The following is a 230,686-nucleotide window of genomic DNA, read 5'->3' as shown; positions in this document are numbered from 1 at the left end:
ACTGTACCTGCATTTGTATAGCCAAGTGCTTTGGCAGCTTGTACAGCAACTTCTCCCATTGCCTTTCGTGTACCTTCATCTAAAAATGGTGAAGGTGCTTCTTCGATTACTTTTTGATTTCGGCGCTGCACCGAACATTCACGCTCCCATAAATACACTGTGTTACCATGTGTATCTGCTAAAAGCTGAATTTCAATATGATGCGCGTCTGCTATATATCGCTCTAAATACATTTCTCCGTTACCAAAAAAGTTTTGCGCTCTTGTTTTATTACTTTCAAACGCTTTGGTGAGCGTTTGCTCAGTTTCCATCAACTGCATACCAATGCCTCCGCCGCCTGCGGATGCCTTAAGCATTAATGGATAACCAATTTGTTTTGCAATTTCAATTGCTTCTTCAGCAGTTTCAATATTTGTAGTAATACCTGGGACTACTGGGACATCTGCTGCTTGCATTGCGATACGTGATTCGATTTTACTTCCCATCTTCGTAATGATTTCTTCTGAAGGACCGATAAATACGATTCCTTCTTCTTTGCAACGAACCGGAAAAGACGGATTCTCTGATAATAAACCATAACCTGGATGAATCGCTTCTGCATTTGTCTTCTTAGCTATTTCAATAATTTTTTCAAGGTTTAAATAACTTTCTTGAACACGCGGTCCACCTACTAAGTAAGCTTCATTTGCCATCTTCACATGAAGGGCATTTTCATCTGCTTCAGAATAAATAGCAACAGTGCGTATGCCAAGTTTTTGACAAGTTTTCATAATACGAACAGCAATTTCCCCGCGATTCGCAATTAATATTTTTTGAAACATAGTGATTCCTCCCTTTTATCTACATCCTAAATGTCTAGCAATTACGAGACGTTGAATTTCAGAAGTTCCTTCACCAATTTCTAATAGTTTCGCATCACGAATATGTCGTTCAACTTCATATTCACGCATATAACCATATCCACCATGAATCTGTACTGCTTGATTCGCAATACGGTTTGCTGCTTCCGATGCAAATAGTTTTGCCATTGCCGCTTCTTTGCCGAAAGGTTTATCGTTATCTTTTAACCAAGCTGCTTTATGTACTAAATTGCGTGCTAGCTCTACTTCAGTCGCCATATCAGCTAATTTAAATTGAATCGCTTGGAAATTAGAGATTGACTTTCCAAATTGTTGACGTTCTTTCGCATATTGCAATGCACGTTCAAAGGCTGATTGCGCAATACCAACTGCCAATGCTGCGATTGAAATACGCCCTCCATCAAGTGTATATAAAAATTGTTTAAAACCTTTATTTACATCACCAAGAATATTTTCTTTCGGTACACGCACACCATCAAGTACGATTTCACAAGTATTAGAAGCACGAACACCCATCTTATCGTATGGACTTGAAATCGTTAATCCTTCACTAGTAGTAGGCACGATAAATGCAGAAATACGTTTTCTACCATTCTCTTCAACGCCATTGACAGCGGTTACAATAATTGTATTTGCATACTCTGCGTTTGTAATCCAACACTTCTCACCACTGATTACATACTCATCGCCATCTAATACCGCTTTCGTTTGAGTACCACCTGCATCAGATCCAGCATTCGGCTCCGTTAATCCGAAGGCACCTAATGTTTTACCTGACGCCATTGGAACTAAATACTTTTGTTTTTGTTCTTCTGTACCGAAATAATAAATTGGAGAAGCACCTAATGAAATTGTTGCAGCATAGCTTAAACCAGTGCCACCACAAGCGCGACCAATTTCTTCAACTGCTAACGCATACGATACCGTATCGCCACCTGAACCTCCATACTCTTCTGGGAATGGGATGCCTAGTAATCCTAGTTCGCCCATTTTTTGAAATGTTTCATATGGAAACTCTGCAGTTTTGTCATAATATACAGCTTTCGGTGCGATTTCCTTTTCAGCAAAGTCACGTACCATTTCTTTAATCATTTGTTTTTCGCGAGTTAGAGTAAATTCCATTCCGCTACACACCCCTTATCGAATATTGAGTTTCGACAGCGTGCGAGTTTCTACTACAAACATAACAACTTAAAAGACAAGAATATTAGTTAGACAATTGCTATAATTCTGTCATAACTTAATTTTAAAACAGATTCTGTACTAATGCACAAAAAAATTCCTACATTGTTCTACAACAACATAGGAGGTTTTGTGTCGAATTATGTAATTTATTGTTTAATAATCTCTACCTTTTCCGGAATCAGAAATTTCTACTAATGCTTCAGGATATGGTTCGAAATATGTTTGTCTTAATAAATACTTTTCATCAAATCGAATAGCCCATGATTTTAAAATTGTAAGTAAACTACTAAGTGGTATTTTCTTTTCTGCATACTTTTGTAACAGTTCTATAAAATGATCTTTTTCTTGTTTTTTTAACTTTGTTTTAAAATATCCAAAAATGTGCTCGCATACATTTACATTCGATGTATAACGGGGCGCACGCATAAATAATTCATATAAAGTCTTCTCATAGTTTTCAAATACCACTTCAATCTTTTCATTTTTTTGATTTGCAATTATACGACCTAATTCCTTTTGTTTCACCTGATTATATGCCATAAATAAATATTTATTATCCGACTGAAACGATACAAGTTCTTTCATATTTTTATTGTGTTTAATCATTTTGTAATATGCGATTGTAAATAGCCTTGTAAAGAAATGCTCTCTAATAATAAAATTCGACAATCTACCTTCCTCTTCAATAGGAAGATGCGAAAATTTTTTTACTACTGCTCCGCCAAATAAGCCAGCTCCTTTTCCCTTTGCTGGCGCTTTTTCAAAACCAGAATAAATTTTCACATCACGCGTACCACAACTTGGTGAACGATTCTTTAAAATAAAACCATCCACATCCAGTATCGTTTGTAAAAAGTCATTTGAAAACTGCTCCATTTTTTCAGTTACATCTTCTCGTGTCGACGGTTGCACAAGTCTATTCTCACCATTTTCTTCTACAATTCGTATCGTTTCACGAGGAGTCCCCAATCCAATCTCGACTTCTGGACAAACAGGTATAAATGTAACAAATGGCTGCAAATTTCGTATTGTTACATCTGGAATCATCTCTCCATTATAACGACAAGCATCAAATTCTAAACATTTACTTACGACGATTGTAGGTTTTGCAAATTGTCGCATCTTATTACCTCCTTATTACTAGTCCGTATAATATAAATTGTACTAAGATTAACATTTTAAGCAAAGTTTGATTCAGTTATTTTTATGAGAAATATAAATCCAATGATACATTAACAATCATTCAACTCTATTTTCTATAAATGTGCGCCCTATTAATGAGGGTTTAGATATTGTGAAATGAATAATACACACATGCTTCGGAGAAATTAATGATTAAGAAAGGAGGGATTGTTATGAAAAAGAAATTATCATCTATTTTAAGTGTTTTAACACTATCTATTATGTTTTTAGGTACATCTACGCAAGCTGAATACGATGGAAATAATATGAATAGAGTTAATAACACTGATATTTCAACTCGAGTAAATGACAATAACTTAGACAGAGTTAATAATGATGTAAGAACTCGAAATGTAAATACAACAAATGATTTAAATGATAATCGTGATAAAAATAATAATTGGGCTTGGCTTGGTTTATTAGGACTAGCAGGATTATTAGGTCTTAGAAGAAGAGACAAAGAAACACGCTGATTTAGAATGTTTTTAGTAAACAAGCACTTATTTATCAAAAATATATAATGAAAATAAATCGCCTTTTTAAAGGCGATTTATTTTTACTTAAAAGTAATGTATGTAATTCACACTTCAACGATTAAATTCGTGGAGTTAATCCATACAATATAAATTGAATCGTATTTTCAATTTCCGCTTCATCATTCCATTTTTCTTCAGGCAATAATAAAAATCGTGTTAATAATAAACCTAATACAGCTGATAAAGTAAGACGTAGTACGGAAGATGGTGGTATCTCAATAATTTCCCCTTCTTCTTGAAATTTCACAATCAACTTTTTGAAATGTGAAAACAGTTCTGTTTCTACTAATTGCTGTATTTCATTTTTCAGTTCTGGTTGGAATGGCACCTCTTGAATTAATATTTTTATCATAGGAAAGTGTTTTTGAGCAAATTTAAACCTATTATGAATTACAACCCTTAAAAGTCCTTCGTATGATTCATACTCCGATTTAAATATTTCTTTTGCAAAGGTTTGTACGAAAAATGGTGCAGCGAACTTAGTTAAAGTTGGCATTACGACCGCTAGTAATAAATCTTTTTTCGTCTTATAGTAGCGGAAGATTGTTCCTTCCGCTACACCAGCCCGTTTTGCAATTTCACTTGTTGAAGTTGAAGCGTATCCTTTTTCTCCAAACATATCAACAGCCGCCTCTAATATTCGCATTTGACGTTCATTTTGTTTATCCGTATTAGTTGCAGCTATTAATTCCTCCAGCCAATCCTTCTGCATTTATAAAGCTCCTTTTTGTCATTATTATATTTTGCGATGTTTCTTTAAAGCAAATACGTTTCCTACTGCAAATAATATTGAAAAAAGTAATAATACAGTAAGATCTAATGCAATCTCTGTAAACCCTTGATTCCGAATCATCACTTGTCTCATTGCGTCAGCGCCGTATGTGAGTGGAAATACTTTCCCTAACATTTGTAGCCACTTGTTCATAGATTCCAATGGAAACAATCCAGAAAAGAAGATTTGTGGCACAATAACAAGCGGTATAAATTGAATCATTTGAAATTCATTATTTGCGTATGCCGATAAAAACGTACCTAATGTTAGTGCAGTTAAAGAGAGCATACATGTAATAAGTAGCGTTAGCCATATGGAGCCAGCTACGTATAAATCTAAAATATAAACGGAAAAGCTTACGATAATAATGGATTGTATAAAGGCAAAGATTCCAAAACCAATAATATAACCTGCGACTATTTCCCATCTTCTTACTGGGGTGGATAATAACCTTTCTAGCGTACCACTTAAACGTTCTCTTACGAAAGATACACCTGATAATATAAATACAAAGAAAAATGTAAAGAAACCAATTAATACAGGACCAAGCCCATCAAACATCGTAAAGTCTTTAGAGCCATGTAAATAATTTACTTCAGGTTTCATAATCGATACATCATTCTTCTCTGTGCTTTTTTGCAATACTTGAAGTACAGCACGATTTTTTGACGAATCACTACCTTCCAACAGAAGTTTCATTTTTCCATTCTCTATACGAAATACTGCATCTACCTTTTGTTTTTCCAACTCAGAAATCGCCTTTTCCTTACTGTATTCATAAATTGACGCTTCTTGATTTTTCATCATTTTTACTATTTGAGCAGGCATATCAACAACAGCAATTTGCGGTATATAGTCTTTCTGTGTAAACACTAGTGACAAAAGCCAAAGTAATAACATCGGTGCTCCAAACATCATTGCTAACGAACGCTTATCTCGAAAAAATTGACGAATAATACGTATAATTACACCAGTAACTCTCATGATGGCACCACCTCTTCCAGCAAAAAGACATCTTCAATCCGTCCAGATGACACGCGTTTTTTCAATTCTTCAGTTGTTCCAACCGCAACTAGTTTCCCTTCTCTAATTAATCCTAGACGCTCACAAAATTCAGCTTCATCCATAATGTGCGTCGTTACAATAATCGTTGTGCCTTTCTTTTTAAGATCATAAAATTTTTCCCAAATCGTTTTCCTAAGAAGCGGATCTATCCCCACTGTAGGCTCATCTAAAATTAATATTTCTGGTTCATGGAGGAGTGCTATTGCTAATGATAAGCGTTTTTTCATTCCACCTGAAAATTGTTGTACTTGCTTTTTCATATACTGTGACAATTGTACAAGTTCAAAAACCTCTGCAATTCTTGTCTTTTTACTTTTTCCCTTTAATCCATACATCGTTGCTATAAAATCTGCATTTTCATATGCTGACAATTCTTCATATAATGCATCCGCCTGGGCCATATAACCAATTCGTTTCATTTCATTTAAATTAGGCATATTAGTATTATTAACAAGCACTTCACCTTTCGTTGCCTCATTAATACCTGCAATCATTTTAATGAGCGTTGTTTTCCCCGATCCAGAAGGTCCAACAAAACCAAAAATCTCTGCTTTTTCAACTTGCAATGAAAGATTGTGTAACACTTCTTTTTTCCCAAAACTTTTTGATACAGTCCGTAAAATAATTGAAGGTTGTTGCACGTTTCATCCTCCTTTTCCAATAAAATGAGTGAGTACTCACTTTTATTTTACCCTTGCTTAATTATATGTCAAACTTCATTGATTAGTATGTATGTTCAATCAACGATATTAAACAATGAAACAGAGTCGACATTAGAATTTCATTTCCTAAAGTCGACTCTGTTTCATTTAAACTATAAATTTCACTTTACGTTTTTAAATTCATATACTTCCGAATTCTAGCAACGTCTAAAGAATATTCAATAACTAATTGCTGTAACGGTAAAATAACTGTGTCAGGATATAAATGGGCATATTGTAATGTTTCTGCATATTTTTCTAACCTTTTTTCTAAATATTTTATTATTTGATCAGGATGACTTACTAATAAACATTTACAATAATAATGTATTTGTTCCTCAATCGCCGTGTATTCTTCAATTTCATATTCTTTATGCATGTGTACACCCCTTTAAGTTTTTTACATGAATTACTTATCACAATTTTCACTCGACAAATTTTAAGTTTTTTGATTATTTACACTATAACAAACACTCAGGGTCAAATTTTGTTACTTTATGTAACGTAGAAAATTTTTAACAAAATTGTAATGTTAACTCCTGCAAAATACATAAAGCCCCTTTACTCATTATTGTATAAAAAAATCGTACAGCTTAATTTAGCTGCACGACTACAATCTCTGGCCTATTCAAAATTCTTTGCGGAATGATACTATTTCCTAATCCTCTACTCACTACCATTGATGTATTTTGTTCTACATATAAACCTGCTGTATATTTAGGTAAAACACCTTGATTTGGCGCAACTAATCCACCGATAAATGGCAATCTAACTTGCCCTCCATGAGCATGTCCCGATAAAACCAAATCCAACCTCTCATTCGTATATTCCTTTATAAATTCAGGCCGATGGGATAATAATACATTATATTTATCTGGCTGCATTTCAATTTTCGCTTTTTTAATTTCATCTATTATAATATTTCCTTCATCACGGTTTCCAGTAACAAACTCTGGATCATCAATACCTAGCAAGTTTATTTCTTGCTCACCCTTTCGAATGCCTACATGTTCATTCCTTAAAACATTGACATCATATTTCTTCAACTCTTTTTCTAAATTGTTATACTTTCCAGACCATTGTTCATGGTTTCCTGTCACAAAATATACAGGATACTTCTTTACAATTTCTCGTATTAATTGCATACTAACTTCTGCATCGTATGATTTACTGTCAATTAAATCACCCGTAATCGCAATAATATCTGGGTCTATACTTTTTATTTTTTGAATTAACACATCTTGATTATCGCCAAATTTTTTATTGTGTAAGTCTGAAATTTGTAGAATTTTATACCCTTTAAAAGAGGATGGTATTTTACTAGAGGTTATTTTAACCTCAGTTATACTTATTAAATTGTTCTGTAAATATAAAAAGATTGTAAAACCTACTAATATACAAATAATCATTACGATTCTATTAATCTTTTTTTTCATATTTTCTCCTTTATATTCTCATCAAACACTTCTATATGCTAACTGAATTATATTATACTTTCTTGAAATTTATTTAAATTAATAAAATAATACAGTACATAAAATTTCATATGAGATACGTCATATATATTCGTTATATTTTTACTTTTACCTTTTTAATAATAAGAACACAAAAACGACTCTTATCACACAAAAAGAGTCGTTTTCTAACTTTATACTTTTAATACTTTTATGTTAAAAATGCGAAAACTAAAATACTATTACCTAAGAGCCTTAACTATAACTTCAGTTGCCTCTGCAATGAGTTGATTATCATAGGTAGCCTCTTTCTCATCTTTACTAGATAAAATTGCGATGATAATTGGTGCTCTATTTGGAGGCCAAACGATAGCAATATCATTTCTTGTCCCGTAACTACCAGCACCTGATTTATCTCCAACTACCCAGTCAGTTGGTACGCCTGCACGAATAAGTTTGTCCCCTGTAGCATTTCCTTTCATCCACTCTGTAAGAATTTTACGTTTTTCAGCTGGAAGTGCATTTCCGACCGTAAAAGCTTTAAGATTCGTAGCAATAGCTTTCGCTGTACTAGTGTCACGAATGTCTCCTGGAATAGCTTCGTTTAATTCTGTTTCAAAGCGATCAGACATAGTAATCCGATCCCCCATATGCCTAAGCGCTTTTTCATATCCTTTCGGTCCGCCTATTTTATTAAATAAAATGTTCCCTGCAGTATTATCACTTGAACGAACAGCAGCCTCAGCAATTTCTCCTAGTTTCATTCCAGTATCTACATGTTTCTCTGTAACAGGTGAATAATCCACTAAGTCTTCTTTCGTAAATGTGATTACTTCATTTAATGTATCAATTGAGTTTTGCTGTAGTAATACTCCTGCAGCTAAAGCCTTGTAGGTTGATGCGAAGGCAAATCTTTCGTTAGGTCGATAAGAGATTGTTTGATTTGTACCAGTATCAATCGCATATACACCTAATCGAGCATCAAATTTTTTCTCAAGTTGAGAGAACTCTTTATGCGTCGCCTGATTTTTATGTTTCACTTGTCCAGTCTTTTCTTTCGCTTCAACTTGCAGTGCCCCTCCTGTAAAAGCTTCTAGGCTTGTAATACTTAAACCTAATATACCAACGCATATTCCTATTTTTAGCATCCTCTTATTTTTCAAAATCATCATTCCTTCCAAATTTTTAGCACCTTTTTATACGTACACATAATAGACAATCACCGAACCAAATTTGTTCCATAAACTAAAAAAATTATAGCTAGTATGAGAGTTATTAACAAAATAAGAGATAGTAGCTACGACGCCTCTATCTCCTATTTCATATTTCATTTTTTTACTTATAAATGGCTTTATATGAACAGGTTCTTTCCCTGAGAAAAGTACTCTAATTTTGCTTAGAACTACCTGTACTAGTAGCTTCACCATGTATACGTTGCTGTTTTAAATCAAAGTATACATCTAATACTTCCTTTCCGATTATAGAATTAATTCCATTTTTATCATCATGAAGCCATGGAACTACTACGGAAAATGCTACTTCTGGATTATCATATGGAGCATATCCAACTAACGTTAAGTTGTAACATTCCATACGTTCTCCTTTTGCATTTCTACCAATCGGGTCATCTCCACCATATACAGTTTGGGCTGTTCCTGTCTTTCCTGCTGGTTTATATGGCGCGTTTTTGAAATATTTCACGCCAGTTCCATCACCTTCTTGGAATACCCATCTAAACCCTTCTTTTATCCGATCAATGTGTTCTTTCTTCATATCAATTCGATTTAATACGACAGGCTCTATGGAACGTATAACTTTGCCAACCTCTTCTTTTATTGATTGTTCTCGTATTTCTTGTACAATTTGAGGTTGCATTCTATAACCACCATTCGCAATCGTTGAAATATATTGCGCTAATTGCAACGGCGTATACGTATCATACTGACCGATAGAAAAATCTAGTAAAAACCCAGGTTGACTATCTACTTTTCTCGTTTGTCCAATTATTTCATTCGGTAAATCAATACCTGTTGGGACACCTAAACCAAATTGCTTGAAATAATAGCGCATCGTATCAAATGCTCCTTGCTTAATATCCAATGAGCCATTTGGTACGTAATTAACTCCCGCAATTTTTAAAGCTGTCTGGAACATGTATACATTCGAAGATACTTGTAAAGCCCGTAAATCATTAATATTACCAAATCCGGATACATTCCACGATTTCTTAGCTTGTGTACCTTTAAATTTCATCGGCGCGTCATAAAATTGATCTCCTGGATGTATTGCGCCTGTCTCATATCCAGTTAATAAAGTAGCACCTTTTACAGCTGACCCTAGCTCATACGAAGTTGTCATGTTTCCTAATGCCAAATCCTCAACTTCTATTTTCCCTTCTTTTTCTACAATCTTTTTGCCTGCCATTGATAAAATTTGTCCGTTATTTGGATTCGTCATGACAACAAAAGCTCGATCGAGCAGTGGCTCTGAACTCTTAAAAGCTCTCAAGTTTTTCTCTATACTTTCTTCCACTTTCTTTTGTAATTCCATATCAATCGTTAATGTTAAACTATTACCACTTTTTCCTTTAGAGATTATTTCTGTGCTAACAATGTTTCCTGATTTATCAGTAATATTTTTCACTTCTTCTTTGGTGCCGTGTAATACATCTTCATATCGTTGTTCAATATAACTTTTTCCAACACGATCATTACGGTTATATCCACGTACTAAATAAGAATCTAAATTTTCTTTCGGTAATCCTTCTTCACTACTCGTAATATTTCCTAATACAGAACGAAATAAATTACCGTTTACATAATTACGTTCCCAATCAACAGTTGCATCTACTCCTGGAAAATTCGCAAGATTTTCGCTTATCCGCGCATACTCTTCATCTGTTACATCTTTTTTAATGATTTGTGGTGTTAGTTGATAACCTGAACTCATTTTACTTTTAATAGCTAACACCTTTAAATCTTGTGCTGTTAATTCTGCTAATTCTACCTCTGTAACACGACCTCGTCTTAAGTCTTCTATTTTTTTATCTAACTCTTTTCCCTCTATACCCTTTTCTTTAAACTTTTCTATATCTTTCTTAGTAATCTTTGTCTCCGCACGTTTCGAATTCAACTGCATCCAAAAATCTTTTTTATCGATATCTGTTAATTTATTTATATCTTGTTCAGGCATTTCAAGTACTTTCGCCAAGTCTTTTGCTGTTTTTAAAATATCTTCACTCGTAATTCCCTTCATCCTTGTATACGTAATTGTGCGAAGAGATTTATTATTAACAACTGTTTTCCCTTCTCGATCTAAAATTTGTCCACGTGGAACTGGAATACTAGTTATTGCATTTTGACTACTTTCCACTTGGTTCTTATAAGCCTCTCCCTCAACGATTTGTACCTTTCCTAGCTGCATAATAATAGCTGAGAATAGTACAAATATGCAAAGGAACATTATATTTAATCGAATAGATATATATGTCTTCTGCTTCTTGCCTTTTTGTTCTTTCATAAATCCTCCATTTAATCCTTTCAGAAATTGCTACAAATACTAAAAGCATTCCTTATATATTAGATACCGATAATCGGTTATAAATATTGCCTCAATTTTTTGCTTAATCCTTGTAAGCAACCATCTCTTTTCGTTTAGATACGGAATTAATAACTCTCCCTTCCTGTTTTCTCTCTATTTTTTTGCCACTTGCATGAGAAGTGCTAAACTGTATAATGACTCTTATTAAACTTACATATAAACTTGCTAGTAAATTTTCATGCTAATTATTCCTTTCTTCATGCTGTAATACTTAATAGACAACCTAAACAATAAAGTTGTTCCACATTTACAAAAAAAATAATTAAATATAAGATGAAATAGGCTACATAAGGGAGGGTTATATGTTACATATAAAAAGATGGAGATTTTTTGCGGTTTTTTCTATCGTAGGTTTGATTTTACTAATTTTATTAAAAATCAACTTCATTTCAATTACTATCGCAACTTCTTCAGCTGAAAGAGGAAAGATTTTTGATCAAAATGGTGTAATACTAGCTACAAATAAGAAAGTTAAGTCTCTATATTGCACTTCTAATGACGAAAAGCTATCGAAACAAGATACATCAAACACATTAGCTTTTTTTAATCAATTTTCAAGCGAATTTCAACATGATATTTCTACAGAGAACATAAAATCTCAATTACAACAATCTTGTAAAAAGCAGACTATGAATGATATACCGTTATACTCTGATATAACTGAAAATGAACTTGCATTCATAAACAAAAACAAACCCAATAATGTAATAATTAAAAATGAATGGATTCGATATTATCCTAAACACGAAATTGGTTCACAAGTAATTGGGTATGTAGAAAATGACCTTAATTCAAAGCATAAGGCTGTTGGAAAAAGCGGGATTGAGCTGCAATATGAAAATGATTTAAAAGGAAAACCAGGTAAAACTCTTATTTTTAAATTGAATAATAAAAAATTCTTATGGAATATTCAAAAAGTACAAAAAGGTAAAGATGTACGGCTAGCTTTAGACTCTGAGTTGCAGCAAAAGGCAGAAGAAGCATTAAGATCTCAAATTAAGAAAACACCTGATGCTAAAGCTGGTTATGCTGTAGTAAGCGATGCAAAAACTGGCGCAATTTTAACTATGGCCAACACGGCAGTTTTTGATCCAAATATATTAAATACACGTGTATCTTCTAGAAAAGAAAACATTAACTCTCTTTCGCAAAATAAAGCAATTCAAAAATTAAAGTATGGTGAATCTTATGTAAATATGGCTTCTACTATAAAACCACTCACTATTTTAATTGGATTAAACGAAAAGCTTTTCCAACCCGAAGATACTTATTTAGATAAAGGGACTTTTCAGTATGATAATCAAAATAACATTACGAATGCACCTGGAACGCCAACAGGTGAGATTACACCGAGGCAGGCTATCATTAATTCATCTAACACATTTATGACAGCAAAAGTAGCTCTGCCCCTATTCAACCAAAATAATGGGAATATAGAAAAAGTGGCACATATATGGACAGATTATTTAATACAATTCGGCCTACGTTCTAAAACCGGGATTGATTTACCCTTTGAAGAAGACGGACAATATGAATTCCATCCATCTAATAAGTTTGAAAATGGAATCTCCGCTTTATTAAACGCCTCTTGGGGAGGAAATGAAGTGCATACCCCTCTTCAACTCGCTCAATATGCAGCAACTTTGGCAAGTAAAGGTGATAAATATAAACCTCAAACTGTAAGTGCAATTATTAGTCCGGACGGTAAGGAAACAAAAAAGTTTAAACCCATTTTAGAAAGTTCAAATCGTTACCCGATGAACTTTTGGAGTGTCGTGCAAGGTGGAATGAGTCAAAATATAGAGGAAATTAAAAAGTTGCCTTTTGACGTCGCAGGTAAAACAGGTATTACAGGCTTTCCAAATGAGCAAGAAAGAATGATAAATCATTCTCTTTTCATTTCATATGCTCCTACTGAAGATCCACAAATTGCCGTTTCTGTCGTTATTCCTGGTAGTAATTCAGAAAAAAACATTGCCGCTCTCGTTACATCAGAAATTTTAGAGTCTTGGCATACACTTCAAAAAGAGAATAAAAACAAAGAGGAAGGTTCATTAAAGTGAACCTTCCTCTTTTACCAAATAGAATCTATATTTATTATTTTCCATTCACCATTATCATTTTTTTCGAACATAAATGAATACTTAATATCAGTTAAAACATACTCTTTTTGTACGTATCCAGTATTGCCATTAATTGTCGATATTTTTATATATCCATCATTTTGCACTTTTTCTGGAATCCAAGCTTTTACCATTTCATTAGATACTTCATATAACACTTGTGATTCTCGTTTTGGTTCAGCTAAAATTTTCGTTTTATTTCCAGTAACCGTTGCATATATAAAATGCGCTTGCTTTGGTTGGTTACTTTCTGTCAATCCACTTGGTACTTTGTATACTTTTTTTGTATCATTTGCAAACTCTCCCCCCATTGTAAGAGCGACTTGCAACTCATGAAAAATATCTTCATCAAACTTCAGTTCATCCTTCTTATAACTCTTCCCTTTAAATAGAACTTCATCATTTAACGCTTTGTACAGGTCATTTTCATTTTTCGAGTTCGTACTTTGATATAGTTCATTCATAAATTGTTTTAATGATGGATCTTGAGCAGACTCATCTTTTGTTTTAGGCTTAATTTGAGTACTACTTTGTACCGGTGATTTATTATCATCAAGCCAAGGTTGTTGAACAATGAAAAATAACATTGTACAAACTAAAACAACTACAATTGGTAATGCTTTTTTACGAAATGGTCTTTTATGTTTTACAAAATCCACTTCATTATTTTCATATATAGACTGCTTTATTTTAGAAATAAATTCTTCTTCATCTTTACGATTCTCCATTGGCCCTTTTTTTATTTTTCTATACCAGTCAGGATTTTGTTTATTGTTCATCACTACTACCCTCCCCTATTAATTTTGAAACCTTACTTCTCGCTCTACTTAATCTCGATTTTACAGTTCCAATGGATACTCCTAATGTTTCAGCCATTTCTTCATAAGATAATTCATATTTTGCGTCCAATATAATTATTTCACGGTGCTTTTTAGGTAGTTCTAATACAACCTTCCACACATCATTCATTTCTTCTTGCTTAAAAAATTCTTGTTCTGCTGACAGGGATTGCTTATCGTCACTAAAAAATCCTATTAAAGATATCCTTTTAAAATAGGAGGATTTCAAATAGTTTATTGCCGTATTTCTTGTGATTTTTAATATCCACGTTTTAATAGATGACTCCTTTCGAAATGAATTCCAATTTTTAAACACCTTTATAAATACATCTTGCGTGATATCATCTGATAAGTGTGGATCTTTCGTAATAATAAATGAATAATTCCATACATCTTGCCAATAGTCTTTTATAACATAGTCCAGCTCATCATGATTACACTTTTCAATAAACGTCTGTTCCATTTCCACACCTCAAACTTATTTGAATAAACATAAAACTGCCCTCACTTTTATTATGGTTTCAATATATAGACAAGATACAAATTTCATTTGTTCCATTGTTTATCTTTTTTCAAGCAGAATAATACTACTAAAAAACAAGTAAAGCATACAATGATAAAATTCTACTCATGAAAATCTGTTTTTTGAATTTAACGTAACACTCCACTTGTCCATTTCAATTTGCTATACTCTTCTATTTACCATTAGCAATGCCAACTTTTTAGAAATGAAAATTAAGATAAGGTATTAACTTTCTAGAGTCGCAGCAAAAAAGCATTCTCGATTAGAAAGAATGCTTTTTTGAAATTTAATTGTTCTATATTTTCCCCAATTTATATCTTTGAGTTAAGCAAACATGTAATAAATTTAGTGAAAAAATTCACCTTATAATTAAGTATTATTTCTGAAATACATGTTTTACTTTTTCACCTGGAACGTTACTTCCTCCTCTTCCTTTTACATCTTCAATCATCATTGTAACAATCATGTCTGGCGCATTTGCATCGAAAGCTGCGAACCATCCCAGTTCTTTTCCGTCTGCTTCTTTCGACTCTTTCAGTTCTGCTGTACCAGTTTTACCAGCAAGCGTTACACCATCAACCTTTGCAATTCTCCCTGCACCATCAGGGTCATTAATGACTTTGATTAATGCACTCTTTAATATCTCTTGATTCTTTTTAGAAACCACATTTTCTTTCCAATTCCCTGCTACTTTTGCTTCTTTTAAAAGATGTGGCGACGGAATATTCCCTTCATTCACAATCGGTGCATATGTTAATGCTAAATGAAGTGGCGTCATTAATACTTGTCCTTGTCCATAGCCCGTGTCTGCTAGTTGAATATCGTTTTTTATCCCATCTTTTGCAATGATTGAAATAGGAAATTCGTATTCGATTGGTAATTTTTCATGAAATCCGTACTTTTTAAATTCCTTTACATACTGATCTTTTCCCATTTTCAAAGCTTGTTGAGCAAAATAAATATTATCAGAGTACTTCATTGCCTTATCAAAATCAATTGGACTTGCATCCTTTACACGCGTTACATAGTAATTTCCCCAAGACGAATCTTTTGTCCACTTCAATCCTTGAATTTTAAATTCTTCCTTCGGATTTATTGTGTTTGTTTCCAAACCAATTGCACCTGTGATCGTTTTAAATACGGAACCTGGTACAAATGCTTGTGTAAAGCGATTCGTCATTGGTAGTTTCGAGTCGTTATTCCATGCTTCTCGTTGGGCTTTCGATGCTCCTCTAACTATTATATTTGGATTATAAGCAGGGCTACTTACAAGTGCAATTGTTTCACCTGTTTTAGGATTGACCGCTGCACTAGATCCTGCTTCAGTTTTCATCTCATTAAAGATTTTTTCTTGAATTGCAGCATCAATTGTTAACGTAACATTTTCTCCTTCTTTTGCTTCTTTTTTTGCTACGTTTTTAATCTCTTTCCCATTCTCATCTTCTATAAATACGCGTCCACCCTTTTCACCACGCAATTTATTTTCTAACACTTTCTCTAAACCGGTCTTACCTACTAAATCATCTGCTTGATAACCTTGTTTTTGAAGTGATTTTAACTCCTCCGCATTCACCTTTCCTATATATCCAGTTAAGTGTGCCGCTGCTTCACCTAATGGATACGTACGAATATTTACTGGGCGAGATGAAACTCCTTCTAATTCAATATAATCATTCTGTCTAGTTCCCTCTTTTAAAACGCCAATTGGTACAAAGGAGTCTGGTTTTATCCATTTCGCTGTGAGCTTTTGTTCGACCTCTTCTATAGACATATCAAGTAATTGCGCTACTATTCCTTTCGTTTGCGCTGCTGCTTCGCCTAGTTTCTCTGGAATAATTCCAACCTCAGTTGCTTTACCATTCGTTGCAAGCCCTTTTCCATTTCGATCATATATTTCTCCTCGTTTTCCTTGCTCTATTTGCATACGTACTTTGTAATCTTTTTTCATTCCTGGGAAAATGAAGTCCGGTGTCCAATCTATTTTCCAAGATTCTTTATCTTTCACAAGTTTTGCTTCGTGGATGAATGAAACTGATCCTACATCCGTATCCATTTTAACTTCAAAAAGAAAAAGCTCTTTATCTTTCGTATTCTCTCCTTTCATTTTAACTTTTAAATTTTTAGCTCCAATCCCCTCATAGATTTTTTGATATTTTTCTGTGAATTCTTTTTTAGAAATCGATTTTTTGGCATGATCTGATAAATAATCATACATATTTGCAAATTTTCTATCATTCCATAAGTTGATATATTCTTCAAATGCTTGTTTTGGCGGTTCGTTTTTATTACATCCTACCAACATAACTGCGAAACAAACGAAAAGCAGCATCCATAATTTTTTCAATTCAATCTTCTCCCTTAGTTAAAAATGATGATTCCTTTCTTAATTTATTTAATAAAAAATGTTTAACGCTTAATAGACAGTGTAAGTAAGGACATTGTTCCATATTTACAAAAAATTAATTTACGCTTAAGTTGCATTGGAAGAAGGAGGTTTGTAAGCTTCTTACAAACTTAAGGAGCTCCTATATTTAGCAAACGTTATCATTATTAGTGGTGTTTTAAAACATACATTTAAAATACCTTTTAGTTCGTTTTCAAAGAAGTTTGGTTGTTGCAAATTAATTATGAATATCTAATCCAATTAGAAGAATACAATAATCAATTATCCAAAGTTAATTTCATACAAAAGCTAATAACGAGCATTAAAAAACTTTGCCTACTCTTTTAACATGGAAACATAATCTATTTATCAGAAGTCAATAATGAATAACAGGCGCTCCTAACCAGCAAAAAAAATAGACCTAATTGGAATTCATCAGAAATTAATAGATACATAAAAAACGCCATACTTTCTGTAAATTTCTACAAAAAGAATAGCGTTTTCTTATTTTACCTTTCTATATATGCTATACCGTGAGCTCCTTGATTTACAGAAGGATCTGCATTTCGATCTCCTGGATCAACTTCAATGGTATGAACATTCTTGTAATTAACTAAATCTAATACACTTATTGTCCCTGATCTAAGGTTAGAAACATATCCAACCGTTCCGTCCGTAGAAGAACGCATTGTAATTGGGAGTAAATCTACTTCTATTGTACCTAACACATTTAACGATTCTCCATCAAGAACAGAAACATACCCTGGTGCTGGAGAAAACATACTTCTTGTTCTCTCTCCATTCTTATTCTGAAAACGCGTATGTCCTACCAATACTTTCCCATCATTCGTTACATGAACCGGAGTAATTAAATCTGAAAATGATTTTGTCTTTATAATTTTATCGGTTTCTGTATTAATGATGCTAAGTGTAGGTTGCTCCTCTTTGTAGTCTCCAAGTAAACATGGTGAAGGGATATAAACTCGATTACCTTTAGGAGAAATAGCTAGTTCTTCACTACCATAGGGCATAGATACTTTTCCAATTAACTCCTTATTATGTGTATCTAAAACCGATATAAAGGGCGCCTCTTTATTAGAGGAATATCCTTTTGTACCATCTGGATTCGTCACAAACCAATGTGGACCTGTTGCTTCTGTAGAGATTCTATCTAGCACTTTTCTTGTGTTAAGATTAATAATTAAAATTCCTCCTTCACCAGATTCAACACTTACATACAATAAGTCTTTTTTTTCATTATAAACTAAACCATGTGGTGCAAATTCCGGCGAAATATCAATAATATCAATTACTTTAAATTGATCAATATCGATAACTAAAATTTCATGGCTTTTTTCCGGATTATTTCTATAAAAACCTGAGCGATAAGTAATACTTACATATAACAATTGACGCTTAGAATCGAAACATAATTCATGAGGTTCTGTAACTGGAGAATTTATAACCCCTATTCTTTCAAAATTTTTCGTATTGAAGAAATGAATTTGATTACCGCTGGAGCTAACGACCGCCAAAATAGGATTATTTTCTTTAGAACTATTCATTAATTAAACCCTCCTTGTTATTTGTTCCAAATTTCTTAAGTTCCATAGAAATCAGTATATTTAAGTAATTTGTGTTATTACTAAGACAAGTTGTAAACAATTTTCACCTCCTTCTAATTAAATTAGCTTAACTTATAATAAGTTAGACTAACTTTTATTCTGTAAAAATACGTTGAATTTAATAATCCAACGTATTTATCTACCTTCTCCAACTTTATCTTTTATACTTACATGTATTTTATTTAATAACTTTACTTCTCAATTAATGATGCACAAGAAGCACAGAAAGCAAGTACTTAGCGACATACCATTTCTTTGTCTCGTGCATTATCAGATACTCATAACATAAATAAACCAAGCTTAGCTGCCATTTAATTAGTTTCCCTTCGCTAACGTTTTTTTAAATTCATTCTGCGTACAGCTCTATTCTTTGAGGAATCGCCCTATAGATTAACAAATTTGCTTCAGATTCTTGTTTTTTATTGAACTATTCCTGTGTTGAAAATCCAACTACAATTAGTTAGCTTAACTAACTATAATTATAAATACGTCCACGTTTTATCGCAAGAGTTTTAAGAATCTTCGAATAAATGAATAGAGAGATAGAATTTCATCATAAGATACATGATCTTAAGTTAATAGTAATGCATAATAAGATTTTCGTACGTTAAGAAAAAACTTGCTACATATGTAGTAAAGTTTTTTAATTGTTTACTTCTCGCTCAGCTATCAGCTTTTTTTAACTAACACTTTAATTGTTTTAACAGCCTTTTGTTTAATTCCCACAAAGCTGTTTTGTTTCTACCTCATTTCAAGAATCTCTTAATCCAATTTAATAAAGTGAAACTTTAATCAGCCCTCACCAATCGGGCTGCGCGGCAAATAGCCGGATAAACAACAATTTCAGTTGGTAGCAGATTTGCTAAATCAGGAAATTGAGACGTATTCTACCATTACTTCTTTTGGAATCATACTCCCTCCTGTTCTTAATACAATATCCCTGTAAAAGCAGGCTCTACGTATTCTCCTAAATTATCAAAATCAACAATATCTAACACAACATCACGGAGTTTGCTCGCGACTTTGACATTGCCATCCACTACAAAAATCGTAATTCGTTTTTCTTCCATCTGTTTCATCCTTTCTACACCCTAGTTTTACAAAATAAGAAGTCATCCAAACTTATATTTATTACTTCCTGTTATCTCCTCACTACTGTTCTATGCATTATGTATATAAATTTTAATTGCCTACTAAAAAAATAACGTATTTGCAGGATGTATAAAAATTATACAAAAGGTAATAATTCATCGTTTACCCAACAATAGATAATATAGATAAAGAAAAGATACTAGAGAATATCACAGTGGAGTAATCTCTAGTATCTTTTCATAGTATTTTAGCGGCTATGCAATACGAAGGGATAAAAAAAAGACCTCTTACGGAAAGATAAGAGGTCATCAAGAAGATAAAAATGTTGTATTTGAAACACGCGAGTTTCTAATTAACATCATAACACAATATATTTATATATTCAATATATACATAAAAGTAAGGGATATATGTTCAAAAAACACACGGAATATTAATTTGGAACAGTATGTTTTATTCTTTTAACCTATTTCTTCTACAATGCCGTAATTGTAACAATGGATGGTCTCCTCTATATACTGATGAGCAATTGTAGCAAGTTTTTCTAAATTCTCTTCCGTTACCTCATGAATAAACAGAACAAAATTACTGTCGGATTCGGAGTCTGTTGAAATGGAACCATCGATCCGTTATGAAATGTTGAGCTTGCATCTCCTAGATTCCATGTAAATATTCGCTATTTCCAATCCCCTTTCGTGTCTATTTTATGTTTAATATAGTCTCGTACCGTACAAACGGGAAATGTTGTTAATTTGAAAAGAGAGAGGAATAAAATTTCTTTATCGCCTCTGTTCTTTCTTCTGTATGATAGAAAAAACGGAGAAAGGTAGAATTTTATCTATTCTCATAATTTGTTAGAAAATTCTAATTTGATTAAATTAAAAGAAAATGATATATTGATTTTATAATAACAATCCAATTAATGGATGACAACCTAATACCTGTAAGTAGACTATGAAAATGTCAGATAAACGGGAGGAATTTAATATGAAAAAATTATGTTCATTTGCTTTAATTGTTGCCTTAACCTTTTCGGGTTTTATCGTTTTAGACAGTACGCTACCTGATAAAGCGCGCGCTGAAGTAAATACGATTAAGCAAGCTTCAGCTGTTGTGGATGATTGGCCATGGCAAACGTATTTCTTATTGCATCACAATGCGGACTATATACAAGAATTAGCCCCTGGTAGGTTAAAACAAGGTGGTACGTTTGATACGACGGTATATATAGGCGGAAAAGATGTGGGTGTTGTAAAGATTTATAGATTGAACGGAGAAGGTGAATTGCAGCGCTACAAAACCATTTCTGCAGGTGAGGCTGGGCACCACTACTATTCTAGGTTCACAACACCTATTACAACAGTTTACACACCAGGTACATATGTAGCAGTACTGAAGATAGACACTTCATATTATTATGGTGGCTCCTTCCAAATTACAAAGTAAAACATATAGGTATATTTGTCTGAAACGCACTGGGTTACGGTGCGTTTTTGTTATCTAACGAATAAATGATCACGCGGGAATTCAAAGCATATTATCGAAACGGAGCTGAATGTGATGAAAATTGTAACAGTTAGTGCGGATGCAACAGTCCATGTTGGTATTTTAAAAGGGATGACAGGAAGTGTTACTAGTTATGATGCGGATACTGGGATGGCCGAAATCTAATTGGATCCATTTAAAACGGTTATAATTAGGTCTGTATTTCTAACGCAATAAGGTTTGTATAGGATTCTTTAGAAAATTAATATTTGATTTTTATAGTGACTCAATACATTCTATGATTAAAACTGAGTTACATATTTTAAAATCATCACCAGGAGAATCTGCAAATTTACGGGTTCTTATTTAAAACATAATGCCAGAAAAGCTGAGGTGAATAAAGTGCAAAGTTTAAAATCTTTAAAACGTGACGTATACATTTTTCTTCCATTGTCTATTTATTTTTCCTCCATTTTTATTTCATTCTATATTATAGAGAATACATTCAACTTGCTAAGTTTTTTACCAGCACTTGGAACCCTGTATGTCTGGGTAACTAGTGTGATAGACATTAAAAATAAAAATTACAAAATAAAATAAAAAAGCAACTGAACTAGATGCTTTGCTCTTAATGTTATAGAATATTGACGCCCATGACCATACAGCTACCAAAAACAATACATACCAAACCTAAAAATATTAAAAACCCTGGCAAATCAATATGCTCGAGTAGCGCGCATATTAATAATAAAAAGGGATAGACTAGAATTTCAATCCAGGTAACGCCCCCTGCTTTCTTTATTTCTCGGTATGATACTATGCTGACAAGTAAAATGCCTAATACAATTAGCCCTATCCCTAACATCATCCATCCATTCACCCTTTTTAGAATTTTAAAATTTAGCTCTTCACTTTCATATACTGCTCTTTTACACGCACCAGTAAGTCCCTCAGTTTCTTCTCTACAGGATGTTCTTGATTTTCTGGTACTTCTCTCCCGTATGATGAGAAGCTTTGTGAGCATGCACTAGGTGTGACTTCCAATTTCGCGTATGAGAAAGTATGCTCATTTTCTTCACCGATGTTTTCAGTAGTGCTTCCATTTGAACCAACGCGTATGCAGCTTTCGTCAAGTTTGGTGCGCTTTCCTTCCTTGTTAACCGTGTAATAGGTATCGTTGACTTCCCCATATTTCATATTAGGTGTTGATGTTACTGCGGTCCCGTCTGCAGAAAAAGTAACAACACGAAACCCATCTTCTTCTGGCAACAACTCAGCTCCTGGAACATTGTATAGAACCAAAAGGTCTCCTTCGTATGCTTCTGGAATGAGATAAATGGTATCTGTAGTGTCTTTTCCGAATCGGATACAACCGCTTAAAAGAATCATACTAAAGATCCCACAATACATTATAACTTTTCTCATAGAGTCTCTCCCGTTATGTGTAAGAATGGTATAGTATGTATTATATTCCCTTGGATAGAATAAGTTTCTAGTTTGAAGACGATTTTACTATTGTTATATAAAATATTTATGTCAGTGGATGATTAGCACGAAGAGAAATGGAGTGAATTGATGAGCAGACGTTTTGCATTAACATATGAAAATAAGATTTTGAGAAAGATAATGATTACCGTAAGCATTATCACACTCGTTTTCATTACAACAGGGTGTGATTCAGTCCAAAATGATGCAAAGGATGTAACGGAGATTCCGCTAAACAGCAAACTAGGTTCCCTTATTTCAGAAAGTATCATTGCCTGGAATCAAGACAAATTAAATCATACAAAAAAACAATTTGAGACGCATGTAATCTATGGAACTGAGATGAAGGATGAAAAAATGTATGTCTATCTCCATTCCCTCATGCAAGGATATAACCGCGAAACACAGACAGTTCCTCAAGCAGGACATTTACTTCCAGTCCGTGTGACAGTCACAAAAAATGGCGATGATTACATCATTGAAGATTACCGTGAACCAGGAGATGGTGCTGAAAATGAACCTACTTTGCGCAACATGTTCCCGAATAAGTATGCGGATCAAGCACTTGCTATATCAAATGAAACGATTCAATCATTAGAATCTCGTATGCAAGAATATGTTTCTAAGTGGTTGGAAGATACAAGTAATAAGAGACAAGATAGATAACAAATATAAGTATGAACAACCTCTCTTGATATATGAGATGCTCGTTTAGTAACTTGTAACATCCCATCAGTAGAAAAAATAACTTCTTGTGTTGTGTTTTTTACTTCTCCAATTAATTTTTGCAAGTTATCCAGCATACTATTAAAAGACTTCACAATGCTCCCCTTTATTAAGGCCCCAAAATCCTAGTATAGATAATATGATACAAGAGACACTTGCTATAACTACCATTACGTTTAGTGTTGTGCCAATTTTACTGTTTTTTAAAAACGACAATTAAATTCATTCAATATTTATATAACAATTAAGTAATTTATTGTATAAAAATAAAAGATATTTAATTATTTATATACGATAAAAACCCTATACTTACATTTAAATAATAAAAAATAAATAAAGAGCGTGTTGGTATATATTTAGATCAACGCGCTCTTACATATATTTAAACCCTATATCAATTTCTTATTCCATTCATTTAACTCATAAATACTTTTATATCCGGCTATCATGCCAGAAGTTTATTGGAAAATGATTGTTCTCACCATAAGCTTCAAATTCATACCCTTTTTCTCTTAATCCTTTTATAATTGCTGGAACTGCCGCAACAGATTGTGGATGAATATCGTGCATTAAAACAATTTCCTTTGAAGACGTCGCACCTGCTAAGACATTTTGAACAATTTTTGCGGCCGCTACATCCACAGGTAGTTTATTATATTTCCAATCTAGAGAGTCAATTGTCCAATCCCATACTTTTAAATTATTTCTGACTACTTCATTTCGAAGTGATTCATTTAATCCAGGCATTGATCCATATGGTGGGCGTGTTAATTTCGGGGAGTTTCCAATAACATTTCTAATTAAAGATTGATCCTCTTTCATTTCCTTCACATATTCCTGATTGGTGTATAAATTTTTAAAATCATGTGTCATACTATGCATACCCACATAATGGTTCTCTACATGCTCTCGTTTCACTAAATCTGGGAACCTTTTCACATTATCGCCAATTAAAAAGAATGTTGCTTTCACATCATTTTTCTTTAATACATCTAATAGGTTAGCTGTATATTTTCCTGGTCCATCATCAAAAGTTAAATATGCAACTTTTCTTTCTTTACCATCAAAACGATTAGGTATTGGTTTTTTTAATTCATTTTTAGGTAGACTGCTCACTTGTTGAACACTGTTTCCCTCTTCCGCATTTACCAGCTTAGGATTTGTAATAGATTGAAACATGTAATACCCTATTGCTACTAATGTAATAGCTAACAATACACTTATAATTCTTTTTTTCTTAAGCTTAATTTTCATATTATAATCTTCTTTCTATCAAATCATTCCACTTTATGTCGTTTAGTTTTACTATCCTATTAGCTTATTAAGTTTTTTAACTTAAACAATCTCAATTTTGGACTAATCATTTTAATAATCTATATAGGTGAAAATTAGTGCCCTGCACTAACGTTCATGGCATTTCCTATAATAGTTAGAACTACTGGAAATAATACTGGTCCTAAGGTAAGGACAATGTTTAAAAGTATAATAAAACTATATAGTAAGCTGTAATTTTTACTATTACCGTTTTCGAATACTAGGATGACTAATGTTATTACAGTAATTAAATGTAGTAATAAAATTATCAGCCAATAATACATCATTATAGTAAGATTCCACTTTCCTAATAGTTGGTATGTTCCCCCTATTATTATCCCTAATATAGTTACATTAAAGGAAATAAACAAAGTTCTTTTTAGTATTTTAGGAAATGTTTTGTGATCCACAGTTTTATTATATAAACCGATTAAAATGCCCAAAGATAGATATGCTAGTAATAGCCCTACCCAATTCCAGATCCAATCTTGATCCCCCATTAAATTAAACAAAAGCGAAAGGATCCCTCCTACTGCAAAAATCGAGGAGATCATAATACTATTTAAAGCTGATTTCATACTTTTTTCACTTCCTTAAAAATTTTACAATACAGCATTGAAGTCTACTCTTAAGTTGTCCTTTACTTATTAGAATCCTTTTCATTAAAAATCTTGTATGGGAATCCCATCATATAATCCGGTCATCATACCTATTAGCATATACGAAGAATGGATAGCCCAGCAAAAATTACATGTACATGATCCCATACCATAATTTTTAAACTAAACGAAGCTCCACCAAATCCTACTCCACATGGTAGATATACAAATAGAGGATGCGATCCATCAACTTTTATTTGTATATCAATTATTCAGACGAGTAGCAACTACTGCATTACCTTAAAATACATGCTTTGATTTTTCATCGTTAATAAAATAGCACATTTGATTCTTATTAACTTATGTTCCCCCTTCTTCTACTGCTTTACTATAACCAGCTGTATATTCAAAAATAGTAGCCCCTTTATTTCTAAGTAAATCTTTTTCCCACTTTTTCGCAGCTGCTGCCATATGTACATACGATATTTTAAAATTAATCATAATTTATTATAATTAAGTATATATTAACAATATATTAAGTATAAGTAAATAAAATTAATAATAATTTAATTTCATTTACTTATTTAAAGGGGATTACATATATGAACAATATTAATGTTGGTCAAAAAATTATGGCATTTAGAAAAGGTGCCGGATTAACCAGTAAACGTTTAGCAGAGTTAGCTGATATAACACCTTCCATGTTAAGTCAAATTGAGAAAGGAATCACAAATCCATCATTACAAACACTAAAATTAATTTCTGTAGCATTAAATATTCCATTGTTTAATTTTTTCTTAGAGGATACCAGTACAGAAGAATTAGTTGTAAGAGCTAACCAAAGAAAAAAAATAACTTTTCCTGAAAGCGGCAATGTTTCGTATGAGCTATTATCTCCTAATTTAGATGGATCACTAGAATTGGCTTTAATGAATCTGTTACCTCAAACTGCTTCATCTATGGAGCCTGTGGCACATAAAGGGGAAGAAATAGCATTTATTATGGAAGGACAAGTAAAACTATATCTAAATGATGAGGTTTTACTTCTCAATACAGGTGATAGTGTTAAAATCCCACCTTATGCAAAGCATAAATGGGAAAACACTTCTTTAAACAAGGTCACTGTTATATTTGGAGTAACTCCACCATCTTTTTAATTTCAAATACTAGCGAAGAAAAGTTAGAGAAAATAATCCTCTAACTTTTCTTGTATACATAACTTTATTTTAAGAAAGTAAAAAAATTGTCTCTCAATTATATGAGATTATAATCTAATCGATTAAAAGTAGTGAAATAGATCTTTTTAATTACATACTTAATTTACTTTTTAATGTCCAGTATTTTTCTCCATTCGCTTCAAAAGAGAATTCTACCCATCCATTTGGATCTTCACGATAAATAAAGATGGTTGTTCCAGAAGTTACTGTACCAACTTTATTCTCCTCGACAGCTACATCTGGTCTACTTTTAATTTTTAAATTAAATGGATAAGGTACCTGATAGTAAGTAGCTGATGATACAACATTTGAGCTTGAACCGTCTGCATACATTTTATATGGAATTTCATTAGATAATGCGTCGACATCTAATGTTTCAGGATTCTTTGGTAATTTTTTTGCATATGTATAGTCTTCTACACGAAACGGTTTAATACGTTCCATAATACCCGCAATTTTCTTAGCCCAACCTTTATCTGATGCATATTTCACGTTCATGCCAGTTAATGTTGGCCCGTTATAATACATACCACTTTCTTCTAAATATCTTTCTCGTACATAATTAGCGTTATAAGCAATGCTATCGCCGTAGCTTGGTAAATATTTCGCATATTTAAACGGATCTCCATCATATGCACGTAGACCGAATAGATTATGTTTTTGATATGCGATTTCTGATTTTCCGTATCCAGATTCTAAAATCGCATGCGCTGCTAAATAATGAGCACTCACGCCATATTGATTTTGCGCATTGATAAAATCTTGCCCATGTCCAACTAAAGGACTATCCGAATGATATTTCGCAATAAAACTATCAATCTCTTGAGCTGTAATTTTCGAAGCCACTGTTAAATTTAAATCTTCATATGAAGTAGCAGTAATAATCTCTTTTTCATCGTTTGAATTTTGTTGTAACATATCTGTTTTTGCAGTAAGTTGAGCAGCTTCAGCACGTGTTATAAATCTATTTGGTTGCCAACCGTTCTCAGTACCATTAGAAATTTTTAAATCTATTAAAATATTGGCATATTTTTCTCCCCAATGCCCTTTTAAATCTTCAAATCTAACCTGCTCGTTATAATTTGGTGTGTTTTGTAGTTTATATGCATTTACTAGCATCGTAGCCATAGCAGCGCGAGTTACTTTCCCGGATGGATTGAAGATTCCATTACCTTCACCTTTAACAATACCAGCTCTTTCAGCAGCAGCAATATAAGGAGTAGCCCAGTGGTTTTGTGAATCTGTAAAAGATGGTTTTGCATTAGGATCAATTTGTATCCCTAAAACTTTTGTCATAATTTTTGTAGCCGAAGCTCTGTCTAATGAGTCATTTGAACCAAAAGTTCCATCTGGATAACCATTCAATACCTGTTTATCAACTAAATAATTAACAGATTTATCAGCCCATACAGGAACATCAGGGAATTTATGAGTATCTGCTAAAATATTAGAAGAATAGGATAATATAGATCCTGCAAGGATACCTGTTGCAATTAATTTGTGCTTCATTAAAATAAACACCTCTACCATTGTATTTATCAAATTGGGATTTTCTATTTTTATATTTACATGTTTGTAATAATAATAAAATCGTATTATCACACATTCAATTTGATGTAACGAGTATAGTTACTTATATACGCAAGTGTCAATGAATGTCTTTTACAAAAATGTATAACATTTACATAATTTTAAATTTTACATGATCTTATAATTGACTTATGTATAAATTTTGTAAAGGACCTTTTGATAGATTACTTATTAGCTTACCTGAAGAAATCTCTTTAGTTGTTAATTTGCCAACCTTTCTTATTTACTATGAATCAATTAAAAAAAGAAGTTTTTTGTTTAAGAGCTACTTTAAAATCTTAAGTTGATGGATGTGTGAACGTACCGCTACTAAAATTCTTGCTTTTAAATCATTATTACTGTATTATGTTTACGTAGAAATATAAGGATTATAGTATGTAAAAAGGAATCAAATCTACAAGTAATATTTAAATCCTTTTCCAAGTCAAAAAGACTTTGCCAAAATCTAATATAATTTATACTTGTCTTTTTAATATGTATCTAGTAAAAACATATTTTTTATCAATAGAATTCTGTTTTCAATATAAATTCAAACTTTTAAATAGAAGTTTATTTAATTTCAATGATAGGAATTATTGTTCTAAACAAGGAACCATACAAAGTGATCTAAAAAACCTGATAGATATTGTATGTAGTTTGCTCATCTCGAGGTACTACAATAAAAGAGCCTTACCTCTCTAGGTAAGACTCTACTAGTTTCGTTGTATAATATTTACATGATAACTAAGAAGCAGAAAACATATAACACCAAATAACAGCACCCTATTACTCCTCCTACAGCTAATACCTGTTTAACCCAACTCTTAAATTTTTGATTACTGTAAATCGCTTGCACTCTTTCCATATTTCCTCCTATTAAGGAGAACCCTTAAAGACTCTCACCTCGCTATAGTACCATTAAAAAATGAATGATAGAGATCTAATGTATAAATATGCAATATTGCATACGAAAATGTATTGTAATAATTGTAAGCGCTTACTATAATGAATTTATAAAGATTTATCATATCCTAATACGAAAAAAGAGGAGAGAATAATATGGAAATCGCAATGGCAGTTTTAAAATTTATAGGTGGAGCAATCCCATTAATTCAAGAACTTCTAAAAGCATTTATGTAAATTCACTATTCAGCAATTATTTACAAAAATTATCATACAAATGATCTGCCTATCAAAAATGAATTGATTTACAGATCATTTGCGTGATCAAGGTCCCTTTAACATGACTAAGGGGACTTTTTTAAAATTTCCAAATAATTAAGGTTACGTCACATCACCATCAAGTTAGCAAAATAAAATGAAACTTTAACTTGATGGTACTGTTGTGATTTAGAGATAAGATCAGATTATACAAAGATTACCCACTGATATGTGGAAGATAAAGAGATAAAGAATACACTTGCGAAATTTAAACGATTGAATTAAAAAACTTGATATTAGTGCGGTTAACAGAATATGAAAATTACTTAAAAATCGTGATATTAGCTAAAAAACACCAAGCCCCCCTCCCCTTCAGGGCCATCTTGGTATTTTTTACGTTCACCTACAAATTATTATTTATATTGTTGCATGGGTTTCCTTTTAAATTATATACGTCTACTTTACCATCGATAAGCAATGACTCATGTCTCCCATTTAATCGTACTGATTATGTTTTAAAAACCATCTTGGCTAAAATGATAAAGTAATCTAGCAACTTAACCACGTATAATACTATCACCGAAACCATATATACGATTTCTATAACCTGCTACGATATTTTTCTCTTTTATGCTTTATATGACCAAATGATGATCAGTAAGAACATCTTTAAAAGTTGTATCTGCCCGTAACATTTGTTGCTGCAAGTACTGAGCCTGTTAAAATCATTACTTTCATTTTCATGCTATTTTCCCCTTCTTATCCTAATTATTTTTCATTATTAATAATAAAAACATTAATTTCTCCCAGAATGCTATAGACTTACTAAAAAACTCTTCTTGCCTATAGAAGAGTTTTTACTATGATGTGACTCATACATCAAGGGTACTGTTAATTTTATATGGAAAATAAAAAGACTCCATTTTGAAAAAAGGTTAATCAAAATGGGGTTTTTTATTATAAATCTGAATTTATATATCCTTCTACCTAAAACATCGTATTATCATTAACTGCTTCACTTGGAATCTCTTGAATTACATCCCAGTGTTCGACAATCTTTCCATCCTTGATACGAAATATATCAACTATAGCAACTCCCTTATCTTGAGAATTAGTACGAGAATGTACATGAAGAGCAACTGTATCCCCTTCAGCTAATTCTTTTTTTCAAAAAACATTTAAATTCTACCCTAACGCTTGCAGAATTCTAGCATCCATTACTTTTCTTCTTGTTCTTAAATTTGTCATTGTCCTTAGTAAATTAATCCCAAAACTTATCATAAACTAACGCTCACTTTTCAATATAAGTAGACATGAGTATACTTATATTGAATTCCTTGAAACTTAATAAGTCCAATATTTTCTCAAAAAAATAGCAATGTAAGCTACCTCCTTTTCTACCATAGTACTAAGACACCTCTTATACGATATATTCAATAGCAAACATTTAAGCATCAAAAAATCACTTAGCGAAATTTGTACTATCTTAGCTATATTTTGTCGCATTACAAAGGGTGGGTAACTGCCATATTCTGAATATTCTGTATATTGATGAAAAAAACTCATTGTTAAATTTAATGTATCTAATTCCTGTTATTATCAGAATAAGCCTTTACATAGAAAAGGGGGATATTATGAATGTTCAAGAGAAGAGTAATGAGCAATTGATGGGATTATTACACGAATGGTATGAAGAAATTCGTTTATATCATGTAAAAGAAGCAAAACAAACATACCTAAAAGTAAAAGAAAGTTTAAAAGGACTAAAAGCAGATCACTATGTATCATTCTATTATTCCCTACTGAATTTTAGATATATGGTCTTGGTAGATGCAATGAGTATTACAAAAGATTCTTTTAATCAAATAGAAAAACTCTCTACTATCAAAGATGATTTTTTATTTTTAGCTTACTATTATCATTTCTTTAAGGCAATTCATTCTACAATTTTAGCAAATTATACTGAAGCGAAAACACACTATGAAAAGGCGGAAGAACTTTTAATTGATATACCTGACGCAGTAGAAAAAGCCGAGTTTGAGTATAGATTTTCAACTTACTGTTATCAATCTTATCAACCATTTGAAGCAATTCAACATGTAGTAAAGGCAAAAAAGTATACCAGAATCATGTAGGCTATGAAATTAATGTTGCCTTATGCGACAATGTATACGGTTTAGCTTGTATAGATCTAAGAGAGTTTGAAAGAGCTGAAGAATGTCTCAATACGGTTATTGATGTTTTTAAAAAGTATAATGAAGAACAATTATTATTAAGAGTACGTCATAATTTGGGCTGGTTATATAATATTCAAGATTTATTTCCATTGGCGATCAGACAGAGTTCTGAAATTATAAATACCCTACCGAATCATTTTAAAGCATTATTTGTCTTAGCAAGAGCATATTATAATTTAGAAGGCATTGAAACAGCAAAATCATATATCGAGCAAGGAATGAAGTATACAAATGAATCAGGAAATGAGGAATATAAGCATCGTTTCGCAGTTTTAAATGAACTAATCACAGAACTACCTAGAATTAAACTAGAAAAAGTAGTTACTGATGCTATTTCTTATTTTGAAAAAGAGGAAATGTGGGATTGTGTAAAAGAATATGCAGGGATTTTAGCAATCCAATTTTATGAGGCAGATAATCATGTTAAGGCAAGCAAATATTTCTATATTAGTAATAATGCTGATAAGAAATATTTGAGAAAAGGAGCGTTAAAATAATGAAAAAGATTAAGAAAATTGTATTAAATATGGTAGTAGTAAGTGCATTAGCATGTAGCATAATTAGTTTAAATGTATCACAACACTCTTCGTTTAATGGTGGAGATACGCCAGCACCAACAAAACTGATTGTCTCTGGTGGAGTATCTATTGATTAACCTAATACATTTCCTTTATTAAAATCCAGAAAATTCAACTTATTACCTTTTACAAACCGTTGAATGAAAATGGATAAAATCTCGAACCTCTAATCCGAAACATATTTGTTTCGGATTATTCACATTATCTTTTTATATCCTCCCCTTCAAGCCCAGGAACTCCGTATTTACTAGGTAATGAACTCTATTAAACAATTATTAAATCTCTTTTCATCCAAGTTAAAGTAACTGTAAAGTTCATTTCATTCCTGCCACATTCTTATAAATATATGCCTTTACAACAACTATTGATTATTTTTTATTTCATTAATTCTATAATTTCTTTAATACACTTACCATTATCCATTGTTATATCTAATTTCTAATTAAAACCCTTCTTTGTAAGTTTATACCTATATATCGTGTTAAATTGTGTATGGCAAGATAAAACAAGCTGTTAAATTTAAATTATTGTTAGGTAGTTTCTACAGTATGATATTATCACACAATTAGTTATACATATAAAAAAGGTTTCCTGCCTTGTAACAGAAAACCTTTTATGTATTATTAATCTACAAACCTAAAATTTCAACAATCTGACGTGCCTTAGCATTATCTATATAATAATGCATCTCTAACCCTCTTCTTTCTGAACGGAGTACGGTTCCCCTTAATTTTGATAGATGTTGTGAAACAGTAGATTGGGGGATTCTTAATATTTCCGTTAACTGTGTAACATTACACATTTTATGGTGCATTAATTCATTTACAATTTGTAATCGAACAGGATGTGCCATTACTTTTAATACATCTACATCGTCTTCGTGGATTTCAGCTAGATTTTTTTCAGATATTAATGTTATCATTTCGCATTCTCCTTTATTATTAATTTCTATTTTCCTTTTATTCTTATAACTAATACTTATAGCTGATTACCATTTGTCCTGTTGAGAAAATATATTCTCTTTTTAAAACAAAAAGGACACTAATTCATTAAAACGTTTTTACTGCTTTAATGAATTGGTGCCCTCTAATTTTTTGAACCAAATATATCTTATTTTAAAGGATATTTTCAATTCTTTTTTCTCACATCTAGTAAAAATTTTATATTTTCTTTAAAATTAATATAAAGAATATTCTTCAAATTATGAAAGTATAAATTTGCGACAAACTTATGCTTTCTATCACATTCCATACCAATCAAGATAGTTAACACTATTAATGTAGTACTAACTATCTTAATTAAATATTACTAATAGTAAGTCTAAATATTATCAATTCACTTTATATTACATATATGTAAAAATAATAACATGATAAGCTTTTTCAAATTTTTCTCCTTGTAAAGATTTGAAAATAGCATTTCATTACTCTCCTTACTGTTAATATGCCTAGAAAAAGAACCCCATAGGGTTCTTTTTCTGTTCATTCCCTAAAGTCCCATATTAATAAAAAAAGAAGAGGGATATATCCTCTCTTCACCAATAAAATCGAACATCTTTACACTTAAGGAAGGGCATACATTCATCAAGAGATGAAATGAACAATAATAGTTCACCTAGTGAATTATAACATAAACCCAATTCCATTAATAGATAATATTAACATTTATGGAATAATTGTGACAGAATTGTTAAATATCTTAATATTAAAAGGCTTTATATGTATGTAAATTGAAAGTGGATAGTGTAAGGATAAAATATAAGGGGGATATATCATGTTTAACAAAAAACAAACATTCGTAACAACGGTAACAGCTTTAACACTAGGATGTGGATTTACATTCGGATTAACACCGGCCTTTGCAGATTTTAACAAGATTTCCGCCAACAATATTCCTGTTCATTCTATTCAGAACCAAGAACAAGAACCTTTTACTGGATATGTCATTTCAGTAGAGAACAATTATTTAGTAGTTGCAGCTACGTCCACAAAAGATGAAGCTCTTGCTTATCAACATGATTGGTGGAATCTAGTTTCTCAAAATAAGATTTTAAGAGTTCCTGTTTCAGATAGTGAAAACTACACATTAGGTGAGAAATTAAATGTATATGCAGCTGCATGGACTAAATCCCTACCACCAATAGCTGTTATGCCCACAATTGAAAAAGTATTTCATTAAATTATATTTAAAATTAAGAAGGGCATCATTCTAATTAGAATGATGCCCTTTATCTCACCAACTTTTTTCTCTTATTAATCAAGCTGTCTAGTGATAAATAAGAAATGGTTACAGTAAGAAAACCCCATCGCGCCTTTTACAAAATAATTTTTTATTTCTCAACATAAAATGATTAGAATTAAATTCCTAATCATAGTACCTACAGTTGTCAATTATCCTCCCTTTTTGAAAGGTCCTATCTTTAATGACAATTCCATTCAAATTTTCCTAACCTAAAATATCCTCTCTATTTCGTTTTCTTTTTAACCCCAATAGTATATATCCTCTTTTAATCTATTATATTCAAGTTACATGCCTCCATTTAGAGATGTTAAATTAACAAATATCTACTAAATGTCTATTAAAAACTCATATTACAATCGTTATCCAGAACCCAAAATACAAACAAATAAAGTACTCTTATTTCCTATTAGTGGCTATATCAGCGTAATTGTCTCTTGTCAGAAGATCCTATAATATTATGTACAACGAAATTAATTTTTCACTAATAAATTGGTGGGTGATATAAGTAAATCCACCTAACGCATCATCAGCAATCTACGTATTAACGGATTTATTCTAAGTAGATTAAAATGAGAGATTGATATTAAATTTACAAAAGGAAAAGAGAACGTTTAATTTGATTAATGTTATAAAACATATAAAGGAGGTTAAAACGTGGTACTCTCAAGACAAGATTCCTGGACGAACGATAACGATTTACTTCTCGCATCCACAGTACTCCAGAATATTCGTAACGGTGGAACACAGTTAACTGCATTCAAGGAAGTAGCAAAGCTACTAAATCGGACACCTGCAGCTTGTGGATTTCGCTGGAATTCATACGTGAGAAAACAATACCAAGAGGAAATACAACAAGCAAAACAAAATCGAGAAGTGGGAAACAATATTTCTCCCTCTCAACAAAAAAAGAAACATACTCTTTATCTTTGACATTAGATGATATTATTCTCTTTCTACAAAATTATAAAAAAACATATGAATTTACAAACTTACAAAGTCAAATAAAAACTTTAGAGACAGAAAATCATTCCCTTCTACAACGTGTAACTATGTACGAAGAAGAGTATCGTATGTTACTTAATCATATTGATAAGACAAGAAGTCTAGTTGAAATTAATTAAATAAAGTAGCAAATTACTTTTATACACTTAAGTCGTCACCTAAAAAACTCACTATATATAAATTAAGTTTAAACACTAATAAATAAAGTGCACGTTTACTCTTAATAAACGTGCACTTTATTTAATCCTTAAAACATAAAATTTAATTTTCAACTCATTAACAATATTAAAATTAAGATGTTTGTTTTATAGGTATTTGTTTACTTCTATTCTCAATAAGTCTATCTAATAGTAAGTAAACAAATCCAGAAATAATACAACCCACACCTAAGATTGTAAATAACATATGTCCTAAAAGCTGATCCAGTAATACACCGCCTAGAAGAGGTCCAAATACATTACCTGTAATCCATTGCAGATTAGCCGCCCCCATATAAGTCCCCCTCAAATGTTCTGGAGCTATATTAGCGACGAATGTCATTTGGACAGGTGACATGATCATTTCCCCTACTGTATAAACTGTATAAGCTATTAATAATGAGCCTAGAATAATTAATTCATTTGCGTCTATTACTTGAAACCACTTTGGTAACCATCCTATTGCTAAAAGGCCAACGCCAAAAAGAATAGCACCATATAGCATTGATTTACCAATTGGTTTGTGAGTTAACCACTTTGAAATAGGAAATTGGAAACATACAACCAATAAGCCATTTAAAGTCATTAAATATGGAAATGGATTACTATTTCCAAAAATCATTGTATTCTCATTACTAAAATGAAGTGGTAACATACCTTCCGATTGTGAGAATCCCATAAATATAATGATTCCCGTCACTATATAGAATAGAAATATTCTATCTCTTATAACAACTCTTAACGTAAATCTTATTGACTGTTTATGTGTTTCCTCATGTATCATTATATTTTTAGGCTTTGTTTCCTTTAGAAACAATAACATTAATATTGTATAAAACAGCATGGTTCCAGAAGTAATCAAAAATATGACATCTTTTGATACAACCACAACTGCTGCACCAATTATAGGGCCTATCGCAGCTCCTATATTATGAGCCATTCTAAGTAATCCATATGCCTCAGTTCTTTTTTCAGGTTCTGTTACATCGGTAACCATTGCAGATGCCGCTGGTTCAAAGAAAGAATTACATAGCCCTAAACCAATAGATAAAATGGCATACCCTATAAAACTATCAATAAACAAAAAAACAAGCATTAGTAGCCCATTACTGGCCATAGAGAGTACCATAGTTGGTTTCCGTCCATAAGTATCCGCTATATGCCCTCCAATTAATGAACCAAAACTCGCCGCAATTGGGGATAAAGCCATAACTATACCTACCTCAAGTAGAGAATCCACTTTATCCTTTAAATATAATGCAAAAAATGGCATTAACATCATCATTGCAATACCATTTAAGGCTTCTCCGATAAAGCGGATCCAGACATTAAGATCCATCCCCTTTAATTCTTTCCATGTACTCCTCATATAGTTACCTCGCCTATGCTCAAAGTATATTTTTATCCCAACAAAAGTTTTACTATATTATTATTAAAATCTAAATTTAGTCGGCTATGCTGCCCCCCCCCCCCGAAAAAACCTATCTTTTGATAAAGTAATATAAACTTGTCCCTATAATTTCTAGTGCCTCCTGCATACGTTGAGGAGAAATATTTTCTAAAACGGTATCTTGAGGTGTATGGAATACCTTTTCAACATGATAAATTAGGGGATTCCAACTCTCTACATCCATCCAAATAAATAGTGCTGAGGAAATTCCAGCTTCGTAAAATGGTACATGATCACTAGAATCAAACTTTCCAGTTAATACAACCGATTTCCCTAATGCTTTACTAGTAGCTACTGCAGTATTTGTTACTTCATTTTGAGAGCCATCTAGTGTCATTGCATATAAGTCCTTAGCCTGTTGGTAACTTGTCGCTATCATATCTGCATTAAAAACCCCTAGAATATGTTTCTTATCTGTTGTAGATAACTGATTAACATAATGGTAAGCACCTAAGGATTCATTTTCTTCTGCTCCAAACGCTATGAATTGAATTTCTTTATTAATCTCTATATCTTTAAAATTGTATGCTAACTCTAATAAAAGTCCTACGCCAGAAGCATTGTCATTTGCTCCAGGTGCTCCGATAACACTATCATAATGAGCACTCATTATTGCTACATCCTCATTATCTGTCTTGTATTTGGGCTTTTTTTTCGCAATAACATTTAATGAACTCAAATTCATTTCATGTTTTGCCTTTAAACTAACTATATTTTTATTATGCACTATTTTATCTTTCATTCTAATTCCCTGATTATAAGCAAGCCCAAATACAGGTATTGATTGTTTCTTTTTTAGAACTGGGTTAAAGGCTTCTCCATAGTTGCCTCTATCCCCAATCGTACTATATAACAATACAGCTTTTGCTCCCTTTTCTACTGCATACTCAACTTGTTCATTATATTTCTCATACGTATCAGCTTGTTCCAGTAATACTATTTTCCCATGAATTGGCTCAGGTGAATTTTTAATATCGTTCTCTTTTCCTATAGAAACTACCGGCCCTACGACAGGATCTTTAGGTATAGATGCATTAGATGCTGCTCCAACTTGCCATTCTTTTTCTCCATACACACTAAAAGAGATACTCCCAATATATTGATCTGGTACAGGAAAGGCCTGATACTCAACTTCATACCCTAATTTTTTTAATGTATCTCCAATGTATGTAGCTGCTTTATGTTCTTCCTTAGTCCCACTTGGACGTGGACCAATTTTCTCAGACAGAAAACGTGTATGTTCAATAGCTCGACTAGCACGAACCTTATCTGACATGAGAGAACTTTGGTCGTTCTTAGTCATAGCATGTACTAGTATTACATCCTCAGATAAATTACTAAAAAGGAAAAGCAACAAAATCCCAAAAGTTACAATAAGCTTCTTTATAAGAGTTAGTTTTTTCATTTGTCCTCCCTATGATTAAAAAAGATTAATATTAAAACCTTCCCTCCTAACACACTTACTTAGAAGAAAAGGTTCATTAAAATAATCTCTAACTCAAGTTACATGTAAAAATAAATAAACCGATAGTGCCTTTTATATCTCCAAATAATTCATTTTTGTTTGCATACCAGTAATATTTTTATGAAACCAATTAAGAGTCTCCCATGACCTCTTTCTATTCGTATAATCAGTTTCCTGAACCTCAAATACAATTCCTATGTTTTTATCCAAAGTATTGTTCTTCACTTTTAATAAAGTTTCATGTAATAAACTTTCATCAATAGATCCATTAGCCGGATTCTCTCCCTCATAGCAACGTATCTCACTATAAGGAATCGTTAAATGCTTAAAAGAACTAAAATGAAAATGTTTAATATAATCCATTAAGCTTAAATACTTATGAAAATCCTTATATTCAATTTCTTCTTGCCTTAATAATTTAGAAATACCTAAACGTGTAAGATAGGTTATAGACCAATGACATATATCCCATGTTATTCCAACGTTAGATAACTCCAGATTAACCAAATCAGTAAAATCTTCGGGATATATAAATATAGGATCAAAATCATCGCCCAAGTTTCCAATAATGGGTAGGTTTTCAACGCCAATCCATATATCAGTCCCTTTTATTTCCTCATCTAGCATATTAAAGAACTCTATAATCCTTTTTCTATTATCTAGAAGATTATAGTTTTGAAATTCCGCGACATTCATGAATTGATTAGCATGCACTGTTATACCTGATGCATTATACTTTATAGCAAGGTTAATAAATTCATATAGTTGCTTTTTAATAAATTCATCATTGAGATAGTCTGCATTATCAGTAGGAAAATGCAGCGTTAACAAGGATGGATTAAGGGTTTGAACAAAAGACAGGACCTCAGAAAACCTTTTTGTATATGAGTTATCAAATAAAGATGTCCCATCAAAAATATTTGCTTCTAATCCATAGCCTTTTTCAACCCATTTTAAGTCAATCTGTTTACTATCTAAACCAAAGAACGGGACCTGTGGTATTAACATATTCTCTTCACCTACCATGTCCCCCTTACTAACATAAATGCCTCAGCCGCTTGGTATCCAGATTTGGCACCCCATACAAATGCGTTATGTCTCATTGCTTCTATAGAGCGTGGATGAGGAAATTCCCTTAACTCAGATTCATAATGTCTCATCGCACTTAATTTCTCCTCCAAATGATCTTCAATATTCACAAAATAATTAGGAAGAAACTTATCTTTTTCATTATAATTCCACTCTGTAGAAGATAAAGTTTCATATGCAAATACCCATTTGATATTAGTATCTGGCAGAGGGCGTGTCGCTGTCATTACTGCTCTGTAAACAACAGTATGATCAATATTTATATCTCCACCATATTGAGTATAAATAATTGTAGGATTTATTTTTTTAATGTGATTTTCAATCTCTTTCACTACATCAAGTAAGGGTAATGTATCAAGACGATTATCAGGGAAATCTAGTCTTGCAAAACTTTTTACACCAAGTGTAGTACATGCCCCCTCTGTTTCTTTATAAGATAAGTTCTTAACCTCTAAATCTAGCTCTTTATATTCTTTAGCTCTAGAAGATTTTCCCTCTGCAAGTATTACAACATGTACATCATCACCTTGTTTCACATGTTTCGCTATTGTTCCGCCAACACCAATTATTTCATCATCCGGATGAGCGGCAAATACAAGTACATTCATAAAATTTTAGACTCCTTTAATTAATTTTTCTGTTTCCTTTGGTCCACAATTTAGTAAAATATCTAAAATAGATAAATGTGGTATAAATTCCCCAAATAATTGCTTGTAGGAATAATCCCTTATTCTTTGGTAGATAATTTCTATATTTTCATTCTCAAAATCATTTTCGTCTAAATAATCTTGCCCTAAACTTCCAGAATAATAAGTACTGGCATTAAATTTCTGACACAACTCTAATACAAAATCACTTTTCTTACCTGTAATCCCCTCTAAATCTGATACATAATATAGTTCCGTATCAATGTTTAATTCACGGATAATAAAATGAATAAAATTCATGTTCATATCATTTAAATTAATCCAATCTTCCGAATAAAAATTTTCTAAATAATCCTTATATACATTAAAGTAAGGTGCATTAGAATAATTAATTCTTATTGCTTTCCAATGCTTCCGTTCCCAATCTTGAGTATTGTCTATCTTTAACTTATTAAATGGAATTTCTTTATAATTCTTCATTTGTATTGGAACAGTTAACCAAGACGCTCCTTGTGAAGTTTTAATACGATTCCTATTTAAAAAACCTTTTTTTCAAATTGTGCTATATCATGAAATACAAACACATCTGATTTATGAATTTTTTCAAAAAAACCATACCAAGGTAAATAACTTGGTTGGTGGCCACTAATAATCATAGTTTAAATCCTTTCTTTTAAACAAAAACATTTTTTCAAAGCTGCCCCCCAGTATATCTTAGGTCTAGCAATCCCTTTATTATGTGAATATCCTAAATCCGCATACTTTAATTTATTATGAATTGCTAATTCAAACGCATCATTTAGTAGTAAATATGAAGATTGTGAATTTTTCCCTTCGGTATTGTTAATGTTAATCCAATAATATAAAACCTTTTTATCCATTATAAAAATGCTGGAACTAATTAATTCTTCTTCTAAGAATGCCCCTAAGAAAAGGATTTTTTCTTGCAAATTAAGAACTAAATGATAAAAAAACTCTCTACTAAATGAATAACTCGCTCCTATACTTGTATTATGTTCTTGATATAATTGGTAAAACTCATCTAATTCCGCTACAGTTATAGGACGAACTTCAACATTCTGTTTACGTGCATACCTAACACATGTCCTAGCTTTTCCAGAACACGATGTCCATAAATCCTCAAACCTATTTGGTAGATCTAGCATATAAGTTTCTTTATAATCCCACTTTTCTTTACTATAACTTTGAAAAGGATTTATCGTTATAGGTAATAAAAGCTTTTGAATTTTATTTTCAAACTTCTTATTTATTATGGATTCATAAACTGAAAAATCTATTTTATCTTGGCCAATTATTATTGGACCTCCATAACCAATTAAACTTCCCAAAAGCCTACCATCCTGTACATACATAGGAGTTAAAACTACTGTATCTCGTGTTTCTATTAGTACTGGGAAAAATTGAACACCAGGTAATAATTCCATTAACTTTCCCCATTCGTAACTATGAAATACAGAACCATTGTATTCTTCCATACAGGCATCCCAATATTGGGCGTCAGTACATATTTCGATTTCCATATAATCACCTTTTAATTCTTATTCTCTAAATATTTCAGAATTTGACTACATATATACTTAAGGTCCTTATTCACTAAAGGATATTTAAAAGGTATTGATAATACCCTTGGCCATAAATAATCTATATTTTCTGACTCAGTTGCGTACTTCGAAAAAATAGGGATCTCACTCAGGGGTAAGTAATTCCAACAAGTTTGTATACCTTTTTCCGCTAAATGTACAGAACACTCATATCTATCAGATGATTCTTTGAATATAATGGTAAAATAGTTTAAATAAACATTCTGAGCTGAAAATATAATCTTAACGCCATACTTTTCTTCAATTTCCTGCAGCATTGTATAACACAGACTAGCGTTGCATATATTTATTTCTAAAATCTTCTTTGTTTTCTGTAGGTGTTTATCAATTAACAATGAACGTACTATAGACATTCTTTTTGGATTTATAACTTCCGTTTTCTCCGGTAAAGAATCTAATTTACTATTATTATAGGAGGGCAGAATCTCTAATTTCCTCCAATAATTAGTAAATAAACTCAGTACTCTACTCTTTTTTATTTTTATAGCCAATTGTGTTTTTAAATGATTCTTATAATCTAAAATTACTTCTTCCTTCTTTTCTTCACCCATGTCACATAATTCACTTATTGTACAATTAAGAAGTAACGCTCCTCCCCCAATACTTGGGATCGGTTTAGTTCCCCCAAAACTTAAAATACCAATGTCGCCTAAACTACCAACTGGCTTTCCATTTTGATAAGAAAACATTGCTTGTGCAGCATCATCGATGATATAAATATTATTTTCTCTAGCCCAGTCAATAATTTCTAAATCGTCATGACATCCATACAAGTGCGTAAGAATAATTGCCTTTGTATTAGCATTCCAATGTTTTTTTATTTTATTAAGAGAAATTGAATGATTAGTGTTTAAATCAATTAATACAGGTTTTGCTCCCACCGTTAATATTGCTTCTATTACATTAGGACAATTAAAGTTTGATAGAATTACTTCATCTCCCTTTGCCACTTTTAAGTACTTTAAACCAACTACTAATGCAGATGTACCGCTATTAGTTAATACAATTTCTGCATCCGGATAAAGAGCTTGAAGACTTTTTTTAAGTTTAGAATCATTAGGTCTATATACACTTTTCAAAAAAAATACATGATCAGATATACTCCAAGGAGAAGAATATATGGGATACTTAATTTTCTTTGGATTCTTAGGTAGGATATAGATACTGTGTTTCCATACTTCTCCCCTATTATTATCTCTAGTCCTTTATCTAATGAAATAATTGGTTGATAGTTTAAAAATAATTTAGCTTTCTCTATTGAAGGGATTCTTCTAAAGATTTCAATGCTAGAATTTCGGACTCCCTCTTCACCTAAATCAAGAAATTTAATTTTACTTTTATTGCCCATTAATTCATTAATTTTTATTGCTAGTTCTTCCATAGATATAGGTTTGTTATTGCCAATATTAAAATCTGCAAAGTTTTCTCCTTCATATTCAAAGGCTAGTATAGTTCCGTTAACAATATCACTTATATAACTAAAACATCTAATTTGCTGTCCATCTCCATAAATAGTAATATTTTCACCACTATGAGCTTGTTTTAAAAACTTAGAAATTACAAAGTTATCATTTTGTTGTGAACCGTATACATTAAAATAACGAACCACTCTAATTTTCAAACTATTACTAGCGTATTCTTTCAAATAATCTTCGGACATTAATTTAGCTTTTCCATAAGCTGATTTTGGAATTTTAATATCATTTTCTTTAAACGGAACACTCACTCCATCCCCATATACCTCCGAACTGGAAGAAAACAATAATTTTTCTATGCCATTTTCGTTACAAACCTGTACAATATTTTTCGTGCCTTCAAAGTTCACCCTCACTACATCTTCTTCATTTAAACGGCAATTATCAACACCCACTAATGCAGCTAAATGGATTACCCCATCGACATCAATAAGATTTTCTCTTAATGTTGCAATATCTAAAATATCAATTTCTTTAAAAGGAACATCAATACTTGGTTTAAATTTATCAAATATAACTACTTCATACCCCCTTGCTATTAACTCCTTTGTAACATGCTTACCAATAAATCCGCTGCCACCAATAACCCCAATTTTCATAAATATTTACCTCCCTATTTTTAATTGATATAGACTTTTTAAAGACGTTATAATATGTTCAACCTCATTGTCTGTAAGAGCACTATACAGTGGTAATGAAATAATTTGATTAAATATCTCTTCCGTTTTAGGTAAATATACGTTAAATCTCTCTTCATAATACGGATGCATGTGAACAGGAATAAAGTGAACACTTAGCCCAATGTTTCTCTTTTTCATTTCTTGAATTACCTGATCTCTACTAACAGGAGAATTAGAATTAATTTTTATAACAAATAAATGCCATGCGTGTTTTACACTTGGATTGTTAGTATAATTAGGTAACGTTATATACTCTTGAACCTCTTTTAATTCCTCTTGGTACCTTTCAGCTATTCTCTTGCGTTTTTCAATCATTTCATCAGCTCTTTTTAACTGACTAATACCCAAACTAGCTTGTAGATCCATCATGTTATATTTAAACCCAGGTAATAGAACATCATAACGCCAGCTTCCTTCTTCACCATAACGATTCCATGCATTTTTGGTGATACCATGCCAACCATATAATCTAGCTTTTTCAGCAATCGATTCATTTTTAGTGACTAACGCTCCACCTTCACCTGTTGTTATATTTTTTGTGGCATAAAAACTGAAACAAATAACATCTCCATGTGTACCAATTAAAGTATTATCATATTTTGTTCCTAATGCATGCGCTGCATCCTCTATCAAAAACAGTCCGTATTCTTTACATAGTTTTTGAAGTTCTTTTAATTTAGCCGGATATCCAGCAAAGTGAACTGCAATAATTGCTTTCGTTTTTTTAGTGATTTTTCTTTTAACATCTTGAAGATCAAGACATAAATTCTCTTCATCTATATCTACAAATACAGGTTTTGCACCTACATGCATAATAACGTTTACACTTGAACAAAAAGTAAAACTTGGAACTATTACTTCGTCTTCTAATCCAACTCCCAGAGACAGTAATGCTAAATGTAATGCGGCAGTCCCTGAATTACAACTTACTACATGTTCAGTATTCAGATATTCTTTTAAATTCTCTTCAAACTCTATCACTTTTGGCCCCTTTGAAAGCCATCCAGATTTAAGGGCAGAAACTACCCTATCTATATCTTCATCATTGATTTCCGGTCGATAAAAAGGAATAAACTCTACCATGTAATCACCTACAAACTTATAATATTTTTTTTATATACTGATTCATCTTTAAATATGTTTCTTGTGTCTAAAATTAAACAATTTACCTCGTTAAGCAATTTAAAATTAATGCAATCATGATCCGTATGAACAATAATTAAAGTGTATTTGTCTAATTGACTTAGGTTTAAATCTATAGATTTTTTCAATGTGTTATCGCCCACAATGAGTTCCTCTATAAACGGATCGTAATAATCCACGTTATAGTCTTCTATTATTAAATCATTCATAATATCCAAAGCTGGCGATTCCCTAGCATCATTAACATTCTTTTTATATGCAACACCAACCATAAGAATATCCTTACCATCTTTATCATCTAGTAACTGTAGTGCTCTATTAAGAACGTACTTAGGCATGTTTTCATTAATTTCTCTTGCCACATCAATCATTTTTGTTGCTAAATCCTTATTATTTGCAATCCACTTAAAATAAATAGGATCAATCGGAATACAGTGTCCTCCTACGTCAGGGCCAGGATAGAATTTTTGAAATCCAAATGGCTTAGTTCCTGAGGCATCAATTACTTCCCAAATATTTATGTTTAACTCATTACAAATTTGTGTCATTTCATTAATAAAAGCGATATTTATAAAACGATACGTATTTTCTAATAACTTAGCTGTCTCTGCTACTTCTGGACTGCTTACCTTATGAATATCCTTAATTAAGTTACTATAGAAAGCTGCTGCACAATCGGTACAATTAGATGTAACTCCACCTACGATTTTTATAATATCTTGAATTGAAAACGATTGATTTGCAGGATCGATTCGCTCTGGAGAGTATGCTACAAATATATCTACACCAATTTTAAAATTAGTTTTCTGTTCTAATTTGTATAAAACTTCTTCTCTTGTAGTACCTGGATAAGTAGTACTTTCTAAGATAATTAATGTACCTTTTTTAATGTATTTAACTATTTCATCAACTGCTGAATGAATATATGTTAAATCTGGTTGTTTACTAGTTCTTTCTAATGGTGTAGGAACACATATAACTACAACATCACATTCGTTTATATAATCCATTTCTGTACTAACAAAAAATCTATTTGTATGTAAAGCATCTTGGATTTCAGTATCTTGAATATCACTGATATAGCTTATTCCACGTTCTAGTTTTCTTATTTTTACTGAGTTTTTATCAAAACCTCTTACCGCATAACCTACTTCTAAACATTTAAGAGCCGATGGTAGTCCAACATAACCTAGGCCTACATATCCAATACACGCATTTTTATTTGCAATTTTTTCAACTAATAAACTTTTAGTTTCATTATTTAATACTGTGACCATTACTTATCACTTCCCCAAAAGATTTGATATTAAAATGCTTACTAGCAAATAATAACTGTGCGTTCTAAAATCCCATGGATGCATATAAAATACTGAATTAGCAACAAACTACATTTTTGGCACTATCAATCCTCCTAATTTAATAAACATCTAAATTTGTAGAAATTCATGCGAAATATCAAGATGTAATTTATATCTATAATATTCACACGTTATTTTTTGGGATTCAATTGATATTTTTCTATTTTTTTTACTTTCTCAATATATAATAATATTTATAATTCAGAAAATTCTTTTTTAAAAAACCAAATATTTTTATATCATTAAAACAATATAATAGTTGTTATATCTACATTTAGTACGATTTTCATCCTTGAATAAAGAAAAAATTATGTTTATAATTATCCAATAAATCCCATTTTTTAGTGATTTAAATGAACATTTAACCATAACTAAAATGGATGAGTTTCATATTTTTTACTTTTCATTAAAATTAATGGAAAAAAATCTATCTGAATTATAAAAAACAATTTGAAATATATTCAAATTGTTGACATAACAGATGAATTTATTAACACTTGTTGATTTTGTAATAATTCTCAAATACATAAACTCCTTAATGCTACCCAAAAATCATAATGACGCTTTACATCAAAAAAATTGCAACCCTCTACATTTAATGGGGGTTGCGATTTTTATGTACAAATAATTTTTATAAATTTTGCGTTAACCTAATCATATCCATACATTGAATACCATTTTCATATATTTCTTCATTATAATTTCGTAAGAAAAAGTCCTTATCCACACTGGTTATTCTAAAACCACATTTTTGATAAAGGCCTAGTTGCATTAAACTAGAATTTCCTGTGCCTATTTCTATAGTTTTATATTCTTCTTTTTTAGCATAGTCTATAGCAAACCCAAGTAAATATTTCCCATATCCTTTTCCTTGCTCTTTTTCGGAAACTGCTATATTTATAATCTCAATCGTTTCTGTTCGGGTAGGAATTAAAATCATAATACCTACAGTAACAGCACCTTTTTTTAAAACAAAACAATCTCCCTTTTTAAGATATCCATTAACTACTTCTGTTGAGGGATCAGCTAGTAACAATAACTCCATTTCTTCCATGTTAATACTTGTACTTTTTTCTATACTAATTCCATCCACATTATTTAATTCCATTTCTAACATCCTCCCAATCAATATGTTCAATTAATATCTTAAATGAATTCCTTCTTATAAGACAATATCAAAAACAATATTAATGTTTTTTAATAGACAGGGTGCTGGGAAATCTTTTTGAATTTTATAGAATGAATATAATGAAATATAATAAAGACTATAAATTTTCCACTTTAAATTCACTTAATCCGTATAATAGGTATGTTATTTTATTTCTGTTTTTTCATTTCTTCTTGCCATGTAGCACCAACACCACCTGATGGTGTATTCCACCGGTCTTCTTGTCGTTTAATACGCTCCATGTCTGCATCGCTCGGCTTAAATCCTTCTACTTCCTTATGTTGCTGTTCCTTATTATGATATTGTTCAACTTCTTTATTATTAGGTTTACAATTGGTAGTAGCTTCTTCGGGCTTATTATCTGCCTTTATACCTGCTGTACTAGATGCGGGCTTATCATTCGTTTCAATATTCTTGCCTTCGTTTATTTGAGGCTTGTAATTATTTGGATTATTCTCATTAGATTGCACGCCTACGTTTTTCTCTTCAGCCCAAAGATTATTTTTTTCACCCCATCCAACAGGAATAACTGAATACATTTTGTTATCTTGACCAACATAATCCGCACCAAGTAACTAATCATTTCATATTTATTTTTTTATTTACTTTTGTTGGAAACTCGTCTATCTTCACATCTTCCCAAGCTATTGCACTTTTTTTCAGTGTAATATACATGTAGAAATACTTCTTTACGAAGATTCAAGTTGTACCGCATGTATCATCTCACTATTTACAAAATAAAGTTAGGCTCAAAATTCTTACACTTGAACAACTGTTTTGTTTTCATACCGTTTATAAGCCTTTGTAGAGGAATAGTATTAGTATGTCCAAGTTTGATAACTTTTTTTCACCAAAACCTACAACTGATCTCATCACTACCATATCTTTATCAGTAATTATCTTCATTGTGGGTTCTTAAATTATACTATTTTCATAACATATGCAGAAGAAATATAACCTACTTGTTTTTAATCTGCCGTTTTAAATAGTGCGTTCTAAAAAACTACTCTTCTTCTAAAATAGCGTAATAATATTCATCCCACCATTCATTCCCATGTGGTATACACTTCCTAAAATAGCCTTCTCTTCTCATTCCAATCTTCTCCATCACTCGATATGATGGAATATTTTGTGGCTGACATGTAGCTATAATCCTATGTAATTTCATTTCCTTAAAGCCATATTTCAATGTAGCTTGTGCTGCTTCAGAAGCATATCCTTTATTGAAGTATTTTGGATTGAACACCCAACCAATCTCATATGTATGCTCACCAAAATATTTATGAAAAACTATATGACCAATCAGAATATCTTTATTAATTAATACTACAGGAAAGTTCTTAGCGTTTTCACCAATGTTTTCATTCACAAAGTTCCTTGTATTTTCTTCAGTAAAAACCCCTTCAGGTATGTATTTCATAACATTGATATCTGATGTATACTCATGAACAGCTTGCCAATCTTTGAACTCAAATTTTCGTATTAATAATCTTTCTGTTTTTATAAACATTTACTTTTCCCCCTCAAAAAATTGCAACTATATTTAAAATCCACTTTTAACCCTTAAAACAAAAAGAACTTGCAGGAATCTCTACAAGTTTTTTTATTTTAAGGTGAAAATACGGGCCAAACAAACAAACTATCTTACAGCTTGACTTTAGAAACTTTAGGGGTAATGCTTTGACAAATATACTATATAACAAATATTGACATCCACGGAATTTATTTTTGAAAATTTTGTGAATTAAGAAAGAAAGTAGTTTTTTTCTTAGATATTATTGTTAATAACTGATGGTATCATTATATTTCATTCTGCAACTTATTTAGAAGAGATATGTACATTTCGAAGAAGTTCTTCAATAAGTTTTGTTTTTTCATTTACCTTTGTGGCATATGTGAAATCACCATAACAATATGGATACCTAAAATTATTTTTATTTCCACCACAAGTATACATCGCTGGATTTTGATCAACCTTCATCTTAGAAAACGTTTTGGCTGAATCCTCCGAGTGTTGTTTAACTTCTTGACTAGCAATAAAATCAATATACCCTGGCCCCATATTATAGCTTTGAATAATTGTATCCATGCTAACATCCTTGTCCGTTCCATATTTGTACATTTTAGCAAAGTGTTTTACCCCTTGTTTAATGCTCAAGCTTGTCTCTTGAATTTCATTTGGTTTTAATCCAAGTGATTCGGATGACTGCATAGGGTCGTTTCCCTCACCTCTACTCTCTTGGTACATAATTCCTAATAAAACTGCAGTTTTCTCTCCTAAATTATATTTTTCTAATTCTTTTTTTAAGGTAGACTCATATTGCAATACACGTTTTTCGGTGGCTAGTGCTTTATTTTGTTGAATATTGGTTTTATGATTAAAATAAAGCATTCCAAGTATTATTCCTAAGCCTAAAATACTAATAAGGAACACTTTTATAATTTGTTTTTTACTTGTATCCTTCATATATTCCTCCTCGTATAAAAAATTCAATTTTTCAAAGGTAATTGGTTATTTACAAACTATGTAATGAACATCTATCTCCCGCCCTTTTTAGACTCAAACATCAATACTTTAAGGTTTCAAGTTTAATATAAAAATTTAAAGATAAGGTAAAGATAAGATAAAGATAAGATAAAGGGCATTTTTTATACGTACTTTAAAAGATATTGGTACAAAGGGATATGTGGGGAAATTTGTTGATACAAAAGGAATTAGTAATAATGGAAAGGTTAACGTACAAATTATTAATTATGGAAATATCATTCCAGAAGATCTACCCTATCTTTTCAATATACTTCATATAAAAAATTACAACATAACATATAATAAAAAACGGCAAACCCTCGACGTAGGAGAATCCACCATCACAAATAAATGATTATTTCACACCTAGTTTTTTTTTTACTTTCTTAGGAAGCTCGTCTTCCTGCACTTCCTCCCAAGCTGTTACACCTTTTTTATCTAAATGATATACACGTAGGAATAGACCTACGCTACCTTCTTTCTTCACCTTCCCATAGAATTTGTTAACATTATCATCTTTCTCCTAACTAACATCTGTTACTTTTACTAATTTCATATGAGAAATCCCCTCCAAATGTACACACTAAGAATGAGATTTGATAGAAGATGCTTGTCTACATTTTGACTTTTCCAAAATACGAATAATATACCATTCGTTAATGGTCTGATTCGACTTTTCCTATTGAAACTGGAATATTTGGTCAAATATATTAAACACGCAAATAACTTGATATCGTATCTCATGATTTTTAAGAATAATTCTGTTTTTCATTGTAGTAGTAAGGTTGTTTATCTCATATTGAATTACCTTTCATTTTTCTTACAAGCTCGCAATGTTTTTGAAAATACAGTTTATAAAGCCGAGAATTATGATTTTTTCAGAGATAGCATTGAGGGGTTTTTCATATGCACTGTACTATACTCCCGTACAGGTTTCATTTACAATTCATTGTATTTTCTTTACCGTTCACCAAGTTAAAATGGAACAAATTTATTACTTAGAGTGTCTATTATGTGTATTCCTAAAAATATGAAAGGACTTATTATTCCCAAAAGTAAAGTGATGTAAAAAAAGTGTGTATTGAAATACTTCATTTAAATGTTACGAGTTTAATACTTTCACAGGTAAACTATTACAAGTGTAAGCAAAAAAGAAACACCCTAAACAGTAACCGTTCATTCATATAAACGCTTTGGTTCTGCTTATCCTGTTAAAATTCAACTTCAGAAGTATTGGTATCCAACACCCACTTTAATTAACATCGGTATTTAAAATACCAAAACAAAATCCATATATTGTTGAAAGAGGTTGAAAATTCATGTACGTTTTAAACAAGTTCTTTACCTACAAAAAGATTGTACCTGTCGTATTACTTTCATGTGTAACACTAATAGGGTGTTCTAATAGTAATACTCCATCTGAATCACCTAAGCAAACAAAACAAATAAAGCAAATTAAACAAGAAAATACAGGTCATGATTCTTTTGCTAAGCTTGAAAAAGAATATAATGCTAAGCTTGGTATTTATGCTCTGGATACAGGTACAAATCAAACTGTTGCTTATCATCCAAATGATCGTTTTGCATTTGCCTCTACATCTAAATCATTAGCAGCGGGAGCTCTTTTACGTCAGAACTCAATAGAAGCTCTTGATGAAAGGATTACGTATACGCGTGAAGACCTTTCTAATTATAATCCAATTACAGAAAAGCATGTGGATACAGGAATGACGTTAAAAGAACTTGCAGATGCTTCTGTTCGATATAGTGACAGTACGGCACATAATTTAATTCTTAAAAAATTAGGTGGTCCATCCGCATTTGAAAAAATCTTGAGAGAAACAGGAGATACGGTTACTAAATCTGAACGATTTGAACCTGAATTAAATGAAGTACATCCTGGAGAAACGCGCGATACCAGTACACCAGAAGCGATCGCTAAGACACTTCAATCATTTACATTAGGATCTGCACTTCCAACAGAGAAACGTGAATTATTAGTAGATTGGATGAAGAGAAATACGACTGGTGATAAGTTGATTCGTGCGGGCGTACCAAAAGGATGGGAAGTAGCTGATAAAACAGGCGCAGGATCTTATGGAACAAGGAATGATATTGCGATTATTTGGCCACCAAACAAAAAGCCAATTGTTCTTGCCATCCTTTCTAATCATGATAAAGAAGATGCAGAATATAATGATAAGCTTATTGCTGACGCGACTAAAGTCGTATTAGATACTTTAAAAGTTACGAATAAAAACTAATAAATTAATAGTTTTCCGTGTTAGGGAGTATATTCTCTGATAAGAGTAACCATACATGAACGTCAAATGATGTTAGAAAACGAAAAAACACGCAGTTCCATTTGGAATTGCGTGTTTTTATTTTGCTAATTTATTGGGGATAACCGCTTGTGTCATCCAGTGCTGATTGGATTGCACATGGTCTTTTTGAACAAATTTCCCTACGGATTTTGAAAAATCATTATAGTGAAACGCATCCGTTAATCTAAGTACATACCCTTCCTGAATCCCTCCAAAGAGTGAAGTACCGTTGTAGCACGAACGAATTACCTTTTCATTATAGGGGCCACGATATAACACTGGAACGTGTGCAAGGCCTAACTTTTTACACCATGCAACTGTTGCATCCCACGATAAACATTCATTTTTCTCATTCCATATTGAAAAGACATAAAAATAGGAAGTCAGTGCTGTGTAGTGAATGCTATGACAAGCATATACATTTTCACCACATATACGCCATCCTTCTGGAATTCTATACCCCATACTTCCTTGTAACGTTTTTACCCATGTTCTCGATGGGTGATGACCACTTGATAACGACCTTGCATGAATAGCATCTTTATAAAGGGATGTATTTTCACCATCTAACTTTTCTAGTACGATTACTTCTTGAGTTTCAAATCCGTCCATATTTTGTAGAACACGGTCATCACTTGTTACCCCTATCGACCAAGGAACGTGCAATGTTCGTGGATATTTACAAGCATTTTTTCCCTTCTTTACTTCGCAAATGCATCTGCATCTCGGAAAAAATATAATTTCGTAAGCATCTCATCACCGCAGTAATGATAGATTTCACGTGCTGCCTCTTCCCCGCCATGTAACATCTTCATATGAAACTCTGTAATCATTAATACTTTCTCAATAAACTCCTATTCGAAACCAAGTTCCATTAAAAAGTGGCAAGCGATGTGAGTACTGACATATTCGTGACCATAATACGAATGGTACCCTTTGAGCTTTTTAAATACACGGCAAAACGGTTTACCTGTATCATGGAATGCTGCAGCACTTTGCAGAAGAAATAAATCTTCCCCTACATAATTCTCTGTTAAATGAGCGTATACCATATATGTGTGCTGACATAATGGTAAGGAATGATAGGGGTTTCCTTGATTATATTGAAACATATCAGAAAAGAACGGGATGTTCTTCATGACAAATTGAACACCACACCCATGCGTCTCCTCCTGTTTCACCATTACAGTTTACTCTAAGTCCCGCTTTACTTGTTCGTTTATGGTTTCTTGTAGTTCGAATAAGACGATGCACAATCCGCTCTGATTTTATGTAATCTATTAGCTTGAATCGTTACTTAAATATAAAGGGTGTCTCGGAAACCTATCTTTTTTTCCTAAGGCAGTGTAAATCGTAACCTCTGAATAACTCATGAATATCTTTATACCAATTGTGATATCTACAATTTTCTCCCCAAGCAGCAATCAACATATTTTCCATTAAAGTTTTTTATTTCCAATATTTCATCTAACTTCGTACGATTAATTACTTCCTGTAGTAGTCTTTCTACTGTATCTATTTTTATCTCATTTGGTTTTCTCAATATTTTTCACTTCTATTTTTTGATTGTTATGACTGGCACCTGCTCGGTGTCGGAAAATTCACTGTAACCATAATAAAGTAGAAAAAACAATAAAATAATTGTCCAAATAAATATAAAAACTTTATAACTATACTTCATATGAAAAACCTCATTTTCCCTATATAAGTGAATGTACATACACCTTATAAATCCAATTACATAAATTATTGGATATTTCAGTAGTAGAGAATCATTAAGTATTAGAAATTGTTATTCATAAACATATCCAAGAAATCTTCTAAAAAATATCATCTAGGCATTTTAACATTTTATCAAAATGCACAGATAATATTTTTACGTTTAGCTAAGTAATGCTTTTTATGTAATAAATCCTTATCTCTATTTCACCTTAATGTTTATATGTACAAGAGTCTGTGTAGCAACTAGACTGTACTTTAAATATGTACTAAATTGTGTGTGGGAAAGGAAGCACATTTTATTTAAAGTTTTTACTTTAAACCCCTTAATTAGTTGGTAGTCTTCTTCATTCAGACAGAAAGGAAATTTAAAGTGTGCACTTATTTTCAACTCAGACTCTTTACTACACACACTCCTATACACATAAAACATCTATAAATTTCGTAACATTACAGAAACAACAAGAAACATTAACGAAACAATAATAACATTGAGTAATAGTTTTGTAACACAAATGTAACACAATGTATTTAATCGTACAATACTTTTTTAGCTAATTATCAACAAAGTTCTGTTAATATCGTTCAAATTTAATAATGTTCCCATAAAGTATTACATATTGCTTGTGAAATGATTTTTCAAAATATAACGAATCATACCATGACGGAGGAATATTAATTCAATTTAAAAATAAATGGATTGATATCTTTCTAGCTTTTGTATCCCAATCATGTTGTAGAGCGGATTATGGTTATCCAATTAATGTAGGTGACCATGCACAAGCTAAGCCTTCTAAATAATTACTGTACCTAAAAAAAACAAGTAATTATACTTGTTTTTTTAGTTTACTTTCCAATATCGAAACAGTTTTATGTGCTTTCTTTTCCTGTCTACATTGGATGCATATCTTACTAAAGATAGCTTCTATTTTTTTTATGATTCTAGTGAAGTAATTAATTGCTGACGTTCTTTATCTCTATAAATTTTCATTTCATGTTTAAACTCGTAATTTCCTACTTCAAATCTAGCCCATTCCTTACTTGTCCAATATACTACATTTACATTTTCTCTTAAGATTGCAGAACACACATCCACTAATTCATCTTCGTAAAATGGAGCCTCTTTTGCTAATTCAAAAGCAAGCACTTTTGGATCCTTAGTTTTAATTTGAAGTTCCCTAGAGGTTTGCCCTAAATACTGCCATGGTGATGGTATTGATTGAACTTGGGCATTTCCCTATCTTGAAACTGTGATGGAGAATCATTTGTTGAAGCAAATGTAGGTTTACTTACTCCTATTGCTGTTCCTAAAAAAATAGAACCAATAATAAGTTTTTTAATCATTTTTTCAGCTCCTTTAATAATTTTGGATATGCTTCATTTTTATACCACGTTCATGGTCATGTAAATGAAGAAAATTTGACATAATTATGAATTTTTCTCGAAAAATGCATATTAATTACGCACCTTAAATTTACCCAAAACAAAATTATTGGTTTAACGAAACTTTTTTGTCATAAGTATACACTTTTTGTATAAAAATTAGTTTTTAAAATATTTGCATACTTATTGATAAAGCTTCCTGCTATCCGTTATTCGAAGCCAGTTTATCTCCACCTACTCACTTCGCATTCCTTGAAGAAGGAATCCTCTTGACTAAAATGATAAAAAAAGTTGGGGATTCCCCCAACTTTTTAATACGTCTATTGTCTGATTAAACCTGTAGATGTAACCCGATATGTTCTTTTCTTTCCTATATATTCCTGTTTTCCATTCTCAAGGTTAGTTAAAGTCGCTCGTGTTTTTTCCTTCGCCACTTCCCCTTCTATATGAGTAAATTCTATATAATCTCCCTCTTTTACAGGTACTGTTTGGGTTTCAGCATTTTGTTGTCTATTTCCCATAATTTCCTTATTGTACAAAACGCTACCAGATGAATTCTGGACTTTAATACTTGCATATGTGCTATTGAAATAAGAATGCGGCACACCAGCTTCTAATTTGATTTTCAGCTCTTCTGCTGTTTTATTATAATCTACTTTTGCAATTTCTCGATCACTATATCCTTTTAGGGACCATGCAAATTGTTTTCCATCTAGAATTGTTGTCTCTGGCATTTTTTCTACTTTCTTTAATCCCTCTTTTGTAACCTCATACCTTGCTGACTTTCCAATAGTCTCATTTTTATTATTTTCAAGATTCGTTAATGTTGCGCGTGTTTTTTCCTTTGCTGCTTCCCCTTCTATATGAGTGAATTCTAAATAATCTCCTACTTTTACAGGTACTGTTTGGGTTTCAGCATTTTGTTGTCTATTTCCCATAATTTCCTTATTGTACAAAACGCTACCAGATGAGTTCTGGACTTTAATACTTGCATATGTGCTATTGAAATAAGAATGCGGCACACCAGCTTCTAATTTGATTTTCAGCTCTTCTGCTGTTTTATTATAATCTACTTTTGCAATTTCTCGATCACTATATCCTTTTAGGGACCATGCAAATTGGTTCCCTACTAAAATATCAGAATTTCCATTTGTAATTTCTACTTTTTTCTCTACAGTTCGATCAAATATGTCTGTTAATGTAATTTTAGCAAAAGCCGTTTGAGGCAATTGCATAGTTTGACTTACCTCAGTTTTGTAAGACTTAATATTATCGATTACTTTCAAAGGTTGTCCCATTAACTTTTCATTGTCATAGATTTCAATTTTCCCTTTAAACTGTGGAGTACTTTGTTCTTTCAATTTCCATGAAACATTTAATTTTCCATCTTCAAAGCGAGTATTTTGAATATCAAAATCTAAATTTCCCATTTCTGGTTGACTAGGCTGATTTATATTAAAGGTTTTTCCAGTACCAATAGTTGATTGAGTATTTCCTCCTGCCCTAACCCATAGATATTCTGAAGTTGCTCCTCCATCGTATTGATAGGACGTATCATGTTGCCCAGAGATACGCTGATTATTCCAAGAATTCCATTGTTTATCTGAAACTTTTCTGCTGTATCCATTTTTAAGACGTGCTTCTCTTACATCTTGTCCATTACCAGCCCAGTCCTCTTGAAACATCGATAAACCATAGTTAAATGCCACATTTGCAACTGGATGATCCATAATAGCAACTAACTTCCATTGATTTAATTTATTATCTTTTATCCACTGGCCAAACTTTGTATGGCCATCTTCTTGCCAAGAACGTAGAGTCATTCGATACCATTCACTATCTTTCCAATTATAAGTTGTTTGTACCTTTAGACCTGTTCCTTCTCCACCAAATCTACTGGCTTCTGAAGTCGGCGATAAATATTCAGCTTTTATTGCTTGGTTTGATGCTATTGGATCCCAAAGCGCAAAGTGAAGGGTACGTTTACCGAATTGATCAAAACCACTTTGTTGTTGGAAGCCCGCATAACCACCACCTTCTCCTCCCTGATTCCAGTTATGCACAGCCCAATATGTATAAGGTGCTGTTTGGACTGGTGACCAGTCTATGCTAATAATATCTGAAGCAGCAGTATTCTGTGGTGTTACATAAACTGATGGGGCATGAGATCGGGTTGCTGCCTCTGTACTAGAAATTGGTGCTCCATACATTGACAACATGGTACAAGCCGTTGAAACCATAACAATTTCTTTTATTTTTCCCCTTGTTTTTACTTTAAACATAACTTCCTATCTCCTTTTAAATTATTTTAGTTACATTGAATAATAACCCTATATATCCCTTTAAACAAATTACGTAATAAAGTAACATTAGCTTTAAAATCTAGATATATTTAATGTTTTTTTCACTGCTATTACTAATCAAATTATAGTATTTTGTATTAAAATCGTATGATTTAAGACTAAATATAAAGTGAAAATTTTATAAAATTTCATAAATATGTAGTTTTAGATATTTATGATGAAAGACCCACTAAATAACTTAATTGATTTTATGAAAGATTTCCTTACTTTATTGATTACACTATTAAACCTAGAATTGTTTACCAGAAAAATGTTATGTAAACTTTTAATTTGTCGATTAGAAAAAATAGTTTATCTATTTGCTGATATCTTATCATTAGTTAGAAAGAGCCTACTTAAAAACGTAGACTCCTTTAGGTATCCAAACGTTACATATATAACAAACATAAAAAAATAACATCGAATTCTTCTGTTAGTTTATTTAATATTTAATGACGTAGATAATGTATTCCAAGGTGCATTTGTAGATGTATTTTGATATTTAAATTGCCCATTTTGCTGTCCTGAAGCATCCCATTTATATTCCCATCCATCCACTGTTCTATCCCCATTTATATCAATCATCTTAGAATCTACTTTTTTTAGTTTTTGACCACTCATTTGAGCAATTGGATTTCTACCATATCCCATTTCATTTGTATAAATGTATAAATAGCTCCCTCCGTGATCTTTAGCTGTACTTAAATTATTAGGACCAATAAATTCAACCCCGCCTAATTGAGATTCAACTTTTACCACATTTAATGATGTTAATGGTGGTGCAGGTGCTGCGGATACATCAGTCGCTAAGCCAACTGTTGCTCCCACTAATAATGATGAAACTCCTATAATCATTCTTTTTAGCATACTCTCATCCCCTTTCGATTTAATACAAATTGATTCTATCATAATAATTTCATACATTTCCTTCCCTTTAAAAGAGTTAACAAAAAGTACCTATTTACATATGAAATTGTGCATATTCATTGCTTTTTACCATTTATACTTATCATAAATCATACTAAAGCATAATTAGTTCTCTCCCCTGATTGACTTACTACATTTGGCCCCATCTCAAGGTGACTATTCTAAGAACTAAAAAATGGTACATAGTTCACTGGTTTAACAAACAAATAATAGAATTGCAAAGTCAACTTAATTTAAGTTGGCTTTTCCTCTAATATTATAAGCAAGATCCACCACTTGCATCAATTAACTCACCAGTTATCCAACGACTGTCTGATGATGAAAGAAAACCTACAATATCAGCTATATCATTAGGTTCTCCCCACCTATTAAAGGTCGATAAACCTGCAGCATATTTTTGTCCATCTTGGTTGCCCAATGTCTCAGCATTCATTTCTGTGTTAATTATGCCTGGGAGAATTGCATTTACTGTAATACCACGAACACCAAGTTGTTGAGCTAAAGTATGAGTGAGTGTATTTATTGCCCCCTTAGATATACTGTAGGCAAAAACACTTGGGGAGGCTACCCTTGTGACAAAAGACGAAATATTTATAATCCGTCCCCCATCTTTTAAACGTGGCAAAGCCTTCTGAATAATGAAAAATGGAGCTTTCACATTAATATTCATAACCTCATCAAAAGACTCCTCTGTAGATTCCTCTAATGTTAAAACCTGCCCAATTCCAGCGTTGTTTACAAGGATATCAAATGTAGTATTACCTATATATTTTTGAAGAGATTGATCCATCATTGAATACAAGTTATTAATGCCATTAAAAGTACTTAAGTCTGCACGAATCGCAAATGCGGAACCGCCATCTTGTTTAATTTTATCCACTACACTTTCTGCTTCTTCTTTTCTTTTACTATAGTGAACAACGACTAACGCACCAGCATGTGCCAAATGTAATGCAATACTTCGGCCTATTCCTCTACTAGCCCCTGTTACTAATGCAATTTTCCCCTTCAATTTATTCATCTCATCATCCCCTTGTTTAAAAAATTCTACTTAGTTATATCACAAGATACCCTTTGAAATGTTGCTCACTAATTTGATATCCATAAAACCAAAAGGCCCACTCATAATTATAAGAGTCGGCCTTTTCACTTCACATATTCATTTGCTTTACATACAGCCTCTCTAACTGTTGTGTACTTTGTACTAAGTATAATAAGGAATCTTGATGGTATTATAGGTAAAGCCAGCTTAAACTAAAGTTAATTCATGTACATTTTGCTTAGAGTTTCTACCTTTAAACAGTTCGTTTAGGCTTCTATGCATATATTCAACAATATTTCAGCAATGCCTGTATTTTTCATCTTTCATATTTTTGTTTCTTAGGCATGAGCATACTTAGAAAAATCCTAAAAACTAGTTGATAATCTTTTAGAATTTAATTTTCCTATAATACTCTTTGCTATTTCTTCAATATTTTCATTTAGAAAGAAATGACTACCTTCAAAAGAATGAAAAGTACACGTTTTACTTGTATATTGCTTCCATTTTATTACTTGATCATATGTAGTAAATTCATCATTTTTCCCATTAAATATAAGAAAATCAATATCACATGGTTGTATATTATTTTCATGAATATATGTCTCGACAATCTTAAAATCTGCTCTTAAAATAGGGAGAAAAATCTCCATTAATTCTTCTGATTGAAGTACCCCAGATGGTGTACCTCCCATTGCAATAACTTCTCTTTTAAATTGTTCATTAGGAAGATTATATCGGATATTTTTTATTTTACTATTTGGATGGTTTCTACCGGACAAAACAAGAAATTCAGGTAATTCGTTATTAGAACCCTGTATTTTTCTAGCTACTTCATAAGCAATCAAACTCCCCATGCTATGCCCGAATAGAATGTACGGTGAAGCGTCTATTTGCTTAACTATACTAGTGTAGGCATCATTTACGGCCTCTTCCATACCTTGGTACAAGCTTTCTTCAATTCTATATCCTCTACCAGCTAATTCTATCGGGACTACCTCAATATATGGATTAAAGTAATTTTTCCATTTTGCGTAACTAAAAGCAGATCCCCCAGCATGTGGAAAGCAAAAAAGTTTAGTCTTCTGCATTGATTTTCTCCTTACTTTCAAATTTGTATATATTTTGGCAAATTGCATAAATGTCTTTAATTATTATCTCTTGCGGAAATTCATCCCTTGTTGCACAAGCAGATAACTTATAATTTGGATCAATGTTATATTGTTTAAAGTAAAAGTTTTTAGGTATATTCTTGTATGAAATTAAAGTTCGTGATTCTTTTTTTATAGAGAATGAATTTAATGGGGTATAAAGCCCTTTTCCAATCGTTTTTATATAGCTTTCTTTTAATGTCCATAAATCAAAAAAACAATTAATTTGTTCATCAAAATTCATATTAGATATATCATAAAATTCATCCGCTGAAAAAAATTCTTTTGCTAATTTAAGAACCTCTATCTCTGAAACCTTTTCTATATCAATACCCACATTAAAATTAGCAGTAGTACAAATCACCCATTCTCCTGAATGTGACAGATTAAAATGAAAGTCAGAAAAATTTTCAACAAAAGGTTTTCCATACTCATTATATTTAAATCTAATTTCTTCATTATTAATTTTATACTTTTGGCAGATTAGAGATCGGATTAGTAAATCCCCTATCAGAGTCCTATTAACGTCGCATGAGTTTAATAAACGCTTCATTCGTTCTTTCTTCTCATTTGAAACTAAGTTACTAAGTTGCTTAAACAAATGACTTTCAATATTCTTTGGTATTTTCACAGCTTGAATGTGTATGATAAATCACTTCCTTTTTAAAAGATGGCTTCATATATGTGCGTTACATAAATTCAAATTAACTTTATTAAATTGCAAATACAATAGAAAAGGTGCATATTTACATATCAATGAAAATATGCACCTTTCCTCAGTAATATCATCAGGCATTCGCTTCTATTACAAAGATTTCTATGTCTCTACCAATTACTTTTTACATTATCCCCTTAAAAAGTAATGCTCTTAATATATTCATTATTCCCTACACTTGATATGCATGCAGGTATTGGTCTCTCCTTTTCGTTCATTGCGTTGCATCTTTTGCGCTCTCTACTTTTCAGTTAATGAAAGGGATGTTTCTTTTATCTCTTCAAATTCATTTAATAGGTACTTAGCTATCTTTTCAACTGCGGGGAAGTCTACTATTTCCTCATGTGATCCAGGGACAGAATACTTATTTACTCTTCCTTTTAATAAAGGTCCCCAATCTGTAAACAACTCTTTTCCTTCCTCAGCACTAAAGTAGAGAACTTCTCCAGAGTATGGTATTAAATCATGCTCTGCCATTATATTCAGGCATTTCCTATGAGCATTGATAACTTGCTTCAAATTGATAAGATCTGCATCAGGCGGGAGTACTCCTTCCATAATTAATCGCTCTACAAGCATATCTTGTTTATGGAAGAGGCCTTCTTCCTGCTCAGTAAAATCTCTAGGAATGAAATGCTCATATATATATGAGAGCATATCCTCCGTTGTTTTATAGTCCTGCTCTGAAGGTACTTTAGTATCCATTAGTATCAACAACTCAACTTCCTCACCTTGACTCCTTAGTACAGTTGCGATTTCATAAGCAATCGCACCGCCTAAAGACCATCCTCCAAGACGATATGGACCTTCTGGCTGAACACGTTTTATTTCTTCGATGTAAAGTTGAATTACTTCCGGCAAAGTTAACTCGTCAATTTCTTTCTTTTCTATAAGAGGATTCTGTAAACCATAAAATGAACAATGGCTCTTAAGCAATCTTGCTAGTTGAATGTAACAGAATACATTCCCCATAAACGGATGAACGCAGAAGAAAGGTCTTTTCTCTGATTCTTGTAGTGAAACTAGCGCTGCTACTGATTTCGTCATATCATGCTTATCACGAATAAGGCATGCGATTCCTTCCACTGTTGGATTCTTAATCAATGTAGACACCTTAATCTCTTTTCCAAACTTCTCCCTAATTTTTGAAACTAATTTAATTACAAGGAGAGAGTGTCCTCCTCTATTAAAGAAATCATCATTTACATAAACATCTTCTATCTGTAACACATCCTGCCAGATTTTAATCAACTGATATTCAATTTCATCCCTTGGAATGATTGGTGTAGAGAAGTTATTTTCTCTTAAAATAGTTAAATTGTTCAATGCCTTTCGATCAACTTTGCCATTTGTTGTAAGAGGAATCTCGTCTACCTTAATAAAGTGAGCGGGAACCATATAATTTGGTACTTGTGTCTTGAGATACTCACGCCACTCATGCATACTAACATCTCCAACTACATAAGCAACCAATCTCTGCTCTCCTAATTTATCCTCTGTTACCAAAACTACTGCTTCTTTTACCAATGGATGCCTCTCTATACTCGCTTCAATCTCTTCAAGTTCAATACGAAAGCCCCTAATTTTCACTTGATTATCAATTCTTCTCAAGTAATCTAAATTACCATCAGGTAAATAACGAACCAAATCTCCCGTACGATATAAACGTTCTTCTTCATTAAATGGATGACGGATGAATCGCTCTGCTGTTAATTCTGGGCGATTCAAGTATCCTCTCGCTATACCTGCACCCCCAATATATAGCTCACCTGTTACACCAACTGGAACAGGTAACAAATTTTTATCTAATACATAAGTTTGAACGTTCGGCAACGGACGGCCAATTGTTACTCTCTTACTATCTTTTTTGATATGATAGCATGTTGCATCAACCGTACATTCTGTAGGACCGTATACATTATAAAAATCAATTTTTTCTGTCTCTACTAGCTGTTCCCATAATGACGGCATAATTGCTTCACCACCGACTAATATCTTACTTGGTACATGAACATCAGCACTTATTTCTAGCAATCCTCCATCTATAAGTAATTGAAGTAATGAAGGTGTCATATCAAACATTTCCAATTTATTCTCCCTAATATAGGACACAAATTGTTCCGGATTAGTGCGAACTTCACTTGGGATAATATATAAACTTGAACCATAAAGCAACATTTGTAATTGCTGAATAGATACATCAAAGGCAATTGACGCATTCAAACCGACGCGCATATTACTAGGTATGTCATGTGAGAAAACTTCTTTTTGTAAACCATAGGATAGGTTTATTACAGAATGGTGCTGTACTAAAGCCCCCTTTGGATTCCCTGTCGAACCAGAAGTATAGATAACATACGCTAAGTTTTCCCCTGTTACCTCACATATTGGTGAAAGTTTGCTTTCTTGAGAAAGCATTGCTTGGTCCCTATCTAGGCAAACTGTCTTGATGTCTTTAGGTATCCATCCTAGTAATACCTCATTTGTAACTAAAACTTTAATTCCCGTGTCTTGTAAAATATATTGCAGGCGGCTTTCTGGATTCGATGGATCCAATGGAACATAGGCTGCTCCAGCCTTCCAAATTCCCATGAGACCAACAATCATCTCAACTGATCGATCAAAGCAGAGGCCAACTAATGACTCTGTCCCAATTCCACATTTCTGTAAATGATGGGCTAATTGATTAGCTCTTTCATTCAGCTCTCGATATGTTAGTTGCTGTTTTTCATCTACTACTGCCAACGCGTCAGGTGTACGATTTACTTGCTCTTCGAATAGTTGATGAATTACATTTTGACGTGGATAGGATATAGTATTATTATTCCATTCTTCCAATAGCTTTCTTTGTTCAGCTTCCGTAATATATACTAGCTCCGATAGATTTTGATCAATGTTTTTGAGCATTTGCATTAACACTTGGTGTAAATGACCCAGCATTCGTTCAATGGTTACTCTATTAAACTTACTACGGTCATACATTAACTTTAACGATAACTGGATTCCTGGAACTACAGCTAACCCTAATGGGTAGTGGGTTTGTTCTACCCCTTCCAATTCACCAATTTCCAGATTTTCTGAAGACTCCTCTTTCACTGGATAATTTTCAAACACATATAAACTATTGAACAGCGGTATTCCTCTAGGAACTTCACTCCACCCCTGAATCTCTGTCAAAGAAGCATACTCATATTGTCTTCTTTCTATCTCTTCCTCTTGTATCTTCTGCAACCAATCTATTAATTTTATATCATCCATCAATTGAATTCGCGTCGGTGACGTTGTAATGAAAGGACCTACGATGTTTTCAACATCAATAATCTCCGTAGAACGCCCTGAGCTTGTTACACCAAAAACAATGTCATTTTCTCCACTATATCGGCTCATGAGATATGCCCATGCCCCTTGAATTACTGTACTCAAAGTAAGTTTATTGCGTTTCGCCCATCCTTGTAACGCTTGAGTCTGCTCTTCTGATAAATACGTAACCTTCTCTGTGTAACCTTTTTCTTCCTCTTTACTTTCTAAGCCCAGCAAAGTTGGCGCAGTAAAACCTTTTAGCTTCTCTCTCCAGAATTGTTCCGCCTGCTCCTTATCTTGTTCTCTTAACCATTGGATATATTTCTTATATGGTGAGGACTTAGGTAACTTCACAGCTTCTCCATTCATTCTCTTCTGATAGACTGTAAGTAATTCATTAAAGACCAATGGTAAACTCCATCCATCCAGTAAAATATGGTGATGGGTCCAAACAATCCGATATTCTTCCTCACCTTCTTGAATGACTGTTACCCGCATCAATGGTGCTTCATCAAATTGGAAGGCTTGTTTTCGATCTAATGCCAAAAAGACTTTTCTTTTTTCCGCTATCTCTTCACTTGTCATTGTACGCCAGTCTTCTTTGTTCACTTTAAATGGGATATTTTCATACACCACTTGTACAGGTTTTTCAATTTCGTCCCATACAAATGCTGTACGAAAAATTTCATGCCGCTGAATTACAGATTTCCACGCCTGCTCAAAAGTAGGAATATCCATTTCCCCTTGAATCATAAAACTCAATTGCACTATATACGGTGCAACATGTTCATCCCCTTGATCATGCAATGTGTGGAAAATCATACCTTCTTGCAAAGGTGATAGTGGATATAAATCAGTAATCTGATTGTTCTTTCCACGATGCATTTTGTTTAGTACATTTGTCAAACCTTCTTGGCTAAGATTAGCCATTGCAAAATCCGAAATGGTCAGTGCAGATTCTCTATCTGAAGATTGAATCAATCTACTCAGTTGATATAGCATATTCTGTGCAATACTTTGAATCGTTGATTTGGCAAATTGTCCAACATTGTATACCCAAGTGAACTGAAGTTTTCCATCCGTTACAACCCCAATTACATCAATTACATGCGATCGCTTGGAACCGGCAGCATGATCTAAACGCTTAAATTCGTTCTCTGGAATAAACATTGCATCGCTAGAAAACATTTGGTCAAATTGTCCAAGATAGTTAAAACTAATAGACGGTGTATATTGGGAGCTTAATGGCTCACACATTGTTGCGTTCATGTAACGCAACACCCCATAATCAACACCCTTATTAGGAATTTTGCGAACTTGTTCTTTAACTGCTTTTAATGCTGCAATTGGCGTATTAGCATTAGTAATATTTAAATGAACTGGGTAAATACTTGTAAACCATCCCACGGTTCTCGATAAATCAACATCTTCAATAATCTCTTCTCGACCATGTCCCTCTAAATCTACGCTTAATATCGGCTGTCCCGTACATGCTGCTGTAGCTTGTACCAATGCTGCTAATAATACTTCATTGATTTTGACACGGTGAGTGCTTAAAGTCTCTTGCAATAACATACGGGTCTCATTCTCGTTTAACACCACAGTAATTTCCTCAGTTACTGCGCTTACTGGATTACTTATAGTACCATCTACTGGCAGTATAACTACGTCTTGTTCAACCTGCTGCTCCCAGTAATGTAGCACTTCTTTTGATATTCCAGTTTCAGCGTAATGATGTAATTTCTCCGACCATTCTTTAAAAGATGTACTCTTCATAGGTAATTGAATTTTTTGCCCTTGGACCGCTTGCGTATATGCTGTTTGCAAATCTTCCAATAAAATTCGCCAAGAAACACCATCCACGGCTAAGTGATGAATTGTCCAAAATAATCGGCCAGTCTCCTCACCTTCATCAAAATACACCATTCTCATTAAAGGACCATCATGTAAATTCAATCTTTCTTGTGCAACATTAATCTCTTTTTGAATAACTTCATGCCAATCCGCTTCCGGCACTTCGTCTAATGAAATGACAGTCAGCATCAATTGTTCTTCAATTCCTTCATTCCACTGTTCCCAAGTCCCATTAGGTAAACGTTCATATCTTAAACGCAGGGCATCATGATGAAGTAGAAGGTTACCTGCCGCCTTTTCCAGTGATCCTATGTCCAATTTTTCTTTCGTTCTAAAGAACATGGATTGATTCCAATGATGTGGATTAGGATGATTTTGTGCAAAAAACCTTTGCTGAATAGGTGTAAGTATCGTCTCTCCAGTTATAATTCCTTGTTCAGCTTGTACACCTTGTTCTTCTTTGACTACTTGCGCCAACTCAGCAATCGTTTGGTGTTCAAATAGTTGTTTTGGTGTCAACTGTAAACCAGCTTGCTTTGCGCGAGAGACAATCTGAATGCTAAGAATTGAATCTCCACCAATTTCAAAAAAGTTATCATAAATACCAATACGTTTTGAACCTAGCACACGTTCCCAAATCATAGAAAGCTTATGTTCACGTTCATTTCTTGGGGCCGCGTAGCCTTCTTGTGTTCCTTGATAATCTGGTATAGGTAACGATTTCCGATCAACCTTTCCATTTATGGTTAGCGGGAATTCTTTCATTTCGACAAAGTAGGAAGGTATCATATGGATTGGCAGTTTTGTTTTAAGATACTCTCGCCATTCTTCTACACTACCTTCGCCCACTACATAAGCTACTAACCTCTTATCTCCCGACTGATTTTCCCTAACTATTACAACTACCTCTTTTACCAAGTCATGCTCTTGTAAAGTCGACTCAATCTCCCCAAGTTCGATTCGAAATCCTCTAATCTTCACTTGATTATCCATTCTTCCTAAGTAGTCTATATTACCATCAGGAAGATATCTCACAAGATCGCCTGTTCTATATAACCTCTCGCCTTCTTTGAATGGATGAGAAATAAATCGTTCGGATGTTAACTCTGGACGATTCAAGTACCCCTTTGCTAGACCTGCTCCTCCGATATAAAGTTCCCCCATCACACCAACTGGAACTGGAAACCTATTACTATCTAATACATAAGTTTGGACGTTAGGCAATGGACGCCCAATTGTTACTCTCTTACTATCTTTTTTGATATGATAGCATGTTGCATCAACCGTACATTCTGTAGGACCATATACATTATAAAACTGTATTTTATCAGTCTCTACTAGCTGTTCCCATAATGACGGCATAATTGCTTCACCACCAACCAGTACCTTACTTGGAACATGAACGCCATCGCACGTTTCTAACAATCCGGCATCTATAAGTAATTGAAGCAATGAAGGTGTTATATCAAAGATTTCTAACTTGTTCTCCCTAATATAAGCTACAAACTGCTCCGGATCACTTCGTACTTCATTCGGAATAATATACAAACTTGAACCATAAAGCAGCATTTGTAATTGCTGGATAGATGCATCAAAGGCAATTGACGCATTTAAACCGACATGCATGTTAGATGGTATCTCATGTTCGAAAACTTCTTTTTGTAAACCATGCGACAAGTTTAGTACAGAATGATGCTGTATCAAGACACCCTTTGGATTCCCCGTTGATCCTGAAGTATAGATAACATACGCTAAGTTTTCTCCTGTTACTTCACATTTTGGTGAAAGAATGCTTTCTTGTGAAATCATTGCTTGATCCCTATCTAGACAAACTATCTTGATTTCTTTAGGTATCCAGTCTTCCAATAACTCGTTCGTAACTAATACTTGAATTCCAGTGTCCTCCAAAATATATCGTAGACGACTTTCTGGATATGATGGGTCTAATGGAACATAGGCTGCTCCAGCCTTCCAAATCCCCATAATACTAACAATCATCTCAACTGAACGCTCAAAGCAAAGTCCAACCAATGATTCATTCCCAATCCCGCATTGCTGAAGATAGTGGGCCAATTGATTAGCTTTTTCATTCAGCTCTCGATACGTTAACTGCTGTTTTTCATCTACCACTGCTACCGCATCAGGTGTACGATTTACTTGCTCTTCAAACAGCTGATGAATCGTACTTTCCTGCGGATATGCTACAGCATCATTATTCCACTCTTCCAACTGTTTTTGCTGTAATCCTGTTAATATAGGCAACTTAGCTAATGATTTATCAGGATTCTCCACGATTACATTCAACCAGTTCCCAAAATGTTCAGCCATGGATTCAATAGTTAAGCTATCAAATAAATCAGTTCTATAAACAAAAGTAAGTAATAAACCCTCTTCCACTTCTGCAGCAGTTAAACTTAAATCAAACTTAGCGATTGGAGCATTACTTTCCATTACTTCTATATTTCTTCCATGTAGTTCTGGTAGCTTCTGTCCCGCATTTTGCAAAGTAAACATGGTTTGGAAAATCGGAGAATAGCTTGTATTTCGTTCAGGTTGGATAACCTCTACAATTTTCTCAAACGGAACATCTTGATACTCATACGCCTTCAATGCTTTTATCCGTACTTGAGACAACAACTCTTGAAATGCCGGTGCATTACTTAAATCAGCTCGATAAACCAATGTATTGACAAAGAAACCAATCAGTCCTTCAATTTCTTGATAATTTCGATTTGCAATTGGGCTGCCAACAATAATATCCGTTTGTCCTGTATAACGAGAAAGGAAACTTTGATACGATGCCAATAAGGTCATGAAAAGTGTGGCCCCTTCTTGACGACTTAGTTCGTTTAATTTGTCCAGTAATGAGCGCGATAACAAAACATTATGAGTTAATCCATGATGGTTTTGCACTGGCGGACGCGGACGATCCATGGGCAACATTAAGACTGGTAACTCACCAGATAATTCTTCCTTCCAATATGCAAGTTGTTGATATAGTACTTCATCTTTCAACCATTCTCTTTGCCACTGAGCAAAATCGGCATATTGAACTGGTAGTGGTTCCAGCTCTGCTTGTTTTTCACCAATCGCATTCTCATAAAATGCCATCCATTCTTGAAGCAAGATTTCCATCGACCATCCATCCGAGATAATATGATGCATATTACACAAAAGAACCCATTCTTCTTCTGAAATTCTTATGAGTTTCCCACGGAACAATGGCCCTTGTTCTAAATCAAATGGAGATTCGACTTCAGTTTGAATCCATTGCTCCAACTTTCTTTCTCGCTCCTCTAATGAAAGCTTAGTTAAGTCCATTTGCAGAAGCGGACGGAAAACGTACGGTTGAATCTGCTGCATAGGATGGCCATCCTCTTCATAAAATACAGTCCGCAAAGATTCATGACGCTCTATCAACTGATTCCATCCCAACTCCAATGCCTCAGGTAACCAATTCCCTGTAAGACGGCATGCCATTGGCATATTATAAAGTGCACTATTAGGTGCAAATTGATCAATAAACCATAAGCGCTGTTGGGCATAAGACAGTGGAATATTTCCCCCTCGTTCCATCGGCATCAATGGTGGAATTTCTCGTTTTTCGCTCCCCTTACGTAACTGATCTATTCGTTTCGATAATGCTTCGACCGTTGAATATTCGAACAGTTCACGTACTGGCAATTTGATTTGAAAGACTTCCTGTAAGCGTGAGACCACTTGTGTAGCAAGTAGAGAGTGACCACCGAGCTCAAAGAATGAATCCTGAACATCAATGTCTCTTATTCCTAGCACTTGACTCCACACTGAAGCAATAAGTTCTTCCAGCGGAGTTCTTGGGTATACAGTATTTTCAGCGGATTGTTCACTAAGTATAGGCAATGCCTTCAAATCAAGTTTTCCATTCGGTGTAAGTGGTAAAAATTCCATCTCAATAAAGTTTGTTGGAACCATGTAATTAGGTAAATGTGTTTGTAGATGTTCTCGCCATTCATGGACACTTCCTTCACCAACTACATAAGCTACTAATCTCTTATCACCTTGATTATCCTCTCGCACCAATACAACAGCTTCTTTCACAGAAGAATGCGCCTGCAAAACAGCTTCTATTTCTCCCAATTCAATCCGGAAACCACGAATTTTCACTTGGTCATCTATACGTCCATGGAACTGGAGATTACCATCAGAAAGATAACTTGCTTTGTCTCCTGTATAATAGAGACGTTCTCCTGACTTGAAAGGATGTGGAATAAATTTTTCCTTTGTAAGATCCGGACGATTAGCATATCCACGTGCAAGACTCTTCCCTCCAATATAGAGATCTCCAATTACACCAATTGGTACTAGCTGAAGATGAGAATCTAACACATAAACTTCTGTATTCGCAATCGGTCGACCAATCGATGGCGTACCTGTTGTCACTCCTACAGGTACATAACAATCTGTGGTAACAACGGTATTTTCCGATGGACCATACTGATTAATTACCGCAAAAGGAATATCGTTAGATGGATACTGTGTTAATTGATCCCCACCAGTAATGATAAAACGAAGATCCGTTTTATCTGGCCAAGATAATTTCAAGAGTCTTTCCAGAATAGGCGTAGGTGCAAAACTAGCTGTTATTCGTGAATCAATGAGCCAGTCCCTTAGTGCTTCTGGATTAATTCTCAGTTCCTCTGTTGACAAGTAGAGTGCTGCACCAGCAGTTAGATACGGCCAAATCTCCTGGACAGCCGAATCAAAAGCAACCCCTGCAATCTGAGTCGCACGATCCTCTGCTGAAATACGATAAACTTCTTGATGCCAAGAAACCATATTCATTAATGAGCGATATTCAACCATAACACCCTTCGGTTTTCCTGTAGAACCAGAGGTATAGACAATATAGGCTAAGTTCTCTGGATTTATTTGACGTGTAGGTGCAATTACGCTTTCCACCGTTAATTCTTCTAACCTCACCATTTCGACGTGTGCGAAATGTCCTTCTTGTACTTCCGCCGTCACTACAAATTGAATTCCTGCATCTTCAATCATGTATTCTAACCTTGATTTTGGATACAACGGGTCTAAAACAACATAAGCTCCACCAGCTTTTAAAATGCCTAGTAAACTTGCCATTAGCTCTGCTGACCTCGGAAGATAAACTCCCACCACTGACTCTGGGGCTACTCCCTTTCGCTGTAAAACATTTGCCAACTGATTTGCTTGTATATCCAGTTCACCATAAGTCCACTGTTTTGTTTGATCAACTATCGCAATCGCATCAGGACGCATTGCTACTTGCTCCTCAAATCTTTCGCAAATAAGACCCTGATGGGACATTTCCATTACAGTGTCATTCCATGTTTCTAATAACAAATTACGCTCGGGTTCCGATAGCATGCTCAGGTCATGCAACGGATTTTGTGGGCGATGAGAAACTTCATATAGCCATTTCTCAAAGTGTCCTGCCATCCGTTCAATAGTAGTAGCATTGAATAAATCCTTATTGTATTCAAAAGTAAAAAGTAATCCCTCTTCTGTCTCAACTGCCATCACACTTAAATCAAACTTTGCAATTGGACTATGGCTTTCTATCATTTCAATACTTCTACTAGATAACACCGGAAACTCTTGTTTCATATTTTGCAAGATGAACATAGTCTGGAAGATTGGCGAATGACTTGTACTTCGCTCCGGTTGCACAACTTCTACAATTTTTTCAAATGGGATATCTTGATATTCATACGCCTTCAATGCCTTTTGACGAACCTGATACAGTACATCTTGAAATGTCGGTCCACCACTCAAATTAGTTCGATAAACCAGCGTGTTAACGAAGAAACCAATTAGTCCTTCAATTTCTCTATAATTCCGATTCGCAATTGGGCTTCCGACCAAAATATCTTCTTGTCCCGTATAACGAGATAGAAAACTTTGATACGCAGCCAACAGCGTCATGAAGAGTGTAGCCCCTTCTTTTCGGCTAAGTTCATTCAATTTATCATGTAGCGTGCTTGGCAAAACTAGAGTGTATGTCGACCCGTGATGAGTTTGTATTGCAGGACGCGGGCGATCCATAGGAAGTTGGAGTACAGGAAGCTCCCCAGACAATTCTTCCCTCCAATATTGAAGTTGTTGATCAAGCACTTCCTCCTTCAGCCATCCTTTTTGCCACTGAGCAAAGTCGGCATATTGAACCGGTAATGGTTCAAGTTCCGCCACCTTTCCATCCGTTGCTTTCTCATAAAATGCCATCCATTCTTCAAGTAGGATTCCCATTGACCATCCATCTGAAATGATATGATGTAAAGTACAAAGGAGTATCCATTCTTCCTCTCCCACGTGCAAAATACTCGTCCTGATTAATGGACCCTCTGTTAAATCAAATGGCACTTCTGTTTCTTGTTGAATGAAACGTTTAACCTCTTCTTCTCGGTCTTCAGAAGAAAGCATAGTTAAATCCGTTTTCGGAATTGATTGAAAAGCATACGATTTAATTTGCTGTACGGGTTGACCATTCACTTCTTGAAAGACCGTCCGCAGTGATTCATGACGTTCTATTAGTTGATTCCATCCCGTTTCCAATGCTTCAAGTAGCCAATTCCCTGTAAGACGGCATACCATTGGCATATTGTAAAGGGCACTATTAGGTGTAAATTGATCAATAAACCATAAACGTTGTTGGGCATAAGATAATGGAATAGCTTCTCCTCGCTCCATCGGTATTAGTGGCGGAATCTCTCGTTTTTTATCTCCTTTACGTAGCTGTTCTAATCGCTTTGCCAGTGACTCCACCGTTGTATATTCAAATAGTTCACGTACTGGTAATTCGATTTGAAAAATTTCCTGTAAACGTGACACTACTTGAGTAGCTAGTAGTGAATGACCACCGATTTCAAAAAAGGAATCCTGCACACTAATATTTTTTATTCCTAACACTTGGCTCCAAACGGAAACAATGAGCTCCTCCACTGGTGTTCGTGATGAAGTAATATCTTCACTTATGAACTGTTCTTCTAATTCCAATAATGCTTTCCGATTCACTTTACCATTTGGAGTGAGTGGCATACCTTCAATTTGGAAAAAGTATGCCGGAACCATATAATGTGGTAATTGCTTCTTGAGATATTCACGCCACTCTCCAGTATCCCCTTCACCCACTACATAAGCTACTAACTGCTTATCTCCTGGTCGATCTTCCTTCACCAACACGACTGCCTCTTTTACAGATGAGTGATCATGTAAAGCTGCTTCAATTTCTCCCAATTCAATTCGGAATCCTCTAATTTTGACTTGGTTATCTATTCTTCCAATATATTCTAAGTTACGATCATTCATATATCTCACCAAGTCACCCGTTCGATATAATCGTTCCCCGTCCTTAAAAGGATGCGGAATAAAACGTTCAGTAGTTAAATCCGGTCGATTGAAGTAGCCACGTGCCAATCCTACTCCTCCAAGGTAAAGTTCCCCTGCCACACCAATCGGGACCACTTGTTGATATTGATCTAACACATACAACTCTGTATTATCAATCGGACGACCAATCGGAATAAGCATTGCCTCTTTTTCTAAATCACAATCGTAATAAGTCACATCCACAGTCGCTTCAGTAGGACCATACAAGTTAATTAACTTTGTTTGCTGAACATTGTAAAAGATCCCCTTAAACCGGCGAACCTGCTCAGTGTTTAACGCTTCTCCACTAGTAAAAACTTGAATTAAAGACGATACATCCCTTTTCGAATTATATAGTTCCATATAATCTAAAAAAGTAGATAACATCGACGGAACAAAGTGCATGGTGGACACACGATATCGTTCAATATACTCCTCAATCACCGCAGGATCTTTCTCTCCTCCTGGTGGAAGTAAACAAACACGTGCTCCTACAAATGACCACCAAAATAATTCCCAGACAGAAACATCAAATGAAAACGGTGTCTTTTGTAGGATTGTATCGTCCTCGGACAATGGGTATTTTTTCTGCATCCACTGTAGACGGTTGATAACGGAATGATGTTCAATCATTACCCCCTTTGGATTTCCCGTCGAACCCGAAGTGTATATAATATAGGCTAAGTTATTTGCTGTTACTCCACTCACCGGAGCTAAATTACTCTCTTTAGAAATCATTACTTGATCCCGGTCTAAACAAATTGCTCGAATATCTTTAGGTAACCAGTCCTGTAGTGCCTCTTTTGTTAACAGCACTTGAATTTGTGAATTCTCCAAAATGTATCTCAGGCGGTTTTCGGGATAACTTGGGTCCAGTGGGACATAAGCCCCACCTGCTTTCAAAATCCCAAAGAGACCAATAATCATATCAGGAGAACGTTCAATACATATACCCACTAATGATTCAGGTCCGATACCTCGTTTTTGTAGAAAATGTGCCAATTGATTCGATTTTTCATTCAGTTCTTGATACGTTAGCTTTCCACCCTCATAAACTACCGCCACTGCATTAGGTGTCCGTGCAACTTGCTGCTCAAATAGCTCATGAATCATACAATCATGACCATAAACTACGTCCGTATCATTCCATTCTTCTAGGAGTTGTTTTTGCTCAGTATCCGATAACATTGACAGCTTTGTATATGATTCATCTGGATGATACGTGATTTCATTTAGCCAGTTCTCAAAATGTCCTGCCATACGTGCAATGGTACTACTATCAAATAAATCCGTGTTGTATTCAAATGAGACGAATAGACCTTCTTCCACTTCATAGGCAGTTAAGCTCAAATCAAATTTAGCAATAGACATATTACTTTCTACCATTTCAATACTTCTATCAGGCAAATCTAGTCGTTCTTGTTTTATATTTTGTAGCGTAAACATGGTCTGAAATATAGGGGAATGACTCGTGCTTCGTTCAGGTTGCACAGCTTCTACCACTTTTTCAAATGGTATATCTTGATATTCGTAAGCTTTTAACGCCTTTTTCTTTGTTTGGTTCAAAATCTCTCGAAAAGTAGGGATGCCACTCAAATCTGATCGGTAAACCAACGTATTAACAAAGAAACCAATTAATCCTTCTACTCCCTTATGGTTCCGATTTGCAATCGGACTACCAACTAGAATATCTTTTTGTCCCGTATAACGAGCAAGAAAGCTCTGGTATGCGGCCATTAAAGTCATAAATAAAGTAGATCCTTCTTGTCGACTTATATCCTTCAATTGACTAAGCAATTTATAAGGAAAAATTACGTGATGCGTAGCCCCAGAGTAAGTCTGCTTAACCGGTCGAGGTCGATCCACTGGCAGTTGTAAAATAGGAAGCTCACCAGATAATTCTTCTTGCCAATACGTAAGCTGACGATTTAGCACATCACCTTGCAACCACTCCTTTTGCCACTTCGCAAAGTCTGCATATTGAATGGATAATGAACTTAATTTAGCAGGATTTCCGCCCGTTTCTTCTTCATAGAAAGCAAGTAATTCATTCATGAATATACCAATGGACCAAGCATCAGAAATAATATGATGCATCGTACACAGTAATAACCATTCATCCTTCTCTAATTGAACAAGCTGATTACGAACTAAAGGACCATTCATTAAATTAAATGGTTCTTGCGCTTCTCTCGCAATTAAACTATCTACCTCTTTTTCTTTTACTTCTAGAGGAAGTTGAGAGTAATCTCTTACAGGTAATGCTCTAGGAAGGAATTCGACAATTTGTTGCACAGGTTGTTCTCCTACTTCTTTAAAAACAGTTCGTAATGATTCATGGCGTTCAATGAGTCGATTGAATCCCTTTTCTAATGCTTCAGGTATCCAATTTCCTTTTAGATGCCATACCGTTGGAATATTATATAAAGAACTATTTGGATTAAATCTGTCCATAAACCACAAACGTTGTTGTGCATAAGACAACGGGAGTGCTTCTTTATTCTCCTTTTTTTGCATTTGCTTCTGAAGCCATGCTCTCTTCTCAGGAGAAAGTGAACTCAGCTTTGCAAGTAAATCACTTCTCATTTTTTTACCCCTTCCTCAATCAAATTACTCTCGAATATCCCTTGTGCTTCTTCCTCTGATAGCTCTTCTAATTGCTTAAGTAGTTCCAGTAATTCTTCATCATTACTCACTTCTGCTTCCTTTTGAATATAGTCTTGAAGACTTACATTCTCCTTACTACCATTCTGCATTTCTTGATTTTTGTTATCGAGCAATTGATCAATCTGTTCTGCCAATTGCTCCACCGTATGAAACATAAATAAATCATGCAATGGTATGTCGATTGCAAAAGCCTCTTTAAGATTAGAAACAGCTTGCGTAGCAAGTAATGAATGGCCACCAATTTCAAAAAACGAATCCTGAATTCCGATGTTTTCCATACCTAAAACTTCATGCCATATCGAAACGATTGTTTTTTCCGTAGACGTACGAGGAGCAATATAACCACTTGCTATCTCCTGTTTCTCTGGTGCTGGTAAAGCCTTCCTATCAATTTTCCCATTAGGAGTGAGTGGAAATGCATTTAATCCAACAAAATAGGCTGGGATCATATAATTTGGTAGTTGATCCTTGAGATAATCACGCCACTTTTGAGCATCTCCGTCTCCTACAACATAGGCAATCAAACGTGGGTCGCCAGGATAATCTTCCCGCACCATCACAATAGCTTCGTTAACTAGTGTATGCCTTTGTAATATCGCTTCAATTTCTCCTAGTTCAATCCGGAACCCACGAATTTTCACCTGATGATCGATTCGCCCAACATACTCCAAATTTCCATCCGGCAAATACCTTACTAAATCTCCAGTCCGGTATATTCGCTCTCCTTCTTTAAACGGATGCGGTATAAAACGATTTTTCGTTAAGTCAGGGCGCTTTAAATATCCACGTGCTAATCCTGATCCACCAATGTACAACTCACCAACTACACCAATTGGAACCATTTTTTGTTCAGCACTTAGTACATATACTTCTGTATTGAATATTGGTTTACCAATCGGTGGGACCCTATGCATGACACCCTTTTCTAATTCCATATACGTGGAATACGTAGTATCTTCGGACGGTCCATATAGGTTGTACACCTTTTCAATCGTATTTCTCTCGTATAAATCTTGAACAAGCGAATATGGCAATGGTTCTCCAGCCAAATTCATCACCTTTACCGAAGAAGGTATTGTTTTTGCTCGAACCAGTTCCTTTGCTGCCGATGGCACAGTATTAACCAAAGTCACACCTTTGGAAGACAACTTCTCTAGATGTAGAGCATTTTCAGTGACAATCACCTTACCACCCATCGTTAAGGGAACAAATACTTCAAAAACGGATAAATCAAAAGATAGCGAAGTTGAAGCTAACACTCCCGCTAATTCCTTTCGGGAATACGTGTGGTGCGCCCAATGAATCATTGTTACTGTATTCCTGTGCTCAATCATTACTCCCTTTGGATTTCCAGTGGAACCTGAAGTATAGATAATATAGGCTAAGTTATCGCCCGTCACTTCACTCGTACATACCGTAGTTACTTCTTGTTCTATTTCTGCTCGATTACGATCAATACAAATCACGTTGACGAATTTAGGTATAACCATTTTTTGTTGTAACTTTTCCTGCGTCACCAGTACCTTTATTTGAGCATCTTCTAAAATGTACTGCAGTCGACTTTCCGGATACGCTGGATCAATTGGGACATATGCCCCTCCCGCCTTCATAATTCCTAAAAGACCGACAATCATCTCGGATGAACGTGTAACGCAAACCCCAACTAATGATTCGCATGTTACACCATTTTTTTGTAAATAATGTGCCAACTGATTCGAGCGTTCGTCCAACTCTCGATATGTTAGTTCTTCATCTTCGCACACTACTGCAATTGCTTCTGGTGTTTTTTTCACCTGTTCTTCAAACATTGTATGAATCGTACTTTCTTCCATATCTATAACACGCGATTTATTCCATTCCTCTAGTAGTTGCTTATATTCTACTTTCGATAACATATTCAGTTCTGATAGTACACATTTTGGATGAGAGACAATTTGATTTAACCAATGTTTAAAATGACTTGCCATACGTTCAATGGTTGTATCATTAAACAAATCAGTATTATATTCAAAGGTTAGTGATAATCCTTCTTCCGTCTCAGAAGCAAATAAACTCAAATCAAATTTGGCAACAGAAGCATGGCTTTCCATGAGTTCCATTTGTCTTTCAGATAGCTGAAGAAACTCTTGTTTCGTATTCTGTAAAGTAAACATAGTTTGGAATATTGGTGAATGACTTGTATTCCGTTCAGGTTTTACGGATTCTACCACTTTCTCAAATGGGATGTCCTGATACTCGTATGCTTTTAGCGCTTTTTTTCTTACCTGCGACAAAAGTTCTTGGAACGTCGGATTTTCACTGAAATCAGCTCGATAAACCAACGTGTTTGCAAAGAATCCTATTAATCCCTCAATCTCTTTCACATTTCGATTAGCGATTGGGCTTCCAACTATAATGTCGTCCTGTCCTGTATAACGAGAAAGGAAGCTTTGATACGCTGCCATCAATGTCATAAATAAAGTGCATCCTTCTTGCAGACTTAAATCTTTGAGCTTTTCCTGTAGGGAATTCGCCACTATTAAGGACTGACTTGCACCACGATGGGTTTGAACTGCAGGTCGAGGACGATCCATCGGTAATTGTAAAACCGGTAGTTCCCCAGATAATTCTTCCTTCCAATATTGAAGGTGCTGATTCAAATTCTCCTCTTTTTGCCATTCCTTCTGCCACATGACAAAATCTGCATATTGGATAGATAACTCCTTCAATTCCACTGGTTTTCCGGTTAGTGCTCCTTCATAAAAAGCCATCCATTCTTCAAGTAAGATTCCCATTGACCATCCATCTGAAATAATATGATGCATCGTACAAATGAGAACCCATTCTTCCCTGTCCACTTTCAATATTCGTGTTCGAATCAGAGGACCTTGTCCCAAATGAAATGGTTCCTCCGCCTCGTTTTGAATAAGGCGTTTCATTTCTCTTTCCCTATCTTCCAAAGAAAGATCTGTTAGATTCGTTTGAGGAATATGTCTGAACACATGAGATTGAACCTGTTGAAAAGGTTCATCCTCTTGTTCTAGAATTGTCGTCCTTAATGATTCATGACGCTCCAACAATTGATTCCATCCGACCTCCAATGCTTCAATTGACCATTTACCTGTTAAGCGACACGCTGCATGAATATTGTACATCGCACTATTTGGCATTAATTGATCAATAAACCATAGACGTTTCTGCGCATAGGAAAGTGGGATAACTTCTTCTCGTTTCATAGGTACAAGAGGAGCAACCTCTCGTTCTTTATCTTCTTTTCGTAACTGATCCACTCGTTTCGCCAATGCTTCCACTGTATCGTGCTTGAAAAGTTCACGTAATGGAATTTTAATTTGGAACAGTTCTTGTAACCGAGAGACGATTTGAGTAGCAAGTAGTGAGTGCCCACCACGTTCAAAGAAGGAATCCTGAATACTAATATTTTCTATCCCTAACACTTGACCCCAAACCGAGGCAATAAGCTCTTCTGATGGCGTCCGAGGTAGAACATTTAAATCTCCAATAGCTTGCTCATCAGGTATTGGCAAGGCCTTTCGGTCAATTTTCCCATTCGGAGTAAGCGGGAAGTGTTCTAACTCTACAAAGTGCGCTGGAATCATATGATTCGGTAATTGTTTTTGTAAATACTCTCTCCACTCCTCGGTATTTTCATCGCTTATTACATATGCAACCAATCGTTGATCACCTGGACGATCTTCTCTAACTAATACGACAGCCTCTTTAATAAACGAACATTTTTCTAAAGTGGCTTCAATTTCTCCTAATTCAATCCTAAAACCACGCATTTTGACTTGATGGTCCATTCTACCTATAAATTCTATATTTCCATCAGTTAGATATCTTACTGAATCTCCTGTTCGATATAGTCGTTCCCCCAATTGGAATGGATGCGAAACGAATTTTTCAGCAGTAAGATTCGGACGATTTAAGTATCCACGTGCTAAACCAGCACCACCAATATATAACTCACCCTCAATTCCTATTGATTGCAAGCGTTGATTTTGGTCTAATACATATAATTGCGTGTTCTGTATTGGCTGCCCAATAGAAACAAATTCTTGATTAGGCTGAATATCAAATGCATTCACATAAATAGTGGCTTCAGTTGGTCCATAAAAGTTGGTTAATTTCACTTGTCCACTATAATTCCATTTCTGTTGAAATCGTCTAACTAACCCTGAACTTAGTTCTTCTCCACCAGAAAATACATGGCGTACGGACGAACAATTCATGTTCAATTCAATACGATTGAAGTGATCTAAGAAAACAGATAACATTGAAGGTACAAATTGAACTATAGTAACCTGATGTTGTTTAATCACTTCAGCTATAATAGAAGGATCTTTTTCTCCATCTGGAGGTAGGAAAGATACACTGGCACCAACGTGAATGCCCCAAAACAATTCCCAAACAGAGACATCAAATGAGAATGGCGTTTTCTGCAAGACCACATCCTTTTCAGAAAGCGGATATTTATGTTGCATCCATTCTAGATAATTAATTACTGAATGATGCTCAATCATTACTCCCTTTGGATTCCCTGTAGATCCTGAAGTATACATAACATACGCTAAATTTTCTCCTGTTACACCACTTATACATGGGGTTGATTCTTCTTTTTCAATTGCAGTGTAATCTTTATTCATACAAATCGTTTCTATATTTTCAGATACAAACAAATTTTTAGAATTCTCTTCCGTCACTAGTACTTCGATTCCAGCATCCTCTAATATATATCGAAGCCGACTCTCTGGATAAGTAGGGTCAAGTGGAACATACGCTGCTCCTGATTTTAGAATACCTAATAACGCTATCATCATTTGTAATGAACGTTCCATATATACTCCAACTAGAGACTCTGGGCCTACACCATGCTTTTGTAAATAATGAGCTAGCTGATTTGCACGCTTCTCCAACTCTTTATATGTAATTTGTTCATTTTCGTAACTAGCCGCGATTGCTTCCGGTGTTTTTTTAACTTGCTCCTCAAACATCGTATGAATCATGCCTTCAGCCGAATAATTAACTTGAGTATGATTCCATTCCTCTAGTAACTGTATCTGTTCTTCTTCTGTTAAATGAGTAATTTCAAATAGTTTTGAATCTAGGCTCTTCGTCATCTGAATTAATATTTGCAATAAGTGATTCTGAATCAGATTTATTGTTTCTTCATTAAAATAGCTTCGATCATACATCAACTTTAAAGTAATTTTCTTACCGGGCATTACAATGAGTGTTAAAGGATAATTTGTTTGTTCCGTGCTTGTAACATCTAGTAATCTTAAATCATCATTTCTCTCACCTTGAATTGGATAATTTTCAAACACATACAAGGTATGAAATAAGGAGCTATTTCGCGGAACCTCACTCCAGCCTTGAATATCTATCAACGAATTATACTCATACTGTCTTCGTTCCATTTCTTTCATTTGTATTTTACGAAGCCAATCTACTACTGATGTATTATCCGTTAATCGAATTCTGGTAGGTAATGTGTTAATAAATAGCCCCACCATATTCTCTGCTCCCATTAAATCAGTAGGACGCCCAGCGCTAGTTACGCCAAATACGACGTCACTGTCACCGCTATACCTACTCATCAAATAAGCCCATGCACCTTGTACTAACGTATTCAACGTTAATCGACTATTTCGTACCCACTCTTGTAAACTCTCAGTAAGTTCCTCAGATACTTGATAAGCACATTCTCCATAACCCTTCTCTTGTCCTTGTTCCTTTCTTTCCATTGCTAATGGAGTAGGTGCATAGAACCCTTTTAATTCTTCTTTCCAAAATTCCTCTGCTTGACTTTGATCTTGTTTATTTATCCATTGAATATATTTTTTATAAGGAAGAGGTTTAGGAAGATTCAACAATTCTCCCTTTATCATCTTGAGATAAACTTCCATCACTTCACTAAAGACCAATGACACACTCCATCCATCTAGCAAAATATGATGATGTGTCCAAATAATTCTCGTTTCCTCTTTTGCCTCTTTAATCGCAGTGACTCTCATCAATGGTGCTTCATCCAATAAAAATCCTTTTCTACGATCTACATTCAAAAACTGTTGTAATTTCTTCGCCCTTTCATCATGTGGATAGGTGCTCCAATCCTCTTCATGAATAGTAAAAGGAAGACGTTGGTAAACCGCTTGTAGTGGTTTTTCTACTTCCTCCCACACAAATACTGAACGTAAAACCTCATGTCGATGAATAACATATTCCCAGGCCTTTTCAAAAGTAGCAATATCCAATTGCCCCCCGAGCAAGAAGCCTACTTGTACAATATAGGAAAATGAATGTTCATCATCTTGATCGTATAAAGTATGAAACAGTATTCCTTTTTGCAAAGGTGATAAACCATATATATCAATAACGTCTCCCATTTTTACACCCTCTTCTTTTTTAATTTAAGTAATACTTTGCTCAAGCTTTCTTCCGTAAGATCCTCTGCATCAGCAAAATCTGATACCGTAAAAGCAGACTCTGTTGTTGGTTTATTTATAAGTTGACGAAGATGCCTCAACATACCATCTGCTATCAATTGAATTTTTAATTTAGAAAACTGTTCTCTACTATACATCCAAACAAAATGTAACTTTTCATCTTTCACCATTCCGATAACATCAATTAGATGAGATGGTTTGGAATCTGGAGCATGATCTAAAAATGTAAATCCTGTCTCTTGCATAAACAAAGATTCCCTTGAGAAAACCTGATCAAATTGGCCCAAATAGTTAAAACTTATTGAAGGCTTTTGCTGATAAAACGGAAGTAATCCTTTATTCAAGTAACGTAAAATACCATAGTCAACTCCGCGATTTGGGATTCGACGCAATTGTTCTTTGACAGACTTTAATCCTTCAATAGGTGTTTGAGTTCCTTGAAAATTGAGATGAACGGGATAAATACTCGTGAACCAGCCCACTGTCCTTGATAAATCAATACCTTCAATTACCTCTTCTCTTCCGTGTCCTTCTAGATGAATAGAAACGGTTTGCTGATTTGTACAATCGACGATAGCTTGTCCTAATGCCGTTAATAGTACCTCATCAATCCTTGTCTTATGAGTTACTGGAACTTCGTGTAACAATTCATGTGTTTCTTCTATTCCTAAAGTCCTCGTCACTTGATCAATCGATTCCTCTGTCGTTTCTTGTATTGGATAGTCCATTGGAATTTTCATCGTTTCTTTTTCTACTTGTTGATTCCAATAATTTTGTACTTCTTTTGAAATACCCGAATCACTGTATGTCTGGAGTCGTTCAGACCACTCTTTAAAAGATGTACTTTTCGCAGGTAAGCGAACTTCTTGACCTTGTTTCATCTGGTTATATACCACCTGTAAATCTTCCAATAGAATCCTCCATGACACTCCATCTACTACTAAATGATGAATCACCCAGAATATTCGATCATTTCCAGTCAAGTTATCTTCAAAGTACACTACTCTCATTAACGGACCAGTAACTAAATTGAAACTAGCTTGATTAATGTTCATTTCTTCTTGTATTATTGTATTCCACTCTTTTTCATTAACTTGATTCCGTTTTACAACATGGAGTACTGACAGCTCATCAGTCTCTTCATTTCTCTGCCTCCACGTTCCGTTTGGTAACTGTTCGTACCGGAAACGTAAAGCATCATGATGTTTGAGTAAATTTAATATCGCTCCCTCTAGTAATTTCACATCCAATCTTTCTTTTACTCTTAAAAGCATTGATTGATTCCAATGCTCTGTATGTGGATGTTCTTGCTCGAAGAACCAGCACTGAATTGGAGTAAGAGGCACATCACCTATCACAATTCCCTGCTCCGCTTGTACTCCCTGCGTTTCTATAGCCACTTGTGCCAGCTCAGCGATAGTTGGGCATTCAAACATTTGCTTTGGAGTAAGTTTTAACCCCACTTGACTTGCTTGAGATATGATTTGAATACTGAGAATCGAGTCGCCACCAATTTCAAAGAAATTATCATAGATTCCCACCTTTTTAACACCTAATACTCGCTTCCAAATGGTAGTCAGTATCTGTTCGTTACTATTCCGAGGGCCAACACATTCACTATTAATCTGCTTTTCCTCCGGCATAGGTAAGGCCTCACGATCAACTTTACCGTTAGCTGTAAGTGGAATAGCTTCCATCGCCACAAATCCCGAAGGAACCATATAACTTGGTAGTTTCGCTTTAAGATACTCTCTCCACCCATCTACATTTCCATCTCCTACAACATATGCTACTAATCTTTTATCGCCTGGCTGATCTTCTCTTACAATTACAACTGCCTCTTTTACATATACATATGTATGTAAAGTAGACTCAATTTCCCCAATTTCAATTCTGAAACCACGTATTTTAACCTGATGATCAATTCTTCCACGATAATCTAAATTCCCATCTGGCAAATACCTCGCTAAGTCTCCTGTCCGGTATAATCTTGCTTTCGGATCACTACTAAATGGATGAGATATAAAACGCTCTGCTGTTAATTCAGGTCTATTTAAATATCCACGTGCCAATCCTGCTCCACCAATATAAAGTTCACCATCAACACCTATAGGAACAGGTTGTTGATAAGCGTCTAGTATATACACTTCTAAATCGGGAATCCGCTTTCCAATATTACTTCTTGAAGCATGCTGCACATCATCTAGAGTAATTGGATAATATGTAACATGAACTGTAGTTTCTGTAATTCCATACATATTAATTAACTGTGGGTTTTTCTCACCATACCTTTGAAACCACGGTAACAAGCTAATAGGTTCTAATGCTTCTCCGCCAAATATTACGTAACGTAGCTGCAAATTTTTATTCTTATCTTCTTGTTCACACACTCGTATTAATTGTCGAAATGCGGAAGGTGTCTGATTTAGAACTGTGACTTCTTCCTCCACTAATAATTGATAAAAATCCTTAGGTGATCGACTAATCCAGTACGGAACAACAACTAATTTTCCACCATATAATAATGCTCCCCAAATTTCCCATACTGAGAAATCAAATGCATACGAATGAAAAAGCGTCCAAGTATCTTTTTCATTAAACTGATACCAACAATCCGTTGATTTAAATAACCGAATGACATTGTGATGCTCTATCATAACGCCCTTTGGATTTCCCGTTGATCCCGAAGTATAGATTACATATGCCAGATTTTTGGGACCGACATCAGAAAGCGGCAAAGTCTTACTTTCTTTCCCAATCTCATCTTGATCACGATCCAGGCAAATCGACTCAACATTTTCTGGTAACCATTTCAATTCTTTTAAACTTTCTTGCGTCACGAATAACTGAATGCTAGCATCTTCTAAAATATATTGAAGTCGCTGCTCTGGATATGTTGGATCGAGTGGAACATAAGCCCCACCAGCCTTCAAAACCCCTAAAATACCTACAATCATTTCGAGGGAACGTTCAACGCATATTCCAACTAAAGTATCAGGTCCTACTCCCTTTTTCTGCAAATAATGAGCTAACTGGTTTGCACGTTCATTAAGCTCCTTATAAGTAATTTTTTCTTGTTCATACGTAACTGCAATAGTATTTGGATAAATCATCGCTTGCTGTTCGAATATTTCATGAATAGTTACTTGAGGTGGGACATTTAGTTTAGGATTGTTGAACTCAACTAAACTTATTCTTTTATCTTCCTCAGAAATGATTTCTATTTCAGCTACCTTCTGCTTTGGTTTTTCAAAAGTGTTTTCCATTATCGCTAACATCACGTTAAAAAACCGTTTTATCTCTTCCTTAGAAAATAGCTCCTCACGATAATCAATATGTACATGTAAAGAGTCAATATCAATTAGATTTTCAATATGCACTGCAAAATCTTGTACCTCTTCATGGTTTGGAATCCATAGTGAGTCACCACTTTCATCGCGATCCCTATAATCAATCGTAGTTCCGAAAAGTCTCACATTACTATTATTCTCTTTATTAATCTGCTTTAACAACAAATCAAATGGATATTTCTGGTGCCTCAATAATTTGCTTTGTTTTCTGGACACCCTGCTAATAAATGAAAGTACTTCTTCTGGATCAATATCCATTCTTAAAGGAACTGTACTCACCATCATTCCAATCAATTTTCGTTCCATTTTAGTCATACGATTGCCGTAAGCCATTCCTAAACCAATATCAAGCGATGAAGTCCACCGATACATGGACAACGAGAAAGCAGCAACAAAAAAAGTGTATAAACTAATTTTGTAATCTTCAGAAAATTTTTCTATCTTTCTCTTCAAATGCTCCGTTAATATAAATGTCTCACGTGATGCTTTAGTGCTAACTTGGTACGTATTATAGGGCTTCAATCCAGTCACAGATGGCAGTGTTTTAAATTCCTCTAACCAGAATTTTTGATCTTTTTGAAAGCGACTACTATTCAAGTATGTTTGTTCATTGGTCAGGAATTGAACATATGAATTTTTAATTTCGCCTTCCTCATTCTCGTTATGCATTTCATAATAATATTTTGCAATTTGCTCAGTAAATATTTGAATTGATAAACCATCCATAATAATATGATGAACATTTCCAAAGACTGCACATTCATTATCGTTTAATTTTATTAAAGCGAAATAGTATAAATCTGAATTAAATAATGTAAACGTGTCTTTTGTTTTCTGCTCAATCCATTCCTCAAGCAAATTTGTATTCTCCACATTACTGAAATCAAAAAACTCAAATTCTTGTTCTTTATGTTTAATAAAATATTGTTTCGGTTCCTGATGCCCATTTTCTTTTAACCTAATGCACAGACCGTCATTTTCACTGATAACGCGATTCACAACTTGGTTTAATTTTGAATAATTCATTTTCCGATGAAGTTTAAATAAAAATCTTAAATTACATATTCCTTTATCAGAATGAATAACTTCTGTATACCATATTCTTCGCTGCGGATGGCTTAATCGATAACATTCCTCATTGGTCATAAAAATCTCCCCTTCAAAAATTATTTGCTCTTATAGGTTCGTGTTTATGTTTAGCCCATAAATATTTCTGCAGTGAAACTCCAATTAATCCAATAATAACAAGCCCAATCCCTCCATAAACATAGAGTTGAGTTACTCCAAACAAATGCACTAATGGGCCACTCATAGCAGGAGAAATAATTAGAACTGCGTTTGTTAAACTGCTTTGTATACCAAATACTCTTCCTACTTGATCTTGGTCGGATTCTATTTGTAAAATGACTTGATTAGATACAAGCATCAGCCCACTTCCGATACCAGCGATAAAACTAATTAAATAGGCTAAAACGAAGACCGTACCGGGCGTTATCAAACCAATCCCCCCAAAACCAATTCCCATTAAAACCATACCTCCACATACTACCCAGCCATATTGAAATTGTTTTAATTTCTGAGTTAGTAGTGCACCAAGTATTCCGCCAAGACCAATAATAGAAATGATATATCCCATTTTACTTTTATCATGTGGGAATAAGCTCTTAAATAAAGTTGGGAATTGTGAGTCGACTAATTGTAATACTGCCATGGCTATTGTAACGAAAATCATGGTTGATAATATTATCCGATTAGATAACACATACCCCCACCCTTGTACCCAAGCGGTCCAAGTACTTTGTTTTTGCTTTTCAACAAATTCTTTCGATATAGTTTCTTTAAATTTTATTGTGGGTATGAGAACTAAGGTAGCTAATAAACAACTTATAGCTCTTATAATGAGGCAGAACTCTGGTTGAAACCAGCTCAGCAACATGCCCCCTATAAGTGGACCTACTATCTTGGTACCCTGCTCTACTATTCCGTTGATACTTACTGCTTTAGTAAGTAAGTCCGGGGATACAATCTGTCTTGTTAGTGTTTGCTGTGCAGGATAATAGAAAACAATAAAAATGGAACGAATCATTAATGCCACTAAGAGCCAGTGGATATCTTGTACAAATAAAAGAGCAATTGTTATTAGACCAACCATTAGATTACAGAACATCATAATTGGAATTTTTCTAAAACGATCTGCAATAACACCTGCCCATGAGCCAAAAATAATTCCAGGAAGTGCATATGCAACAGGGATCAATCCAATCATAGTAGGATCTACTTCCCATTCAAACCCAACTATAGTCATAATCGCTAACATATCAATAAAAACACCAAGCATAAGCAATGAATAAGCAGAGAAAACTTGTAAATAAACCCTATTTCCTAATAGGCCTTTTGAATCAGTAGTTTTCATAAAAGCAAGCTCCTTAGGTTACTAATATAAACGCTTTTGCGTATAAGGTACCCCTTTATTAAACCTAATTAATCATTATAAAGATTTCACCTAGAATGTAACTTCGTCAAAACCTAGACTAATCTCAAGGTTTAGTTTATTTTAAATAGTCAGATAAATTTAGGCGCACCTATTTCTTCGTATTTATATCAACTGTTACAACATAGACCTTTACCTTACACTAAAAAACAGCTAAACATTACCTTAATATAACCATTTATAGTTGTTTGCACATTCAATTCACATCCTTTTTAAAGTTGGCTTTTTTCTATCTCAAATACTATCACACAAATATTTTACCTACTATATTCATAAAGTTGAAATATTTGAATCAGAAAATTCGGATAAAAAAACCAACCCACAAATCATACCAAACAATTATTTAGTTATATTGTCAGTTTATAGATGGCTTTAGCCATAAGGATATCAAAAATTAAGTTTCTTAATTTTATTAACATAATAGTTTAAAGAGACTATAAATCCTACTAAACAAAAAGATAAATATACAATAAAGTATATTTATCTTTTCTTATCCTACATATTTTCTATGCAAATTAATTCCAATAACTAAAATTGATAATAAAAATATAATACTACCAATTACTAATGTACTCATAACAGAATTGAATAATATAGTATTAATACTTCTGCACCTACTACCTATTTTATTTATTAGATATTTACACTTCAAAAAAATTACAATTTATTCACAATTAGGATACACACCCAAAATATGATTTGAATATGTTATTATATTTTAAGATAATATAAAATCAGTTTTCCTATAAGAGAACTTAATTTTTATGTAGTACGAAATTGTTAGTACTACAGTATATATTTTAATTTAGTTATAAAAACGTTTAAAGACCACCTATTTCCATAAGTGATCTTTCTTTGTAATTCTACATTTATGCACTACTGTAGAAATATATCGTAGATACGCTTTGTATGCTAAATTTCTAGTTCTCTCCATTTACTAAAAAACATAGCTTAGCACAATTAATATCATATTCGTTAAATTGCAAACTATTATTTTGTCTTCTGTACAGACAAACTACTAAAAATCAAATCAGCAACTTTTACATATCCTTTTGAGTTTGGATGAATTAAATCCTTAGACCAAAGCGTATTGTCATTAACTAAATGATGATTCCAAAAATCAACATGATGAAACTTATATTCTCTGCTCAGTGAACGTATAACTTCATTTGCCTCTAATAATTGTTCTTTTATTACTTGTTTTTTTTCAGAAGCAAAAGGAAGCCTAACTGTAAAATCAGGAAGGTTTGCTATAATAATATCAGCCCCTGCTTTACTTAATGAATCTATCATAAATTCCATATCGTTCTTATATGCATCATGATTCCAACGTCCTTTTAAAACATCGTTTGCCCCTGCAATGAGACTAACCAAATCTGGATTAAAAGTTAACGCCTTTTCCAATTGCTGCGAGCGAATTTCTTTAGTTACTAAGCCACGCTTTGCCAAATTAGCATATTTTATATCGTTTTCACACAGTTGAACAAAATGATCTATCCAGCTTTTTAATGCAATTCCCTCAACTTCATCCCCTATCCCCTCTGTAAAACTATCACCAATTGCTACAAATCGCTTCCACATATGTATTCCCCCTTTATTATTAACCATATCTATACTATACAATAGCTCACACCGTAATTGTTATTTCTAAGTGGTTTTCGATTTCAATTATATTCCACTTTATTATATTTACATTTAGAATCCAAAATTGACCGATTCCTAAGTATACTTAGGAATCGGTCATATTCGTATATTTACTAAAGAAATAAAATTTCTCTAGGAATTATACTTTTTTCAAAAAATTGGTTGTTCTTTGTTTTGCCCAGTTGATACATTTCTTTTCGATTAAATGATATGAAACTATAGAAAAAAGTAGTGTCATTGCAATGCATAAAGTAAGAAGGAAAAAGATAGGTATCTTTGTATACAAAAGTTTAAATAGTACCATCATGATTGGAAAATGACACAAATAGATACTGTATGAAATTTCTCCTAAATATACAAATACACTCTTATTTAAAAATGCTTTTACTTTTAGGTTACTCATAGCCATTATAATAAATATACCAACCCCCATTACGACACCCCAATCTTTTAATAAGAAAGTAGTATCATTACGGGAAAAACCATAAATTAAAATGGAATATAAATACAGAATAATCCCTAATGCAATAAGAAATCCTTTTTTAAATTTTTTCATATTCCTATATGAGTAGATAAGTTTTTCCTGATACTTAAAAAGTAACATTCCAACCATAAACATAGATGTAAAATGCAGTGTATCAGCATAACCATTATAAAATCCTTCAGCTTTCCCAATATACAACACATTGAGAAAAACACTAATTAAAGAAAAGCTCAAAGCAAATAGTATCGTTTTCTTCCAATTCAATTTATAAAAAAGAAGGAATAACAAAGGAAACACAATAGATATACGCATTTCTTGAGCCAATGACCAAATAACTGGATTATAATTTTCCGTAAAAAAGTTATTAAGAAGCACAAAGTGGTTTAGAATATCTAATTTTGTTATAGACCCTTGCCACCTATCATAGAACCAATCCCGTAGTCCTACCACTTCATACGACGAAAATAAAATAAATAAAACAAAGGAAACAATTATCCAAAAATAATAAGGAATATAGATTCTTACAAATCTCTTAATTAAATATCCCCAATAATTTGTTTTTGAATGATAAAGTGCCATCGATAACACAAAACCACTTAGTACATAAAAAACGATAACAGCTTCCCCACCCGCCCATAAAAACCTAAGCGGGGAAAATTTAATAGAATTAGGCAACGATGGTAGCATTAAACAAAAATGTCCAAATACCACAGTAAGTGCCGCTAACCCTCGTATGGAATCTAATTCTTTTATTCTCTTACTCATAAAATGTTCTCCTTGTAAATTGTAGATTTTGCTTTTCATAAAGGCCACTATGCGAATGTAGTGAGAGAATTGTACACATCGTTTCTTTAAATTCCTAATATAAGCAGTAAAAAGTTAATTTGACCTCCATTTCTTTATATACATAATTTAAAACAAAATATTTAATACAAAGAAAAGATTTTATTAAATTTTTATAAAGTGAAACTTTAATGGGTGGTTTTTCATCATGTAACTTTATTAAACTAACCTTGCACCAGAATCCTTTAAATCGAAAGATTCATAATAAACGCCATCCCTTCTGTATATTTCTACAAAAAGAATAGCGTTTTTGGAGTATATGGATACAAATTTATTTTAGCTTAATAGAAATACAAAAAGTTCCGAAGGACCAAATTTGAAAAGTAATACAATCTTTCATTCCAAACTATCCACATAAGAATCTATAATACTTTGAAACCTTTTGTTTCAAACTAATATTTAGTTGTATCCTATAAAATTAGCTTTTTACTATATCAATCGCACTATCCCACATACCACTAAAAAAAGATCCAGTTTTACGTATAAAACGTGTAAACCAATTTGCTTGTTCCACATCAGATTTTGTTACAAGGTCTATTTGTAATGAATTACCTGATAAGAACCCAGGATCGGTATTATCTTTAGGCGAGATAATTATTTTACTAATTGTTACACCTTTTTTAATAGGCGCTTCTGGTTCTTTATTTGATACTTTAAATTCTTTTTTATAACCGTCTTTGTTTCCCTTCCGCATTGGAAGTGAAACAGCTTGCTTCGTTTGAACTACTACATCTTTCTCTTTTGCATTTGCTACTCGTACCGTTTCATGTCCTTTTACTACTGAATCTTTTCCGTAGAAATTCTTCACTTCAAAATTCGCAAATCCATAACCGTATAATTTCTTTGTTTCATCAAAGCGTGCCGTATGAGATTTTGCTTTTATCACTACAGAAATTAGGCGCATACCATTTCTTTCTACTGTACCAGTGAAACAATCTCCCGCTTCTGGAGTCGTTCCTGTTTTCAAACCATCTACACCTTCATATTGCTTAATTAAACCTTTTAACATCCAGTTAAAGTTCGCCATATCAATTGGATATTTACCACCCTCTTGGAATGTTTTTTTAGGAATTTTCGCTGTATTCAATATTTGGGGAAAATCTTGAATAAGACGTTGTGCTAAAATTGCACAATCCCTTGCAGACATTTTATTTTTCTCGTCTAGAGTTGTCCCTTCTAGGTGATATCCTTTTAAATCTTGATTTGTTAAGCCTGTAGAGTTTACAAATTTATAATCTTTCATTCCAAACTCTTTCGACTTATCGTTCATCATTTTTACAAAATTGCCCTCTTTACCAGCAATCTCTTCAACTAAAGCAATTGTTGCACCATTTGCAGAATAAATTGCCATTGCCTCATATAACTCTTTTACCGTATAAGAGCCACCATTTTCTAATGGAACATTTGATAATGAACGATCTTGCGAAATCTTATGTGCATATTCAGAAATTTTAACTTTTTGATCCCATTTAAGTTTTCCTTTATCTACCGCTTCATGAACTAAGTATTCGCTCATCATTTTTGTCATACTAGCAATTGCCAATGATTCATCTGCATTTTTTTGATATAAAATTTTTCCGGAATTTGCTTCTATTAAAATTGCTGATCCTGCTTCAACCTCTATAGCAGAAACTGTTTCCGCTGCTGCTCTTCCAAATGTAACGAACATACTAAAAAATAGTGTAAGCACTGTTACTATTGCAATAAATCTCTTGCAAAACATACCTTTCACTTCTGTTACCTCCAATATCTTTGTACTCAAAAAAGCGTTATTCTAACATAATCTCAAAAAAATAGAAAGTGTTCTCAAATTGTATATACATATTAAACGTTAGGATTGCTTTCATATAGACCATTTCATCTGACACTTTTAGGTGCCCTGATACTTTGTATTCCCACGCATATCCTTATTTTTAATCCCCTTATATTTTTTAAAATGATTCGCACTTTCATATTTTTTAGGATTACAATTAATAGACAATCTACATAATACATTTGTTCCACATTTACAAAAAATAAAGTGAAACTTTAATCAGTGGGGGTTTTGTTCATCCCCACTAATTATTAACCCTCACCAATCGGGATTTTAATTATTCAATTGAGCTATTTGCTAGACTTATATTAGAGATAAATTTTCTTTAGTCTAAACCATTAGTTTTTTGTAATAAAAAAACTACACCCAATACTGAATGTAGTTTTTCTAACTAACTAATTTATTTATTTTTTACTTCATTTTTATAAAAAGCAAATAATGGTTCAATGGATGGACTAGATAACAGCGGAATTGCCTTCTCGATCAATTTCCTATCCCAATCAAACCAACGCATTTCCATTAACATGTTTATTTCTGTATCAGTGAATCGTTTCTTTATTTCCTTAGCAGGATTTCCACCAACTATTGTATACGGCGGAACATCTTTACTTACGACAGATCCTGCAGCAACAATTGCACCTTCACCAATAGTAACGCCAGGCATTATTATAGCATTCATTCCAATCCAAGCATCACTTTTAATGACTGTATCGCCCTTAGTTTCATATGATTGTTCAATTTGCTCAGCGAATGGATATACTGTAATCCATTCTGAGTGATGATTATGGTTACCACCCATTAAAATGACTACTCCACTTGCAATGCAAACATAATTCCCAATAATGAGTTTATCAAGATGCCATCCCATCTGTTCAATTGGATTAAACAGTGCTTGTGACTTAGCATCCCCCCACAAATACCTTACACAACCATCTTCAAAATTTTGATGACCATAATACCCTGAATAATAGGAGTACTCTCCTACTTCAATGAGTGGATTTGTTACTATATCTTTTATATATTTTGTTTCTGACCAATGATTAAATAATGGATGCTTCATAACTTTATTCCTCGCTTCTAAGTATTATATATTTTGCTATTTACTTAGAAGCTTACTACGACTGCTACATTTTTTAGCTTTCTCAAACGACGAATCATTATCTTCAAGCCTTTCTTTTATAATAGAAAAAGCATAACGCAATACATTACACTAGTCAAATTGTGTAATTTTGAACACATCTTAAACAGTGTAATACTGCAATAACAACATGAAAACACTCTAACTTCGATACAAATACTATATTTATTACATTTAGTTCATATTTTGTAAAAAAATCTTAATTGCCATGACAAAGCAAACAATAACCACTATTGGTCGTATTAATGACGTCCCTTTTGTAAGCACCATCTTCGCCCCAATATATGACCCTATAATTTGACCAAGCATCATAATCAATCCAATTGTCCAATCGATTTGGCCAAAAATAATAAAATACAACAAAGCAGCGAAATTACTAGTAAAATTCAAAATCTTAGCATTTGCAGTTGCCCGTGTAGCACTATATCCACATAAAAGAATGAACGCTAAAGCAATCAAGCTACCTGTTCCTGGGCCGAAGAAACCATCATAAAATCCAAGGAATGGAGGCACTGTTAACGCAAACAACAACATACTTATTTTTCTCGGTCGATCTTCGTTTGCTATATTTGGAGATAATAGAAAATAAAGACCAATAATAATAAGTAAAAAAGGTAATATCATGATTAAATATTCTGCCCGTATCTGTAAAACAAGCCATCCACCCAAAACTGATCCAAAAAAGGTCATTAAGATGGACAAACGCATTTCTTTAAGATTAATTTCTTTCTTCTTAATAAAAAACACTGTCGCCATGAGAGTTCCGCTACTCCCTTGCAGTTTATTAGTTGCTATCGCTACAGAAGGAGACATACCTACTAATAACATTATCGGGATAGTTATCATACCACCGCCTCCAGCAATTGTATCTATCCACCCTGCTAATACAGCTACTAAAAATAGTAATATGAGTAATTCAATAGTAAAATCCATACAAAGAATATGGGAAGGCTTGAGCTATTATACCCCAAACCTCCCCATCGTCCCTCCTCTCTTTAAACTAGTTAATAATATCTGTAAAGTAACTTTCTTTCTGATCACGTAATCGGCTGGAAACGTACTGCCTGCAAACAATTCTTCTTCCGTACTTATTATCTCCAATCGGAATTTTATATTCTTCCTCAGATAACCTTTCCCTACCATGAGTTACATTTGTTTGTTTACCATAGTATGAATTTGGAATAATTAATAAATCTTCAGATGTAAGTGGAACCTTATAAGTGGGCGTTGTTCGTAAGAGTTCTAAAAACATGTCAAATTTCAATTTTTCTTCTTCACTTTTTCCCACATAAATCAATCTATTTTCTGCTCCATTCAAACAAGTTGCAATAATATCACCATTATCATCCAAAAATATGATTTGGTTTATTTCCCCTACAAATCCCGATATTTCACCATCCGCCATTCCTGCGATATGAGCAATAGGCATTTTACTTATCGCCAATATATCATCTTTACTGAAGTGATTTTCTTCAAGATGCTTTTGAAGTAATTTTGGCGTTCCAATATGAGTTTGAGTTTTTAAATTTAACACTCCTTTTAATAAAAGAGCATCAACTCTAGTAAATTTTCCACAAGTAATTTCAGACACTATTCGTTCCACGGATTTATTAAGTCTATTTGATACAATTTCTAAATTCGTATTGAATATTTTCAATCTTGCTTCAATATCTGATTGGTCTTTCATGTCTGTATACACTGTGGCATCGTTATGTTGATAAAAGTTCCCGCCACCGGTGCTTGCACCGACATTTCGCAAAACTTCATCGTTGTTCAAAGGGGAAATGAGGTGAAATCTATTTTTCCCTGCATGTTCGGATGGGTGAATTAAAGCATCATAATTAAAAAGTGTGGCAAAAAGCCATGTGACCCATTCTGCATAAAAATATTTTTTCATTCTATCGTCTTCGTCTTCACCATAATTAAAACCTTTGCGATTTTCCCCAGGTAATAGGGTTTCCATAGGATCACATGGAATATTTTTAATAAGAGTAGGTGGTACGTTTCCACCACAATTCGCTACTTTTATCATATGTAGTAGTTTTTTCATATCTGAATTCGAAGTTTTCTTTGAATAATCAATCAAACAATTAAGCCACTCTCTTGAAAAGCTTGCAGCTATTTCTTGATCACAAGTATAAGGATTATGAGTTTTTAATTCATGGTCTATTAGATTCTTGATTTTATCCTTCAATACATTAGGAATGCTAATTTCTTCGATTTCTGTAATCTGCAGTATTCCTTTATTCATTATAAAACCTCCGTTGTTTTATTTTTTCACCATATCTTCTATTAAATAAACTACCTACTTCTTTTTTGCTCCTTTGCTTTTCGTCAGAGCTATTACAGTTACCAAATTACAGAGCATAAACGTGGAGTAAACAAAATTTCTTTTTAGTTACATTAACCCCGTAAATCTCCATTAAATTAGTATATTTAATGGAGATTTCTTTTCATACTTTACTTTCAAACTATGTTTATAGGATTTTCAATTCAAGCACAAATATTCCTTTCCCTAGAATTTTCCTAAGATTGAAATCAGAATTTTCAATACACTAATATTAACAATAAAAATATAACACGAAACCAAAAAATGTAAACGAATAGTTTTTTTATAAAAAATAGTCAGACTATTTTAAGGTAATTTGTATTTCATTGAACTAACTGTAATAAAGTGGAACTTTAATCAGCCCTCACCAATCGGGATTTTACGAGCAACAGGGCCCCCGCCTAACTTCTTTGCTTCCGCTGAATTTTGAGGTGGGGGTCTTATTACCCGGCAAATAGCGGATAAAAAAGCCCCCTAAATGATAGAGGACTTTCTTTACAAGAATATTCTATTTTAAAATCCTTACTTACCTTTTATTTTAAAAGATATTGCTGTAACTTCTTTATTAATAGTTCCGTCCCCTCTGGACTTACAATAATCTTCCCATTCGCTAACGAAATATTGCTGTCTGAAATATCACCTGTAAGTGCACAAGCTCTTGGAGATTGATATTTTCGTAAAATAATCTGATCCTCTTCTATAAACATTTCAAGAGAATCTTTTTCTACAATTCCTAAACTCCGTCTTATTTCCATTGGAATAACAATACGCCCCATGCTATCTGCTTTACGAGTAATCCCTCTTGATTTCATAAAATGCCACCCTTTATTTTTATCTAATATTACGGTACTTATTTTAGCAATAAACAACAATAAGGAATAGTTCGTATTACAGTACTTTTTTTAGGAATAAATACCAATTAAAAATAGCTTATGTTAGGATTGTTTCTTGTTTATTCTTCATTTTTAATATATTTATCCTTGATCATTTTTATATATTGTTTTCTTTCTGTTAGTTCAAATATAAATAATGCCTTTTTTATGTATGTTAAACCAACTTCATTAGAGTGCTGAACTTTCAATAAAATTGCACCTTTTTCAAAAAACAATTCACCTAATAAGTATAAAGTATTCATATTTATGGCTAATTTTATACCTATTTCACTATACTTAATCGCTTCTTCATATTGATTTGCAAGGTGTAGACATTTTGTTAACGTATGAATGAGTCTTAATTTGATTTCTTTTTCTCTAGGAAATTCTATCTTATTAAAATTAATTAAACTTTGTTTTAATATATTTATGCTTTTCTCATACTCTTCATTTTCTGCATGTATTATAGCAATTGAATTCATTATGCTTATTTCTTTTTCTGATAAAAAGTTACTACTACTTAAAGTTTGTTTTAGTGCTCTATTTAAAATGTCAAAAGCATTAATTGTTGCTCCATTTACATAATATATAGCAATCGCTTCATGCCATAATAGAAATTGTTTATCTTCTTTTGATTGGAAATTATTTTCGTTTTTCTCTTTTTTCACTATTTCGTAAAGCTCATTATATTCTTTTTGTTTCACACAATCTCTCATTACACATTTTACATTTTCAATATATTTTATTTTTTTATTTTTGGTCAGTGCAAATATATAATTTGGATCAATACCAAGTCTTTCAGATAGTTGATACAACAATATGCTAGATGGATAAATAATCCCTTTTTCTATCTTACTAATTTGGCTTTGTGAACATATTCCATGACATAATTCAGATTGTGACATATTTTTTTTCTTTCTAAGTTCTTTAATAATAATACCAAGATTGTAGAATTCCATCTTTCCTCCCTCAAATGTAACACTTTATGAGTATAAGAATATTTTCCAACTTTTAATGTAATGTAAAATTAGTATAGTTACAATTACTATTTATATGGATTTATAGTTTTTCACAAACTTGTATCACAATATGAGAAATTATTACAATAAAGTTCACTAATAACCAATGGGAGTTTTATTCATCACCACTGATTATTAGTCCACTCCAAGCAGGCGTTTACAGGTAGTTCGATTTCTTTGTCACAGCTAAATTTTGAGGTGAGAATCTTATTGCCCGCAAATAGCGAAATTAAAAGAAATAAATATGATTTTTGACCTTTATTTCTTTTAATAGTTTCTTTTGATTTTATATAAACAATTTCGAAGGGACTTATTTTATGAAAAGAATATTAACCGAAAGAGAATTAGAAGTGGCTATTTATGTAGCAAAAGGATATACAGATGCAGAAATTTCCAGAAAAATATATGTTACCCCTAGAAGAATTTCAACGATAATTAATCATATTAAAGAAAAATGGCATATTAATTCTAGAGTGGAATTAGGTATTTTAGTTTATCATTATGGTTTTATAGATGCACCCTTATTTTCTAATAAGGAAATTCAGCTATGCAAAAAGGTTGTACAGTAGATAGCAGAATATAAAAAGGTTAGAGAATTAACTTCTCTAACCTTTTTATATTCAATATTAGCTTTTAAACAGCCCTAATGCTACCATTAATCCTGTTATCTGTTCAACCTTGTATAAACACAAAAAAGAATTAGCCCTTCCTACTTTTCAAAACTAGTTACAATTCTCTCTTTCATTTTCTGTATTACTTCACTGCTCAATACTTTTTGACCAGCAGGAAGTTTTAATATGGCAGCGGCACCTTTGCTAAGGTATATTTCTTGATCATTATTTTGATTTACTACCAATATTCCTTGCCCTTCAAATTCGAAATAACTAATATCTTTTGTTTCATTTGTATTATTTTTTATTGCTTTATATAATCCATATAAATCTTTACTTCTATTTTCTCCGCCCGTTCGAATCGGTTCAGTATCATTCGCAACAATTAGTCCTTCTGGCTGCTCACCCTTCATAATAAACCACAGCTTTTCATTTGTTGGTAATAGCAATTGCTTAAATTCAGAGCTATTTAAAATTTGCTGTGCTGGAATTGTTGCATAGATTGGTAACGAAAATGGAGATGTTGTTATTTTTTCAAAATTTAAATTTTCAGAAGAACTTCCCTTACTATATTGATAATCTTTTAATGCGATCGATTGTACTGATTCACTTTTATTTTTTGATGCATAACTAATTTTACTAGCGAAAATAATAACGGTCATTAAACACATGCACGGTATCACAAGCTTAAGTAGATTTCCCATTTATGAACCCCCGCTTTTAATATTATTAGTTTGCATGGATATTATAAACAGTTTCACTCCACCAAAAATTATTATTGTTATGGAACGTACTGAAATTATGATTATAATGATCACCATACCAAGGATCCATGTACGTTATATAATCTGTTCCATTTGTCCCTTTATAAAATCCATCAAGTACTAGAAAGTGTCCGATGTTAGCTCCATTTTGCCACATAATAAGTACAATCATCGGCTGATTACTATTAATTTGACTTTTGAACCAATCATACGATTTTGCTCCAGAACTTATAGCTGAACTAACACCATATCCCGATAATCCATATTGTATTTCACGTGAAGTTGCAGGATTATTATATGATCCACCCTTAACATACCTAACGTACTGATCTTGTGAAGGAGTTTTCCCAAAATAATTTAAAACTGAAACCGAAGTGCCTGCCCAACACCAATTTGATCTTTCTTGTAATATGTTAGGTACAGATAATTTACGGTCTATTGGTGTACTTGGAGGATTTCCATTAATATACGCTGACGTTACATATACTTTTTTTCCATCTTTAAAATAGTAAAACCAACGATTATCTAAATTTCCTGTCCAGTAATCTTTAACCGCTTCACCATACTCCCATCCTTTAAAAGATACTTTTGTATTTCCGGGAATCACATCTACAATATTTGCATTCAAACTTTTCGCCTCTCTAACATTTACATTCAATGGAGCTGTTGTCCCTGAAAATTCAACTTCTTCTGCTATTATTTTCTGAACACCAATAAAACTAAATGTGAAGAACAATAAAACCATACAAACAATAAAATGCTTTCTTCCCTTCATTTCTCCACCCCTTCATCAGTACTAAAAAACATCAACAATTCATCCTTATTAATTGTTCAAGCTTAATATTACATACTAACGAAAAATGACTTCTCATAAAGTAAAACTTTAATCAGTGGGGGTTTTATTCATCCCTCACTGATTATTAGTTAAACTAATCGGGCTTTTACGGGCTGCCCGATCCCCACCTAACTTCTTTGCTCTCGCTGGATTTTGAGGTGGGAGTCTTACTGCCCGGCAAATAGCGAGATAAATTCCAATACAAAAAAGGAGCCTATAAATTTTTATAGGCTCCTTTTTATTTCGTCGTTATTACTTAGCTAATTCTTTCGTACCCTTCATTACATCAACGAAGAATCCCCAGTTATTCACTACAGAAGAGATACTGATATGTTCATCTGGAGTGTGGACGTTAAAGATGTCTGGTCCGAATGAAATTGCATCTAATTCAGGCATCTTTTGAACGAATGCGCTACACTCAATCCCCGCATGTACAGCGAAGATTTCAATTTCTTTATTGTATTTTTCTTGATGTACTTTTTCAAATAAATTACGAATTTGTGAGTTTGGATTGTATGGCCATTCTGGATACTCTGACTCTATTTCAAATGTAGCACCAACTAATTCAGCAATATATTTGATTTCTTCTGCAACATGTTGTTTTAAACTACTTACAGAACTTCGCACTTCGTTACGTAATTTAATTTCATCTTGCAACGTTTCAATAACGCCTAAATTTGTTGAGCTTTCTACAAGACCTTTAATATCCATGCTCATACTTTGAATACCATTCGGAATTAAGAATAATGATGAAATAAGCTGCTTTTGTGTCTCTTTAGCAAATACTTTTTCAACTGTTTCATCCAATTTTGTCAGTGTAACATGAACATCTGAATCAACAGCACGCATTTCTTCTTGTAATACACGTGTCCATGATTCTAGTTTTTCTTCTACTTGCCCTACATCTTCTGTACGAATTAAAATTGTAGCTACACTTTCACGCGGAATTGCATTCGTTTTTAATCCGCCGTGAACTTCACTTATGTTAAACTCCGTATGTGCTGATAAATCACGTAACACTCGTCCTAATACTTTGTTCGCATTACCGCGTTGTTTATCAATTTCCATACCAGAATGTCCGCCTTTTAGACCGCCAACATATAGACGGTATGCATCCATATTCGCTGGTGTTTCATCCCAAATTACGGGAATTGTTTCAACAGCTTTCGCACCACCTGCACTACTTACAAGTAATTTATGATCTTCTTCAGAATCAATATTTATAAATATCTTTCCTTCAAAATGATTTGGATCAATAGCAAAAGCCCCGCCCATTGTCGTTTCTTCTTCAGTAGTGATAACGACTTCAAGTGCTGGATGCGGAATTTCTTTTGAATCTAATAAAGCTAATGCATACGCAACTGCAATACCATTATCTGCACCTAAAGTTGTTTGATTTGCATATAACATGTCCCCAATGATTCGTAATTCAATTGGATCTTTTTCAAAATCATGTACTGTTGCTTGATTTTTTTCGCAAACCATATCCATATGACCTTGAATAATAATAGCTGGTACATTTTCATAACCAGCTGTTGCTTCTTTTTTAATAATGACATTTAATGCTTCATCTTGAATGACTTCTAAGTTACGCTCTTTTGCAAAGCCCACTAAATAATCACTAATTTCCTTTTCATTACCTGATCCTCTAGGAATCTTTGAAATTTCTGCAAAATGATAAAATACAGGGTGCTTTGTTAATTGTTCTAAAGTAGAATACATTTTTCAAGCTCCTCTCAAAATGAAAAAATAGTATGTAAGTCTTTTATCATTATACCATGATTCATTATTTTACCTTTCTTTTAACTTTTATTGTTCATTTTATTTACAACACTCATACAACATTATAAGGGCGTTGTAAGCTATATCGATTTTTCTCATTTAATAATAGTCGTATACTTTTTAAAGAAACACATTAAAGGAGATAAAGAAAATGAAAAAGTTTGCAGCAATTATTACACTATGTTTATTATTTTTTAGTTTTACTATTGGCTGTGAGAGAGCGTCACTAAATAAAATTGGTAAAGATGTATATTACATGCAGATAAAAGGCGAAAGAGCTATCGAAAAAGTAGATGGTAGAAACTTACGAAACTATACGCTGCCCGCATATCATGAAGATGGTGTCAAAAAACAAATTACATTTAGAAGTACAAAAAAAGAAAACGACCATAAATTAAATGAAGACGCGTTTTTACGCCTTTATGTAGATCAAGATGATAATAGCAAAAATGAAATATCATCAATTGAAGTAAAGTCCTATGAAGAGATTCAGAAAACAGATTTACCTAAAAAAGTAAAAGATAAGTTTACTATTAAATAAAAAACAAAAGAAAATGCTCTATGCATTTTCTTTTGTTCTTTTCACTTGTATATATTTTGAACTACTATTATTCATCAGTTTCTCTAACCGATTTATATTCTCCGTTAATGCACCTTTCACAAGAGAGAAATCTGTATTGGATTCTTCTTTTTTTTCTTTAAAAAACGAAGACTTTTGTACATTGACTTCAGCCATCTCTTCTCCCCCTTTTCAAAAAGATACAACCTTTTATTTATATTATATAGCAAATGTAGAAAGAGTGTACACTTATGATTTTCTTTTTAATTCTTCTTCTAATTCTTCTACTTGCTGCAACGCATCCCCTTTTATTAAAGAGAAATCTGTTGTATCTTCGTTATCTTCTTTAAAAAAATCATTGTCATAATCTTTTACCACTACAATCACCTCTACATGCTAGTGTAGGAATGATTGTCCAATTTTATTCAACTTTGTCGGATTTTGTTTTTAATTTATGTATAGAAGAAAAGGACAGAAAAAGATTCTGTCCTTATTTACTAAAATAACTATGATGTATTGTTAAATTATATACATTTTCAAAATCCCGATCTTGCAGGTTATTTTTCTTTCCATCAATAACAATGAAAACATCACTTACTATTTTTGCTGGTATAATCCCGACATTTTCTACTTGCACTGCTTTCTGCTCATTCAATTGCTCGATATGTTCTAACGGAACGATAATACTAAATTGCGAGCGAATACCACGAAAGTTTGTATTTAATTCCTTTGCCGCTTCAAAAACAACAATTTTCGCGCCAATTTTTTCCCCATATGAATCTAAAAATACATTTAAGCTCTTTGTATATTCTTCTTCCGTATGCCATTCCATCGTACCGAAAACTGCTGGATTAACATTTTGAATAATTGTGGTGTATATTTCTCCTCTCGCTTTAGATGCAATTAATGATCGTTTTATTGATTGAACTGTCTTGCCAATATCGCTAAATTTCGCACCCCATATTTCTGAAATATTAGGCGTTAAAATGAACGCAATATCAACAAAAATAACCATTGCAGTAAACATTAAAAGATTTTTCCAGAGGGTTAAATCAATTCCTTTTATCATGAAATACACGGTGACAGATATGATAAACAAACCATACCAAGTCTTTCTAATACGTTGCTTTTTCTCTTCGTACAACTCCTCATTTTTCCAATAAAAGAAAACAAGGACTACAAAGACAATCGCTAAAACAAATAAGCCAATTCGAATGTTAGAGATCATTAATCACATCACCCTCCATTCAAAAACTACTCACGATATCATTACATGCGCAAGCCGCTCTCTTTATGACAAAAGACATGGACAAGCTTCTAAATTTAGCTACATCGCATATATATTAGAAGGTACCACGTCTTTTATCCTGCTATTTGTGGGCAGTAAGACCCCCACTGATTAAAATTTTACTTTACCATGAGTCTATATTGTATATGTAGACAAGCATTCATTTCAAATTTTCGTATTAAAAAGAAATATGTTTCGGAATTTCCCCTTCAGGTACTTCTCCATCCATACTTAAATAATAATGACGAATCGGACGTAAGTTTTCGTCTAATTCATAAACAAGCGGAATACTAGTTGGAATATTTAATGAAACTACACCATCACTCGAAAGGTTGTCTAAGTATTTTACTAGCGAGCGAATTGTGTTACCGTGTGATGAAATAATTACTTTATTACCATTTTTTAATATCGGCGCAATTTCTGAGTGCCAATAAGCAAGTACTCTCTTCTCCGTATCCTCTAAACATTCAGTTAATGGAAATTCACCTTTTTTGAGTGTTTTATATCTTGGATCGGTCGCTTCATATCGAGGATCGTCTTCAGTAAGAGCCGGTGGTCTTACATCAACACTTCTTCTCCAAATATGAACTTGCTCCTCACCATATTTTTGAGCAGTTTCATCTTTATTCAACCCCTGCAATGCACCATAATGTCTTTCATTTAGCTTCCAAGATTTATGTATTGGGACCCAAGTAAGATCCATCTCATGAAGTACAATCCATAACGTCCGAATTGCGCGTTTTAATACAGATGTATAAGCCACATCAAAAGTATATCTGTTTTTCTTTAATATTGCTCCTGCTTCTCTCGCTTCACTTAATCCATTCTCTGATAGATCAACATCTGTCCATCCAGTAAAGCGATTTTCAAGATTCCATAAACTTTGTCCGTGACGAATAAGTACAAGTTTTATCATTATAATTCCCCTTTCGGAAATGTGAATTTTATTGTTCCATTGCGTACACGTATAAAGTATCTAGTAATGTATCTTTTTATCCATTCACTCTATAACCAAACGATAGTTGCCAAATGTATGGATAAAATTTGTTCTTTTTCAAACTATAAAAACAGAAGTTTTTCATTATTTTTGATCGACTGGTATTTCCCGTTTTGATATCCAAGCATCAAAACCTGATCGACTATTTGCCATTTCATTCATAACTTGATGCCAATTGTCTTCACATGATTCACCAAATTTTGAAAAAATAGCGCCCATTTGTTGTCTTTGTACATCGCTCAATTTTTTCTCTAAATCTGCACCTTGTTCTGTTAAAGACAACTGTTTCACACGGCGGTCATGTGTAGCTTCATTACTCTCAATTAAGCCCTTTTCCACAAGTTGACGTAGTGGCCCGTGGAGAGCTTGTTTACTTATTTCTAATAATGATAATAACTCATTTACACTTATCCCTGGAAAACGTGCGATAAAAAATAAAATTCGATGATGTACTCGTTGAATGCCATATTCTTTTATAATTTCATCTGGCTTTTCAGTAAATGTTTTATATGCAAAATAAAATAATGCTAATGCCTCATTCATCTGTTCTTCTTTATGTTGTGTCATCTACTTTCCCCCTGTATGTAAATTATACCACAATCTAGTAATGAATATTTTAATCAACTTATTAGAACCTGTTTAGTCTATTGAAACATTCACTGCATAATTAGGAGATGATTCATTTGAAAAAAATATACTGTAAGTACATATTTATTGGATAGACTACACGGATTAGGAATTGAACATACATTCGGGGTTCCTGGTGATTATAATCTTGCCTTTTTAGATGATGTAGTACCACATGAAAATTTAAAGTGGATTGTATTATTAGTATTGGTGTGAAGTTAACTGATACTATTACAGGCGGCTTCACACAAGGTTTTACAAAAGAACAAGTTATAGAAATCCATCCCTACACTGTGAAAATTATAGATAAAAAATACGGTCCAGTTGTAATGCAGGATATTTTACAACATTTAAGTGATTCAATTGAGCATCGTAATAAAGATACTCTTGACGTTAAGCCATTTATTTTAAAATCATCTCTTTTTACTGAAGAGTTCAATCCCAAATCACAAATGGTCACACAAAAACGTTTTTGGCAGCAAATGTACCATTTCTTACAAGAAAACGACATCTTAATTGTAGAGCAAGGAACACCTTTCTTTGGTAGTGCTGCTATCCCTCTACCTAATAACACTGCATATGTAGGACAACCGTTATGGGGATCTATCGGATATACACTGCCCGCTCTAATTGGTACACAGGTCGCCAATTTATCACGGCGCAACATTTTAATTATTGGTGACGGTTCTTACCAAGTAACTGCCCAAGAGTTATCAACTATACTACGTCAAAATTTAAAACCGATTATATTTTTAATCAATAACAACGGATACACTGTTGAACGTGCCATTCACGGCCAAAACCAACCATATAATGACATACAGATGTGGGATTATACTAACTTGCCGAACCTATTCGGATCAGAAGAAAAAAGCCTAACATTTAAAGTGGAGAATGAAACAGAGTTAACAGAAGTCTTAACAAATATAACTTTTAATAAGAATCAACTTATCTTTATTGAGGTAATAATGAGCCAAAGCGATCAACCTGAATTGTTAGCTAAACTCGGGAAAAGATTCGGTCAGCAAAATTCTTAATATAAAAAAACTAATTATACAATTGGTAGTGTAAAATTTGTTTTGAGAATAGTTTCGACACTCAAAATACATAAGGAAAAGGATGGAAAGCACCATCCTTTTCTATTTTAAGAGCGTTCTTCGACTAACGCCCCGTGTGACAAACAAAAATTCTTAATCCATCTTTAACTTTATAGCTTTTGTCGCAATAAATGTTTTAATATGCTTATCTAATATCCTTGTCCCACCAAAATCATCCTCATAAAAACCTGTCATAGCAAAACCAGCTTCAATTTGGCCTTGGATTTGGTCTTCTAAAGTATGCGCATATTCTATTGTTTGATTTGAATCGATGTAATCTTGAACTTCATCCTCTGGTAAATAATCCAATGTTGATGAAGGAATTGAATGTTTAACATCAAGAATACCTTTTTGTTCTTGGTTATCATCAAAGATCCATAGTAATGGATTTGTAAATCCAGCAATAAGAATACCTTTATTCTTTAAAACCCTAGAAACTTCATTCCATACAAGATGAACATCTTTTACAAACAAATTAGAGACAGGATTTACAACAATATCAAAATATTCATCCTCAAAGTCACCAAGGTCTGACATATCTCCTTGTACGGTTTTTAAAGTCAAACCATCCCGTTTTGCTACCTTTTCATCTTGTTCCAATTGCTTCTTAGATATATCAGTAACTGTTACATCTGCTCCAGCAGCAGCTAGAACAGGTGCTTGTTGTCCACCACCTGACGCTAAGCAAAGTATCTTTAATCCATCTAATGACTTTGGAAACCACTCTCTAGGAACTGACTTTTCCGTAGTGACTGTAATCTCCCATTCACCTGATTTGCTTTTCTCAATAATCTCGCTACTTACAGGCTGCGTGTATCTAGAACCTTCTTCAACCTTCTTATCCCATGCATTACTGTTTTGTTGTGTAGTATCCATTGCGATTAGTCCTCCAAACGATCTAGTGGCATTCAATGTGTAAGCTTATTAACTATTTATACTTTCCTTTTCCTATTAACCTGCCTGATAGTTCATACATAGTTGTTTACATTTATATTAACAGATAAATACTAATAATTACTAAAAATTCTAAAAAGAAACAAAAATATACATCTATTCCATCATTCATTTAAAATAATCGTAGAATTGGTAAGTTTTAAACAACTCATTTCCACAAAAAAAGCATTCCAAAACTGTTGACAGTTGGAACGCTTTTTTATGTTATTTCATTTTTCAAGCTTTTAACTAAATCCATTAAACAAATAAGCTACGCTTTTTCTTTTTTATTCAGCAAGAGTTAACTGCCAAGATACACCATACTTATCATTTAACCAGCCAAACTTTTTACTAAACGGATAAGAACCTAAAGGCATGAGAATTGCTCCATCCTGCGCTAGTTTATGAAAGACCGTTTCAATTTCTTCTTCTGTCTCACAAGTTACATAAAGAGACATAGCTGGAGTGAATGTAAAATTATGATTTACATAACTATCAATACACATAAACTCTTGGCCATTTAGCGTAAAAGTTGCATGAATTACAGTTCCCTCTTTACCAGGTCCATTTTCATCGTAGCGAGAAATACTTACAATTTCCGATTGATCAAATAGCGACGTATAAAAATTCATTGCTTCCTCAGCTTTGCCTTCAAACATTAAAAACGTAGTAATTTTTTGATTTGTGTTACTCATATGGAGACAGCCCCTTATTATATATTTATGTAAAACATAAGTCGGCCAAAAAACCGAACGTATATTCCTATAAGTGTATTGTCTATAAAAACGATGAGTTTGTCAATTATCTACTTTCTTATTTCTTCTTAAATAATGCTGTCCAAAGAAATGATTCTCCAAATATTTCTTTCGGTTGTTTCATTTGTTTCATCCTTCTAATCTCAATTACCTCAAATTCTTTAAATATCTCTCTTAACTTTTCTTCCGAGTATGCAAGACCACCTTGTAGACTCCATTCTCTATATACGTCCCAATCTGTTATTTCTGATCCATTTCGCTCATCTAAATTGCCTGCTGCAAAACATGTTAATCCGAAATAACCACCCGATTTTAATGAGTTTTTAATTAAATCCACATAATTTATTCTTCTATGCGGTGGAATGTGATGCAAACAGCCCGAATCATATACAAAATCAAATTCGTTTTGAACCTCTAAATTAAAAATTGAATTACAAATAAAATGAATTTCTACCCCTTTTGCCAATGCCCTCTCTTTTGCCCAGTTAATGCCTTCTACAGATAAATCCACTGCTGTTACATCAAATCCTTGAGTCGCTAAATAAATGGCATTTCTACCTGGACCACATCCAAGTTCTAATACCTTCCCTTTTGAAACTCTCTCTTTTTGTATATTCGAAACTAGATTCTCATCTGGAACATTTTCAAAAAACGGAACATCCTTTTCTCTATTCTCATAAAACTCATTCCAAAATGGTTCTGCAGGTCTTAATAATGAATCAAGCATTTTTAAGATGTCTTCTTGTGTGTGTAACGTTTCAGTTTTCATTAATACCCCTCCATGAATTAATGGTCAGAAAATTATTATATATCTTTTTGAACTTTCAGACGAATAAAGGCTCCACATTTTAATTTTTTCTTTATTCTTTAAATTATTTTAAATACGGTAAATGAAATTATAAACTTTACTCTTATGGTGCAAATGCACGCCAACCTATTATTAAATACAAAAAGAGCCACAAATTTTTGTGACTCCTTCTGCATTAATAATTATATCAGGATTTTTTATTATATAGCGATTTCTCTATTAACAAACGATATATCTCTTCATCCAGATTACCATTTCATACTTTAACGGCCACGTCTTTGCTGACCTTGCTTTGTACTACCTTTTTTATTACTTGACTTATTAAATGATCGGTTATTTTCATTTCTTGAATCACTTCTCGAGCTATTTCTCGAATCACGTCTTGATTCACTTCTTGAACCTTCGCGGCTATCTCTTTGACGATTTTGACCTGATTTCTTTGGAGCCGGCTTTGGTACCGGTTTTCCATTTTCATCTACACGTTTTATCTTCGGTTGTTCGATTATTTCTCTTTGTATTGGTGCACCAAGCGTTTTTTCAATTTCTTCTAAATGTTTTTCATCTTTCGCTGCAACGAACGTAATTGCAAGACCTGATCCACCTGCACGTCCTGTTCGGCCAATGCGGTGAATATAACTTTCTACATCTTCAGGGATATCAAAGTTAAATACGTGCGTTACACCATCTACATCAAGTCCACGAGCTGCTACATCCGTTGCGATTAAGTACTGAATTTTAGCTTCGCGGAAACTCTTCATAACTCTTTCACGTTTCGCTTGAGGTATATCACCATGAAGTTCAGCACAATTATAACCTAGTCCTTTTAAATTATCATAAAGCTTACTTGCTCTAACCTTTGTACGACAGAAAATAACTGCTAAAAATGGCTGGTCACGATCCATAACAAAACGAAGTGCATCTGGCTTTGCACGATCTGTCGTCTCAATGACACGCTGCTCAATTGTATCTACCGTTACTTCTTCACTTTGTACTTGAATCATTTGCGGCTCATCCATATAACGCTTCGCCAATTTTTTAATATCTTTTGGCATCGTTGCTGAGAATAACATCGTTTGTTTACTACCAGGTGTCTCATCTAAAATATCTTCAATATCATATAAGAAACCGAAATAAAGCATTTGATCCGCTTCATCTAGTACAATCGTTGAAAGATTACTTAAATCAATTGTTTCGCGTCGTATATGATCTAATAATCGTCCTGGTGTTGCAACAACAATATGTGTATTACCTTTTAATTTTCTCAATTGTTGTGCTACATCTTGCCCACCATAAATCGCTAGTACATTAATATCTTCTCTTTGAACAAGCATTTTTTTAATTTCAGTTGTAATTTGCAGAGCTAGTTCCCTTGTTGGTGCAACAATTAAAGCCTGAACATCACTAGACTCTGGATTGATTTTTTCTAAAATGGGTAACACAAATGCTAACGTTTTACCCGTTCCAGTTTTCGCCTGCCCAATAATATCTTTACCTGACAGAATAACTGGAATTGCCTTTTCTTGAATTGGTGTTGCTTCTGTAATTCCATTTTCACGTAATGTATGATTAAAAGTTTCACTAATTCCTAATTCTAAAAAGTTTTTCAAATAGACCACTTCTTTTCCTTATTTTTCACATTAGCTTTCATTGTACCATTTGTTTCGCTAAATATGAAAAATAAAAAAATTCTTATCTTCTTTTTTTATATTCATCCTGTACTAGATGGACAAATTCTTTTTGCTTTTTCTCGGATTTTATTAATGGTTCCATATTTGCAGAAGTCAAAATATACTTTTTAATTTTTCTATTACTCCAAATTAAACTTGTATACTTCGGATCTTCATGTAGATTTCGAAACCACTCTAATTCACTTAATTTTGCAATATGGTGTTTCAATTTCATGTCATTTCGAGGATAAAACAAAATAACATTTGCTATTACATCAAATAACGAACCCATCTTCTCCCTCCTATATCCTTGCTCAAATTATATATATTCTTTTGTACATATACATTTCAATTTTACCGAAATATACTGTTACTGATTTGGTTGAAATCGCAAAATATATGAACTAAAAAACCGATCTTTTTGATTTAGGAAAGACCGGTTTTCATTATTTTATAAAGTCAGCTTTCCTCCATGGTAGCAATAATACTGTGCTGCTTTAAGACTTTTAATCCTATTTAAAGACTTTTCCGCCCTTTCTATATCTAAGCAAAAATCCGGATTAGCTATTACTAACTCACGATTCTCTTGAACCGCTGCATCTCCTGTAATTACACAGTCTAAATTCGGAAAATATAATGAAATATGCCCCGAAGTATGTCCTGGCGTCGCTACTATTTGACATTCATTATTCAAAATCATTTGACCATCATGTACTTTTTCATCGACGGAAATATGTTTTATATTTTTTAACTGTTGAATAAACCATTTACCAAATTCTTTTTCTTCATTTGGCATACGTTCTAACATTTTTTCAGCTTGAGCCAACCTCTCTGATCTTATATCACCACTAATATAGTTAGATTCAATTTCACTAGCAATAACATTAATATTTGGATATTTCATTTTAAAATCATATAAATCCCCTATATGATCGTCATCATAATGGGTAATAATTATATTCTTTAAGTTTTTCATCTCATATCCATGTTTTAATATTGCATTTTCAATTAAAGGTAAAAAACTTGGATATCCTGTATCGACTAACGTTAATTCATTATGTAATATAATTAAACTTGGATAAATACATTGTTTTTGCCCGTTAAATTCGAATTCAATTGGTAGTTCTATTATTTTCATTTTTCTCCCCCCATACCGCTTATAAAATGCATAATAATAACTAAATCATCCACATACATTTTACAATATATATACTATGTAACGGAACACTGTGAATCGTGGCATAATCCACATTATATTATTTTGAACAGGTAATCCCCTATTTTTATGGAAATATATAATAAGAAAAACAATAACATTGATTAATCTCTCACTTCTTTGTCTATCCTTTTAAAAAATCTATGTTTTTGTAAAAGGAGTATTTATATGGAGAAACAGACACTTTGGAAAAAGTTCAAAAAAAGCTCTGTAAACCTCGGTAAATCCAGCGTATATGAAAGTATTATCTTATTCTACACAATGAAAAAGAAAGAATTACCTACTAAAGCGAAATTCATAATATTAGCCGCTTTATCTTATTACGTATTAACAATTGATTTCATTCCAGATATAGCTGCTATTATTGGGATTGGCTTATTAGATGATGTTTTAGCAATCGCTGTAGCGCATAAATATGTTATGCGCCATGCAGATGCTGAAATTCGAGAGAAGAGCAAGGTAAAAATGGAGTCATTATTTACTTCAGCACAAGCATAATTAAACTATCTAGTCATTTACCATGAGAGCATTGCAGAATAAATTCCTAAACAGTAAAAGAATTTCTCTTAGTCCTCAAACCGTAAACAAATAGGGTGTCAGCACTTGTTCCTAAGTTCTGGCACCCTTTTATTTGTTCTTATTTCTATCTGTTATATAGTTGCATGTGTCCCCTTATACAAAACTGCTATTGCCCCGACTATAAGGATCACACCCATAAAAGCAGGTGCAGCATGACCAAGCGATACATAGATTTGCCCTCCAATAATAGGACCAATCATTCTTGCTAAAGCTTGAATAGATTGACTTCCCCCTTGAATCCTTCCTTGTTCACTAGAACCGCCAGACTTTGAAAGCATCCCGTTGAATGAAGGCCCGAAAATTGAATCCCCAAAACCATACATCAGCATTCCAACGATAAGTAGTGGATAGAGTGAAAACAAAGCTGATGCCGCAATAAAACTGTATCCTATAATCTCCGAAACCATCCCAAGAATTGCTATTTGTTTATCACTAAGCTGGATCAAAAGCTTTGGCATTATAAAACTTTGTGAAACAATGTCTTGAAAGCCCAAAATTGAAAACATAAGTCCGATTAGTGCAGGTTTCCAACTGAAAGTATCCATTGTAAATTGCGTGAAAATTGCTTGTAAAGATCCGTTAGGTATCCAAAGTAAAAACGCTGAGACAAGTAACCATTTTAAATTTTTCATAGAAAGTATGTTTGCTAGCTGTGCAAAAGGATTCAACCTTACAAAAGTAATCTCTTTTAACCTATTATTTTTGTCAAGACTCTCAGGCATATATTTGATCCCATATACAACATTTATTAACGTTATGATTGCTCCAAAATACATAGGTACAGTATCACCAAACTTGGCAAGTAATCCCCCAATAGTGGGGCCAATGATAGTTCCCGCACCTACAACTGCACTCACCCATCCAAAGTATTTCGTTCTCTGCTCTTTTGGAATGATGTCTGCAAAATATGCGAAGATAGTACTTATGCTCCCGCCTGTTATTCCTTCTATTATGCGTCCAGCAAATAGTACCCATAAAGCTCCTCCTATACCAAAAACTAAGTACCCAATTGCAGAACCAAATAAGCATATTAAAAGTAATGGACGACGGCCATACTTATCGCTTAAAGCTCCGAGTACTGGGGCAGCTAAAAACATGCAAGCCGCATATACGGAAGTTAGTAGTGTAACAACTAATGCTTGTTCTTCCGGATTACTTGTATATGGCTGTACTAAGAATGGGACTACAGGCATGATAATACTGAAACCTATACCACAAAGAAATACAGAAATAAGTCCGAATAGTAAAGCATGTTTATCTATGCTTTTTTCAGTTTTCCTTTCATTTTGTGATCTAAATATAGACATTTAACTTCTCTCCTTAAAACATTTTGTTGTCGTGTCAACAAAATGATAACTCCGTTTTGTTGATTAGTCAACAAAAATAACGTAATAAAAAAGCAGCCTATTCTCATTAGAGTAAGGCTGCCATTTCATTATTAAAATGTATTAGGATTTAATATGTATACCTTGTTTCTTTATTTCTGCATCCAAATGTCTACTATACTTTTCCACGAAACTAATTATACTGTCGAATTCTTCTTCAGTTACTTGCTCAAATACAGCTTTATCCCGCTCTTGAAACTCTTTGTGCAGATCTTCATGGATTTTATAAATTTCTTTCCCTTCTTCGGTAAGCCTAAAATAAATTTCTTTCTTATTTTCCGACTTTTGGTAGCTTTCAATAAGGCCTTTTTGTATGAGCTTCTTAGTCATTCTACTTATAGCACCGCGAGTCACATAAAAAGCCTCTGCAAGTTGTGTCACATTAGAATCCACATTATTTTCAATATATTCAATGCAGTGGACTTCAGAAGACTTAAAACCTTTAAGACCTTCTTCCATCTTATCTTTATTAAGCCAAACCAGCTTATTATATAATTCCCTGAAACCGTTCATGACCTGTTCTTCTTTATTCATGACCTGCCCTCCTCACCGCTCATTAGTACATTAAAACTATTATATTAAATTTCTGCTTACGTTTCGACAATATTGAAATAATTATTTGTAACATTCAAGATATGTGTAAAAATTGGCGCTTAAATAAAACAATTCATTAAACAGCAAATTTATTGCTACTTACAATAAACAGTAGACAAAAAGTAAGAGCTAAAATTATTTCTCTTAGCTCTTCTTTCATAAAACTATTTCACTTCATTAGCGACAAAAAAGTGCTCACATACACTTGATATGCGCTGTAAGTCCACGTTCCCACCAGATATAACCGCTACTACTTTTTTTCCTTTTATATAGCTATCAACTTTTCCTGCAAGAAGTGCAGCAGTTGCTAATGCACCTGCACCTTCTACAACAGCTTTCCCACGTTGTAATAAATCTTTCATCGCTACTTCCAGTTCTTTTTCTGATACAGTTACAATATCATCTACTAATTCTTTTACAATTTCAAATGTTAATTCCCCTGGTATTTTAACAGCGCAACCATCTGCAATAGTAGGCGCCTCATAATGTTCTACGATTGCTCCTTTATCGTAAGATGCCTTCATTCCATGAACATTATCTGCTTGGACACCAATTATATTAATCGATGGATTAAAAGATTTTAATGCTACAGAAATACCAGAAATAATTCCGCCTCCACCTATTGGTACAATGACAGTATCTACATCCCACATATCATCAAGAATATCTAATCCAATTGTACCTTGACCAGCCATTACCTCTACATCATCATATGGATGTAAGTATGTCTCACCTGTTTCCCTTATAATTTCTTCACATTTTGCCTTTGCATCATCAAATGTTTCACCATGTAAAATTACTTCAGATCCATATCCTCTAGTTGCTTCGACTTTAGCCTGCGGTGCAGAAATTGGCATAACAATTTTACTCTTAATACCGAGTAAATGAGCAGATAATGCAACTCCTTGTGCATGATTACCTGCTGAACATGCAATTACACCTCTTTCTTTTTCTTGATCCGTGAGCCGCGACATTTTATTAAATGCGCCACGAAATTTAAAAGAACCCGTTAATTGCATATTTTCTAATTTCAAATGAATTTCTCCGCCCGTTTTACTAGTCAAGTAAAAAGATTTTACTAATGGCGTTTTACGAGCATTTCTATCTAGAATCTTGTGAGCTTTTTTAATATTGTCTATATGTAATGGTAGTTTTCTAGTTATCATACTTACACCTCTTCCAATGTTCTATTCCTAAGTTTTCGTAAGTCGTAGCTCCTTTATACGAAAAGAAAAAGTCTTTATATTTGTACCCCACTCTGAAATAAACACATTTGCAAACAATTCAACATCCTCTTCATATCACGTTCTTTATAATGATTTAAACATGCAATTTGGATCCAATTATTCTTTTGTAAATAAGATGACTCATAATGAACGATGTACCCTTGTAATGCTAATGCATCGCCTACTACTTTAGAAGAATGATCTTCGCTCAATACAATAGTAAGTATAATTGGCGCGGCATGTTCTTTAGGTGAAACAAGCTTTAAGCCCATATCAGTAATAACTTCTTCAACATAATCGTATGTCTCTTTAATTTTTACAAATGCCTTTTCATCTTCAAATCTCTTCAACGCTTCTTGCAATGCATAAATTAAATTCCATGATTGTGAGTATGGAATGCTTTCATTTTCTTCATACATGCCAATGTCCATATAGGCCGGCACAGCCTCGTTTATTTTTACAATGTGGTTATGAAAAACGAAAGAAATTCCTGTATATGATTTAATCGCTTTACCGCTAACACCACTTGCAAAATACACATCCTTCAAGTCTATTGGTATTGCTCCAATTGAGCTTATGCAATCTACACATAGTTTCATTTGATTCTCGTTACAAAGAGTATTTAGCTCGTTTAAATCGTTTAACATTCCAGTAGATGTTTCATGATGAACAAACCAAAGCCATTCATAATTTCCAGTTGTCATTATTTCTGCTAATTCTGTATAAATAAACGGCTCTCTCATTTCCTTTTTATACGTATCAAAATGTAACTGTGCTCGTTTTGCATGCCCAACTAATCTATTTCCAAATTCTCCATTTGTTAATACTAGTCCTTTCCCTTTTAAAGAACGTAACTGTAAAGCAATCGCATCATTGGCTAACGTCCCTGTTCCTAACATAAGTTGTACATGTTTTGCTTTTGTCATGTGAAGTAACCGTTTTTTCACATTGTCCATTGTCACTTGAAATGACTTAGAGCGATGCGAAATAGGCTTAGTACAAAATGCCTTTCGAACGTTCTCTTCAATGTCTACTGGACCAGGTAAAAACGTGTATTCTTTCGTCATAATACTTCCAACACTCGATTCTTCAAACATAGCAGGGGTAACATACATTGGCTGGTAGGTTGCTGCTTCTGTACCAACTAACGTATGGAAATCTTTGAATCCCATCTGCTCATATAAAGCTAGTTCACGTGTTGTTGCAGAAATGAGTGCTAATTCATATCCGTTTAGAAGCAAATAACGATGTAGAAAACGGATTAATCCTAACAACGCTCTTCCATTCCTATATTCACGTTCTACTGAAAGTAAACGAATTTCATACACTTTTTCTCCATGCTCTTGCAAATAAACATCTAAATTTGAAATTTTATAATCTAACGAGAATGGTCGTTTTCCCCGCACCGCGACCATACCTACTAATCTATCCTCATCTAAACAAATTAAATATGTATTTTCTTCATGAAACCTATCTATACGAAACTGGTCTTTCGTTTCTTCATGTTGTGGAATCTCTTCCACAAAAGTTTTATAATTTAATTTATGTATACTTTCAAATTCCCAATCTTGATCAGCAACTTTATAAATTAACCCCATGCCTTATCTCCTTTATCTATTTAATAAAAAATGATAAGTGGAGATTATCCCCACTTATTAAACATTCATTTTATTCTCGATTTACATATAGAATAAGTACAATAATCATTCCACTTAAAATAGTCGTAACAATAGAATAAGAATAAAGAATCATACAAATTGGTAAAGAAGCAATCGTAATTAGTCCTGGCTTCGTAAATCCTTTAAATATTAAATAAAATACAATAAAAATGCCTATGAGGGTAAGCGCTATCAAATAATCAAATGCGATTAATCCTCCAATAAATGTTGAAATACCTTTACCGCCCTTACCTTTAAATAAAACTGGGTAAATATGTCCAATAATAACGGCCAATAATGTTAACATTACGAATGTAGGATCTTCAAAAAGATATTTTGCAACAGTAACAACGATTGCTCCTTTAATTGCATCACCTAAAAATGTAGCGATGAAATACCCTTTTCCATATAAGCGCCCCATATTTCTTGCACCAGGATTTCCGCTTCCTTCACCCCTAATATCAACGTTATGTCTCAATTTTGTTACTATATAAGCGGTCAAGATGTTTCCAATTAAATAAGAAGCCACCAAATATAAAAACTGCATACTATTAATCATGTAATCATTCACTTTCTACATGGGATTACATATACAATATTCAATTACTACGTATATTGTACGTTTTAATATACATCCCTTTATACATTTTAACATCATATTTTTACAAATCATACAAAAATTCTCATACGCTATTTTTAAAAATATATATCCCTCATTAAATAATATGTTCCTTTCACTGCCATTTCTGCTTGTGATACAAATATAATTTCTTTCATACTTTCTTCACAGCATTTCTTAAATACAGCAAATATTTCAGGAACTAAACGCAATATACTGCCACTTACTGCAATTGGCGTTGAGTGCTTAAAGTTTAACTTGTTATAAACATTTACTGTAATCCTTGCTAATTCCTTTCCAGCTTGCATTATAATTTCATGTGCATCATCATTTCCATTTCTCGCTTCCTGAATAACTAATGGCGCGATTGCTGCAATTTTATCTTTAGAAGAAGTATATATTAAGCTTTTTATATGAGACGGTGTCAAAAGTTGAAACTGCCTTTGAATATTCAAACTCAATGGACAAAGACTGATTCCTTGATCAAATTGAATTGCCATTTTCTTTAAAGATTGTAATGCAATCCAATATCCACTTCCTTCATCACCTAAAATATGTCCCCATCCACCGCTATACTCATACGCTTCTCCTTTCTTTCCAAGACAAATCGCACCTGTACCACCAATTGTTAAAATTCCGTCATTCCCTTTTAAAGTAGCTGCATGTGCGATCATTGCGTCATTGAATACTTCAATTGGTGTTCCATACTTCTTTTTTAGACGTAATGTTAATTCATTTGTATTTGCTCCACTTACACCCGCTAATCCTAAACAAATACAAACGCAATCCCCCTTTAATAACCCTTTCTGGCATTGATCAATCACTTCCATAATATGCACAAGAGCTTCTTCAAAATCTATTAATATATTTCCAAATCCACTTGTAGCTCTTGCAAATTCGTTACCGTCTTTATCAAATGCAATTGCTTCTGTCTTCGTTCCCCCGCCATCTACTCCAATCATATACTTCATATATTCGCCTCATTCTCTTCAAATTGGAGGGAATGTTATATTCCCTAAAACTACAGATTGCTTTGCACCTGTTGCGCTCGGCACATTACTCGGATTACGATGATACGTTTCGTTTGCTAAAATCGCAAAGGCAATCGCTTCTTTCGCCGCTGAGGAATAGCCTAAATCTTCTTGAGTAAATATTTTGCATTTTTCTTCCTTTAATCCAAATCGTATCATTTCAACAAGTGTACGATTATAACTTCCGCCCCCGCCTAAAATTACTTCATCGATTTCATAATACGGAAAAATAAATTCCTGATAATGATGAACAATTGAACTTGCTGTAAACATTGTGACAGTTGCCAATATATTTTCTCTACTATGCTTTTCAAATCGATTCAATAATTCAGTCACAAACGCTTCTCCAAACTGTTCTCTACCTGTTGATTTTGGTGGTTTCACGTTCAAAAATGGATGGTTCATACAATAAGTCAAAATTTCATCTACAACTACTCCCTGTTTTGCAATCTTACCATTTTGATCATATGACAACTGAAATAACCTTTGACATACTTCATCAATTATCATATTCCCTGGTCCAGTATCAAAAGCAATAACACTCTCATTACTTCGTTTACTTGGAACCACTGTAACATTACCAATCCCGCCAATATTTTGTAGTAGTCTATTTTTAGTTTGATGCCGATATAAAATAATCTCTGAATATGGTACAAGTGGTGCACCTTGTCCCCCTGCCGCCATGTCCATCGTTCGGAAATTCGAGATAACTGTCGTGTTCGTTTCATATGCTATTACTGCTGGTTCCCCAATTTGCAATGTTGAAGAAATAATATTTCCTTCTTGCTTTGGCTGATGATAAATCGTTTGTCCGTGAGAGCCTATTAAATCTAATTGTCTCAAAGGAAAATTGGCCTCTTTACAAACTTCCTTTACAGCATTGGCGAAGCATAAACCAAGTTTAAAATTTAAACTACATATAAGTTGGACATTCGAAGTTTCAATTGATAACGCTTGTTGGATCTCATTTTTCATATCATTACAAAATGGAACAGTAGTAAAATGGATGAGTTCGATTTTAGAATCTACACCACTTCCTTCTATATGAACGAGCGCTACATCTATTCCATCCAATGAAGTACCAGACATTACCCCTGCAATATACATAACGTGCATGACCTCCTATTTACTAAAAAACAATCATGTAAGTAACGAACGTACAACCAATCGAAAACAATATAAATCTAAAAAACAACTGAGCTTTCGATGCAAACGATCCATCAATGAAAGAAACAACTACCGTAAGCAAAACGCTTGCCGCAATACTTGTAACGAGCCAGATACTATGCATTTGTGATAGATTTAGCATGCCTAATAAAGGGACAAAAAGTAAATTTGCACAAATCACTCCAAATAATAATAAAAATACGCCTTTATAACTAAATTTTATATTCATTCTATTTCCCCCTTTCTAGTTTTAATGTGAAAGAAGTGATAGACAAAAAGTCTATCACTCAAAATAACAGCATGCAGATTAAGGATTAACAGATTCCCCGTCACCATTCTTTTCAATTTCAAGCATATTTTTGTCGTACATTTTAAAGAATGGTAAATAAATAAGGAACGATATTGCTATATTTATAAAAACTAATACAATCGCACGCCAATCTCCACCTGTTGCTAAATAAGCACCAATTGGAGCAGGTAATGTCCATGGCGGCATAATATGCGTTGGTGTTACAAATCCCATCGCTGTTGCAGCATAAGCTATAGTAGCTGTTACTAACGGTGTAATGACGAAAGGAATAATTAAAATTGGATTTAATACAATCGGCAAACCGAATATAACCGGTTCATTTATATTAAAAATCCCCGGAACAATACACGTTCTCGATAATGCTTTCGAATATTTTGATCGACCAAATACGATCATAGCTAACACAAGCCCTAACGTTGCGCCCGAACCACCAATCCAAATAAACCATTGATAAAACGGTTCTGGTGCAATAAACGGAAAATGACTCGCTCCACTTGCTACAGCTTCACCGTTCTTTCCTAAATACACATCCCAAAGCGGCCTTGCCACAGTACCTACAACTGATACTCCGTGTATCCCGAAAGACCAGAAAAACGTAATTAAAAATACAGGTATAATAACGCCAAAGTAACTATCACCAGCTTTTACTAACGGTGCGGCTAGTTTATCTACAACGTAATGTAAATCAACTTTAAAAACGACTGTAATAAGACTCATAATAATAATAACGAATGCTGCAGGTATAAGTGCTTCAAATGAACGTGATACTGACGGTGGTACTTGTTCTGGCATTTTTATCGTTACGTTATTCTTCTTACAAAATCTTAAAATCTCAACTGATAAAATAGAGACAATCATCGTCACAAATAATCCATGACCTCCGAGGTTTGTCATTGGAAGCATAAATCCTTTTTTATCAATTAACTCAGGCGTTAATGTTAAAAGTAGTGAACATACCGCAAGCTGTGCTCCTGATAAAGCATCTAATTTATAACTTTTCGCTAAATTATATCCTATTCCAAATGCTATATATAAGGACATAATAAACATAGTTAAACGATATGGTATTAATATACTTGTTTGATTCTTTAATGCCCAAACCGATATGAAACTATCTTTCGGCAGTGGTGGAAATGCTACTATTAAAAAGAAGCTTCCTACTATAATAAATGGTAACGCCGAAATAACTCCATCACGGATTGCTTGTAGATGCCTCTGCTCAGAAAGCCTTGCCATCGGGCCAGATAAGTTTTTATCAAGAAACGTGACAAACTTATTCATAACGCTTCCCCCTAACTGATTAATTCATTTACAGTTTTTAATAAAGTCGGGCCTCCAAGCGGCGTGTATGCTTGCGGTGGAATGATGCCACACGGAATAGATTCCTCCTCTGCAAATTTTTTTACAGAGTCAAATCGGTGTCTTATTTGAGGTGCCACCATTACGATATCCCAGCCATTCTTTACTTCTTCCTCTACCTCATTCGTTCCAATTGCATACACTTCCATGTTCAAACCATTTTTCTCCGCTTCTTTTTTTAAAGCGTTTACAACAATTGCACTGGACATTCCTCCAGAACAGACAAACAAAACCTTCATTTATTAATCCTCCTATACTTATAATTTATTACCCTTCAAATGAAAGGAAGTTTCACTTTACTAACAAGCATATGAAGTAGTAAATGAATTTAGTTATAATGAAAGTAAATTTCATTAAAAATATTTTTCCTATTAAATTAATGTTTCAATGTGTAATTTTCTCTATTGCAAGGCCAACCTCACCTCAGATATTATTTTAAATAATCATATGATAGGGAGGCGTATAAATGATCGTTAAACGTTTATTAATGATATGTTGTATCGTCATCTTGTTCATCCCTTTCTCTTTCATTTCCCCTCACTCTACTTATGCTGAAGTAAATACTACGTACAAAAAACATGAATTACGTGCTGTATGGATCGCATCAGTTCTGAATATTGATTGGCCCACAAAAACTGGCTTACCTATTGAAAAGCAGAAACAAGAATTTATAAGATTATTAGACGATGTAAAAAGCACTGGTATGAATGCAGTTGTTGTACAAATTAAACCAACAGCTGATGCTTTCTATCCCTCAAATTACGGCCCTTGGTCTGAATACATTACGGGTACACAAGGAAAAGACCCCGGATACGATCCACTTGCATTTATGATTGAAGAAGCACACAAAAGAAATATAGAATTCCACGCATGGATTAATCCATACCGAATAACGATGAATCACACTGATATAAATCGATTATCAAATAATCACCCTGCAAGGCAACACCCCAATTGGGTTGTACCTTATGGCGGAAAGTTATATTACAATCCCGGTATTCCAGAAGTGAAAAAATTTATAACAGAAGGTGCTTTAGAAATCGTACAAAATTACGATATTGATGCGCTGCATATGGATGATTATTTTTACCCATATAAAGTAGCCGGTGAAGAATTTCCAGATCAGAAAACATACGAAACATATAATAACGGTAAATTTACAAATATAGAAGATTGGCGACGTAACAATGTAAATGAACTTGTAAAAGATTTAAATACTGCTATAAAACAAGAAAAATCATACGTAAAGTTTGGCATTAGTCCGTTCGGTGTATGGCGAAATATAGCTGACGATCCGACTGGCTCTAACACAACCGCAGGCCAAAGAAACTATGATGACCTTTATGCTGACACACGTGAGTGGATACAAAAAGGATATATTGACTACATTACACCGCAAATATATTGGAATATAGGTTTCACCCCAGCTGCATATGACATATTAGTAGATTGGTGGGTTAAAGAAACAAATAACAAACCGATTCATCTATACATCGGTCAAGCGGCCTATAAAATTAATAATAACTCCGTCCCTGCTTGGTCTGATCCAGAAGAATATCCAAGACAAATTACATTAAACCGGCTATATCCTGAAATAAAAGGTAGTATGCATTTTAGCTTAAAAGATATTAATAACAATCCACTTGGAGTTAAAGATAGACTCTCAAAAGACATATATATACATCCTGCATTAATCCCGCCTATGCCTTGGATTGATCATGATCCACCAAAACAACCGACATTAAAAGGTGCCATTCCAAGAAATGAAGGTATTGCAATCGGTATCATTGATAATAGAGATAATGATTCTGCTTATTACGCTATTTACCGCGCGAATGGGCAAAATGAAGTGGATATACAAAATTCTAAAAATTTACTTACTACTGTAAGAAAAACAAAACTTGGAGAAATTTATGTAGATAAAACCGTTATTTCTGGAGAAATGTATACGTATGTCGTAACTGCAGTTGATCGATTGCATAATGAAAGTGTGGCTTCTAGTCATACTACCGTTAGAGCAAAATAAAATCTCATAACAAAAAGCGCCTTAAAGCTGTGATACTTAGCTTTTAAGGCGCTTTTTGTTATTTATTCTTAAACTTCTCAGTCGCTGCTCTCATCTTCACATTTAAATCATGATCAATTGAGTCGCGAATATCTCGCTCTACTACTTCCATTTCTTTTTTGAAATTTTCCAAGTAGATTTTCAATTCTTCTTCCTTCTCTGGTCTTTGTGAAGGTGGTAATTGTACTACCAACGATAACATGGCCGTTAAATCTTTCATTAAGAACGTTTCAAGTTTATGTTGTTGTTCAAACATGCGTTGCTCTTGATAGTACGGAAGTGCATTTAATACTGAAATTGTAATATCATCAACCGTTCTTTGTAATGAAGGATTTATTGAGCGTTTATACGCTTGAATTGTATTTAATGCGTCTGGATAACGGTCATAAAAATACAATTTATAAAATGATAAGTCTGTCGGTTTTACAGTTTGCTGCGTTTCTTGTCTTAAGAAATCTTTCACTTTCATCGCAGCCACATCGATATCTTCACTTGTAAGCTTTTTCGTAGTTTTTGCCATTACATGCACTTTTTTCTGCTTTTCTTTCGGTAACATCGAGAAGACTTGTTCTCTCGTACGTTGACCTGATGCACAGAATAGAGTATTTAGTATATTTTGTTCTTTCTTTCCTTCGGTGCGAATCCAGCGATAAAACAGTGGGTGTTGTGTAAATTCTTGTAGAAACGGTATTGATTTGTTTGATAACTTATCTAAAGAATCTTGCGCTTTTTTATATGGCTTCGTCCATGAAAAATACAGTTTCCGTCCGAAATATACGACTAAAACAACGACAGTAAATGCTATTAAAAGCAATGTACCGAGTAGTAATAGTACTGTTTGAATGAAACTCATTTGTTCACCTCCTCTAATAATCCGTTATTTCCTTGGACGCTGAATGAGTTTCTGCTTCATCTCATCATTAAATGTGTCTAGTTCAATAACAAACTTCTTACTTGACTCAATAATACGTTCTGACGATTTTTCAGATGCCTCAATTGCAGCGAACACATTTTGGAATGATTCGCGTAATTTATCCATGCTAATAGCAGGATTCTCAAGCAATTTCGTCGTTTCTTCTGTATTTTGTTTTAACGCTTGAGAATTACTTAACACCATCGATTCAATTGCTTCATTCGTCGCATTTACGGCATCAATTGTTTTACGTTGATTCGTTAATGCTAGCTGAATAGCAGCTGAAACTGTTACAACGTTTTGCGTCATCGTAATCGCATTACGTATTGCCTCTGTTAATTTTTCATTGTTTTTCTTAATGATGTCTACAGAAGCTATAGATTGTAATAATACACTTTTCGCTTGCTGCATATTACGTGTACGTACAAGTATCTTTTCTAATGCATCGTTAATTAACGGAATATCCCTTTGACGCTCTGGGTTTTGTTTTTCAGCTTCAAGCATGCCAGCAAGCTTTTTCCCTAAGTATACTTGTTTATCAAGAGCATGAATTTTATCGTGCGATTGTTCTTTTAACATTTCAAGACCAACTGTATCCTCTTGTAGGTTATCACGACCAATTAGGAGGGATCTAATAATTTCCTCGATTTGTTTATCTATAGATTGGTATTTATGCACGTATGTTTCAAGTGGATTTTTCTTGAATACTTTAAACATTATTTTCTTCATACCACTTGCTTTAAGTGAATTGGGATCAAGCTCTGATACCACTTTTCGTAATTCTAACAATGTATTTGGAATTTCTTCATTTTTCCCATTCATCATCGCTGTTACAGGGCGTTTTAAAGCTGATAACGTTTGTCCTGCTGCTTGTTGCTCTTTATCCCCTAAATCTCCTAGCTGAGACAATACTTTTGATAAATCTGTATTTTGCTCGCTATTTAACTTTTGTACATAAAGATCAGCTTCTTTATTTAGTTCCTCTAATTCTGCATCTTTTATAACTGTATCAACTACTACTTCTACATTATTATCTTTCACAATGGATACAGGTTCTTTTTTCTCGAGTTCAGTCAACAAAATCGCTCCTTTATTTATATGTGCGAATTCATATGCACTATATTTCATCAATTATATCGTATTTCATATACATTCTGCCTGCTTGAAATCGATTTTTTAGAAATGTCTGTTTATGCAGTCATTCCCTGTTTCTTACTATAAGTATACCTGTAATCAACATAATTTTCCTCAGACTTAAGACCTAGAGAACTACATGCTGAAGGCGGATTCTTCATATATTTCCTAAATAATTTACGTTCTTTCAATCGTGCTACACTCAATCTTTTGACATTCACCCTTTTTCAATGTGATAATTCTATTACGCTCACTTTTATTTATTTTTGCGAGCTACAAATGCTCCCTTTTGAAACGCTAATAACACCGTTTCAAACGTATCATCTTCTTCAATCATTTTTATAAACTCACCTAATTCATTCGCATGAGAAGTTGCATTATCAACAACAAGAAAACCTTTTGGTTGTAACATACGTTTTATATGCTCAAACCACCACATGTATTGCGTACGCTCTGAATCTAGGAAAATAAAATCAAATGAATGATTTAATTGCGAATCTAAAAATGCCCCGGCTTCTTGATTATGAATATCGATTCTTTGTAACAGGTTTGCCTTTTCAAAATTGACAAGTGCCTCTCCAACTCGTTCTGAAGAAAGCTCTACAGTCGTTACATTTCCATTCGTTTCTTCTACCGCATTAGCTAACCACAATGTAGAATAACCATTAGAAGTTCCAATTTCTAAGATGTTTTTTGCATTACACCCTTTTACTAAAATTGATAAAAATTGCCCCATCTCACGAGAAACATTCCGTAATTTTTCTTCCCTTGTTTTTTTATTTCGATCATGCTCTTCTCCATATTGTTCAAGTTGCAATAATAATGAATCTACTGTATCCATTCTTTTCATCGCCTTTCCAAGCAATATGATGAAAAAGCTCTTGCTGCCCGTCTACTTTTTATTATATGCGAAACAAAAACCTTTTTCCTGTTATATGACAAATATTTATAATTTTTTATAGCATATTGTTTCGTTTTTTGGTAAAGTTAATTTCTACGTGCAATTATTCCATTCATATTATTTCATATTAAAATTGCAGTTATTAAATTATATAAACCCCATTTAAATGAATCGGTATTTCAAATTCAATTAAGCGCCCTTTTCGGACGCATTTTCTTTGTTTATATATTTCCAGAAGAAAGGATGCTTACAAATGAACGTGATTAGCTTAGATGCTGCTCGAAAACGAAAGCAGCATAAAAAATTAATGATTACTATACCGATTATTACACGTATTTATGAAGAAGACGGGGAAATTAAATTTGAGGTAGCTGGCGAAAAAGATGTACCTCTTGAAATGTTAGAAAAATAATAAAAAACGCATTTCTGAAGAAATGCGCTTTTTTATATTTTTACATTTAAATGCATAAGTTTTTCAGGATTAACCATCATATAAATATTTGAAATTTTCTCATCCTCAAATGCAAACGAAAGAACATACGTTACTTTATTATTTATTGTAACTATAACTCCTGGTATACCATTTACCATTTTGAAATCAACAGTGTACTCTTCTGTCAATCGTTGTGCAATCCCAAAGAACAAACGTATAATTCGATCCGCAGAATAAATCGGATTAATCGCAGTCGTAACTTTACCACCACCATCAGCTTTGAGTATAGCATCTGTTTTTAATACTTCTAACATACCTTCCGCATCCCCACACTGTAATGATGATACAAACTTTTCAACATAAGAAGCCATTTTCTCCGTGCTTAATTTTGATTGCTTCGGTTTCTCCAAAATGCTTTTTCGTGCACGTTGAAAGATCTTCCTGCAGTTCACACTACTCTTATCAACAATTGAAGCTATTTCTTCGTATTCATAACTGAAAACCTCTCTTAATATGAAAACAATCCTTTCTACCTCAGATAGTTGTTGTAAAAGTAATAAATATGCGGTGGAAAGGGATTCTTTCATTATAAATGACTTTGATGGCTCATCACTCTCGTCTACAAGTGGCTCTGGTAACCACATCCCTACATACACGTTACGTTTATGCGCTGCCGATCGTAATTTATCAATTGAACGATTTGTCGCCATCTTACATAAATATGCTTTCATATTTTCTATAGATTGAGGATCTTCTATATTATTTAGCGAGATAAATACATCCTGAACGATATCCTCAGCATCCATAACACTCCCAAGGATTCTGTATGCTAACGAAAATAATAATGGTTGATACGCTTCATATAACTGCTCCGTTTCCATGATGAACTGCCTCACTTCCATATTGCTTTAAAATGTGTAACGCTGCTCGTTTCCCGCTTGCTACCGCAGCATCAGCTAATATTTCATCATGCCCTGCCCAATCTCCTGCAACATAAACACCTGGCATTTCAGGTATATTAGGACCCGGCTTTTCAACACGGTCAATATGAGGAAAATCATGTACTACTGTTATTTTCGGTAAATATTGCTGTGCAACAACTTCTCTTTTCCAATTTGGATGTAACAACTCCATCGTACTTTCCAACTGTTCTTTATCTTCATGAATATGATTCATCTCTCGCATAGGATTATGGTACTTAATTAGACTCACTGCAATTGATCCATCTTCACTTAATTTAGCTGCTCTCGATTGATTTGTGAAAAATATAGGTTGATCTAATCCTAATACAAATTGATGTGTAGGATTGGGTAATTGTCTCAAGCCAATATCTAATGCAGCAACAGTAACCGGTACCGATTGTTCATTCCATCTATGCAAACTTGTTCCTTCTGCACCTTTTATTATTTTACAAGCCTCTTTTGGCGGAGTCGTCACGATGACTGTATCTACTGCAAAAACCTCATCATCAACACAATGTATTCTTTGTTTATCTTCATAATGCTCTATTTCCAAAACATGCTTTTTAGCCAAAAATTTTACCCCGACATCATTCGCTAAATCTCTTAATTTTGTTATTATCGTCTCCCAACCACCATCTACATAAAGCACTCCTTCTTTTATAGAAAGCTGTATTTGCTTTAGTACAGATGATGCTAATTGTATTGTAGGAGCAAACGTATATGTTGTTGTCCGGCATAGCGCATAAAATATATTACGAACCATTGGATCTTTTATTTCATTTTCTGCCCATGTAGTTAGACTCATTTTCGGAACTTCTCCTACATCTAAATTTCCTAAACGAATCATAAGACGTGAGAATTGTACTTTTGCAGACCACGAAAGTAGTGGTGTTGATAAAATTGAGCGAAAATCTGTTGGGATGGTGAATATATCCCCTTTCCATATTCCATGTGCTTTTGTAGATGGTATTCCACCTGGAAGATTCAAACCGAGCTCATTAAAAGTTATAAACGCTGCCCCGCCTCTATATAAAGCATGTGCACCAAGATTCATGCAGATTCCATTTTTATTTATAGTCATCCCTCGGCCACCGAATTGACTGGATTTTTCTAATACAATCACTTTCTTTCCAGCTTTCGCTAAATATATAGATGCTGTTAATCCAGCAAGCCCACCGCCAACAATTGCTATATCAAATGTATTCATAATAAAATCCCTCCTTATCGTTCTACATACAAGACGAACGATTAAGGAGGGATGTGACATAAAAATAAATTTTTATTATCCTACTTTATTTCATTACTTTTTAATTCGGTCATATTGCATACGAAATAACTCAATTGCAAATGGAATATCCTCTTCACTCTTTATATAATAACTGATCCATCCTGATTCAGGTAATACGTGATGTGGTTTTACCAATCCCTGCTTCACTAATTCATCTCGCTTTAACTTCGGAAATGGTAAATCAGCTAATTTATCACCATGAAGATGGCCAAGTTCTTTCTTGCCATAATTTATTTCAATACCACCAAATCGATGCGTTTTTTCAGAAACACCCGCCCAGCTGAGTACTTCATTTCTAATCATTTCACTAAATGACATGAACATTCACTCCTTATAAATGATTGATGTAATTTTAAGTTAACATTTGCATTACTTTTTTCCATCAATCCAAAGTATGAATGGGAATACGAATATAGTTTAATCTTAATACTTTATTCTTTATGGAATAAGTGAATTTATTAAGTTATCGACAACAGCACAAAACAAAGACTAGACACATATCCTAATTTTGTAACCTAACTTACCTATAGAAAGGCGGGTAATACAATTGACTGCCAACATCGACTATACCTCCCCCTCAACTAATTTTACTTATGATGTAAATAAAAGTAATTTTTTTCAGAAAGATGCCCAAAATTATATAAATGTACTTGGCATTAAACAATTAAATACTTTAGAAAATACTTCTTTATTAGATATTTATTTAAGTACAGGAAATGTTGTAGAACCACATATTCATCAAAATGCAGCTGAACTTGTTTATTGTATTTCAGGGTCTGCTGTTGTTTCTTTACTTAATCCATTTACGAATCAAATATTAAACTTACCGATAAAACCGGGGCAAGTTGCCAACATTCCACAAGCGTGGTGGCATTATGAAATTGCTACAGCAGATAATACTCATTTATTAGCTATTTTCAATGCCCCAGCGCCAGAAGTTATTTTCGGTTCTGACATTTTAAGATTAACTCCGGCTCATATGATGGCCCATACTTACTGCCTCAATGAACAACAATGGAAACAAGCGATTTCTCCTATTCAATCAACTACTGTAATTGGTCCTCCGGCAAACTGCAATCAAAACCATGAAATGAAAAATTATCCAATCCACCCCCTTACTCAACAGCCTAATCCCTATCGCCAAGATTCTTATTACTTTCCTCTGTACTGGGGTTATTAATTTGTAAATTTTCAAAATAATCATCATTTATCTCCTAGGAAAATACCGAGGAGATTTTTTATTGTATCTTCTCTTCCTATTAATAATAGTAACAATTGATAGTATACATACATATAATATTTATATATTAAATTGGAGGTGATAGTACTATGAGTAATTATAACTATCGAAAAAACTACTCTTATAATAAAAATAGTAGCTCTTCAGCATCCTCTCAATCTTCCAATTCCCAATCGCAAAGAGACTTAACTCAGCAAGGCTATGTAAAGAAAAAAGGATGTAACTGTAATAAAAATAAATAGTTTATTTTATGGATGAATTCTTTTGTAAAAGAATTCATCTTTTTTTGCTGACCGGAATTTTTTTATGTTACATAACTTATTCCTTAAATAGGAAAGGATAAATTATACTTTTTATACGAACTTAACAAAGAGTGATTATTCAATTGATTTATTACCTATTCCCCCAAAAAATATAGTCCTTCCTAAATTTAGGAAGGACTATATACAAACCTCTGTTTAATTTCCTACTAAACGTTGTAACAAATTAAACGATATTAATACCTGCACTTACAAATCCAGCAACTGCAGCTATTGGACTTGCTGCTGTTAATGAAACATATAACAGTATTTTATCCCCAGCCGCTACTGGAATAGCTTCAGCTATGATTCCTGATGCTGTAGAACCAATCGCTATTGCGGCAAATGCTGGTGTTAATAATAGAGGTGCGCCTTGTACTGTAAACGTATTGCTTGCTGCAGGTGCAGTTAATATTTGTATTTGCACTTGAACAGGTGATAGTGGAGCTAATGCAGCTGTTGCACTAAAGAAACCTGCTAATGACGTAATAGTTCCTGCGCGCGGTGCTACAAATGCATAATCACCTATACCTAATGCTAATGTGATACTTGTTCCACCAGTTAAAGCTACACCAGGCTGACTAAATCCAAATCCAAGAAGAGTTCCTGTATTAGCTATTAACGCGTTAACTAACGCAGATGGAGTTGTACCTGAAGCAAATGGAATAATAGCTCCGCCACCAGTTGCACCTGTTGCTCCAGTTAAACCTGTTGCTCCTGTTAAGCCTGTTGCTCCTGTTGGGCCTGTTGCTCCTGTTGGACCTGTTGCTCCTGTTGCACCAGTTGCTCCTGTTGCACCAGTTGCTCCTGTTGCTCCGCCTCCTGGACCTGTTGGACCTGTTGGACCTGTTGGGCCGCCTCCTGGAGTTGCACCAATTAATTGAGTTAATAAGTTTAATAAAAGTTGTAAACTTGCCGGATCAATTTTTAAAGAAAAGAAAAATGGTGCAAGAGCACTGTAGAATTGTTGTAATAAAGAAAGTAATTGACTTAGATTTGGGTTAGGAGACTGTAGTAAATTAATAATACTTTGAATTAATTGTTTTAAGAAATTCCCTTCTGGGGAAGGTGCTAATTCATTTAGTAAGTTCAATAGTTGAGTAAACAAATTGAGTAAAGCTAATCTGTTTGCATCACTTGGATTTGCAAAAAACGCTGCAACAGCCGCTATTAAAGAGTTTAGTAAAGTAATTAATCTACCTAATTGCTCACTAGTAATTGGAACTGTCTGTGGATTGTTACAGCAATCTGGAGTGAAAACAATCGGATTATTGCAGTGGTTATGACCGAAACAATTATTGCTTGTCATTTATGTCCTCCTTACTTGTTTTATATTTGAGTTTTTCCTATTATAAGGATCATAAAGTTGTAAAAGAGTATGTGTTATATATTGACTTAAAATAGGAAACATGAAATATAATTAAACTTGCAAACGCTATTTAATTATGTTCATGACTCACATATTAATTATATGTTTTTAATAATTGACTGCTTAGATTAAATACCTAAACTTAAGAGTTTATTTTATTTTTCCACGTTTATCTCTTAGGTTCAAATACACATATTAATTTGAATATACTCAACAATTAACGGTGCCATTTTTTACATATAAATTCACATTATTTCTTTACTAAAATTGTGGTCTCTTTTTAAACATGAAGCCGTTTGTATCATAGAGAACTCTCATATAATATATTGAAAAATTCATTCTATATTTTATTCCAATACACAATGAAAAGGATTGAAAGTAAATTTCCTATCATTCAACCATTTATAACATCTAGAAATTGAATGTACCTTCACTTAATTTTAACTATTTAAATATGAAACAAAAAGGACAGATTCCTTTTCATTAAGGATCTGTCCTTTTAATTAATAATGATAAATTGTAATATAATTGAAGATCCTTGCGATGGTGGTTGCGTATCCAATAAAGTTAATTTACCAGTACTCACTTCATATAATGGTTGTGGCTGCAGTATTCCGTTAACAAACAAATTAATATAAGAAACTTCACTAGGAGACAAAATATTTGTTGTACCATATTGAGGTATCCCGTCAGTATCTGTATATATAAGTTTCTCTCCATCTGCAAAAGTGTAATATAACAAATTGGTTGTTGTTATAGGGCCAATACCCCCAGTAGGACCTGTTGCTCCAGTTACTCCCGTTGGTCCTGTTATTCCAGTTGGTCCCGTTATTCCGGTTGGTCCGGTTGCTCCGGTCGGTCCCGTTATTCCGATTGGTCCCGTTTCTCCGGTTAGCCCGGTTACTCCGGTCAGTCCCGTTACTCCCGTTGAACCTGTTATTCCGGTCGGTCCCGTTTCTCCGGTTGCTCCCGTTATTCCGATTGGTCCCGTTTCTCCGGTTGCTCCCGTTATTCCGGTCGATCCCGTTTCTCCGGTTGCTCCCGTTATTCCGGTCGATCCCGTTTCTCCGGTTGCTCCCGTTATTCCGGTCGATCCCGTTATTCCGGTCGGTCCCGTTATTCCGGTCGGTCCCGTTTCTCCGGTTGCTCCCGTTATTCCGGTCGGACCTGTTTCTCCTGTTGGAATATAAATTGGTGGAAGAATCGGAAATGTAGGTCCAATATTTTCTGGCCCTATCATCCCCTTATTCAATGATAAATTGTCATTGCGTTTCAATTTAATACCTCATTCCACATGTTTTTTAATTCATACACATCATTATGATCCTATTATTCAAGAATGACTTTATAACTATTCTCTTTTTCTTCCCAAAGAATTATTACATATATTAAACATTTTACCGTTGCTATAACCGCTTTAATTAATATAATAAATAAATCATTCTATTTAAAAAGTACTAAATCTATAACATTCTTATTTAAAAAGATGAGGTGATTTATATTCAAGATAATAATGAAATTAGAAAAAAAGAAATAATGTCAATGGCCCTTGACATTATTTTCCCTTACAGGCTTACTGGGCCTACCGGAAATACTGGGCCTACCGGAAGTACTGGACCTACCGGAAGTACTGGGCCTACCGGAAGTACTGGTTTAATCGTTACAACAAACTCTATGTTCGCTAATAATACATTAGGTGGTCCCATCTCTGTGATATTAGGTGGCACTAATATTCCTCTTTCTAATAACCAAAGCCTCGGTAATTTTACAGTTAACGCCTCAAACGATATATTTACAATTCCTGTAACTGGAAGATATCATTTAACCTATCAAGTTAATACGACAACCTCTCTACTTGCTGGAACAAGACTACTATTAAACGCTTCTACGCCAATTCCTGGCTCTATTTTTTCTCCCGCGTTATCAACTTCAAATTATAGTAATAATTTAATTACTAATTTAAATGCTGGTAATACAATTTCACTACAATTATTTGGTATATTATCCGTCGTGAATTTAGTTGGAGGCGGATCAACAGGTGCCTCTCTTACAATTATACGAATTGATTAAAAAATGATTCATTCTTTTTATAATAAAAAATCTAAATACTCACTTAGTAAATGTTACTATAGTGATTAAGTAATAAAAACAAATTATACTATATCCATAGTAGAAAACATCTATACTAAATTTTCCGTATATATATTATCAATTTACACTTCCCCCAAGTCGATGTTACATTAAAGATGAAGATTGTTTCTCCTTTACAGACCATCTCAATATGTATTTGAGAAACATCTCCAATCCTATACGCGAGAGCAATACTATATTGACACTCAATTGAGTGTCTTTTTTTATTCAAAAAAATAAAACCATCTCTTATAGATGGTTTTAACAATACACATTTACTTTTACTCTTTATATTATTGCCAGCTTATAAAGCTGGATAATAAATAGTCATACTTAACCGAGTTAATGTTCTTCCTGAATTAGTATAAGTATGCGGTCTATCCGCCTTAAAGCGAATTGAGTCTCCATTATTTAACGTATATTGACAATCATTTATATCAATTTTCAATTCCCCTTCAAATACCGTTATAAATTCCTCAGTACCCTCTTTATGTGCTTCTGAACTTAAATTCCCTTCTGTTTCAATTTCAACCGTATAGATTTCGAAGTTTCTATCATCTTGGAAAGGAAATGAGGGATACACTTTATATCTCCCATTGTCTTCAGACAATGCTTGAACATCATTTCGTAAAATCACTTTCGTATCAGGCTGTGGATTATTAATTAAAGAGGTAAAGGATACTTTCAAACCATTAGCAATTTTCCATATTGTTGTTAGTGTCGGGCTTGAATCTCCTCTTTCAATTTGTCCAATCATCGTTTTACTTACACCTGTTAATTGAGAGACCTTTTCTAAACTTAATTTTTCTTTTTCACGTATTGATTTTAAATTTTTTGCCAGAATAAGTTGAATTTCTTCCATAAAAAACACTCCTACATTGTATACAATATAACGTCCGTTATGTATAATAAAAAGCACACGTTATATTGTTCTTTTTGATCATTATAACATACAAAATAATTAGGGGGTTTTAAAATGCCAATATTTTCTTTTTTGTTATTTGTTTTTATAAGCAGCTTCACACCTGGCCCTAACAATTTCTTAGCTATGACATACGCAAATCAACACGGATTAAAGAGAAGTATAAACTTTTGCTTTGGAGTAGCATTCGGTTTTTTCATCCTCACTTCTTTATGTAGTTTCTTTAATATTGTATTAATTAATATTGTACCTATAATTGAATTGCCTTTAAAGATTTTAGGTGTCGCGTATATGCTATATTTAGCCTTTAAAATAATCACTAGTAAAGGCAGTGCAGAACCCGATGAAAAAAATAATAAAAACTTATTTACAGTGGGTATTTTTCTTCAATTTGTTAATCCAAAAGGAATATTATTTGGACTCACCGTAGTCTCTACTTTTATACTCCCTTACTACAACTCATATTCAATTTTTCTACTTTTCTCATTATTCCTAGGTATAGTTGGTTTACTGAGTACATTTAGTTGGAGCCTTTTTGGTTCCATGTTCCAAAAAATTTTATTAAAACATAATCAATTATTTAACATCATTATGGCTGTTTTATTGATTTTCAGTGCTATTTCAATTGTTATTCACTAGCTATTAACTCATTCTGGATGCTTTTTATCCTCTTTTCTGTATACATCACATCAATATTATAATAATCTTAAAATGTTTTTATTAATAATCTATTTCGTAGTTTCACAATTTATGGATTGGGACTACGAAGTAAACTAGAATGTTTCTCACTAGATAATATTAATTTTGTTGTGTGCCGCTAGCTTAATAAAGTTCTTCAACATTATTCGCTTTAGTATTATACGATTGTAGGCAAAATGAAAACAATAAGTCTACAACATAGGTATTTTAAAATCTTTTTATAATTATAGAGAAAAAATACCGTATAATATAAATTACTGCTCTTTAGGAGGATCACAATGGCTGATAAGTATAAATTTTTAATTCTCATTGTTACCGCATTTTTTTCATTCTTTTCTTTAATAAAAGATTTCCGCAACACTTCAAAAAGTTTCTTTTGGGGTAGTTTTTTAATTCTTACAAGCTTCATGATACTATTAATACATGCTCTAGATTTAACTCAAATACTTATTTATCCAAAGCAAATTGCGCTTGAATTTATAACAATACCACGTAAATTATTTTTGCCATCTGTCACTGAGGCCGCCAGTTTCCCTACAACACTAAGATAATAATTTGATTAAGAGCTCTTTTTTAACCTAAACATACCATATACAAAATCCAACCTTAATCACTTAATTACTGATAAGAACCTAACTTATAAAACGCATAATAATTATACTCATTTACTAGTATACAAGCCGTATCTCTTAGTAGAAGCACAGCATAGAATACGATACAGGACAAAACCTTCAAAAAACTTGTCTGAGTTAATTCTCAAAAAGGGGTGAATATAAATGCCTATCGTTAAACCTTTTATAGCTGGAAGACGATTTGTAAGTACAGCAGCAACAGGAACTGCTGCTGGAGCAGATTTAACTTTTGCTAACACAGACTTCACTGATGACACTGGCGCTGTAACAACATTCCCTGCTTCTTATGCCTTTTTAACACTTTATATTAATGGTGTTATTCAAACAGGTGATACTATTACTGGTGTGACTACTACAGCTGCTACTATTGTAGGAGGAGCAGTCCTAGATGGAGGCACTCCTATTGCAATTGAATTTACTATAACGTAACTTGATTTATCTTTTTAGAGGTTTCATTAAAAGAAACCTCTAATTTTAAAAATTCACATCAATTTTAGTAGCAACTACATATAGTACAGTGCATATACTAGATAGAATGATAGGAACTTATACTCACTCACAAAAAGAGCACTTATCTATAGTGACCTTTTATATGGCACAATAATTCTTCTCCTATTTGCTCTTAGAGAACCTACTAAGCAGTTAGCTAATTTAGCTAACTGCTTTTTCCATATATTATTTATAGCTTTATCCGTAATAGTAACGCTTGTGCACTATCTACTATAAATTTTCATATATTGTATTATGATTGTCCAAAACGTGAAGTTAATACTCACGCAATCTAAATACAAGAAAGGAGTGAAAATATGCGCTCATCAATTCGTAAATTCGCTAATTTTAATTGTGAAGCACAAGCACCTAGTACACTACCTGCCCTAGGTTTTGCCTTCAATGCTACTTCACCTCAATTTGCAACATTATTTACACCACTACTATTACCTAGTACAGGCCCAAATCCTAACATTACTGTCCCTGTAATCAATGATACAATTAGTACTGGAACTGGTATTAAAATTCAGATAGCTGGTATTTATCAAATTAGCTATACATTAACAATTAGCCTTGATAACGTTCCGGTAGCCCCGGAAGCAGCGCGCTTTTTCTTGACATTAAATTCATCGACTAATGTTATTGCAGGATCCGGAACCGCAGTCCGTTCTAATATTATCGGAACTGGTGAAGTCGATGTATCAAGTGGTGTCATTCTAATTAACTTAAACCCTGGTGATGTAATTCAAATTGTCCCCGTTGAAGTAATAGGTACAGTAGATATTCGTTCTGCAGCGTTAACAGTTGCGCAAATTCGTTAATAAAGTGAAACTTTAATCAGCCCTCACCTAACTTCTTTGCTTCCACTGAATTTTGAGGTGGGGGCCTTACTGCCCGGCAAATAGCGGGATAAAAACAAAAGACTTGGCTAACTAACATTTAATGTTCCTTATACACACTAAAATATATTTTTATAGATTTGACACACATTTATATTAAACAAGCATATTTTATTGTATGTTGACTATATAGTCATACAAATCTAAAGCGTTCATAAAAGCACACTTATATGTGTGCTTTATTTTTAATTAAAACCTACAACATTCTCAAACAATATCCATATATTATCTTGATTTCTCTCTAAATATATAGTTTGTCTCAGAGCGCTATACTGCGCTCTTTTTATTTAAATCCCAATTTTTAAAGTTCGATTTTATGATTTACGTTATACACATGGTCCGCTACTTTTGAAACAAGGTATACATCTAGAACACTTCAGTCATAAAGATATGTTCATAACATTAAATCGCTATTCACATGTTTTGCCTGGAATGCAGGAGGATGCTGTTAAAATATGTAGTGAAAGACCATTAGAATAATAATATTTTCAAATATAAAAAAATGCGGTTTCTCCTCTCAAGAGAAACCGCAACATATCAATGCTTTTACTATATTTTAAACTGACTCGTATACAAATCAAAATAGAATCCTTTATCTTCCATGAGAGATTCATGATTCCCTCTTTCTAAAATATTTCCATCTTTTATAACAAGGATTTGATCTGCCTTTTCAATTGTTTTAAGTCGATGAGCGATCACAAAACTTGTGCGACCTCTCATTAAATTATTTAGTCCTGCTTGTATTTGTAATTCTGTTCTTGTGTCAATATTAGATGTCGCTTCGTCGAGAATTAATATATCTGCATCTGCTAAAATTGCTCGTGCAATCGCAAGAAGTTGTTTTTGTCCTTGACTTAAATTCGATCCTTCTGAAGCAATTTCTGTTTCATATTGATTTGGAAAATGCTTAATAAAAGAATGTGCAGATGCTGCCTTAGCTGCAGTGATGACTTCTTCATCACTAGCATCTAAGCGTCCATAACGGATATTATCCATAATCGAGCCTGCAAATAAATACGTATCCTGTAAAACTACTCCTATTTTACTTCGTAAAGAATTAATATCATAATCTTTTATATCTTTTCCATCAATATGAATTTGTCCTTGCTGTATATCGTAAAAACGAGTTAACAAATTAATGATTGTTGTTTTCCCTGATCCAGTCGGACCAACTAAAGCAATTGTCTCTCCTGGCTGCGCTTTAAGACTTACTTCTTTTAAAATCGTTTTATTTTCTGCGTAGCCAAATGAAACATTCTCAAGTACAACATGCCCTTGTAAATTTTGTACAACAAATGCGTCTTTTTTATTTTGAATTTCTGGTACCTCATCCATAATCTCAAAAACACGTTCTCCACCAGCAACTGCTGCTTGAATTGTATTCATTAAAGTCGCAAATTGACTTAACGGTCTTGAGAATTGACGAGAATAATTAATAAAAGCCGCAATAACACCTACTGTTGTCATTCCGTTTAAGACCATAACTGATCCAGTCCCAATGACAAGCCCCATACCTAAGTTATTAATAAAGTTCATACTTGGAAAAATAAAAGCTGAAAATGTATCAGCCTTCGTAGCTGAAACTCTTAGCTGTTCATTAATTTTATTGAAATTTTGTACAGTTTCTTTTTCTTTTCCGTACAACGTTGTAACATCCGCACCTGTAATTGCTTCCTCAATAAATCCATTTAATTCACCTAAATCTTTTTGACGCTTCGCAAAGTTTTTACCACTATATGCAACTAGTTTTTTTGTAACGTAAAACATAATAGGTACTGTAATTAAAGTTACAATTGCTAAAATCCAATTTAAGGCGAACATCGCAATCGTTACACCTATAAAAGTTAACGCTGATGAAATAATTTGTACAACACTTTGTGTCAAAGCTTGGTTCAAATTATCTATATCATTTGTCACACGGCTCATTAAATCACCTTGAGAACGTACATCAAAGAACCGTAAAGAAAGCGTTTGGATTTTCTCAAAAATATCTTGTCGTATTTTTTGAATTGTTTTTAATGCAACGTTAATCATGACAAACGTTTGTAACCATGTTAAAAGTACCGTTACACCATAAATCGCGATAAGTAACATACACATTCTTGCTGTACCACTTAAATCTTTCGGTACAATATATTGATCTATAATGACTCCCATAAAATATGGACCTAATAATCCAAGTAATGTAGTAACAACTACTAGAAATATAACAAACATAAGAGCAGCTTTTTGATAGCCCATATAATTCCATATCCGCATTACAGTTCCTTGAGCATTTTTAGCTTTTCCCATCTTTGGCGTGTTTCTTCTACCTTTATTAGCAAATTGTCCTTGAAAATTACGCATGTTCTTCCCCACCTTCTTTATACAAATTACCACCTTGGGAAAGATAAATTTCCTGATAAACCTCACTTTGTTCTAACAATTGTTCATGTGTACCATTACCAACTAATTCACCATTATCTAATACAAGTATTTTATCCGCATCCATTATGGAAGAAATTTTGGACGCAATTAATAAAGTCGTTGTGCCTTTATATTTTGTTTTTAAAGCTGTTTGAATAGTAGCCTCTGATTTCGCATCAACTGCTGATGTAGAATCATCTAATATTAGAATCGGTGGTTTTCTCACAAGTGCTCTTGCAATTGATACACGTTGTTTTTGTCCACCTGATAGATTTGTTGCACCTTGTGTTAAATTATATTGATAAGATTCTTCCAGCTTATTGATAAACTCAGTCGCACAAGCTGATGCAGTTGCTACTTCCAGCTCATCGTGTGTTGCATCTTCTTTACCATAACGTAAATTCTCTTCTATACTACCTGAGAACAACAACGCCTTCTGAGGTACAAAGCCTATTGAAGCACGGAGTTTTTGCAAATCATATGTTTTAACATCTATTCCATCTATACATATTTCACCTTGATCCACATCATATAGACGTGGTAACAGTTTCGCTAAGGTTGATTTACCACTTCCAGTCGATCCAATAATCCCTACTTTTTCACCTTTTTGTATGCTAAACGAAATATCTTTTAAAACATATTCATTATTTTTCGTATAGCTATAACTAACATTTTTAAATTCTATATTCCCCTCGATTTTCTCAGGTTCAATCGCATTCGCTTCGCTTATAATATCAACTTCAGTATTTAACACTTGCTTTACACGATCCGCAGATGGAAAAGCTCGCGCAATTTGAATAAATACCATGCTAATCGACATAAGTGACATTAAAATGATATTCAAGTAATTAATAAATGCCAAAATCGCTCCTACTTGAAGTGTTCCACTGAATACTTTTTCTCCACCAATCCATAATGTTGCAACAATCCCGCCACTTACAACTAGCATAATGATTGGCATCATTAAAGAAATAAGTTGCACGGCTCGAATATTTATCTTCGTTAAATTTGTATTTACATTTCCAAATTGAGCGATTTCATATTTTTGTCTTACATACGCTTTTATAACACGCACACCAGATAAATTTTCTTGTAACTTTGTATTCACTTTATCTAATGCCTCTTGCACCTTTTTAAATGTACCACTTGCTTTACTTGCAATTAAAATAATTGCAAGTAATAAAATTGGAACAACTACAAGTAATATTGGAAATAACTCTCGCGCTGTTACAAAAACAATAATTATACTTCCGATAAATAACAGTGGGCCACGAACGAGAACACGTAATGTCATCGTCATTGCCGATTGAATAGAAGTGATATCATTCGTCACAATCGTTAATAATTTACCTGTTCCAAATGAATCACGATTATTACTAGAAAATGTTTCTATTTTCGCAAACACATCTTTTCTTATGTCTGTAGCGAAATTAACAGCTGCTTTTGTAGAATACATCATACACCCAAGCCCTCCAACTAAACCGAGTGCTGCTGCCCCTATCATAAGAAGCCCCATTTTTATTACATAATTTAAATCCCGATTTGCAATCCCAACATCAATGATATGTTGCATAATAGTCGGTTGAATTAAGTCCATCGCAACCTCAAGTACCATAAATAGCGGTCCAATAATAGCGAAGAACATGTATGGTTTTAAATACTGTAATAACTTACGAAATGATTTCATACATAATCTCCTTTTTCCATGAAATTACCACTGAATAATTCATATCCCTCCTTATTTAAGCGATATATTTTGTAATTTCTTCATTACTTCTATTATATTATGTAAATTAATATTTAACATTATTAAATGATAAGCATTAATGACTTTCTGGTCAATAAATGTGCTTTATATTATGTAAATACAAAAACCGCATTCTTACTGAAAAGAATACGGTTTTTCATCTATATTTCTTCAATTGTAAAATTTAAAAACTCAGTCTCAAATCCCTTATTTTTAGAAGGACTACACGTGTAAAAACCTATTTTAATAGGCTCATTCCCTATATCCTCCATTAAATGAGTGATTCTTATTTGTTCCCATTGATGGCTCTTTTTCACATATATTGTATAATCACCACGTTTTCGAATAATTCGAAAACGAATTTGTTGCTTAGCTTCTTCAGTTGGATAATCTTGCGTTGACCAGTCAGAATATCCATTATTCGTTACGACAGCACCTAAGTGAGATGGCCCTTCAGGGATATATTCTAAAGATGTTTTTAGCCAACAGTTCTCCGAAATCATAACAAAAAGACCTGCTTGATCGAATTTTGAATTTGGATTCATACGTAACTGAACTTCAGCTTGAAAGTCTGTCATCATCTCATTATAAAATACATGACCATTCATTACTTCAAAACCATAATGTGTTTTAAGCCAAAAATCAGTTTCTGCTTTCGAACGGACAATAAACGCATGATTGTCATTAATCTTATAGTATTCAGGTACATTCATTATAGTGAGTTGCTCAATACGTTCTGGTATATACGATATATAAAGCATTTATATAGACATTTAAAACTCCGCTAATACTGGGAATTTATAACCTTTAAAATCTAACTCTTTATCACTTCGAACCATTAAATACTTACTAGACTGTAATTCTGTAAACTGTACATCCTCAATCCCTAATTGATCTGGAGAAAAATAAAATTCGATTTCCGTAAACCTTTCATTGATTTCTCCACATATTTCATCTAAAACCGGAAGTACTGGCGCAAATACTCCAAATAATTTCAACTTTTCATTGTCTACTTCATAAACGATTAAAGCATCTAGTTTCTCTGAATAATACAATTTCTCATTCCATTCCGAGTCATACATATTCAAATAAAATGAAGGACGGAAATTTAAAGTTGAAAAATTATTTGAAAGTCTTTGGCCACTATCAATAGTTTCATGTATTAACTGTCTATTCTCTACATTATAGTAATCTAATTTTTTAAGTAGTGAATCGTTATTATTGTTTTTATCGTATGGTATAGTCATCAAATATTCCTGCACAACTTTAAATCCAAACGCTGTATATAGTTCAGGGTTTTCCGTAAACAATAATGTACATTCACATTTCTTATCGATTTCTTCTATCATTTTACCCATTAATTGTTTCATTAGCCCTTGTCTACGGAAATTAGGATGTGTCATTACTGATTGAATACCCGCCGCATTTATTTTTTCTCCATTAATTAATAATGGGAGTGAAAATGCCGCAACATTTGCAATCACTTTATCTTCTTGTAAAAATGATAAAGCTTTATATGTATCATCCCAATACCCTTTATCCGAAAAATCATTCAATGTTTGAGTTGTAATTTCAAACACTTCTTCAAATAAAGGAAATAACTGCTCTCTTTTCGGTTCTTCTATTAGAAGACTTGCCATTTTTTCAACATTCCCCATGTTGTACCTCCAAATGTTAAATTCCATTAAATTAGATATACTTATATGACCTACTCTTAAAAATAGAGGTCTTACCAATCAATATACTATCATAAAACATAAAAAAAAAGTCTAATTAATTTTATGTTTTGACTATTTGAAAATAAGTCGAATAAAACAATATTAAGATTTTTGGATATTAATTAGTTTATTATATAAAAATAGCGCTTTCTAATTAGCTTTTACTAATAGAAATACACTATTTATAATAAAATATTTTTAGTCTTTTATCCCTTCAAGTCTTTCCTTCGTATTAATTTCTTCTCCACTTATACGCTTTTCAAAAGACTTTCTCCAACTACTTGAAAGTGCATTTACTTCTAATATCCTTTTTATCCCTTCAATATTTTGTTTTTCCTTGTGCATGATACGGTTAGCAAACGCTACTGAAACACCTTTTGGATCAGACTGTAGTCTTTTTAATGTATCGACTGATGATACCCATCCTTCTTTTAATACGCGAAAATAGAATCCTGTATATCCTGTTTCTTGAAAATATAGTGGTAACTTTGGAATATTATATTTTTTTGCTAATTTAAAACAAGGTTGCCTTGGTTGTGTTACCTGTACGATTGCCTGTCCTAGCTCAAACGTATCACCAATACAAACATCCTCTTCGCGCATACCACTAACTGTTATATTTTCTCCAAAAGCCCCATATACAAGATCTTGATTCAATTCTTGTTCCCAGTATGGATAGTGATCACCAGTATAAACACAAACTGCTTTATCTACTCCTCCATGATGAACTAAGTCCGCCTGTCCATCTCCATTAAACTTTACAAAGGATAAATATACCGGTTCCTTTACTTGTTTCTTATTTATGCCTGTATGAATTACTTTTCCGCCGTATGTAACCTCTTTTGGTAATCCTATATTTAAAGATAATAATCGATATTCATTAGCCATTCTATTTCCTCCTTTAAAGGTGTTACATGTATTTTCTCTCGATTAATTTTTACAACCCTCTCTGCTATATAAAGATGATTATAAAACCTCTAAAATCATTGTTCAATTCAATTATTTATATAATAATGATAGGTATAACCTATTATTATACTTGAGGTGATTTCAATCGAATTACGACAACTTGAATACTTTTTAGCTGTTTCAAAAGAATTACATTTCACAAAAGCAGCTGAGAAATTAAATATTTCACAGCCTTCACTAAGTCAACAAATACGTGCATTAGAGCATGAAGTAGGAATGCCACTTTTCGATCGAATTGGTAAAAAAATATCTTTAACTGAAGCAGGGAAGATTTTATTATCACATTGTAAAACCATTTTTCATGAAGTCGAACAAGCTCGTTCAGCCCTTCAAGACCTAAACGGATTACAGCAAGGTTCCTTAACAATAGGGGCTTTGTTAACCGTCGTAAATTATTTACTACCACCAGCTATTTTAAATTTCAATAATTTATATCCCAATATAGAGCTTTCTGTATTAGGGCTTCGTACAGGAGATATTCGTGAAAAATTATTACAAAACGAACTAGATATCGGCATTACATTTCTCCCGGTGCAAGATAAAGAAATTATCTCCATCCCTCTATACAAAAGCGACCTTACATTGGTCGTGCCAACTGGTCATCGATTAGCTAAACGTAATCATGTATCTATTACTGAACTACAGAACTACCCTTTAATTCTTTTACCTAAAAATTTCTTTTTAACCGAACTAATTACATCTCATTGTCAAAAATTCAACTTTAGACCAAGACCAATTTTAGAAATTAGTACGATGGAATCTTTAATCCAAATGGTTTCTAAAGGAATGGGAATTACAGTGTTACCACAACCATATATAGACTTTTTACAAAATAAAAACATTCAAGCTATTAAAATAGAAAACCCTACTCCAATAATTGAAATAGGGCTTATTTATAGAAAAGATAAATATATGTGTGCTGCCACTCGAGAATTTATTGAGCAACTACAAATCACAGTACGTTCTTTCCAAAACTAAACAAAAGAGATTGTCCTATGAAATCGTTTCACAACGATCTAGTAGAATAATCTCTTTTCAAAAAAGTAAACATTGCATGTAAACTCTTATAAATTTTAATGTACCTTTTTAGATATTGGAATATATTTTGTAAAATATGCACCAACTAGCAATAATACAATTGAAAATAACCAAGTAAAAACACCGCCAAAATGAAACCAATATGCAAACATATTTAATATTGCGAGTGAAAAGAAACAAATAGAAGTTAGCGCACTTTTCAATCCTTTTATCTCGGATTTTTTTCTCTTTTGATAAGCAATATACATCGCAATAACAAGAAAAAAGATAAGAACAAATGGTAACATAACTTTTAGCATTGGTAATCCCTCCAGTGTATATGCACTCTTTATATTACCATCTTATCCCATTTATCTTTTAGGCATCAATTTATTCTTATCTTCCCTCCAAAAGTCAGTATAAGTTTTATTTTTAAAGTTCACATTCACCTCAGAAAAAGGCATACTTCCTCCAACTTTCAATGAGTAAAAACCGGGAAATCATTAACGATTCCCCAATTTTTCAAACTATATTAAAGTATCCCCTTTTCCACTAAAGTCTCTGCGATTTGAACTGAATTCCAAGCCGCACCTTTCAATAAATTATCGGAAACAATCCAGAGGTGGAATCCGTTTGGCGTATCAGGATCTTTACGTATTCTTCCGACAAATGTATCTATTTTCCCTTCTGCATATAATGGCATTGGATACAGCTGTTCACTAGGGTTATCCTGCAAAATAACACCTGGTGCATCCATTAATACTTCCTTAATTTCCGCAACGGTTGCTTCTTTTTCCAGTTCTATATAAACCGATTCTGAATGCCCTGATACGACTGGAACACGTACACAAGTAGCTGCCATTTTCAAGTTTTCATCTTCTAATATTTTCTTCGTTTCTTGAATCATCTTTACTTCTTCAAAAGTAAAATCATTGTCTGTAAATATATCTACTTGAGGCAGTACATTAAACGCTATTGGATAATGTTTTTTATCTTTTTTCGCCGGTAATATATCACTTTTCACTTCTTTACCAGCAAGCATAGACTTAGCCTGCTCTTGTAATTCATGAATCGCATGAATGCCAGAACCCGATACAGCTTGATATGTTGAAACGATAATTCTTTCTAAACCGAATGATTTTCGAATCGGCTGAAGTGCAGTTACCATCTGTAATGCTGAACAATTTGGAACTGCAATAATACCTTTATGCCGCTCTAAAGTATGCGCATTCACTTCCGGAACAACGAGCGGTACACCTTGTGCCATTCGGTACTCACTTGTGTTATCAATTACAATCGCACCACTAGAAACTGCATGAGTTACAAATTGTCTAGATACTTCTCCCCCAGCACTAAAAAAGGCAATATCTACACCTTCAAAGCTAGTTGTTTTTGCCTCTTGTATAATTATCTCTCGTCCTTTGAATCTTACTTTCTTACCGGCGGATCGTTTTGATGAAAGCAATGTAACTTCAACTATATTAAACTTCATTTCATTCTCTAACAGTTCAATAATTTTTTGCCCTACCGCACCTGTAGCCCCAACAACAGCTACATGATAGCCCTTTTTGATCATCTTTTCTCCTCCAATATCACTTGAATGAATATTTCCACAATTTTATTTTATACGGAATTTAATCATTTGGAAAATTAAAATACATGATATAATCATTCACAAATCATGATAATAAAAGAGGGATCGCTTATGGAAATGAGACATGTTAAAACATTTTGCGCCATTGTGAAGTATGGTAATTTTTCTAAAGCTGCTCATGCGCTAGGTTATGCGCAATCTACTGTTACAGCACATATGAAAGCTTTAGAGAACGATTTACATATTCCTCTTTTCGATCGGTTAGGGAAAAAAGTGCTACTTACAAAAGCAGGTCATCAATTTCATCCTTATGCATTAGAATTACTTGCAATATATGAAAAAGCGCAAGAAATCCCCCAAAATACAGATTATTTAGAAGGTACATTAAGTATTACATCTAATGAATCATTAGCGGTATACCGATTACCACAATTATTACGTACTTACAAACAGAAAAATCCGAAAGTAAATATCGTACTTGAAACAAACACAAATGAACAAGCATTACAAAAATTACGTGAAGGAGAAACAGACGTTGTCTTCATAATTGGAGAAAGTATAGAACATAATGATTTTATTACGCGTACTTTTAGTAATGAAACATTTGGATGGATTTTACCAGCTTATTCCGCTGCACACGCAAATCCATTCCAGTTATTACAGGACACCCAGTTCATTTTTACAGAACAAAGCTGCGGCTATAGGCCAATGGTAGATCGTTTTTTACGTCAAAGTGGAAATATTCCAGCTAAAACATTTGAAACTTCCAATGTTGAAGTCATTAAACAATCCGTTATGTGTGAATTAGGCATTTCAATTCTTCCTTATATCGTTGTACAAGAAAGTTGCCAAAAAGAACAACTATGTTTTCAGCCTATCGAAACTCCAACCATTATTCAAAGTCATGTAATCTATCATAAATCCAGATGGATTTCCCCGGTATTACAGTTGTTTCTTTCCTTACTTGAACGAGACTAAAATATTAAGACTTACATATAAACAGAGTAATTGCCTAATAAGCAATTACTCTTTTTCATTAATTAGTATACTATTTATTAGTCTGTCCCCCGCCTGCAATTAATTTACTACCTGAATATGTACCTTTGTTCATAAACACTTGATTAATTAATTCTTTTTGCTCAGCTTCCGACATTACTCCTTTTCCTTCTCCTAAATTCCCGCTTTGTAATTTCCAAATCTTATTGTGATCTGCATCAACTTTTTCATATTTTCCTTGTTTCCATCGTTCTAAAATTTCTACATATGTACTTCCCTGTACAAGATCATTACTCTTTACAATATCAATTAAGCTTTCAATCCGCTCTTGTGTAATAAAAATATAGCCCCACTTTTGATCAGCTTTCGCTTTTTGATGTGCCATTTCATGTAATGCTGTCTGTATGTTCTCATCTGTCCATTTAAAATTTTTATTAAAACCACTATTCGGCAATGAATAATTGCCATTTTCTAAAAACTTTGCATCTTCTGCTTTTACATTACTATCAGCTAATACTTCTACTGCTGGAGCAGCTGGTGATGCCTTTTTCGCAGCTGGTTTACTATTATTTAAATAATACAGCATACCATATGTTAAACCTACTCCAATTACCGCCATACCAGCTAGAATACCTATTATTTTAAATAGTGTTTTCATCGCGCTTGTTTCCTCCCAAATATCTCTGTTCTTACTACCTAATTACTTCTTATATAAAAACTGTTCCTTCATTCAAAATATCGCATCCCATCCCCTATCATATTATTTATATATACTTCCTCATATTGTATTTCTTTTTCTTTAAAATTGAAAGATTATTCTGTTAAATATTGAAAATATTCTACAAATTTTCCCTTTATATTTATAAAGAAACAAAAAACAACGAGCGCGATAAATAACACTCGTTGTTTTTACTTTATGCACGATTTTCTTTTAACCACTTCGTAATAGCATCTAACCTCGAAACATCAAAACGTCTTTCTTCACAAACATTTAAACTGTTTAAATTCTTTACAATTTCTATTTCATTCGATTTTACACTTTTCGCCTCAATTAATTTACAATACCCATCTGTAACAGAATTTAAATTTTCATAATAACACTGAAACGATTTTGATATATGTAAATGTTTTTCAAAGTTTCTCCTTCTTTTCGTTTCATCAGATACTTTCCGCTTTCTAAGTTCTTCATCGTTCGTATATAAATAAAAATATTGATCCGGAAAACCAATTTCCCTATTTATCATCTTTTCTTTATAAAAATTTTCTATTACAGATAATGGCTGATTAAATAGATCAAAATGAAAACACCAATTATAACTAAGTGGCTGATATATATCGCCATCGAGTATTACTAATTCATATTGCTCTGACTTCTGAACAGCTATATTCCAGCGCTCAACTTGTTTTTCAAAATACCATGTTCTATGTTCATTTTTTGGCCTTTCAAATAAAGAATTCACTTCAGGTATTATATAAGCACCATAATTCTTTTCTAATTCACGGCACGTGGTACTTTTACCAACAGCGCTTGCTCCCTCAAATGCTATTATCCCCATAGTTTCTCCCCCTTTCATTAACTAAAACTTCGTTGTTTCACTTTTCTTCCCATAACTTTCTCCATAAAACAATTGAAGCAATAGCGAGCATGATTGTTGTAATGATACTACCTTCAATTCCGAACGAACCTCCATGAAGGAATTCGGGGCCATTTGTTGTAGGTTTAAATAGCGGCGTTGAATATATGGTCATCCCGCTAACTGCAAAACCGTAGACGTTATATTGTGCCCAATTCCAAATGGAATGCCATGCGCAAATCCCCCACAGACTACTGTCTTTTAAAACGTAAACAGCTGCAAATACACCAACTAATATTATATTCGATATTGAAAGAGTTGTAATACCTGGATTAAGTAAATGAAGAAAACCAAATAAGAAAGACGTCACAACAATCCCAACCCATATACGACTTCTAACAGAAAGAACCGGGAATAACCAACCTCGTACAATAATTTCTTCCGTTGCCCCTTGTATTAAAAATGCAACTAAAGAACCTACAATACCCAACATAGCGGTTACTGTAATTTGTTGCATTTGTAGTGTCACAACTCCTGCCAATAGGAGTAAAATTACTGGTATTGAAATGAAAACAAATCCTATTAATGCACCTCTCAAATATTTTCTTATCCATTGATTTCTCCAAAAACCAATGGATGAAAATGATCTTTTCTCTACAAATCTAATCCATAAAAACACCAAAAATATTGCGCCGCCAAACGTTAATATCATCTCAATGTCGCTATAAATCGCCTTCATAAAAGTTGTTTCTGCTTTCGGTAAGATCAGCATAAACAACATAAATAATTCACCTAAAGTTAAAAATATAATCGCGAGTATGACAGCAAAAACAGGATGAACTTTTCTTCTTCCTTCTTTTGCTGCTTCAATTATTTTAAATTGTTTATTTTGCAATATTCTATCCTCCTAATTATGGTACTCGTCAGTAATATTAAAATAATATTTAGCCTTTTATTTAAACTTATTTTTTCATATAAATGATTTTTGTTTGGAATAAATTCAAATTAGGAATAATATATAAATAAAAGAGATGCCTTTGTGCCTTTACTATTATCACCCAGATTAGTCAGTGGTATTACCAGCACTTGCTATTTCCCACCATTTGTTGTAAGATAGTAATTAAGGTCAATTTAACACTATATTTTCTTTGCATATTATCAAGTATCAATCAGGGACATTTTGTACTCCTTATGGGTTTTTGATAATATGTGAACTTTTATTTTCATTCAAATAAGGCCGATCATATTGTAATTTTTCTACTTTTAGGAGGCATTACCATGACATTAACAGGTAAAGTAAAATGGTTTAACAGCGAAAAAGGTTTCGGTTTCATCGAAGTTGCAGACGGTAACGACGTATTCGTTCACTTCTCAGCTATCACTGGCGACGGCTTCAAGTCTCTTGACGAAGGTCAAGAAGTTAGCTTCGAAGTTGAAGAAGGTAACCGCGGACCTCAAGCTAAAAACGTTGTAAAGCTATAATTCAAACAATAAAAAGGTTGTTACCAGCAAGGTTAACAACCTTTTTAATATATAACTAAAATTTTTTACATAAAAGGAGTGGTTACATGTATCGCAATCGAAAGAACGATGTAGCAGAAGTACCACCAGAACAAACCCCTGTTTGGGAATGTGAATCAGAGGATTGTTTAGGATGGATGAGAAAGAACTTTTCATTTGAAGAAGAGCCTAAATGCCCTTTATGTAAAAGTAGCATGAAAAGCGGAGAACGTTTATTACCTAAATTAGGTTAATTTATAATAAAAAAAACCTCTTTTAATTAAGAGGTTTTTTTATTATAAATTTATGTCCTCAACATCAGTTCGCACTATAGAATACAATAATGCATCGTGTTGCTTATTTCCTTGATGAATATATCCGCGCAATAACCCTTCCTTTTGGAAGCCAATTTTAGATAACATTCTACAAGAAGTAACATTTTCAGGATATGTAATAGCTCCAATTCTAAACAAACCTAAATCTTTAAATCCATAATCAATAATTTCTCCAGCTGCTTCTGAAGCATAACCATTTCCCCAATAGCGAGGATGCAGATCATATCCAATCTCAGATCGTTTACTCCATAATTGTAAATTGTTTAGTCCAATTGTTCCTATTAAAACGTTCGTTTCTTTTAACACAATTCCCCATCGTATTGCCTTTTTCTCAAAGTAATTTTTTGAAAAAGATTCGATCATACGTGAAGCTTGTCCAAACTCCGTAAAAGAATTCATACCGTAGTAACACGTCACTTCATCCAATGAAAAGATTTCATATATTTTTTGACAATAAGATTGTTCTATTTCAACTAAACGTAAGCGTTCTGTTTCTAATATAGGAAATGCCATAGGATCACTCCTTTCTCTCTACTCATTCATTATATCAGAAAAAATATGTATAATTAGTAAAGTCCTTATTGTTCCATAAATCAAACATTTCTAATGGCACATTCTCTCTTAATTCTATATACACGAATTAGATACCTTCTGATTGCACCTCAAACATGACGCTATAATTTCCATAAATCGAATTTTAAATTATCAAGAACTGTAAAGAAATTGTTTCTTCATTTTCTCCTTCTAAACAACCAACCTACCCCATACATTTATGGTAAAATATAGTTAATATTTATTTTATTGTGGAGGTGAAGATTTCCTATGTATATATTCATCAGCTTATCCCTCTTACTCATATTACTTATTTTTTTATTCGCAAAAAAATTCACACCAAACTCATTCATGATGACTAGCTTTAAAGGTAATAGCTTTAGGACATTTTCAATCGGTATTTTAATCGCTGCCATACTCTCACTTTCATATGGAACTTATCATGCGGTAACATATCAACCTAGTTATTTAGATATTAAATTAAAAAATCAAAACTATACTGTTTTCGGTAATGTAGGCGAATTCGGTTATTTCTCCGAAGAATTATTAAAAAAAAATACAGAAGTACAACTATATTTCGTCTCTTGGAAAACAATACAGTTAAAAAATCCGGTAATACTTATAGAATATCCTTCAGGAAAACAAGAAACATGGAAGCCAAATATCGTATCAATACCGGTAAATAAATTACAAGAAAAACATGATATAAAAGATATTTATCAACTATCACCGTATTCATTTAAAGAGTCTGGAGAAATAACATTAACAATAAAAGAAAACAATGTAAAAAACAATACAATTTCCATTCAAATAAAATAAATAAAAACTGTTCCTCCATTTTGCTGAAGGAACAGTTTTTATTTATTCTACAGTATTATTCATTTAATGTAGCCATTATTTCATTGGCTATATTCTTTCCATTTCCAATACACGCACCAATTCCGACACCATAATATGAGGCACCAGCTAAATATATATTTGGATAAAGATTCGTCATTTTTTCTTGCAATGCTTGAACCGCTTGATTATGTTCTAAATGATATTTCGGCATTAAATCTTTCCAATTTGTAACTTCGACTACTTCTGGTTCACCTTTAATTCCGAGACTCTTTTCAATATCATATAAAGCTACTCGTACTAATTCTTCTTCACTATAATTTTTGATTGTTTCATATACCGGATTGGTGCTCTTATAAAACATTCTTACCAATAATTTTTGTTTACCGGATGTATGTTTCCACTTTCGACTTGTCCATGTACAAGCATCACAATGTAAATCACTGTTTTCCGTTACAATAAACCCTGTGCCGTCAGCTGGTAGTTGTTCATCTAGTATGTCAAATCCTAAGTAAATACTTATAAGAGATGAGTTTTTAAATGTATTAAACTGCTCATTTAACTCATTAGACTGTAATAAAGTTTGTGCTATATCATGCGGAGCTGCTAAAACAACATAATCAGCTTGTATTGTTTCATGATTTACAAAAGAAATCTCATATCGATCTTCTTGCTTACTTACAGCCGTCGTTATAGCACCTTTTTTTACGACAGTTTCAGTAAGCACTTCTTCTAAGCGATTAATTATCGTAGATAGTCCACCTTTAAATGATACGAATTTTTTATTTCCTGCTGATTGAAATTGTTTTTTATTCTCTTCAAAACCTTTAATAATACTTCCATACTTATTTTTATAATCCAGTAAATACGGTAATGTAGATGCCATTGTAAGCTCATTCAATTTACCAGAATATACGCCTGAAAGTACAGGAGCAATTTGTCTTTCCACTAACTCTTTCCCTAAGAAACTTTCTAAAAATAGAGCAAGTGATGTATCTTTCGTAAACTCTTTATTTTTCGTTATGAAATCTTTTAAAGCTACGATTTTCCCTTTCGTTGAGACTAGCGTACTGCTAAACAAAGACTGGGCGCTCATCGGTATCCCAAATATAGTATCAGAAGGAATCGGATGTAACATGTTTTCAGAATATATGTAAGAAATACCCGTTTCATTATATACCATTTCATCTTCTAAATTTAAATCTTTTACAAGTGGCATAACATATTCATTACGAGCAACGATTGAATCCGCTCCTGACTCCATAATGAAATCCTTTTCTTCCACACTATGGATTTTACCACCTAAATACTCTTCTTTCTCAATAAGAATTAAATTTAAATCGATATTATAATCCTTTTTTAATTTTTCTAAATAAAACATAGTAGAAAGTCCCGTTATACCTCCACCGATAACAACAACTGTTTTCATATGTGCTGCGCTCCTAACCGATACAATTAATAATTCCTTTTTATTATAACCAAAAGTCCTTATATTCGACTAGCAAGTTGCGCATTCTGTAAGAAATTAGACAATATATTTGAATATATTTTCAAATTACCTAATAAAAAAGAACTATAACATATACAAACCACGTCATAGTTCTCTTTATTTTAAAAACATAAAGTAATTGATTAATTTGTCTAGTTCTTGACTCAATGCCAATACTTTTTCATGTTGAATTCCATAATCCGATACTAAATATAAAAGTTCTTCTTTTTTTATTTCAATTACTTTTTCTAATTTCGCTAGTTCCATGTCGTTTTACATCTCTCCAAAAATAAAATGTATGTATTTCAGTATAGCCTACTTACATAATTAGTAAAAGTAAAATACGCATGTAAAATCTTACAAATTTGAAAAAATAATATACTACTAACAAAAAAGAAACTAGATTAAGCTCCCTCTTACAGATTATTAACGTTCATTAAGAATTAATAACATACCGGAATTTTTCTAATGTTATATCTTTATAATCTGGAGCTCTCTTTATATGATTAAAATAACTATATGAGAATTTAAATACATGACCAAAATCCCAATCGAATTCACTATAGTCTTTTATCCAAAATATATTTTCAGTTGGTAAAATATTTGCACGTTTAGATTGAATTAAAGGTAATCGATCTATAGGTGAGTGTAAAGTTATTCCCGTATTCAGCTTGAGCTTTTGGCTAGCTCGTAGTACGTATACTAGTTTTAAAAGCGGGCGTATCCCTCGTTGAAATATATCTATATGCCCTAAATCGTACATTATATTAATTGCGTGGGAGTAAGTAAGCAAATGCCCAATTAAATCATGATGCGATTCCGCTCGATAAATACTATTAAATTTCGATAACTCATTTAAAATGAACTGAGATACTTGTGTTGGATTACTCAATTCACTTTTTATCTCATCTTCAAAACTTAATTGTTTTACTTCTTTCGTCGTATAACCAATCCACGATCTACCTGGAATTGTTTTTCGAAATGATAAAATAAGAGTAGTAATCCCTTCAATTGCTTGATTATCGCCCCATTTTTGTAGCTCTTTCATAGCCAATAAACTTAATGACGCATAAATGACGTTATGCCCCACCCAATGAAGTTCATCAATCGTTTGTTCTAAAGATTTTATAATCATATTCTCCGCAATTTGAAAATCTATTTCTTTTTTATCATCAATCATCTCACCAATTTTTTTCTTGTTCAGCATCATCCTTGTTTGCGAATACATATTACGAGCTGTTTCTTCATCAATATTATTATCTTTCATAAAAAAATAACTAGCAATTGCAGCTGCTCCAAAATGCGCATGCCAAATATCATTTGTTTCTTTTTTGCATTGAGAAATAATTGAAAGGCCGCCTTTTAAAATACTTTTGTTTTCCATTTTCTATCTCCCCTAATAAAGTGAAACTTTAATCAGCCCTTACCAATCGGGCATTTATGGGCAGTTAATCCCCCACCTAACTTCTTTACTTTCGCTGAATTTTGAGGGAGGTCTTACTGCCCGTTAATGCGGGATAAAAATCACTATATTTTCACCCTAAAGATGGTGTCAGTACAAATAAAATGTGATTCGATTCATCACTTTTATTCAAAAATCGATGCTTCACATTCGGTGGAATACGTACAACATCGCCTTCTTCTAAAAAATATTCTTTTCCCTCCAATTCCACATACACTTCCCCTTTCATAACAACAGCAATCTCTTCCTTATCTTCATGGGAATAATGGCTTTCTGTTGTGTTTGCTTGTTTATTTAAATCCATCATTAGCATTTCAATACGTGCTTTCATAAAATCAGGTGTTAATACATCATATACAATGTGATTATTGTTTTCCCGATATACTTTTTTTCGATCTTTTTTCTTAGAAATGAGCGAATCTGTATCAATTTCGTTAATAAAAAGTGTAAACAGCGGTACATTTAATGCTTTTGCAATTAATTCCAAAACATTTAAAGAAGGATTAGCATGCCCTCTTTCAATTTGGCTAATTAACGATGTACTAATCCCTGCATAATCAGCGAATTCACGAATTGTCATGTTATTTTTCTTACGGTAACTTAATACCGTTTGTCCAAGCCTATCATGTATCATAGTAAAAATTCCTTTCGTCCATCATAATGCATGTTTCTTTGTCTTTGTGCTGACATACTAAACAAAGGCAAATAATCCTTCCCTATCATCTCTGGGACTTATATACTTACTTTTGTACATTATATCGTATTAAGTTTATTATAATAAACATTCTATCGGAGGGACAAACTTTGAAATCACCTATTCTTTCATATTGCATCTTATTTTTTGGTGTATTCGCCTTATCAACTTCTGCAATTTTTGTAAAATTGGCAGATGCTCCTGCTACAATCATTGCTTTTTACCGATTATTCTTTGCCACACTGATTCTGTTACCGTTATTACTATTTAATAAAAATAGTCGAGATGAGCTAAAAACTTTAACGAAAAAACAATGGGGATTCGGATCCATATCTGGGCTATTTTTAGCTGCACATTATGTACTTTGGTTTGAATCATTACAATATACTTCTGTAGCAAGCTCTACAGTTATCGTAACGCTACAACCTTTGTTCTCAATGATTGGTGTTTATTTTTTATTTAAGGAGAGATTTACGAAAGGAGCGGTTATTGGTTGCCTCATCGCTATTTCAGGTAGTATCGTTATTGGCTGGCAAGATTTCCAAATTAGTGGAGCAGCTTTATATGGAGATATTTTAGCATTTATCGCTGCCGGTATCATTACTGCTTATTTTTTCATTAGCCAACACGTTCGTAAAGATTTGGCACTTATACCATATTCGGTAATTAGTTATGGAAGTAGTGCTGGCTTTCTTGGCATATTTGCTTTCACGCAACAAGAATCTTTCATCCATTATTCTACACAAACTTGGTTGTGCTTTATTGGATTAGCTTTCATTGCTACAATTTTAGGACAAACCATTTTTAATTGGTTATTAAAATGGATGAGTGCTACTTTAATTTCCATGAGCATTTTAGGAGAAACAATTGGAACTTGTATACTAGCGTACTTTATATTACATGAGACCATTTCTTTACAACAAGGACTAGGAATTACCGTTATTTTTATTGGTTTAGTATTATTTTTATTACAGCCAAATTCTAATAAAAAAGCATGACAGTATACTGTCATGCTTTTAACTATTAATTATGTACAATTAAACCATCCGGTCTAAAACGACTCATCATAATTTCATTAATAAACTTTCCTTGAGCTTTCAAATTCCCTATCTTTACTCCCTCTTCTACAAATCCAAATTTTTCATATAAAGCTTTTGCTTTTGGATTCGTTTCTAACACACCTAGTTCTACTCTCTCTAACATTAACCAATTATCAGCCAGATCAAGCATCTTCGTAAGAAGTACTTTCCCAATTCCTTTATTATGATATTCACTATCGACCCCAATGAATAAATCGCCTGAATGAGATCTTCGTCCCGGACTTTGTGTTAAACCTACAAACCCAACAATTTCTCCATCATATTCTGCAACAAATTCAAATTGATTTGGTGCTAAATTTCGAATTCTATTTTCCATAGCGTCTACACGCATGCTAGGTAAGAAAACCATATACGGTAAAACTTCATCTTGTATACATATACGATGAATTGCTCTAGCATCTTGTATTTCTACTGCTCTAACGTTGATCCCCATCTTTCTCTCCTCCATATAAATAACAATATATTTGTTTGTGTGTATTCTAGAAACGTGTATGAATGACCTTCTCACTCGTATTTCTTTATGTCATTTTCACATAATTATTTCGATATAATACTTATTTTCCTAAAAGATTAACAACTATATGGATATGGTTAACTTTTCACCTTGTTATATAAATTAAGCAAATTTTCAATCAGAATACCATTTAGTTTCATGCCGACTATATCACAATTTTCTATTTCAATATTTTTCAGATTACTATTACTTATGGTGCTACCTTCCAAATCACATTTATCGAATACAATAGGTTCCTTCTCATCTCCGAGACTTGTATTTTTAAATTGTACTCCACCTAAAGTCACCAAATTAAATTTACTGCCAGAAAGATTTAAATCTGCATATGATGACCTTCTAAAATTTATATTTCTAAACTTTGATTGACTTACATTACAATTACTCATATTCGTATTCATTATATTGCTACCAACAAATGAACTGTTTTTTAAATTCACTTGATAATACTCTGTATTTGCTAAATTACAGTTTTCGTATTGACTATTTTTCATATCTTTATTTGTAACTACACTCTCTTTGTTTGAGCTTGTTTTTATTCTTTTCACGTAACAATACTCATCTTCCGATTCAAAAATCATTTGGTAACCTATCTTTTTATAAAAGTGATGATTGTTAATTTGTCTACTAGATGTTTCGAGATCCCAAATCTTTATGTTCGGATATTCCTTTTCTATTAATTTCATAACATGTGATCCAATTCCTTTTCCTTGATAAACAGGATCTACAAAAATACGATCAATTCGACCGTACGACTTACCAGAAATCGTAACTATTATCCCTCCGATTATTTCTTTATCCATGACAACTTTGAAAGAATCCAATTCTTCAATGGAATATTCCATCATTTCAACTGAAGAATATCCTGGCGGTTGAATGTTATAATCAATGACATTATCTTGGCCGTATAGCCATTGTTTTGCTTCTGCATCAAATGTTCTTTTCATTATTTCTGTTAATTTCTCAGCATCTAAAATTGTAGCTTTTTCTATAGATAGCATTGTTGTTTTCCCTTTCATTATTACAAACCAACAACTATTGTGAATTCCATAATTATCAATTCATTTTTATTTTTAATGCTTTTCCCATTATTATATATGGAACATCATTTTTACTTGGATGAAATGGCTCTAATACATTTACCCAATCTAATCTTTCATATAACGAACGTGCTTTTTCATTGTTTATTTGTGTTGTTAAAACACTTGTTCTATTTGAAAGCCCTTCTAGTAATTTATTATGTAATTTCGTTCCAAGACCTTCATTTTGGTATTGTGGGTGAACTGCTAACTCTACAAATTCAAAACAATCTTGTAACCATTCGTCTACTTGCTCTAGATGTAACGCTTCTCTCATTAATTGATTATAGTACTGTCCCTCCATTGAGCGATAACCATAAGTAAAGCCAACTACTTCATTTTCATCATTTATTGCTACTATACCTTTAAAACCTGTATATTCTATATGCCTATTCATTCGCTCGATCATTTCATTGAAATTTGTTTTCTCAAATACTTTACAATACAATTTTGCCATATTCCCAATTAAGATTTCATCTTTTTCAATGCTTAAGAATTTCACTTTATTCCCCCCTATTAAAACATTTATATCCTTAAATTTTTAAAAACAAAGAAAATTAATACTAATCACTCTCTTTACTATTAAACTACAAATCACCCTATATTTTCCACAATTACTTAGTATTAATGAATAAAAGAAGAGACCATGTAATATCAACATGTTCTCTTCTTTTATTCATTTTCAATTTTATCCCGCTATTTGCCGGACAGTAAGACCCCCACCTCAAAATTCAGCAAAAGCAAAGAAGTTAGGTGGGGCCCTGCTGCCCGTGAACGCCCGATTGGTGAGGGCTGAACCCCCCCACTGATTAAAGTTTCACTTTATATAATTAAAAATTAGATATTACTTAAGCCACTCGTTGCAAGTATTACTTAACTGCTGTAAATCTTCTATAAATTGACTCGCATCATATCCATCACAAACCGAATGATGTACTTGCAATGAAACTGGTAGCATAACCTTATTTCCTTCGTTAAAATATTTCCCACAAGTTATAATTGGCAATAGAAATTTTTCATCATTATTAATATTAAGATTAAATCCAGTAAAACTAGTCCAAGGTATGCTAGAAATCGGAAATACATTAGGCGGAATATTTTCTTTCGTGAAAAGACCATGAACATTAGCATAGCATCTCATATCGTCTTCATAATTTTTATAGAAAGTGCGGAAATCACTTGAATAATCCGTCCATATACTTGAAAAAGACTTATCATCTTTATGAAAGATTGTATAATTCGGTATCATTTCCTCCCAATAGCCTAAAACTCCTTCATCGTTAAAACATGTTCGAAATTTTTTATGATTATTTACTACTCTAGAAATTAAATATATAAAAACGGGATAAAATTTTATTCCCTTTTGATATACTTCCTCTAATAACATCGTGATATCAACATTCACAGTCATACTAAATGTACATTTCAACTTTAAATAATGCTCAAAATACTGCTCTCTATTCCAATCTTCTCTATCAATTACATGGAACTTCATTCTAATAGCCTCCTAAAATTTTCTTTTTATTTTAGAAGGCTAATTCCCTTGCTTTCACCATAATTGTTCACTCCTAACAGTGTACATTTCACCCTAATTATTTATTTAATTATATAACATATGTAAGAATCAATTCACATATTTCTGGAAATCCATCCACATACTATAGATAAATCAAATGAAATTTGGAGGATACATACATGAATAACAAAAATATGAATAAAAAAGAAAATGTTACTGAAAACACTACATCTATTCAAAATAATAATACTGCAAACCTTACTATCGAAGAACAAGCAATGAACGGCTTATACGGAATGCCCGAAACAACAATTGAAGATGCTGATCACGCTTCAGCTGATGATTTGACTTCAAAAAATTAATTAACTACATTGAAAAAGCCAAGGAAAATATCCTTGGCTTTTTTAACTATGCATCCACCTTTTGTATTTCTTCACTCTTTCTTGAAAGTTTACCTGGCCAAAAAGCAAATCGGCCTAACACAACTGTAATTGCGGGTACAAGTAACGGTCTTACGATAAACGTATCTAGTAATACGCCAATTGCAGTTACAATACCAAATTGAACTAATACTTGAATTGGAAGTGTACCTAACACTGCAAAAGTTCCTGCTAAAATTAAACCTGCCGATGTAATAACACTACCTGTTTGTATTACACCATTTTTTACTGCATCCATGTGATTTTGTGTCTTTCTGTTTTTCCATATTTCTGAAACCATAAAGATATTATAATCTTCACCTAAAGCAACTAAAAATACGAATGCGTACAACGGTATCGCACCTTGAATGGCCGGCGCTCCCATACCGTAATGAAGCAATATCCATCCTGCTCCTAACGCTGAGAAGAATGATAAAACGACAGTTACAATTAAATAAATCATCGCAACAACCGATCGTAAGTAGACAAGTAATAGTAAAGCGATAATGCTAATCATTACTGGAATAATTACTGATTCATCACGTTCAGTAATTTGCTTTGTATCATATAATGAAGCTGTTTCTCCACCAATCCACAATTGATCTTCAGTATTACGAATCCCAGCATCTTTTAATACTTTTTCTACATTACTTTTCAATTTAGGAATTTGATCTAACGCTTCAATTGAGTATGGATTTTCCGCTAAAGAAACTTCATACATTTGTATTTGCTTATTTTCTTTTCCCTCTTTTGGCTCTTTCACTGTATTTACGAAAGAAAATTTCTCTAGTTCTTGTTTAATAGGAAGCTCTTTTCCTTTCGTATCAACAACCACTTTTACTGGTGCTAGTTCACCAGCTGAGAAATGATCACTAATTAACGTAAACCCTTCACGAGAAGGCATATCCTTTGGAAACGATTCTAATAAGTCATATGTGTATTGAATACGTGGTACGAACGAAGCCAATCCACCTAATACAAACACAGTTAGCATAATTATTGTCCACGGTCTTCGTACTACTACATCTCCAAGTTTTTTACTAAAGGAGCCTTTTGATTTTTCAACTTTTACAGCCCTCTTTTTCTTTCTTGCAAACTCCTCATTCATTGAAGTTGTTCTCGGTATAAACGGGAAAAATGCAATCCTACCGAAAATTAATAATAGTGCTGGTAAAATGGTTAAAGCCGCGATTCCCATTATAAATACAGCAACACTAAATGGTACTGCAAATCGATGAAAGGCACCATAATGAGCAAGTAGTAATGTTTCTAATCCAAGTACAACAGTTAACGCACTCATTATTATTGCACCGCCAGAAGCTTTAATCGCAAGTTGTAATGCTTTATATTTACTTTCTTCTTCTAACAAGTACTCTCTATATCTTGAAATTAAAAATAGACAATAGTCCGTTCCAGCACCAAACAATAATACTGTCATAATTGATATTGCTTGGGCATCTACTTTAATCCATCCGTGATCAGCTAAAAAACCGAGTGTAGGACTAATGATACCGTATGCAAAGCCAACAACAAGTATAGGTAAAATTGCTAAAATTGGCGAACGGTAAAGCAAAATTAATAGGATCAAGACTAATAATACAGTAGCCACTAACAATTTCACATCTGCTTGACTAAATAAACTAACTGCATCCGTTTGAATACCTACAGGCCCAGATAATCGAACATGTAAACCAGATTCACTTATTTTTTGTTTAAATGGATCTTCATCCACCTTACTATTCACTTTTTTTTCAAGCTTTTCCAGATTTCCTTTTAATATATCCGTACCAGCAGATTTATTAAAGAATACCGGTGTAACAAATGATGTACCATCTTTTGATGCACTTTTTGATAATACTTGCTCTGGAATTGTATCAAATGGCGGTAACGTTGATTGTTCTTTTAAAGGATTAGCTTTTAACTCTTTATAAACGTCTTGTATGAGTTTATAATCCTGTGACTGTAATCCACCATCTCTATACCATACTACTAACAACGGATTCCCTGTATTATTCGGAAACTCTTTTTTCATAAGCGCTTCCGCTTGCTGTGACATAGCTGTTTCAGGTAAATTTTTTGGATTCGGTTCTTTCGTACTGTTTACTTGTGGTAACGTAAATGAAAGTAATAATGTAATAAGAACCCACACCGATAAAGTGATCCATTGCGTATTTTTCCCTGCTACAAGCCTCCCTAACATATGTAACGGGTGCTTTTTCATAAAAACCCACCTTCCTTTTTTCCTCCATTATTAATTATATATACTGGTCGGTTAATTAATCAAGAATGATTGAAAATTATGTTATAATTATCTCAATCATAAATGTCAGGAGCGAATGTATTTGGAACAAAAACAACGTCCTCTCGGAAGGCCGCGTCAAAATAAAAATACAAAATCTACAAAAGAAACCATTTTAGAAGTGGCAACCCGCTTATTTCTTACACAAAATTATCAAGTCGTTTCTATGGATGAGGTCGCAAAAGTTTGTGGTGTTACGAAAGCAACTGTCTACTATTACTATTCAACAAAAGCCGATTTATTTACCGCTACTATGACCGAAATGATGGTACGTATACGCGAAAATATGTCTCAAATACTCTCTACAAACAAAACGTTAGAAGAAAGATTATTAGACTTCGCTAAAGTTTACTTACACGCAACGATGGATATTGATATGAAAAATTTTATGAAAGATGCAAAACTGTCGTTATCTGAAAAACAATTGAAAGAATTAAAAAATGCTGAAGATAATATGTATGAAGTACTAGAAAAAGCACTCGATAATGCGATGCACATCGGAGAAATTCCGAAAGGAAACGCTAAATTTGCGGCTCATGCTTTCGTATCTTTATTATCAATTGGGAATTTTAAAGATGAGAATCACAATCCTATTCTTGCAAATATAGATGAATTAGCACAAGAAATCGTTTCTTTTTATTGGAATGGGTTAGGTCATTCATATTAAACTGATTTACTTTAATAAAAGAGCATGTTTAATTTTTTCAAATGAAGTGACCCCTAAAAGTTAGACACGGTTATTTGATTAGGCAGCTTGATAAAAGTGAGTCCGGTATTGTACCGGGCTCATTTTTAATTTTGCCTTAATCCGTTTCGTATTATAATAATCTATATATTTTTCTAATTCTATTTTAAAGTGCTCTACATTTTCAAATTCTTTTATGTAGAGGAACTCCGATTTCATAATCCCAAAGAAATTTTCTATTACTGCGTTGTCGTAACAGTTGCCTTTTCGAGACATACTCTGGACGATAGCTCTTGATTCTAGTGTACGGACGTATTGTCTCATTTGATAATGCCATCCTTGATCCGAATGCATCAGTAGCTGGTGCGTTTCAGGTAAACGTTCCAATGCTTTCTCTAACATGTCTGAAACAAGCGAATACGTCGGTCTAGAACCAATTGTATAGGTAATAATTTCACCATTATACAAATCTAATACAGGTGATACATACAGTTTTTCTCCAAACAATTTAAACTCTGTGATGTCTGTTACCCACTTTTGATTCGGTGCATCTGTATGAAAATTACGCTCTAAAATATTAGGTGCAATTCTACCGACTTTTCCTTTATAGGATTTATATTTCTTCATACGCACAACACACTTTAACCCAAGCTCTTTCATAATGCGCTGAACCTTCTTGTGGTTCACTTTCTGGCCACGATTCGTTAATTCATCACGAATGCGACGGTAACCATAACGACCTTCATTTTCCTCATAAATCGCTTTAATCTCAGCTTTCAAATCGGCATCTACATCTGGACGATTCATTTTCTTTACTAAATCATAATACGTGCTTCGAGGAATAGTAGCTAGCTCCACGAGTGCCTTCACCGAATATTTATGCCTTAATTCATAGACTACTTGCGCTTTGTCTTGTTTTGTGATTTTTCCTTGTTTTGAACTAAGGCATTTAACTTTTTTAAGTACTCATTTTCCATCTCAAGCTGTTTAATGCGTGCTTCAAGTGCTTCGACTGACCCTTCAGCTAAATGTTGTTTTAATTGTTTATTTGAATCTTTTTTCATGGATGGACGCCCCTTTTTCTTAGATTGAAGGGCATCAATTCCTTGTGTTTCGAGCTGTTTTTTCCAAACAGAAATCGTTGAAGGGGCAGGAATATTAAAGATAGCTGCCGTCTCAAATAAGGACATACCGTTTTCAATCATAAAGTTTAGTACGTCTAGTTTAAATTGTTGTGTGTAATTTGTACATCGTTTTAGAAAAGCTTCCAGACCATTCTGTTTATATTGGTTTACCCAATTCAAAATGATTGTGTCACTTATACCGAGCGATCTACCCATTTCTCGATAACTTTCATTTCCGTTCAAATAACGTAGAACGATTTGTATTTTTTCATCAGCTGTAAATTTAGCCATAGAAAAACTGCACCTCCAATTGTTAGACTGTGTCTAACAATTGGGGTGCAGTTCACAAACATGCTCTTTTATAATTTATTTATATACTAATAACCAGATTATACTTCAACGTCACTTAACAAAAAACTCCATTTTAACTTTACAAATTTTGAAGTTGAACATTTATATTCTCCTTACTTAATCCCCCATGGTAACAAACTACAGATTCAATATGTAAATTTAAATACTTCTTCAAAGACTGCTTTGCTTCCTTAATATTTATAGTTGTTGGGGCGTGAATTCCTCCTAACATCCCATTCACACTATACATAGAGTCTCCTGCAATAAGAATTTTACTTCGTTTCAAATATAAACTAATATGACCCGGAGTATGCCCTGGAGTATGAAGAATTAGTATTCCACCGCAATACGGAAGTTCTTGCCCGTCAATCACAGTATCACTCACTTTTCCTTTTGGTCGGTTCTCTACATTTCCTTCCTTCAATAAAGGCAAATCCCCCTCAATATATGGCTTATCTAATTCGTGCGCATAAACCTTAATATTATTTCCACAGCGCTGCAACAACTCCGGAAGACTACCTATATGATCAATATCCTGATGCGTCAAAATCACGACTTTTAACTTATCAAATGATACCCCAACCTTTTCCATCTCTACTTGTATATCTTCAATTTGTCCTGGGAAACCCGTATCTATTAATACTGCCATTTCATCATCCCATAAAAGAATTGGATGAATAACAAATTCTTGAAATTCAAGTTGTAACATTTCTATCCCTTTAGCAATCTCCATACAGCCATTCTCCTTTATACTGAAGTTTGAAAATATGTACGAGTAAACTGAAAATATAAAGTGAAACTTTAATCCGTTGGGGTTTTACTGCCCGGCAAATAGCGGGATAAAGCACCTTTATCTTATAATATGTTTTGTCATCCCAATAGAGAATGCTTCAAACCCTATAGATTCATAGTAAGATTGCAATTTTTCTACACACATAAGTTGTGGAATAACCTTGTTTTGTTCACAGTGCTGGATTAATCGTTTCACTATTTCTTTTCCGATGCCACTAGACTGATATTTTGGCAATACACCAACTCCACAAATAATGCCTGTTATGACTCCATCTGATATGACACGCCCCATCCCTACTAACCTCTTATCATCAAAAACATAAATTGCATACCAACTTTGCTTACACATTTGTTCTAACTCGTTAACCGTTAATTTAAGAGAATTCCATCCTAAAGATTCGTATAAGGATAATAATCCATTAAAATCTGTAGGATGTTCACTTGTGTGGCGTATACTATTTTCCATGTAAATACTCCCTATTCTCTGGCTTGTTTATATTTCATAAAATTCCCTTTACACAAATCTAATCGATGTAAAAATAACTAGAACAAACTTCAATAAGAAAGATAGAATTCCTTCTCAATATAAAATAAAAAGAAGTTATCTCACTTAAGATAACTTCTTTTATATAAGACTCTCATTATATTATCAACCAAAAAATATACAACTGCATACGATTAGCACAAACAAAACTAATAAACCATTTGAGAAATAACCCATTGAATACTACCCCTTTATTAAATTATGTAAAAGATTTTATCATAAAATGATTTACAACTTAATAACTGAAAAAGACATTGCATTCATTAGTTATATATGTTAAGTAATATTTTATTTTCGGGCATATTCTTCTTAACTTAAACCACTTCCCATTCCCTTATACTTAAGTTCTGATAACTTCAGAACAATACATAAAGAAGACCTTAACTTATTGACGTCTTCTTTTCAACTACACTAATAGCTAATTCACGTTTTTTATCGAATATATATATACCCTTCACTAACAGAGACATATATAAAATGTATTCCCACTACATAAACATCTATAATCTGATTATCAACATCCTTATAACCTTCAAATCTCATCCTCGGTTATTCTAATAGCTTTCTTATTCAAAAATAGATTTTTAAAAATTCCTACCCCCACAATTAATAAACCTATACCAACTAATTTATTTATTTGTAATGGAATGCTCTCCATTCCAAATAATCCGAATGTATCAATGCATAACGCAACGACCAATTGAGTAATAAGACTAATTAGCACCGTATATGCTGGACCTAAGCTCTTTATTGCACCCATTATACAAATAATTAACCCGATGCCAAACAGTCCACTTACATAAAACAAATAATTTGTAGTATACACTTTAATGTTAATACTGTTTTCTGTAATGATATAAAATAGAATAGAACTAATGAGACCTATTCCAAGGACACATGTAGTCGTTAACCACTGTCCTACATTTTCATTTACTTTTGCATTAAAAACAGATTGTAAGCTAATTAATATTCCTGCTAATATAGCTAAACTAAATCCAATCAAAATCTTCCTCTCCCTTTCATTGCTCATATATATTATCTTTAGCGACTTCCTTCATTCTAGAAAAATCTTTAATGACAATAACTCCATTACTCTTTTCAATTAATTTATCATTATAAAATCTTTGTAATACCCGAATTACGTGCCTATAACTTACCCCTATAAAGTCTGCAATACTTGTTACCGAAGTCGTATCCAAATCCCCTTTGTACATATTCCCGTTACTATCTGTTGAAATTGAAAGTAAATAACTAGCTACACGTACTTCTACAGGATAAAGTAAATTAAGAGCAGTAAAACGAGTCGATATTTTTAACGTGTTCGCAATGTTTTCAAGTAAGAACTTCATAAATATAGGATCATGTAATAACTTGTTTCTAATAACCGTATTAGAAATGGAGATAGCTATAACATCTGAACAAGCTTCAACGACATTATGTGCTTTGCTATTTTGAATTAATTCAATATCACCAACAATGGCCAATGGATTGATAAAGCGAAGGATTAGTTTCTTTCCTTCTGATGTAATCGTGTAAACTTTTACTTTACCTTTAACAACAAAATATAAACGATCCATTTCGTCATCTATATTGCAAATAAGCTCGCCTTTTTCAAAGTAATTTAATTGAAAATAAACTGTATCTATTTCTGAAAAAATCTCGAGCGTTTTATTGGTTCTCAAATAATGCGTAATTAAACCTGATTTATCCTCCATATTCATTTCTCCTTTCATTTACATATTAAATACAACAATACCTATAATCATTACTATTGTTCCCACAATATGATATCTCTCCATCTGTATCTTTTTTATATGAAACAGTCCTTTCATTTCAATAACTGTTGCCGTTAACAATTGAGCAACCATTAGTGTGCCAGCTGTCAATGTAACTCCTAGTGAATATATCGCCATCGTTTCTGCACAAATAATGAATCCACCAAATGCACCCGCTGCTAAATATACTTTTTTCACACTCTTTAAATCTGTTACTTTCTCTTCTTTCTTTAACAAAAATACAGTTGTTGCAATAAGGAATCCAATTAAATGGGTTATAATACTCGTCGACCATATACCGATATGTGAACTAAGTTTCGCATTAAAGGTTCCTTGAAGTGTTATAAATATCCCCGCAAAAACAGCAAATATAATACCTTTCAAAAAATCATCTCCTCATCTTTTATTTCTGACTTAATTAAAAGCTATAATCCTATAATGGCAAAAGGACAAATGTCACATCACTATGAAAATAACTTGGAATGAACAAAAAACACACCTCAAAAATGCGAGATGTGTTTATCTTTATTATTTATATATAAAATTTTATAAATTTGAATTACGCTACATTAAAAGATTTCTTTTTCATAACAAACTTTGCAAATAAGAAACGTACAAGCGGTCCCATAATAATTAATTGTAATGGATATGCCATTATGAAATTTTTAATAAAAATCGAAAAATAAATTGAAACAAATGAAGCTCCTTGTAGTCCACCATGTAAATGCATCATAGCCATACCGAAAAATGACATAAAGAACACCATTCCGATTACCATAGTTGTCGCCATCGCAACGATAATATTTATTTTCTTAGATTTATCAAATGGCAACATGAATACAATTTTTTTCGCACAAGGTCCAACGATACATATTTCAATTAATAGCGCAATAATAAAGCCAATTAATAGTTCTAATGCAATCTCTTTAATATAAATTGGTCCTCCTGTTTCATTCATTAGTAAATTGTAAAACGTCATTACGATAACCATCCCAAGGCACATCATCATACCAAATTGGAGGTTTTCTTTTCTTGTTGTTGGCAAAATTCATCATCCTTTCTCTTTGAGTCTTTGTCATTATATCGATATTGAAACCCCCTTCGTAAGTGAACATTTTGTGAACAAATTTAAAACGTTTTCATGTATTTTCTTTACTTTCAACTCAAATTCTCACTTTTACTTATAAAGGTTTTATATATTTCAATGTTGAATTACTAAATTTAACATTGCATTACATTATTACTAGGAGGATAACCATGAATGAACAAGGATTTTTCGTATATCATATCGTAACAAAGAAAAAAATGCATATCGGACAAATCATTCCTTTTAACAAAAATCAACACAATACTCTATATCACTTCTTTTTTGAAAGAGAACAATTAAATGCTAATGGTGAAGATGGCATACAAATTTTAAATAAACACTATAAAAATAACGAATTACATATAAATAATGAAAATGCTAAAGTAGTCATGAGTTATATGGATCAAACAATTAGAGCAGCTAGAGAAACAATTGTAGAAATGGTTAGACTACAAGAATTCCCTGAATATCCTTCCAGATTATCTTGTTTATACGCTGCAAAAAGCTATGAAGATGCTTTAAAATGGAAAGCATTATTTGATTCTTACAATCGAGAAGTTTTACAGATTGTTAAACTACAAGTAATCGGAAGTTCTTTTGAAGGTGACGGGAATCTTTTACCAAAAGAAGATGGTATTCCTTTTTCTCAAAAAATCGAACAAGCTAGAGAGTATTGGAAAGGAAATATTAGAAATGAACTTCCTGAGCTACTGATTAATGGAGAAATTGAAGTGGTGGAAATTATTGATGACTTCTCCTCAATTCATATTTAATTTCTAACTAAATCATATAGGATGGAGATTACAATGAAGAAAAAAGTGTACTTCAATCATGATGGCGGCGTAGATGATTTAATTTCATTATTTTTATTACTTCAAATGGAAAACGTTGAGCTTACCGGTGTATCTGTTATCCCAGCAGACTGCTATTTAGAACCCGCAATGTCTGCCAGTCGTAAAATTATCGATCGCTTCGGCAAAGGTAATATTGCAGTAGCCGCTTCAAACTCTCGCGGGCAAAACCCGTTTCCAAAAGACTGGCGGATGCATGCATTTTATGTAGATGCTCTACCAATTTTAAATGAGTCTGGAAAAGTTGTAACACCCGTGGTGGCAAAACCCGCGCATCATCATTTAATAGAAACGCTTCTACAAACGGAAGGAAAAACAACTTTATTATTTACTGGGCCCCTAACTGACCTTGCTCGTGCATTATATGAAGCTCCCATAATCGAAGATAAAATTGAACGTCTCGTTTGGATGGGTGGTACATTTCTTACAGCAGGCAATGTACATGAACCAGAGCATGATGGAACAGCTGAGTGGAATTCGTTTTGGGACCCTGAAGCAGTGGCTCGTGTATGGGATGCAAAAATTAAAATCGACTTAGTGACACTAGAAAGTACAAACCAAGTTCCGTTAACTAAAAACATACGTGAACAGTGGGCAAAAGAACGAAAGTATATTGGTATGGATTTCCTTGGTCAATGCTATGCAATGGTCCCCCCTCTCGTTCACTTCTCAACGAACTCTACTTACTATTTATGGGATGTACTAACTACCGCGCTTGTCGGAAACACTAACCTTGCAAAAACTGAAACGATTAATAGTATCGTTCATACATACGGACCAAGCCAAGGACGTACAGAGGAAACTGCTAATGGACGACCTGTAAATGTCGTTTATGATGTAAAACGTGATGTATTCTTTGAATATATTACTGAATTAGCAAAGAAAGCTTCTACTTGAACCACTATCTATACGAAAAATAAATAGAATAAAATCACTTCAGACGATGAACCCCTATATTTAGAATTTAGTTGAAACTACATATTTAACTATTGAAAAGAGTATTGAATTAAATTTCAATACTCTTTTTGTGCAATTTAATTATATTGGATTAATGTAGTGTCTTATTGATTATTCATTTCATAACCATTGACAAAATACGTTATTGTTTCTAACTCATCTTCATTTAATTCTCTATCTAGTTCTTGTTTATACACTGCCTTTATCTTCTCTTCATCGCCTTTATGAATTTCTGTATAAGTTCCTACTGTTTTTAACATACGAATCTCTTGTAAAAACTCCTCTCGATTTATCGCTTCCCCATGAGAAAGAATATATGTCTCAGCATCAAATTTCTCTAATTCATCTATCAATTTAAACGTTCTTTTCGTCGTATAGTTCCACTTCGAAGAAAAAATATCTGCATATATACAGTCTCCTAAAAACAATATCTTTTCTTCTTTTATGTACATAACAACAGAATCATGTGCATGATCTCCGCCCACATGTTTTAACACGCAGGTCACTTCACCAAGGTCTAATTCCATTTGATCCTGGAACGTTAAGGTTGGAGGAATAATGTTAATATTTCTCGCTTTTTCTTCAAACTCTTTCTTGATGCAATCCGCACAAAATTCAATTTCAGTACCCTCTTTTACGCGTGCGTCCAACGCTTCATCTGTCCATTCATAAGATACTATTGCCTGCATTTCTTTTTTCGTTTCAGCGTGCGAAATAGTTAATGCATTCCGTAATACAGATAATCCAAAAATATGATCCCAATGCCAATGCGTTAGTGCTACAAAATCAGGATTCGATACATTTTGTTCTTTTAACATTTCTAAAAATAATTGTGCATGTTCTTCTGAATTCCCTGCATCAATCATTAAAGTTTTTTCTTTTCCAACAACCATTCCTAATATAGGTCTATCCGTTTCAGAAACTGGTGTCATATACCAAAATGAGTTTCCTATTTTTTTAATTTGTTGCATAACCAATTCCCCTTTTCATTTTCTCACTTAAATTTAATATATAAATTATAACGAATCACTACTTTTTTCTCTATACTCAAACACAATTACTTGGACTAATCCAACTTAATTTTTCGTAAGCTAAAAATAAGGGAATAGAATCGGAGTGTGATACTATGGAACGTTTATGGATCCCAATGATTGTAACATTTTTTTCGTTCGGTGGATTACTGTTAGGTGGTGCTGTTGGAGTAGCAACACGCCAACTCATTGAAGAAAAGATGCATCGTTTATACGCATTATGTGGTGGTATTTTATTCGGGTTATTATCACTTGAAATTATCCCTGAAACATTTTCAAGCTATGAAATAATTGGGCCTATACTTGGTATAGCCATCGGTATTTTAGTTATGAGCTTATTAGATAACTATTGTCATCATCCAATGATACATAAAAAAGATCAACAAGCATGGCAAACCTTCCTTTTTCTCTCTTTCGCTATATTTATTCATAATATACCTAGTGGATTTGCGTTAGGTACAGCTTTTATAAATCCTAATGACTCTGCCATTCCCTTTTTAATAGCAATCGTCGTGCACCATATTCCAGAAGGATTAGCTTTAATTATTCCATTTCTTTTTACAAAGCATAAATATATTTCCTTTTTATTAACGACTTTATTACTTTCTCTTATTCTCGGTACTGGTACGGTTTTTGGAATTTTGATGGAAGGAAAAGCTCGTCACCTGCAAGGCCTCATTATGGGAAGTGCTATTGGTTCACTTGGATATGTCACAATTCATGAAATGCTTTGGAAAGCTAAGAAACAGCTCTCTTTCCTTACATTTCTAATGTGGGCAACTAGTGGTTTTCTCCTAATAATAGCGTTTACTCTACTAGCTGGACATCACTAAATTAAACAAAAAAGATAGCTGAAAACAATTTGTCTTCAGCTATCTTTTTTATTCTTTCTATCTCTCTATAGAAAGAATAATTCCAGCAATCATAGAACTAAGTCGCTCTAAAATATTCCCTAGAAAAAACGTGCATACACTTTGTTTCGAAATAACTGTAGCATTTCTTTCATACTTCGGGTCGTTTCTCTTAATAAAACATTATCATTTTAGTAATTTATTGGAAATAACATTATGTTTTTCGACCATTATCAATCTTTTCCTTCTTTATAAAAAACATAAAAAGAGCCCTATTTTCAAAACAAGGACTCTTTTCATAAACTATTTAGCTACCTCTTCTTTCGGCATTACCATCCCTTTATAAAGTTGAACAGTTATCCAGTAATAGATGAAATAAATGACTAAGAAGATTCCTATTGGCACCCACACTTTTACAAACGGATCAACTAATATAAAGCTGAATAAGTTAAGCCCCACTAAAACGTGAGAGATGCCAATGATTGCTGGGAAGATAAATAAATATGAAATTTCTTTATATATACTTTTCGTTAACATACTACGTCTTACGCCGATTTTTCGTAACATTTCATAACGGCGTACATCACGAGAAGCACCTGTTAATATTTTGAACATAAGGGAACTCGCCATCATTGCTAAAAAGGCAATTCCGAGGAAAAATCCCATAAACATTGTTCCGCTCATGAAGCTGTTCATAAACTGATAAATTGTCATTTTCGTAAATAAGTCTACCTTTGCACCTGTTGCTTTTTCAATTTGTTCTTTTTGTCTCTTGTCTATTTCGATCAATAACGGTTTATATTTTTTCATATCATCTACTTTTGCTAATGTTACAGTGTGTTCTGTTCCTTGAATCCCTTTATAATGCTCTTCGTCTGCAATTCTTACTGGTTTTCCGCTAAATTGATTATGCGTAATTTGTATCTCTCTTACAACTGCGTCTTCCCAATCCTTTGGCATTTGAGGGAATTTTGCTAATTCAGGAGCCTCTAAAGCTGAATATACAGGTTCAGTTAAAGGTTCAGTCACACGTTTACGAACAGGCTCTTTTAAAGTTTTTGTATCAAAATGGTCTGAAACAAGTGGTGGTTTCGCAGTTAAGTCGTTACGTAAATAATAAACCGCTTCTCCATCTACTTTATATTTGTAATTGCTCTCTTCAACAATTTCCATTTCTTTCAAGGCCGCTTTGTCTTGATCATTCGGATCATGAATTACAACATCATATACACGAGAAAAGTCTGTCATAATACCTACATTTTTTTGGAACGCCATACCTGCAGTCATCGCACCTGCTCCTAATGCAATTAACATCGCTACAGTACCTAATACTCTCGATAAACTATTTACTCGAAAGCGTAGCTGTGCATATGTAAAACTATTTAGACCAATTTCATTTCGTTTTTTATTCCCTTTAATTTTCATCACAAAAAATGGGAGTAATGAACTAAAGATAAAATATGTGCCAAGTGTTGTAACGATGGTTGCTATAATAAAACCTAATTCAGCATATATTTTTACATTGATCATAAAATAGTACCCTGTACTTACCAGTAATACACCAAGTACTGTCATTATAATAATGCGAGTTTTACTTTTCTTCACTTCATCTAGTGTTTCATCTTCACGAATTAACTCTAGTTCAGTTTTACGTAACAATCGGACGCTGTTCATTAAGCCAGTAATGAAAAATAGTATTAAGAAGAAAATAGCTGTAACTAAAATTGCTGGTGTGTATACAGATGCGTAACTACCTTTTGCTGAAATTTCCATTCCATTCATTAAAAAGTTTCCTGCTACACTTGCAAGTAACATCCCTACTACAATACCGATAATAATACTTACAATCCCCATACCGAATGTTTCAATAAATAATAACTGTGCTACTTTTTTCTTTTTCGCACCAAGCATCATGTACATACCGAGTTCTTTTCTTCTTAACGTGAGCAAGAAAGAGTTGGCATATATAATATAAAATACAGTAATGAAAGATAATAGTATTGCACCTACCCAAAAGACGAGTCTAATACTACTAATTAGGCTATTATCTTTCGTAAATTCACTATTCATCGCCATCGTTTGGAACATGTAGAAAATACTAATACTAATAACGAGACCAATAAGTAAAACCATATAATCTTTTAACATCTTTTTCATACTATGACGTGATAATTTAAATAACATAGTTTCGCCCCCTACTTAGACTCAGCAGCTGAGCCCATATGAGCGAGCACACCTAAAATGTCTTGATAGAAATTCTCTCGAGTGCCTTGACGATTTAATTCTTTATAAAGAAGACCATCTTGAATAAATAAAATACGCTCACAATAACTTGCACTAAATGCATCGTGTGTAACCATTAAAATACTTACATTGTGATTTTCATGTAAATCTTGCATCGCTTCTAATAAACTTTTTGCGTTTTTACTATCAAGCGCTCCTGTCGGTTCATCTGCTAATACAATTGCCGGATTATGTACTAAAGCTCTTGCCGCCGCTGTTCTTTGTTTTTGTCCTCCAGAAACAGCAGTCGGATATTTTGTTAAAATTTCAGTGATGCCTAATTTTTTTGCAACGTCATTTACCTTTCCAGTAATCTCACTGGACGGTACGCCTTGCAAAGAAAGTGGTAAAGCGATATTTTCATAAATTGATAAATTTTCTAGTAAGTTAAAATCTTGAAAGATAAAACCTAATTTTTGCGATCGAAAATCTGATAATGCATTACCTTTCATAGAAGTAATATTTGTTCCAGCTATCGTCACACTACCACCTGTCGCCTGGTCAAGTGTACTTATCACATTAAGTAAAGTCGTTTTTCCAGATCCAGAAGGCCCCATAATCCCGACAAATTCTCCTTCTTTAATACTTAACGATACGCCCCTTAATGCTTTTGACTGATTCTCATTTCTTTTCCCATACGTTTTTTCTACACTTTCTACAGTAACTACATTTGTTGACATCTCTTTCACTCCATCCCTTTTGTATAAAATCAATTTCTCACATATTTCTTATTATTTTGTCATGTGAATTCTTAAGAATTTTTTAATTATGCATTCAATAAGAGTTACATCCGTAACATGAACCTATTTCCTACTTCATATTCTCATTTTTCTACAACTCGTTCCCTCGATTTCGCTTACATTTACCTTACATTTTTGTAAGATAAAAAAGAAAACACACTAATTTTTAATAGTGTGTTTTCTTTACAATCAATATTCTCTATTCTTTATTTCCTCTTCAATCCTTGCCACAAATACATCTAGCGCAACAACTTCTGACTTCTCTTCCCCATATTTACGTACATTTACAGCTCCGCTTTCCATTTCCTTATCCCCAATAACAAGAAAATACGGTACTTTTTGCATTTGTGCTTCTCTTATTTTATATCCTAATTTTTCATCTCGTGCATCCTGTTCAACACGAACTCCAGCTTTTGCTAATTTATGTGCAACCTCACTGCAATATTGTTCATGTACTGCATTTGAAACCGGAACTACTTTCACTTGAACTGGTGCCACCCATGCCGGGAACGCACCTCCAAAGTGCTCAATTAATATTGCTAAGAAGCGATCTAATGACCCTAAAACTGCCCTGTGAATAACAACTGGTCTTTTCTTATCATTATTTTCATCTATATAATTTAAATCAAATTTCTCTGGCATTTGGAAATCAAGCTGGATTGTTCCGCACTGGTGACTTCTATTTAAAGCATCTTTAATATGAAAATCAATTTTCGGCCCGTAAAATGCACCGTCACCTTCATTTAGTCTATATTTATAATTTAGCGATTGTAATACATTTTCTAATGCTGCTTCTGCTTGCTCCCATAATTTATCATCACCCATTGAATCTTCTGGACGAGTAGAAAGCTCTACTTCATATTCGAATCCAAAAGTTTTATATACGTAATCAATTTGCGCCATTACGGATTTAATTTCATCTTCAATTTGTTTTGGAGTTACAAATAAATGTGCATCATCTTGGCAGAAAGTACGTACTCTTAATAATCCGTTTAACGCACCACTAAATTCATGACGATGTACTTGACCAAATTCACACATACGAATCGGTAATTCACGATAAGAATGCAATTTATTTTTAAACATAAGCATGTGCCCTGGGCAGTTCATCGGTTTTAATGCAAAACTTTTATTATCTACTTCAGAGAAATACATATTATCTTTATAATGTCCCCAGTGCCCTGATCTCTCCCATACTTCTTGGTTCATCATGAACGGAGTGCGTACTTCTTGATAATTGTACTCTTTTTGAATTTCTCTTAAAAATGCTTCCAATTCGTTTCGAATAATTTGTCCTTTCGGTAAATAAAACGGCATTCCCGGAGCCTCTTCAGAAAACATAAATAACTCAAGCTCACTTCCCAACTTACGATGATTTCTTTTTGCTGCTTCTTCAACGAAATGTAAATACTCTTCTAATTCTTTTTGAGAAGAGAATGCAACACCATATATACGCTGAAGCACTTGGTTATTACTATCACCTCGCCAATATGCACCGGAAACGTGAGTTAATTGAAATGCTTTCAAATAACCTGTAGATGGTAAATGTGGTCCTCTACATAAATCTACAAATTCACCTTGTTTATATAGTGTTACACTTTCTCCACTAGGAATTGCTTCTAAAATTTCTAATTTCAAACTATCATCTATTTCTTGAAACAGCTTAGCTGCTTCTTCTCGAGAAACCTCAACTCGTTCTATCTTTATATTTTCATTTATAATCTTTTTCATTTCTTTTTCGATTTTTCGTAAATCTTCTATGTTTACACTACTTGGAAGATCCATATCATAATAAAATCCATTTTCAATAACAGGCCCTACTCCAAGATTTATATCACCATACAATCTTTTTACAGCTTGCGCTAAAATATGTGCCGCAGAGTGTCTTGCAATTTCTACACCTTCATTTGAATCTATAGTAATGATTTCCACTTCCGCATTTTCTTCAATATTTCGGCGTAAATCATATAATCCATCATTTACTTTCCCCGCGACTGCTTTCTTTTTCAAACTACTGCTAATGGATCCAGCAATTTCTTCTAAAGTAACTCCATTTACAAATTCTTTCACGCTACCATCTGGAAATTTAATTTCAATCATTTGTTCTTTCATTTTTCATCTCTCCATTTCATAATAAAAAGCACACTCATCCCTAAAATAGGGACGAGCGTGCTTATACCCGTGGTTCCACCCAGATTCCCATTGTAAACATACAATGGCTTCTTTTACGGTAACGTCGTTTATACGGCACTAGATACTTAATTTCCCCAGTGCAGCTCTAAGGTGGTAAGTTATTTTTCTGCGTTAGGAAGTTCTCAGCTTTCCTTCCTTCTCTGTATAACCGGGTAAAATAACTCGTGTCCTTTTCTTCGCTTATTATGAAATTGAATGCAAAAAAGCATATTCATCCCTAAATATAGGGACGAATATGCTTATATCCGTGGTTCCACCCAGATTCCCATCACAAAAAACATAATGGCTTCTTTTGCGATAACGTCGCATACACGGCACTAGATACTTAATTTCCCTAGTGCAGCTCTAAGGTGGTAAGTTATTTTTCTGCGTTAGGAAGTTCTCAGCTTTCCTTCCTTCTCTGTATAACCGGGTAAAATAACTCGTGTCCTTTTCTTTGCTTTTTGTAAAACATCCATTTATTGTTATTTAATATATCTTATTCATTTTATTTTTGCAAGTGTTTAAAAAAATTATTTATTTAATTTAAAAAGTGAAACCAAATTTTTTTGGTTTCACTTCACAATTTTACCAATCTTGTGGTTCGTAATTTAAGTCTGCAAATAGACGTCTTTTCTCTTTCTTCGTTAAATCTCTCCACTGTCCAACTGGTAAATTATTCAATTCGATATTCATAATTCTCGTACGTTTTAACGTGTATACTTGATAACCTAAAGCTTCACACATACGGCGAATTTGGCGATTTAGCCCTTGGGTTAAAATAATTTGGAACTCATATTTTGATAGCTGTGTAATCTCACAAGGAAGCGTTTTTGTTCCTAAAATTTTAACACCCGCTGCCATTTTCTCTAAGAAATCAGGAGTAATTGGCTTATCTACTGAAACGATATATTCTTTCTCATGTTTGTTTTCAGCACGTAAAATTTCATTAACGATATCACCATCATTCGTTAACAAAATTAAACCGTCTGAGTCTTTATCAAGACGTCCAATGTGACTAATTCGTAAAGGATGGTTCACTAAATCGATAATGTTACCTTTTACAGCTTTTTCACTCGTACATGTAATACCTACTGGTTTATTTAAAGCGATATATACGTGATCTCGAGCAATTCGAAGCTGCTCTCCATTTACTCGTACATCATCACCTGGATTTACTTGGTCACCAATTTTTGCAACCTTACCGTTAATAATTACTCTTCTCTCATTAATTAGTTTATCCGCTCCACGTCGAGACGCTTTTCCAGCTTCACTAATAAATTTATTGATACGCAAATTAGGCACATCCTTTTCTAAAAAAAATTTCAAGCTCACACTGCTTCTACCGTACAATACAAAAGGGTAAGCCTCCTATTATAACTTAAATATATTAACATGAAAGGGTATATAACGTCTTCTATTAATTACTTGTTTATAAGAAAATATCGTTATTATACAATCATTTATGCACTTTTTCAGCGTTTAATATACAAGCCATTCTTCCTTACATACAGCTTGTTTTCCTTTTATCTCTTCTATATCTTCATGAATATTAGCTAATTTATATAAATCTGGGAAAATCTCTTCCACATAATGTTGGTGCGCTATTTCATCTTTCCAATACGTTAACACTATGTAACGATTTTCATTTTTTAAAGACTTCCCAACTACTCCACCTAGCATTCCTTTTGCTTTTTCCATTCCTTTATTCCAAATTGTTTCTTGCTTATGTAAAAAATGCTTTTCCTTTTCCAACTTTACATCACATATAGCAACTCTTACGAATGCTCCCTCTATTACAATATCTTCCAAATGCATATCAGTTATATCATACAACGTTTGAAATAATTCAATTTCACATGAAAGAAACGTATCCTCTTGATTACTATTTAAATAAATTGTATCGTGAGAAGCATTCATAAATGATTGATATACACTTCTATCTTCCCATAAAGTAAATACACATGCCTCATCTTCATTCCATCCACCAAATTGTCCATGAAAACCATCTAGGTGCTGTATATCACGCCATTTTTCTTGCGCACTTGAAAATAATTCTTTTTTCTCTTCTTCCACTTTACAGTAGATTGTTTTTAGTAACATTTTTAATTCCCCCCTATGATCCGATCCATTTCCCACTCGCCATACTTTCTATTTTTCCATATACACAAACGTTAATTTTTTTGTTATCAACTCCATTACTTACTCGAAATTTGATGCCCTCCGTAAATGTTGTAAGTTAATTACCGGAATACTTACCGGGTAAAAATACATCTAAAATATAAAAATTAAAATCCCTTGCTTTGCTTTCTTATCCCGCTTATAGTTTACATAACATAATTATATATTACTGATTATCTATATCATTCAATAAAACATCCTATTTTTTATACTTGGTAAACTATCCACTCATTTTCATAAGAAATACTATTTTATTCTATACGCATAATAATTTTAATTCCAACAATTCAGAATTAAAATCCAAATAAGATAGGAAGTAAACAATCCTACATTATTATCTACTCCCTATCTCTTTTATCATCAATTATTTTTCAAATATAGAATACGTAATTTCTCCTGGATAATGTACTACCGTTACCTTCCGTTTTTCTTTTTTAAAACTAACAGTATGACCGTTTTCCCCTAAGTTCTCCCAGCCACTCGCCTTTGTAATTGGCATTACACTTATATATTTATAATCCTCTTCCTTTTCATCGTTAATATGGATTGCTGACATTGGTACTGGAAAATCTTCAATTTTAGATTCTTTGTCCAGATATATGAGTGCAAATAAGCCAACTAATATCATAGCCATTGAAATATTTGAAACTAGTTTTTTCTATTCATTTTCACTGAAAACCCTCTTTTCTCACATATTACTTTCATCATTTTACTAATCTTAGTTATTTATGTATATAAAAAATATAATTAAAATCAATTCTAGACTATATTCTCTATCATTAATACTGTTATTGTTATATATTATAATTAATAGATTTTAAAATTTTGGAGGCGTTACTCATTGAGGAATTTTTTTTCAAAAAAATGGTCAGTTGTAATTTCTATTTTTATTATTGCCAGTACGATTTTCTACACAATGATAGATAAAAATCATAACAAAAAAGCCACGGTAGAAACAATTGATACAAAAACATTCAAAACTAACCTGCAACCTAAAATAGATGAGTTAACTACAAATTATAATGACATCATCGAGAAAGATTGGTTGCCTGCTTGGGAGGATATTAATATAAACGAAGATTCGGTTGACAGGACTAAACTATTAAGTACAATGATTTCTGTTTCAAAGCAATATGAAACAATCATAAAAGAAATTGACACCCTACAAATTGAAGAAAACATAGTAGAAGTACATATACAAAAGCAACTAACCTATTTCACAACTGAATTTAAAACCGCATCTAACTTCATGAAAAATGCAGCAGATTTGATTATAACTGGAGCCAATAGCTCTACTCCAGCTAATGAAATAATTGAAAATGCTAAACACTCTTTAGAACTTGCCGATCAACTTATTGTCATCGCTTTATCCACCTTAGCTGAAGTTGAGGATAAATTAGGACTTTTGAAAAAATAGCATTCTTTACTATTTTAAAATAAAAAAATGATTGCATTTCATTAATTGTATAACTATAATGTTTTTATTGATTCTATACACATTCAATGCGTATAAGTTATTAATTTTATAATTCGGATGAACCATTCAGGAGAAGGTCTATTGATCTACCGACGGGGCAAAAAGTTGTAAAACCAACTTTGAAACTCTCAGGTCTTGGTTACAAGTAGAACTGCATGGGGACGAATCTCTGGAGAGACTCCCTTTCGCTTTATATAGCGCAGAGGAAAACGAGCACCGAAGGAGCAAATCCGCTACTATAGCGGATAATCTCTCAGGTAAAAGGACAGAGACAAGCGAAAGAAAATGCCGATTTGTATCGGTTTATTTTTCTATCCCTTGTTTCTCCAGAGACCATTTCATTTACTTGAAGTGGTTTTTATTTTTTTCTAAAAAAGGAGAATACAGATGGAGACAGTAAGTAAAGTGTTAGAACAAATCAATTACTATGTGTGGGGACTACCAACGTTGTTGTTACTCGTTGGTACTGGTATCATTCTCACAGTGCGTTTAAAAGGTTTACAGTTTAGTAAACTATTATACGCTCACAAACTAGCTTTTAAAAAATCAGAAGATACATCTTCTTCTGGAGATATTAGCCACTTCCAAGCGCTTATGACAGCTATGGCGGCAACGATTGGTATGGGAAATATCGCTGGTGTTGCAACAGCTGTGACAATCGGTGGTCCCGGTGCAATCTTTTGGATGTGGATTACTGCTTTGTTCGGGATGGCAACAAAGTATGCCGAAGCAATTCTTGCGGTGAAATACCGTGTTAGTAATGAAAATGGCGAATATTCGGGTGGACCAATGTACTATTTAGAACGTGGTTTAGGAAAGAAATGGCTTGCTGTTTTATTCGCCATATTCGGTACAACTGCTTCTTTCGGTATCGGTAATATGGTGCAATCTAACTCAGTTGCAGAGGCAATGCGAATTAATTTCTCTTTCCCCCCTGCTCTAACTGGTATATTGATGTCGTTTTTAATCGCTATTGTTATTTTAGGCGGAGTTAAAAAAATCGGGAAAGTGACAGGATATATCGTTCCTATTAAAGCTTTCTTTTATATCATTGCTGGCCTTATTATTATTTTCTATCACTACGATCAAATTCCAGAAGCATTTTCACTTATTTTTTCTGGTGCATTTACTGGTACTGCAGCTGCTGGTGGTTTTATCGGAGCAACAGTTGCATCAGCTATTCAAATCGGAATGGCGCGCGGTGTATTTGCGAACGAGGCTGGTTTAGGGAGTGCCCCTATTGCCGCGGCGGCTGCAAAAACAGATTCACCTGCAAAGCAAGCATTAGTTTCTATGACCGGTACTTTTCTAGATACGTTTATTGTATGTACAATTACAGGACTTGTATTAATTACAACAGGTGCATGGAAATCAGGTAAAACTGGCGTTGAAGCTACAACACTTGCATTCCAATCTGTATTCGGTACTGCTGGTAGTATGATTCTCGGTATCGCAATTATTTTATTTGCCTACTCTACTATTTTAGGCTGGTCGTATTATGGAGAAAAATGTGTAGCTTATTTATTCGGAGAAAGTGCTGTTAAATATTATAAAGCAATCTTTATCATCATGATTGCTATTGGTGCGAATTTAAAATTAGGCATCGTATGGACATTTGCGGATATTGCAAATGGACTTATGGCAATTCCAAACTTAATTGGTCTAATTGGATTAAGTAGTATTGTTGTCGCTGAAACGAATCGCTTTTTACAAGCAGAGAAATTAAAAGAAAGTCATAAAAAACAGGCAAGTTAATCAATAATAAAGGAATGATTCATACATAATGAGCATTCCTTTTTTTGTTTTCTTACTCAGTAAATATCATTAAAAATATATTTATATCAATCTTTCCCTTTTTTATTCCACTAAAAGTTTTTCACATAAATGACATAAATCGTATGGTCTAACTATATAGTTGAAAAGGAATGCGACATTAAAGCGTCGCTGAAAAACTTATCCAAGAAAAGGGAGGAAAAATCTTTTGAAAAACAAAATCATTGTTTTCCTATCTGTTTTATCATTTATTATTGGTGGTTTCTTCTTTAACACGAATACTTCAAGCGCTGAAACATCATCTACTGATTACGTTCCTAACCAATTAATCGTTAAGTTCAAGCAAAATGCATCTTTAAGTAACGTGCAATCTTTTCATAAATCTGTCGGAGCTAATGTCTTATCTAAAGATGATAAGTTAGGTTTTGAAGTCGTTCAATTTTCGAAAGGTACTGTAAAAGAAAAAATAAAGAGTTATAAAAATAATCCAGATGTAGAATATGCAGAACCGAATTATTACGTTCACGCCTTTTGGACTCCGAACGACCCATATTTTAAAAATCAATATGGATTGCAAAAGATTCAAGCTCCACAAGCTTGGGATAGCCAACGAAGTGATCCTGGTGTAAAAGTAGCTATTATTGATACAGGAGTTCAAGGCTCACACCCTGATTTGGCTTCGAAAGTAATTTACGGGCATGATTATGTTGATAACGACAATACATCTGATGATGGTAATGGTCATGGTACACATTGCGCTGGAATTACTGGAGCCCTTACGAATAACAGTGTCGGAATTGCTGGTGTTGCCCCACAAACTTCAATTTATGCTGTCCGCGTATTAGATAATCAAGGAAGTGGTACACTTGATGCTGTAGCGCAAGGTATTCGAGAAGCTGCTGATTCGGGGGCAAAAGTAATTAGTTTAAGTTTAGGAGCTCCAAATGGTGGTACTGCATTACAACAAGCCGTTCAATATGCATGGAATAAAGGCTCTGTTATAGTTGCAGCTGCTGGAAATGCTGGAAATACAAAAGCTAATTACCCTGCTTATTACAGCGAAGTAATTGCAGTTGCTTCTACAGATCAAGCAGATAAGAAATCTTCATTTTCTACTTATGGTAGCTGGGTAGATGTTGCAGCACCAGGTTCAAATATATACTCCACTTATAAAGGAAGCTCGTATCAATCATTAAGTGGTACTTCTATGGCAACACCTCATGTTGCAGGAGTCGCTGCTCTTTTAGCAAATCAAGGATATAGCAATACACAAATTCGCCAAATTATTGAGTCAACTTCTGATAAAATTAGTGGTACAGGTACGTACTGGAAAAATGGTAGAGTCAATGCATTTAAGGCTGTACAATACGCTAAGCAATTACAAGAAAATAAAGCTTCTTAAGAAAACTTTAATCAGTCGATCTACCATGAATGCGGAATAAAATAGAAGGAGAGACTTCTATAATTAAAGCCTCTCCTTCTTACAAACTATATTACTCTCCCTGCTTTTTAACCATATGTAAATACAGTACAAAATCCATCATTGTCGACGAATGACCAAGTTGACGAATCATCGCTGTTATATTTCCTCTATGATATGTACCATGATTTACGACATGTTGTACTAACTCTAAAATTGAAGTTTCTAATGCCCCTGCATATGGGTTCTCAATAACAAATACAGCATTCACGTCTTGTATTGTAATTAAAAAGTCTTTATATTGATTTGCCATGTTTTCAAACATTTTTTCTAATTCATGTAACGATTTAGTTTCAATTTGTTTTCGTAAATCTTCTCGGTCTTGTATTGCTTCATTCATACTTTTACCATGCAATATGTGTAACCACACTTGATCTGTAATATAAATATGCACAAAAGTATCCTTAATGGATGGGAATACACTCTGTATCTGCTCATTAAAAATTGTCTCATAGTTTGGTAACTCTTTTAATCGATTGAATAATCTAGTATTAGCCCAAGCATGGTAATCACACTGTTTTAATATATAATCTTTCAATTTATATTACCTCCTTATTGTATGAAACGAATGGTTTGTTTCTTCATTTCCGATTCTCTATCAGCCTTTGCAATCCCTTTTCCTTTCATTTCATGTTTATTTATCGTTTTATATTTTACATACGTATGAAATTCCGTTTGAAATGGAAATGGTGTAATCCGAATTGTTTCCTCGTCCACCCATTCAGCTTGAATAAGTTTCTCCTCCTTACTATTAAACATTTCTGTTCCTTCAAAACCATCTTTAAATAAATCAATTTCATCTTTCTTTTTTACACCAGGCTTATTCATACATACGTATAAAGAAAGTTCATCACAAAACTTTAATAATCTATAATATTTATCAAACATCGCAAACTGTTCCTTTGTTAACGTTTTCAAAATTCTTTTTTGTCGTTCTAATTCATGTTTATAAAATGACATCATCTCTTCATCTTCCTCGTTTAGTGGAAATGATAAAAAATGTTTACTGCAAAGCAATGCCCCGTATGGATTAGAATTTTCAATTTCATTCAAACCAATCGTATAAAAAACAAAACGTAATGGGCTTGGACAATCCATAAATGTATATGGAATATTTTTAGCATCATTCAAAATTGGTACTTTATCAAGCTCTATCCATCCTCTGTCATGCTCATATATTGCATCAACTGTTTCTTTTAAATATGTTTTACCTTCAAAAAAGTCCTCTTTTATATGCTTTGCAATCTCTCCAGCTAAAAAACCATGATCATGTTGACGAATTAATATACTTTCCTTCTCATTTTTTTCACGAAAAATCATTCCTATACTCCCCCTCATCCTCATACTTAAGCTTTTTATATGCATCGATTCTTAATTAATCCCTAAATAATAGAAGGGATTCAGTCTCTTGCAACGAAATTAACATAATTATATAGTATTCTTTCTAATCATAGTGATAGCTTTATCTTTACTATCTATTATACTAAAACATTCATTCCAAAAATTTTTTTATGAGGTGAAAACATGAACAAAACAGAATTAATTAAAAACGTAGCACAATCAGCTGATATTTCTCAAAAGGACGCTTCTGCAGCTGTACAATCCGTATTTGACACAATTGCTAATGCATTACAATCTGGCGATAAAGTTCAATTAATCGGATTTGGAACTTTTGAAGTGCGCGAAAGATCTGCTCGTACAGGACGTAATCCGCAAACTGGCGAAGAAATTCAAATCGCAGCTGGTAAAGTTCCTGCATTTAAAGCAGGTAAAGAATTAAAAGAAGCTGTTAAATAAACAAGAAACCAGCCATTTTATAGGCTGGTTTCTTGTTTTCATTTAAGCAATTGCTTTATATTCTCTGCATGGTACACTTCACAAATATAAAATACACATTTGCAGTTACTTACAATTTGATACTTTCTAGTTGGATACACATTCGCTGTAACAGAACATCCATCAAACAATTCGATAATATTTCCAGATGGCTGATATCCTTCATATAATACGTTTCTTCTTACTTCCATCTTTTCTATAAGCTTTTCAACAGGAATATTTCCACTCTCTAATTCACTCTTTATTGCGTCCGGTAAAAACGAAGTGTCTGCAAAAATTAGATTTTCAGATAAAACCTTACCTTTATAACTAACATTAGATACACGGTAAAGAAATGTTCCATCTTTATCAAAGAAATTCTTTGCTTCTTTCGGAATGTACTGTCTACCAAGTGCCTCTTGTTCAAGAACATCAAACTGAACTGTATCATTTAAAAGCTTTTCTAAAGCGTGAATGGATGATGTATCTCCAGAAAATAAAATATTTTTAATTGCTTGTATATTATAAGTGAATTCATTCTTTCTATTTTCCGCCACTAACATGAGGAACACCTCTTCTATAATTTTTTATTTAAGATTTAAAAGTGCTACCGCGTCTAATTGCGTAATTTCAGTCACTTCCTTACTGAATATTGCAACAGAAGCCATATAATCTAAACTAGGCCTTACATCTTCCATCATTGTATTATTTGCCAACTCTTGCTTATCCTTAAAAACCAACAATCTTGGAGGATTATTTGGAGCTGATACTGTAATATGTACTGGTGGAATCATTAGTCCTTCACCTGTCGCTTTCAACACCGCTTCTTTTCGAGTCCAATATGTTAAAAAACCTTCTATTTTCTGTTCATTTGGCAGTTTCATAACTTGTGCTATTTCAATCTCTGTTAATACACCTTCTGCCATTTTCATAACATCTACATTTGGATTCATTTGTTCTACATCTATGCCAACAGGTGCAGATTTTGTAAATGCAACGACAACCCACTCACCTGAATGCGAAACAGATAATTGCGGCATATCTTCTGGTAATTGTGGTCTTCCATGCTGCAATTTACATACGGAACACATTCGATCAATTGGTACTTGGACTGGTGACATAGAAAGTATCTTGCCGAGAACTAATCTACTAATTACGCAACCTATTATAAAACGAGCTCGATCTGCCGAATGATGATACGAATTTGCTTTCTCTCGCTCTATATTATTTAGTAAATTGTAATGCCATGATTGTAAATCTGAAATTCTTGCCCACCATATTTGACAATCATTCTCATTCAAAGTTGGAATAGAATCTACAACTTTACTTTCTATCATGTAAACTCTCCTTTATTCAACGAATATCAATTTTCATAAAAAAGCATACGTATATTGTTATTCATTGACAAGTACTTTCTCTTTTTCTGATACTGATAATGTTTTTTCTTTCTTCTTTGACATTACCTCTTTATCGGAAATACGTAAAGAAAATAGTAGTGCTATAAGCAAAAATATTGCTGATCCAATTAATGCTGCTTGATATGGTAAAAAATCGGATTGAACGTTATTACTTCCAAAACCAGCTAGTATACTAGCTAAAACAGCTACTCCTATTGCTGAACCTAATCGATTTTGCACATTGAATATAGTAGTCGCTCTCCCCATAGAAGGCGGCGTGATATTGTTAAAGGCAGAAAATTGAACTGCACCGACAGATTGACCTAAGAAAATACCAATGCCAAACAATAATGCCCGGATTTGCCACGGATTCGTATCGTGATTTACAAAACTCAATAAAACAAATATAACCGCCGTACATATTAATCCAATAGAAATTACCTTTCGAGCTCCTAATTTCTTATATGACCATGGCACAATTTGTGAAGAAATCATTAATCCAATCGCCTCTGGAAATGTCGTAAGTCCTGATTCTAGCGCGGAAACTCCTATCACATTTTGATACATAAGTGGAAAAACAAATAACATTCCTAATAAACCAGCTGATGAAAATAATGATATAATGCTCATCTTTCTAAATACTGGTTCTTTTAATAAGCGTAAATCTAACATCGGTTGCTTTACTTTCAGTTCTACGATTATAAACAACGCAATGAATACAAACCCAGCTACCCCGGTACTCATAATTTCTGGAGAAATCCACCCTTTTGATGGTCCCTGGCTGAGTGCATATATGAGCATCGCAAATCCTGGTGCTGATAAAATAAAGCCAAGAGAATCAAAGCGACCAGCTGATTTTTCAACATGCTCTGCTAAAAATAGAAGTCCAAATAGCAATGCAACGATTCCAAACGGTACATTAATATAAAATGCCCAACGCCAAGACATTTGATCTACAAAGAAACCACCGATGATAGGCCCAACTGCTGGCGCTACAGCAATTGGAAGTACAATGAACCGGGAAATCTTCGGTCTTTCCTTTGGTGAAAATGTTCGAAATAACATCGCCATTCCGACCGGTGTTAAAAGCCCTCCACCAGCACCTTGAATGATACGAAAAATATTCAATGAAGTAATATCGTTAGCCATTCCGCATAAAGCAGAAGCGATTGTAAATACGAAAAGAGCAATTAAAAATACTCTTTTCGTCCCAAAACGATCTCCTAACCAACCAGAAATCGGAAGGAAAACAGCTAAACTAACTAAATACCCAACATTAACCGTCCCCATTGCAGATGCAGGTACTTGTAGTTCTCTACTTATCGTTTGCAGTGCTACATTTACAATCGTTGCGTCCATCGCAGCCATAAACATCGCAGTTATATACACGATACTTACAACTACTTTTGGATTTAGTTTTGCTTTCATTATCGTTTTCCTGCTAATGTTTTTTCGCGAACTTGATTACTTTTCGGATTCAAATCTTTCCAGTTATATTCAACATATTCCAAGCAGCTCTGCCTACTAGCTTCTTCATATACGACATTCCAGCCAATAGGTACATCGAGAAAAGCAGGCCAGAGAGAATACTGGCCCTCCTCATTTATTAATACTTTATATGTGTAATTATCATTTTCAAATGGATTCGTCATACTCTACTTACCCCTTTCTTATTCTGCAAATATTTCGCTAATACTTGTCCAATTTCCGTGAGTGGACCTGGCTGACATAGATCTTTATGTCTACAATCAATATCGTGCTGCACAATTTGCCCGTCTAAATAATTTAGCCACGTATTTGGAGAAATAGGATCAAACCAATCTGGTATAACAGTAGATCTAAAGAATAAGATATCTCCGTTATAAACTTTCGGTACATACTTCCCTAACAACCCTACTGAATTTACATATGTTTCTTTCAAATTCAATATAGTCTCTTCTTCAAGACTTGCTAATGCACTTCCATCTTTACGAAGGATTTCAACTGCACTTTCCATTGTAAGTGGTTTACCATCCATGTTATCTGGGTCATATCCGCCTAAAGCAAGTAATGCTATTAACGCTTCCTCTTCAGTAGGCGCTTCCGTATTCGGTAAGAAGTGTCCAGGATAAGAATCAAGCATAACGAGTAATTCTACTTCTTCCCCTCCATTTTGTAGTTGCGCCGCCATTGCATGCACAACATTTCCTCCAAGCGACCAGCCTAGTAAACGATATGGTCCATGAGGCTGTACTTCACGAACGTGTTTCAAGTAATCCGCCGCCATCTCCTCTAAAGTTTTTGGAAGTTCTTCATTTTTAGCAATACCACGTGCTTGTACACCATAGATTGGATAATCTGTTCCTAAAGATTTCATAAGTCCTGCATAGCACCAACTTAATCCACCTGCTGGATGTACACAAAATAGTGGTAATTGATCCCCGCTTGCTCGTAATGGAAGCAACACATCAAGTGCACTTTGACCATTCCCCATCTCAAGTCTTTCAGCTAACCCTGCAACAGTCGGTGCTGCAAATAAAGTGCCAATGTTTAGTTCCACTCCAAGCGCCTCTTTAATGCGGCTCATAAGCTGTACTGCAAGGAGTGAATGCCCACCAAGATCAAAAAATCCGTCATCAATTCCAATTTGAGGTACACTTAGCACTTCTGTAAACAAGTCACATAACATTTCTTCTTGCGGTGTTCTTGGACCACGACTAGAAGATGATGCGATAAATTCTGGAGCTGGCAATGCCTTTCTATCTAATTTACCGTTTGGAGTTAAAGGTAACTCATTTACTACTACAAAAGCGTATGGAACCATATAATCTGGTAAACTACCACTAGCAAACTGACGCATTTCATTCGTATCAATCTCTTCATCATTTGATGCGACGATATAAGAAACTAACCGTTTATCCCCTGGTTGATCTTCCCGTACAATAACGGCTACTTGCTCAACTTTAGGGTGCTTCATTATGACTGCTTCTATTTCTCCTAATTCAATTCGGAATCCACGAATTTTTATTTGATGATCTGCACGTCCTATATAATCTAGCGTCCCATCTTTACGCCAGCGAGCTAAGTCTCCTGTACGATACATTCTTGTACCTGGCTTGCCAAATGGATCTGCGATAAAGCGTTCAGCCGTTAATCCTGCTCTTCCTAAATATCCACGCGCAAGCCCTGCACCTGCAACATACATTTCTCCAACTACTCCAGGTGGCACTGGTTGTAAATAGTTGTCTAACACATACACTTTAAGGTCAGGTATACTGCACCCAATTAAACTATTTGCTCGTAAAGAGACGATAGTTTCATCTAATTCAATATAACTAACATGCACTGTCGTCTCCGTAATACCGTACATATTAATAAGCTTTGGTGCATTATGAGGATGTCGACTATACCAATCTTCTAAGCGACTTAGCTCAAGTGCTTCTCCTCCAAAAACAACATATCGTAAAGATAATTTTTGGCCAATCTCTTCATTTTCACGATCTGCTTGCATCAATTGATAGAACGCTGATGGAGTTTGATTTAAAACCGTAACCTTTTCTTTAACAAGAAGCTGTAAAAATTCTTTCGGCGAGCGACTTACAGTATGTGGCACTACAACTAAACGCCCTCCGTATAATAAAGGTCCCCAAATTTCCCAAACCGAGAAATCAAAAGCGTATGAATGGAACATCGTCCAAACATCGTTTCCGTCAAACTGGAACCAATGATCAGTTGCCCCTAAAAGTCTTACTACATTTTGATGAGGTATCATAACGCCTTTCGGTCTACCCGTTGAGCCTGATGTATAAATAACGTAAGCAATATGTGATGGAGATAATGGCTTAATTCGTTCCACTTCATCAATATTGTCTTCACTATATTTCTCAACTTCTGCTATTACTTTCACATCATCAACTAAAACTTTTAGTGCCTCGTCACATTCAATTTCCACTTCTGAATTCGTTAAAACACATGATGGTTTCGCATCGTGTAGCATAAATGAAATGCGGTCTGCTGGGTAATCTGGATCTAACGGAAGGTATCCAGCACCCGCTTTAAGAACAGCTAATAAGCTTACCACCATGTTTAATGATCTTGGCATCGCTAAAGCAACGAGTTGATCAGGACCAATCCCTTTTGCTATTAGGAATCGAGCTATTTTATTTGCTTTTCTATTTAACTCTTCATAAGTTAATTTCTTATCTTCAAAGACAACAGCAATAGAATTTGGATTTATATGAGACTGTTTTTCAAATAATTGTGGCAATGTCATTTCTGGTGCAATTTGAAAACCACCATTCCACTTTTCTAATACTGTATTTTTCTCTGCTAAAGTTAATATTTCTAATCTGCCAATGGATTGATCCGGATTTGTCGCCGCATCATCTAATAACAAAATGAATCGTTCTATTAGTTTTTGAACCGTTTCACGTTTATATAAATCGGTACTAAACTCTAGTAATCCATGTAAACCGTTCGGAGTACCATCATCCCCGTTACTCTCACTAATTTCAAATGTTAAATCAAATTTTGCAGAACCGACGCTTTGAATTTCAAGGCTCGCTTCTAAACCTGGTACATGAAACGTTGCTTCTGGTGTATTTTGAAAAGCTAACATAACCTGAAACAACGGGTGGCTGTTTCGAGTACGTACTGGATTTAACACTTCAACAAGCCTTTCAAATGGAACATCTTGATTTTCATAAGCTGCAAGATTTACCTGCTTCACTCTATTTAATAATTCTTTAAAACTTGGATCTCCTGAAGTATTTGTACGTAACACTAATGTATTTACAAATAAACCAACAATATCTGAAAGTACATCATCATTTCTTCCAGCAATGGGACTTCCAATTGGTATATCAGTGCCTGCACCTAATCTTGTAAATAGTGCACTAAGCCCTGCTTGTAACACCATAAACAAACTAACTCCATTTTTACGTGCAAGCTCTACTAACCTACTATGCATACCTTCATCTATATGAAAATGAATTGTTTCCCCGCGGTAACTCGTCTCAATTGGACGCTGGAAATCTGTAGGTAACTCCATTTGATCTGGTAAACCTTTAAGTTCTTCTTTCCAAAAATCTAATTGTGTTGAAATAAGACTCTCTGGTGTCGTTTCATCACCTAGCAATTGTTGTTGCCAAAGTGCATAATCTGCGTATTGAACTGGAAGTGTCTCCAGCTGAACTCTGTCACCTTGACATCGTGCTTTATACGCCGCTGTAAAATCTCTCGTTAACGGCTGTAATGACCAGCCATCACCTACAATATGATGTAATAAAATTAATAATACATGTTCGTTTTCACTCACTGTAAAAAGTTGCAGACGAACTGCCGGCTCAATATCGAGGTTAAAACTATATCTTACCGCCTCTGAAAGTACACTTTCTAATTCATCTTTACATGTTTTTGTTATAATCATTTCTAGATTTAAGTTTTCCATATCTAAAATTTTCTGATAGGAACTACCTAATACGTTAGGGAAAATTGTTCTAAGTGTTTCATGTTTCTCAACTACATCATAAAAAGCACCTTGTAATGCTTCCTCATTCAATATTCCATTCATACGAATGACTAGCGGAATATTATAAGTAGGACTTGGACCTTCTAAACAATTTAAGAACCATAACCTGCGCTGTGCAAATGAAAGTGGAACTTCATTTGGCCTACTTGCTTTCTGAATAGCTGGTCTTGCACTTTTTGCATGGTTTAATTGTTTCGCCAGTTCGGCAACAGTTGGTGATTCAAATAGTTTCCCGATACCTAATTCCACACTTAACGTTTCACGAATTCTTGCCATTAAACGAGATGCAAGAAGGGAATGTCCACCCATTTCAAAGAAATTATCATCAATACTAATTCGAGAAACACCAAGTACTTCTGCAAATAAATCACATAATATTTCTTCTTTCGGATTTCTAGCAACCCTCTCATTGTTCATTCCATTAAAATTAGGCGCAGGTAATTTCTTTCTGTCAACCTTACCATTTGGCGTTAATGGTAATTCTTCTAGCACAACAAATGCCGATGGTATCATATAATTCGCTAAACTTTCTGAAACATAAGAACGAATTTCTGAAAGATTAATCGGTTCCTTTTCTTCTGCAATGATATATGCAATGATGCGTTTATCATTTGGACGATCTTCTCGTACCATTACTACCGCTTGTTGAATATTTTCATGTCGTTGTAATACCGTTTCAATTTCAGCTAATTCAATTCGGAATCCACGAATTTTAATTTGATGATCTGCGCGACTAATGTACTCTAACGCACCATCACTACGCCATTTCACAAGATCTCCTGTACGGTACATGCGCTTCCCTGATTCTCCATAAGGATTTGCAACAAACCGTTCAGCTGTTAACTCAGGTTTTCCTAAATATCCGCTTGCAAGTCCTTCCCCTGCAATATATAATTCACCAATAACTCCAGGTGGAACTGGTTGTAACCCTGCATCCAATACATACACTTCTGTATTGGAAATTGGCTTTCCAATAGGAGGTATACCCTTTTCACTTTCATCAATGTTCATGAAAGTAGACCAAATCGTCGTTTCAGTTGGTCCATATAAATTAGTTATTGAGCAACCTAATTCTTTTAATTTATTTGCTAAATGCGCTGGAAGAGCTTCACCACCAACAAGTATGTTTAGCCCTTGTAGCTTCTCTGGATAATCAGTTACTAACGCCTGCCAAAGCGTCGGTGTAGCCTGCATAACGGTCACTCTTTCTTCTTGTAAAAGTGTCGTTAATGCAGAAGGCTCTTGTATGTCTTCTTTTTGCGCAATTGTTAAACTTGCACCACTAATAAGAGGTAAATAAATTTCTAGAGCAGAAATATCAAACGCAAAAGTTGTAACTGCTAATAAATGATCATTTTCATTTAACGAAAACTTTTGTTGCATAGCCATTAAAAAGTTACTTAAACCTCTCATAGGAACAATTACACCTTTTGGGTTTCCTGTTGAACCTGAAGTATATATTGTATAGGCTGGGTTTAAAAGTAATACATCATTCTTACATGCTATATTCATACGAGAATATGTATGTAACGCTATTTTCGTTTCTTCGCCATCTAATACAATTTTTTTCATACCATTTTCTATAACTAACTTAGATGAAACAGATGAATGTGTTATGATACAAACTGGTTTTGCATCATCTACTATATAATTAACTCTTTCTGCTGGGTATTCTGGATCTATTGGTAAATATGCTGCACCAGCCTTTAAGACTGCTAGCATACTAACTACCATTTCTATTGATCTAGGGAATACTAAAGCTACAAACTGATTTGGTCGTATTCCTTCTTCTACTAAATAATGTGCTAGTTCATTCGCTCGTTCATTTAGCTCTTTATACGTAAGGTTTATACCGTCACAAGTAATCGCTAGTTTATTTGGATTTTTTTGCACTTGTTTTTCAAATGATATAGGTAGACTGATTAACTCATCATCTTCCTTCGTTTCATTCCATTCCAATAAAACCTTATGATTTTCTTCAGGCAGAGTAATATTTATTTTTCCAATCGACTCGTTTTTCTCATAATTCTTTATTACTAATTCAAATAGATTCATAAATCTTTCTTTATGCAATGCTAGCTCCGCGCCATTATATACTTCGGGATTCGCATCAAAATGAATCATTAGCTCATTTTGATCAAAACGTTTATATACATTTATCGATAAATCATCTACAGGTCCTGCTGATAAGTTATGCGTAATACCACGATTTCCAGCAAAATTAAGCCCGTAATCAAAAGGCATAACATTCACTAACGGTCCAAACAACCTTTGATTTTCACCTAGTAACTTTAAGTCTCTTCTTAATTCCTCGTGACGGTATTTATGATGACGACGTACATCTCGGATTTCTTTAGAAACTTGCTGCAATAATTCCGCAAGAGTTATATTTGGAGTTACAGTGAGACGCAGTGGTACTAAATTCATTACCATACTTGGTGTATGAATAGATACAGAACCTAGACGCCCCATCATCGGTAAACCTAAAACAATATCATTTTCACCTGTTAATTTATGCATATAAATACTTGTTACAGCGACAATGAATTCCGGCCAACTTGTTAACGAAATATTGATATCTTCTAGTAAAGTTTTCGTGCTAGAACTAGATAAATAAGCTGTTTCTCGTGAAAATCCATTTGATGTTCTCGGTGCTCGTTCTGCCAAGCTTACAACTTCTGGTTCATCAGCAAACTTTTCTAACCAAAAAGTACGATCTTCCTGAAATTGTTTAGACTCACGATACTCAATATCTTCTTGTACAACTTTTGTAAGAGAACCAAATGGCTTTTCATTCTTGTTTGTTTCTTCTATAAGTGATGTATACTCATTCGCTACCTTTTGACTAAGAAGTGAAAATCCATAGCCATCCATCACAATGTGATGGATGCGCTGATACCAAAAGAAACGATTATTTTCAACTTGAATAAGTGCTTCCGTAAATAGAATATCTTTTTTCAAATCGACGGGCATAGATAAATCATTTTTCATCCATACTTTAGCAGCTTCTTCAGGGTTTTCTTCTTTACGAACGTCAATAAAATGCATATAAAACTGTGATTCTTCAATAACTTGCCATGGGCCAATTTCATCCTCTTCGAAGCGAACATGAAGTGCTTCTGCTTCTATTACAACTTTACGTACAGCTAATTCGAAAATTTCTTGATGAATATTTCCGTTTATTTCTACATATTCCCCAGTATTATAAATTGGGTTAAGCGGATCTAATTGTTGCGCAAACCACATACCAGACTGCGCAGATGATAACGAATGACGAATCTTTTGACTGTTAGGCATTCTTTACTACCCCTTTATTATGTAGTCTATTTGTTACAGCACCTGTGCTGTTTGTGAAGATAGTAAACTGTACCAACCTGCAACAGTTGGATGTTCTGCTAAATCTGCAAAAGTGATTTCTTTCCCTTCACGACGCCACTTCTCTACTAAACTCATAATTCTGACCGAATCAAGTCCTCTATTTAATAAGTCCTCATCAAAATCAATACTTTCTATTGGCTCACGAAGTAGTTGTGCAACTAGTTCATGCACTTCCTGTATAGTGATTCCTTCACTCTCATCACCTTTTACACTTTGCAAATCGTTTAACAGTAGGTTTGTTGATGTCGTTACTGCACATCTATTAGATGCATACTCCAATGCTTGTTTATGATGCTCTAGTGAAAAATCAGCAACTGCATCTGCTACAAAGAAGGGCTCTATACCATCCATAAATGCTTCACAAGCTGTTAAAAGACAGCCAATATGCGCATAAATACCGCAAATAATAAGTTGATCTCTTCCTTGTTCATTTAAAATTTCTAATAGATTTGTCTTTTTAAATGCACTATATCTCCATTTTGTTAGGAATATATCATCTTCATCAGGAGTAAGTTCATCAACAATTTTCTTTTTATCCGGTCCAGCAGGAATACCGTCACCCCAAAAGTCTTGTAATAAACCTCGTTGTTCTAACGTTTGCCCACCAGGTTGTGCTGTATAAACAACTGGTATACCAAGTTCCTTACATTTTTCTCTTATCATTTTAATATTTGAAATAAGTTCTACTTTTGGTGATTCTTTATCGCTATATGCATCAAGAAAATATTCTTGCATGTCATGAATTAAAAGTACTGCACGTTTCGGATCTGGTGTCCAATTTACTTTATTTTTTGGTAGTTCTGATTCAATTGGCATTTTATATACTGAAATAGATGGGATAGCCATCTAATCACTTCCTTCCGGTTTTTATTATTGTTTTACTGTAATAAGTTTTTCAGCAATGACTTTACGTAGTTCTTTTTTGCTGACTTTTCCGACTCCTGTTTGCGGGAATGATTCAATAAATTCAATTCGATCTGGAATTTTATAAGCCGCTATACCACGTTCTCTTAAAAACATTTTTAATTCACTTACAGTTGGAACTTGTCCGCGAGCCATAACAAAAGCACAGGTGCGTTCACCTAAATAATCGTCAGGCATAGATACAATTGCTACGTCATGAACCGCATCGTGTGCTAATAGATGATTTTCAACTTCTTCCGCAGCAACTTTCTCACCACCACGGTTAATTTGATCTTTATCTCTTCCTTCTACAATGATGTATCCTTGTTCATTTACTTTTACAAGATCTCCTGTGCGATAAAATCCATCCTTTGTAAATGATCGTGCATTATGCTCTTCGGCTTTATAGTAACCACGAATTGTATATGGACCTCGTGTTAATAAACTACCTACTTCGCCAGGTTTTACATCGTTGTCATTTTCATCAACAACTCGTACTTCATCGTGTGCAGACATTGGTCTACCTTGTGTATGAATAATAATTTCTTCCGGATCGTCTAATCTTGTATAGTTCACTAATCCTTCCGCCATACCGAATACTTGCTGTAACGTACATCCAAATGTAGGGCGTATACGTTTTGCAACCTCAGCACTAAACTTAGCACCACCTACTTGAATAACCTCTAGGCTCGATAAATCGGCATTACGAGAAGATGCAGCATCAAGCCAAATCATTGCTAATGGCGGAACGAGCGCTGTAATTGTAACTTTTTCTTCTTCGATAAGAGCAAATGCCTCATCTGGGCTACCACCAGTTGCCAATACCACTTTTCCACCCGCATAGAAAGTTCCAAATGTTCCTGGAGAACTCATTGGATAATTGTGTGCTACTGGAAGAACTGTCATATAGACGCTTTCTGCATTCAAATTACAAATTTCAGCGCTAACACGTAAACTATAAATATAGTCATCATGTGTTCTAGGAATTAATTTAGAAAGACCTGTTGTCCCTCCTGATAATTGGAGAAATGCAACATCACTGGGCTGAACTTCTGGCAATGAGATAGGATCCATATACAGATCATTTATGTTCACAAACTCTTCCTCTTCTCCCACTACAATTACATGTTGTAAAGTTGGCACTTTCTCTTTCACTTCTCTTGCTAGTTTTCGATAATCAAAACCGAGGGCCTTATCTGAAATAACGTAAGCGCTCGCCTCACCAAACTCACAAAAATAACTAATTTCACTACTTCGATGTGAAGGCAGTGCAAAGACAGGAAGCGCTCCAATTCGAAATAGTGCAAAACATATTTCGAAAAACTCGATAATGTTAGGTAACTGGATTACAACTCTGTCCTCTTTCTTTATTCCTAAATTCAGTAAACCTGCTGCTAAACGATCTACCTTTTTATCAAGTTCACTGTACGTTACATGCGTCTTACCGCTTACAACCGCGATTTGATCTCCATATTTCTCAGCTCGCTCTCTTAACACTCCTCCAAATGTTTCACCAAGCCAACACCCTTCTTCTCGATAACGATCGGCAAATTCTTTTGGCCATTCCCTATAACCTACTAGCATTCTTTCTTCCCCCTATTTTTCATTAAGTGAACTATCTCTTAACCCTAAAGCTTTTAACATTGTTTGGAACTTAGCTGATGTTTCTGCTAACTCATCTTCTGGTTTTGACTCAGCAACAACTCCAGCTCCTGCATATAAACGAAGTGTATTTTCTTGTACTTCAGCACAACGAATTGTAACAATCCATTCTCCATCTCCATTTAAATCGCTCCATCCTAGCATTCCTGTAAAGAACTCGCGGTCAAATGGCTCAATATACTGTATAGCCTCTCTTGCCTTTTCCATCGGAGTTCCGCAAACTGCTGGCGTAGGATGAAGGGCAATTGCTAATTGTAAAGAAGAAGTATTTGGATCCTTAAGTTCACCTTTCACTTCTGTAGACAAATGCCACATCGCTTCACTATGAATAACTGATGGCTTTTCTGGAACATGTAATGTATGACAATACGGACGAAGTGCAGCGGCAACCGCTTCAACTACTACCGCATGTTCATGTAAATCTTTTGGAGAAGAAAGTAATTCCTCTGCTCTTCTTTCATCTTCTACTGGGTCCTCACTACGTGGCCTCGAACCAGCTAACGGGTTAGAAATAACTTGCATACCATTACGTGAAACAAGTAATTCAGGGCTTGCTCCAATTAGCGTCTTACTGTTCTCTTTTTCACCTTTCGGTAAATTCACAGCAAATGTATAACCATGCTTATTATGCTCTGCTAATTCTCGCAGAAGTTTTTGCTTATCAATCTTTTCGGAAGATTTAACATCTAACGATCTAGATAGAACGATTTTCTTCAAATCACCGTCCTGTATTTTTTTAATTCCTTGCTTCACACCATTCATATAAACTTCAGGTTCTGGTACTGGCGTCATTTCAAATGTTACGTTCTCATTTGTTTCAAGCTGATTGGTTGTATCCAATTGTAAACGCTCAGAAATTCTACTATATTCTGGTACGATAAGTTGGACTTCTTTTCTACGATCAAATGGCAAAGCACCCATAACAATAGGATTTGGATTTCCAGCTTGTTTCGCATTACTTAATGTCGCTTGCACAAGCTCTGGGAAACTTTCAATTTCACGATGCTTTACTGTAGTAAACTCTCCTTCTGCTAATATCGTTCGAGTTGGTGAAGCAAAAAAGAACGAAGATTCAGTCTTATAATCTTCTAAAAGTTTTTCTGACAATTCCTTTACAGCTGTATGTTCACTCATAATATAATAACCTCCTGATTTTTTATTAAACTCCTAACGTAGCACCGCCATCGACACATAAATTGTGCATTGTAATATGACTTGCTCTATCTGAAGCTAAAAATAACACTGCTTCAGCAACTTCTGAAGGTTGTGCAATTTTTTGTAATGGAATTCCGAGTCTATATGTATTTTGAGAACCAGCAATTATATTTTTAGCTCCATTCTCATCAGCCCATAGTAATCTTTGCATCTCAGTTTCAGTAGAACCTGGAGAAACTAAGTTGCAGCGTATATTGTATGCTGCAAGCTCTAATCCTAAACACTTCATAAACATCGTTGTTGCAGCCTTTGACGCAGCATACGCAGCCATCTCCATTCTCGGCGTATTTGCCGCATTTGAACCGACTGTAACAATTGCCCCTGATTTTCTTAACATCATATTTTTACTTACCGCTCGGGACATATTGAAAACCCCTGTAGTATTTACAGAGAATGTTTTATTCCAATCTTCATCACTTAACGAATGAATTGCTCCCATACGTAAAACCCCTGCAACGTTTACTAAAATATCTATTGGCGCTATTTCATTTGCAATATGATTTACAATGTCTTCAACAGCAGTGCTATCACTCACATCTAAACGAAACGTTTTCATACGTGTTTTATTTAATTCATTTTGATTTAAGAGTACATTTAACCCCTCTTCATTTTGATCAACCGCAATAACTGTGGCTCCTCTTTCTAAAAACATTTTGGCAACGACACTGCCTATGCCTTGTGCTGCACCTGTTACTAAAACTGTTTTCCCATCAAATTCCCCTAAGTTCATTTTCTCTATCCTTTCACATAAACATTAATTTCATTAAGTAACAGCAATAATAATGATATTGATTTTCATTATCATCAGCGTTGTAAAAAATAATACACTTACTAAACTAATTGGTCAAGTGCGCATTACTTTAAAATCTATTTTATTGATAATGTTTTTCATTTACTATCTTACACCGAAATGATAATGTTTCTCAATAAACTTGTCAATCTTTTTTTATTTTTCAGATAAAGTATTTTAATGTTTCTTAATAAAATCATATGTAAACGCATTAAAAGTACTTATATTATAAATAAAATTCAAACTCCTCTTTTTAAAATTGAAGAAGATAAACTAGAGCTACGTTCATTAACAACGCTTTATGAAAAACTCAAGTATATATTTTCTCAATATTTTTCTGAAAACAAATCTTGCAAATACTAATGAATGTCTTCTTTGTTATTTAAGATTTAATATATATTTCGAATGCGATGTATTAATTTATTATATTCCAATATAATCCAAATAAGTACTTCACTCACTTTTACATCTATAAAAATCCAAAAAGTAATTTAACCTTGTTAAAATAACTCATAAAAAAAGCATCCTAATTAATAGAATAGGATGCTTTTTCGTAATCATAGTGTTATAGAAGATTTATATACTTATGCTACGCTGCGATACTCTTCTTCTTGTTCTTTTTTATGTTTAGGTGCTTGAATTAAAATTGCGATAATGAATGACACGACACATAATACACCAATCACCATGAATGTTGGTTTGAATCCACCCAGAAGTGCACCGATAAAGGAACCTGCAAGCGCCCCAAATCCAAATCCTTGATACACAATTCCATAGTTCTTACTATGGTTTTTCATACCGAAGAAATCACCAACAATAGCTGGGAAAATAGTGATATTTCCACCAAAGCAAAACGCTACACTTGCTACACATACGAAGTAAATACCATAATTTAAATCTACAAAACTTAGAACTAAAACTGAACTCGCCATAACAACAAAAGTACCAGTAACGATTTTTAAACGACCAATTTTATCCGATAACGGTCCTAAAATAATACGACCTAATGTATTAAAGATTGCAACCATAGCCACCGCATTAGCTGCTGTTGCTGCGCTAAGTCCCACAAGTTGAACACCAATGTCTTTTACCATACCAATTAAGTATAAGCCACTCATACATGATGTAAATAACATTATAAATAATAAGTATACTTGTTTTGTGCCTAACATTTCTTTCGTTGTGTATTCCTTAGTTTTTGTTTCATGAACTGCTCCTTGATCTGCGGCTTGATGGATTAAACAAGCACCAATTACAATCATAGCTGTAACAATTAAACCCCAGTATATAAATGCTTGCGATACACCAACTGATTCAATCAACTGTGCATTAACATATTTAAAAATTAAGCTACCTGAACCATATGCAGAGACAGAAATACCAGCAATTAAACCTTTACGCTCCGGAAACCACTTTATTAAATTTGATAGTGAAGTGATATATGCTGTACCATCTGCATAACCTACAACAACTCCTGCTAGTACATAAAGCAATATTAATGAGGACGCTTGTGAACTAAGTATTAATCCTAGTCCTAATGCTAATCCAGCTATCATAATAAGTTTACGAAGTCCCCATTTTTCTTGCAATTTACTCGCAAATAAAGTTGAAAATGCTAAAGAAAGACTAGTAATTGAGAAAGTTATCGCAACAGCGTTAAGACTCCAACCATATTTACTAACTAAAGGCTGATTGAATAAACTCCATGTATATATCGTTCCAAGCCCCATCTGTACTATAACTGTGCCAAGAACAACAAACCATGGATTAACAGTTGATTTTTTCATACCTTTCCGCCTCCTCTTTCTATTTCAATGCTATTCGCTAAATTTACTTTTTTTATGTTCATTTTGGTCACCTCTTTTGATTTAACACCTTCATTGTATAAGATGTTTCCGCCTATGTAAGCACTTACAAGATAGAGCGTCAAAAACATGGAATCAGTTACAGAAAACGAAGGACGAAATACAAAAAACTACTGATTAAATACATAAGTAGCTTTTATAATGTTTAGCTTCAATACAACTTACAACTGTTTTATCATCTTCTTTTATAAAAATTATGTCTCATGTTATACAATTGCTAAATTAAAATTTCCCTTTACAAGTAGAAAAAATTTTTATACTTCGATGTACCTTATTTTTTATAAAATCACAAATTTTTTTCCAATAAATAAAACTAAATATTCACTAATATATCTATCCGTGGTTTAATATATATAATAAAAAATATTTCTGTCTTTAAGGAGGTACTATGAAAGCAAACGTAGGGGATACTATACTTTTTCAACGAAACAATTTAAAGATTACAGGATCTGTACTAAAACTTTATACTGAATCGGTCTTAGTTGAAATTACAAATGTAAGCGGTGGTACTTTTGAATTTGATCGAACAATTGTAAATCATAAAAACTATAAAGTTTTAAATACAAATACATAAAACAACACAAAATAGCCCCTGCTCAACAGCAGGGGCCATTTTATATAAAAATATTTCACTAGTTTATATACCCTAAAACATTAACAATCTTACTCGCTTTTAAATTGTTAATATGATAATAAATTTCTAAACCTCTTCTCTCTGCTCGTAACACTTTACCCTTCATTTTTGATAAATGTTGTGAAACAGTAGATTGCGGAATATTCAGTAACTCTGTTAATTGTGTTACATTACAAGTTTTTCTCGTACTTAATTCATTTACAATTTGCAGGCGGATTGGATGCGCCATAATTTTTAAAATATCTACATCTTCTTCTGAAACTAAAGTTTTTCTCATTTCACTCGTATATGTTGTCATAAGACATTCCCCTTTTATATGAATTCCATATTCATAAGATCTATTTCCAAATTTTTTAAAACCCTTAATTAAAACTTTCATATAGAAATAAAAGGATTTTAAATTTTTGAAAACAGAACTTACATTCACTTTATTTATTTATTTGGTACATATACATAATACAATGTTAATATGTGCTCTATGTGAAGTTCGCATAAATTTGTGATGAAGATTTATTTAGCCACTCGCATCCTACTCATCTAATTACCCACTGCATAAAATCATCAGTTATTTTAACACATTTTAGGCGTTTGTATATACTATTTATAAAACAACTTTTATAAAGGGGAATTCATATGCCTACAGCGTTACAAGAAGAAGTCGAAGAAGCACGGGAAACATATGTCAGTCGTATCATCTTAGTTGGAGGATCCGCTTTATTTTTAGTAGGCGGAGTTATCTCGGCAATTTCAGCCTTTAAAACTTATAATCGTTTAGAGAATACGCCGCCTTCTACAGATAATTCATAGATATTTTATAAAATAAAACGTCGTCTCCAATGAAGAGACGACGTTTTATTATTCATACATATGACACTAAAAGTATCGGTAGGTTCCCTACTCCATTTTCTAGGCTTACTTCACCACAAACCTAGTCTGACTACACCCATCCTTCTGCTTCGTTACTTCTAATACAGCCGGCATTGCGTTTTTCAGCTCTTGTACGTGTGAAATGACACCGATAAATCGGCCTGATTTTTGTAAGTCAATTAAGGCATCTACTGCTTTCGTTAATGATTCTTCATCTAATGAACCGAACCCTTCATCGATGAACATCGTTTCGATGGAAATACCACCTTCATATGCTTGAATTACATCTGCCATTCCTAGCGCTAAGCAAAGTGATGCGTTAAATTTCTCTCCGCCAGATAATGTTTTTACATCACGTGTTTGACCAGTGTATGCATCGTACACATCTAATCCTAATCCACTTTGACGGTTTCTTTTTTCAACTCGCTCACTTCGTTTTAAATAAAATTGTCCATTTGATAATTTACGTAGTCGTTCGTTTGCGATTTGAACAATTTGTTCTAAATACTCAATTAGGATGTAACGTTCAAATGATATACGACTTTCGTTATCACCTTTCATTACTTCATATAGATCAACAAGTTCTTGGAAAGCTTTCTCTTCATCGTGAATTTGTTCGTCAATACGTCTAATGTTTTCATGTAAATCAGAAATATATGTTACCGCATTTTGCGCACGTTGACGTTTTTCTTTAATTATATCGAGATTAATTTCTAGTTCTTTTATGTGTTCACCTAAAGATGTAATATCCATATACTCTTTATCTTTTAATTCTGAGTTTAACTCTTCAATTTGTTTTGCAAGCACTTCGAGAGATGAATAATAACCTTGAATTTCTTTTTGTAACATCTCCATCTGGGCATCGCTTAATTTGGCTTCTTTATACGTGAATTGATCTGTAAACCCGCTTTGTTCTAGCTCTTTCATAAAGCGTGCGAAAGTTTCTTCTTTCTTCAATTTTGCACTTTCAAATTGATTAGAAGCACCTTTCTGTTCAGCTTGAATACGTATATTTTCATTTTGCCAATGCTGATACGCTTCCTGCACTTTCTTCCATTCGTCCTCCATTAACCTAAGTTCCTGCATAGCTTGGTCCAACTGTGCTTTCCAAGCTTGTACTGTTTGTAAGTTTTCTGGAATATTTCGTTTATCATGTTCATATGACGTACGAAGTTGCATGCACTCCATTTCTGTACGGTGCTGCATTGTTTCTACTTCCCGTTTTTGTTTCTGAAGTTCTTCTATTTTTTCTTCTACGCTTTTCATGTTCACAGCAATCTGCTTACGTGTTTCTTCACTTGCTTTTAACGTATTCACGTCTGCTGCTAATTGTTTTCCTTTTTGAACAAGTGCACTATATGTTTCAGCTAATTTTTCCGAGTTGTAGCCGCGCTTCACAACTTCTTCTATCACTTGTTCATATTGTAGTCGATAAAAATTCCATTTCTCCTCTACTTGCACATTTAATTTTTCAGCAATGTTCTTCTTATCTCTTAAATCGTTTAACTCTTTTTCATCGATCGCATTACTTTGCTCTGTAGCTTTTTGTGGATGATTCGTACTACCACATACCGGACAAGATTCACCATCATGTAAATGAAGAGCTAGTATACCAGCTTGTTCACTTAACCAGCGGCGCTCCATGTTTTCATACGCACGAACTGCCACTTGCATTTTATTATTTGCCGCTTCTTTTTCTTGCTCAAATTTTTGTTTTTCTTGCCAAACATCATATGCTTGCTTTAAAACTTTTGCATCTTCTCGCATATTGGTTAGTTCTTCTACTTTAGCTACATATTGCTCAAGTGCTTGTTCTAATTGCTGCAATTCATCAGACATTCCCTGTTTTTGACTTGTATGCTCTTCTAGTTGTTGATCCAACTTTTGCATACTTTCTTTTAATTTCCCTATTTGAATTTCGGCATTTTGTAAATTCAGCTTTCTCTCAGCTAATGATTCAATGATCGCTTGTAACTCTTCTAATCTTTGAACAAGTTTTTTAGCCTCTTCTCGTTCAAGTTCTTTATTCTTTACTACTTCATACTTCTCCTGAGCAAGCTCAAAACTATTCATTATCTGTTCTTGTTTGACGATTATCTGTTTTAACAAACTTTCAGCTTTCTGCTCATTTTGCATCGCTTCTTCATACCATTGTTCAAATGGTATGAAGCGTTTTGCTTGTTCCGCACGTTTAAAGGATTTTTCTTTCCCTTCAATTGCTGAACGGTTCTCTTGTAAAGTGTTATATTTCTCATTCTTTTGTTGTAAATCTATAAATTTCTCATTTACAGATTTTGCTGCATGAAAACGTGTTTCTGCATCCTTTAATTGCTTCGTTTGAACATCTTGTTCTACTTGTAATTGCTCAATCTCTGCCTTATACACGGTTGTTTCTTGTTCTAACACTTCTACTACTTGATGCGTATTTACATGTTCTTGTGCCACTAATGTCTCTAATAATGCTCCATCACGGATTGGTAATTTAAAAACATTACGGAAATAGAGCTCTCTCTCTTTTTGTTTTTCTTGCAAGACGTCTTTCCATTGTTTTCTCTTTTGATCAAGTAACTCACGCATTAATTTATAACGATCCGTTTTAAAAATACGACGTAAAATCTCTTCTTTGTTTTCCGTCTCAGATGTTAATAGTTTTCGGAATTCCCCTTGGGGTAACATAACAATTTGGCTAAATTGATGTTTACTTAACCCAATTAAATCTTCCATTTTTTTGTTTACGTCTGTTACATGAAAACGATCGACGGCTGGAACGTTTTCTCCATCAATAACTTCATATAATTCTACTGCATGTCCTGTAATAGTCTTATTCCCTTGTTTTTTATGTCCAAGTTGTCGTTTTATTTCATAGCGTTTCCCTTTTAACTGAAAGGTTAGTTCAACACTTGTATAAACATTATCATCAGCAAATTGACTTCGAAGCATGCTCGTATCGCTACGTTCTTCTCCGCTAGCCTCACCATATAATACATAACAAATCGCATCAAAAATCGTTGTTTTTCCAGCTCCCGTATTCCCAGAAATAGCGAAAATACGATGTTCTCCAAGATCTTCAAAATCGATTACTTCTTTCTGTTTATATGGCCCGAATGCTGTCATAATAAGCTGAATCGGTCTCATCCTCGTTCACCTTCCCGCTCTTGCACTGTTTGTAATACATCTATAAATAGGCGTTCTTTCTCTTCTGATAAATCTAACCCTTTCATTTCTTTATAGAAAGCCTTTAAAAGAGATAAATCATCCGTTTTATGTCTTGAAACAGTTACTTCATTTGTATCTGTGAGTTCTCGCCGTTGCATCGCTCTTTCAACGTGCATTGCATTTGGATATACAGATCGTATTTTCTCCATTGGCTGTAAGACAGGATTTTCGTCTAATAATTTTACAAATACGTAATCTTCACTTACTGGGTGCTGTAATAATTCATCTATTTTCGCTTCTACTGTTCGCATTTTACGACGTGGTAAAAGTAACCTTTTTTCAATCGCTACTTCACCGGTTTCATTCATTTCTACAATGTAATAACCTTTTTTATGTTTCTCTTCAGAAATAGAATAGGCAAGTGGTGAACCAGAATATCGAATCGTCTCATTACGTACAAAATGCGCTTGATGTAAATGTCCAAGCGCTGTGTAATGAAACTTATCAAAATAATGACTATTTACATATTCAGCACCACCAATTGAAAGTGGTCGTTCTGCATCACTTGTATTCTCCTCCGCTTCTCCTGAAGAAGTTATAAATGCATGTCCAACAAATACATGTCTAGCTTCTTTATCCATCGTTTCAGAGAGCTCATTCATAAAAATGCGCATCGCATCATCATGAGAACGTACGTCTTCATTTTTCAACACGTGTCTAACTATGCTTGGGTCTGCATACGGTATTAGATGGAAGTGAACCTCTCCATATTCATCATTTAGTACGACAGGTTCATACGGAAATTGAAATTGACCTACAATATGTAATCCCTGTTTTTTCATTAAACCACTTCCAAAATGGATACGATCCGGACTATCATGATTACCAGCTACTGCAATAACTGGTGTTTGTAATTCAATAACTATTTTTTGCAGCACATCATTTAATAAGTCTACTGCTTCTGTAGGTGGAATTGCTCGGTCATATAAATCCCCTGCAATAATTACGGCATCTGGTTTTTCTTCTTCAACCGCCTGTACAAACTGATCTAATACAATCTTTTGGTCTTCAGTCATATACACGCCATGAACAAGCTTACCTAAATGCCAATCCGCTGTATGAAATAACTTCATATTTTTCTACTCCTTTTAATTTACTGATTTTAGTGAAACGAGTTGATAGTTTATTGTAGTTTTTCCGTTCTCCCACTCTAGCTTCAATATCGTTGCACTTCCAATTCTTTCTTCATTTGATTTATATAAAGGCAATATTTCTTGAATTGTAAATAAGTGATAACCATCCAATATTAATTGAAATATATTTTCTTCAATATGTAATCTTACTTCTTTTTCATTTGAAATAATTTTTGTGTGCATCTCAAATTTCATGATAGATACAACCCCTTTTTATAATCTCTACATTTTAATAGTATAGTGGCTATGCAAGATTGACAAGTACATACACAGCAAAGTACACACTTTTCTATTGTTATATGTTTTATGTATTTTATATAAAATACGGTATGTGAAATTTTATATTTTCCCCAAAATAAAAATGTCTATTGTGACATCTTTATTTTTGTATAAAGTCTTTCATTACATAATATAAAACGGTAATTAAAACGATTGCGACGAAAAATGAGAACACTGCGACAATGTACCCATCTTTATTTAATAAAATACAGAATGAAATAGATATTATAAAAATCGGAAATACGAGACGTACTTTATCCTTCACTTCTTCTGTCGTATCTGTATGATGAAAATACTGCGTTATTCCTATCATTAAAAAAGACAAAATAATAACCGACAATAGTAAAGGTCCTGGCATTCCGATTTCTCCTTTCTCTATTTCTAATTCAGTGTAAAGTTTTTTATTACAATTGTACGATTCATTTTTTCTTCAAACACTCTTTTTAGAATTGATAATGAACAATTCACACCTATATAATAGCGCTTTTATTATTATAACTTCAAATAATTACACTTACAGTAATGTTGTAATATTCCCCCTTAGTCTCTGAAATCCTGCAAAGATAACTCGTCAAAATATGCGGTGACCAAATTAATATTTACCGTCAACTTTTGACAAAATTTATAAAGGACATTTCAGTACATATCAAGAATTAAGAATAAGAAGATATGTAAGGGAGGATGCATTATGACTGAACACGTTTTATTTTCTATTAGTGAAAACGGCGTTGCAACAATTACTTTAAACCGTCCAAAAGCACTTAATTCTTTATCTTATGACATGTTACAACCTATCGGACAAAAACTTAAAGAGTGGGAACACGATGAGCGTATTGCACTTATCGTGTTAAAAGGTGCTGGCACAAAAGGTTTTTGTGCAGGCGGCGACATTAAAACTCTTTATGAAGCGCGTTCCAATGAAGTGGCATTGCAACATGCAGAACGTTTTTTTGAAGAAGAGTATGAAATTGATACATATATTTATCAATATACAAAACCGATTATTGCTTGTTTAGATGGAATTGTAATGGGCGGTGGTGTCGGTCTTACAAATGGTGCGAAGTATCGCATTGTAACTGAGCGTACGAAATGGGCAATGCCAGAGATGAATATCGGCTTCTTCCCAGACGTCGGAGCTGCATATTTCTTAAATAAAGCACCTGGATATACAGGACGCTTCGTTGCTTTAACAGCATCTATTTTAAAAGCTTCTGACGTATTATTTATTAATGCTGCTGATTACTTTATGACATCTGATTCATTACCAGAGTTTCTTACTGAACTTGAAAGTGTAAATTGGCATAAAGAAGATGATGTACATACTAATTTAAAAGAAGTTATTCGTACATTTGCAACTGCTCCAAACTTAGAAAGCGAGCTGACTCCTTCATTAGAAGCAATCAATTCACATTTTGCTTTCGATACAATTGAAGAAATCATCCATTCATTGGAGAAAGATGAAAGTTCCTTTGCTCTAAAAACAAAAGAAACACTGTTATCAAAATCCCCTATTTCACTAAAAGTAACCTTAAAACAGTTTATTGATGGACAAGATAAATCCGTTGAAGAATGCTTCGCTACGGACCTTATACTTGCTAAAAATTTCATGAGACATGAAGATTTCTTCGAAGGAGTACGCTCCGTTGTCGTTGATAAAGATCAAAATCCGAACTATAAATATAAACAGTTAAGTGACGTTTCAGAAGAAGATGTGAATCGTTTCTTTAACTTACTTAATGCATAAAATGAAACTGTAATGCGTGGGTGTTTTGTTCATCCCCCACCTAACTTCTTTGCTTCAGCTAAATCTTGTGCGGTGGAAATCTTACTACCCGCAAATAGCGGGATAAAATCGAGGCTATATAGTAGTGTAATTACAGCTACTATATAGCCTTTTTATTTAATGATTTTTAATAAGATTTAATTTTATTAAATCCACTTTTGTGCTACACTAATTTCAATCAAATATTCTAAAAATAAAAAGGAGGGACGGCTATGATAGAAAATTATCTTCTTTTCATCATTATGTCTATTTGTCTTATCATTTTACCTGGTCCAGATACAGCAATGGCTACGAAAAATACATTGATTGCCGGTAAAGTCGGTGGAGTAAAAACAGTGTTCGGTACATGTATCGCGCTATTAATTCATACTTTAGCTGCTGTAATTGGTCTTTCTGCACTTATTGTAAAGTCAGCTCTTTTATTTTCTATTTTCAAGTACGTTGGGGCTCTCTATTTAATATATATCGGTATTAAAGCCCTTTTAGCAGTAAGAAATAAAGAAGGCGTAGATACAAATGATATATCTTTAAATAATGAAAACAAACATACTTCTTGCTTTCGCCAAGGATTTCTAACGAATTTATTAAATCCTAAGATAGCAGTCTTCTTTTTAACTTTTTTACCGCAATTTTTAAATCCAAATCATAATACATTTATTCAACTTCTTGTAATGGGCCTTACTTACCTCGTTTTAACCGCCTTTTGGTTTGCGTTTTATATATTTTTAATTGATAAAATTAGTGCTTTTATGAAAAAACCGAAAACGCAACGTTATATTCAAGGGCTAACAGGAATCGTCCTAATTGGATTTGGTGTTAAACTAGCTTTTGAAAAAAGTAATTGATAAAAACGAAAAACACCACTATTAATAGTGGTGTTTTTCATTTCACAACTAATTTGACAGTCTACTCTTTATTAAAACCAGCGCTCAGTTACAACTTTTTTACGTGTATAGAATTGAACGCCATCTGTACCATTTGTACCTAAATCACCAAAGAATGAAGCTTTATTTCCTGCAAATGCGAAGAATGCCATTGGTGCTGGAACATTTACATTTACACCAATCATACCAGCATCGATGTTATCACGGAATGTTTGTGCATGTTTACCATTTGACGTATAAATAACCGCACCATTTGCAAATTTAGATTGATTTGTTAGTTTAATACCTTCTTCTAAATCTTTAACACGTACAATGCTTAATACTGGAGCAAAAATTTCATCTTGCCAAATTTTCATTTCTTGATTCACGCCATCAAAGATTGTCGCACCTACAAAATAACCTTCTCCAACTTCTTCATTAATTTTACGGCCATCTACTAATAAAGTTGCCCCATCTGCTACACCACTATTAATATAGCCTAAAACACGCTCTTTATGAGATTCACGAATTAATGGTCCAACATAGTTATCTTCGTTAAAGCCATCGCCTACTTTTAATTTTTTCGTTTCTGCTACTAATACATCAATGAATTCATCAGCAATTTCATCCACTACTGCTACTACTGAGCATGCCATGCAGCGCTCTCCACTACTTGCAAATGCAGATCCAATTACACCTTGTACTGTTTTCTCAAGATTGCAATCTGGCATTACAATCGCATGGTTTTTTGCACCCGCTAACGCTTGTACACGTTTTCCGTGTTTCGTACCTGTTTCATATACGTAACGAGCTACTGGCTCAGAACCGACGAACGAAACAGCTTGAATATCTTTATTTTCTAAAATGCTATTTACAACATCTTTTCCGCCTTGCACTAAATTTAATACGCCTTTTGGGAAACCTGCTTCATAGAATAATTCTACAAGTCGCTCCGCTAAAAGTGGCGTTCTTTCCGATGTTTTTAATACGAATGTATTACCGCAAGCAATTGCAAGTGGGAACATCCATAACGGAATCATCATTGGGAAGTTAAACGGCGTAATACCAGCAACAACTCCGATTGGGTAGCGCCAAATTGATCCATCAATTCCACTAGCAATATTCGGCAGCGCTTGACCCATCATTAAATTAGGTGCCGATGTTGCAAGTTCCACTGCTTCAATACCACGCTGTACTTCACCTGTTGCATCCGTTAGCGTCTTACCATTCTCTAGCGTAATGATTTTCGCAAGCTCATCTTTGTTTTCTTGTAATAGCTGTAAATATTTATATAAATTTCTTGAACGATTCGGAACTGGTACTTTAGACCACGTTTCAAATGCTGCTTTTGCCGCTTCAACAGCTTTTTCAACATCTTCTTTTGGAGATAGTGGAACGTAAGCGATAATTTTTCCAGTCGCTGGATTTGGAACTGCTTCTACTTCCGTACCTGTCGATTCAACCCACTCACCGTTAATGTGATTTTTTACTCGTTTAATTTCAGTTGTAATCATTGTATTCTCTCCTTTGTATAATTTATTTTTGATTAGAAATTAATTGCTCGCTAACTTTCTTATATAAAGCAGCCATATCGTTTTCACCATATCCAGCTTGACTAGCTTCGTCATATACGTTTAATAACATTTCGCTTACCGGTAAATGGAGTTCGCTTTCCTTAGCTAAGTCAACTGCAAATCCTAAATCTTTCTTCAATAAGTTCACAGTAAATCCTGGCTCGTAGTTTTCAGGTGCTATAAAACTTTTAAAATTACGTTCATAAATTCTACTTTGACCGTAACTTACATTTAAAATATCAAACATTTTATCTAAATCCATATTGTTCTTTTTCGCTAATGTTAAAGCTTCACTCACTCCAGCTGTATAAAAACCAATTAATAAGTTATTAATTAACTTAACAGTTGTACCACTATCAATCTGCTCACTAACGTGGAAAATGTTCGCGCCTAGTACGCCCATGATAGATTCCGTTTTCTCATATACCTCTTTTGATCCACCAACCATAAACGTTAATGTACGGTTTTCGGCTCCGATTACTCCACCACTCACAGGTGCTGCTAAAAAGTCTACTTTCTTTTCCTTTGCAACTTCCTCTAATTGTTTGTTTAACTGCGGCGATACCGTACTTGTATCAATGAAAACTACATTCGAGTGACCATTTTCAAATAATCCTTCTGCTCCAAAATATACCGCTTCAACAGCACGAGGTGAAGGTAAACTTGTAAAAACTACATCACATGTTTCTGCTAGTTTTAAGATTGATAGACCGATAATTCCGCCTTCTTTTTCAAAGGACGCTTCTGCCTCTTTATTTAAGTCCACGCCATATACCGTGTAACCTGATTTAACTAGATTTTTTGACATCGGAAGACCCATGTTACCTAAACCGATAAAACCAATCTTTTTCATATCGCTTTCCTCCTATTTACACAATATATTTCCCACGATTTATAATAGCTTTCGCAATTTCTCTCTTCTTCATAAATACGTTCGTGTATAAAGGTACTAATAATTGACGGATTTCAGCTAAAATCACATGTCTATCTTTTTCTTCTGTGACAGCCGCTGAAAGTACAGAAATCGCCGCTTCTTCTACTTTACGATATCCTTCTTCACAAATAACATCCGTTATTTGTTGCTTCGTACGTTCTTTTTCCTCACCATTTTTACTTACTGCTTTTCTCGTACGTAAAAACGCTGATTCCATGACGTACACGTCCGTCAACATATTTGATATTACACGTGAATATTCTTGTTCTTGGTCGATTTTTAGACTTGGAGTTTTAGAGAGCGTTTTCAAAGATTGTTTCAACAATTTTTTCGCTAATAAAATGTAACGATGGTTTCTTTCGACATTTGCTACATCACTTTCTACTTCAGTATCTTCTAATTGTTCGATTTGCTTCATTAACATTTTGGCAACTGTTAATCTATTAATTTCGTTCGTTCCTTCAAAAATACGACTAATTCTAGCATCACGATACAATCGTTCTACCTCGTACTCTTGCATATAACCGTAACCACCATGAATTTGTACAGCTTCATCTACAATATAAGCAAGTGTTTCAGAAGCATTTACTTTATTTAGTGCACATTCAATTGCAAATTGAGACATTTTTTTCATAAGATCTTCATCGCTCTCATGAATTGCTTCATCAATTACACCTGCTGTACGGTAAGCTGCACTTTCGGCTCCATATGTAGCAATAATCATATTTGCAATTTTCTCTTGAATCATCGTAAAGTCTACTAATTCCGTTTGGAACTGTTTTCGCTCTTTTCCATATTGAACCGACAAACCAATTGCTTGTTTTGCTGTTCCAATATTTCCAAAAGCAAGTTTAAGTCTAGCAAAGTTAAGAATATTAAGAGCTACGTGATGCCCTTTCCCAACTTCCCCTAAAACATTTTCAACAGGGATGACAACATCTTCTAAAATAAGAGTCGCCGTTGAAGAACCTTTAATACCCATTTTCTTTTCTTCTAACCCAATGGATACACCTTCACATGTTCTTTCGACAATAAATGCTGTCATTCCTTTATTTGTCTTTGCAAAAACAACGTATACATCTGCCATATGAGCATTTGTAATCCATTGCTTCTCACCATTTAACTTCCAAGCTGTTCCCTCTTCATTCAATACTGCGCTCGTTTTTGCACTTAATGCATCCGAACCAGCATTTGGCTCAGTTAAAGCATAAGCCCCAATCCATTCTCCCGATGCGATTTTTGGTAAATATTTTTCTTTCTGTTCTTTCGTTCCGTAATATATGTAAGGCAATGTACCGACACCAGCGTGTATATTAAATGAAACGCTAAATGCACCAGCGTAACCCATTTTCTCTGCTACAAGACCTGAGACAGCCTTTCCTAACTCGAACCCGCCATAATCTTCTGGTACCTCAATGCCTAATAATCCAAGTTCCCCAGCTTTCTCAAATAATTGACGAGAAACTTTATAGTTATGTTGTTCAATATTCTCCATTTGTGGAACAATTTCTTGTTTAACGAATTGTTCTGTCGTTTTTGCGATTAAATCTTCATCACCTGAAAAATCTTCTGGTGTAAAGTAAGTATGATTTATATCTTTATTGAGTGAAAAAAATTCATCCCATGGTAACTTCGTTTTCTCCATATGTATCCCCCTATCATTCGGCTTTCATAGCTTTTTGCTTATGCTCGTCTACGATGAGTGGAATATCTTTTTTTGAAAATAGAAGGCGATGATTTTTCACATCAAGCATTTTATTTTGCCAAAGATGTATTTTCATCGCCTTCACTGCTTTATCTATTGATCTTCTGATAATACTGTTTTTGCAATACCAGTATCTAACTCTTCAAAGTCATGATATGAAATTGTTTCGTATAATTCACTTCTCGTTTGCATATTAGAAAGTGCATCTTTTTGAGAACCTGTTTCTTTAATCAAAGTAAACACATTTTCATACGCTTTCGCTGCAACGCGAAGTGAAGTTACAGGATAAATAACCATTTGAAAGCCCATATTCGCAAATTCCTCTGCACTATAATATGGAGTTTTTCCGAATTCAGTCATATTCGCAAGTAAAGGTGCATTTACCTTACTATTAAATAGACGGAATTCTTCCTCTGATTGAAGCGCTTCAGGGAAAATTGCATCTGCACCGGCTTTTACATATGCATTTGCTCTTTCAATTGCTTCATCTAATCCTTCAACGCCGCGAGCATCAGTACGTGCTACAATGTATAAGCTCGGTGCAACTTCTTTAATTGCTTTAATTTTTTGAACCAATTCTTCTGTAGTAACAAGTTTCTTACCATTTAAATGTCCACATTTTTTTGGTAATTGCTGATCTTCAATTTGGACAGCTGCTACTTTCGCTTCCATCATTTCTACAGCTGTTCTCGCTACATTTAGTACACCACCAAATCCTGTATCAATGTCAACAAGAACAGGTAAGTCTGTAGCTCTTACTAAATCTCTTGCTCTCTCAGCCACTTCAGTAGACGTCACGATACCTAAATCTGGTAACCCTTTACTTGCAGTATAAGCAGCTCCGGATAAATAAAGAGCTGAAAAACCTGTATTTTTTGCAACTAAAGCCGCCATTGCATCATGAGCACCTGGAATTTGCAAAATTTCATTTGCTTCTACTAAAGCTCGGAATCGATTCGCAAGCTCCTCTTGTGTTGACTGCTTTTTCACAACCCAAGCCATTCTAAATTCCCCCTATTATTAAATTAAGAATAGATCTACAAATTCGTTTACATTCATATTTTCTAGTTTTTCTTCATTTAAACAAACTTCATGAATTTGTTCTTGTTGCTTACTAGAATAATGACCTGCCATATTTGCAGTGAACTTTTGAACAACTTTTGGGATTGCTTCGTCTCTACGGAAACGGTGACCAAGTGGATATTCACATTCCACATTTTCTGTTACTGTGCCATCTTTAAAGTGAACTTGAACAGCGTTGGCGATTGAGCGCTTGTTCGGGTCAAGGTAATCTAAACTGTACTGTTTGTTTTCAACAACAACCATCTTATTACGTAATTCATCTACACGTGGATCGTTTGCTACTGCATCTTCATAATCGTCTGCAACGATATCTCCTTTTAATAAACCAATTGCCGTAATGTATTGTAAGCAATGATCACGATCAGCTGGGTTATTTAATGGACCTTCTTTATCAATAATACGAATTGCTGATTCATGAGTTGTAATTGTAATACGGTCAATTTCATCTAATCTCTCTTTAATTTCCGGATGCAACTTCACTGCACATTCTGCAGCCGTTTGTGCATGGAATTCTGCTGGATATGACACTTTAAATAATACATTTTCCATTACATATGACTCTAGTGGTCTTGCTAATTTTAATTCCTGTTTATTGAATAATACATCTTGGAATCCCCATCCTGGTGCAGATAGGGCCGTTGGATAACCCATTTCACCTTTTAGAGCAGTCATTGCAAGATGAACACCGCGGCTCGTTGCGTCACCTGCAGCCCATGATTTACGTGAGCCCGTATTTGGAGCATGACGATATGTACGAAGACTAGAATTATCAATCCACGCATGTGATAATGCATTAAAGATTTCTTCACGTGTTCCGCCAAGCATTTTCGCAACTACTGCAGTTGTTGCTACTTTTACATATAATACATGGTCAAGACCAACTCTGTTTAAGCTGTTTTCTAAAGCGAGCACGCCTTGAATCTCATGTGCTTTAATCATCATTTCTAATACTTCACGTACTTTTAAAGCTTCTTTTCCTTCTGAAATACGAACACGGCTAATATAATCTGCAACCGCTAAAATTCCGCCTAGGTTATCAGATGGATGTCCCCACTCTGCTGCAAGCCAAGTATCGTTATAGTCTAACCAACGGATCATACATCCGATATTAAATGCACCTTTTACTGGATCTAGTACATAAGACGTACCTGGTACACGTGTACCATTTGGCACAATTGTTCCTGGCACAACTGGTCCTAGTAATTTCGTACATTCTGGATATTGCAGTGCTAAAATTCCACATCCAAGTGTATCAAGTAATACGTAACGAGCTGTACTGAATGCTTCTGCACTAGTAACCTCTTTATTTAATACATAATCGGTAATCTCTTCTAATAATGCATCTTTTTGCTTAATTTCATTTGTTTTAATCATGCTATCCTTCCCTTTCTGTCGAAAATTCGTTATTATTAATGATGGGTGTCGGTCAAACACCCATCTGGCGGGCGGCGCTAACAACTCCCCAGTTGTTCTTATTTACTAAGTACATGTCGCTCGCCAATATAATTTACACGTGGACGGAACAAACGATTATTTGCATGTTGCTCAATAACGTGCGCACATAACCCCACTGTTCTAGAGCTAAAGAAGATTGGTGTATAAAGTTGAATTGGAATACCTAGCATCCAATATACTGGAGCTGCATAATAATCAAGATTTGGATAAATTCCTTTTTCTTTTTCCATAATCTTTTCTCCAGCTTCACACATTTCATATAGTGTATAATCACCTTTTACATCACATAACTGTTTTAAAGCTTCCTTCATCATAAGTGCTCTTGGATCCATCTTCTTCATATAAACACGGTGTCCAAAGCCCATAATTTTTTCTTTGTTATATAGTTTCTTCTGTAATAACTCTTCAAATTTCTCAACATTACCAGCTTCTAAAAGCATGTACATAACCGCTTCATTTGCACCGCCATGTAAACTTCCTTTTAAAGATGCAACTGCACCTGTTAAAGCACCGTATAAATCTGATTGTGTTGATGCAATAACGCGAGCTGTAAATGTAGAGTTTGGCATTTCATGCTCACTATATAAAACAAGGGAACGATCAAAGATCTTTTCCTCAAGTTCAGTTGGTTTTTTACCAGTTAACATATAGAAGAAATTCGCACTATAAGATAATTCTTTAAGAGGTTCAATTGGCTCCTCATTATTTAAAATATGATAGCTATTCGCTACAATGTTTGGCACTTTACTTAACAGCTTGTACCCTCGGCTTTTATTCACTTCTAACGAGCGGTTTTCGATATCATTATCGTAACCAGCTAACGCTGACACACCTGTACGTAATCCATCCATGGGATGCGTCTCTTTAGGCAATGCCTTTAGTACGTTGAATACACCTTCTGGTACTGCATATTCTTCTTTTAGTTTCTTTTCAAGTGTTGCTTTTTCATCTTCATTCGGTAGGTGTTCCTCCAATAAAAGGTGCACAATGTCTAAATACTCTTTTGTTTTTGAGAGTTCGATTAAGTCATACCCTTGAATTACAATTTCACCTTTTACTGTGTCAAGAAACGAAATTTTCGTCTCCGCTGCCACTATACCATCTAATCCCGGGGAAAATTTTTCTTCAGCTTTCATCATTATTTCCTCCAATCCTAATAGATCTTCGTGCACATAACTGTAAGCCTTTACAATATTGTGAAACTACATTTCTACTTCAATGTATCAGAGTTTTTAGAAGATTTCAATTTATTTTATAATTATAAGTTTCCTACACTTTTCTTACTGTAACAATACAATTTTTTGAAAATAATTCTTATGTTTTATAAAGAAAGAATAGACTTCTTTGCGTATTTTAAAAAACAAGATATAAAGATTTTTCATATAACACCGCCAAATATACAATTATTCTAATTTTATTTGAGAAATAAAAAAAACGAGCTATACATAAATACAGCTCGTTACTATATGATATTTATTTCACTATCTCTTAAATATAATTTTTATATAAAACTTATTCATTTTTAATAAAGTTATTATTTTACATAATTAAATTGAATTTCTTCCATTTCCTCATGATAACTTACAAATAAATCATAGTTTTGAAAATACCAAAGATCATCACAATCTACAAAAAATATAATACCTTCCTTCTCAACTGACACTATTTCTCCATCTGGTTTCTCAGCAACAACCCCTAAAGAATATCCGGGCTGAATTGAACTATCCCCTCCGTACCTTACAGTAACACGTACAGATTCACCGTGCTTTATACGTAATTCTTCCTGGAACCATTGCAGAGCTTTACGATCAATTGAAATTTCCAGCTTTATTCCTCCAGTTTACACAAACTCTTTTTTTCCTAATCGTTGTTTTACAAAGAAGACGAAAATAATTAAGGCTATCAATGCTGAAATTGCACTCCCTGAAAATAAAATACGATAACCAAACATTTGTGAAACAACTCCAAGTACAATAGCACCTAACCCGATTCCTAAATCAAACGCTGTAAAAAATGAAGCATTTGCAACTCCTCTTTTACTCGGATCGACAATTGTAAGCATTGCCGCTTGCAAAGCTGGCTGCGCTGAACCAAATCCAATACCGTATAATGTTGCTGCGATAATTACACCTATCAAACCATTTGAAATAGTTAAAACAACTATAGCTAAAATAGTAATACATAATGCTGGGAGTATGATGAATACTTCTCCACACTTATCTAATAGTTTCCCTGAAATTGGTCTTACAATTGTTAATGCAATTGCATATACAAGAAAGAAAGTTCCCGGATTTACATGAATTGATGATGCAAATAACGGTAAAAAGGTTGTTATTCCTCCATATGCAAACGATAAAAAGAATACTACAATCGTGATTGTTAATACGGATTTCTCAAATAGCTGAATTTTTCCTTTTTCTTTTTGTAGCGTAAATGGCATCTTCGTTATTAGTGATAATACGACTGCCATAAAAGATAACAACGTCGCTAATAAAAATAGACCATTAAATGAATAATTTTGCACAACCCATAATCCAATCATAGGTCCGATGGCCATTGCAATTGTCATCGCCATCCCGTACCAGCCCATTCCTTCTCCACGGCGTGAATCTGGAATAATATCAGTTATTGCTGTTCCAACAGCTGTTGTAGAAACAGCCCATGTTACTCCGTGAATAACACGTAAAACAGCTAAAAGGACAATAGTCGATGCTATATTATAGGAATACATCGTTAATCCAAAAAAGATAAGTCCGAAAATAATAAAGGATCTTCTACCATATTGATCTAGCATTCCTCCAATAATCGGTCGTATTACTACAGCAGCTATCGTAAACATCCCCATCATGAGTCCAACTTGCGATTCATTGCCACCTATCTCTTTAATAAAGAGCGGTAGCGTTGGAACAAGTAAATAAAATCCTGTAAATAAAAATAACATTGCGAAAGTCATTTTAATAAATGATTTCGTCCATAATCGTTCCATAAAAATACCTCCATACACTCGTAAAATATTACGATTAACAACCTCATTGTACATTTTATTGATCTCTTTTCCCTCCGCAAATAGACGTATCTTTTCATATTAAATAGTCCACCATCAGCTTACATTAGTCTTAAGACTTTGTACGCATGTTTTAAACGAAAGTCCTATATATGTACCTTTATACGTGTGAAAAGAATATACTAATTTATTAACACAACTTAGGAGTGAATATTTTATGTGGGTATCATTAAGAGTAACTGCCGTAGTTCCTTCGACTCCTGGGATACATGTTCCTGCAGTTCATACAGCTAGCTCCGATGTAGGAATTGAACTTCCCGCAACTTGGCAACAATATCAAATTCCCGGTCAAGTTACCCCCTCATTTTGGCATCATGGTGCACACCCAAGTAGTACTACCATTTATAGCCATAGTTATCCTCCACTACCTCCGACTCAAGTCTTTTATCATTTCCCTTCAATTTATTTCCAAAATTTTTATGGTACGTTTAACATTTAATAGCTATCACTGTATTACCCTACATCTTAATAAAGCGAACCTTTAATCCAGTTTCAACATAAAAAGTCGAATTTCTTAAATAAGAAATTCGACTTTTTTATTGTTTTCCAAACGAAAGTAACCGTTAAAGAAAGACATTTATTAAAGACTTGAATATAATTCCCACTTATTTAATGCTTTATGTAATCCATTACAGTTAGTCCCTTTCCGGAATAACCCATACATACAATCATTTCTCTCTTTACGTTACATTTCACATAAACTACATTCACTCTTTTTCTTCTATCCGGCCCTTAACATAAAATTTTCTATAGCAAAATGAAAAAAGCACTTAAGATTGTAAATTCCCACAAATCTTAAGTGCTTTTTTGAAAACTTTTCTATAAATTTTTCTTATTGTCCATTATTGGCAGGAACCTCTCCTGCATTTCCACCATTATTTGGTTGTACTGTTGCAGGTGGGGTTGGAGTTCCTTGACCTCCTCCGCTATTTGCTGGAGGTGTCGTTCCTTGGTTTCCTCCGTTATTCGCTGGAGGTGTCGTTCCTTGACCTCCTCCGTTATTCGCTGGAGGTGTCGTTCCTTGGCCTCCTCCGTTATTTGCTGGAGGTGTCGTTCCTTGGCCTCCTCCGTTATTTTGTTCATTTTGTTTCTTTTCTTCTTCTTGTTTCTTTTGCTCTTCTAGTTTCTTTTGTTCTTCTTGCTTCTTAAGTTCCTCTTGTTTCTTTTGTTCTTCTTGTTTTTTCAGTTCTTCTTGTTTCTTTAATTCTTCTTGCTTTTTCTCTTCTTCAGTTTTTTGCTGTTGATCTTGTTTTGGTTGCTCCGTTGTATCCGGTACGCTAGTATTTGGCGATGAATCACGTTTTTCACCTTTTATACGTAGCTCACTACCTTCTTGAATGACGCTACTTGGCATTTTAAAGCGTGATTTATCTGTAGCCATTTCGCTCATCATTTCTTTAAAGATCAACTGTGCAATTTTCGTATTTTTACTACTAATATACTCGTCTTTGCCATCTTTCATATACCCAGTCCATACTGCCATCGTATATTGCGGTGTATATCCAGCAAACCAACTATCACGAGTTGCACTTTCTGGAATTTTATATTGAGCTAATTGTTTTGATGAGTAGTTTGTCGTACCCGTTTTTCCAGCTACATCTAAAGATGCTACATTTGCAGATGTACCAGTACCTGATCTAACTACAGAACGAAGCATATCTGTAATCATATATGCTGTAGAATCTGTCATAACTTGTTTTGGTTTTTGTCCAAAACTTTGTGACTTACCATCTGGATAAACGACTTTCTTAACAAAATGCGGTTTCGTATATTTACCATCATTACCAAATGCCGCATAAGCGCCCGCTATTTCAGTTGGTGATACTTCATTTGTACCAATCGCTGTTGATTCAGTCGGTGCTGCATTAAATGTAATGCCTAATTTCTCAGAGAAGTCTTTTGATTTATTAATTCCGACTTCTTTCGCAGTCTTAATTGCTGGGATATTTCGTGACTTTTCTAATGCTACACGCATTGTAATTGGACCCATGTGACTTCTATCTGAATTTCGTACTTCTTGTCCCGTTGAATACTTAAATGGAGAGTCATCAATTTGATGGTACGTAGCCCATTTTAAATATTCAATTGCAGGAGCGTAGTCGAAAATCGGCTTCATCGTTGAACCAGCTGCACGATCTAATTCAATTGCCATATTGTGTCCTTTAAATACAGCTTTATTTTCTCCACGGCCACTACCTATAGCACGAACTTCTCCTGTTTTCGTATCCATAAATGTAAATGCACCTTGGAATTTATCGTTCGGATAATCAATGATATTATTATTTAAAATATTATCAGCAAGTTTCTGTGCTTTCGGATCTAACGTTGTATAAATTTCTAAACCGTCAGAACCTATATTAGCATCTGGCAATTCTTTTTCTACTTCTTTCACAACTGCATCCATAAATGCAGGATATGGCATTGTTTGTAGTTGAGTTGCAGGCTTGAGTCCCTTTTCTACGTCAACTTTTGATGCTTCTTCCATTTCCTGTTTTGTTATATATCCATGTCGATTCATTAAGTTTAGAACAACATTTCTTCTTTCTGTTGCTTTTTGAACATTTTCTTTTTTCGTTGGATCATAGTTATTCGGTGCTTTCGGTAAACCTGCAAGCATGGCAACTTCTGGTAATGTTAAGTCCTTCAATTCTTTACCATAGTAGTTTTGTGCTGCTGTTGCGATCCCATATGAACGGTTTCCTAAGTTAATTTTATTTAAGTACATCTCTAATATCTCATGTTTTGAATACTGTTGTTCTAGCTTATAAGCTAAATATATTTCTTGTGCCTTACGCTTTGGTGTTTTGTCCATTGATAAGAAGTAGTTTTTAATAACTTGCTGTGTTATCGTACTTCCACCTTGAGAACCATAATCTCCTTTAAGACTTACTAGAACAGCACGGGCAGTACCTTTAAAATCTACTCCGCTATGCTCATAAAAACGTGAATCTTCTGTCGCTAAAAATGCATTTTCTACTAATTTAGGTATTTGCTCATACGTAACATTCGTCCTTTTTTCTTTTCCATATTCATATACCAAATCCCCGTTTTTATCATAAATTTTTGAGGATAACGGATTAACAAGTTTTGCTTTCTCAAGTTTTGGTGCATCCTTAATCATTACAAAAAAGGTAGCAACCCCCGCCACTAAACCTACAATACCAAGTAATAAACAAGTAATTAAAAACTTGCGAAAGAATGATGTTTTACCTTTTGGTTTTTGTGTTTTAGACGCTGGCTGTTTTTTCTTTTTAACTTGTCGTCGTTCCTCTCGAGAACGATAATTTTCTGACATGTTACTTTCTCCTGCCTTTCAATTCTCCCGTTGATTTACTTAAAAATATTGAGGTCACTTTCTAAAATGAATTTGATTAAGAAAGTATATTGACCTGGAGCATTCAATATTTTCCCAATTCACAGATTATAATTTTTAGAATACTTCTTATACAAACTATTTTCACTTCTATTTTTCCTAATAACGCTGCCCCTTTAAGCATAGAATGTAAAAAGTGAATTTTTAATACCTCGTATAAATAATATACCTTTTTTTCAAATGGTCAATATTTTCTTATTTATAAATCAAAGGTGAAATAAAAATAGCACAACGATATGTACTTCGTGTGAACTTCCTTATAATTACGTATAACAAACATTTAATATATTGCATATAAGTATAATACCTCTTAAATTATAAGGATTTCAACTTCATAACCTCAACATCTACAAGAAATTATTAAAAATGAAAAGTGAGGAGTTGCGTAATGATGAAGCTATCTCCCGTGATTTCAAAAAATATAGTTGCTGTTGGCTACAATCCTTTTTCTATGATTTTGCGAATCCAATTAAAGAATGGTATGTACGATTTCTTTAATGTACCAGAAAGTATCTATACTGGCCTATTACATGCACAATCTAAAAGTTATTATCATAAAACTTACATTAAAAATTCTTTCCGCCACACAAAAATTTAAACTTAACACCCACTAAAAAAAGGAGGTTAATCCTCCTTTTTTTAAAAAATATTTTACAGATAAATTACCTTCGATTCCTCTTATTAATTTCATCATATGCTTGAATTTGTTTTTTCAAACGCCGATCAGCTTTTTTATCATGCACTACAAGAATTGCATGTATAACTCCTGGAACCCAAAATATTAGTGTTAATATGAAATTTATTATTGCCTGAATTGGTTTTCCACAAAATAATACAGCAACAGGCGGAAGAAAAATTGCTAATAAATACATCATCCCTTGAAAACTCCTTATTTTGTATTTTATATATCACTTTTCAAAATATACGCAAAGAAACCTACTACTATTTTAATCTTAACTTGCCTCTAAAATCAATGTCTCTCCTTCTACTTATATAAGTATTTCAGACTTTTCATTGTTTGCTAGCCTATTTTCTTCCTCTATTGCAGTTACTCCAATTGCAGAAATTAACGTTCCAAGCGCTTGTATCCAAATACCAATGAGTGCAATTATTCTCTCATCCTTCTTATCAAAAATACTATCTTCATTTTCTCTCTCATCTTTCAATAAATTTGAAACGCCTTGATACGCTTGTAATCCAGCTCCTAAACTTTGCATGGAGTTACCTAGTATAATAATTTTCTGTAGTACATTTATATCCATCAAAGCTGCTTCTACTCCTAAAAAAGCACCGATTGATTGTAAACTGTTCCCTATAATAATAAGAAAATCATTTTCTTTCAATTGTTCATTTATATTAAAATATGTTCCTATTACATTTGATATATTCCCTAATGCTAATAACTCAATTCCTATTTTATCAAGTAATTTACTTTGATTCTCTAAGCCTATATTTTGATTTTCTCTTTTTTCTTCCCCGTCATCATACTTGCTCGCAATGATTTGTAATATATACCCGAGGGCTTGTAATGAGCTCCCTACAATAACAAGGTCCGATTCAACTTTCTCTTCTCCAATAAATCCTCTTGTCGTCCCAATAGCAGCTGTAAGGTTCCCTCCCACTTGAAACCATGCCCCTGTCACTTTTAAACCGCGTGGATTCATTTTTATCACCTATTTAAATATTTTCTAAAGCTTTCAAAACAAACAAATCTCACCCTTAATCGTTTATTTTATTTTTCATATGTGATTTTGTGAATGATATAATGTACTACCAATATAAAAAAGCACCTTAAAGGTGCTTTTTTATATGCATGCTGGACATGTCAACGAATCTCCATTTTTATCTATTGTTATATTCAATATATATTGAATTGCTTTATGTGACCAAGTTTCAGGTGTAGGTGATTCATTTATATATTGTGGAGCACATGACTTCAGCATTGGAGTACTAATACTCCCTCCAGGATCTAAAGCAACTACAGCCATGCCATAGGGTAATTCCAGGGCCATAGATTTAGTGATACCTTCAATAGCAAATTTCGAGGCACAATATGGCGCAAGCTCAGCCTCACCTTCTCTTCCCCAACTAGAACTCATATTAATGATAATCCCTTCTTTCCTAACTACCATTGCTGGAACAAACGCTCTTATTACATTTACTACACCATTCACGTTTACATTCATTACATTTTCAAATTCTTGAGCCGTAATTTTCCAAAGTTGTGCATTTTGATTTACAATCGATGCATTATTTATTATCAGATTGGGAGCCTTATGTCTATTAAGTATATAATTTGCCCAATTGTTAACTTGCTGAGAATCTGAAATATCAATTACTTGGAAATCATGTATTTTACTGTACTGTTTTT

At 33.6% G+C, this 230,686-nt stretch carries 189 protein-coding genes, 15 pseudogenes, 1 riboswitch and 2 other annotated features (2 of these 207 cut by a window edge); of the genes and pseudogenes, 46 read left to right on the top strand and 158 right to left on the bottom strand.

Going from position 1 to position 230,686, the window contains the following annotated elements:
* The 3 genes from NZ044_RS12500 to NZ044_RS12490 all read right to left on the bottom strand — a co-directional run.
* Positions 1-821 carry the 5' portion of an acetyl-CoA carboxylase biotin carboxylase subunit gene (locus tag NZ044_RS12500; RefSeq protein WP_000486744.1) on the bottom strand. The gene continues 517 nt to the left of window position 1, outside the view, so the window shows 821 of its 1,338 coding nt (coding positions 1-821); its start codon is at positions 819-821; its stop codon lies off the left edge, out of view.
* A 15-nt stretch (positions 822-836) separates the two neighbouring features.
* On the bottom strand, positions 837-1,982 hold the full coding sequence (locus NZ044_RS12495) for an acyl-CoA dehydrogenase (RefSeq protein ID WP_098506501.1): 1,146 nt from the start codon (positions 1,980-1,982) through the stop codon (positions 837-839).
* Between the two features lie 216 nt (positions 1,983-2,198).
* Positions 2,199-3,167 (bottom strand): YbgA family protein, encoded by a 969-nt coding sequence (locus NZ044_RS12490; protein ID WP_001248636.1) that lies wholly within the window; start codon positions 3,165-3,167, stop codon positions 2,199-2,201.
* Between the two features lie 233 nt (positions 3,168-3,400).
* On the opposite strand from NZ044_RS12490, the gene NZ044_RS12485 reads away from it, so the two are divergent.
* Positions 3,401-3,700: a WGxxGxxG family protein gene (locus NZ044_RS12485; RefSeq protein WP_000728159.1), complete on the top strand. Its 300-nt coding sequence runs from the start codon at positions 3,401-3,403 to the stop codon at positions 3,698-3,700.
* A 121-nt stretch (positions 3,701-3,821) separates the two neighbouring features.
* On the opposite strand, the gene NZ044_RS12480 is transcribed toward NZ044_RS12485, so the two are convergent.
* The 7 genes from NZ044_RS12480 to NZ044_RS12450 form a co-directional block, all read right to left on the bottom strand.
* Entirely contained in the window at positions 3,822-4,475 is a 654-nt protein-coding gene (locus tag NZ044_RS12480; protein WP_340949770.1) for a TetR/AcrR family transcriptional regulator, read from the bottom strand.
* A 24-nt stretch (positions 4,476-4,499) separates the two neighbouring features.
* Positions 4,500-5,519, bottom strand: coding sequence for an ABC transporter permease (locus NZ044_RS12475; protein WP_001266715.1), 1,020 nt, complete (start codon positions 5,517-5,519; stop codon positions 4,500-4,502).
* Complete coding sequence (locus NZ044_RS12470) at positions 5,516-6,241, bottom strand: ABC transporter ATP-binding protein (RefSeq protein ID WP_001187074.1); 726 nt, start codon at positions 6,239-6,241, stop codon at positions 5,516-5,518. The genes NZ044_RS12475 and NZ044_RS12470 overlap by 4 nt, the downstream gene beginning before the upstream one ends.
* A gap of 187 nt (positions 6,242-6,428) precedes the next feature.
* Positions 6,429-6,680, bottom strand: coding sequence for a hypothetical protein (locus NZ044_RS12465; RefSeq protein ID WP_000548621.1), 252 nt, complete (start codon positions 6,678-6,680; stop codon positions 6,429-6,431).
* A 214-nt stretch (positions 6,681-6,894) separates the two neighbouring features.
* Complete coding sequence (locus NZ044_RS12460; protein WP_000727189.1) at positions 6,895-7,737, bottom strand: metallophosphoesterase; 843 nt, start codon at positions 7,735-7,737, stop codon at positions 6,895-6,897.
* Positions 7,738-7,997: 260 nt separating this feature from the next.
* The gene (bla, locus tag NZ044_RS12455; RefSeq protein WP_041487946.1) at positions 7,998-8,924 is read right to left on the bottom strand and encodes a class A beta-lactamase Bla1; all 927 of its coding nucleotides are present in this window, start codon (positions 8,922-8,924) and stop codon (positions 7,998-8,000) included.
* A gap of 217 nt (positions 8,925-9,141) precedes the next feature.
* The gene (locus tag NZ044_RS12450) at positions 9,142-11,274 is read right to left on the bottom strand and encodes a peptidoglycan D,D-transpeptidase FtsI family protein (RefSeq protein ID WP_000662984.1); all 2,133 of its coding nucleotides are present in this window, start codon (positions 11,272-11,274) and stop codon (positions 9,142-9,144) included.
* A 383-nt stretch (positions 11,275-11,657) separates the two neighbouring features.
* Between NZ044_RS12450 and NZ044_RS12445 the strand changes: the two genes are divergently transcribed.
* Complete coding sequence (locus NZ044_RS12445) at positions 11,658-13,418, top strand: peptidoglycan D,D-transpeptidase FtsI family protein (protein ID WP_118961918.1); 1,761 nt, start codon at positions 11,658-11,660, stop codon at positions 13,416-13,418.
* Between the two features lie 11 nt (positions 13,419-13,429).
* Here NZ044_RS12445 and NZ044_RS12440 read toward each other — a convergent pair whose 3' ends face one another.
* The 5 genes from NZ044_RS12440 to NZ044_RS12420 form a co-directional block, all read right to left on the bottom strand.
* Positions 13,430-14,257: an SH3 domain-containing protein gene (locus NZ044_RS12440; RefSeq protein ID WP_001060761.1), complete on the bottom strand. Its 828-nt coding sequence runs from the start codon at positions 14,255-14,257 to the stop codon at positions 13,430-13,432.
* The gene (locus tag NZ044_RS12435; protein WP_000438327.1) at positions 14,247-14,780 is read right to left on the bottom strand and encodes an RNA polymerase sigma factor; all 534 of its coding nucleotides are present in this window, start codon (positions 14,778-14,780) and stop codon (positions 14,247-14,249) included. The genes NZ044_RS12440 and NZ044_RS12435 overlap by 11 nt, the downstream gene beginning before the upstream one ends.
* A 436-nt stretch (positions 14,781-15,216) precedes the next feature.
* Positions 15,217-17,184: a penicillin-binding transpeptidase domain-containing protein gene (locus NZ044_RS12430; protein WP_098425349.1), complete on the bottom strand. Its 1,968-nt coding sequence runs from the start codon at positions 17,182-17,184 to the stop codon at positions 15,217-15,219.
* A gap of 548 nt (positions 17,185-17,732) precedes the next feature.
* The gene (locus NZ044_RS12425; RefSeq protein ID WP_118961917.1) at positions 17,733-18,788 is read right to left on the bottom strand and encodes a YncE family protein; all 1,056 of its coding nucleotides are present in this window, start codon (positions 18,786-18,788) and stop codon (positions 17,733-17,735) included.
* A gap of 986 nt (positions 18,789-19,774) precedes the next feature.
* Positions 19,775-19,927, bottom strand: coding sequence for a hypothetical protein (locus NZ044_RS12420; protein ID WP_172583216.1), 153 nt, complete (start codon positions 19,925-19,927; stop codon positions 19,775-19,777).
* Positions 19,928-20,927: 1,000 nt separating this feature from the next.
* Between NZ044_RS12420 and NZ044_RS12415 the strand changes: the two genes are divergently transcribed.
* Positions 20,928-21,386 carry a DUF5065 family protein gene (locus NZ044_RS12415; protein ID WP_098505540.1) on the top strand — a complete coding sequence of 153 codons (459 nt, stop codon included), beginning with the start codon at positions 20,928-20,930 and terminating at the stop codon, positions 21,384-21,386.
* A gap of 673 nt (positions 21,387-22,059) precedes the next feature.
* On the opposite strand, the gene NZ044_RS12410 is transcribed toward NZ044_RS12415, so the two are convergent.
* Together NZ044_RS12410 and NZ044_RS12405 are read right to left on the bottom strand one after the other, a co-directional pair.
* A complete protein-coding gene (locus NZ044_RS12410; RefSeq protein WP_000979114.1) occupies positions 22,060-22,293 on the bottom strand; it encodes a hypothetical protein in 234 nt (77 codons plus the stop codon).
* 32 nt (positions 22,294-22,325) lie between these two features.
* The gene (locus NZ044_RS12405) at positions 22,326-22,850 is read right to left on the bottom strand and encodes a DUF6843 domain-containing protein (RefSeq protein ID WP_001233342.1); all 525 of its coding nucleotides are present in this window, start codon (positions 22,848-22,850) and stop codon (positions 22,326-22,328) included.
* Positions 22,851-23,000: 150 nt separating this feature from the next.
* On the opposite strand from NZ044_RS12405, the gene NZ044_RS12400 reads away from it, so the two are divergent.
* Complete coding sequence (locus tag NZ044_RS12400) at positions 23,001-23,576, top strand: hypothetical protein (RefSeq protein WP_000091045.1); 576 nt, start codon at positions 23,001-23,003, stop codon at positions 23,574-23,576.
* A 492-nt stretch (positions 23,577-24,068) separates the two neighbouring features.
* On the opposite strand, the gene NZ044_RS12395 is transcribed toward NZ044_RS12400, so the two are convergent.
* The 3 genes from NZ044_RS12395 to NZ044_RS12385 form a co-directional block, all read right to left on the bottom strand.
* Positions 24,069-24,890: a peptidoglycan-N-acetylglucosamine deacetylase gene (locus NZ044_RS12395; protein ID WP_000694595.1), complete on the bottom strand. Its 822-nt coding sequence runs from the start codon at positions 24,888-24,890 to the stop codon at positions 24,069-24,071.
* Positions 24,891-25,024: 134 nt separating this feature from the next.
* On the bottom strand, positions 25,025-25,528 hold the full coding sequence (locus NZ044_RS12390) for a DUF3902 family protein (protein WP_340949769.1): 504 nt from the start codon (positions 25,526-25,528) through the stop codon (positions 25,025-25,027).
* A gap of 381 nt (positions 25,529-25,909) precedes the next feature.
* Entirely contained in the window at positions 25,910-26,050 is a 141-nt protein-coding gene (locus NZ044_RS12385; protein WP_003260087.1) for a hypothetical protein, read from the bottom strand.
* Between the two features lie 101 nt (positions 26,051-26,151).
* Between NZ044_RS12385 and NZ044_RS12380 the strand changes: the two genes are divergently transcribed.
* Positions 26,152-26,706, top strand: coding sequence for a helix-turn-helix domain-containing protein (locus tag NZ044_RS12380; protein WP_001059815.1), 555 nt, complete (start codon positions 26,152-26,154; stop codon positions 26,704-26,706).
* A 150-nt stretch (positions 26,707-26,856) separates the two neighbouring features.
* Here NZ044_RS12380 and NZ044_RS12375 read toward each other — a convergent pair whose 3' ends face one another.
* The gene (locus NZ044_RS12375) at positions 26,857-28,275 is read right to left on the bottom strand and encodes an S-layer homology domain-containing protein (protein WP_000680992.1); all 1,419 of its coding nucleotides are present in this window, start codon (positions 28,273-28,275) and stop codon (positions 26,857-26,859) included.
* Between the two features lie 1,013 nt (positions 28,276-29,288).
* Here NZ044_RS12375 and NZ044_RS12370 point away from each other — a divergent pair.
* A pseudogene (locus tag NZ044_RS12370) lies at positions 29,289-29,475 on the top strand (hypothetical protein).
* 1,008 nt (positions 29,476-30,483) lie between these two features.
* On the opposite strand, the pseudogene NZ044_RS12365 reads toward NZ044_RS12370, so the two are convergent.
* Positions 30,484-30,663, bottom strand: a pseudogene (locus NZ044_RS12365) (nuclear transport factor 2 family protein); the annotation flags it as partial.
* Positions 30,664-31,130: 467 nt separating this feature from the next.
* Between NZ044_RS12365 and NZ044_RS12360 the strand changes: the two are divergent.
* Together NZ044_RS12360 and NZ044_RS12355 are read left to right on the top strand one after the other, a co-directional pair.
* Positions 31,131-32,230 (top strand): annotated as a pseudogene (locus NZ044_RS12360) (response regulator aspartate phosphatase).
* Positions 32,230-32,388: a Phr family secreted Rap phosphatase inhibitor gene (locus NZ044_RS12355; protein WP_000721348.1), complete on the top strand. Its 159-nt coding sequence runs from the start codon at positions 32,230-32,232 to the stop codon at positions 32,386-32,388. Before NZ044_RS12360 ends, NZ044_RS12355 begins: the two are co-directional and overlap by 1 nt.
* Before the next feature lie 551 nt (positions 32,389-32,939).
* Here the strand turns inward: NZ044_RS12355 and NZ044_RS12350 are convergent.
* Positions 32,940-33,233: an ArsR/SmtB family transcription factor gene (locus NZ044_RS12350; RefSeq protein ID WP_000631350.1), complete on the bottom strand. Its 294-nt coding sequence runs from the start codon at positions 33,231-33,233 to the stop codon at positions 32,940-32,942.
* An 851-nt stretch (positions 33,234-34,084) separates the two neighbouring features.
* Here NZ044_RS12350 and NZ044_RS12345 point away from each other — a divergent pair.
* The gene (locus NZ044_RS12345; RefSeq protein WP_000482311.1) at positions 34,085-34,489 is read left to right on the top strand and encodes a DUF3221 domain-containing protein; all 405 of its coding nucleotides are present in this window, start codon (positions 34,085-34,087) and stop codon (positions 34,487-34,489) included.
* A gap of 717 nt (positions 34,490-35,206) precedes the next feature.
* A pseudogene (locus tag NZ044_RS12340) lies at positions 35,207-35,673 on the top strand (RsfA family transcriptional regulator).
* Between the two features lie 172 nt (positions 35,674-35,845).
* Here NZ044_RS12340 and NZ044_RS12335 read toward each other — a convergent pair.
* From NZ044_RS12335 to NZ044_RS12265, 15 genes and pseudogenes are all read right to left on the bottom strand, one after another.
* Positions 35,846-37,120: an MDR family MFS transporter gene (locus NZ044_RS12335; protein ID WP_118962029.1), complete on the bottom strand. Its 1,275-nt coding sequence runs from the start codon at positions 37,118-37,120 to the stop codon at positions 35,846-35,848.
* Positions 37,121-37,232: 112 nt separating this feature from the next.
* Positions 37,233-38,606: a M28 family metallopeptidase gene (locus NZ044_RS12330; RefSeq protein ID WP_000737099.1), complete on the bottom strand. Its 1,374-nt coding sequence runs from the start codon at positions 38,604-38,606 to the stop codon at positions 37,233-37,235.
* Between the two features lie 132 nt (positions 38,607-38,738).
* Positions 38,739-39,674, bottom strand: a complete 936-nt coding sequence (locus NZ044_RS12325) for an endonuclease (protein ID WP_003281342.1) — start codon at positions 39,672-39,674, stop codon at positions 38,739-38,741.
* Positions 39,675-39,685: 11 nt separating this feature from the next.
* Positions 39,686-40,363, bottom strand: a complete 678-nt coding sequence (locus NZ044_RS12320) for a PIG-L deacetylase family protein (RefSeq protein ID WP_001101895.1) — start codon at positions 40,361-40,363, stop codon at positions 39,686-39,688.
* 6 nt (positions 40,364-40,369) lie between these two features.
* Positions 40,370-41,058: pseudogene (locus tag NZ044_RS12315) on the bottom strand (WbqC family protein).
* A gap of 3 nt (positions 41,059-41,061) precedes the next feature.
* On the bottom strand, positions 41,062-41,943 hold the full coding sequence (locus NZ044_RS12310; RefSeq protein ID WP_098505538.1) for a GNAT family N-acetyltransferase: 882 nt from the start codon (positions 41,941-41,943) through the stop codon (positions 41,062-41,064).
* An 11-nt stretch (positions 41,944-41,954) separates the two neighbouring features.
* A complete protein-coding gene (locus NZ044_RS12305) occupies positions 41,955-43,157 on the bottom strand; it encodes an aminotransferase class V-fold PLP-dependent enzyme (RefSeq protein WP_445661949.1) in 1,203 nt (400 codons plus the stop codon).
* A gap of 20 nt (positions 43,158-43,177) precedes the next feature.
* Positions 43,178-44,098 (bottom strand): annotated as a pseudogene (locus NZ044_RS12300) (NAD-dependent epimerase/dehydratase family protein); the annotation flags it as partial.
* Positions 44,099-44,104: 6 nt separating this feature from the next.
* Positions 44,105-45,262: a DegT/DnrJ/EryC1/StrS family aminotransferase gene (locus NZ044_RS12295; RefSeq protein ID WP_000229112.1), complete on the bottom strand. Its 1,158-nt coding sequence runs from the start codon at positions 45,260-45,262 to the stop codon at positions 44,105-44,107.
* An 8-nt stretch (positions 45,263-45,270) separates the two neighbouring features.
* The gene (locus NZ044_RS12290; RefSeq protein WP_098505536.1) at positions 45,271-46,599 is read right to left on the bottom strand and encodes a nucleotide sugar dehydrogenase; all 1,329 of its coding nucleotides are present in this window, start codon (positions 46,597-46,599) and stop codon (positions 45,271-45,273) included.
* A 712-nt stretch (positions 46,600-47,311) separates the two neighbouring features.
* Positions 47,312-47,788: a GNAT family N-acetyltransferase gene (locus NZ044_RS12285; RefSeq protein WP_000422453.1), complete on the bottom strand. Its 477-nt coding sequence runs from the start codon at positions 47,786-47,788 to the stop codon at positions 47,312-47,314.
* Between the two features lie 209 nt (positions 47,789-47,997).
* Positions 47,998-48,423, bottom strand: a pseudogene (locus NZ044_RS12280) (hypothetical protein); the annotation flags it as partial.
* A gap of 428 nt (positions 48,424-48,851) precedes the next feature.
* Positions 48,852-49,358, bottom strand: a complete 507-nt coding sequence (locus NZ044_RS12275; protein ID WP_000470152.1) for a GNAT family N-acetyltransferase — start codon at positions 49,356-49,358, stop codon at positions 48,852-48,854.
* A 309-nt stretch (positions 49,359-49,667) separates the two neighbouring features.
* Positions 49,668-50,315 (bottom strand): lysozyme family protein, encoded by a 648-nt coding sequence (locus NZ044_RS12270; RefSeq protein ID WP_000655722.1) that lies wholly within the window; start codon positions 50,313-50,315, stop codon positions 49,668-49,670.
* A 415-nt stretch (positions 50,316-50,730) separates the two neighbouring features.
* Positions 50,731-50,835 (bottom strand): annotated as a pseudogene (locus NZ044_RS12265) (YxeA family protein); the annotation flags it as partial.
* Between the two features lie 859 nt (positions 50,836-51,694).
* Here NZ044_RS12265 and blaIII point away from each other — a divergent pair.
* Positions 51,695-52,639 (top strand): class A beta-lactamase BlaIII, encoded by a 945-nt coding sequence (gene blaIII, locus NZ044_RS12260; RefSeq protein ID WP_016077704.1) that lies wholly within the window; start codon positions 51,695-51,697, stop codon positions 52,637-52,639.
* Positions 52,640-52,756: 117 nt separating this feature from the next.
* Here blaIII and NZ044_RS12255 read toward each other — a convergent pair whose 3' ends face one another.
* The 3 genes from NZ044_RS12255 to NZ044_RS12245 are packed head-to-tail and all read right to left on the bottom strand — an operon-like array spanning position 52,757 to position 53,838.
* Entirely contained in the window at positions 52,757-53,365 is a 609-nt protein-coding gene (locus NZ044_RS12255) for an RNA ligase family protein (protein ID WP_086412987.1), read from the bottom strand.
* 35 nt (positions 53,366-53,400) lie between these two features.
* Positions 53,401-53,514: a metal-dependent phosphohydrolase gene (locus tag NZ044_RS12250; RefSeq protein ID WP_223697791.1), complete on the bottom strand. Its 114-nt coding sequence runs from the start codon at positions 53,512-53,514 to the stop codon at positions 53,401-53,403.
* Positions 53,515-53,553: 39 nt separating this feature from the next.
* Positions 53,554-53,838 (bottom strand): hypothetical protein, encoded by a 285-nt coding sequence (locus NZ044_RS12245; protein WP_000790078.1) that lies wholly within the window; start codon positions 53,836-53,838, stop codon positions 53,554-53,556.
* A 1,225-nt stretch (positions 53,839-55,063) separates the two neighbouring features.
* Here NZ044_RS12245 and NZ044_RS12240 point away from each other — a divergent pair.
* Positions 55,064-55,219, top strand: a pseudogene (locus NZ044_RS12240) (DUF2278 family protein); the annotation flags it as partial.
* Between the two features lie 133 nt (positions 55,220-55,352).
* Here the strand turns inward: NZ044_RS12240 and NZ044_RS12235 are convergent.
* The 18 genes and pseudogenes from NZ044_RS12235 to NZ044_RS12150 form a co-directional block, all read right to left on the bottom strand.
* Positions 55,353-55,762: pseudogene (locus tag NZ044_RS12235) on the bottom strand (hypothetical protein).
* Between the two features lie 359 nt (positions 55,763-56,121).
* Positions 56,122-58,083, bottom strand: coding sequence for a DUF3472 domain-containing protein (locus NZ044_RS12230; RefSeq protein ID WP_000477422.1), 1,962 nt, complete (start codon positions 58,081-58,083; stop codon positions 56,122-56,124).
* A gap of 498 nt (positions 58,084-58,581) precedes the next feature.
* Positions 58,582-59,067 carry a DUF4879 domain-containing protein gene (locus NZ044_RS12225; RefSeq protein ID WP_000272949.1) on the bottom strand — a complete coding sequence of 162 codons (486 nt, stop codon included), beginning with the start codon at positions 59,065-59,067 and terminating at the stop codon, positions 58,582-58,584.
* A 259-nt stretch (positions 59,068-59,326) separates the two neighbouring features.
* Positions 59,327-60,091 (bottom strand): SDR family oxidoreductase, encoded by a 765-nt coding sequence (locus NZ044_RS12220; protein WP_001037508.1) that lies wholly within the window; start codon positions 60,089-60,091, stop codon positions 59,327-59,329.
* 386 nt (positions 60,092-60,477) lie between these two features.
* Positions 60,478-61,200, bottom strand: coding sequence for a thioesterase II family protein (locus tag NZ044_RS12215; RefSeq protein ID WP_098505535.1), 723 nt, complete (start codon positions 61,198-61,200; stop codon positions 60,478-60,480).
* Positions 61,187-61,891, bottom strand: coding sequence for a 4'-phosphopantetheinyl transferase family protein (locus NZ044_RS12210; RefSeq protein ID WP_098505534.1), 705 nt, complete (start codon positions 61,889-61,891; stop codon positions 61,187-61,189). The genes NZ044_RS12215 and NZ044_RS12210 overlap by 14 nt, the downstream gene beginning before the upstream one ends.
* 324 nt (positions 61,892-62,215) lie before the next feature.
* Positions 62,216-77,098, bottom strand: a complete 14,883-nt coding sequence (locus NZ044_RS12205) for a non-ribosomal peptide synthetase (RefSeq protein WP_118961934.1) — start codon at positions 77,096-77,098, stop codon at positions 62,216-62,218.
* The gene (locus tag NZ044_RS12200) at positions 77,095-83,565 is read right to left on the bottom strand and encodes a non-ribosomal peptide synthetase (protein ID WP_097825748.1); all 6,471 of its coding nucleotides are present in this window, start codon (positions 83,563-83,565) and stop codon (positions 77,095-77,097) included. Before NZ044_RS12200 ends, NZ044_RS12205 begins: the two co-directional genes overlap by 4 nt.
* A 2-nt stretch (positions 83,566-83,567) precedes the next feature.
* Positions 83,568-88,121, bottom strand: a complete 4,554-nt coding sequence (locus NZ044_RS12195) for an amino acid adenylation domain-containing protein (RefSeq protein ID WP_340949765.1) — start codon at positions 88,119-88,121, stop codon at positions 83,568-83,570.
* A gap of 13 nt (positions 88,122-88,134) precedes the next feature.
* The gene (locus NZ044_RS12190; RefSeq protein ID WP_000858612.1) at positions 88,135-89,388 is read right to left on the bottom strand and encodes an MFS transporter; all 1,254 of its coding nucleotides are present in this window, start codon (positions 89,386-89,388) and stop codon (positions 88,135-88,137) included.
* A gap of 1,068 nt (positions 89,389-90,456) precedes the next feature.
* Entirely contained in the window at positions 90,457-91,047 is a 591-nt protein-coding gene (locus NZ044_RS12185) for an SGNH/GDSL hydrolase family protein (RefSeq protein WP_000265867.1), read from the bottom strand.
* Positions 91,048-91,249: 202 nt separating this feature from the next.
* Positions 91,250-92,398, bottom strand: a complete 1,149-nt coding sequence (locus tag NZ044_RS12180) for an acyltransferase family protein (protein WP_003282126.1) — start codon at positions 92,396-92,398, stop codon at positions 91,250-91,252.
* A 457-nt stretch (positions 92,399-92,855) separates the two neighbouring features.
* A complete protein-coding gene (locus NZ044_RS12175) occupies positions 92,856-94,169 on the bottom strand; it encodes a D-alanyl-D-alanine carboxypeptidase family protein (RefSeq protein ID WP_340949764.1) in 1,314 nt (437 codons plus the stop codon).
* Between the two features lie 481 nt (positions 94,170-94,650).
* Positions 94,651-95,310, bottom strand: a complete 660-nt coding sequence (locus tag NZ044_RS12170; RefSeq protein WP_000682536.1) for a CatB-related O-acetyltransferase — start codon at positions 95,308-95,310, stop codon at positions 94,651-94,653.
* A gap of 252 nt (positions 95,311-95,562) precedes the next feature.
* Positions 95,563-96,321, bottom strand: a complete 759-nt coding sequence (locus NZ044_RS12165; RefSeq protein WP_042598004.1) for a TSUP family transporter — start codon at positions 96,319-96,321, stop codon at positions 95,563-95,565.
* Positions 96,322-96,388: 67 nt separating this feature from the next.
* On the bottom strand, positions 96,389-97,639 hold the full coding sequence (locus NZ044_RS12160) for a hypothetical protein (protein WP_001032355.1): 1,251 nt from the start codon (positions 97,637-97,639) through the stop codon (positions 96,389-96,391).
* 611 nt (positions 97,640-98,250) lie between these two features.
* Positions 98,251-98,529, bottom strand: a complete 279-nt coding sequence (locus NZ044_RS12155) for an AbrB/MazE/SpoVT family DNA-binding domain-containing protein (RefSeq protein ID WP_000842214.1) — start codon at positions 98,527-98,529, stop codon at positions 98,251-98,253.
* A gap of 140 nt (positions 98,530-98,669) precedes the next feature.
* Complete coding sequence (locus NZ044_RS12150) at positions 98,670-99,548, bottom strand: helix-turn-helix domain-containing protein (RefSeq protein WP_000397974.1); 879 nt, start codon at positions 99,546-99,548, stop codon at positions 98,670-98,672.
* A 377-nt stretch (positions 99,549-99,925) separates the two neighbouring features.
* Here NZ044_RS12150 and NZ044_RS12145 point away from each other — a divergent pair, with 377 nt between their 5' ends.
* Positions 99,926-100,177 (top strand): response regulator transcription factor, encoded by a 252-nt coding sequence (locus NZ044_RS12145; protein WP_000821942.1) that lies wholly within the window; start codon positions 99,926-99,928, stop codon positions 100,175-100,177.
* 140 nt (positions 100,178-100,317) lie between these two features.
* Here NZ044_RS12145 and NZ044_RS12140 read toward each other — a convergent pair whose 3' ends face one another.
* The 3 genes from NZ044_RS12140 to pepD form a co-directional block, all read right to left on the bottom strand.
* Positions 100,318-100,923 (bottom strand): hypothetical protein, encoded by a 606-nt coding sequence (locus tag NZ044_RS12140; protein ID WP_000527414.1) that lies wholly within the window; start codon positions 100,921-100,923, stop codon positions 100,318-100,320.
* 25 nt (positions 100,924-100,948) lie between these two features.
* Positions 100,949-101,758: a papain-like cysteine protease family protein gene (locus NZ044_RS12135; protein ID WP_000678376.1), complete on the bottom strand. Its 810-nt coding sequence runs from the start codon at positions 101,756-101,758 to the stop codon at positions 100,949-100,951.
* 312 nt (positions 101,759-102,070) lie between these two features.
* Entirely contained in the window at positions 102,071-103,540 is a 1,470-nt protein-coding gene (gene pepD, locus NZ044_RS12130) for a beta-Ala-His dipeptidase (protein WP_000287540.1), read from the bottom strand.
* A gap of 211 nt (positions 103,541-103,751) precedes the next feature.
* On the opposite strand from pepD, the gene NZ044_RS12125 reads away from it, so the two are divergent.
* A complete protein-coding gene (locus NZ044_RS12125; protein ID WP_118961890.1) occupies positions 103,752-104,141 on the top strand; it encodes a YxeA family protein in 390 nt (129 codons plus the stop codon).
* 18 nt (positions 104,142-104,159) lie between these two features.
* Here the strand turns inward: NZ044_RS12125 and spoIISB are convergent, their stop codons facing one another.
* The 5 genes from spoIISB to NZ044_RS12100 all read right to left on the bottom strand — a co-directional run bounded on the left by spoIISB (position 104,160) and on the right by NZ044_RS12100 (position 107,011).
* On the bottom strand, positions 104,160-104,336 hold the full coding sequence (gene spoIISB, locus NZ044_RS12120; protein WP_000852629.1) for a stage II sporulation protein SB: 177 nt from the start codon (positions 104,334-104,336) through the stop codon (positions 104,160-104,162).
* 72 nt (positions 104,337-104,408) lie between these two features.
* Positions 104,409-104,537: a hypothetical protein gene (locus NZ044_RS12115; protein WP_000237817.1), complete on the bottom strand. Its 129-nt coding sequence runs from the start codon at positions 104,535-104,537 to the stop codon at positions 104,409-104,411.
* A 112-nt stretch (positions 104,538-104,649) separates the two neighbouring features.
* The gene (locus tag NZ044_RS12110; RefSeq protein ID WP_000624981.1) at positions 104,650-105,387 is read right to left on the bottom strand and encodes a type II toxin-antitoxin system SpoIISA family toxin; all 738 of its coding nucleotides are present in this window, start codon (positions 105,385-105,387) and stop codon (positions 104,650-104,652) included.
* 238 nt (positions 105,388-105,625) lie between these two features.
* Positions 105,626-106,363, bottom strand: a complete 738-nt coding sequence (gene gpmA / locus NZ044_RS12105) for a 2,3-diphosphoglycerate-dependent phosphoglycerate mutase (protein ID WP_000594159.1) — start codon at positions 106,361-106,363, stop codon at positions 105,626-105,628.
* 165 nt (positions 106,364-106,528) lie between these two features.
* The gene (locus tag NZ044_RS12100; protein WP_000191905.1) at positions 106,529-107,011 is read right to left on the bottom strand and encodes a MarR family winged helix-turn-helix transcriptional regulator; all 483 of its coding nucleotides are present in this window, start codon (positions 107,009-107,011) and stop codon (positions 106,529-106,531) included.
* A 147-nt stretch (positions 107,012-107,158) separates the two neighbouring features.
* On the opposite strand from NZ044_RS12100, the gene NZ044_RS12095 reads away from it, so the two are divergent.
* Together NZ044_RS12095 and NZ044_RS12090 are read left to right on the top strand one after the other, a co-directional pair.
* Entirely contained in the window at positions 107,159-107,287 is a 129-nt protein-coding gene (locus NZ044_RS12095) for a hypothetical protein (RefSeq protein WP_043311436.1), read from the top strand.
* Positions 107,263-108,108 (top strand): annotated as a pseudogene (locus tag NZ044_RS12090) (thiamine pyrophosphate-dependent enzyme); the annotation flags it as partial. The gene NZ044_RS12095 and the pseudogene NZ044_RS12090, both read left to right, overlap by 25 nt.
* Positions 108,109-108,261: 153 nt before the next feature.
* Here the strand turns inward: NZ044_RS12090 and NZ044_RS12085 are convergent.
* From NZ044_RS12085 to NZ044_RS12060, 6 genes are all read right to left on the bottom strand, one after another.
* Complete coding sequence (locus NZ044_RS12085) at positions 108,262-109,044, bottom strand: class I SAM-dependent methyltransferase (protein WP_000381782.1); 783 nt, start codon at positions 109,042-109,044, stop codon at positions 108,262-108,264.
* A gap of 344 nt (positions 109,045-109,388) precedes the next feature.
* Positions 109,389-109,796, bottom strand: a complete 408-nt coding sequence (locus NZ044_RS12080) for a VOC family protein (protein WP_000072495.1) — start codon at positions 109,794-109,796, stop codon at positions 109,389-109,391.
* 118 nt (positions 109,797-109,914) lie between these two features.
* Entirely contained in the window at positions 109,915-110,625 is a 711-nt protein-coding gene (locus tag NZ044_RS12075; RefSeq protein WP_000846297.1) for a class I SAM-dependent methyltransferase, read from the bottom strand.
* Positions 110,626-110,927: 302 nt separating this feature from the next.
* Positions 110,928-112,280, bottom strand: coding sequence for a DEAD/DEAH box helicase (locus tag NZ044_RS12070; protein WP_002082792.1), 1,353 nt, complete (start codon positions 112,278-112,280; stop codon positions 110,928-110,930).
* A 73-nt stretch (positions 112,281-112,353) separates the two neighbouring features.
* Positions 112,354-112,623 carry a hypothetical protein gene (locus NZ044_RS12065; protein ID WP_000535041.1) on the bottom strand — a complete coding sequence of 90 codons (270 nt, stop codon included), beginning with the start codon at positions 112,621-112,623 and terminating at the stop codon, positions 112,354-112,356.
* Positions 112,624-112,782: 159 nt separating this feature from the next.
* Complete coding sequence (locus NZ044_RS12060; RefSeq protein ID WP_000691159.1) at positions 112,783-113,469, bottom strand: MBL fold metallo-hydrolase; 687 nt, start codon at positions 113,467-113,469, stop codon at positions 112,783-112,785.
* A 246-nt stretch (positions 113,470-113,715) separates the two neighbouring features.
* Between NZ044_RS12060 and NZ044_RS12055 the strand changes: the two genes are divergently transcribed.
* On the top strand, positions 113,716-114,045 hold the full coding sequence (locus NZ044_RS12055; RefSeq protein ID WP_000415089.1) for a YkvA family protein: 330 nt from the start codon (positions 113,716-113,718) through the stop codon (positions 114,043-114,045).
* A gap of 152 nt (positions 114,046-114,197) precedes the next feature.
* On the opposite strand, the gene NZ044_RS12050 is transcribed toward NZ044_RS12055, so the two are convergent.
* The 10 genes from NZ044_RS12050 to NZ044_RS12005 form a co-directional block, all read right to left on the bottom strand.
* Positions 114,198-115,433, bottom strand: coding sequence for an MFS transporter (locus NZ044_RS12050; RefSeq protein ID WP_098505529.1), 1,236 nt, complete (start codon positions 115,431-115,433; stop codon positions 114,198-114,200).
* Between the two features lie 141 nt (positions 115,434-115,574).
* On the bottom strand, positions 115,575-116,045 hold the full coding sequence (locus tag NZ044_RS12045; protein ID WP_001030909.1) for a MarR family transcriptional regulator: 471 nt from the start codon (positions 116,043-116,045) through the stop codon (positions 115,575-115,577).
* Between the two features lie 224 nt (positions 116,046-116,269).
* Positions 116,270-117,271 (bottom strand): bifunctional threonine ammonia-lyase/L-serine ammonia-lyase TdcB, encoded by a 1,002-nt coding sequence (tdcB, locus tag NZ044_RS12040; RefSeq protein ID WP_000632966.1) that lies wholly within the window; start codon positions 117,269-117,271, stop codon positions 116,270-116,272.
* Between the two features lie 74 nt (positions 117,272-117,345).
* The gene (locus NZ044_RS12035) at positions 117,346-118,929 is read right to left on the bottom strand and encodes an aminotransferase class V-fold PLP-dependent enzyme (protein ID WP_063675326.1); all 1,584 of its coding nucleotides are present in this window, start codon (positions 118,927-118,929) and stop codon (positions 117,346-117,348) included.
* 70 nt (positions 118,930-118,999) lie between these two features.
* A complete protein-coding gene (gene plsY, locus NZ044_RS12030) occupies positions 119,000-119,548 on the bottom strand; it encodes a glycerol-3-phosphate 1-O-acyltransferase PlsY (RefSeq protein WP_098505528.1) in 549 nt (182 codons plus the stop codon).
* 137 nt (positions 119,549-119,685) lie between these two features.
* Positions 119,686-120,579: a BadF/BadG/BcrA/BcrD ATPase family protein gene (locus tag NZ044_RS12025; RefSeq protein WP_098505527.1), complete on the bottom strand. Its 894-nt coding sequence runs from the start codon at positions 120,577-120,579 to the stop codon at positions 119,686-119,688.
* An 18-nt stretch (positions 120,580-120,597) separates the two neighbouring features.
* Positions 120,598-121,746: an anhydro-N-acetylmuramic acid kinase AnmK gene (gene anmK, locus NZ044_RS12020; protein WP_000274969.1), complete on the bottom strand. Its 1,149-nt coding sequence runs from the start codon at positions 121,744-121,746 to the stop codon at positions 120,598-120,600.
* 22 nt (positions 121,747-121,768) lie between these two features.
* Entirely contained in the window at positions 121,769-122,035 is a 267-nt protein-coding gene (locus NZ044_RS12015; protein WP_001021963.1) for a hypothetical protein, read from the bottom strand.
* A 78-nt stretch (positions 122,036-122,113) separates the two neighbouring features.
* Positions 122,114-123,397, bottom strand: a complete 1,284-nt coding sequence (locus NZ044_RS12010) for a PTS sugar transporter subunit IIC (RefSeq protein WP_001032289.1) — start codon at positions 123,395-123,397, stop codon at positions 122,114-122,116.
* An 11-nt stretch (positions 123,398-123,408) separates the two neighbouring features.
* Positions 123,409-123,714: a PTS sugar transporter subunit IIB gene (locus NZ044_RS12005; protein ID WP_098505526.1), complete on the bottom strand. Its 306-nt coding sequence runs from the start codon at positions 123,712-123,714 to the stop codon at positions 123,409-123,411.
* Positions 123,715-123,941: 227 nt separating this feature from the next.
* On the opposite strand from NZ044_RS12005, the gene NZ044_RS12000 reads away from it, so the two are divergent.
* Positions 123,942-125,501 (top strand): glycoside hydrolase family 10 protein, encoded by a 1,560-nt coding sequence (locus tag NZ044_RS12000; RefSeq protein WP_086391122.1) that lies wholly within the window; start codon positions 123,942-123,944, stop codon positions 125,499-125,501.
* A 58-nt stretch (positions 125,502-125,559) separates the two neighbouring features.
* Here NZ044_RS12000 and NZ044_RS11995 read toward each other — a convergent pair whose 3' ends face one another.
* The 3 genes from NZ044_RS11995 to NZ044_RS11985 form a co-directional block, all read right to left on the bottom strand.
* Positions 125,560-126,393, bottom strand: coding sequence for a DUF3974 domain-containing protein (locus tag NZ044_RS11995; RefSeq protein ID WP_000008362.1), 834 nt, complete (start codon positions 126,391-126,393; stop codon positions 125,560-125,562).
* Positions 126,394-126,417: 24 nt separating this feature from the next.
* Positions 126,418-127,530, bottom strand: coding sequence for a toxic anion resistance protein (locus NZ044_RS11990; RefSeq protein WP_000137396.1), 1,113 nt, complete (start codon positions 127,528-127,530; stop codon positions 126,418-126,420).
* Positions 127,531-127,843: 313 nt separating this feature from the next.
* Entirely contained in the window at positions 127,844-128,437 is a 594-nt protein-coding gene (locus tag NZ044_RS11985; protein WP_086391156.1) for an O-methyltransferase, read from the bottom strand.
* 304 nt (positions 128,438-128,741) lie between these two features.
* Here NZ044_RS11985 and NZ044_RS11980 point away from each other — a divergent pair, with 304 nt between their 5' ends.
* Positions 128,742-128,900, top strand: coding sequence for a hypothetical protein (locus tag NZ044_RS11980; protein ID WP_001100984.1), 159 nt, complete (start codon positions 128,742-128,744; stop codon positions 128,898-128,900).
* A gap of 32 nt (positions 128,901-128,932) precedes the next feature.
* On the opposite strand, the gene NZ044_RS11975 is transcribed toward NZ044_RS11980, so the two are convergent.
* The 3 genes from NZ044_RS11975 to NZ044_RS11965 form a co-directional block, all read right to left on the bottom strand.
* Positions 128,933-129,802 (bottom strand): sigma-70 family RNA polymerase sigma factor, encoded by an 870-nt coding sequence (locus NZ044_RS11975; protein ID WP_000447145.1) that lies wholly within the window; start codon positions 129,800-129,802, stop codon positions 128,933-128,935.
* Entirely contained in the window at positions 129,780-131,090 is a 1,311-nt protein-coding gene (locus NZ044_RS11970) for a phytoene desaturase family protein (RefSeq protein ID WP_098505524.1), read from the bottom strand. The genes NZ044_RS11975 and NZ044_RS11970 overlap by 23 nt, the downstream gene beginning before the upstream one ends.
* 93 nt (positions 131,091-131,183) lie before the next feature.
* The gene (locus tag NZ044_RS11965; protein WP_000010327.1) at positions 131,184-131,489 is read right to left on the bottom strand and encodes a luciferase domain-containing protein; all 306 of its coding nucleotides are present in this window, start codon (positions 131,487-131,489) and stop codon (positions 131,184-131,186) included.
* Positions 131,490-131,718: 229 nt separating this feature from the next.
* Between NZ044_RS11965 and NZ044_RS11960 the strand changes: the two genes are divergently transcribed.
* Positions 131,719-132,351 (top strand): cupin domain-containing protein, encoded by a 633-nt coding sequence (locus NZ044_RS11960; RefSeq protein WP_098505523.1) that lies wholly within the window; start codon positions 131,719-131,721, stop codon positions 132,349-132,351.
* Between the two features lie 546 nt (positions 132,352-132,897).
* Here the strand turns inward: NZ044_RS11960 and NZ044_RS11955 are convergent.
* Together NZ044_RS11955 and NZ044_RS11950 are read right to left on the bottom strand one after the other, a co-directional pair.
* Positions 132,898-134,019 (bottom strand): exosporium glycoprotein BclB-related protein, encoded by a 1,122-nt coding sequence (locus NZ044_RS11955; RefSeq protein ID WP_340949758.1) that lies wholly within the window; start codon positions 134,017-134,019, stop codon positions 132,898-132,900.
* A 559-nt stretch (positions 134,020-134,578) separates the two neighbouring features.
* Complete coding sequence (locus tag NZ044_RS11950; protein WP_229145237.1) at positions 134,579-135,355, bottom strand: DUF4183 domain-containing protein; 777 nt, start codon at positions 135,353-135,355, stop codon at positions 134,579-134,581.
* A 215-nt stretch (positions 135,356-135,570) separates the two neighbouring features.
* On the opposite strand from NZ044_RS11950, the gene NZ044_RS11945 reads away from it, so the two are divergent.
* Complete coding sequence (locus tag NZ044_RS11945) at positions 135,571-136,149, top strand: BclA C-terminal domain-containing protein (RefSeq protein ID WP_002162809.1); 579 nt, start codon at positions 135,571-135,573, stop codon at positions 136,147-136,149.
* A gap of 364 nt (positions 136,150-136,513) precedes the next feature.
* Here NZ044_RS11945 and NZ044_RS11940 read toward each other — a convergent pair whose 3' ends face one another.
* Positions 136,514-137,071, bottom strand: coding sequence for a helix-turn-helix domain-containing protein (locus tag NZ044_RS11940; protein WP_000391292.1), 558 nt, complete (start codon positions 137,069-137,071; stop codon positions 136,514-136,516).
* Between the two features lie 114 nt (positions 137,072-137,185).
* On the opposite strand from NZ044_RS11940, the gene NZ044_RS11935 reads away from it, so the two are divergent.
* The 4 genes from NZ044_RS11935 (at position 137,186) to exsF (ending at position 139,772) form a co-directional block, all read left to right on the top strand.
* Complete coding sequence (locus NZ044_RS11935; protein ID WP_001121279.1) at positions 137,186-137,770, top strand: LysE family translocator; 585 nt, start codon at positions 137,186-137,188, stop codon at positions 137,768-137,770.
* Positions 137,771-138,108: 338 nt separating this feature from the next.
* Positions 138,109-138,381 carry a hypothetical protein gene (locus NZ044_RS11930; protein WP_000774122.1) on the top strand — a complete coding sequence of 91 codons (273 nt, stop codon included), beginning with the start codon at positions 138,109-138,111 and terminating at the stop codon, positions 138,379-138,381.
* 225 nt (positions 138,382-138,606) lie between these two features.
* Positions 138,607-138,891, top strand: coding sequence for a DUF4183 domain-containing protein (locus NZ044_RS11925; protein WP_001123247.1), 285 nt, complete (start codon positions 138,607-138,609; stop codon positions 138,889-138,891).
* Between the two features lie 377 nt (positions 138,892-139,268).
* On the top strand, positions 139,269-139,772 hold the full coding sequence (exsF, locus tag NZ044_RS11920) for an exosporium protein ExsF (protein ID WP_001257874.1): 504 nt from the start codon (positions 139,269-139,271) through the stop codon (positions 139,770-139,772).
* Positions 139,773-140,399: 627 nt separating this feature from the next.
* Here exsF and NZ044_RS11915 read toward each other — a convergent pair.
* The 5 genes from NZ044_RS11915 to NZ044_RS11895 all read right to left on the bottom strand — a co-directional run bounded on the left by NZ044_RS11915 (position 140,400) and on the right by NZ044_RS11895 (position 146,609).
* On the bottom strand, positions 140,400-142,196 hold the full coding sequence (locus NZ044_RS11915) for an ABC transporter ATP-binding protein (RefSeq protein ID WP_001243569.1): 1,797 nt from the start codon (positions 142,194-142,196) through the stop codon (positions 140,400-140,402).
* A complete protein-coding gene (locus NZ044_RS11910; RefSeq protein WP_000834778.1) occupies positions 142,189-143,943 on the bottom strand; it encodes an ABC transporter ATP-binding protein in 1,755 nt (584 codons plus the stop codon). The genes NZ044_RS11915 and NZ044_RS11910 overlap by 8 nt, the downstream gene beginning before the upstream one ends.
* Positions 143,944-144,164: 221 nt before the next feature.
* Entirely contained in the window at positions 144,165-144,764 is a 600-nt protein-coding gene (locus tag NZ044_RS11905; protein ID WP_000965798.1) for a DUF1349 domain-containing protein, read from the bottom strand.
* Positions 144,765-144,776: 12 nt separating this feature from the next.
* Complete coding sequence (locus tag NZ044_RS11900; protein WP_000528683.1) at positions 144,777-145,661, bottom strand: GNAT family N-acetyltransferase; 885 nt, start codon at positions 145,659-145,661, stop codon at positions 144,777-144,779.
* 258 nt (positions 145,662-145,919) lie between these two features.
* Entirely contained in the window at positions 145,920-146,609 is a 690-nt protein-coding gene (locus NZ044_RS11895; RefSeq protein ID WP_001263005.1) for an MOSC domain-containing protein, read from the bottom strand.
* Positions 146,610-146,765: 156 nt separating this feature from the next.
* On the opposite strand from NZ044_RS11895, the gene NZ044_RS11890 reads away from it, so the two are divergent.
* A complete protein-coding gene (locus NZ044_RS11890; protein WP_000623400.1) occupies positions 146,766-147,668 on the top strand; it encodes a LysR family transcriptional regulator in 903 nt (300 codons plus the stop codon).
* 95 nt (positions 147,669-147,763) lie between these two features.
* Here the strand turns inward: NZ044_RS11890 and NZ044_RS11885 are convergent, their stop codons facing one another.
* The 3 genes and pseudogenes from NZ044_RS11885 to NZ044_RS11875 form a co-directional block, all read right to left on the bottom strand.
* Positions 147,764-148,027: a hypothetical protein gene (locus tag NZ044_RS11885; protein ID WP_000921855.1), complete on the bottom strand. Its 264-nt coding sequence runs from the start codon at positions 148,025-148,027 to the stop codon at positions 147,764-147,766.
* A 51-nt stretch (positions 148,028-148,078) separates the two neighbouring features.
* Positions 148,079-148,198: pseudogene (locus NZ044_RS11880) on the bottom strand (C45 family autoproteolytic acyltransferase/hydolase); the annotation flags it as partial.
* A gap of 41 nt (positions 148,199-148,239) precedes the next feature.
* Positions 148,240-149,283, bottom strand: a complete 1,044-nt coding sequence (locus NZ044_RS11875; protein ID WP_000591706.1) for an aspartate-semialdehyde dehydrogenase — start codon at positions 149,281-149,283, stop codon at positions 148,240-148,242.
* Between the two features lie 129 nt (positions 149,284-149,412).
* Between NZ044_RS11875 and NZ044_RS11870 the strand changes: the two genes are divergently transcribed.
* A complete protein-coding gene (locus NZ044_RS11870; RefSeq protein ID WP_000425888.1) occupies positions 149,413-150,279 on the top strand; it encodes a LysR family transcriptional regulator in 867 nt (288 codons plus the stop codon).
* Between the two features lie 70 nt (positions 150,280-150,349).
* On the opposite strand, the gene NZ044_RS11865 is transcribed toward NZ044_RS11870, so the two are convergent.
* The 3 genes and pseudogenes from NZ044_RS11865 to NZ044_RS11855 all read right to left on the bottom strand — a co-directional run bounded on the left by NZ044_RS11865 (position 150,350) and on the right by NZ044_RS11855 (position 152,766).
* Positions 150,350-150,955, bottom strand: coding sequence for a PRK06770 family protein (locus NZ044_RS11865; RefSeq protein ID WP_000853596.1), 606 nt, complete (start codon positions 150,953-150,955; stop codon positions 150,350-150,352).
* A 256-nt stretch (positions 150,956-151,211) separates the two neighbouring features.
* Positions 151,212-151,871, bottom strand: a complete 660-nt coding sequence (locus tag NZ044_RS11860; protein ID WP_003278212.1) for an AAA family ATPase — start codon at positions 151,869-151,871, stop codon at positions 151,212-151,214.
* A pseudogene (locus NZ044_RS11855) lies at positions 151,871-152,766 on the bottom strand (lysostaphin resistance A-like protein). The gene NZ044_RS11860 and the pseudogene NZ044_RS11855 overlap by 1 nt, the downstream one beginning before the upstream one ends.
* 383 nt (positions 152,767-153,149) lie before the next feature.
* Between NZ044_RS11855 and cspD the strand changes: the two are divergent.
* Both cspD and NZ044_RS11845 read left to right on the top strand, forming a co-directional pair.
* On the top strand, positions 153,150-153,353 hold the full coding sequence (gene cspD, locus NZ044_RS11850; protein ID WP_000176366.1) for a cold-shock protein CspD: 204 nt from the start codon (positions 153,150-153,152) through the stop codon (positions 153,351-153,353).
* An 86-nt stretch (positions 153,354-153,439) separates the two neighbouring features.
* Positions 153,440-153,625 (top strand): cold-shock protein, encoded by a 186-nt coding sequence (locus NZ044_RS11845; RefSeq protein ID WP_000286203.1) that lies wholly within the window; start codon positions 153,440-153,442, stop codon positions 153,623-153,625.
* Between the two features lie 42 nt (positions 153,626-153,667).
* Here NZ044_RS11845 and NZ044_RS11840 read toward each other — a convergent pair whose 3' ends face one another.
* Positions 153,668-154,219 carry a GNAT family N-acetyltransferase gene (locus tag NZ044_RS11840; RefSeq protein ID WP_000885387.1) on the bottom strand — a complete coding sequence of 184 codons (552 nt, stop codon included), beginning with the start codon at positions 154,217-154,219 and terminating at the stop codon, positions 153,668-153,670.
* 309 nt (positions 154,220-154,528) lie between these two features.
* On the opposite strand from NZ044_RS11840, the gene NZ044_RS11835 reads away from it, so the two are divergent.
* A complete protein-coding gene (locus NZ044_RS11835; protein ID WP_000275270.1) occupies positions 154,529-155,077 on the top strand; it encodes a hypothetical protein in 549 nt (182 codons plus the stop codon).
* A 55-nt stretch (positions 155,078-155,132) separates the two neighbouring features.
* Here the strand turns inward: NZ044_RS11835 and NZ044_RS11830 are convergent, their stop codons facing one another.
* The 4 genes from NZ044_RS11830 to NZ044_RS11815 all read right to left on the bottom strand — a co-directional run bounded on the left by NZ044_RS11830 (position 155,133) and on the right by NZ044_RS11815 (position 158,680).
* Entirely contained in the window at positions 155,133-156,524 is a 1,392-nt protein-coding gene (locus NZ044_RS11830) for a protoporphyrinogen oxidase (RefSeq protein WP_000860361.1), read from the bottom strand.
* A gap of 177 nt (positions 156,525-156,701) precedes the next feature.
* Positions 156,702-156,851 carry an aspartyl-phosphate phosphatase Spo0E family protein gene (locus tag NZ044_RS11825; protein ID WP_000417698.1) on the bottom strand — a complete coding sequence of 50 codons (150 nt, stop codon included), beginning with the start codon at positions 156,849-156,851 and terminating at the stop codon, positions 156,702-156,704.
* Positions 156,852-157,020: 169 nt separating this feature from the next.
* Positions 157,021-157,968, bottom strand: coding sequence for a hypothetical protein (locus NZ044_RS11820; protein WP_000428900.1), 948 nt, complete (start codon positions 157,966-157,968; stop codon positions 157,021-157,023).
* Positions 157,969-158,119: 151 nt separating this feature from the next.
* On the bottom strand, positions 158,120-158,680 hold the full coding sequence (locus tag NZ044_RS11815; RefSeq protein ID WP_000581034.1) for a helix-turn-helix domain-containing protein: 561 nt from the start codon (positions 158,678-158,680) through the stop codon (positions 158,120-158,122).
* A 170-nt stretch (positions 158,681-158,850) separates the two neighbouring features.
* On the opposite strand from NZ044_RS11815, the gene NZ044_RS11810 reads away from it, so the two are divergent.
* Positions 158,851-159,738, top strand: a complete 888-nt coding sequence (locus NZ044_RS11810) for a DMT family transporter (protein WP_000841795.1) — start codon at positions 158,851-158,853, stop codon at positions 159,736-159,738.
* A 25-nt stretch (positions 159,739-159,763) separates the two neighbouring features.
* Here the strand turns inward: NZ044_RS11810 and NZ044_RS11805 are convergent, their stop codons facing one another.
* The 4 genes from NZ044_RS11805 to catA all read right to left on the bottom strand — a co-directional run bounded on the left by NZ044_RS11805 (position 159,764) and on the right by catA (position 162,925).
* A complete protein-coding gene (locus NZ044_RS11805; RefSeq protein ID WP_000512623.1) occupies positions 159,764-160,273 on the bottom strand; it encodes a GNAT family N-acetyltransferase in 510 nt (169 codons plus the stop codon).
* Between the two features lie 158 nt (positions 160,274-160,431).
* A complete protein-coding gene (locus tag NZ044_RS11800; RefSeq protein WP_003309472.1) occupies positions 160,432-161,370 on the bottom strand; it encodes a GNAT family N-acetyltransferase in 939 nt (312 codons plus the stop codon).
* A 37-nt stretch (positions 161,371-161,407) separates the two neighbouring features.
* Positions 161,408-161,932: a GNAT family N-acetyltransferase gene (locus NZ044_RS11795; protein ID WP_000670760.1), complete on the bottom strand. Its 525-nt coding sequence runs from the start codon at positions 161,930-161,932 to the stop codon at positions 161,408-161,410.
* Positions 161,933-162,274: 342 nt separating this feature from the next.
* On the bottom strand, positions 162,275-162,925 hold the full coding sequence (gene catA / locus NZ044_RS11790) for a type A chloramphenicol O-acetyltransferase (RefSeq protein ID WP_000668530.1): 651 nt from the start codon (positions 162,923-162,925) through the stop codon (positions 162,275-162,277).
* 200 nt (positions 162,926-163,125) lie between these two features.
* Here catA and NZ044_RS11785 point away from each other — a divergent pair, with 200 nt between their 5' ends.
* Positions 163,126-163,308, top strand: coding sequence for a DUF4021 domain-containing protein (locus NZ044_RS11785; RefSeq protein ID WP_001060661.1), 183 nt, complete (start codon positions 163,126-163,128; stop codon positions 163,306-163,308).
* Positions 163,309-163,354: 46 nt separating this feature from the next.
* Here the strand turns inward: NZ044_RS11785 and NZ044_RS11780 are convergent, their stop codons facing one another.
* Positions 163,355-165,586 (bottom strand): MMPL family transporter, encoded by a 2,232-nt coding sequence (locus NZ044_RS11780; protein WP_118961886.1) that lies wholly within the window; start codon positions 165,584-165,586, stop codon positions 163,355-163,357.
* A 121-nt stretch (positions 165,587-165,707) separates the two neighbouring features.
* Here NZ044_RS11780 and NZ044_RS11775 point away from each other — a divergent pair, with 121 nt between their 5' ends.
* Positions 165,708-166,331, top strand: coding sequence for a TetR/AcrR family transcriptional regulator (locus tag NZ044_RS11775; protein ID WP_017763131.1), 624 nt, complete (start codon positions 165,708-165,710; stop codon positions 166,329-166,331).
* Positions 166,332-166,409: 78 nt separating this feature from the next.
* On the opposite strand, the gene NZ044_RS11770 is transcribed toward NZ044_RS11775, so the two are convergent.
* From NZ044_RS11770 to NZ044_RS11740, 7 genes are all read right to left on the bottom strand, one after another.
* Positions 166,410-167,764 (bottom strand): IS3 family transposase gene (locus NZ044_RS11770; RefSeq protein ID WP_085959122.1). Its coding sequence is split into 2 segments (ribosomal slippage): positions 166,410-167,311 and positions 167,311-167,764, totalling 1,356 coding nucleotides; the frame shifts between segments, so codons are not numbered across the junction.
* A gap of 139 nt (positions 167,765-167,903) precedes the next feature.
* Positions 167,904-168,557: an MBL fold metallo-hydrolase gene (locus tag NZ044_RS11765; RefSeq protein WP_000401471.1), complete on the bottom strand. Its 654-nt coding sequence runs from the start codon at positions 168,555-168,557 to the stop codon at positions 167,904-167,906.
* A 117-nt stretch (positions 168,558-168,674) separates the two neighbouring features.
* Positions 168,675-169,082, bottom strand: a complete 408-nt coding sequence (locus NZ044_RS11760; protein ID WP_000431724.1) for a GNAT family N-acetyltransferase — start codon at positions 169,080-169,082, stop codon at positions 168,675-168,677.
* 610 nt (positions 169,083-169,692) lie between these two features.
* Positions 169,693-170,163 (bottom strand): DMT family transporter, encoded by a 471-nt coding sequence (locus NZ044_RS11755; protein WP_000579008.1) that lies wholly within the window; start codon positions 170,161-170,163, stop codon positions 169,693-169,695.
* A gap of 16 nt (positions 170,164-170,179) precedes the next feature.
* Positions 170,180-170,875, bottom strand: a complete 696-nt coding sequence (locus tag NZ044_RS11750; RefSeq protein ID WP_000389684.1) for a Crp/Fnr family transcriptional regulator — start codon at positions 170,873-170,875, stop codon at positions 170,180-170,182.
* An 18-nt stretch (positions 170,876-170,893) separates the two neighbouring features.
* Complete coding sequence (locus tag NZ044_RS11745; RefSeq protein WP_000676020.1) at positions 170,894-171,319, bottom strand: DMT family transporter; 426 nt, start codon at positions 171,317-171,319, stop codon at positions 170,894-170,896.
* Positions 171,320-171,494: 175 nt separating this feature from the next.
* Positions 171,495-171,980, bottom strand: a complete 486-nt coding sequence (locus NZ044_RS11740) for a hypothetical protein (protein WP_001143403.1) — start codon at positions 171,978-171,980, stop codon at positions 171,495-171,497.
* Between the two features lie 212 nt (positions 171,981-172,192).
* On the opposite strand from NZ044_RS11740, the gene NZ044_RS11735 reads away from it, so the two are divergent.
* Both NZ044_RS11735 and NZ044_RS11730 read left to right on the top strand, forming a co-directional pair.
* On the top strand, positions 172,193-172,795 hold the full coding sequence (locus NZ044_RS11735) for a DUF2441 domain-containing protein (RefSeq protein ID WP_001005235.1): 603 nt from the start codon (positions 172,193-172,195) through the stop codon (positions 172,793-172,795).
* A gap of 21 nt (positions 172,796-172,816) precedes the next feature.
* On the top strand, positions 172,817-173,770 hold the full coding sequence (locus NZ044_RS11730; protein WP_118961908.1) for a nucleoside hydrolase: 954 nt from the start codon (positions 172,817-172,819) through the stop codon (positions 173,768-173,770).
* Between the two features lie 164 nt (positions 173,771-173,934).
* Here NZ044_RS11730 and NZ044_RS11725 read toward each other — a convergent pair whose 3' ends face one another.
* Positions 173,935-174,801, bottom strand: coding sequence for an MBL fold metallo-hydrolase (locus tag NZ044_RS11725; protein ID WP_001184095.1), 867 nt, complete (start codon positions 174,799-174,801; stop codon positions 173,935-173,937).
* 155 nt (positions 174,802-174,956) lie between these two features.
* Here NZ044_RS11725 and NZ044_RS11720 point away from each other — a divergent pair, with 155 nt between their 5' ends.
* Positions 174,957-175,694, top strand: coding sequence for a ZIP family metal transporter (locus NZ044_RS11720; RefSeq protein ID WP_340949756.1), 738 nt, complete (start codon positions 174,957-174,959; stop codon positions 175,692-175,694).
* Positions 175,695-175,766: 72 nt separating this feature from the next.
* Here the strand turns inward: NZ044_RS11720 and NZ044_RS11715 are convergent.
* The 7 genes and pseudogenes from NZ044_RS11715 to NZ044_RS11685 form a co-directional block, all read right to left on the bottom strand.
* Positions 175,767-175,867, bottom strand: a pseudogene (locus NZ044_RS11715) (MFS transporter); the annotation flags it as partial.
* Positions 175,868-176,015: 148 nt separating this feature from the next.
* Positions 176,016-177,896, bottom strand: coding sequence for an FtsX-like permease family protein (locus NZ044_RS11710; protein ID WP_000897903.1), 1,881 nt, complete (start codon positions 177,894-177,896; stop codon positions 176,016-176,018).
* Between the two features lie 11 nt (positions 177,897-177,907).
* The gene (locus NZ044_RS11705; RefSeq protein WP_000106426.1) at positions 177,908-178,675 is read right to left on the bottom strand and encodes an ABC transporter ATP-binding protein; all 768 of its coding nucleotides are present in this window, start codon (positions 178,673-178,675) and stop codon (positions 177,908-177,910) included.
* A 249-nt stretch (positions 178,676-178,924) separates the two neighbouring features.
* Positions 178,925-180,847 (bottom strand): threonine--tRNA ligase, encoded by a 1,923-nt coding sequence (gene thrS / locus NZ044_RS11700; RefSeq protein WP_000663089.1) that lies wholly within the window; start codon positions 180,845-180,847, stop codon positions 178,925-178,927.
* Positions 180,848-180,891: 44 nt separating this feature from the next.
* Positions 180,892-181,114: a binding site (T-box leader), on the bottom strand.
* A 36-nt stretch (positions 181,115-181,150) separates the two neighbouring features.
* Positions 181,151-181,374 (bottom strand) — a binding site (T-box leader).
* A gap of 121 nt (positions 181,375-181,495) precedes the next feature.
* Positions 181,496-182,203: a 23S rRNA pseudouridine(2604) synthase RluF gene (gene rluF, locus NZ044_RS11695; RefSeq protein ID WP_001222160.1), complete on the bottom strand. Its 708-nt coding sequence runs from the start codon at positions 182,201-182,203 to the stop codon at positions 181,496-181,498.
* 186 nt (positions 182,204-182,389) lie between these two features.
* On the bottom strand, positions 182,390-183,010 hold the full coding sequence (locus tag NZ044_RS11690) for a YdbC family protein (protein WP_000925175.1): 621 nt from the start codon (positions 183,008-183,010) through the stop codon (positions 182,390-182,392).
* 442 nt (positions 183,011-183,452) lie between these two features.
* Positions 183,453-183,796: pseudogene (locus NZ044_RS11685) on the bottom strand (hypothetical protein).
* A 133-nt stretch (positions 183,797-183,929) separates the two neighbouring features.
* Between NZ044_RS11685 and NZ044_RS11680 the strand changes: the two are divergent.
* From NZ044_RS11680 to NZ044_RS11670, 3 genes are all read left to right on the top strand, one after another.
* A complete protein-coding gene (locus NZ044_RS11680) occupies positions 183,930-184,505 on the top strand; it encodes a hypothetical protein (RefSeq protein ID WP_001243468.1) in 576 nt (191 codons plus the stop codon).
* Between the two features lie 219 nt (positions 184,506-184,724).
* A riboswitch (glycine riboswitch) is annotated at positions 184,725-184,844 on the top strand.
* A gap of 108 nt (positions 184,845-184,952) precedes the next feature.
* A complete protein-coding gene (locus NZ044_RS11675; protein WP_000451033.1) occupies positions 184,953-186,320 on the top strand; it encodes an alanine/glycine:cation symporter family protein in 1,368 nt (455 codons plus the stop codon).
* Between the two features lie 226 nt (positions 186,321-186,546).
* Entirely contained in the window at positions 186,547-187,740 is a 1,194-nt protein-coding gene (locus NZ044_RS11670; RefSeq protein ID WP_000790929.1) for a S8 family peptidase, read from the top strand.
* Positions 187,741-187,831: 91 nt separating this feature from the next.
* On the opposite strand, the gene NZ044_RS11665 is transcribed toward NZ044_RS11670, so the two are convergent.
* Together NZ044_RS11665 and NZ044_RS11660 are read right to left on the bottom strand one after the other, a co-directional pair.
* Positions 187,832-188,356 (bottom strand): DinB family protein, encoded by a 525-nt coding sequence (locus NZ044_RS11665; protein ID WP_000656265.1) that lies wholly within the window; start codon positions 188,354-188,356, stop codon positions 187,832-187,834.
* Positions 188,357-188,370: 14 nt separating this feature from the next.
* Positions 188,371-189,138, bottom strand: a complete 768-nt coding sequence (locus NZ044_RS11660) for a DUF3891 family protein (protein WP_000577287.1) — start codon at positions 189,136-189,138, stop codon at positions 188,371-188,373.
* Between the two features lie 204 nt (positions 189,139-189,342).
* Here NZ044_RS11660 and NZ044_RS11655 point away from each other — a divergent pair, with 204 nt between their 5' ends.
* Positions 189,343-189,615, top strand: coding sequence for an HU family DNA-binding protein (locus NZ044_RS11655; protein WP_001043905.1), 273 nt, complete (start codon positions 189,343-189,345; stop codon positions 189,613-189,615).
* A 38-nt stretch (positions 189,616-189,653) separates the two neighbouring features.
* On the opposite strand, the gene NZ044_RS11650 is transcribed toward NZ044_RS11655, so the two are convergent.
* The 10 genes from NZ044_RS11650 to NZ044_RS11605 form a co-directional block, all read right to left on the bottom strand.
* On the bottom strand, positions 189,654-190,196 hold the full coding sequence (locus NZ044_RS11650) for a hypothetical protein (protein ID WP_000959120.1): 543 nt from the start codon (positions 190,194-190,196) through the stop codon (positions 189,654-189,656).
* Positions 190,197-190,220: 24 nt separating this feature from the next.
* Positions 190,221-190,970, bottom strand: coding sequence for a 4'-phosphopantetheinyl transferase Sfp (gene sfp / locus NZ044_RS11645; protein WP_000573012.1), 750 nt, complete (start codon positions 190,968-190,970; stop codon positions 190,221-190,223).
* Positions 190,971-191,027: 57 nt separating this feature from the next.
* The gene (locus NZ044_RS11640; RefSeq protein ID WP_000644937.1) at positions 191,028-192,458 is read right to left on the bottom strand and encodes an MDR family MFS transporter; all 1,431 of its coding nucleotides are present in this window, start codon (positions 192,456-192,458) and stop codon (positions 191,028-191,030) included.
* Positions 192,458-192,682: an MbtH family protein gene (locus NZ044_RS11635; RefSeq protein ID WP_000184057.1), complete on the bottom strand. Its 225-nt coding sequence runs from the start codon at positions 192,680-192,682 to the stop codon at positions 192,458-192,460. The genes NZ044_RS11640 and NZ044_RS11635 overlap by 1 nt, the downstream gene beginning before the upstream one ends.
* On the bottom strand, positions 192,679-199,836 hold the full coding sequence (locus tag NZ044_RS11630; protein ID WP_001133916.1) for an amino acid adenylation domain-containing protein: 7,158 nt from the start codon (positions 199,834-199,836) through the stop codon (positions 192,679-192,681). The genes NZ044_RS11635 and NZ044_RS11630 overlap by 4 nt, the downstream gene beginning before the upstream one ends.
* Before the next feature lie 33 nt (positions 199,837-199,869).
* Complete coding sequence (locus NZ044_RS11625) at positions 199,870-200,763, bottom strand: isochorismatase family protein (RefSeq protein ID WP_001007261.1); 894 nt, start codon at positions 200,761-200,763, stop codon at positions 199,870-199,872.
* A 24-nt stretch (positions 200,764-200,787) separates the two neighbouring features.
* A complete protein-coding gene (locus tag NZ044_RS11620; protein ID WP_118961907.1) occupies positions 200,788-202,404 on the bottom strand; it encodes a (2,3-dihydroxybenzoyl)adenylate synthase in 1,617 nt (538 codons plus the stop codon).
* A 12-nt stretch (positions 202,405-202,416) separates the two neighbouring features.
* On the bottom strand, positions 202,417-203,616 hold the full coding sequence (dhbC, locus tag NZ044_RS11615) for an isochorismate synthase DhbC (protein WP_001289295.1): 1,200 nt from the start codon (positions 203,614-203,616) through the stop codon (positions 202,417-202,419).
* Positions 203,617-203,641: 25 nt separating this feature from the next.
* Positions 203,642-204,427 carry a 2,3-dihydro-2,3-dihydroxybenzoate dehydrogenase gene (gene dhbA, locus NZ044_RS11610; RefSeq protein WP_001048427.1) on the bottom strand — a complete coding sequence of 262 codons (786 nt, stop codon included), beginning with the start codon at positions 204,425-204,427 and terminating at the stop codon, positions 203,642-203,644.
* A gap of 644 nt (positions 204,428-205,071) precedes the next feature.
* Positions 205,072-206,274 carry an L-lactate MFS transporter gene (locus tag NZ044_RS11605; RefSeq protein WP_000750108.1) on the bottom strand — a complete coding sequence of 401 codons (1,203 nt, stop codon included), beginning with the start codon at positions 206,272-206,274 and terminating at the stop codon, positions 205,072-205,074.
* A gap of 466 nt (positions 206,275-206,740) precedes the next feature.
* Here NZ044_RS11605 and NZ044_RS11600 point away from each other — a divergent pair, with 466 nt between their 5' ends.
* Positions 206,741-206,926 (top strand): YkvS family protein, encoded by a 186-nt coding sequence (locus tag NZ044_RS11600; RefSeq protein WP_000646793.1) that lies wholly within the window; start codon positions 206,741-206,743, stop codon positions 206,924-206,926.
* 58 nt (positions 206,927-206,984) lie between these two features.
* Here the strand turns inward: NZ044_RS11600 and NZ044_RS11595 are convergent, their stop codons facing one another.
* Positions 206,985-207,284, bottom strand: a complete 300-nt coding sequence (locus tag NZ044_RS11595) for an ArsR/SmtB family transcription factor (protein WP_000214801.1) — start codon at positions 207,282-207,284, stop codon at positions 206,985-206,987.
* A 335-nt stretch (positions 207,285-207,619) separates the two neighbouring features.
* Here NZ044_RS11595 and NZ044_RS11590 point away from each other — a divergent pair, with 335 nt between their 5' ends.
* Complete coding sequence (locus NZ044_RS11590; RefSeq protein WP_001141667.1) at positions 207,620-207,793, top strand: hypothetical protein; 174 nt, start codon at positions 207,620-207,622, stop codon at positions 207,791-207,793.
* 105 nt (positions 207,794-207,898) lie between these two features.
* On the opposite strand, the gene NZ044_RS11585 is transcribed toward NZ044_RS11590, so the two are convergent.
* The 4 genes from NZ044_RS11585 to NZ044_RS11570 form a co-directional block, all read right to left on the bottom strand.
* Positions 207,899-210,988 (bottom strand): AAA family ATPase, encoded by a 3,090-nt coding sequence (locus tag NZ044_RS11585; protein ID WP_098505517.1) that lies wholly within the window; start codon positions 210,986-210,988, stop codon positions 207,899-207,901.
* A complete protein-coding gene (locus NZ044_RS11580; protein ID WP_017763122.1) occupies positions 210,985-212,142 on the bottom strand; it encodes an exonuclease SbcCD subunit D in 1,158 nt (385 codons plus the stop codon). Before NZ044_RS11580 ends, NZ044_RS11585 begins: the two co-directional genes overlap by 4 nt.
* A 15-nt stretch (positions 212,143-212,157) precedes the next feature.
* Positions 212,158-212,397: a DUF2584 family protein gene (locus tag NZ044_RS11575; protein WP_000667344.1), complete on the bottom strand. Its 240-nt coding sequence runs from the start codon at positions 212,395-212,397 to the stop codon at positions 212,158-212,160.
* 184 nt (positions 212,398-212,581) lie between these two features.
* A complete protein-coding gene (locus NZ044_RS11570) occupies positions 212,582-212,839 on the bottom strand; it encodes a hypothetical protein (RefSeq protein ID WP_001119404.1) in 258 nt (85 codons plus the stop codon).
* 330 nt (positions 212,840-213,169) lie between these two features.
* Here NZ044_RS11570 and NZ044_RS11565 point away from each other — a divergent pair, with 330 nt between their 5' ends.
* A complete protein-coding gene (locus NZ044_RS11565; protein WP_000134894.1) occupies positions 213,170-214,225 on the top strand; it encodes an enoyl-CoA hydratase/isomerase family protein in 1,056 nt (351 codons plus the stop codon).
* A gap of 251 nt (positions 214,226-214,476) precedes the next feature.
* A complete protein-coding gene (locus NZ044_RS11560) occupies positions 214,477-215,109 on the top strand; it encodes a LysE family translocator (RefSeq protein WP_000572346.1) in 633 nt (210 codons plus the stop codon).
* A gap of 71 nt (positions 215,110-215,180) precedes the next feature.
* On the opposite strand, the gene NZ044_RS11555 is transcribed toward NZ044_RS11560, so the two are convergent.
* The 9 genes from NZ044_RS11555 to NZ044_RS11515 all read right to left on the bottom strand — a co-directional run bounded on the left by NZ044_RS11555 (position 215,181) and on the right by NZ044_RS11515 (position 224,864).
* Positions 215,181-216,641: a CoA-acylating methylmalonate-semialdehyde dehydrogenase gene (locus NZ044_RS11555; protein ID WP_000633339.1), complete on the bottom strand. Its 1,461-nt coding sequence runs from the start codon at positions 216,639-216,641 to the stop codon at positions 215,181-215,183.
* 22 nt (positions 216,642-216,663) lie between these two features.
* Positions 216,664-217,554, bottom strand: a complete 891-nt coding sequence (locus tag NZ044_RS11550; RefSeq protein ID WP_000719404.1) for an NAD(P)-dependent oxidoreductase — start codon at positions 217,552-217,554, stop codon at positions 216,664-216,666.
* 16 nt (positions 217,555-217,570) lie between these two features.
* Complete coding sequence (locus tag NZ044_RS11545) at positions 217,571-219,280, bottom strand: acyl-CoA dehydrogenase family protein (RefSeq protein ID WP_000416004.1); 1,710 nt, start codon at positions 219,278-219,280, stop codon at positions 217,571-217,573.
* Between the two features lie 13 nt (positions 219,281-219,293).
* Complete coding sequence (locus NZ044_RS11540) at positions 219,294-219,416, bottom strand: hypothetical protein (protein ID WP_000690878.1); 123 nt, start codon at positions 219,414-219,416, stop codon at positions 219,294-219,296.
* 17 nt (positions 219,417-219,433) lie between these two features.
* Positions 219,434-220,342 (bottom strand): methylisocitrate lyase, encoded by a 909-nt coding sequence (gene prpB / locus NZ044_RS11535; RefSeq protein WP_000312638.1) that lies wholly within the window; start codon positions 220,340-220,342, stop codon positions 219,434-219,436.
* A gap of 18 nt (positions 220,343-220,360) precedes the next feature.
* Positions 220,361-221,797, bottom strand: coding sequence for a 2-methylcitrate dehydratase (gene prpD, locus NZ044_RS11530; RefSeq protein ID WP_000598123.1), 1,437 nt, complete (start codon positions 221,795-221,797; stop codon positions 220,361-220,363).
* Between the two features lie 98 nt (positions 221,798-221,895).
* The gene (gene mmgD / locus NZ044_RS11525) at positions 221,896-223,017 is read right to left on the bottom strand and encodes a citrate synthase (RefSeq protein ID WP_001987369.1); all 1,122 of its coding nucleotides are present in this window, start codon (positions 223,015-223,017) and stop codon (positions 221,896-221,898) included.
* A 395-nt stretch (positions 223,018-223,412) separates the two neighbouring features.
* Positions 223,413-223,703, bottom strand: coding sequence for a HesB/YadR/YfhF family protein (locus NZ044_RS11520; protein ID WP_025989028.1), 291 nt, complete (start codon positions 223,701-223,703; stop codon positions 223,413-223,415).
* Positions 223,704-223,718: 15 nt separating this feature from the next.
* Positions 223,719-224,864 carry an MFS transporter gene (locus tag NZ044_RS11515; protein WP_000440639.1) on the bottom strand — a complete coding sequence of 382 codons (1,146 nt, stop codon included), beginning with the start codon at positions 224,862-224,864 and terminating at the stop codon, positions 223,719-223,721.
* Between the two features lie 235 nt (positions 224,865-225,099).
* Between NZ044_RS11515 and NZ044_RS11510 the strand changes: the two genes are divergently transcribed.
* Positions 225,100-225,381 carry a hypothetical protein gene (locus NZ044_RS11510; protein WP_000270162.1) on the top strand — a complete coding sequence of 94 codons (282 nt, stop codon included), beginning with the start codon at positions 225,100-225,102 and terminating at the stop codon, positions 225,379-225,381.
* 393 nt (positions 225,382-225,774) lie between these two features.
* Here the strand turns inward: NZ044_RS11510 and NZ044_RS11505 are convergent, their stop codons facing one another.
* Entirely contained in the window at positions 225,775-228,237 is a 2,463-nt protein-coding gene (locus tag NZ044_RS11505; protein WP_118962000.1) for a transglycosylase domain-containing protein, read from the bottom strand.
* 466 nt (positions 228,238-228,703) lie between these two features.
* Here NZ044_RS11505 and NZ044_RS11500 point away from each other — a divergent pair, with 466 nt between their 5' ends.
* Positions 228,704-228,913: a KTSC domain-containing protein gene (locus NZ044_RS11500; RefSeq protein WP_000977080.1), complete on the top strand. Its 210-nt coding sequence runs from the start codon at positions 228,704-228,706 to the stop codon at positions 228,911-228,913.
* 64 nt (positions 228,914-228,977) lie between these two features.
* On the opposite strand, the gene NZ044_RS11495 is transcribed toward NZ044_RS11500, so the two are convergent.
* The 3 genes from NZ044_RS11495 to NZ044_RS11485 all read right to left on the bottom strand — a co-directional run.
* Positions 228,978-229,190, bottom strand: coding sequence for a YqaE/Pmp3 family membrane protein (locus NZ044_RS11495; protein ID WP_000990219.1), 213 nt, complete (start codon positions 229,188-229,190; stop codon positions 228,978-228,980).
* Between the two features lie 114 nt (positions 229,191-229,304).
* Positions 229,305-229,979: a DUF6944 family repetitive protein gene (locus NZ044_RS11490; protein WP_001069566.1), complete on the bottom strand. Its 675-nt coding sequence runs from the start codon at positions 229,977-229,979 to the stop codon at positions 229,305-229,307.
* A 141-nt stretch (positions 229,980-230,120) separates the two neighbouring features.
* On the bottom strand, positions 230,121-230,686 hold the 3' portion of the coding sequence (locus NZ044_RS11485) for an SDR family oxidoreductase (protein ID WP_000823053.1). Its footprint extends 142 nt past the window's final position; only the last 566 of its 708 coding nucleotides appear in the window; the start codon falls outside the window, past its right edge; its stop codon occupies positions 230,121-230,123.

This window comes from Bacillus sp. FSL K6-1338 (genome assembly GCF_038006965.1).
Classification (GTDB): domain Bacteria; phylum Bacillota; class Bacilli; order Bacillales; family Bacillaceae_G; genus Bacillus_A; species Bacillus_A thuringiensis_S.
The sequence above is the reverse complement of the archived record's forward strand: the minus strand, read 5'-3'. Positions and strand labels throughout refer to the sequence as shown.

Excerpts from the sequence above, each read along its gene's own strand:
- NZ044_RS11820 (WP_000428900.1), bottom strand. The coding sequence starts at position 157,968 with ATGGAAAACAAAAGTATTTTAAAAGGCGGCCTTTCAATTATTTCTCAA.
- NZ044_RS11630 (WP_001133916.1), bottom strand. The coding sequence starts at position 199,836 with ATGCCTAACAGTCAAAAGATTCGTCATTCGTTATCATCTGCGCAGTCT.
- NZ044_RS11625 (WP_001007261.1), bottom strand. The coding sequence starts at position 200,763 with ATGGCTATCCCATCTATTTCAGTATATAAAATGCCAATTGAATCAGAA.
- NZ044_RS11910 (WP_000834778.1), bottom strand. The coding sequence starts at position 143,943 with ATGAAATCATTTCGTAAGTTATTACAGTATTTAAAACCATACATGTTC.
- prpD (WP_000598123.1), bottom strand. The coding sequence starts at position 221,797 with ATGATTAAAACAAATGAAATTAAGCAAAAAGATGCATTATTAGAAGAG.
- NZ044_RS12050 (WP_098505529.1), bottom strand. The coding sequence starts at position 115,433 with ATGTCTATATTTAGATCACAAAATGAAAGGAAAACTGAAAAAAGCATA.
- NZ044_RS11540 (WP_000690878.1), bottom strand. The coding sequence starts at position 219,416 with ATGAAAATACATCTTTGGCAAAATAAAATGCTTGATGTGAAAAATCAT.
- NZ044_RS12460 (WP_000727189.1), bottom strand. The coding sequence starts at position 7,737 with ATGAAAAAAAAGATTAATAGAATCGTAATGATTATTTGTATATTAGTA.
- NZ044_RS12450 (WP_000662984.1), bottom strand. The coding sequence starts at position 11,274 with ATGAAAGAACAAAAAGGCAAGAAGCAGAAGACATATATATCTATTCGA.
- NZ044_RS11490 (WP_001069566.1), bottom strand. The coding sequence starts at position 229,979 with ATGAATCCACGCGGTTTAAAAGTGACAGGGGCATGGTTTCAAGTGGGA.
- NZ044_RS11495 (WP_000990219.1), bottom strand. The coding sequence starts at position 229,190 with ATGATGTATTTATTAGCAATTTTTCTTCCGCCTGTTGCTGTATTATTT.
- NZ044_RS12215 (WP_098505535.1), bottom strand. The coding sequence starts at position 61,200 with ATGCAGAAGACTAAACTTTTTTGCTTTCCACATGCTGGGGGATCTGCT.
- NZ044_RS12185 (WP_000265867.1), bottom strand. The coding sequence starts at position 91,047 with ATGTGGAAGCGATTTGTAGCAATTGGTGATAGTTTTACAGAGGGGATA.
- NZ044_RS12125 (WP_118961890.1), top strand. The coding sequence starts at position 103,752 with ATGAAAAAGTTTGCAGCAATTATTACACTATGTTTATTATTTTTTAGT.
- NZ044_RS12270 (WP_000655722.1), bottom strand. The coding sequence starts at position 50,315 with ATGAAGGATACAAGTAAAAAACAAATTATAAAAGTGTTCCTTATTAGT.
- NZ044_RS11800 (WP_003309472.1), bottom strand. The coding sequence starts at position 161,370 with ATGAAAGGGAAAACAACAATGCTATCTATAGAAAAAGCTACAATTTTA.
- dhbC (WP_001289295.1), bottom strand. The coding sequence starts at position 203,616 with ATGAGTGAACATACAGCTGTAAAGGAATTGTCAGAAAAACTTTTAGAA.
- NZ044_RS12415 (WP_098505540.1), top strand. The coding sequence starts at position 20,928 with ATGAAAAAATTATGTTCATTTGCTTTAATTGTTGCCTTAACCTTTTCG.
- NZ044_RS11875 (WP_000591706.1), bottom strand. The coding sequence starts at position 149,283 with ATGATCAAAAAGGGCTATCATGTAGCTGTTGTTGGGGCTACAGGTGCG.
- NZ044_RS11885 (WP_000921855.1), bottom strand. The coding sequence starts at position 148,027 with ATGCTAAAAGTTATGTTACCATTTGTTCTTATCTTTTTTCTTGTTATT.
- NZ044_RS11905 (WP_000965798.1), bottom strand. The coding sequence starts at position 144,764 with ATGCTTTATATATCGTATATACCAGAACGTATTGAGCAACTCACTATA.
- gpmA (WP_000594159.1), bottom strand. The coding sequence starts at position 106,363 with ATGATAAAACTTGTACTTATTCGTCACGGACAAAGTTTATGGAATCTT.
- NZ044_RS12145 (WP_000821942.1), top strand. The coding sequence starts at position 99,926 with ATGAAAAGAATATTAACCGAAAGAGAATTAGAAGTGGCTATTTATGTA.
- NZ044_RS12155 (WP_000842214.1), bottom strand. The coding sequence starts at position 98,529 with ATGAAATCAAGAGGGATTACTCGTAAAGCAGATAGCATGGGGCGTATT.
- spoIISB (WP_000852629.1), bottom strand. The coding sequence starts at position 104,336 with ATGGCTGAAGTCAATGTACAAAAGTCTTCGTTTTTTAAAGAAAAAAAA.
- dhbA (WP_001048427.1), bottom strand. The coding sequence starts at position 204,427 with ATGAACTTAGGGGAATTTGATGGGAAAACAGTTTTAGTAACAGGTGCA.
- NZ044_RS11835 (WP_000275270.1), top strand. The coding sequence starts at position 154,529 with ATGTATATATTCATCAGCTTATCCCTCTTACTCATATTACTTATTTTT.
- NZ044_RS11940 (WP_000391292.1), bottom strand. The coding sequence starts at position 137,071 with ATGGAAGAAATTCAACTTATTCTGGCAAAAAATTTAAAATCAATACGT.
- NZ044_RS11785 (WP_001060661.1), top strand. The coding sequence starts at position 163,126 with ATGAATAACAAAAATATGAATAAAAAAGAAAATGTTACTGAAAACACT.
- NZ044_RS12225 (WP_000272949.1), bottom strand. The coding sequence starts at position 59,067 with ATGTATGAAATTATTATGATAGAATCAATTTGTATTAAATCGAAAGGG.
- NZ044_RS11765 (WP_000401471.1), bottom strand. The coding sequence starts at position 168,557 with ATGGAGATTGCTAAAGGGATAGAAATGTTACAACTTGAATTTCAAGAA.
- NZ044_RS11575 (WP_000667344.1), bottom strand. The coding sequence starts at position 212,397 with ATGAAATTTGAGATGCACACAAAAATTATTTCAAATGAAAAAGAAGTA.
- mmgD (WP_001987369.1), bottom strand. The coding sequence starts at position 223,017 with ATGATGAAAGCTGAAGAAAAATTTTCCCCGGGATTAGATGGTATAGTG.
- NZ044_RS12180 (WP_003282126.1), bottom strand. The coding sequence starts at position 92,398 with ATGAAAAGCAAAATCTACAATTTACAAGGAGAACATTTTATGAGTAAG.
- NZ044_RS12435 (WP_000438327.1), bottom strand. The coding sequence starts at position 14,780 with ATGGAACAGACGTTTATTGAAAAGTGTAATCATGATGAGCTGGACTAT.
- NZ044_RS11550 (WP_000719404.1), bottom strand. The coding sequence starts at position 217,554 with ATGAAAAAGATTGGTTTTATCGGTTTAGGTAACATGGGTCTTCCGATG.
- NZ044_RS12310 (WP_098505538.1), bottom strand. The coding sequence starts at position 41,943 with ATGGAAATCGAAATATGTACTGACGCCCAATATTGGGATGCCTGTATG.
- NZ044_RS11845 (WP_000286203.1), top strand. The coding sequence starts at position 153,440 with ATGTATCGCAATCGAAAGAACGATGTAGCAGAAGTACCACCAGAACAA.
- pepD (WP_000287540.1), bottom strand. The coding sequence starts at position 103,540 with ATGTATTCTACTTTAGAACAATTAACAAAGCACCCTGTATTTTATCAT.
- NZ044_RS12195 (WP_340949765.1), bottom strand. The coding sequence starts at position 88,121 with ATGACCAATGAGGAATGTTATCGATTAAGCCATCCGCAGCGAAGAATA.
- NZ044_RS11980 (WP_001100984.1), top strand. The coding sequence starts at position 128,742 with ATGAACGTGATTAGCTTAGATGCTGCTCGAAAACGAAAGCAGCATAAA.
- NZ044_RS12220 (WP_001037508.1), bottom strand. The coding sequence starts at position 60,091 with ATGAATAAATTGAAGGGGAAAATTGCATTAGTAACAGGGGCTAGTAGA.
- NZ044_RS11690 (WP_000925175.1), bottom strand. The coding sequence starts at position 183,010 with ATGTTACTAAAAACAATCTACTGTAAAGTGGAAGAAGAGAAAAAAGAA.
- NZ044_RS12445 (WP_118961918.1), top strand. The coding sequence starts at position 11,658 with ATGTTACATATAAAAAGATGGAGATTTTTTGCGGTTTTTTCTATCGTA.
- NZ044_RS12245 (WP_000790078.1), bottom strand. The coding sequence starts at position 53,838 with ATGAAGAACATCCCGTTCTTTTCTGATATGTTTCAATATAATCAAGGA.
- bla (WP_041487946.1), bottom strand. The coding sequence starts at position 8,924 with ATGATTTTGAAAAATAAGAGGATGCTAAAAATAGGAATATGCGTTGGT.
- thrS (WP_000663089.1), bottom strand. The coding sequence starts at position 180,847 with ATGAAAGAACAAATGATTGAAATTAAATTTCCAGATGGTAGCGTGAAA.
- NZ044_RS11570 (WP_001119404.1), bottom strand. The coding sequence starts at position 212,839 with ATGCCAGGACCTTTACTATTGTCGGTTATTATTTTGTCTTTTTTAATG.
- NZ044_RS11760 (WP_000431724.1), bottom strand. The coding sequence starts at position 169,082 with ATGGAAAATAGTATACGCCACACAAGTGAACATCCTACAGATTTTAAT.
- NZ044_RS12150 (WP_000397974.1), bottom strand. The coding sequence starts at position 99,548 with ATGGAATTCTACAATCTTGGTATTATTATTAAAGAACTTAGAAAGAAA.
- NZ044_RS12045 (WP_001030909.1), bottom strand. The coding sequence starts at position 116,045 with ATGAATAAAGAAGAACAGGTCATGAACGGTTTCAGGGAATTATATAAT.
- NZ044_RS11815 (WP_000581034.1), bottom strand. The coding sequence starts at position 158,680 with ATGATACATGATAGGCTTGGACAAACGGTATTAAGTTACCGTAAGAAA.
- NZ044_RS12025 (WP_098505527.1), bottom strand. The coding sequence starts at position 120,579 with ATGAAGTATATGATTGGAGTAGATGGCGGGGGAACGAAGACAGAAGCA.
- NZ044_RS12205 (WP_118961934.1), bottom strand. The coding sequence starts at position 77,098 with ATGAGAAGTGATTTACTTGCAAAGCTGAGTTCACTTTCTCCTGAGAAG.
- NZ044_RS12405 (WP_001233342.1), bottom strand. The coding sequence starts at position 22,850 with ATGAGAAAAGTTATAATGTATTGTGGGATCTTTAGTATGATTCTTTTA.
- NZ044_RS12290 (WP_098505536.1), bottom strand. The coding sequence starts at position 46,599 with ATGGTCACAGTATTAAATAATGAAACTAAAAGTTTATTAGTTGAAAAA.
- NZ044_RS12480 (WP_340949770.1), bottom strand. The coding sequence starts at position 4,475 with ATGCAGAAGGATTGGCTGGAGGAATTAATAGCTGCAACTAATACGGAT.
- NZ044_RS12060 (WP_000691159.1), bottom strand. The coding sequence starts at position 113,469 with ATGAAAATAATAGAACTACCAATTGAATTCGAATTTAACGGGCAAAAA.
- NZ044_RS12485 (WP_000728159.1), top strand. The coding sequence starts at position 3,401 with ATGAAAAAGAAATTATCATCTATTTTAAGTGTTTTAACACTATCTATT.
- NZ044_RS12005 (WP_098505526.1), bottom strand. The coding sequence starts at position 123,714 with ATGAAGGTTTTGTTTGTCTGTTCTGGAGGAATGTCCAGTGCAATTGTT.
- cspD (WP_000176366.1), top strand. The coding sequence starts at position 153,150 with ATGACATTAACAGGTAAAGTAAAATGGTTTAACAGCGAAAAAGGTTTC.
- NZ044_RS12110 (WP_000624981.1), bottom strand. The coding sequence starts at position 105,387 with ATGATCTCTAACATTCGAATTGGCTTATTTGTTTTAGCGATTGTCTTT.
- NZ044_RS11750 (WP_000389684.1), bottom strand. The coding sequence starts at position 170,875 with ATGGAGGATAAATCAGGTTTAATTACGCATTATTTGAGAACCAATAAA.
- NZ044_RS11650 (WP_000959120.1), bottom strand. The coding sequence starts at position 190,196 with ATGTTAGTGGCGGAAAATAGAAAGAATGAATTCACTTATAATATACAA.
- sfp (WP_000573012.1), bottom strand. The coding sequence starts at position 190,970 with ATGATAGAAAGTAAAGTTGTAGATTCTATTCCAACTTTGAATGAGAAT.
- NZ044_RS12375 (WP_000680992.1), bottom strand. The coding sequence starts at position 28,275 with ATGAAGCACAAATTAATTGCAACAGGTATCCTTGCAGGATCTATATTA.
- NZ044_RS12345 (WP_000482311.1), top strand. The coding sequence starts at position 34,085 with ATGTTTAACAAAAAACAAACATTCGTAACAACGGTAACAGCTTTAACA.
- NZ044_RS11840 (WP_000885387.1), bottom strand. The coding sequence starts at position 154,219 with ATGGCATTTCCTATATTAGAAACAGAACGCTTACGTTTAGTTGAAATA.
- NZ044_RS12100 (WP_000191905.1), bottom strand. The coding sequence starts at position 107,011 with ATGACACAACATAAAGAAGAACAGATGAATGAGGCATTAGCATTATTT.
- NZ044_RS11930 (WP_000774122.1), top strand. The coding sequence starts at position 138,109 with ATGGCTGATAAGTATAAATTTTTAATTCTCATTGTTACCGCATTTTTT.
- catA (WP_000668530.1), bottom strand. The coding sequence starts at position 162,925 with ATGAAGTTCCATGTAATTGATAGAGAAGATTGGAATAGAGAGCAGTAT.
- NZ044_RS12065 (WP_000535041.1), bottom strand. The coding sequence starts at position 112,623 with ATGGGTTCGTTATTTGATGTAATAGCAAATGTTATTTTGTTTTATCCT.
- NZ044_RS11995 (WP_000008362.1), bottom strand. The coding sequence starts at position 126,393 with ATGAGTTTCATTCAAACAGTACTATTACTACTCGGTACATTGCTTTTA.
- NZ044_RS12135 (WP_000678376.1), bottom strand. The coding sequence starts at position 101,758 with ATGAAGGGAAGAAAGCATTTTATTGTTTGTATGGTTTTATTGTTCTTC.
- NZ044_RS12335 (WP_118962029.1), bottom strand. The coding sequence starts at position 37,120 with ATGAGGAGTACATGGAAAGAATTAAAGGGGATGGATCTTAATGTCTGG.
- NZ044_RS12010 (WP_001032289.1), bottom strand. The coding sequence starts at position 123,397 with ATGAATAAGTTTGTCACGTTTCTTGATAAAAACTTATCTGGCCCGATG.
- NZ044_RS12230 (WP_000477422.1), bottom strand. The coding sequence starts at position 58,083 with ATGTTTAAAGTAAAAACAAGGGGAAAAATAAAAGAAATTGTTATGGTT.
- NZ044_RS12410 (WP_000979114.1), bottom strand. The coding sequence starts at position 22,293 with ATGATGTTAGGGATAGGGCTAATTGTATTAGGCATTTTACTTGTCAGC.
- NZ044_RS11555 (WP_000633339.1), bottom strand. The coding sequence starts at position 216,641 with ATGATTACAACTGAAATTAAACGAGTAAAAAATCACATTAACGGTGAG.
- NZ044_RS12170 (WP_000682536.1), bottom strand. The coding sequence starts at position 95,310 with ATGAAGCATCCATTATTTAATCATTGGTCAGAAACAAAATATATAAAA.
- tdcB (WP_000632966.1), bottom strand. The coding sequence starts at position 117,271 with ATGATAACTAGAAAACTACCATTACATATAGACAATATTAAAAAAGCT.
- NZ044_RS12035 (WP_063675326.1), bottom strand. The coding sequence starts at position 118,929 with ATGGGGTTAATTTATAAAGTTGCTGATCAAGATTGGGAATTTGAAAGT.
- NZ044_RS11805 (WP_000512623.1), bottom strand. The coding sequence starts at position 160,273 with ATGGGGATCAACGTTAGAGCAGTAGAAATACAAGATGCTAGAGCAATT.
- NZ044_RS11590 (WP_001141667.1), top strand. The coding sequence starts at position 207,620 with ATGCCTACAGCGTTACAAGAAGAAGTCGAAGAAGCACGGGAAACATAT.
- NZ044_RS12165 (WP_042598004.1), bottom strand. The coding sequence starts at position 96,321 with ATGGATTTTACTATTGAATTACTCATATTACTATTTTTAGTAGCTGTA.
- NZ044_RS12395 (WP_000694595.1), bottom strand. The coding sequence starts at position 24,890 with ATGAAAATTAAGCTTAAGAAAAAAAGAATTATAAGTGTATTGTTAGCT.
- plsY (WP_098505528.1), bottom strand. The coding sequence starts at position 119,548 with ATGATTAATAGTATGCAGTTTTTATATTTGGTGGCTTCTTATTTAATT.
- NZ044_RS11735 (WP_001005235.1), top strand. The coding sequence starts at position 172,193 with ATGAATGAACAAGGATTTTTCGTATATCATATCGTAACAAAGAAAAAA.
- NZ044_RS11605 (WP_000750108.1), bottom strand. The coding sequence starts at position 206,274 with ATGAAAAAATCAACTGTTAATCCATGGTTTGTTGTTCTTGGCACAGTT.
- NZ044_RS11500 (WP_000977080.1), top strand. The coding sequence starts at position 228,704 with ATGATGAAGCTATCTCCCGTGATTTCAAAAAATATAGTTGCTGTTGGC.
- NZ044_RS12275 (WP_000470152.1), bottom strand. The coding sequence starts at position 49,358 with ATGTTTATAAAAACAGAAAGATTATTAATACGAAAATTTGAGTTCAAA.
- NZ044_RS12320 (WP_001101895.1), bottom strand. The coding sequence starts at position 40,363 with ATGAATGTACTTGTATTTGCCGCTCATCCGGATGATGAAATAATTGGT.
- NZ044_RS12055 (WP_000415089.1), top strand. The coding sequence starts at position 113,716 with ATGGAGAAACAGACACTTTGGAAAAAGTTCAAAAAAAGCTCTGTAAAC.
- NZ044_RS12475 (WP_001266715.1), bottom strand. The coding sequence starts at position 5,519 with ATGAGAGTTACTGGTGTAATTATACGTATTATTCGTCAATTTTTTCGA.
- NZ044_RS11725 (WP_001184095.1), bottom strand. The coding sequence starts at position 174,801 with ATGCAACAAATTAAAAAAATAGGAAACTCATTTTGGTATATGACACCA.
- NZ044_RS12390 (WP_340949769.1), bottom strand. The coding sequence starts at position 25,528 with ATGAAATCAGCTTTAAATAGTATTATGATCTCCTCGATTTTTGCAGTA.
- NZ044_RS11580 (WP_017763122.1), bottom strand. The coding sequence starts at position 212,142 with ATGAAGTTATTTCATACAGCGGATTGGCATTTAGGTAAGCTTGTTCAT.
- NZ044_RS11975 (WP_000447145.1), bottom strand. The coding sequence starts at position 129,802 with ATGGAAACGGAGCAGTTATATGAAGCGTATCAACCATTATTATTTTCG.
- NZ044_RS12080 (WP_000072495.1), bottom strand. The coding sequence starts at position 109,796 with ATGAGTAACACAAATCAAAAAATTACTACGTTTTTAATGTTTGAAGGC.
- NZ044_RS11970 (WP_098505524.1), bottom strand. The coding sequence starts at position 131,090 with ATGAATACATTTGATATAGCAATTGTTGGCGGTGGGCTTGCTGGATTA.
- NZ044_RS11675 (WP_000451033.1), top strand. The coding sequence starts at position 184,953 with ATGGAGACAGTAAGTAAAGTGTTAGAACAAATCAATTACTATGTGTGG.
- NZ044_RS11510 (WP_000270162.1), top strand. The coding sequence starts at position 225,100 with ATGTGGGTATCATTAAGAGTAACTGCCGTAGTTCCTTCGACTCCTGGG.
- NZ044_RS11560 (WP_000572346.1), top strand. The coding sequence starts at position 214,477 with ATGATAGAAAATTATCTTCTTTTCATCATTATGTCTATTTGTCTTATC.
- NZ044_RS11965 (WP_000010327.1), bottom strand. The coding sequence starts at position 131,489 with ATGTCATTTAGTGAAATGATTAGAAATGAAGTACTCAGCTGGGCGGGT.
- NZ044_RS11900 (WP_000528683.1), bottom strand. The coding sequence starts at position 145,661 with ATGGGGAATGTTGAAAAAATGGCAAGTCTTCTAATAGAAGAACCGAAA.
- NZ044_RS11600 (WP_000646793.1), top strand. The coding sequence starts at position 206,741 with ATGAAAGCAAACGTAGGGGATACTATACTTTTTCAACGAAACAATTTA.
- exsF (WP_001257874.1), top strand. The coding sequence starts at position 139,269 with ATGCGCTCATCAATTCGTAAATTCGCTAATTTTAATTGTGAAGCACAA.
- NZ044_RS12015 (WP_001021963.1), bottom strand. The coding sequence starts at position 122,035 with ATGAATATAAAATTTAGTTATAAAGGCGTATTTTTATTATTATTTGGA.
- NZ044_RS11640 (WP_000644937.1), bottom strand. The coding sequence starts at position 192,458 with ATGAAAGCAAAACTAAATCCAAAAGTAGTTGTAAGTATCGTGTATATA.
- NZ044_RS11865 (WP_000853596.1), bottom strand. The coding sequence starts at position 150,955 with ATGAAAACACTATTTAAAATAATAGGTATTCTAGCTGGTATGGCGGTA.
- NZ044_RS12200 (WP_097825748.1), bottom strand. The coding sequence starts at position 83,565 with ATGGGAGACGTTATTGATATATATGGTTTATCACCTTTGCAAAAAGGA.
- NZ044_RS11565 (WP_000134894.1), top strand. The coding sequence starts at position 213,170 with ATGACTGAACACGTTTTATTTTCTATTAGTGAAAACGGCGTTGCAACA.
- NZ044_RS12465 (WP_000548621.1), bottom strand. The coding sequence starts at position 6,680 with ATGCATAAAGAATATGAAATTGAAGAATACACGGCGATTGAGGAACAA.
- NZ044_RS11620 (WP_118961907.1), bottom strand. The coding sequence starts at position 202,404 with ATGCTAGTAGGTTATAGGGAATGGCCAAAAGAATTTGCCGATCGTTAT.
- NZ044_RS11915 (WP_001243569.1), bottom strand. The coding sequence starts at position 142,196 with ATGCGTAATTTTCAAGGACAATTTGCTAATAAAGGTAGAAGAAACACG.
- NZ044_RS12350 (WP_000631350.1), bottom strand. The coding sequence starts at position 33,233 with ATGATAACATTAATATCTGAAAAAAATCTAGCTGAAATCCACGAAGAC.
- NZ044_RS11955 (WP_340949758.1), bottom strand. The coding sequence starts at position 134,019 with ATGACAAGCAATAATTGTTTCGGTCATAACCACTGCAATAATCCGATT.
- NZ044_RS11870 (WP_000425888.1), top strand. The coding sequence starts at position 149,413 with ATGGAAATGAGACATGTTAAAACATTTTGCGCCATTGTGAAGTATGGT.
- NZ044_RS11545 (WP_000416004.1), bottom strand. The coding sequence starts at position 219,280 with ATGGAGAAAACGAAGTTACCATGGGATGAATTTTTTTCACTCAATAAA.
- NZ044_RS11585 (WP_098505517.1), bottom strand. The coding sequence starts at position 210,988 with ATGAGACCGATTCAGCTTATTATGACAGCATTCGGGCCATATAAACAG.
- NZ044_RS11935 (WP_001121279.1), top strand. The coding sequence starts at position 137,186 with ATGCCAATATTTTCTTTTTTGTTATTTGTTTTTATAAGCAGCTTCACA.
- anmK (WP_000274969.1), bottom strand. The coding sequence starts at position 121,746 with ATGTATATTGCAGGGGTAATGTCTGGTACTTCATTGGATGGAATAGAT.
- NZ044_RS12000 (WP_086391122.1), top strand. The coding sequence starts at position 123,942 with ATGATCGTTAAACGTTTATTAATGATATGTTGTATCGTCATCTTGTTC.
- NZ044_RS11655 (WP_001043905.1), top strand. The coding sequence starts at position 189,343 with ATGAACAAAACAGAATTAATTAAAAACGTAGCACAATCAGCTGATATT.
- NZ044_RS12160 (WP_001032355.1), bottom strand. The coding sequence starts at position 97,639 with ATGAATAAAGGAATACTGCAGATTACAGAAATCGAAGAAATTAGCATT.
- NZ044_RS11505 (WP_118962000.1), bottom strand. The coding sequence starts at position 228,237 with ATGTCAGAAAATTATCGTTCTCGAGAGGAACGACGACAAGTTAAAAAG.
- NZ044_RS11895 (WP_001263005.1), bottom strand. The coding sequence starts at position 146,609 with ATGGCTAATGAATATCGATTATTATCTTTAAATATAGGATTACCAAAA.
- NZ044_RS12075 (WP_000846297.1), bottom strand. The coding sequence starts at position 110,625 with ATGAAAACTGAAACGTTACACACACAAGAAGACATCTTAAAAATGCTT.
- NZ044_RS11710 (WP_000897903.1), bottom strand. The coding sequence starts at position 177,896 with ATGTTATTTAAATTATCACGTCATAGTATGAAAAAGATGTTAAAAGAT.
- NZ044_RS12380 (WP_001059815.1), top strand. The coding sequence starts at position 26,152 with ATGAACAATATTAATGTTGGTCAAAAAATTATGGCATTTAGAAAAGGT.
- NZ044_RS11635 (WP_000184057.1), bottom strand. The coding sequence starts at position 192,682 with ATGACGAATCCATTTGAAAATGATAATTACACATATAAAGTATTAATA.
- NZ044_RS12295 (WP_000229112.1), bottom strand. The coding sequence starts at position 45,262 with ATGGTAGAGTTTATTCCTTTTTATCGACCGGAAATCAATGATGAAGAT.
- NZ044_RS12330 (WP_000737099.1), bottom strand. The coding sequence starts at position 38,606 with ATGAAAAAACTAACTCTTATAAAGAAGCTTATTGTAACTTTTGGGATT.
- NZ044_RS11860 (WP_003278212.1), bottom strand. The coding sequence starts at position 151,871 with ATGAAAGGGGGAGAAACTATGGGGATAATAGCATTTGAGGGAGCAAGC.
- NZ044_RS12355 (WP_000721348.1), top strand. The coding sequence starts at position 32,230 with ATGAAAAAGATTAAGAAAATTGTATTAAATATGGTAGTAGTAAGTGCA.
- NZ044_RS12140 (WP_000527414.1), bottom strand. The coding sequence starts at position 100,923 with ATGGGAAATCTACTTAAGCTTGTGATACCGTGCATGTGTTTAATGACC.
- NZ044_RS11660 (WP_000577287.1), bottom strand. The coding sequence starts at position 189,138 with ATGATTTTTCGTGAAAAAAATGAGAAGGAAAGTATATTAATTCGTCAA.
- NZ044_RS11705 (WP_000106426.1), bottom strand. The coding sequence starts at position 178,675 with ATGTCAACAAATGTAGTTACTGTAGAAAGTGTAGAAAAAACGTATGGG.
- NZ044_RS12420 (WP_172583216.1), bottom strand. The coding sequence starts at position 19,927 with ATGAAACAGATGGAAGAAAAACGAATTACGATTTTTGTAGTGGATGGC.
- NZ044_RS12250 (WP_223697791.1), bottom strand. The coding sequence starts at position 53,514 with ATGAAGATGTTACATGGCGGGGAAGAGGCAGCACGTGAAATCTATCAT.
- NZ044_RS12325 (WP_003281342.1), bottom strand. The coding sequence starts at position 39,674 with ATGTTAATACCACAGGTCCCGTTCTTTGGTTTAGATAGTAAACAGATT.
- NZ044_RS11825 (WP_000417698.1), bottom strand. The coding sequence starts at position 156,851 with ATGGAACTAGCGAAATTAGAAAAAGTAATTGAAATAAAAAAAGAAGAA.
- NZ044_RS12440 (WP_001060761.1), bottom strand. The coding sequence starts at position 14,257 with ATGAACAATAAACAAAATCCTGACTGGTATAGAAAAATAAAAAAAGGG.
- NZ044_RS12385 (WP_003260087.1), bottom strand. The coding sequence starts at position 26,050 with ATGATTAATTTTAAAATATCGTATGTACATATGGCAGCAGCTGCGAAA.
- prpB (WP_000312638.1), bottom strand. The coding sequence starts at position 220,342 with ATGGCTTGGGTTGTGAAAAAGCAGTCAACACAAGAGGAGCTTGCGAAT.
- NZ044_RS11830 (WP_000860361.1), bottom strand. The coding sequence starts at position 156,524 with ATGAAAACAGTTGTTGTTATCGGTGGAGGTATAACGGGACTTTCTACT.
- NZ044_RS11985 (WP_086391156.1), bottom strand. The coding sequence starts at position 128,437 with ATGAAAAGAATGGATACAGTAGATTCATTATTATTGCAACTTGAACAA.
- NZ044_RS11730 (WP_118961908.1), top strand. The coding sequence starts at position 172,817 with ATGGAGATTACAATGAAGAAAAAAGTGTACTTCAATCATGATGGCGGC.
- NZ044_RS11720 (WP_340949756.1), top strand. The coding sequence starts at position 174,957 with ATGGAACGTTTATGGATCCCAATGATTGTAACATTTTTTTCGTTCGGT.
- blaIII (WP_016077704.1), top strand. The coding sequence starts at position 51,695 with ATGTACGTTTTAAACAAGTTCTTTACCTACAAAAAGATTGTACCTGTC.
- NZ044_RS12190 (WP_000858612.1), bottom strand. The coding sequence starts at position 89,388 with ATGAAAACTACTGATTCAAAAGGCCTATTAGGAAATAGGGTTTATTTA.
- NZ044_RS11595 (WP_000214801.1), bottom strand. The coding sequence starts at position 207,284 with ATGACAACATATACGAGTGAAATGAGAAAAACTTTAGTTTCAGAAGAA.
- NZ044_RS12425 (WP_118961917.1), bottom strand. The coding sequence starts at position 18,788 with ATGAATAGTTCTAAAGAAAATAATCCTATTTTGGCGGTCGTTAGCTCC.
- NZ044_RS12285 (WP_000422453.1), bottom strand. The coding sequence starts at position 47,788 with ATGGAATTAAATAATGTGGATGGAATTAGTATAGAAAAAAGTACAAGT.
- NZ044_RS12400 (WP_000091045.1), top strand. The coding sequence starts at position 23,001 with ATGAGCAGACGTTTTGCATTAACATATGAAAATAAGATTTTGAGAAAG.
- NZ044_RS11925 (WP_001123247.1), top strand. The coding sequence starts at position 138,607 with ATGCCTATCGTTAAACCTTTTATAGCTGGAAGACGATTTGTAAGTACA.
- NZ044_RS12490 (WP_001248636.1), bottom strand. The coding sequence starts at position 3,167 with ATGCGACAATTTGCAAAACCTACAATCGTCGTAAGTAAATGTTTAGAA.
- NZ044_RS11515 (WP_000440639.1), bottom strand. The coding sequence starts at position 224,864 with ATGGAACGATTATGGACGAAATCATTTATTAAAATGACTTTCGCAATG.
- NZ044_RS12495 (WP_098506501.1), bottom strand. The coding sequence starts at position 1,982 with ATGGAATTTACTCTAACTCGCGAAAAACAAATGATTAAAGAAATGGTA.
- NZ044_RS12085 (WP_000381782.1), bottom strand. The coding sequence starts at position 109,044 with ATGGATACTACACAACAAAACAGTAATGCATGGGATAAGAAGGTTGAA.
- NZ044_RS11780 (WP_118961886.1), bottom strand. The coding sequence starts at position 165,586 with ATGAAAAAGCACCCGTTACATATGTTAGGGAGGCTTGTAGCAGGGAAA.